The following is a 226,233-nucleotide window of genomic DNA, read 5'->3' on the forward strand; positions in this document are numbered from 1 at the left end:
GCGAGGTAAAGGAGGAGGCAAGCGCCCTGCGCGAGCCGGGGGACAGGAGCGCCAGGCCAGACCCGCCCTCCGTGGCCCGCGCCAATGCAAACGGACAAAGGTCCAACGTCCGCTCCGGGTCGATAGCTGACCTGTTCACGCTGGCCCTCCCCGCTTGGTCAGCGCGCCAAAGCCCCGCTGCGGGTCGTACCCCCAGCTGGCCACGGCGAAGCACAGGGCCAGCGTGCCCAGCACGATCCACGGCGACAGACCGGGGTCCTTGCCGTACATCGCGAAGCGGATCCACTCCACCGCGTGCGTGAACGGGTTGAACTGTGCGATGCGGTAGACCCACTCGGCGCCCGACTCCTCCAGCTTCCACAGCGGGTAGAGCGCGCTGGACATGAAGTACATCGGGAAGATGACGAAGTTCATCGTGCCGGCGAAGTTCTCCAACTGCTTCACGTGCACCGACAGCAGCAGGCCCAATGCACCGAGCATCAGCGCCGCACTCACCGCGGCGAGCAGCACCATCGGCGTCTGCGGCCCAAACACGGGCAAGGCGGTGCCCAGCAATGCAGCAACGATCACGAACACCGCTGCCTGCGCCAGCGACAGCACCGCGGTGGCGCACAGCTTGGCGAACAGGATCCACGGCCGCGGCAGCGGGGCCGTCAGCAGCAGCCGCATCAGGCCCATCTCACGGTCGTAGACCATGGCCAGGCTGCTCTGCATGCCGTTGAACAGCAGCACCATGCCGATCAGCCCGGGCGCGATGTAGACGTCGTAGGGGATGTAGGTGTCGTAGGGCTCGACGATGGCCACGCCGAACACGTTGCGGAAGCCCGCGGCGAACACCGCCAGCCACAGCAGCGGCCGCACGATGGCCGACAGCAGCCGGCCGTACTGGCGACCGAACTTCAACAGCTCGCGCAGCACGATGGCCCACAATGCCTGAAGGGCGTGTTTCATGGTTGCGCCTGCAGGGCGTGCGTCATCCCCGCGCCTTGCACTGCTTCTCCGGTGCGTCGGCGCCCAGCGTGTCGAGCCGGTTCTTCGGGTGCATCACGCCGTCGCCGGGCAGCATGTCCAGCACCGCACGGCCGTCGCTGAGCAGCAGCGGCTGGCGCAGTTGGCCGTCCCAGGCGCGGAAGGCCATGGCCACGCCCTTGGAGCCGTCCAGTTCCGCCGCGGCCAGCGCCTGCTGCCAGGCCGCAGCCGGCCCCTTGGGCGCGGCGATGGTTGCGGCGGCCAGCGCCTTGCCCGCCATCCAGGCGCCCCAGTCGTGCGCGCTCATGCGCCGGCCGGCGGCCTTGTCGAGGCGGCGCGACACCTGCGGTGCACCGAAGCGCTCGAAGTGCGGGCTCCAGGCCACGGCGGCCACGCCGCCGTCACCCACCACCGGCCGAGGCTGCACGGTGCGGAAGTTCAGCAGGGCCGCGAACTCGCCGTCGGCGTCGACCACCCAGACCACGTCGTAGTCGCCCTGTGTCAGCAGTCGCGGGTTGGCGAGTTCGCGTTCGCGCGGGTCGGCGGAGAGTTTGAAGGGCCGCTCGGCCACCAGCTTGAGCCCGTAGCGGCGCAGCGCGGCCTGCACGCCCGCCGCGCGCGTGCGATCGGCCGCGGTGGGCCCGGTGAGCAGCAGCACGCGGGTCCAGCGGCGCGCCACCAGGGCCTGGGCCAGGGCGTCGGCGCGCATGCGTTCACTCGGCAGCAGGTGCCAGAGGTTGCGGCGGCAGTCGGCCGCACGCAGCGCGTCGTCGGCGGCGCCGACGTTGAGCACCGGCAGCGCCGCGGCATCGGCCGCCGCCAGTAGCCACGGCGCCGGCAGGTCGGCCACCAGCGCCACGGCGCCGGCCTTGGCCGCGGCGGCAGCGGCGGCCTTGGCGGCGGCTGCATCGGTCACCTCGACCACGGTCAGCGTCAGCACCGCGCCGGCGGCCTCCAGCGGCAGCGCCGTGTCCTTGATGGCCAGGCGCAGCGCGTCCTCCGCCGGGCCCTGCGGATGGCCAGGCGCGGCACGTTCGATGCGCGAGCGCTCGAGCCGCGGGTCGTCGGCCGGCACCAGCAGCGTCACCGGCAAGGCCGCGGCCAGCGCCGGGCCGGCCAGCACCACCGTGGCCACGAACACCGCCAGGCTGCGCATCGGCACCGCACTCACTCCACAATCACCACGGTGTGCGGCACGCGGCCCACCTTGATCGTCTTCAGCGCCTTGGCACTGCCGACATCGACCAGCGTGAGGTCGTCGGACAAGCCGTTGACCACGGCCAATGTCTTCTGCGCCTTGTCCAGCGCCACGCCCCAGGCGCGCTGGCCCACCAGCACCAGGTCGGTCACCTTGCGCGTGGCCACGTCGACGAAGGCCACGTGGTTGGCCCGGCCGAGGCCGACGAAGGCCCGCCGGCCGTCGGCGCTGAAGGTCAGCCCCACCGGCGTGATGTCGGCCGCGCGCGCGCCCTTGAGCTCGAAGCGCAGCGTGTCCACCACGGCCAGCGTCTGCGTGTCGATGATCGACACGCTGGCGCCCAGTTCGTTGCTCACCCACAGCTGCCGGCCATCGGGCGTGAGCGCGAAGCGCCGCGGCCGCTTGCCCACCGGGATGTTCTTCACCACCTTGCGCGCGGCCACGTCCACCACGTGCACCAGGCTGGCAACCTCGCTGGTGACGTAGGCCGTCCTGCCGTCGGGCGTCAGCAGCACGCCCTCGGGCTCCTCGCCCACCTTGACCGCGCCCACGCGCTTGCCGCTGGCGATGTCGACGATGCCGAGCTCGGCGTCCTCCTCGTTCGTCACGAGCAGCGTCTTGCCGTCGGGCGTGACGTCGAAGATCTCCGGGTCGTCGCCCAGGCCGATGCGGCGCACGCTCTTGCGCGTGGCCAGGTCGATCAGGTCGGCCTGCTGGCTGTCGCCGCAGGCCACCATCAGCAGCTGGCCGTCGGGGCTGCGCTGCATGTGGCGCGGGCGCTTGCAGGTGGCGATGGTGCCGGTGACGGCCTGCGTCTTCAGGTCGACGATGGTGATGGCGTGGTCCTTCTCGCTGGAGACGTAGGCGGTCTGGGCCTGGACCGCCCCGCCGCATAGCGCAGCCAGGGCAAGGATCGAGAGCACACGGTTCATGCGGCGGTCTTCTCCGGTGAGGTGGTGGCGTGGATGAAGGCCTGCTCCAGCTTGGCGCCACCTAGTGCAGCGGTCACGTCGGCCGGCGTGCCGTCGGCCAGCAGGCGGCCTCGGTGCAGCACCAGCACGCGGTCGGCGGCCTCGGCCTCCTCGACGAGGTGGGTGGCCCAGAGCACGGTGCTGCCGCGTGCGGCCACGTCGGCACGGATGGCCGCCAGCAGGTCACGGCGCGACTTCGGGTCCAGGCCCACGGTGGGCTCGTCCATCAGCAGCAGCTTGGGCCGGTGCAGCAGCGCCCGCACCAGTTCCACCTTGCGCCGGTTGCCGCCTGAGAGCTCGCGCACCGGGCGCGACAGGTCGCCGGCGATGCCCAGCGCGGCGCAGCCTTCGGCGATGCGCTCGGCGGCCACGGCGCGCGGCAGGCCGTGCAGGTCGGCGTGGAACTGCAGGTTGCGGCGCACGCTGAGGTCCAGGTCCAGCGACATCTGCTGGAACACCACGCCGATGTGGCGCAGCGCCTGCGTGGCCTGGGTGCGCAGCGACAGCCGGTCGACAGTGACGTCGCCGGCATCGGCCGCGAACAGGCCGGTCAGTACCTGGAAAAGCGTGGACTTGCCGGCGCCGTTGGGCCCGAGCAGGGCCACCCACTGGCCCGTCGGCAGTTCGAGGTCGAGCGCGTCGAGCGCGGTGCGCGCGCCGTAGCGTTTGACGAGGCCATGGATCCGCAACATGGCCTGCAGTGTTCGGGCCCGGCCGCGCCAGGGCAACTCGGGGTGGACCCTGTGACGGCCGCGTCCCCGTGGCGGCGGCGTCAGGCCGCGAACAGTTCGCCGTCGCGGGGTTGTTCGATGCCGAGACGCTCCAGCCGGCCGCGCGCGGCCGGGTTGCCGCCTACCAACCACTTGCGCGGGGCCGCCTGGCCCGCCAGCCAGTCGACCAGGGCATCGTCCGGCTCGTCGCTCTCGGCCCCCACGGCAATCAGGTCGGCGCCTTCCAGCAGGGCCCCGGTGCCATAGCCGAAGCGGTGCCGGCCACGCAGCCACACCATGCGGCGGCCGCTGGCCGCGTCCTCGATGCCCAGCGTCAGCGCCGGGCCGGCCAGCACGGCGCCGGCCGCCGGGCCACGGCCGCTAGGCGCGCTGCGGCTGGCCACCGCGGTGAACCCGAGGCCGGCCTGCTGACCGATGCGGAACTCGGCGCGCGCCTGGTCACCGGCCACCGGGATCAGGCGCCAGTGCACGTCGCAATGCCGCTGCACCTCGGGCAGCACGGGCACGGTGGTGGTCAGGTCCTCGAAGATCGACGGCGTGGTGTAGAGGTCGATGGGCTGGCCGTGCCGCAGGCCGATCAGACCGGCCACCTGGTCGATGCGCGCCGCCGTCAGCACCACGGCCCGCGGCCCCTGGTCCAGCCCGGCGCGGCGGCGCAGCAGCGTGTCGGTCTCCAGCCGCGCGGCCAGGGCGCCGGTGGGGTCGAGCAGCACGCCCGGCGTGCCATCGCCGGCCTGGACGACCAGGGCCCCGCGCCAGGGGCCCTGCTGGCGCGCGTGCCCGTTCAGTGCCAGCAGTCGCATCCCCGAACCTCGACGGCTGGCCACGACCGGGTTCTTGCCCCAGCATCGCGGCCATGGTGATCAGGCTTCTTCATGCCTTGGGCCGCAGCAAGACACATGCCCGCGGTGGTCGAGACGCGCTCCGCACGTCGCTTGGTACAGGTGTGTCATCCTGGAACACTGGGGTGACACGCCGCGGCTGTCTGGCCGGGCTGCTGGCGGCCGCCTGGCCGATCGCAGGCGCGGCGTTCGACCTGGCGTTCCAGCCGCTGGCGCCCGGCCTCTGGCGGGTGCCGGCCGCCGATGGCGACGGCAACGTGGACGACCGTGGCCAGGTTAGCAACCTGCTGCTGGCCGTGGACGACGCGGGAGGCTGGCTGATCGGCAGCGGGCCGTCACCCGCCTTCGGTCGCGCGCTGCGCGTGGCGCTGGACGCCCGCTGGCCGGGCCGGCGCTGGACGGTGATCAGCCCCTGGGCCCACCCGGAGGCGGTGCTGGGCGTGGCCGGGCTGGGCGACGTGCACACCGTGGGCCACGCGGAGGTCGCCGAGCAGATGGCCGAGCGCTGCGCTGGTTGCATCGCGCGCCTGAAGCAGCGCCTGGGCGCCGCGGCGGCCGACCTGGGCGACGGCGATCCGGTGCGCCTGCCAGCCGAGCGGCTGACCGGCACGCAGGGCCGACTCGGCCCCTTCGACTGGTGGCGCGCCGCGCGCGACGCGCGCACGACGACGACGGTGTGGCTGCACCGGGCCAGCGGCGTGGCCTTTGCGCCGGGCCTGCTGTGGGGCGGCGCGCCGGATGGCCGGGACGCCGACATCGCCGAACTCGCCGGCCACACGGCCGGCCTGAAGGCCCTGCCCGGCTTGCCGCCGGCCGTGCGCTGGCTGGGAGAACAGGGCCCGCTGCAGGACGGCGACGCGGTCGCTCAGGCGGCGGCCTACTGGCAGGCGCTGCTCGCGGCAGCGCAGCGCGGCCTGGACGACGGCGACGGCGGGCTGCAACCGCCGCCGGCCTTGCCTGGCGTGCCACCGGCACTCCTGCGCGACCCGCGCCACGCGCTGAACTGGCAGCGCGCCTGGCGTCAGCTGGAGTCCCGCTGGCTCCAGCGCAGTTTGCGGTAGATGGTGTTGCGGCTGATGCCCAGCCGCTTGCTGGCCTCGGAGATGTTGCCGCCGGCCTGCTCCACCGCACGGCGGATGGCCTCGACCTCCATCGCCTCCAGCGACATCGTCGCCGGCGGCCCGTCGGCGGCCGGCGACGCGGCGACCACGGGCGCCGGGGCCGGCACCGCCGCGGCCTCGGCCGTCGCCGGTGGCCGCTGCCGCAGGTCGTCCAGGAAGTCGTCGGGCAGGTGCTCGCGCGTGATCGGCGACTCGCCGCCGGCCATCACCGCGGCCGTGCGCAGCACGTTGAACAGCTGCCGCACGTTGCCCGGCCAGGCGTAGCCGTCGAACAGGGCCTGCACCTCCGCCGACAGGCGCAGGTGGCGGGCCTGCACGTCGCCGTCGAGGATGCGGCGCACCAGCGCGGACAGGTCGCTGCGCTCGCGCAGCGCCGGCAGGCGCACGGCCAGGCCGTTGAGGCGGTAGTACAGATCCTCGCGGAAGGCGCGGGCGTCGATCATCGCGCGCAGGTCGCGGTGGGTGGCACAGATGATGGCCACGTCCACCGGCACCGCCTTCGTGCTGCCCAGCGGTGTCACGCGGCGCTCCTGGAGCACGCGCAGCAGGTGCGCCTGCAGCGGCAGCGGCATGTCGCCGATCTCGTCGAGGAACAACGTGCCACCGTCAGCCTGCAGGATCTTGCCCACCGCACCCTTGCGCCGCGCGCCGGTGAAGGCACCCTCCTCGTAGCCGAAGAGTTCGGCCTCGATCAGCGTCTCCGGGATCGAGGCGCAGTTCACCGCCACGAAGGGCTGCTTCGCACGCGCGGAATCGCGGTGGATGGCCCGTGCCAGCAGTTCCTTGCCGGTACCCGTCTCGCCGAGGATCAGCACGGGGATGTCGCGGTCGAGCACACGCCGCACCTTGCCCAGCACCGAGGCCATCTGCGCATCACCGGTGTCGAGGTGCGCCAGCCCCACGGCGGCAGGGGCCGGGGCCGTGGACTCGACCGAGGGCAAGGGTGAAGCCGCAGCCGGCGCGAGCTCGACGACGGCCTCGCCGCGGCGCCCCGCCCCCATGGCGGCGTCGGTGACGTGGCTCCACACCGGCCAGTCGAAGCGCGCGTGCAGGTGGAACCCGGCACCGCCCGGCCCCTTCACGGCCATCGGCGTGGCCAGCGGGGAGCGGAAGCGGTCCACCAGCGCGCCCACCGTGGTGCCGAACAGCGACACCAGGCTCTGCATGCGCAGCGCCGCACCCGACAGGCCCAGCTGATCCAGCGCGCTGCGGTTGGCCCCGACGATGCGGCCGTCGGGCGTGACGGCCAGGATGCCCTCCATCAGCGTGCCGATGAACTCCACGCGGCCGTGGAAGTGCAGGCGCAACGCGTTGCGGAAGTCGTCGGAGAGCCAGTGGTTCTCGATCATGCGCGCCGACATCTTCACCAGCGCCATCGTGTGCTGGTGGTAGCTGCGGTGGTCGCCGGTGACGTCCAGCACGCCCAGGATGTTGCCGCGCGGGTCGAGGATGGGCGCAGCGGAACAGGTCAGGAAGTGGTTCGCGTGCATGTAGTGCTCGTCGGCGTGCACGAGCGTGGGCACCTCGTCGACCAGCGCCGTGCCGATGGCATTCGTGCCCTTGGCCTGTTCCGACCAGTTCACCCCCGGCGTCAGCGCCACCTTCGAGGCCTTGGCCAGGAAGTCGTCGTCGCCCACCGAGTGGATGATCGTGCCGGTGGCGTCGCACAGCACCACCATGCTCTCGGTGCCGACGATCTGGTCGAACAGCATCTCCATCACCGGCGCGGCGTGGCAGTGCAGCCGGCGGTTGCGGTCGCGCGCCACGGTCAGGTCGGTGCGGCCGAGTGGTGCGTAGTCCGGGCGTTCGATGCGCGACAGGCCGATGGCCTGGCAGCGTTCGTGCGACTGGTCGATCAGCCCCACGTGCTGCTCCGGCAGCGCCAGGCTGGACGCGATGGGGCGCGCGAGTTCGTCGGCGCGGCGTGACCGGCTGGTGGCGGGCTGGGGCATGGTGTCTCCTTCTGCAATCCTCGCGCCAGGCGGCCGTGGCCCCGGCGCACTGCCCGCGCTCTGTGGCGCGGTACAGGGTTTTCCTGAATGCTAGTCGCGCAATGCGACAGCGTGCAATTCCGCAACGCTCCCCTCAGGGGCAACCCCTATGGCCGAGCCTTCTTGGGCGGGACGATGCTGTCGTCGCGGCGACGAGACGGGGTTGGCACAGGCATTGCAGTCCAGCCACGCAAGCCCGAATCGAAACCGCTGGAGACCGATGATGAACCCGCAACCCTTCACGAAGCTGGCCGCCGCCCTCACGATCCTGGCCGCGGCCGGTAGCGTCTGGGCCCATGGCGACGTGACGCCGCAGGCCGTGGACACCAAGGCGCTGCCGCAGCTCGGCGACGCCTGGAAACCCGAGAACCCGTACCGCGGCCACGCCGAGGCGATCAAGATCGGCGCGTCGGCCTACAACCAGAACTGCGCACGCTGCCATGGCCTGGAGGCCATCTCCGGCGGCATCGCGCCGGACCTGCGCAAGCTCGACAACGACTGTGCCACGATGCGCGTGGAGAAGAAGAAGGCCGCCTGCGTGGCCGAGATGGACCAGTACTACGTGGCCAGCGTGCGCAAGGGCAAGGTGCGCAACGGTGCGGTCTACATGCCGCCGTTCGACGGCATCCTGTCGCAGGAGGCCATGTGGGCGGTCAAGAGCTACCTGGAGACGCGGCGCGAGAAGCCGCTGTGAGCATCGCGCCGGAGGAGACACCCGCATGAACACCCGCCGCACCTGCCTGCGCGCCGCCGCGGCCGTGGCCGCCACCATGGCCGCACCCCACCTGCGCGCGCAGGAACCCACCGCCCTGGAACGCGTGCGCAAGCGCGGCACGCTCAGCGTGGGCCTCTACAACGCCATGCCACCGTTCCATTTGGACGGCGCCGGCATCGACGTCGACCTCGGCCAGGCGCTGGCACAGGCGATGGGGCTGAAGTTCTCGCCCTTGCCCTTCACCGCCGACGAGAACATGGACGACGACCTGCGCCACATGGTCTGGCGCGGCCACTACCTGGGCTTCGGCCCGGCCGACGTTCTGCTGCACGTGCCGGTGGACCGGCCGCTGATGGCGGGCAACCCGCAGGTGGAGATCTTCGGCCCCTACTACCGCGAGCGCGTGATGATCGCGCGCGATGTGCAGAAGGTGCCGCAGATGGCATCGCTGGAGAACTTCGGCAAGCTCCCCATCGCCGTGCCTGGCCAGAGCCTGGCCGGCTGGCTGCTGATCGGCGCCGACAGCGGCGCCTACCGCGACCAGCTGAGCACGAAGTGGAAGGACGGCACCGAGGCCGCCCGGGCCCTGCAGCGCGGCGACGTGGCCGCGGCCGCCGGGCTGTCGTCGGAACTCGAGACCGTGCTCGCCGGCGACGCGCGGTTCGTGATCGAGCCGCTGCCGCTGCCGCGCATGCGCAACGGCTGGGCCGTGGGCATGGCGGTGAAGAAGTCGTCGATGGACCTGGCGCAGGCGCTGCAGGGCGCGCTCAACGACCTGGCGAACAACGGCGCGTTGAAGACGATGTTCGCCAAGGCCAACGTGGCCTGGCGGCCGGCCTGACGGGTACCGTGCTGCGGCGCTTCAGCGCCGCAGCGCCGCGCGTTCGTAGCGCGGGAACAGGTGCGCCACGTTGCGCACGTACTCGGTGTCGAAGGCGGCCCAGGCCGTGAAGCGGCCGGGCACCGGCGCGCGCAGCAGTTCGTTCATGTCCCAGCCGCCCTCGGCCGCCTGGCGGAAGTGGTCGTCCAGCCACTGCAGGAAGGCGCGCGTGCCGGCCAGCCCGCTGCCGTCGGCATGTACTGGGCCGTGGCTGGGCACCACGGTGGCGGTCAACACGGGCTGCAGGCGGTCCAGGCTCTGCAGCCAGGCCGGCACGTCGGCGTGCGGCGTGGTGGGCACGCGCTGCGCGAACACCAGGCCGCCGGCGAAGCTGACACCGCTCTGGCGGTCGATCAGCACGAGATCCGACGCCGTGTGGCCCCGCAGTTCCAGCAGCTCGAAGCGCCGCTGCCCGAGCGTCCACACACCGGACTTCACCGGTGCGTCGAGCTCGCGGTCGGGTGCCAGCGTTTCGGTGCCCTTCATCCAGTCGCCGCAGAGCCGGTAGAGGTTGGTCTCGTAGGCCGCCGACTCGCGCCGGATGCCGGCGATGGTGGCCGCCGTGGCCCAGCGTGGCACGTCGGCGAAGGCCTGGTTGCCGAGGAAGTAGTCCGGGTGCAGGTTGAGCTGCACCACGGCCGCCACCGGTTGCGGCGTGGTGCGTGCGATCAGCGCGCGCAGCTGCTCGCCGTACAGCCGGCTGGGGCCGGTGTTGACCACCAGCACGCCGGCGTCGGTGACGATGAAGCCGGTGTTGATGATGTTGCAGCCGTTGGCCGGCGAGAAGTCGGCATTGGCGCCTTCGACCACGTAGACATCGGGCGCCAGGGGGCGCGCCTGCAGCCGGTAGTCCAGCGCCTGCGCCGACACGGGCGCCGTCACGCACGCCGACAGCGCGAGCACGAGCGTCGCGACACGCCGCTTCACGGCAGCCTCTGCGCGAAGCGGTTGCCGTTGTTGTCGGTGCCGGTGATCTGCACGCCGCCGGGTGGCGGCGCGGCGAAGTCGACGCTGAAGACCGGGTTCTCGCTCACCGGCTCGTAGGCCTGCAGCCGCGCCAGTTCGCGGCCCTGCATGTCGCGCACGGCCAGCCGGTTGACATAGAAGGCCGGCACGCCGGCCACGAGGCCGGTGTCCATCGGGTGCATGACCTGCAGGCGAAGGCGGGCGGCGCCGCTGTCCTGCCCGGCGCGCGAGAACAGCCGCGCGCTGACCTGCCCGAGCGACTGCGCCCAGCTGCCGTCCTGCCGCGTGGCGCCCGAGACCGTGCAGCCGCCACCGGCGGAGTCGACCCAGGCGCCACCCACCACCCAGCCGCCCTGACGCAGCTTGACCGCCGCTCGCACCGGCGAGGCCTGCTCGAGCTTGAATCGAAAGCCGATCGCCGGCAGCGCCTGAAGCGGCTCGTAGTCGAGCACGCGCTTGATGGGGTTGCGGTCCACCAGCACCACGATGCGCTCGACCGCGCCCAGCACCGGGTCCACGCGCACGCTGATGGGCACGTTCATCGGGTCCTCCGCGAACGCCGGCCCCAGCACCACCACGCGCGGCTCGTAGCGCATCGGCGCGCTGCCGATGAGCTCGCGCTTCATGTCCAGCCAGGGCCAGGACTGGTAGGGGTCGTCGGGGTCGGGGCGGTCGGCCGCTGCCACCGGGCCCAGGCACGCCAGCGCCAGCAGCCCCGCCATCAGCACCGGCCGCCGCCTAATCACAGCGCCCCCGACAGCCGCAGCGCCAGCAGCACGCTGCGCGGCGCGCCGGGCTCGAAGTAGCGGCCGTTGGCGTCGTTGACGATCACGCTGCCGGCGTAGTGGCGGTCGCCCAAGTTGTCCACGCGCAGCAGCCACTCGGCGCGCAGCCCGGCGCCCAGCGCATAGGCCTTGGACCAACGCAGCGCCAGCGTGCCGTAGCCGGGCGCGAAGTCGGTGTTGCGATCGTTGACGGCCACGGTGCCGGTGGCCCGCCACTCGACGGCCGGCTCGCCCCAGGCCCCGCCCTGCCAGGCCAGTTCGGCGAACAGGCTTTCGCGCGGCGTGCCGGCGATGCGGTTGCCGGCCGGCACCGTCACCGACGGCGCCGCGCAGGGGATGCCGGCGCAGGTGAGGAAGTCGTCGCGGTAGGTGGCGTCCAGCCAGCTGGCGGCCACGCGGGCGTTCCAGGCCGGGGTGGGCTGCAGGCCCAGCCCCAGTTCCACGCCACGGCGCAGCGTGCGGCCGACGTTCTGGAACGACGAGCGCCCGCCGGCGTTGGTGGCCACGCCCAGTTCGTCGTCGGTGCGCGCCTCGAACAGCGCGGCGTCGAGCGCGACGCCCGGCGCCCGCCACTTGGCGCCCAGCTCCACCTGGCGGCTGGTCTGCGCCTTCAGCGCATCGTTGAAGCCGCCGGTGCCGTCGGCGCGGTAGGCCAGTTCGTTCAGCGTGGGCGACTCGAAGCCGCGGCCCACGCTCAGGTGCACGTTGAGCCCGGGCATCGCCTGCCAGCGCAGGCCGAGCACGGGGCTGGTGTAGCGGAAGTCCAGGTCGCCGCTGTCGTCGCCGTTGGCCAGGTAGGCATCCCGCGATTCGAGCGCGACACGGCCATGCCGCAGGCCGCCGCTGAGCGTCCAGTGCGCGGCCAGCGGCCATTCGGCCTGGGCGTAGACGTCGCGCGTGCTGGCGGTGTTGGTCTCGTCGCGGCGCAGCGCGCCGGTGACGCCGAAGACCTGGTCGGGCGCGGTGCCGGTGAAGTTCTCGTAGCCGCGGCGGTCGTCGCGCTGGCGGTCGGCCGCGATGCCGAGCACCACGTCGGCGCTGCCGACGGCCCAGCGGCTGCGCAGGTCCACACCGCCGTAGCGGCGGTCGAAGTCGATCAAGCCGCCGCCGTGCCGCGGGTTGCCCTGGGCACCGGCCGGGATGGCCAGCCACTGCGTCACGCCCCGCTCGCCGGTGTAGGCGGCCAGCTTCAGCTCGCGCAGCGCGCTGTCGTCGAAGCGGTGGGTCCAGGCCACGCCGAGCTGGGTCTGCGACAGCTGCTTGCGGGTGTCGAAGTCGATGGCCTGCGGCGCCGTCTGCTCGGGGCCGAGCGCGAACTGGTCGCGGGTGAGGCCCAGCGGGTCGTCGGCCGGCTGGTCCAGGTGATTCAGCAGCACCACGACCTGGTCGCGGGTGCCCTGCCAGCCCAGCCGCGCGCCGGCCTGGGTCTTGCGCGCGCCGCTTTGCGGACGGAAGCCGTCGATCGTCATCTGCGAGGCCGAGGCCCGCAGGTCCAGCCCCTGGCCCAGCACGGCCGCGCCGGACACCCGGGCCTGGCGCAGGCCGAAGCTGCCGGCGTCCAGCCCCACCTCCCAGCCCGGCTGGCGCACCGGCGCGCCAACCAGCGCGATGACCCCGCCAGAACTGTTGCCGTAGAGCACCGAGAACGGCCCGCGCAGCACCTCGATGCGCTCGGCGCCGGCGAGGTCGAAGTGCGACACCTGGCCCTGGCCGTCGGGGCCGGCAGCCGGGATGCCGTCGGCGTACAGCCGCAGCCCGCGCACGCCGAAGCTGGCACGGGCACCGAAGCCGCGGGCGCTGATCTGCAGGTCCTGCGCGTAGTTGCCACGGTTGTTGGCCACCAGGCCGGGCACGCGCTGCAGGGCCTCGCTGGCGTTGACCATCGGCCCGGCCGTGCGCAAGGTGTCGCGGTCGACCACGGTGATCGCATAGGGCGCCTCCTCGACGGCACGTTCGACGGTCGAGCCGGTGATCACCACCTGCTGTTGGGCCAGGGCGTTGCCGACAGCCGCGGGAAGCGCCAGGGCGAGAGCGGCCAGCCGGGCCGGGGAGGGCTGTCTGCAAATCATGCAACGCATCACACCCGAGCCTTCATCACGTGCCAAGTCCGCACAAACCCCGGCGACTGTGCCACCGCGTGACGCCTCGGGGGCTCAAGGTGGCGCGGCCACGGCCGACATCGCGGGGGAAGTGACCCGATGACGCCGCCGCCCGCGCCCCCAGCCACCACCCCGCCGAAGCGCCGCACGCCTGCTGCACGGCAGCGCGTGGCCGGGTTGTGGGCGGCCGCCCTGCTCGCCCTGCTACCGCCGGCGGTGCTCGGCGGCCTGGGCTGGCGCCTGCTGGACCAGGAGCTCGACGCCTCGGCGGCGGCACTGGCGGCCGACCTGGCGCGGCTGCGCAGCGAGGTGCCGGCCGCGGACTGGCCGGCGCTGGCCCGCCAGCGGCTCGCCGGTGACGACGTGGCCGGCCGGCTGGCCAGCGTGGCCGACACGGACGGTGCGCTGGTGGCCACCTCGACGGCCTCGCCGGACTGGCCGACGCGGTCCGCTGCTGCGGCGCTGCACGGCGGCGGTGCCCTGGTCCTGACGCGATCGATGCGCGGGCCTCTGGCCCTGGGCGCGCTGCTGTGGCTGTCGGCCGCCGGCGCGCTGCTGCTCTGGCGGCGTGCGCCGCCCGCGGATCGAACCGCATCCGGCGCGGCCACCCGGGCCGACGCCGCGGTGCCGGCCCTGCGGACGCTGATCGAGTCCTTTCACGACGGCATCCTGCTCTACGGCGACGACGGCCTGGTGCGCGACTGCAATTCCGCTGCCAGCCGGCTGCTGGGCCTGCCGGCCGAGCAGATCCTGGGGCAGCCGCTGGCGCGCTGGGTCGATCTGGCGCACGGCGCGACCACCGTCGGCAAGGTCGAGTCGCAGGCCCACCGCGGGTCGCCAACGCGGCCGTTTCCGTGCGAACTGGCGATCGCGCGGGTGCCGCATCCGGGGCATGACCTGTGGTCGGCCACCCTGCGCGACCTCACCGAACGCAACCTGGCCGAACGCCAGCTGCAGCAGTTGGCCAACTTCGACCCGCTGACCGGTCTGCCCAACCGAGCGCTGTTCCGCGACCGCCTGCGTCTAGCCATCGCCCGCGCGGGCCGCAGCGGGCAGCCGATGGCGCTGATGTTCCTCGACCTCGACCGGTTCAAGAACGTCAACGACAGCCTGGGGCACGACGCCGGCGACCGGCTGCTGCAGCAGGTGGCGGCACGGCTCGGGGCCGCCCTGCGGGGCAGTGACACCGTAGGCCGTTCCGATCTGGAACAGAGCTTCACCGTGGCGCGGCTGGGGGGCGACGAGTTCACCATCGTGGCCGAGTCGCTGCGCAGCGCCGACGACGCCCTGCGCATTGCCGAGCGCATCCAGCAGGCACTGCAGCAGCCGGTGCTGGTGGGCAAGCACGAGATCGTGGTCAGCACCAGCATCGGGATCACGGTCTACCCTGACGACCCGAGCCCGCCCGACGATCTGCTGCGGCACGCCGACCAGGCCATGTACCGCGCCAAGGAACTCGGCCGCGACCAGGTGCAGTTCTACAGCGTCGAACTCAACGAACAGGCGCAGCGCCGTCTGCAGCTCGAGGGCGAACTGCGCCATGCCCTGGAACGGGGCGAGTTCGAACTCGCCTGGCAACCCAAGGCCGACATCCAGTCCGGACACATCAGCGGCGCGGAAGTCCTGCTGCGCTGGCAACGTGCCGGCCAGTCCGTGGCCACGCCCGACGTCTTCATCCGCGTGCTCGAGGAGACAGGCCTGATCATGCCGGTGGGCCGATGGGTGCTGGAGCAGGCGGCGCGGCAAATCGTGGCCTGGCGGCGGGCCGGCCTGCCCTGGCTGCGCGTCGCGGTCAACCTGTCGGCTCGGCAGCTGCGCCAGGGCGATCTGGTGCGCACCGTGAGCGAGGTGCTCGAAACCAGCGGCCTGCCATCGGCGCAGCTCGAGCTGGAACTGACCGAGAGCATGCTGATGGGCGGGGAGCAGCATCAGCGGCTGCTGCACCGGTTGTCGGCACTGGGCGTCCAGCTGGCGATCGACGACTTCGGCACCGGCTGGTCGTCGCTGAGCTACCTCAAGCGCTTCAACGTCGACACCTTGAAGATCGACCGCAGCTTCGTGCGCGACACCCCGCACGACCCCGAGGACAACGCGATCGCCACCGCCGTCATTGCGCTGGCGCGCAGCCTGAAGCTGCGTGTCGTGGCCGAAGGTGTGGAGACGCCAGAGCAGCGGCGCTTCCTGCTCGACAACGGCTGCGACGAGTTCCAGGGCTGGCTGCTGTCGCGCCCGCTGTCGGCGCGGGCCTTCGAGGCCTGGTGGCGGCAGCAGCTGCTGCTCGCCTCGGGCGCCGAAGTCGAGCACGCGACCTTGCCCTGACGGGTCCGCGCCTTCACAGGTCCATCGGCTGCGTCTCGGCGGCGCCGCGGGCCGGCAGCAGGATGTGGAAGGCGGCGCCACCGTCGGGCAGGTTCTCGGCCCAGATGCGCCCGCCGTGCGCGGCCACGATGGTGCGGCAGATCGCCAGCCCGAGCCCCGTGCCGCCGGAGCCGTCCTTCGTGCGCGACGACTGCGCAAACGCCTCGAAGATGGTCTCCACCTCGGCCTCCGGGATCCCGGGGCCGCGGTCGCGCACCACGAGGTGCGGCTCGCTCGCCGCGTTGTAGTCGGCCTGCAGCGCGATGCGGGCGCCGGCCGACGAGAACTTCATCGCGTTGGCCAGCACGTTGCGCATCACCTGCTGCAGGCGCAGCGGGTCCACCTTGGCTACCAGCGGGTACTCGGGCAGGCTCAGGTCCACGGCCTGGCTGCGTGCCTGCAGCAGCGGCTCGAGCTCGCGCAGCAGTTCGTGCACCAGGCCTCGCAGGTCGGTGCGCTCCAGGTGGATGCTGCCCACGGCGCTCTCGATGCGCGCCACGTCCAGCAGGTTGTTCACCAGCTGCAGCATGCGATGGCCGGCGGCATGGATGTCGCCGAACATCGACGCCAGCTTCTCGTGCGCGCGGCCGCGGTGCACGCCCAGTTCGGAGAAGCCGATGATGGCCTGCAGCGGCGTGCGCAGCTCGTGGCTGACGTTGGCGATGAACTCCGACTTGGCGCGCGACGCCTCCTCGGCCGCGTCGCGCGCCTCGCGCGTGGCACGTTCGGCGCGGCGCAGGTCGGTCACGTCCACCAGCACCGACAGCACACCCTGGCCGCTGCCGGTGAGCGAGGGCACGAGCACCTTGTTGACCAGCACGTCGCGCAGGCTGCCGTCGGCATGCTGCACGCTGCTCTCGTACCGCTGCGGCTCGCCGGTCTCGTGCAGCCGGCGATCATGGGCCTCGTGTTCGCGACGTTCCTCGGCCGTCAGGTGGCCGCCGACCGGACGGCCCACCACCTGGGCCCGGGTGCAACCGGTGAAGGCCTCCCAGGCCCGGTTGACCCGTGCGTAGCGGCCCTGGCCGTCGACCACCGACATCGGCACCGGGCTGTGCTCCATCAGCAGTTCGGTGAAGTCCAGCTGCGCCTTCAGCGAGGTCTCGGCGTCCACCAGGTCGGTGATCTCCGCGGCGCTGCCGACGAACCCGGCCAGACGGTCGTCCTGCCACAGCGGCTGCACCACGAGGTCGAAGTGCCGCAGGTGGCCCGCCGGGTCATTGGCCTGCGCCTGCAGGCGGCGCGCACCGCGCGGGCCGTCGGCCGCGAACAGGGCACGCGCCTTCGCGCGTTGTGCGGGCACCACCAGCGGCCACAGCGGCCGGCCGATGGCCTCGGCGCCCGGCCGGCCGGTGTACTTCTCCCAGTGCGGGTTGACGAAACGAAGGCGGCCCTCAAGGTCGGTGCGGAAGATCAGGGCCTGTACGCTGCGCAGCGTGAGGTCGAAGGCCCGCTCGCGGCGGGACACCTCGCGTTGCACCTGGTCGCGCTCGGCCTGCGCGCGCGCACGCGCCACCTGGCTGCGGCGGGCCACCAGGGTCAGGCCACCGATCAGGCCCGAACCCACGGCACCGGCACCCAGCAGCACCCCCAGCCATTGCCGCCAAGTGGCCAGGGCCGCACCGCGGCCGATCTCGACGACGACCAGCAGCGGCTGCGTGGCCGACGCCCGGAAGGCCACGATCTGCGGGCCGGCGCGCAGCCCGTCTCCGGCCCAGTGGCCGGATTCCTGCGCCGGCAGAAAGCGGGTGTAGGCCGGGAAGGTGGTGAGCATGGCACCGAGCGCGTGGGGGACCTGCGCGGTGGCGGCAACCAGGCGCCCCTCAAACGACAGCACCGCGGCCGCCGCCGCGGGGTCCGCCAACCGCGCCTGCTGCACGTTCGCCAGGGCCTGCGGGTTGATCTGCGCCACCACCAGCAGCGGTCGCGGCCCGGGCCCGGGTGCGGCGTGCAGCAGCGGCAGCAGCATGAGGCCGGGCGGCGCCGTGTCGCTGCCGGCGTCGAGCAGGCCGCGACCCCGCACCGCCCGGCCCAGGCGCGCCGGGCCGGCATCGGGCCAGGCGCCAAAGGCGTCCGGCTGGACACGTCGGCCGACCTCGGCAGGGTCGGTGCTTGCCAGCACCAGGCCGGCGTCGTCGATCACGGCCACACCACGCAGCCAGGGCAGGGTCTGTTGCATCTGCGCCAGGCTGCCCCGCATCTCCGGGCCGCCGGGGGGCACGCCACGGTCCAGCGCGCCGACCAGCTGGGCCGTGGCCTGGGCCGTGGCTTCGACGTCTCGCGTCAGGTCCTCGGCAAAGACCCGGGCAAACAGCACCGCATTCGACTCAGCGTCGGACAGCGACTCCCGGTACGCCACCAGCGCCAGGCCCGCGATCGCCACCCACAGGACCGCGAACAGGGCCAGCCCACCCAGGATGACGGCACCGACACGGCGCCCCTGTGCCGACAGGCCGGTCGACTCGGCGCGCGAGACTGTCATGCGTTACTGCAGGCGCACGATGGGCTTCAGGCCGTGACGCGCCGCGGTGGCGGCCAGGCGGCCGTCGTCCTGGATGCGGGCGACGAAGCCATCCACGGCCGCCCACCACGCGTCGTCGCCCGGCTTCACGGCATGGGCATAGGGCAGCACGTGGAAGGGCCTGGGCGGCGCCAGCAGGCGGGCCCAGTCGGCGTTGTCCAGCAGGCGGCGGCTGTAGGGGTAGTCGGTCATGAAGACGTCGACCCGGCCGGCCTCGAGCTCGCGCTCCCGCATGGCCGGCGGTGCCACACGCACCAGCGTGGCCTGGGTCAGCGCCTGTGCCATCACCGGTTCCATGAAGGTGCCGGCCTGCACCGCCACACGCACCCCCGGCCGATCGATGTCCTCCCAGCGCTGCACCACACGGTTGGCCAGGGTGGTCACCGCGTAGATGTCGCTGGCGAGGTAGGGTCTCGCGAAGCGCAGTTTCTCGGCGCGCGACGGCAACATGGCCACACCGAACATGGCCACGTCGCAGCGGTCCTCGAGCAGGTCGGCCACCAGCGAGGGGAACGACGAGTCCACGTAGGTCAGGCGCACGCCGAGGTCTGCCGCCAGTGCCGCCGACAGGTCGATGTCCAGCCCGCGCAGGGCCCCGGTGCGCGGGTCGCGCTGCGAAATGCCGTAGTACTGTGGCCAGATGCAGACCCGCACTTCGCCGCGGGCCTTCACCCGCTCGGCCACCTCGCCGGCACGGGCCGCGGGGGCCAACAGGAAGCACGACAGGCCCAGAAGGGCGGTTGTGACGAGCATGGCGAGACGGTTCATGGCGCAAACAGCCGGACCAGACATCAGAAGAGATCGATGGGGGTGCCGGCATCGCACAGATCGTTCAGATCCATGTGTTGCCGGTTCACCAGATCACGCAGCGAGATCATTTCCGCGGCGTGGGCGATGAAGGTGTCGACGACCCGCGGGTCGAAGGCGCGACCGCGCTCGTTGCGCAGCATGGCCAGGGCACGCTCGTTGTCGAAGGCCGGGCGGTAGCAGCGGTCCATCGTCAGCGCGTCGAAGAAGTCGACCACGGCCACGATGCGCGCGGACAGCGGGATCGCCTCGCCGGCCAGGCCGCTCGGGTAGCCGCGGCCGTCCCAGCGCTCGTGGTGCGTCAGCGCCACCTCGGCGGCCAGCTGGAACAGCGGGATGCGCGAGCGGCCGAGGATCTCGGCGCCCATCTCCGGGTGCCGGTTCATCTCCGCCCGCTCGTCGGGCGTGAAGGCGCCGGGCTTCTTGAGCACGGCGTCGCGGATGCCGATCTTGCCCACGTCGTGCATCGGCGCGGCCTGCCGAAGCAGATGAGCCCATGCCGGCGCCTGGTCCAGGCGCAGCGCCAGGGCCCCTGCCAGGAAGCCCATGCGCACGATGTGCACACCCGTGTCGTCGTCGCGGTACTCCGCCGCGCGGGACAGCCGCAGCAGCGCGTCGCGGTGCGCGCTGGCCACTTCCGCCAGCGCTTCGTTGCGCTCGCGGTACATGCGGCCGAAGTCGGCCACCAGGCGTTCCATCTGTGCCGTGGCCGCCGGCTCGAACGCATGATCGAGCAGCGCAGGCGCGCACGCGGGTTCAAGTGCGCTCGCGGGCGTGGTCGGCGGGACGGACGGGTTGACGGCGATGGCCATGCCGCGCATTCTGGTGCAAAATGATAAGTATCAGTTTGATCGTTTATAGGGCATCCTCCGGGAACCGGCAGAATCGCACGCATGAGTGCCTCCGACCGCGACGATTGTTCGACCCTGGACGTGGCGCGCCGCCTGGGCATGGCGGTGCGCTCGGTCCAGCTGATGGTGGACCGGGGTGAACTCGAGGCCTGGAAGACGCCCGGTGGTCACCGGCGCATCTCGCGGGCTTCGGTGGACCGCTGGCTAGCGGCGCGGCAGGGCGGCGGCGCCGCGCCGGCGGCCGCGCCCGCGCCGACGCGGGCGACGCGCCGGCCCCAGGTGCTGCTGATCGAGGACTCGCGCCACTACCAGAACCTGGTGGGCCTGCTGATCCGCCAGCACCGGCCGGACGTGGAACTGCACATCGCCGACGACGGCATCGCCGGCCTGGCCATGGCCGGGCGCCTGCAGCCCGACGTGCTGCTGGTGGACATCCTGTTGCCGGGCATCGACGGCGCCACGCTGATCACCAGCCTGCGCTCGCACCCGGCCTTCGAGCGCAGCCGGCTGATCGTGGTCACCTCGCTGGACGAGGACCAGCGCGGCCCCTACGCCTTTGCGCTGGCGGGCGTGCCCGTGGTGCACAAGCCGCAGCTGGTGGCGGAACTGCCGGCCCGCCTGGCCGAGGCGCTGCCGGCGCCGGTGGCGAGCGCATGACCTCGGCAGCGGCGACGCGGCCTCGCGTGCTGCTGGTCGACGACGACGCGGCCATCCGGCGGCTGGTGGATCTGGCGCTGGAGGACCTGGACGTGGACCTCGTGTGCTGTGCCGACGGCCGCGAAGCCCTGGACGCGATGCGCCAGGGCCCGGCGCGGCTGGTGATCACCGACCTGATGATGCCGGGCATCAGCGGCTACGCGCTGCTTCAGCAGCTGGCCGACGACCCGGCGCTGCGCGGTGGTGCCCGGCTGGCGGTGTTCAGCGCTGGCCTGAACGCCCAGGCCAAAGAGCGGCTGGCGGGCCTGCCGGTGTGGCGGCTGATCGACAAGCCGACGCCTGTGATCGCACTGGCCGACATCGTCGAGGCGGCCTTGCAGGGCGATGCCGTCGAGCCGGCCGATGCCGATGCACCACCGCACGACGCCGGCGCGACTGCCGTCAGCGCCGCGGCGGCGATCGACGCCCATTTCGGCGGTGATGCCGCGCTCTACCGCGCGTTCCTCGCCAGTTGCCTGCTGCAGTTCCCCGACGACCTGCGCCAGGGCGATGCCGCGGTGGCCGCCGCCGATGCACCGTCCCTGCGACGGGTGGCACACAGCCTGAAGTCGGTGCTGCTGCTGGTCGGCGAGGCCGAGGCCTCCGACACGGCGCGTCGGCTTGAACACGCCGCCGAGGCCGCGGACTGGGACGCCTGCCATGGCCCCTGGCAGGCGCTGGCTGCGACCCTGCGCCGCATGACCGGCGACACGCCGGCGACCTGACCCCGCGCCTCGCGGCGCCCGGTCAGCACTGCAGCGCCCGCCAGACGGTCTCGCCCGTCAGCGGCATCTGCATGCGCTCGGCCGCCTCGCCGCGGCCGGCGCGGCGCAGCGCGTCCACCACCGCATTGACCACCGCCGGCGTCGCACCGATGGTGCCCAGCTCGCCCACGCCCTTGGCGCCCAGCACGTTGGTGGTGCACGGGATCGAGGTGTCGAAGGCGGTCTTGAAGCCCAGGAAGCCGTCGGCCCGCGGCAGCGCGTAGTCCATGAAGCTGGCGCTGAGCTGCTGGCCGCTGTGTTCGTCGTAGACCACCGCCTCGCACAGCGCCTGGCCGATGCCCTGCACCGCGCCACCCTCGATCTGGCCCTGCACGATCTGCGGGCTGACCACGCGGCCGATGTCGTTGACCGAGGCGTAGGCCACCAGCTGCACCTCGCCGGTGGCCGGGTCGACCTCGACCTCGCAGACGTGGCAACCGTTGGGCCAGCTGGGCGCACCGGCGGTGGCGCCCTCCTCCACCGCAAAGCCGTCCGGCCCCTGGCGCGCGGCGAGCTCGAACAGGCCGATGCCCAGGTCGGTGCCGGCCACCGTGTAGCGGCCGGCGGCGTACTCGATGTCGGCCGCAGGGGCCTCCAGCGCCTCGGCGGCGAGGTCCTTGCCCCGCTCCACACTCTTCTTCGCCGCCACGTGGACCGCACCGCCGCCGGTGAACAGGCTGCGGCTGCCGGCGCTGCCGAAGCCGTTGGCGCGGTCGGTGTCGCCCATCAGGACGCGGATGCGCTCGATCGGCACACCGAAGGTGTCCACCGCCAGCTGCGCGTAGCTGGTGGCGATGCCCTGGCCCATCGGCATCGTCGCGGCGATCAGCTCGATGAAGCCGTCAGCGGTCACGCGCACCGTGGCCTGTTCCACCAGCGCATTGCCGCCGGTCCATTCCAGGAAGGTGGCGATGCCGCGGCCGCGCAGCCTGCCGGCGGCCTTGGACGCCGCGGCGCGGGCCTCGAAGCCGGCCCAGTCCGCCAGTTCGAGACCCTGGTCGAGGATCTGCTCGAACTGCCCGACGTCGTAGACCTGTGCCATCGGGTTGGTGTAGGGCATCTGCTCCGGGCGGATCATGTTGCGCCGGCGGATCTCCGCCGGATCCAGGCCAAGCTTCGCGGCGGCGGCGTCCATCAGCCGCTCCGTCGTGTAGATGGCCTCGGGGCGGCCGGCGCCGCGGTAGGCGCCGGTGGCGCCCGTGTTCGTCAGCACCGTGGTGATGTGCAGGTCGATCAGCGGGATGTCGTAGATGCTGGTCGTCACCCAGGGCCCGATCAGCAGCGCGATCAGCGCGCCGGTGGTGGTGGCGCTGGCGCCGATGTTGGCGATGGTGCGCGTGCGCAGCGCCAGCACCTTGCCCTGGGCGTCCAGCGCCAGCTCGGCGTCGGTGACGAGGTCGCGGCCGTGCACCGCGTACAGGAAGTCCTCCAGCCGCGTGGCCTGCCACTTGACGGGCCGGCCGAGCGCACGCGCGGCGAAGCCCAGCGCGATGTCCTCCGGGTAGATGCCGGTCTTCATGCCGAAGCCGCCGCCGACGTCGCCGACGACGACGTGGATGTCCTCCGGCTTCATGCCCAGCGCGTCGGCCAGGCCGCCGCGCACGGCGCTGGGCATCTGGCTGGACAGGCGCACCTGCAGCCGGCCGTCGGCCATCCAGGCCAGCACGCTGCGCGGCTCCATCGGGCTGGGCGCCAGGCGCTGGTTGACGATGTGCAGCTGCACCGTGTGCGCCGCCGCGGCGAAGGCCGCGGCCACTTCCTCGGGCTTGCCGTGGCGGGCCTCGCCGCTGATGTTGTCGGGCAGGCCGTCCCAGACGCGGGGCGCGTCGGGCTGCAGCGCCAGCACCGGGTCGGTGACGGCGGGCAGCGGGTCGTACTCGATGGCCAGGGCGTCGGCCGCGGCCTGCGCGGCGTCGCGCGTGGCGCCGATCACCAGCGCCACCGGCTCGCCCACGCAGCGCACTACCTCGTGCGCCAGCGCACGCCGCGGCGCCGCGGCCATGGGCTGGCCGTCCGGGCGCTTGAAGGCCGGCGCCAGCGCGATGGGCTTGACGCCGGCGGCTTGCAGTTCCGCACCGGTGTGCACCGCGAGCACGCCCGGCATGGCGCGCGCACCGTCGACGTCGATGGACACGATGCGCGCATGCGCGTGCGGCGAACGCACGAAGACGGCGTAGCTGCTGCCCGCGGGCGTGACGTCGTCGGTGAACTGGCCGCGGCCGCGCACCAGGGTCGGGTCCTCGATGCGGCGGACCGTGTGGCCGCTGCCGAAGCGCAGCGCGTCGGGGGCGTTCACTGTGCACCTCCTGCCATGGTGGCGGCCGCCTGCTTCACCGCGCTGACGATGTTGACGTAGCCGGTGCAGCGGCACAGGTTGCCTTCCAGCGCGTGCTGGATCTGGGCATCGGTGGGCCGCGGGTTCTCGGCCAGCAGCGCGCAGGCGCTCATCACCATGCCAGGCGTGCAGAAGCCGCACTGCAGGCCGTGGCAGGCGCTGAAGGCGTCCTGCAGCGGGTGCAGCGGGGCGTCGAGCGCCGACAGCCCCTCGATGGTGGTCACCGCGCGGCCGGCGGCCTGCACCGCCAGCACGCTGCAGCTCTTGACCGCCTGGCCGTCGAGCAGCACGGTGCAGGCGCCGCACTGGCTGGTGTCACAGCCCACGTGCGTGCCAGTCAGGCCCAGCGGCCCGCGCAGCAGTTCGACGAGCAACTGCCGCGGCTCGGCGTCCAGGGTATGCGCACGGCCGTTGACCGTGAGCGTGATCGAGGTGGTGGGGCTTGTCTCCATGGTTCCATCCTACCGCGCACAGCTGCGAAAGCCGGTGGGCAGGACATCGTCGTCCACCGCCGCGAAACGGCGCGCGCGCGGGTGCACGGCGCGCGGCGGCGTCAACGCGCAGGCGCCGCGCAGCACGCCCCAGGCCACGGGCGGGCCGGGGTCGACAGGCAGCGGGTCGATCTCGCCCGGCGGGTCGGCGTGGCCGGGGTAGGCGCGGGCCGGCCCAGCCACCCACTCGAGCACCTCACCCCAGACGAAGCCGCGCCGCGCGGCGCCGACTGCAGCGGCTTCCCATTCCGCCTCCACCGGTAGCCGGCGTCCGGCCCAGGCGCACCAAGCCTGCGCCTCGTGGCGGGTCACGTGCGCCACCGCTGCTGCCGCCGGCACCCGCTGCAGGCGGCCCCGACGCTGCACCACGATGGCCGTGCCCATCTGCTCCAGCCGCCGGGGGGCCCGGCGCTGCGCCTCCTGCGCCCAGTCCCAGCCGGTGGGCGTCCACCAGCGCGGCTCGTCGTAGCCGCCGTCGGCCACGAACTCGGCAAAGCGGGCCCAGCTGACCGGGCGGCTGTCGATCTCCGTCTCCGGCAGCGGCACCGGGTGCGCCCAGCGCTCCGGGCCGGGAACCAGGCCGCCCTCGCCCGAGCCCAACCGCCAGGTCTGCGCCGGCAGCCACAGCGGCGGGGCGTCGGCCACACGGCGGTCGTCGGGCCAAGGGGCGTCGACCACGTCCAGGTGGTCGGCCAGCACGGCCAGGGTCTCGCCGATGCGGTCCTCGTGCCGCAGGGCCTGGCGGTGCAGGTACAGCGCCGTGTCGTTGTCGGGCCCGGCCGCCAGCAGGTCGAGCTGGTGCTCCAGCGTGTCGGCCATCCATGCCCGCACCTCGTCCGGATCCGGCAGCGGGGCCGACGACCCGCGCTGCTCGGCATGGAAGCAGCGGTCGCTCTCGGCCTCGGCCGGTGCCAGCCGCGGCCGCCCGGGATCACCGGCCTCGCCCCGGCCGGCGTGCACGTGGCGCAGGATCCACCAGTCGGCGTACCAGGCCGCATGGCCGGCCAGCCACAGCGCCGGCGGCAGCCCGGCGGCGCCGTGCAGCGCCCCGGCCGGCGAGGACGCGATGGCGGCCAGCCAGCGCAGCGTGTGGTTGCGGGCGTCGATCAGCGCCAGCGACAGCCAGTCCCGGCCGGCCGAGCGGGCGGCGATCGGGTCGTCGACGGAAGGGACCATCGCGCCTGTGGTCAACGGATGCGGGTGGCGGCCAGCCGGTGCCAGGCGTTCAGGCGGCAGCCCGCTCAGTCGCCGACCAGGCCGTTGCGGATGGCGTAGACCGTCAACTCCGCATTGTTGGCAAGCGCCAACTTCTCGAGCACACGGGCGCGGTAGACCGACACCGTCTTCGGGCTCAGGCTCAGTTCGTCGGCGATGTCCGACAGCCGCTTGCCGCTGGCGATCAGCACCAGGGTCTGCAGCTCGCGGTCCGACAGCGTCTGGTGGGCGTTCTCCGGCGACGGCGCGGTGAGGCTTTCCACCAGCATCTGCGCGATCTCGGGCGTGACGTACTTGCGGCCCTGGGCCACGGTGCGCACGGCCTGCACGATGAGCTGCGGATCGCCGCCCTTGTTGACGTAGCCGAAGGCGCCGGCCCGCAGCGCGCGGATGGCGTACTGGTCTTCCGGGTACATGCTGACCACCAGCACCTTGACCGGCGAGCCTTCCTCCTTCAATGCATGCAGCACGTCCAGGCCGCTGCGGCCGGGCAGGTTGATGTCGAGCACCAGCACGTCGCAGCGGGTGCCGCGCATCAGCGTGCGAAGTTCGCCGTAGTCGCCCGCCTCGCCGACAACGCGGATGTCGGCCGCGTCGGACAGCGTGTCGCGGATGCCGCGCCGGATCAGCGCGTGGTCGTCGCAGAGGATCACATCGGTCATGGGCATCGTCCTGCGCTGCGCATGGGTGGGGCGCGTCGGGGCCGGGTCACAGTGGCGTCCACGCCGACGGGTCGTGGCGGCGCTCGTCGTCGTCCAGTTCGTCCACCTCGTCCTCGTCGTCCACGGCGCCGGCCTCGGCCAGCGCGGGCTCCAGCGGCACCGACAGGATCAGGCTGGTGCCGGAGTCCCCACTGATCACGTCGACCCAGCCGCCGACGGTGGAAGCGCGCTCGGTCAGGCCGCGCAGCCCGAAGCTGCGCGCCTTGGCGCGGTCGGCCTCGGTCAGGCCCCGCCCGTTGTCGCTGACCTCCAGCGAAAGCGCGCCGGCGCCCACCGCCAGTTCGATGCGCACCCGCGTGGCCTGGGCGTGCTTGCTCACGTTGGTCAGCGCTTCCTGCGCCATGCGGTAGGCCACCAGCGGCACGCCGGGCGGCAGGTGGACCATCTCATGGCTGCTGCGGAACCCGCACTCGATGCCGGTGCGGCGCTCGAAGTTGCCGGCCATCCACTGCAGGGCGGCCACCAGACCCTGCTCCAGGATCGCCGGGCGCAGGTTGTGCATGATGCGCTTGCTGGCGTCGATGGCGTGCGTGAGCAGTTCGATGGCCGCCGTGGCACGCTGCTGCATCGCCGGCGTGCCGGCATGGCGGCGCATCCAGTCGAGGTCGAACTTCAGCGCCGTCAGGCTGCCGCCCACGTCGTCGTGGATCTCGCGCGCGATGTGCGTGCGTTCGGCCTCGATGCTGGTCTGCAGGTGGCGGGCCAGCGCGGCGAGCTGCTCGCGGCTGGACTGCAGCGCGCGGTCGGCGGCCACGTGGGCCCGTTTGACCTCGGCCGCCTCTATGGCGTGCTCCGCCGCCACCGCCAGCCGCGCCAAGTTGGCCTTGAGCAGGTAGTCGCTGGCGCCGTTGCGCATGGCTTCCACCGCCGTGTCCTCGCCGATCTCGCCGGACACGAGGATGAACGGCAGGTCCATGCGCCGCTCGCGCAGCAGGCGCAGCGCCTCGATGCCGGAGAACCCGGGCACGTTGTAGTCGGAAAGCACCAGGTCCCAGCGGTTGGCGGCACCGCCGCGGCGGTCCAGTGCGGCCTCGAACTCGGCACGCGACTCCACCCGCCGGCACTCCACCGCCAGCCCGCCGCGGCGCAGGTGGGCCAGCGCCAGCTCGTGGTCGAGCGGCGAGTCTTCCAGGTGCAGCACACGCAATGGGCGCTTGGGGGCGCTAGATGCCATGCCCGCAGTATCGCCCACCCGTGTCGGCCGGGATAAGCAGGCGCTTTGCCGCCATCTTCCGCTAAAGCCCGCAGAGGGTGCTGCCGACAATCCCAGGACGAACGACAGGCCCCGTCCGCCAGGGCGGGACTGCCACGCCATCCGCGGAGAACCCATGCTCAGCACCGAACCCGTCGACGCACCACCCGAGCGCATGCCCCTGATGGCCGCGGCGGAGGTGCAGGACGACCTGCTCGTGGCCAGCAACGACCTGGACCGCCTGCAGCGCCTGCTGGGCGATGCCAGCGAGTCGCTGATCGGGCACTTCTATGCCGCGGCCGACCAGCTGCGCGAGGCCCTCAAGCGCACCGCCGAGCATCCGGAGCTGGACCTGCCGCAACTGCACCGCACCATGGAGCACGTGGCCGGGGCGATCACCGCCATGCAGTTCCAGGACCTGGCCTCGCAGCTGATCACGCACACCGGTCACCGCCTTCGCGGCTGTGCCGACCGGCTGGCTCGCGAGGCCATGGGTGACGACGAGGACGGCCCCGCCGTCGTCGAAGACATCCCGCTGCGCCCCAACCCGGTCACCCAGGACGAGATGGACGCAGGCTCCATCGAGCTCTTCTGACTTCTGTCTGTCCCCCGTACGAGATCCCCCGGAGAACCCACCATGCATTCCATTCTTGCAGTCGACGACAGCGCCTCGATGCGCCAGATGGTGTCCTTCACGCTCAAGAACGCCGGCTTCAACGTCGTGGAGGCGGTCGACGGCCAGGACGCCTGGGAAAAGGCCTCGTCACGGGACTTCAGCCTCGTGCTGACCGACCAGAACATGCCCCGCATGGACGGCATCAGCCTGACCAAGCGGCTGCGCGAGAACCCCAAGTTCAAGGCCACGCCGATCCTGATCCTGACCACCGAGAGCAGCGACCAGATGAAGCAGGCCGGCCGCGCCGCGGGCGCCACCGGCTGGCTGGTCAAGCCGTTCGACCCGGCCAAGCTGGTCGAGGTGATCGGCAAGGTCATCCGCTGAGGGGACGACGATGGGCGACATGAGCAAGGAAGGCGGCCACCTCGCCGCCGGGATCGACCTCAGCCAGTTCTTCCAGGTCTTCTTCGAGGAGGCCGGCGAGAACCTGGAGAACATGGAGCAGATGCTGCTGGCGCTGGACGTGGGCAATGCCGACGACGAGGCGCTGAACGCCATCTTCCGCTGCGCGCATTCGGTCAAGGGTGGCGCCGCCACCTTCGGCTTCAGCGACGTGGCCGAACTGACGCACGAGATGGAGACGCTGCTGGACAAGCTGCGCCGACACGAGCTGCAGCCCACCGTCGAGATGGTCGACGCGCTGCTGGCCTCGGGCGATGCGCTGCGTGCCCAGCTGGCCCGCCACCAGGCCGGCGGCGCCGGCGAGTCGCCGGACACGTCGGCCCTGCTGGCCACGATCCGCACGCTGGTCGACGGCGGCAGCGCGCCGTCGGCAGCCACGCCGGCCCCGACGGCGCAGGCCGCCCAGCCCGCTGCGCCCAAGGCGGCCCCGGGCACGCGCGAGCTCGAGCTCACCGTCGGCCCGCTGGACGACCCGGCGGTGGCCGAGAACCTGGTGGATCTGTTCAAGGAGATCACCGACCTCGGCCGGATCGAACCGCTGGACGCCGGGCAGTCGGTGGACGGCGTGCGCCGCTTCAAGGTCACCACCGCCAGCAGCGACAACGACCTGCTGGACCTGTTCACCTTCCACGTCGCCCGCGAGCATGTGCGCCTGGCGCCCCTCGGCCCGGGCTACGGCTTCCATGAAGGGGCCCCGGGCGCACCCAAGGCCGAACCCGCCCCGGCCGGGGATCCCGGCTACGGCTTCTTCGACGACGCCCCCGGCGCCCCCGAGGCCGCCGCCGCGGCCCGGGCCCCTGCGCCCGCACCGTCGACCACGCCGGCCTCCGCACCCGCACGCCCGGCCACGCCCGCCAAGGCCGAGGCCGGCAAGCCGTCCGCCGGGCCCGACCAGAGCACGCTGCGCGTGTCGGTGGAGAAGGTCGACCAGCTGATCAACCTGGTGGGCGAGCTCGTCATCACCCAGGCCATGCTGGCCCAGAACAGCAAGGACATCGACAGCGCGCTGCACCAGCAGCTCACCGCCGGCCTGGCCGACCTGGAGCGCAACACCCGCGACCTGCAGGAAGCGGTGATGTCGATCCGCATGATCCCGATGTCGCTGGTGTTCAACCGCTTCCCCCGCATGCTGCGCGACCTGGCCGGCAAGCTGGGCAAGAAGGTCGAGCTGGTCACCCAGGGCGAGGCCACCGAGCTCGACAAGGGCCTGGTGGAGAAGATCACCGACCCGCTGACCCACCTGGTGCGCAACAGCTGCGACCACGGCATCGAGCTGCCCAACGAACGCGTGGCCAAGGGCAAGCCGGCGCACGGCACCATCACCCTGGTGGCCAGCCACCAGGGCGGCAGCATCGTCATCGAGGTGCGCGACGACGGCAAGGGCCTGTCGCGCGAGAAGCTGCTGAAGAAGGCCCGCGAACGTGGCCTCGACGCGCCCGACAGCCTCACCGACCAGGAGGTCTACGGCCTGATCTTCGCGCCGGGCTTCAGCACCGCCGAACAGGTGACCGACGTCTCCGGCCGCGGCGTGGGCATGGACGTGGTGAAGAAGAACATCACCGCGCTCGGCGGCACGGTGGAGATCGACTCCGCCGAGGGCTACGGCATGACCGTGCGCGTGCGGCTGCCGCTGACGCTGGCCATCATGGACGGCATGAGCGTCGGCGTGGGCGACGAGGTCTATATCCTGCCGCTGGGCTCGGTGGTCGAGAGCTTCCAGGTCCAGCCGGAGACCATCCGCACCATCGGCAACCGCGGCCGGGTGGTGCAGGTGCGCGACGAATACATGCCGGTGATCGACCTGGAACGCGTGTTCGACGTGCCGCGTTTCGACTTCGAGCACGTGAGCAACATCATGGTCGTCGTCGAGGCCGAGGGCGGCCGCGTGGCCCTGCTGGTGGACGAACTGCTCGGCCAGCAGCAGGTGGTGGTGAAGAACCTCGAGGCCAACTACCGCAAGGTGGACGACGTCTCCGGCGCCACGATCATGGGTGACGGCCGCGTGGCGCTGATCCTGGACATCGGCTCGCTGGTGCGCCGCTCGCGCAGCTGACCAACTGGAGACACGGCCATGCTCAACGACTGGATGCGCGGGTTCACCATCCGCTTTCGGATGATCGGTGCCATCGGCGTCGTGGTCGCCCTGCTGTGTGCCATCGGCGGCTTCGGCCTGTGGCAGTTGGTGCGCACGCAACACCTCAGCGGCGATTTTCTCGAACACTCCTTCGCCGAAGCCGGCGGCGTGGCCGACCTGCAGCGCCTGCTGGGCGAACTGCGGCGCCACGAGAAGGACCTCATCATCTACTACGAGCAGCCCGAGGCGGTGGCCCTGTCGCGCCTGGCCTGGGATGGCGCGTTGCAGTCCACCGAACAGGCCTTCACGGCCCTGCTCGAAGGCGAGGAGGACGAGGACAACCCGCTGGCGCGCGGCGCCATCGACGACCTCAAGGCCTACCGCGCCGCCTTCGAGCCGGTGATCGCGCAGATCCAGGCCCAGGCCTACGACACGGCCACCGTGGTCGACCGCGTCAGCGCCGAGGCCAAGGCCGCCATCGGCGAGGCCGAGGCCAAGCTGGCGCAGATCGACACCATCGTCAAGGCCGAGGCCGAGGCCACGCAGGTCGAACTGGCAGCGCAGTTCCAGACCGCCATGCTCGGCTTCGGTGCCGTGCTGCTGTTCGCCGTGCTCGTGGTGGTGCCGCTGACGCTGGTGAACATGCAATCCATCGTGCGGCCGATCGCCCACGCCCGCAAGATCGCCCAGGCCATCGCCGGTGGCGACCTGACGGTGCCGGTACGGCCCGAGGGCCGCGACGAGGCCAGCGAGCTGCTGGCCAGCCTGGACACCATGCAGACGGCGCTGCGCCAGATCGTCGGCGAGGTGCGCCAGTCGGCCGACGCCATCGGTAGCGCATCACGCGAGGTGGCCACCGGCAACGCCGACCTGTCCACCCGCACCGAACACGCCGCCGGCCAGCTGCAGCAGACCGCCAGCGCGATGTCGCAGATCACGGGCACGGTGCGCCAGTCCGGCGACGCCGCTGCGCAGGCCAACCAGCTGGCCCACGGCGCGGCCGAGGTGGCCCGCCGAGGTGGCGAGGTGGTGGCTGGCGTCGTGAGCACGATGGGCGAGATCAGCACCAGCTCACAGCGCATCGGGGACATCATCGGCACCATCGACGGCATCGCCTTCCAGACCAACATCCTGGCGCTGAATGCCGCCGTGGAGGCGGCTCGGGCCGGCGAACAGGGCCGTGGCTTTGCCGTCGTGGCCAGCGAGGTGCGCAGCCTGGCCCAGCGCAGCGCAGAGGCGGCGCGCGAGATCAAGGCGCTGATCGGCGCCAGCGTCGACAAGGTCGAGGCCGGCAGCCGCCTGGTCGGCGAGGCCGGCAGCACGATGGCCGAGATCGTGGCCAGCGTGCAGCGCGTGACCGACATCATCGGCGAGATCTCCTCGGCCGCCGGCGAACAGACCGCCGGCATCGGGCAGGTCAACGGCGCGGTGGTGGAACTCGACCGCATGACACAGCAGAACGCCGCGCTGGTAGAGCAGTCCGCCGCCGCCGCGGAAAGCCTGCAGGCCCAGGCGCAGTCGCTCGAAGACATCGTCCGGCGGTTCCGCCTCGAGGCTGCCGGCGAGACGACGCAAGCCCTTTGAACCCCACGACCTGCCAGGTCCGGCAGCAACGAATGGTCCGCCATCCATGTCACTCTCGACTCAAACCCGCACCCTGCTGACGCTGGGCGCCATCGCCACCAGCCAGGCCTTGCCCGTGGCCGGCCTGCTTTCAGGCTGGAGCACGACCACCGTAATCCTGGCCGGGCTGGTGCCCGCCGGCGCCGCCTGTGCGCTCTACCTCGGGGGCCTTGCCGTGCTGGCACGGACCTTGAAGACCTTCCGCCAGCATCTGGACCGCGTGGGTGCGCTGGACCTCACGGTCGACGTGCCCTGCGACGAGCGCTCCGATGCCGGACAGCTGCTGCTCGGCCTGCAGCAGTTGCAGCTCAAGCTCCGCGACTCGGTCGGTGCCATTCGCCAAGGTGCCGACGGCGTGTCGGTGGCCGCGGCTGAGATCGCCACCGGCAACACCGACCTGTCCAGCCGCACTGAGCAGACGGCGGGCAACCTGCAGAGCGCCGCCAGTTCCGTGAGCCAGCTCACCGACACCGTACGCCAGACCGCCGACGCCGCGTCGCAGGCCAACCAGCTGGCCAGCAGTGCGGTGCAGGTCGCCACCCGCGGCGGCGAGGTGGTCGGGCAGGTCGTCTCCACGATGAACGAGATCAACGCCAGCTCAAAGCGGATCGCCGACATCATCGGCACCATCGACGGCATCGCCTTCCAGACCAACATCCTTGCGCTGAATGCCGCGGTCGAAGCCGCCCGTGCGGGTGAACAGGGCCGCGGCTTCGCCGTCGTGGCCGGCGAGGTTCGCAGCCTGGCCCAGCGCAGCGCCGAAGCCGCGCGCGAGATCAAGAGCCTGATCGGCAACAGTGTCGACCGGGTCGAGGCCGGCAGCCGCCTGGTGGGCCATGCCGGCGAGACGATGCAGGAGATCGTCGACAGCGTCCGCCGCGTCAACGACATCATCGGCGACATCTCGGCGGCCTCCAGCGAGCAGAGCGCCGGGATCGGCCAGGTCAACCAGACCGTGGTGCAGCTCGACAGCATGACCCAGCAGAACGCCGCGCTGGTCGAGCAATCGGCAGCCGCGGCCGGCAGCCTGCGCGAGCAGGCCGAGCGACTGGCCTCGGTCGTGGCCCGCTTCCAGCTGCAAGCCGGCAGCACCGCCAGGGAAGTGCCGTCGCCGCGCGCCACGCCGGCGTCGGTCTCGCCCCCCGTGGCGCAGAAGCGCGATGCGCCCGCGGCCACACCGGCCAGGCCTCACACCCGCCCGGTGTCCGCGCCGGCCCCGGCCGCAACACCCTCGGCAGCGGTGGCCACCACGGCCGACGACGACTGGGAGACGTTCTGATCCGCGTGCCCCGAACCGCGCGAGTCCCGAAAGGCAACCCCTGATGAACACCTTGATCCTCATGATGCGCCGGTTCTCCGTGCGCACACGCCTGATCGGCGCCACCGCGGGCATGCTGACGCTGCTGACCCTCGTCTCACTGGGTGGCTGGTTCGGCCTGAGCTTCACGCTCGATGCGCAGAAGCGCATGTCCTCTTACGAATTCAGGCTGATGGACCTGGCCGGCACGATGCGCCACGGCCTGGTGGCCCTGCGCCGCCACGAGAAGGACCTGATGCTGGCCTACGGCTACGACGACCGCACGGCGGCCGCCCGCACCGCCTGGCAGGCCGATCGCCAGCGCGTGGAATCGGCGCTCGACGAGATCGGCGGCATGGTCAAGACCGCCGAAGGCCAGCAGCTGATCGCCGACATCCGCACGCCGATGACCGCCTACCTCGACAACGCCTGGCGCGTGCTCGAGGAACTGCACAGCGGCAACATCATCGCTTCGCTGCAGGAGATCAACGACCGCCTGGCCAGCGAGGCCGGCAGCCACTTCGATGCCGCCGAGCAGGCCATGGAAACCGGCGTGGCCAAGGTGCGCGAGACGCTGGCCGCCAGCCAGGCCAAGGTGGACGGCTTCGTCGCCACCGTGCAGGCGGCGCTGCTTGGTGCCATCGTGCTGGCCGTGACCATCGGCGTGGCGGCGGCGGTGGTGATCGTGCGCTCGATCGCGCAGCCGCTGGCCGCAGGCCGGCGTTTCGCCGAAGTGCTGGCCGACGGCGACCTCACGGTCCGCCCCGACCTGCAGGGCCGCGACGAGGTCACCGGCCTGATGCAGGCCCTGGGGGCTATGTCCAACCGGCTGCAGGGCGTGGTGGGCGACGTGCGCAGCGGCGCAGACGCCATCCTCACCGCCAGCACCGAGGTCGCCGCCGGCAACCAGGACCTGTCTAGCCGCACCGAGCAGACCGCCAGCCATCTGCAGCAGACCGCCAGCGCGATGGAACAGCTGGCCTCGACCAGCCAGCAGGCGAGTGCCTCGGCCGCGCAGGCCGACCAGCTGGCACGGGGTGCGGCCGACGTGGCCCGCCGCGGCGGCGAGGTCGTGACCCAGGTGGTCACCACGATGGACGAGATCACGGCCAGCAGCCGCCGCATCGGCGACATCATCGGCACCATCGACGGCATCGCCTTCCAGACCAACATCCTGGCCCTGAACGCGGCCGTGGAGGCCGCCCGCGCGGGTGAACAGGGCCGCGGCTTCGCGGTCGTGGCCGGCGAGGTGCGCAACCTCGCCCAGCGCAGCGCCGAGGCCGCGCGCGAGATCAAGACCCTCATCGGCAGCAGCGTGGACCGCGTGGAAGTGGGCAGCCGGCTGGTCGGCGAGGCGGGCAGCACGATGGCCGAGATCGTGGCCAGCGTGCAGCGCGTGAGCGACATCATCGGCGAGATCTCCTCGGCGTCGGGCGAGCAGACCCAGGGCATGGGCCAGGTCGGCAGTGCCGTGACCGAGCTCGACCGCGCCACGCAGCAGAACGCCGCCCTGGTGGAACAGGGGGCGGCCGCGGCCACGAGCCTGCGCGACCAGGCCCGCCGCCTCACCGAGGTGGTGGCGGTGTTCCGCACCGGCGACCACCGTCACAACCACGCCTGACATCTGTCGGGCACCCCCTCAAGTCACCGCCCAAGGCGCCGATAACCCTTCCATCCCGACCAGGAGATCACATGGACATGATCGCCGACGCCACCCAGGTGGCCCAACACGAAGCCGCCCGCCAGGCCGTCAACGCAGCCGTCGCCGGTGGCAAGGCCGCTGCCCGCAGCGGCGAGTACCTCACCTTCCGCCTCGGCGGCGAGGAGTACGGCATCGACATCCTGCGCGTGCAGGAGATCCGATCCTACGAGCCGCCCACCCGCATCGCCAATGCCCCGCACTTCATCAAAGGCGTGGTCAACCTGCGCGGCGTCATCGTCCCCATCGTCGACCTGCGACTGAAGCTGGGTTGCGACAGCGCCGAGTACAACGACTTCACCGTCGTCATCGTGCTCAACGTGCGCGGCCGTGTCGTCGGTGCCGTGGTCGACTCCGTCTCCGACGTGCTCGAACTCTCCGCCGGACACATCAAGCCCGCCCCGGAGCTCTCCAGCGGCATCGACGCGGGCTTCATCACCGGCATCGGCAGCATCCCCCAGCCCGCCGCCAAGGAAGACGACGGCAAGGCCAAGGAACGCATGCTCATCCTCATGGACATCGAGGGCCTCATGTCCGCCGCCGACATGGGCCTCATTGACGTGCACTGAGCACCACGCGCCCGCACCGACCGACAAGGCCGCCTCCGGGCGGCCTTTTCTCGTCCGGTCGAAGGCGGTGACCGCCGATCAACGGCTTCAAGTTGACGTCGCGGCGTGCCGATAACCTCCCGGAGAACACCACCGAGGTCGATTCGATGTTCAACCTTTCCTCCTGGCCCATGCGAAGGCTGCTGAGCTTCGGCTTCGGCATCGTCATCACGGCCTTGCTGATCGTGGCCGCCACGGGCATCCTGGGGCAGCAGCGTACGCTGGGCGCGCTTGGCACGGTGTACCTTGACCGCACGGTCCCATTGGTCGACCTTGGCCAGATCCACTTCCTGGCCACGCGGAATCGCACCCTGCTCGCGGAGGCCATGCTCGACGGCGATCAGGCGAAGGCACTGCAAGCCCTGAAGGTCATCGAGGCGAACGAAGCACAGAGCGCCGCACGCTGGAAGGCGTACATGGCCGCCTACCTGACGCCCGAGGAGGAGCAGATCGCAGCGGCCCTGCACAAGGCGATGGCCGCACTTGATGCCGAGGCCATGCAACCGATCAAGGCAGCCGTGAGAGAGGGGCGCTTCGACACCGCACAAGCGGTGATGATCGAGAAGATGGACGCGTTGGACGCCCCCCGGCACAAGGCCATGGACGATCTGATTGCGTTGCAGACACGCGTAGCCGCCGAGACCTACGACGCCGAAGTCAGGCTCGGGAAGATGCTGTTGGGCTCGTCACTGGGCATTGTTGCGGCGGGCCTTCTGTTCGGCGGCCTGGCCGCAGCTGCCAGCCTGCGCGGTCTTCACCGTCGTCTGGGCGCGGATCCGGCAGCCCTTGCCCAGGCGGTCGAGCGCGTGTCGGCCGGCGACCTCGGCTCCATCGCGGGCGTTCGGCAGGCCCCGGAGGGCAGCGTCCTGGCGTTGTTGGGAACGATGCAGGTCAACCTCTCACGGCTCGTGGCCGACGTGCGCCGCGGCAGCGACAGCATTGCCACGGCCAGCAGCCAGATCGCCCAAGGCAACCAGGACTTGTCCGGCCGCACCGAGCAGCAGGCGTCGTCACTGCAGCAGACCGCCGCGTCGATGGAGCAGTTGGGCTCGACCGTCCGGCAGAACGCCGACAACGCCCGCCAGGCCAACCAGCTGGCCCAGGGCGCCAGCGCGGTCGCGGTCAAGGGCGGCGAGGTGGTCGGACAGGTCGTCGAGACGATCAAGGGCATCCAGGCCGGTTCGCGGCGGATCGCCGACATCATCGGCACCATCGATGGCATCGCCTTCCAGACCAACATCCTGGCGCTCAATGCCGCGGTGGAAGCGGCCCGCGCCGGCGAGCAGGGCCGCGGCTTCGCGGTCGTGGCCGGCGAGGTGCGCACGCTGGCCCAGCGCAGCGCGCAAGCGGCCAGGGAGATCAAGAGCCTGATCACGGACAGCGTCGAGCGCGTGGAATCCGGCTCCGTGCTGGCCGACCAGGCAGGCGCGACGATGAGCGAGGTGGTCTCGGCGATCCGCCGCGTCACCGACATCGTCGGCGAAATCAGCTCGGCCAGCGCCGAGCAAAGCCAGGGCGTGAGCCAGGTGGGCGATGCCGTCAGCCAGATGGACCAGGCCACGCAACAGAACGCCGCGCTGGTCGAAGAGAGCGCCGCCGCGGCCGAGAGCCTTCGACAGCAGGCCCAGGCCCTGGTGAACGCGGTAGCCGTGTTCAAGCTGGCGGGCGAGCCGGCACCTCAGCACACCATCGCTGCGGCAGGCGCCGTGTCCACCGTGTCGATGCCTGCCGCCCCGGCGGGGCCGGCGGCGCTGGCGGCCCGTGCGGCCACGCGCAGCGGCGCGCAGCATCGGCCGGCGGCCAAGGCCACGCCTGCGACGACATCGGCCGCGCCACGCTCCGAGACGGCCACCACGGCCGACGACGACTGGACCTCCTTCTGACCGGGCGCGGCGTGGCCGCCATGACGGGCCACGCGCTCGCAGCCGATTCCGCGGTGCCCGAAAGGGCTGCACCCGGCCCCGGCGAAGTGCACGGCCGCGAGGGCATCGCCGCGCCGCGGCGCAACCGCGAAGGTGCAGACCACCCATCCGCAGTGATGGCGGTCGTCCGCCCGTGAGCAGCGTCAACGTATCGGCACCGCACGGCAGATGTGACTCAAGTCGACCACGGCCGCGCCGAAATGGCGGGCAATGACCTGGACGCCTGCCCGTGGAGGACTGCCCGTGACCCGATTCGACCCCAACGACAAACTGCTGCTCATCGCCATCGGCGTGCTCGCCGCCGCGGCCGCTGCCTATGGCGTCGCCAATGACGGCCTGGGCCTGGCCGTGGGCGTGGGCGCCCTGCTGATGGCCGCAGCCACCGGTGTAGCCCTGGCCTCGCGTGGCGGCACCGGCAGCCGCATCGGCCTGCCGGTGCTGGGCATGGCGATGGTGGGTCTGGTGATCCACGTCGCCCGTGGCCACGCCGAGGCGCACTTCGCCGTCTTCGCCTTCCTGGCCGCGACCATCGTCTACCGGCACTGGATGCCAGTGGTGGCCGGTGCGGCCACCATCGCGGTGCACCACCTGAGCTTCAACTACTTCTAGGAATGGGGCTGGGGGCCGATCTGCTTCACCGAGCCCGGGTTGATGATCGTCATCGAGCACGCGGCCTACGTGATCGGCGAGGCGGCGATCCTGATCATGCTGGCCGCCCGTTCGCGTGCCGACTTCGCGGCCAACGAACAGCTCTCGCAGATCGCCGAGCGCCTGGTTGCCGCCGACGGCTCGATCGACTTCCGTGCCGCGCAGCTCGACCGCCCGGCGCCGGCCGCCGCGCAAATGCTCGAGGCGCTGGCCCGCATCGAATGCGCCATCGCCACCGTGCGCGCCAGCACCGAGTCGATCGCCACCGCGTCGGGCGAGATCGCCCAGGGCAGCACCGACCTGAGCCAGCGCACCGAGCAGACGGCCAGCAACCTGCAGCAGACCGCCAGCGCGATGGAGCAGCTCACCGGCACGGTGCGCCAGTCCAGCGATGCTGCGGCTCAGGCCGACCAGATGGCGCGCTCGGCGTCCGAGGTGGCACGCCGTGGTGGCGAGGTGGTGCAGCAGGTGGTGACGACGATGGAGGACATCCACGCCGCCAGCCGCAAGATCGCCGACATCATCGGCACCATCGACGGCATCGCCTTCCAGACCAACATCCTGGCGCTCAACGCGGCGGTGGAAGCCGCCCGTGCCGGCGAGCAGGGCCGCGGCTTCGCGGTCGTGGCCGGTGAGGTGCGGCAGCTTGCGCAGCGCAGCGCCGAGGCGGCCCGCGAGATCAAGGCGCTGATCGGCAACAGCGTGGAACGCGTGGAGGCCGGCAGTGCACTGGTCGGCCAGGCCGGCACCACGATGCAGGACATCGTGGGCAGCGTGCAGCGCGTGAACGACATCATCGGCGAGATCTCCGCCGCGTCGGCCGAACAGAGCTCGGGCATCGGCCAGGTCAACGGCGCGGTCGTGCAGCTCGACACGATGACGCAGCAGAACGCCGCACTGGTGGAGGAGTCTGCTGCTGCGGCAGGCAGCCTGCGCGAGCAGTCGGCGCGTCTGGCCGACGCGGTGCGCCTGTTCCACCTGCGTGACGGCGCCGCCGCACCGCGGCTTGCACCTGCAGTGCGTCATCCGGCCCCGACCGCCGCTCCAGCCTCCGCGCAGGCCAGGCCCGCCGTGCGTCCTGCTGCCGTCAAGACGGCTGCGGTGCCGACGCGCCCTGCTCAGCCGGCGACGGTGGCCACCAGCACGGCCGGCCACAACGACGACTGGGAAACCTTCTGAGCCGTCGATCCGATCCGTGCTGCCCGGCGCAACGTCGCCGGCCGACCTGACCCATCGCAGCGCGCCCCCGAGGGCGCGCTTCAGTTTTTGCAGATCTCGGCCGAAATGCCCTCAGGCCCTCCTCGTTTCACACGCCTTCCGCCCATGTTCAAGTCCCCCTCGATCACGCTGCGCCTGTGGGCGCCGACCATCGGCCTGGCCCTGATGCTGGGTATCGCCGGCTCGATCACCACCGTGCGCACCCAGGCGCTGATCCGGGACGCGGCGCAGCAGCAGTCGGGGCAGCTCGACCGCCTGCAGCAGGCGCAGCAGTGGCGCAATGCCGTCTCGCACCGCGAGGACGATGCCGCCCTGCGCGGTGCGCTGCTGGCCGGCGCCGCCGATGACGCCGAACGCCAGGCCTTGTCCAACGCCGCGTCGGCCACCGACCCGGCCGCCCGCCTGGCCGCGGCCGACGCCTTCGTGACCCTGCAGCGTGACCGCATGCGCCAGATGCAGGATGCGGCCGCCGCCAACCGGATGCGGACCGTCTGGGGCGTGCTGGCGCTGATGGCCGTGATCGTGGGCGTGTCGGCGCTGGGATCGGCCTTCCTGGTGCGCACCGTGTGCCGGCCGCTGCTGGCCCTGCGCACGCTGGCCGAACGCATCGGCCATGGCGACCTGGCAGCACCCGTGGACACCAACCGTGCCGACGAGATCGGCGACCTGCAGCGCTCCATCGCCGAGATGCGCGACGCGCTGCGGCGCGTGGTCGGCGACGTGCAGGCCGCGGCCGAGCAGATCCGCCTGGCCAGCACCGAGGTGGCCGCCGGGAACACCGACCTGTCGGCGCGCACCGAATTGACGGCGTCGCGCCTGCAGCAGACGGCCAGCGCGATGGCGCAGATCACGCAGACGGTCCACCAGTCCAGCGACGCCGCGGCGCAGGCCAGCACGCTGGCCACGGCGGCATCGGGCAGCGCACAGCGCGGCGGCAGCGTCGTCGCGCAGGTGGTCTCGACGATGGACACCATCCATGCGAGCAGCCGGCGTATCGCCGACATCATCGGCACCGTCGACGGCATCGCGTTCCAGACCAACATCCTGGCCCTGAACGCCGCGGTGGAAGCAGCGCGTGCCGGTGAGCAGGGCCGCGGCTTCGCGGTGGTGGCCGGCGAGGTGCGCACGCTGGCACAGCGCAGTGCCGCGGCGGCACGAGAGATCAAGGCGCTGATCGGCAGCAACGTCGAGAGCGTCGAGGCCGGCGCCACGCTGGTCAAGGACGCCGGGCAGTCGATGCAGGACATCGTCGACGGCGTGCAGCGCGTGACGGTCATCGTCGGCGAGATCAGCGCCACCAGTGGCGCCCAGCGCGGCGACATCGGCGCGGTGCACGACGCCGTGGGCGAGCTCGACGGCATGACGCAGCAGAACGCCGCGCTGGTCGAGCAGAGCGCCGCCGCCGCCGAGAGCCTGCGTACGCAGGCGGCGCGGCTGACGGATATCGTCTCGGCTTTCCGCCTCACCGCCCCCTGACCGGCACCGGGAGCCGTCCATGCTGCGGCGCCTGCCCCTGTTTCCCCGCCTGCTGACCGCGGTGGCCGTGCCGCTGCTGCTGATGGTCGCAGCCGCCGCGATGGCGGGCTGGCAACTGCAGCGCATCGGCGCCGCCAACCACAGCCTGGAATCGACCCGGGGGCAGCGCGACCTGGTCGGCAACTGGATCGGTCATGTGCGCGACAACCTGGACAAGGCCATCCTGGCGACCCGGTTCGACGCCGTGGTCGGTGACGATGCCGAGCTTCAGCAGCGCACGTCCGCTGCGCTCGGGGCATTGAACCAGGCCATGGCCGACACCGCGGCCGCCGCGGCCACGCAGCAGGACGCCATGCTGGCCAGCCTGCAGGACGACGCGGACATCGACCGGGCGGCGGGGATCCGCCAGCGCGTCGACCAGGTTGCAGCCGACCGTCAGCGCTTCGTGCAGGCCCGCGCGTCCGTGCGGGACGACCTGTTGCTGGGAGAGGGGGCAGAGCGCATCGACACCGACCTGGCGCCGCTGGCGCAGGCGATGAAGGCTTCGCTCGACGACTTGCAGGCGCACATCGACGCGCAGGCCATGGCAGCGTCGGCCCGTGTCGATGCCGCGGTGAAACAGGCCTCGAACGTGCTGGTGGCGGCCTGCCTGGCCGCGCTGGCGGCGGGCGGCGCGCTGGCCTGGCACCAGGCCCGCTCGATCACGCGACCGGTGCACCTGGCGGGGTCATTTGCCAGCGAGATCGCCGGCGGCAGCCTGACCGCCAGCATGGCGGTGCACGGGCAGGACGAGATGGCGACCCTGCAGCGCACGCTGCTGGGCATGCGCGATGCGCTGTCCGCCGTGGTGCACCAGGTGCGCGAAGGCGCCGGCCAGATCAAGCTGGCCAGCGGCGAGATCGCCAACGGCAACGGCGACCTCTCCGGCCGGACCGAACAGACGGCCGCGGAACTCCAGCAGACCGCCAGCGCCGTGCAGCAGCTGGCCACCGGCGCCCAGCAGACCGCCGACTCGGCCCGCAGCGCGGCAACGCTGGCCGACAGCGCTGGCGACGTGGCGCGGCGCGGCGGCGCGGTCGTCACCCAGGTCGTGCAGACGATGGAGCAGATCTCGGCACGCAGCGGCCGCATCGCCGACATCGTGGGCACCATCGACGGCATCGCCTTCCAGACCAACATCCTGGCGCTCAACGCCGCGGTGGAAGCCGCGCGTGCCGGTGAGCAGGGCGGCGGCTTTGCCGTGGTGGCCACCGAGGTTCGGGCCCTGGCCCAGCGCTCGGCCGGGGCGGCCCGCGAGATCAAGGCGCTGATCGGCGACAGCGTGGCGCAGGTCGAGTCGGGCGCCAAGGTGGTCGGCCAGGCCGGCGAGACGATGCGCCAGATCGTGACCAACGCGGGCAACGTCAAGCAGCTGATCGCCGAGATCAGTCACGGCGCGCAGGAGCAGACCGCGGGTCTGACGGACATCACCCAGTCGGTGGAGCAGCTCGACGGCATGACGCAGCAGAACGCCGCGCTGGTCGAGCAGACGGCCGCCGCCGCGGCGTCGCTGAAAGACAGCGCGCTGCGCATGAACGACGCGATGGCGTTCTTCCGGACCCACTGAGGCGCGGCCTGCCTGCGCCGCGCGGGGGGAGCTCAGTCCACCGCGCGGCGCAGCGTCTCCACCACCGGCCGGCGCAGCACCTCGCGCAGGCCACACCAGCCGGCGCCCAGCGCCAGCAGCGCGCCGGCCACGCCGCCGATGGCGGGCACCCAGGGCTGCGGGTTCCAGCTGAACTGGAAGGCGTAGCGCGCCAGCAGCCAGCCCACCACCAGCGCCGCCACGGAGGCCAGCACGCCAGCCAGCGCGCCCACCCCCAGCAGTTCGGCGCGCTGCACCTGCGCCAGCAGGCGCCCGCTGGCGCCCAGCGCGCGCATCACCGCGTACTCCTTGGCCCGCGCCTCGCGCGTGGCCGTCACCGCGGCGAACAGCACCACCAGCCCCGCCAGCAGCGTGAAGCCGAACAGGAACTCCACCGCGCGGATCACCTTGTCCAGCACCTGCTGCACCTGGGCGATGGAGGCCGAGACGTCGATGTTGGTGATGTTGGGGAAGTCGTGCACCAGCCGGTTGTCGAAACCCTTGGCCGCCGGCGCGCGGAAGGCGCTGATGTAGGACAGCGGCACGTCGTCCATCTGCGCCACCGGGAACAGCACGAAGAAGTTGACGCGCATCGAGCCCCAGTCCACCTCGCGCAGGCTGGTGATCTTCGCCGTCACCGGGATGCCGGCGACGTCGAAGGTCATGCTGTCACCCAGGCCCAGGCCGAGTTCCTTGGCCAGCCCGTCCTCGACGCTGATGGCGCCGGCCTCGTCGGCCGTCCAGCGGCCGGCCACCACGCTGTTGTGCACCGGCAGCCGCGCGTCGTGGCTGAGGTTGAACTCGCGCTCGGCCAGGCGTTGCGCACGTTCGCCCTCGAAGTCCTCGGCCTTGACGGACTTCCCGTTGATGGCCGTCAGGCGGCCGCGGATCATCGGGTACCAGTCGTAGCGTGCCACGCCCTCGGCCTTCAGCGCGGCCTGGAAGGGCTCGGCCTGCTCCGGCTGCACGTTGATGACGAAGCGGTCGGGCGCGTCGGGCGGCGTGGCCTGGCGCCAGCTGGCGATGAGGTCGGTGCGCAGCAGCACCAGCAGCACCAGCGCCAGCAGGCCCACCGACAGCGCCGAGACCTGCAGCACCGCGTAGGCCGGCCGTGCCGCGATCTGCCGCGTGGCCAGAACCAGCCAGCGCGGCGCGTCGCTCTCCGGCACCGTGCGCTTGAGCAGCAGCACGGCGGCATACGACAGGCCGGCGAACAGCGCCACCGCGGCGGCGAAGCCGCCCACGGCCACGGCGCCGAGCACCGGGTCGCGCGCCACCGCCAGCAGCATGGCCACGAAGCCGGCCGCGCCAGCGCCCAGCACCACCAGCGAGCCGGCCTTGGGGCCACCGAGGTCACGCCGGATCACGCGCAGCGGCGGCACGCGCGAGAGCTGCAGCACCGGCGGCAGGCCGAAGGCCACCAGCAGCGTCAGACCCACGCCCAGGCCGAACAGCGCCGGCATGAAGCCCGCGGGCGGCAGCGCTGCGTCCAGCAGGCCGGCGAGCAGCCAGACGAAGGCGTAGTGCACCACGAAGCCCAGCAGCACGCCGCCGGCGCTGCCGATGAGTCCGACGAAGCCGAACTCCAGTGCATAGGCCCCTGCGATGCGCCGCTGGCTCAGGCCCAGCACGCGCAGCATGGCGCAGTCGTCGAGGTGGCGGTTGGCGAAGTCGCGCGCCGCGATGCCGACCGCCACCGCGGCCAGCAGGGCCGCCAGCAGCGCCACCAGGTTCAGGAACTTCTGGCCACGCTCGAGCGTCTGGCTCATCTCCGGCCGGCCGGCCTCCAGCGCCTCCACGCGCAGGCCACGCAGGTCGTCGGATTCGATGTGCTGCTCGGCCCAGCGCACCCAGTCACGCACCGGCGCGTCGCTGGCGCCGGGCGCGGCGACGGCGAAGCGGTAGCGCACGCGGCTGGCCGGCTGCACCAGGCCGGTGGCGGCCAGGTCGGCCTCGGCGAGCATCACGCGTGGCGCGAAGTTCACGAAGCCGGCGCCGCGGTCAGGCTCGATGACGAGGATCCGGGCCACCGTCAGCGTGGCGTCGCCCAGCAGCAGCGGGTCGCCCACCTGCAGCTGCAGCGCGTCCAGCACACCCGCGTCGACCCACACCGTGCCCGGCGCCGGCGCGGCGGCGACGGTTTCCACCGCGGCGTCGGGCCCGTCCTTGAGCTGCAGCCGGCCGCGCAGCGGGTAGGCCGGCCCCACGGACTTCACCGACACCAGGCGCGCGTTGCCGCCCTTGTCGTCGGGCGCCCGCGCCATGCTGGGGAACTGCACGTTGGTGTTGGTGGCCAGGCCGCGGGCCTGCGCCTCGGCGGCGAAGGCCGGCGGCAGCGGCTGGTCGCTGCTGATCACGGCGTCGCCGCCGATGAGCTGGCGCGCGTCGCGGGTGAGGCCGTTGTTGAGCCGGTCGGCGAAGAAGCCCACCGCCGTCAGCGCCGCCACCGCAAGCAGCACGGCCACGGCCAGCAGGCGCAACTCGCCGGCCCGGAAGTCGCGCAGGGTCTGGCGCCAGGCCAGGGTCGTGATCGAGGGCGGGTTCATGCCCGCACGGTAGCAAAAGCGCCGCAACGCCGTGGTGAAGGTGCTTGAACGCCCGGGCAAGGCAGCGGGTGAACAATGTCGCCATGACGACCCTGCCCGCCCTCTTCATCTCCCACGGCTCGCCGATGACGGCGCTGGAACCCGGCGCGGCCGGCGCCTTCATGCAGCGCCTGGGACCGGCCATCGACCGCGCCTTCGGTCGGCCGATCGCGGTGTTGGCCATCTCCGCGCACACGCTGGCGCGCCGGCACGTGCTGCTGGCCGGCGCCCGGCACGAGGCCGTCTACGACTTCGGCGGCTTCCCCGACGCGCTCTACCGCCTGCGCTACGACGCCCCCGGCGCCCTGGCGCTGGCGCCGCGCGTGGCCGCGCTGATGGGCGCCGCAGGCCTGCCGGTGCAGACGCTGGACGCCAGCGGCCTGGACCATGGCATCTGGACCCCGCTGCGCTACCTGTACCCGGGCGCCGACGTGCCGGTGCTGCCGCTGTCCTTCAGCCCGCACGACAGCCCGGCGGCGCTGATGGCCCTGGGCCGCGCGCTGGCGCCGCTGGCCGACGAAGGCGTGCTGATCGTCGGCAGCGGCAGCCTCACGCACAACCTGCGGCTGATCTACGGTCCCGGCGGGCAGCCCGACGTCGCAGCGCCGGAGACCGCCGAGACCGCCGCCTTCCGCCACTGGGTGGCCGAACGCACGGCCGCACGCGACTGGGCCGCGCTGCGCGACTACCGCCGCCAGGCGCCGCACGCCGCCTTCATGCACCCCACCGACGAGCACTGGCTGCCCTTCTACGTGGCCGCTGGCGCCGGCGGCGAGGCCGCCACGCCGCGGCGCCTGCATGCCAGCGTGACCTACGGGGTGCTGGCGATGGACCTCTACGCCTTCGGCGCCGGGTCCGACACCCTGGCCGAAGAAACCCGCGACGCCGTGGCGGCTTGAGCCTGTTGCGCCGGCTGCGGCGGCAGAATGGCCGCCATGCTGATCGCGATCTGGGTGTTCGTGGCCCTGGGGGTGGCCCTGTGGTCCCTGGTGGGCTGGGGCCTGTACGAACTGCTGCGGCTGGACCACCAGCAATGGCTGGGCGACCTCAAGCCCTTGCTCGACCAGGTGCCCTTCGGCGCCTGGCTGGACGCCTGGGTGCCGGGCTGGCAGGCGCTGGCGGAACTGGCCATCGACACCGTGCAGTGGACGCTGGGCTGGATGGGTGGCGCCGCGCCGGTGGTCGTGTGGGCCGTCTGGGGCGTGGGCACGATCTTCATGGCCGGCGCGGGCGCGCTGCTGTCGCTGCTGGTCGTGCTGCTGCGCGACAAGCGACCGGCCGCCGCCCCTGCGGCCTGAGTCAGGCCCCGGCCGCGCGGAACACTGCGTCCAGCTGCAGCCGCCACGCGGCCTTGGTGGCGTCGGCGACGAAGCTGGCCTCGAAGCTGTTGGCCGCCAGTTGCCAGGCTTCGCGCGCGCCCAGACCGGGTTGCGCCGCGAACAGCTCCAGGTAGTTCTGGTTGACGTAGCCGCCGAAGTAGGCCGGGTCGTCGGAGTTCACGGTGACGCACAGGCCGGCGTCCAGCAGCGCAGGCAGGTTGTGGTGCGCCAGGTTCGGGAACACGCAGAGCTTCACGTTGGACAGCGGGCACACGGTGAGCGGCACGCGCTCGCGGGCCAGCCGTTCCACCAGCGTGGGGTCTTCGGTGCAGCGCACGCCGTGGTCGATGCGGCGCACCTGCAGGTCGTCCAGCGCCGTGCGGATGTAGGCCGGCGGGCCCTCCTCTCCGGCGTGGGCCACCACCTCCAGCCCCAGTTCGCGGCAGCGCGCGAACACGCGCGAGAACTTCTCCGGCGGGTGGCCGCGCTCGCTGCTGTCCAGCCCCACGCCGATGAAGTGCCGGCGGTAAGGCAGCGCCCCCTCCAGGGTGGCGAAGGCCTCGTCCTCGCTGAGGTGGCGCAGGAAGCACAGGATCAGTCGCGACGAGATCCGCAGTTCCTGGTGCGCCCGTTCGGCCGCATGGTGGAGGCCGAGGATGACCTTCTCCATCGGCACGCCGCGCGCGGTGTGCGTCTGCGGGTCGAAGAAGATTTCGGCGTGCACCACGTTGTCGGCCGCGGCGCGCTGGAAGTAGGCCCAGGTCATCTCGAAGAAGTCGGTCTCCTCGATCAGCACGCTGGCGCCGGCGTAGTAGATGTCGAGGAAGCTCTGCAGGTCGGTGAAGGCGTACGCCGCACGCAGGGCCTCGACGCTGGCGTAGGGCAGTGCCACGCCGTTGCGCGCAGCCAGGCGGAAGATCAGCTCGGGCTCCAGCGAGCCTTCGATGTGCAGGTGCAGTTCCGCCTTGGGCATGGTGCGCAGCAGGGCCGGCAGCTGCTGGCGGGGGATGGCGTCGAAGTTCATGGGGCGGTCTCCGGGGTTGCGGGCACTGTAGCAAGCGGCAAGCCGTGCCGGCACGGTTAACCGGGATGTAACGGGGTGGCCGCTACAACAGGCACCGTCTCCACTGTCGATGCTCCGCAGGAACTCCCCATGACCCTTCGCCCCACCTTGCTGATGCTCGCCGCGCTGTCCCTGGGATCGGCGCTCCCCGCCACCGCACAGACCGTCCAGGCGACCTACGCCGGGCTGGTCGACGACGACAGCGGCCTCGGACTGGTCGGCCAGACGATGAGCGTGTCCATGGTCTACGACGCGTCGGTGGCGCCGGACTACGCCTTCGCCAACACGCGCGCCGCCGGCTTCACCGACCTTCTGCAGTCGATGACCGTGTCCGTGGGGGCCCTGCAGTGGACCTGGCAGTCGTCCTCGGGCGGGTCCTTCCTGTCGCTGGAGGACGATGCACCACGCTTCTTCACGCCGGTGGAGGACGCGGTCGTGCTCGACGCCTACGACTTCGCCGGCACCGACCTGTTCCCCGACACCGTCAACCACAGCCTGGCGGTCTATCTGTACGACCACACGAACGCCGACGGGTTGGCCGACTACGCCACGATCCCGTCGCAGCCCATCGACCCGGCGCGCTTCGAGGACGGCCAGATCATGGAATTCAGCTTCACTGTCGGCGACCCGGAGCTCGGCGACATCTACCGCATCAGCACCCACGCCTTCGGCCTGGCCGCGCCGGTGCCGGAGCCGGGCACGCTGGCGATGTGGCTGGCCGGCGTGGGCGTGCTGGGGTCGCTGTCGGCGCGGCGGCTGCGCGCGGGGCAGTGACCCGACTCACCGGGCGGCTGACGGCCCGTCAAGGCTGCGCAGGAACGCCACCAGCAACGCGTTGACATCGGCAGCGCGCTCACGCTGCACCCAGTGGCCGGCGCCGGGCAGCACGTGCTGCCCCCGCAGGCCCGGCAGTGCACGCTTCAGATCCTTCAGCCGTTCGCGCACGCCCGGGAAGGCCAGCAGGTCGTCCCGCTCGCCGACGATGAACAGCGACGGCTGCCGAATCACGGCGCCGTACCAGGGCGCCATCAGCTCGGCGTTGCGACGGATGGCCCGGTACCAGTTCAGGCCGCCGGCGAAGCCGCGGCGGCGGAAGTCCTCGGCCGTGGCGCGCAGGTCGTCGGTGTCCCACCAGGCGGGCAGGCGCGCCGGGTCGGGTTCCTCGGTCACGTCCAGGAAGCCGGCACCGGGCGGCAGCACGCCGGCCACCACGCGATCGGGGCCGTCGCCGGACATGCTCCACCACACGCGGCGCAGCGTGGCTTCCGGGTCGGCGTCGAGCTCCGCCTCGGCCACGCCCGGCGCCTGGAAGTACTGCATGTAGAAGGTGTGCACGCCCTGGCGCTCATAGGCCATCAGCAGGTCCACCGGCGACGGTGGCACGAAGGGCACGGCCAGCCCGGCGACGGCGCGGAAGACGTCCGGCCGCATCAGTGCCGCGTACCAGACCGCAGGCGCGCCCCAGTCGTGGCCCACGAGCACCGCCTGTGTCTCGCCCAGGGCCTTGACCAGGGCCACCAGGTCGCCGGCTTGGTGCAGCATGGTGGATTGCTCGGGGCCGAGGGCACCCTCCGGATGCTTCGTCGACACGGTGCCGCCGTAGCCGCGCATGTCCGGCGCCACCGCGCGGTAGCCGGCAGCAGCCAGCGCTGCGAGCTGATGACGCCAGCTGCGCCAGCCTTCCGGAAAGCCGTGGCAGAAGATGACCAGCGGGCCCTCGCCCTGCACCGCGGCGTGCAGACGCAGACCGGGCAGGTCGAAGATTCCAGTCTGGAGAGTGGTGTCTGGCATGGCTGACGCCGTCCGGCGACCTGAAGTTCAGGGCCATGCCATCATCGACTGCTCTGGACCGCATGGCCGTCACTTCGGTGACGCAGGGCCATGCCGCAACGCCATCGCCCGGGGACTTCGGCCCCTGAACCAGATCAGCTGGACAGTGCCGCCAAGTGGCGACACCGCGGACCGTCAAACCGTCGCCGGAGCAGAGATCGCCTTCTTCAGTCCAAGGATGGCCGACCCCACTGCCGAGGAAGCACCCGCATACGGTGTCCCCGCTTCCAGCATCGCGCTGGCACCGGCGTAGTCGCCGCGGTTGATGGCGGCGGCCACCTGGCCGGCGGCGCGGTGGAACTCGGCGTGCTTGCCCAGGCACTCGCGATAGGCAGGCAGTCGGTTGTACAGACCCTTGGCCTCACCATGCAGCCACTGTCCCAAGGGGCAGCAGTTGTCCATCGCAATGCTGGACGCATCCATCTTGCTCTTCTGCTGAATGGCCATGCCGAACTTGACTTTCCATTCCGCGTGGGCCTGCGAGGCGTTGCTTAGATCCATGTGCGCGCTCCGTTTGGGACCCCGACCAGGGCCATCGGACACATGATCGTCACCCGGAGAGCAAACTTGTGGCCATAACGCTACCGCGGTCCTTCAACAGACGCCAAAGGTCACACCTGAATGCTGCAGCCAGCGCCTGTAGGCGGCGCTGAGCCGGTCGGCCGCACTGTGCACCTCACCGCCTGAGACTGGGAGGCGCCGGGGCCGCTGGCTTTCCAGCACGGCCCGGTCCTGGCCGAAGATGGTGTCCTGGAACTGCTGCAGTGCCTCATCGGGCGTGGCGGTGTCGGTGGTGAACTGCATGAACCAGGCTCGGCAGCGCTCCTCGTCCACCGGGCAGGCAAAGGCGGCATACGCATCGGCCACACCGCCACCCTCGGGTTGCTTGACCAGCAGCGCCGCGTACGGCCCCAGCACCTCGTAGCGGTAGTCCACCCACGCGCCCTCCGCCGACGAGGCCGACGCACGCGGCTGCCAGGCGCGGTAGTGCGGGATCAGCGGGCGGCCGTCGGCCGTGTGCTGCACGTCGTAGGCCGGCACCTCGGGGTGCGCCGCGTCACCCAGCCAGCCTTCGTGCACGAAGGCGAAGTGCGAGGTGTCGAGGAAATTCTCGATCAGGCGCGGTGCGCTGGTCTCCACGGTGTAGGGCCCGCAGACCACACGTCGGGCCGGCACGCCGACACAGGCCGGCGGCGTCGGCTCGACGGGGTCGCGCGCCACCCACCACAGCCCATGGGCCTGCGCGACCCGCCAGGTGCCCGCCGCATGGCCATCGGGTGGCACGAAATCCGGCGCCGCCGGGATGCGCACACAGCGGCCCATCGGGTCGAAGCGCCAGCCGTGGTAGGCGCACTGCAGCTGCCCGCCGACGACGCGGCCCAGCGACAGTGCGGCGCCGCGGTGCGGGCAACGGTCGTCGAAGGCGGCCACACCGCCGGCACCGCGCCAGAGCACCAGGTCGTGCCCCAGCAGGCGCACCGGAAGCGGCGGCCCGCCCACGGTGGCCAGGTCATCGACCATGGCCACCGGCTGCCAGAAGCGCGCCTCGGCCGGCACGCCGCTGGGGGCGTCGGTGGCCATGGCCATCACCGCGGGTGGGTCAGCTGGCCATCAGTTGCCGGTCGGCACCTTGCCTTCGACGCCCTTGACGTAGAAGTCGATCTTGTCGAGCCACTCCTGCGTGGCCACCTCGCCCTTGGGCAGGCGCTCCTTGCCGGTGTTGTCCACCACCGGGCCGGTGTAGGCGGCGAACGTCCCGTCCTTCATGCCGGCCGAGAGCTTCTCGACCTGTTCCTTCACGTCGGCCGGCACGGTGTCGGAGATCTTGACCAGCGCGTTCTGGCCTTCCTTGACGCCCCAGACGGTGCGGCCGGTGGTCCAGGTGCCGTCCATCACGTCCTTGATGGCCTTCTTGTAGTACGGACCCCAGTCGACGATGCACGACGCCAGGTGTGCGTTGGGTGCGAAGGCGCTCATGTCGCTGTCCCAGCCGAAGGCGTACTTGCCGTTCTTCTCGGCCGTCTGCAGCACCGCGGTGGAGTCGGTGTTCTGCAGCAGCACGTCGGCGCCGCCGTTGATCAGGCTCTGCGCGGCGTCGCTTTCCTTCGGCGGGTCGAACCAGGTGTTGACCCAGACCACCTTGGTCTTGACCTTGGGGTTCACGCTCTGCGCACCCAGCGTGAAGGCGTTGATGTTGCGCAGCACCTCGGGGATCGGGAAGCTGGCGACGAAGCCCAGGGTGTTGGTCTTGGTCATCTTGCCGGCGATCACGCCGGCCAGGTAGGCGTCCTCGAAGAACTTGGCGTCGTACAGCCGCATGTTGTCGGCCGTCTTGTAGCCGGTGGCGTGCTCGAACTTGACGTCCGGGAACTCGGCGGCCACCTTGAGCATGGGCTCCATGAAGCCGAAGCTGGTGGCGAAGATGATCTTGTTGCCCTGCGCGGCCAGGTCGCGGATCACGCGCTCGGCGTCGGCGCCCTCGGGCACCTTCTCGACGAAGGTGGTGGCCACCTTGTCGCCGAACTCGGCCTCGACGGCCTTGCGGCCCTGGTCGTGGGCGAAGGTCCAGCCGGCGTCGCCGACGGGGCCCACGTAGACCCAGGCGGCCTTCAGCGGCTCGGGCTTGGGTGCCGGGGCGGGTGCGGCGGCCGGGGCGGGCGCCGGCGCGGGTTCTTCCTTCTTGCCGCAGGCGGCAAGACCGGCGACGGCCGCAGCGGCGGCCAGGACGAACAGGGAACGCTTGGACAGGTCGGTCATGGACAGAGGCTCCTCGGAGGAAGTCGGAATTCTAGGTGCCGGGATGGAAGGGTTTGCCCAGCGACGCGGGCATGTTGATGCGGATCCAGGTCGGGTTGCGGCTGATCAGCGCCAGCACGACGATGGTGGCGATGTAGGGCAGCATCGCCAGCAGCTGGCTGGCCACCTGCACGCCGGCCGTCTGCAGCGCGAACTGCAGCATCGTCACGCCGCCGAACAGGTAGGCACCGAGCAACACGCGTGCCGGCCGCCAGGTGGCGAAGGTGGTCAGCGCCAGCGCGATCCAGCCGCGCCCGGCCACCAGGCCTTCGACCCACAACGGTGCGTAGACCACCGACAGGTACGCACCAGCCAGGCCGCACAGCGCACCACCGGCGGTCACGGCGGCCAGGCGCAGCAGCCGCACCCGGTAGCCCAGCGCGTGCGCCGACTCCGGCGACTCGCCCACGGCGCGCAGCACCAGGCCGGCACGGCTGCGGTAGAGGAACCAGGCGATAGCGAAGGTGAGCCCGATGGCGGCGTAGGCCATCGGGTGCTGGCGGAACAGCGCCGTGCCCAGCCAGGGGATGTCGGCGAGAAGCGGCACCGCGTACTGCACCGGCTCGCCCAGCGTCTTGCCGACGAAGGCCACGCCGACGAAGGCGGAGAAGCCGCCACCGAAGATCGACAGCGCCAGCCCGGTGGCGTACTGGTTGGTGTTGAGCCAGATCACCAGCACGCCGAAGGCCACGGCCATCAACGCACCCGCGCCGGCGCCGGCGGCGAAGGCCAGCCCCTGGCTGCCGGTGAGCGACGCGGTGGCGAAGCCGGCGATCGCGGCCACCAGCATCATGCCCTCGGCACCCAGGTTCAGCACCCCGGCCTTCTCGTTGAGCAGCAGGCCCAGGCCGGCCAGCGCCAGCGGCGTGCCGGACGCGATGGTGGCGGCGATCAGCAATGCAGCTTCATTCATGCCTTGCCCCACTTCACCCGATACGCCACCAGCGTGTCGCAGGCCAGCAGCAGGAACAGCAGCAGCCCCTGGAACACGCCGCTGAGCGCATTCGGCAGGCCCAGCCGGCTCTGCCCCAGTTCGCCGCCGATCAGCATCATCGACAGCAGGATGCCGCTGAACACGATGCCCACCGGGTGCAGCCGGCCGACGAAGCACACGATGATGGCGGTGAAGCCGATGCCGGTGCTGATGTGCGGCGTGAGCTGACGCAGCGGCCCGGCCACCTCCATGGCCCCGGCCAGACCGGCCAGGCCGCCGGAGCCCAGGAGCGCCAGCCACAGCGCGCTGCGCGACGAAAAGCCGGCATAACGCGCCGCCGCCGGCGCCAGGCCACCCACCTGCAGCTGGAAGCCGCGCCACGAGCGGAACAGGAACATCCAGGCCAACAGCACCAGCACGGGCACCGCCAGCGCGCCCCAGTGCAGCCGTGTGCCGCGCCACAGCGGCGGCAACCAGGTGCTGGGGTCGAAGGTGGGCGTCTGCGGGAAGTTGAAGCCCTGCGGGTCCTTCCAGGGCCCGAAGACCAGGTAGTTCACCAGCTGCTGCGCCACGTAGACCAGCATCAGGCTGACCAGGATCTCGCTGGCGTTGAAGCGGTCGCGCAGCAGCGCGGTGATGCCGGCCCACAGCATGCCGCCGGCCAGGCCGGCCAGCAGCACCAGCGGCGACAGCGCACCGCGGCCGGCGTCCAGCCCCAGCGTGCCCAGCCACAGCGCCATGCCGCCGCCGGCCACCGCGCCGAGCAGCAGCTGGCCCTCGGCGCCGATGTTCCAGACGTTGGAGCGGTAGCACACGGCCAGGCCCAGCGCGCACAGGATCAGCGGCGTGGCCTTCAGCGCCACCTCGCTGACGGCGCGCAGGCCGTTGAGCGGCTCGACGAAGAAGATGGCCAGGCCGCGCACCGGGTCCTTGCCCAGCAGCGCGAACAGGATGGCGGCGATGACCGCGGTGAGCACCAGCGCGATCAGCGGCGACGCCAGCGAAAGCGCCTTCGACGGCTCCGGGCGCGCTTCAAGCCGCAGCATCGGCCGCCTCCGGTGTGTCTTCCCACAGCCCGGACATCCACTGCCCGATGCGCTCGACGGTGGCGTCGCGCGTGGGCAGACTCGGGCTCAGCCGCCCCTGGGCGATGACGTGCAGGCGGTCGCTGATCTCGAACAGCTCCTCCAGCTCCTCGCTGACCACCAGCAGCGCGCAGCCGGCGTCACGCAGCGCCAGCAGTTCGCCGCGGATCAGCGCCGCCGCACCCACGTCCACGCCCCAGGTGGGCTGGGCCACGATCAGCAGCTTGGGCTGCGCGTCGATCTCGCGGCCGACGATGAACTTCTGCAGATTGCCACCCGACAGGCTCTTCGCCGCCGCCCCGGGCCCGCCGGCCTTGACGCCGAAGCGCTGGATGACGTGCGCCGCGAGCGCCCGCACCTGGCCCAGCTTCAGCCAGCCGCCAGGGCCGATGCCGGCGGTGCGCGTGAGCAGCGTGTTGTGGGCCAGGCTCATCGTGGGCACGGCGCCTCGGCCCAGGCGCTCCTCGGGCACGAAGTGCAGGCCTTCGTGGCGGCGGCGGCGGGGCGAGTGCTTCGCGATGTCCTGCCCGAACAGGCGGATGCTCGCCGGCGCGGCGCGGTCGTCTTCGCCCGACAGCACCGCCATCAGTTCCTGCTGGCCGTTGCCGCTGACGCCGGCGATGCCGACGATCTCGCCGGCGCGCACCTGCAACTGCAGCCGCTTCAGTTCGACGGCGAACGGGTCGGCCTTGGGCAGGTCCAGCGCCTGCACCTGCAGCACCACCTCGCCGGCCTTCAGGTCGCGGTGCGTCAGCGCCGGCGGTTCGGCACCGATCATCAGCCGCGAGAGGCTGGCGTTGTCGTGCTCGGCCGGGTCCACCTCGCCGGTGACGCGCCCCCCGCGCAGCACGGTGCAGCGGTGGCACAACGCGCGGATCTCGTCGAGCTTGTGGCTGATGTAGAGGATGCTGCAGCCGTCGGCCGCCAGCTGGCGGAGGGTGACGAAGAGGCGTTCCACCGCCTGCGGCGTCAGCACCGAGGTGGGTTCGTCCAGGATCAGCAGCGTGGGGTCGGTGAGCAGCGCGCGGACGATCTCCACGCGCTGCCGCTCACCCACGCTGAGCGTGTGCACGGGGCGCTGCGGGTCAATGTCCAGGCCGTAGGTGCCGGCCACGTCGCGGATGCGGCGAGTGACCTCGGCCAGCGGCTGCGCCTTGTCCAGCCCCAGCCACACGTTCTCGGCGGCGGTCAGCGTGTCGAACAGGCTGAAGTGCTGGTAGACCATGCTGATGCCGAGTTGGCGCGCCTGCGCCGGGCTGGCCACCTGCACCGGCTGGCCGTTGAAGCGCACCTCGCCGGCGTCGGGCCGCACGGCGCCGTAGATGACCTTCATCAGCGTGGACTTGCCGGCGCCGTTCTCGCCGAGCACGGCGTGGATCTCGCCCGGCGCCACGCGCAGGCTCACGTCGTCGTTGGCCACGACGGCCGGGTATGCCTTGCGGATGCCGCGCAGTTCGAGTCGCGGGGTGGTCAACGGTGCTCCTCCCGGGGCGGCATTGTGGCGTCTCGGCGATGGCGTTCCCGGCCGGCGACCCAGGTCTGCACCAGATGCCGCTCGTCGGACAGCGTGATCCAGGCGAAGATCCGTTCATGCAGCGTCTGCGCCAGCGCGTCGCGGCGCCGGCCCACGGGGCCGGTGGCCCAGTCCCAGACGCAGACGTCGGCCAGGCAGCCCGGCTCGAGACTGCCGATCTCGTGGTCCAGCCGCAACGCCCGAGCCGCCCCAAGCGTGGCGGCGTGCAACAGCGCCCAGGCACCCAACTTCACGCCCTGCAGCGCCTGCACCTGGTAGGCGGCGGCCATGGTGCGGACCATGCTCAGGCTGGTACCGCCGCCGACGTCGCTGGCCAGCGAGACCGCCGCACCGGCACCCTGCAGCGCCTGCCAGTCCATCAGCCCGCTGCCCAGGAACAGGTTGCTGGTGGGGCAGTGGGCAATCTGCGAACCGGTCTCGGCCAGCAGCGCACGGTCGGCATCGTCGAGCCAGATGGCGTGCGCCAGCACCGCGCGCGGGCCCAGCAGGCCGGCACGGTGGTAGACGTCGAGGTAGCTGCGCGCGTCGGGGAACAGCTCGGCCACCCAGCGCACCTCGTCGCGGTTCTCGGCCACGTGCGTCTGCATGTACAGGTCCGGCACCTCGGCCATCAGCCGCCCGGCCAGGGCCAGCTGCTGCGGCGTGCTGCAGGGGGCAAAGCGCACGGTGACGGCCTGCGCCTGGCGGCCGGTGCCGTGCCAGCGCGCGATGCCGGCGCGCAGCTCGCGGTCGGCGCTGGCAGCATCGGCGTCGCGCAGGCCGTCTGGGGCGTTGCGGTCCATCAGCACCTTGCCGGTGATGCAGCGCATGCCGCGGGCATGGGTGGCGGCGGCCATCGCATCGGCCGAGACGGCATGCACGGTGGGGAAGACGGCTGCCGCGGTGGTGCCGTGCGCCAGCAGCGCGTCGGCAAAGGCTTCGGCGCCGACGCGCGAGACCTCGGCGTCGGCGTAGCGGCGTTCGGCCGGGAAGGTGTAGGTGTCGAGCCAGTCCAGCAGGTCGGCGCCGTGGCTGGCGATCACGTCCAGCTGCGGCATGTGCACATGGGTGTCGATGAAGCCCGGCAGCACCAGCCGGCCGCGATGATCCTCGCGCTGCCAGGCGTCACCCGGGTCGTGTGCCTGGCGGCCGACGATGCGGCCGCGCTCGACCAGCAGCCAGTGGTCCGGCGTGAAGCGCACCGCGGCACCACCGTCGGGCGTGGCGTCGGTCAGCGCGGGCGCTGCGACCAGATCGAGCAGGTCGCCGCGGATCGCCAGGCGGTCGGGAACAGGCATGCAGGTCGGCGGTTTGCAAGAGCCGGGCCAGCCACCCGGACCCACCGGATTCTGCACGGGTCCGCCGGCCGCCCGGCCTGACGCCGGAGTGCTACCTTTCGGGCATTGCGCTTGCATGGGTACGTGCATGACCGAAGGCTTGACCGAACGCCCGATCCGCTTCGTCCACCGAGGGGCCATCGTCGAGGTGGCAGGGCTGCCCGCCACCACCACGGTGCTGGCCTGGCTGCGTGAACACGCCGGCCGCACCGGCACCAAGGAAGGCTGCAACGAGGGCGACTGCGGCGCCTGCACGGTGATGGTGGGCGACCTGGACGATGGCGGCACGGTGCGCTGGCGCACCGTCAACGCCTGCCTGCAGTTCCTGCCCACGCTCGACGGCCGCGCGCTGCGCACGGTGGAGGATCTGCCCGCCGACCACCCGGCGCCGCGCGCCATGGTCGAGCACCACGGCTCGCAGTGCGGCTTCTGCACGCCGGGTTTCGTGGTCTCGCTGGCCGCGTTGCACGCGAACCGGCCCGACCCGCCCAGCCGCCGCGAGCTCGCCGACGCGCTGGCGGGCAACCTGTGCCGCTGCACGGGCTACCGGCCCATCCTGGATGCGGGTGAGGCCATGTACGCCCTGCCCGCCCCGGCCGTCAACGACGACGACGCCACCGTGGCGGCGCTGCAGACCCTGCGGGCCGACCCGCCACTGGCCTACCGTGCGCCCGACCCGGCCACCGGCGCCGACAGCCGCTTCCTGGCGCCGCGCAGCCTTGACGCCCTGGCCGACGCCGCCGCGACCCACCCGCAGGCCACGGTGCTGGCCGGCAGCACCGACATCGGCCTGTGGGCCAACAAGCAGTTCCGGCCGCTGCCGCTGCTGATCAGCGTGGGCGCCGTGCCCGGCTTCAAGGCCATCACGGAAACCGAAGGCGTGCTGCACATCGGTGCCGGTGCGGCGCTGGAGGACGCCTGGGCCGCGCTGGTGGCCCATCTGCCACCGATGCGCGACTACGCGCTGCGCTTCGCCTCGCCCCCGGTTCGCCATGCCGGCACGATGGGCGGCAACCTGGCCAACGGGTCGCCCATCGGCGACAGTGCACCGGTGCTGATGGCGCTGGACGCCCGTATCGTGCTGCGCCACGGGGGCGCCGAGCGCACGCTGCCGCTCGATGGCTTCTACACGGGCTACATGAAGAACCTGCGGCAACCGGGTGAACTGCTGTGGCGCATCGAGGTCCCGCTGCCGGGCCCGGCGACGCGGCTGCGCGCCTACAAGCTGAGCAAACGCTTCGACTGCGACATCTCGGCCCTGGCGTGCGGCCTGGCGGTGACGCTGGACGGCGAGCGCGTCACCGCCGCCCGCGTGGCATTCGGCGGCATGGCCGCCACCGTGGCGCGGGCGCGCGCGGCCGAGGCCGCGCTGACCGGCCAGCCGTGGACCGAGGCCACGCTGGAGGCCGCCTGCAGCGCGCTGGGCAGCGACTACACGCCGATGACCGACCTGCGCGGCAGCGCCGGCTATCGCGTGCGGTCGGCGCGTGCCCTGCTGCGACGCTTCTGGCTGGAAACGCGGCCCGATGCACCGCTGGCGCCGTCGGCCACGCAGGTGTGGGAGGTCCCCGCATGAACGTGCCGCGCGAATCGGCGCTGGCAGCCACGCCGCAGGTGGGCATCGCCCTGCCCCACGAATCGGCGCACCTGCACGTGCGCGGCCAGGCCACCTACATCGACGACATCCCGGAAGTCGCCGGCACGCTGCATGCCGCCGTGGGGTGTTCGCCGCTGGCCCATGGCCGACTGCTGGCCGTGGACCTCGACCTGCTGCAGGCGCAGCCCGGGGTGGTGGCGGTGCTGACAGCGGCCGACATCCCCGGCAGCAATGACTGCGGCCCGATCGTGCGCGACGACCCGATCCTGGCCGAGGACACGGTGCACTTCCTGGGCCAGCCGGTGTTCCTCGTCGTGGCCACGTCGCGCGACCTCGCCCGCCGCGCCGCCGCACGGGCGAAGGACGTGATCCGTGCGGAGCCCCTGCCACCGGTGCTCACGGCGCGCGAGGCGCATGCGCGGCAGCAGTACGTGGTGCCGCCGATGCACCTGGCCCGCGGCGATGCAGCCGCGGCCATCGCTGCCGCCCCGCACAAGCTGACCGGCAGCTTCAGCCTCGGCGGTCAGGAGCAGTTTTACCTGGAAGGGCAGATCAGCTATGCGCTGCCGCAGGAGGACGCCACGGTGCACCTGCACTGTTCCACCCAGCACCCCACCGAGATGCAGCACGTGGTGGCGCATGCGCTGGGCTGGGCGCAGCACCGGGTGCAGGTGACCTGCCGGCGCATGGGCGGTGGCTTCGGCGGCAAGGAAAGCCAGTCGGCCGTGTTCGCGGCGCTCGCCAGCGTGGCGGCGGTGAAGCTTGGTCGCCCGGTGAAGCTGCGCGTGGACCGTGACGACGACTTCCTGATCACCGGCCGGCGACACGGCTTCGAGTTCGACTGGACGGTGGGCTTCGACGACGACGGCCGCATCCTCGGTGTCGAGGCCGACCTGATCGCCAACGCCGGCTGCACGGCCGACCTCTCGGCGCCGGTGATGACGCGCGCGCTGTGCCACTTCGACAACGCCTACTGGCTGCCGCACGTGGCGCTGCATGGCTACTGCGCGAAGACGAACACGCAGAGCAACACCGCCTTCCGCGGCTTCGGCGGGCCGCAGGGGGCGTTTGCGGTGGAACGCCTGCTAGACGACATCGCGCGCGCGCTGGGCCGCGACCCGCTGGCCGTGCGCCAGGCCAACTTCTACGGCCGCGCCAAACGCAACGTCACGCCCTATGGCCAGGTGGTGGAGGACAACGTCATCGACGACCTGGTGGCGCGCCTGGTGCGGGACGCACGCTGGGCCGAGCGCCGTGCGGCGGTGAACACGTTCAACGCCGGCAGCCCGGTGCTGAAGAAGGGCCTGGGCCTGATGCCGCTGAAGTTCGGCATCAGCTTCAACGTGGCCCACTTCAACCAGGCCGGCGCGCTGGTGCACGTCTACACCGACGGCAGCGTGCTCGTGAACCACGGCGGCACCGAGATGGGCCAGGGCCTGAACACCAAGGTGGCGCAGGTGGTGGCCCACGAACTCGGCCTGCCGCTGCACGCCGTGCGCGTGACGGCCACCGACACACACAAGGTGGCCAACACCTCGGCCACCGCGGCCAGCACCGGCAGCGACCTCAACGGCAAGGCGGCCCAGGCCGCCGCGCGCACCCTTCGCCAGCGGCTGGACGCCTTCCTGAGCGAGCATCCGCAGCACGCCGCTGCGCCCTGGCCAGCACTGGTGCAGGCCGCCTACGCGGCGCGGGTGCAGCTGTGGAGCGACGGCTTCTACGCCACGCCCGGCCTGCACTGGGATCGCGACAAGCTGCAGGGTAGGCCGTTCTTCTACTTCGCCTACGGCGCAGCCGTCGCCGAAGTGGTTGTGGACACGCTGACGGGCGAACACCGCGTGCTGCGCGCCGACGTGTTGCACGACGTGGGCCGCTCGCTGAACCCGGCCATCGACCTCGGCCAGATCGAAGGCGCCTTCATCCAGGGCCAGGGCTGGCTGACCAGCGAGGAACTGGTGTGGCACCCGCAGACCGGGATGCTGGCCACGCACGCGCCGAGCACCTACAAGATCCCCACCGCGAACGACTGCCCCCCGGTGTTCAACGTCGCGCTCTACGAGGCCGACAACCCGGCCGACAGCATCCACCGCAGCAAGGCAGTGGGCGAACCGCCGATCCTGCTGCCCTTCAGCGTGTTCCTGGCCATCCGCGATGCGGTGGCCAGCACCGGTGAGTCCGGCTGCCTGCCGCCATTGCAGGCGCCGGCGACGCCGGAGGCAGTGATGGAGGCGCTGGCGGCACTTCGCGCATCTGGCTCATCGGCGTCACCAACGTGAGGGCAACCGCTTCAACAGCACGATGCGGTCGCGGGTGACCTGGGCGTAGCCTCCGCGTTCGAGGTCCTGCAGCAGCCTGTTGACCATCGCTTTGGACGCACCGACGCGTTCGGCAATGCGCTGCTGACTCAGCGGCCCGGGCACCACCCGCTGACCGTCGATATCCACCGCCAGGGTGTCGAACAAGCCCACCAGGCGCCCGTAGACGCTGGCGGAGGCCAGGTTGCGCACCGTGCGGGTGAGTGTGCGCACCCTGCGGCCCAGGGCCTGCAGCAGGCGCAGCCCCAGATCGGGTCGGCTGGCCAGAAGTATCTGAACCTCGGTCGCGCTCACTCGCGTCAGCCATGAGCGCTGGACCGTCTGCACGGTGGCCGATCGCCGATCCCCGCTGAGCATCAGCTCACCGAAGAACTCGCCAGCGTGCAGCGTGGTCAACTCGACGGTCCGCCCGCCGTCACCGGCCACGACGACACGCAGTTCGCCCTCGTGGATCAGGTACATGCTGTCGGCCGGATCACCTTCGCGGACGACGTCGACGCCGGCCTCCCAACTGCGGGTCTCGCCCAGGCGCGCCAGTTCCAGGAGGAAAGCCGCATCGTCCACGGTCATGCCCTGCACAAGCCACCTCACCGTCAATTCGCTGGCGGAACCACTGTAGCGTGCGCGGACGACATGTTCACTATTGAACGGTGCTGCACCAGCGGCCCAGGTTCGCCGCAGGATCCCAACCACGGCCCGCCAGACGGCGGACTGCAGACCGACCCCGAATCCTCCCCGACTGGAGCACACCATGAGCACCTTCCACGCCACGCTCGGCGCACTCGTGATCCTGATAACCGGCCCGCTGCACGCCGCCACGTCCGAGGCGGAATCGAGCAACGCCTTGGACGCCTACGAGCGGGGGCACTACGCCTTGGCGTACGCCCTGTGGGCCCGGCAGGCCGATGCTGGAGAAGCAGAGGCGGCACGCCTGGCGCTTCAGATGTACCGCTACGGCCCTCAACTCTATGGCCAGGCCTTTGTCATTTCTTCATCGCAGCGGCAGCGGTGGCTGCACGTTGCATCCGGCGCCTTGGCGGGCGCCGAGCGTTTTGCAACGGCCAGCCACTAGACCTTAGGCCGGCGCGGCCGGCCCTCCTGGCACGGCGACCCGGGTACCGTGCGCACCGCAGGGTGATCGGCTGCGGCGGACCCGGTGTCTCGTGCCCGGCGGATCGATGGCGCCGGGTTGTCTCGCTGGTCGGCCAGAATCGGCCGCGTGCAGCCTGCCATCACGCCGCCCGAGCTCATCGCCATTGCCCTCGACTGGGCCGGTGCAGGCCGGCCTGCCACCGTGGTCGAGATCGTCGACCATGCCGGCAGTGTGCCGCGCGAGACGGGCACGCGCATGCTGGTGGCCGCCGAAGCGGTGGTGGGAACCATCGGTGGCGGCCACCTGGAGTGGCAGGCGATCGCCCAGGCACGTGTCGGCCGTCAAGGTGACTGGCGGGTGGCCCTGGGGCCTGCGCTTGGCCAGTGCTGCGGTGGGACGCTGACCCTGCGTTTCACACCGCTGGCCGACGCTGCACCGGCGCTGTGGACCTCGCCACCGCCACGCTTCGTTCTGCAGTTGTACGGCGCCGGTCACGTGGGCCGTGCCATCGTGCGGGTGCTCGCAGACATCCACTGCACGGTCAACTGGGTCGACGCCCGAGACGCCGAATTTCCGCCAGCGGTGGCACCGCACGTCGATGTCCGCTGCGTCGACGCGCCAGAGGCCGAAGTCGAGACGGCGCCGCCGGGCTGTGCCTTCCTCGTGCTGACGCACAGCCATGACCTCGACCTGCGCATCACCGAGGCCATCCTGCGGCGCGGCGACTTCGGCTTCCTGGGCCTGATCGGCTCGGCCACCAAGCGAGCCCGCTTCATGCATCGGTTCGAGGCGCGCGGGATCGCGCCCGACGTGCTGGCGCGCTTGACCTGCCCCATCGGACTGCCGGGTGTGCACGGCAAGGAACCGGCGGTGCTGGCGGTCGGCGCGGTGGCGCAGCTGCTGGCGCTGGATCCGGCCGGGGCGCCGTCACGCAAGGCTAGCGGGGCAGCAGGCTGAGGCTGCCCTGCCCTTGCAGGAACGCGTCGCCCAGCATGCCGTCGGCTGCTGCGTCCAGACCCATCACCGCACGGAAGCGAAAGCTGCCCGACGCACCGGCGTAACGGCCGCTGCCCGACACGATGCGGCCCTCGCCGCGCCATTCGCCGGGTGCGTGCGTCATCGCCGGCGTCAGCGCAATGGTCTCGCGGCTGTCCATGCGCAGCGTGGAGCCATCAGCGAAGCGGTACTCGGCCTCGACCAGGATGTCCAGGCGGCCGTCCGCCGGCGGTGCCGCAGGCCGCACCTGGCGCACGGTGGTTGCTGTCTCGCCGTTGGCGAAGATGGCCACGCCCAGCCGCGTGTTGAGCCCGGGCTGACGCGGCCCCTGAACCGATGTGGCGCGCCACGCGATTTCGTCGGCGAGGGCGGCATGGGCCGGCCACAGGCACGCGACCCACAGGCCGCACAGCCACCAGAGCTTCTTCATCGCGGATCCTTCACGCGCCACGGTCAGACGATTGTGCGGACCTGCCTGCGCGGCAACTTGCCGGCCATCAAACCCGGTGGGACTTCGCCGACGGTACCGCACGGACAGGTCCGTCGGGCGGTGCCGGTGGCCGTGCCCAGGCGCCGCCGTCGACACTTGTGCACGGTGCCGAGCGCGGTTAGCGTGGGGCCTCCACCATGGAGGGGAGTGCCCCATGAGCCTCGGTCAGTTCTCGATCAGCCTCGCCGTCAAGGACCTGGACGCATCGCGCGCCTTCTACGAGAAGCTTGGCTTCACGGTCTTCGGCGGCAACGCCGAACACCACTACCTGATCATGAAACAGGGGCCGACGCTGATCGGCCTGTTCCAGGGCATGTTCGAGAAGAACATCCTCACCTTCAACCCGGGCTGGGACGCCGACGCGCAGAACGTCGACCCGTTCACCGACGTGCGCAAGTGGCAGCGCCGGTTGAAGGACGCAGGGCTGGAAGTGCTGGAGGAAGCGGACGAGGCCGGCAGCGGGCCGGCGTTCTTCACGCTGCAGGACCCGGACGGGAACCCGATCCTGGTGGACCAGCACCGTTGAGGCGCTGAGGCTGAAGCTGAGGCCGGCGGGCGCCGGCGGCCGGTCAATCCGGCGGGCCGAGCGCCGCGAAGCGCCGCACGTCGTGCTCGAAGGCGCCGAGCGTCAGCTCGGAGATCGGCTCGTGCAGCATCACCGTGCGTGCCACCTCGGCATGCACGGCAAAACGCGCCAGGACGGCGCGTTTCTGGTCGTCCGGCAGCGCGAGCAGCACGGACGTCAGCAGGGCGTCGAGCGCGATCTGCGAACCCTTGAGTTCGCAGATGCGCTCGGTGGCTTCCTGCAGGTCCTTCACGCCGGCACGCCGGCGAGGGACCGGTCGGAGATCGGGATCAAAGAACCCGGATCTTCGAGGCCTGCGGGCCCTTCTGGCCCTGCACCACCTCGAATTCGACGCGCTGGTTCTCCAGCAGCGTCTTGAAGCCGGTGCCCTGGATTTCCTTGAAGTGGGCGAACAGGTCCTTGCCGCCGTTGTCCGGGGCGATGAAGCCGAAGCCCTTGCCTTCGTTGAACCACTTGACGGTGCCAGTTTCGGTGCTCATGTCTTGATTTCCTTGATCGGAGGGGTCAAAAAATGCGTCGGCCAAATGTCGGATGGCCGGCGCGGTCCAGCAGTCTTCCGAATCGGGAAACTGAGGTCGGGGGCACGCCGCGCGCATGGGGGCAGGCCTGGCCTGCCGATGCGGCGGTGTGGGTCATGGTGTGGCCAGGCTCGGCATCGGTGCGGCACCGGCCGCATCGATCCAGGCCAGACCGTGTTCAGTGGCGTGGCGGGCCGCGTCGTCGCGGTTGCCGAACACCGGTTGCAGGCGCATCACGCGGTCGTGCGTCATGCTGCCGCGGCCGGAGCGGATGGACACGGCGGCGGACCAGCGGTCGGGGCCGAGCGTGCGGATGATCGGGGAGATCAGGTACTTCCCGACTTGGAGAGAACTTGCGATGACTGTCTTTCAGGGGCCGGTGCCTGCTCTCGGGCAGGCTGCGGCAGGGTCGAACCGGAATCGGAACGGAAATGCGCAGGGACTGCGCGGGCAGCGGATGGTCTCGATCCGGCGGGGGGTCGGCAGGGGTACTCGCTGCGGACCTCAGGCAACCAGCGGGAGCACGTTGGGGGACGAACCGGCGCTGGCCTTGGAAGGGAGATCAAACCTCGATCTCGGTGCATCCCGGTGTCGCCACGAGATGCACGTTGTGGCCCGAATGTAGCACAGTCAGCCGCCGATGCGCGGCACCGGTACACCACGCAGCCGATAGGCATCGGGCATGCCGGTGCCGAGCAGCGGGCGCAGGTAGAGGCGGAAGGCGTCGGTGATGTCGGTGCCGCTGTCGGCGATGAAGTGGTCCTCCATCGTGCGCGTCTTGCCAGCCACGGCGTCCAGCGGCAGCAGCGCGTAGTCGGCCGAGTAGAAGCCGGTGCGCTGGATGGCCACCGAGCCGCTGCCCAGGCCCTGGGGCTCGCCCCACATCGCGAACTGCACCGCCTTCTCGCCGACCTCGCGGGCCTCGCGCGCGTCGACGTCGCTGACGCAGCCGACGAAGCTGCGCTGCAGGTAGCCGAAGGTGTCGCCGCGCACGCGCTTGATCTTGAGCTTGCTCTTGATCTCCTCGCACAGCAGGTCGGCCAGCGCGCCGGTGCCGGAGAGCTGCACGTTGCCGTGCGCATCGTGCTCCACCTGCTGCGCCAGCTTCACCACCATCGGCGTGCCCGAGGCGTCGTGGATGCCTTCGCTGACGGCCACCACGCAGCGGCCCAGTCGCTCGTGGGTGGCCTTCACGTCGCGCAGGAAGGCGTCGATGTCGAAGGTGCGTTCCGGCAGGTAGATCAGGTGCGGCCCGTCGTCCGCGAACTTCTTGCCCAGGGCGCTGGCCGCGGTGAGGAAACCGGCGTGGCGGCCCATCACGACGCCGACGTAGATGCCGGGCAGTGCCGCGTTGTCCAGATTGGCGCCGGCGAAGGCCTGGGCCACGAAACGCGCCGCGCTGGGGTAGCCTGGCGTGTGGTCATTGCCGACCAGGTCATTGTCGATCGTCTTCGGGATGTGGATGGCGCGCAGCGGGTAGCCGGCAGCCTGCGCCTGCTCGGCGACGATGCGCACCGTGTCCGACGAGTCGTTGCCGCCGATGTAGAAGAAGTGCTCGATCTCGTGCGCACGCAGCACACGGAAGATCTCCTGGCAGTAGGCCAGGTCGGGCTTGTCGCGCGTGCTGCCGAGCGCCGACGAGGGTGTGCCGGCCACCAGTTCGAGGTTGTGGCTGGTCTCCTGCGTCAGATCCAGGAAGTCCTCGTCGACGATGCCGCGCACGCCATGGCGCGCGCCATAGACCCGGGTGACGGCCTGGAAGCGTCGCGCCTCGAGGACGACGCCGACCAGGCTCTGGTTGATGACCGCCGTGGGGCCGCCGCCCTGCGCGACGAGGATCCGGCCGGATGACATGGCATGCACCTCCTGTGGAGGGTCATGCTACGCCGGTCAGACGTCGGCTTCGTTGCGCGCCTGCCAGAGGTCGATCAGCATCATCACGACGCCGATCACCGCCACCGCCGTCATCGCCGGTTCCTTGACCTTGAGGATGAAGGCGGCCAGGAAGGCCACCACCATCACCGCGCCCAGCAGGCCGAAGACCAGTTTCATCGTCGGGTTCTCCTCATGCGTCGGCCGCTGCAGCGGCGTTGACGGTGTCGGTGAGCCACTGCGCAGTTCGCAGCAGCGCGGCGTCCTGGCCATGGCGGCCCACCAGCTGCACGCCCAGCGGCAGGCCGTTCTCGCCGTGCAGCAGCGGCAGCGTCACCGCCGGCAGGCCGAGAAAAGTCCAGAGCGTGCACATGATGGGGTCGCCGGTGCTGGCCAGGCCCTCGGGCGCCGTGCCCAGGGTGGCCGGGGTGACGAAGGCATCGAAGTGGTCGAACACGTCGTCCAGCGCCGCGCGCAGCAGCGGCACGCGCGCCAGCGCCTGACGGTGCGCGACGGCGGTGACGGCGCGGCCACGCTCGATCTGCGCCTGCAGCGACGCCGAGAGCTGGTCGCGCCCACGCTCGTACTCCGCCTCGAACGACCCCGCGATCTCGGCTTCCATCACCAGCTTGTGCCAGCCGACGGCGTCGGCCGCGGTGGCCGGCAGCTCGAACGGCGCGATGCGGCCGGCCACCAGGTCCACCAGCTCGCCGAAGGCCGCCTGTGCATCGGGCGCCACGCGGTCCCAGAAGGGCGTGGCCACCCAGGCCAGCGTGGGCGGCAGCGGCACCTCGGCGCGTGCCGTGGCCAGCAGCGGCGGCATGGCGCGTGGGCGGGTGGCGGGGTCCTGCGGATCGTGGCCCGCGAGGCATTGCGCCAGCAGCGCCACGTCGGCCACGCTGCGGCCGAACACCCCCACGGCGTCGAAGGCCGGCGACTGCGTCAGCACGCCAGTGCGGGGCACCAGGCCGGCACTGGGCTTGTAGCCGACCACGCCGCAAAAGGCCGCAGGCCGGATCACCGAACCGTTGGTCTGCGTGCCGATGGCCAGCGGCACCATGCCCGCCGCCACCGCGGCGGCCGAGCCGCTGCTGGACCCGCCCGGCGTGTGCGCGGGGTTGTGCGGGTTGCGCGTCTTGCCCGGCGCGTAAGTGGCCAGTTCGGTGGTCACCGTCTTGCCCATCACCAGGCCACCGGCGGCGCGCATCGCGCGCACGATGAAGGCGTCGTCGTGCGGCTGGCGGCCGGCGTGCAGCACGGTGCCGTCCTCGGTGGGCATGTCGGCGGTGTCGATGATGTCCTTGACGCCCACGGGCAGGCCGAACAGCGGCCCGCAGGCTTCGCCGGCGGCACGCGCCTCGTCGGCCGCCTCGGCCTGGCGGATCAGATGCGCCGGGTCGAGGTGGGCCCAGGCCTGCACCTGGCCGTTGACCGCGTGCACGCGGGCCAGCAGCGCACGTGCATAGTCGGCGGCAGAGAACTCGCCGGCCTGCATGCGCGCCGTGGCGTCGGTGGCGGGCAGTGCCGCCAGGGTGTCGGGGTCCATCGTCATGCGGGCATTGTCAGCGGCTGTACAGCAGCTCCGGCAGCCAGGTCACGGTGCCCGGCACGATGTACACGGCGGCCATCGCGATGAAGACCATGGATACGAATGGCAGGCAGCCCTTGAAGATGGCCGCCAGCTGCACCTGCGGTGGCGCCACGCCCTTGAGGTAGTAGGCCGACATGGCCATCGGCGGGGTCAGGAACGAGGTCTGCAGGTTCAGCGCGATCAGGATGCCGAACAGGATGGGGTCGACGCCGAAGTGCTCCAGCAGCGGCAGGAAGATGGGCACGAAGATGATGATGATCTCGCTCCATTCCAGCGGCCAGCCGAGGATGAAGATGATCAGCTGCGTCAGGAGCAGGAAGGTCACGGTGTTCAGGTCCAGCCCGAGCACGAACTCCTTGACGACGTGCTCGCCGCCCAGGTAGCTGAAGATGGAAGAGAACAGCCACGAGCCGACGAAGAGATAGCAGACCATCGCACTGGTGCGTGCGGTCAGGTACACGGCCTCGCGCAGCTTCTGCCAACTCATGGCCCGGTAGGCGACGGCCAGCAGCACCGAGCCCAGCGCGCCGATGGCCGCGGCCTCGCTGGGCGTGGCCAGGCCGAAGAGGATGGCACCGAGTACCGACATGATCAGCGCGGCCAGCGGCAGGAAGGCCTTGGCCAGCAGAACCAGCACCTCGATGAAGCCCAGGCCGCCAGCCTCGTCCTTCGGCAGCTTGGGCATCAGGTTCGGGTTCATCAGCGCGCGGGTGACGACGTAGAACATGTACAGGCCGGCGAGCAGGAAACCGGGGATCAGCGCCGCGGCGTACAGCTTCACCACCGACACACCGGCCGTGGCGCCATAGACGATGAGCATGATCGACGGTGGGATCAGGATGCCCAGCGTGCCGCCGGCGCAGATGACGCCGGCCGAGATCTGCGTGTCGTAGCGCGCCTTGAGCATGGCCGGAAAGGCCAGCAGGCCCATCAGCGTGACCACCGCGCCGACGATGCCGGTGGCAGTGGCGAACAGCGCGCAGGTGACGAGTGCGGCCAGCGCCATCGCGCCGGGCACGCGGCGGAAGGCCACCTGCAGGCTCATGAAGAGCTGGTCCAGGATGTTGGACCGTTCGATCATGTAGCCCATGAACAGGAACAGCGGTATGGCGACGAGGATGTCGCTGTTCATCACGCTGAACGTGTTCTGGCTCAGCAGGTAGAAGACGCGGTTGTCGAAGAAGCTCTGGTCGGCCTGGAAGTAGGCGTAGAAGCCGAAGCCCACGCCCATGGCCATCAGCGTGAAGGCGATCGGGAAGCCGAGCAGGATGATGAAGATGAACAGGCCCAGCATCAGCAGGGCGATCTGCGGATCGGTCATGCCCGGGCTCCTTCGTCATGGCCAGCGGGCGCCCCGGCCGGGTGGCCGTGCTTCATCGCGTCCTCCATCTCCTCCACGTCGTGCAGCCGGGCCGGCCAGCTGCCTTCCTTCAGGCAGAGCACGCAGCGCAGCACCTCGGCGATGCCCTGCAGCGTCAGCAGCACGCCGGCGGCCGGGATCAGCAGCTTCAGCGGCCACACCGGCACACCCACCGGGCTGTTGACGCTGACCTCCTTGATCGCATAGGCCTCGTGGCCGTAACCCCAGCCGGCGATCACCAGCGCCAGCACGCCGGGGAAGAAGAACAGGATGTAGAGCACCAGTTCCAGCCCGGCCTGGAAACGCACCGGCCAGCGGCGGTAGAAGATGTCGGCCCGCACGTGCCCGCCGCGCGACAGCGTATAGGCCCCGGCCATCAGGAACAGCGCGCCGTAGAGGATGTAGCTGAAGTCGAAGGCCCAGCTCGTCGGATCGTTGAGCACATAGCGCACGAAGACCTCGTAGCTCACGCCGAGCACGAGGATCACGATGCACCACGCAAAGGCGTGGCCAACGGACTTGTTGAGCAGGTCGATGGTCTTGATGACGCCGCGGATCATGGCGATGGCCTCCGGCAAAAAAAGAGGCCCGATGCGGGCCTCCCGTCCATCCCCCGGTGCGCGCCGCTGTCGGCACGCCGGGGGACCGGTTCACGATCAGCTCATGCCCGGGATCTTGCCGTGCACGTGCTCGTAGCCCACCAGGTAATCGGCCTCGTTGAGGAACATGTACTTGGCCACGCGCTTGGACCAGGCGCGCTGGCTGTCGACCACCTTCTTGAAGAACGGGTCCTCGGCCGACAGGCGGGCGGTCACCGTGTCCCAGGCCTTGATCTGGGCCTCGAAGATGGACTTCGGCGTGCGCGTGACGCTGACCTTGTCCTTGTTGATCAGCTCGTCCAGGTCGCGCGAGTAGTTGTCCATCGCCGTCCACCAGTTCGACGACGACGCAGCCTCGGCGGCGTAGCGCAGGATGGCCTGCAGGTCCTTGGGCAGCGCGTCGTGCTTCTTCTTGTTGAAGGCGATCTCGAAGAACTCCATGGCCTGGTGGAACGAGCCCATCATGTAGTTCTTGGCCACGTCCTGGGCGCCGAAGCGGCGGTCCGACGTGGGGTTGTTGAACTCGAAGGCCTCGATCACGCCACGGTCCATGGCGGGCACGATCTCGCCGCCGGGCAGCTGCGTCACGCGCACGCCGAGTTCCTGCATCAGGTCGGCCGCCAGGCCCACGGTGCGGTACTTCAGGCCCTTGAGGCCGTCGGCATTGGTGATCGGCTTCTTGAACCAGCCCAGCGGCTGCGTGGGCATGGGCATCGCGAAGTAGCCCACGACGTCGAGGTTGAGCTTCTTCAGCAGCTCGTTGTAGAGCTCCAGGCCGCCGCCGCGGTAGATCCACGCCAGGGTCTGCGGCGCGTCGCAGCCGTTGATCGGGCCGGAGCCGAACAGCGAGGCCACCTTGCTCTTGCCGTACCAGTACACCGGCACGCCGTGGCAGGCGTCGAGCACGCCCTTGCTGGTGGCGTCCATGACCTCGAAGGGCTTGACCACCGCACCTCCGATCAGGTAATCGATGCGCAGGCGGCCGCCGGCCATCTCGTTGACGCGCGTGACGTACTCCTGCGCCATCTCGTTGAAGATGTCCTTGGCGCCCCAGGCGCCCTGCATCTTCAGCACGATGGGGCTCTGCGCCACCGAGATCATCGGCGCCGTCATCGCCGCGGCACCGGCGGCACCGCTGACGGCGGCACCCAAGAAGCGCCGACGGGAAGCCGGGGTGCGGGTGGAATCGTTTTGGCTCATGGCTTGTCTCCGTGTCGTGGTCCGAACCACCCGGACGCTCCAAAAAGGGCCGGGATAGGGGTTGACTATCAACCCGCGTTCAGTACACGACAAGCCGGGGCAACCCGAACGGATTGACCGCAGGCAAGCGGCGGCAGTTTCGACCGACGCGTGCGGAATCGGGGGGCGCCGTAGGCGCCCGTGCGGTCAGGCGCCGGCGAGCCCGCGCAGCCCCTGTGGATCGAGCACGCGCAGCGTGTAGCCGCTGACGGCGATCAGCCCGCGGTCGGACAGGCTGCGCATCAGGCGCGACAGCGTCTCCGGCGTCATGCCCAGCTGCGAGGCGATGTCGCGCTTGCGCTCGGCCAGGCGCAGCACCGACGGCTGGGCGCGGCCGGCGAACTGGGCGCAGATCCAGGCCGCCAGACGCGCGCCGGCATCCTTGTGCATCAGTTCGTGCAGGCGCGACTCGAGCCGGCCGACCTCGCGCGCCAGCGCGTCGCTGAAGCGCAGCGCCAGCATCGGGTGACGGGCCAGCACCGCACGCAGCGGATCCAGCGGCAACTCCACCAGCAGCACCTGCGACTGCGCCACCGCGTCGCAACCGTGCTGGCCATGCACCCACGGCCCGGCCAGCGCCAGCCAGCCCGGCGCGTGCAGCACCCGCTCGGCGGTCAGGCCACGTTCGGCGTGCCACCAGCCGGATGCCGCCTGACCGTCCAGCAAGGCGACGACCGCGTGCGCCGTGTCGCCACGGGAGAAGATGCGGCGCCCCTCGGCGACGTGGCGGGCCTGCGCCAAGCGCTCCAGCGCGTCGGCATCCTGGGCGGAGAGGGAGCCGAGCAGGGCCGGCCACGGCACCTGCACGGTGCCGCGGGCGGGTGCCAGGGCTTCGAGGGAGGGGGCGATGGCGTTCATGACCGGACCAGCGTTGTATGGGTCCGAATGTCGCCAACGCCGCCGGGTTGCGTCTTGCGCCATGTCAACACGGCGCGACAGTGCGGGCGGGCGAATCGTTACAGGATCAGCAGCGCGCGGAAGTCGTTGACGTTGGTGAACGTCGGGCCCGGCGTCACCAGGTCGCCCAGGGCCTGGAAGAAGCCGAAGCTGTCGTGGTGGTCGAGCAGGCGCTGGGCGTCGAGCCCCAGCGCGGCGGCACGGGCCAGCGTGTCGGGGCCGGCCAGCGCCCCGGCGTTGCCCTCCGAACCGTCGATGCCATCGGTGTCCGCTGCCAGCACGTGCACACCCGGCTCGCCCTGGAGTGCGATGGTGCAGCCGAGCAGGAACTCGCCCGCCCGCCCGCCCCGGCCGCCAGGATGGCGCACGGTGACGGTGGTCTCGCCCCCGGAGAGGACCACGCAGGGCCGCGGAAAGGGTGCGCCCCGGCGGGCCACCGCACGGGCCAGCGCTGCATGCACCTTGCCCACCTCGCGGCTCTCGCCTTCCATCTCGTCGGACAGGATGAAGGCCGGCAGGTCAGCATGCGCGGCCAGCGCCGCGGCCGCCTCCAGGCTCTGCTGCGGCGTGGCGATCAGCTGCACCGTCTGCCCGGCGAACACCGGGTCACCGGGCTTGGGCGTTTCCAGCGCACCGGATTCCAGCGCCTGCCGCACCGCCGGCGAGACGGCAATGCGGTAGCGATCCAGGATCGCCAGCGCATCGGCGCAGGTGGTGTCGTCCGGCACCGTGGGGCCGCTGGCGATGACGGCGGGGTCGTCGCCCGGCACGTCGGAGATCAGCAGCGTCAGCAACCGCGCCGGCGCGCAGCGGGCCGCCAGCCGCCCGCCCTTGATGGCCGAGAGGTGCTTGCGCACGCAGTTCATCTCGCCGATGGCCGCGCCGCTGGCCAGCAGTTCGCGGTTGATGCGCTGCTTCTCGGCCAGGTCCAGGCGCGCGTCGGGCAGCGTCAGCAGGGCGGAGCCGCCGCCGGAGATGAGCGCGATCACGAGGTCGTCGGCGGTCAGCCCATCGGTCAGCGCCAGCATGCGTTGCGCCGCCTGCAGGCCGGCCGCGTCGGGCACTGGATGCGCCGCCTCGACCACCTCGATCCGCCCGGGCCGGGCGGCGTAGGCCGGCGGCACGTGGTGGTAGCGCGTGATGACCAGGCCCGACAATGGTGCATCGGCCGGCCACAGCGCATCCAACGCCGCGGCCATGGCGCCACCGGCCTTGCCGGCGCCGATGACCAGCGTGCGGCCCTGGGCCGGCGGCGGCGGCAGAAAGCCGCCGATCACCTCGCCCGGCAGCGCGCGGCGCACGGCGGCGTCGTAGAGCGCGCGCAGAAAGGCCCGCGGCTCGGCGGTGGGGTCGGGGACCGGGCTCACGGCGCCACCTTCAGCACGACGCACTGCGGCCGCGGCACCCACCCAGCGGCGCTCGCGTCACGCGGGCCTCCGCATCGCGCCCAGCAGTTCCTGTGAGCCGGCGGCCAGGATGCGCGCGTCGGAGCTCACGGTGACGAAGCGGAAGCCCTTGGCGATGCGGGCCAGGGCCACGTCGGGCCGCCCGTTGTGGATGCCGGCCTTGACGCCATGGGCAGTGGCGCGCGCGACGATGTGGTCGATGGCCTGCTGCACCTTGGGCTCGACATCGTCGAACACCGGCTTGCAGCCGAGCGCCAGCGAGAGGTCGGACGGACCGATGTAGATCGCGTCCAGCCCTTCCACCGACAGGATGGCGTCCAGGTTGTCCAGCGCCTGCGCCGTCTCGATCATCGCAAAGGCCACCACGGTCTGGTTCGCGTGCGCGGGGTAGTCGGCGCCGCCGTAGAGCAGCGCACGCACCGGGCCGAAGCTGCGCGTGCCCTGCGGCGCGTAGTGCGTCCAGGCCACCAGCTTCGCCGCGTCGTCGGCGGTGTTGACCATGGGCGCGATCACGCCATACGCACCCGCGTCCAGCGCCTTCATCACGATGCCCGGCTCCAGCCAGGGCACGCGCACGATGGGCACCGTGGGCGTGGTGCTGATGGCCTGAAGCATGCCCACCATGGCCTGATAGTCCACCACGCCGTGCTGCAGGTCGATGGTCAGCGTGTCCCAGCCCTGGTGCGCCATGACCTCGGCGCTGAAGCCGTTGGGCACCGCCAGCCAGCCGTTGACGGCGGCCTGATCCTGGGCCCACAGCGTGCGCAGGCGGTTCTCTCTCATCGGGACGGTCTCCTCGTGGCAGATTGGGGTTCGGCGGGCTCGAACGGACACCGGCGCCAAGTCATCGTACAACTATCCCATTTCACCGGCGGCAGAGCGCCGCCGACGTTCGCGGCTGTTGACCAGGTGGGTGCGCATCGCGGCCCGGGCGCCATCGGCGTCCTGGCGGGCGATGGCGTCGAAGATGCTCTCGTGTTCCGCGTTCACGCGCCGCAGGTAGGCCCGCCGCGATGGGTCCACGGGCCCAGGTGGCACCGACGCCCCATCGGCGTCGCCCTGCGATTCCAGCCGTGCGCGCGGGATGATGCGCGCGCCGAAGGTGGCCATCAGCGCCGAGAAATGCGTGTTCTGCGTGGCACGTGCGATCTCGCCGTGAAAGCGGGCGTCGGGCGCCACCGCGTCGCGGCCGGCCTCGACCGCGTCGGCGAATTCGTCCAGCGCCGCGCGCATCACCGCCAGGTTGTCGGCGGTGCGGCGCTGTGCGGCAAGGCCTGCGGCCTCGGTCTCGACACCGAGGCGCAGCTCCAGCACTGCGATCACGTCGCGCAGCGTCTCCAGCTGCCGCGGGCCCAGGCTGAAGGCCGGCTCCGCCCCGGGGCCGACGACGAAGGTGCCGATGCCATGGCGCGTGGCCACCAGGCCGGCGGCCTGCAGGCGCGAGAGTGCCTCGCGCACCACGGTGCGGCTGACGCCGTAGGCCTGCATCACCTGGCCCTCGGTGGGCAGCTTGGTGTGCGGTGCCAGCCGGCCGTCGCGGATCTGTGCCGAGAGCTGCTCGACCAGGCCTTGCGCCAGGGTGCGCGGTCGTCGGAGAGGAGAGGTCTGCATGGCCAGAATGAACCCGCCGGCACCGCGCTTGACAGGCGACAGGGCGGCACCAAGAATGGGCCGAGTTGTACGACAACCTATCACCTCGCGCAACACCAACTGCAACGTCAGCCCTCGGCTTCGTTCCGCCATGACCACCACCCTGCGCTTCCACCGCCTGCTGCTCACCGGCGCCGCCGGCCACTTGGGCCGTGTGCTGCGGCCGCGGCTGAAGTCGCTCTGCGCTGAGCTGCGCCTGAGCGACGTGGCGCCGATGGACCCCGCCGGCCCGGGCGAGGAACTCCGCCCGGCGGACCTGGCCGACAAGGCGGCCACGATGGCCCTGCTGGACGGGGTGGACGCCGTGGTGCACCTGGGTGGCATCTCCACGGAACACAGCTTCGAGGACATCGCCGGCCCCAACCTGTTCGGCGCCTACCATGTCTACGAAGGCGCCCGTGTGCACGGCTGCAGGCGCGTGGTGTTCGCCAGTTCCAACCACGTCACCGGCTTCTACACGCAGGGCGAGACGATCTCGCCGCAGGCCGCACCCCGGCCCGACGGCTACTACGGCCTGTCCAAGGCCTTCGGCGAGAACCTGGCGCAGTTCTACTTCGACCGCTGGGGCATCGAAACCGTGAGCCTGCGCATCGGCTCGAGCTTCGCCAAACCCGCCGACCGCCGCATGCTGGCCACCTGGCTGAGCTTCGACGACCTGGAACGCCTGGTGACCGCGGCACTCACGGCCCCGGTGGTGGGGCACAGCGTGGTCTACGGCATGTCCGACAACCGGCTGGTCTGGTGGGACAACCGCAGCGCATCGCACCTGGGCTACCAGCCACAGGACAGCTCGGAGCAGTTCCGCGCCGCCATCGAGGCCCGCCAGGGCATCGTCGACCCGACCCTGCCCGCCGCGCGCTTCCAGGGCGGTGCCTTCGTGACCCAGGGGCCGTTCTGACACCCGCCAGGTCGACCCGCCGCCGCGCCGAGCCGCCGCACCGGGCCGCCGGCATCCCCTGACCTCATGGAGCGCCCCCCGATGGACACCGGACCCACCCTGCCCTTCACCCCCAGCACCCGCCTGCCCGACCCGCGCATCGAGATCCTGGACGAGCGCGGTCTGGCCCTGCGCCTGATGTCCGGCACCGTGGAGCAGTTGGCGCGCGGCTTCTACTGGGCCGAGGGCCCGGTGTGGTTCGGCGACGGGCGCTACCTGCTGTTCAGCGACATCCCCAACAACCGCATCCTGCGCTGGGACGACTGCAATGGTGCGCTGAGCACCTTCCGCGCCCCGTCGAACCACGCCAACGGCCTGGCCCGTGACCACCTGGGGCGCCTGCTGGCCTGTGAGCATGGCACGCGCCGCGTCACGCGCACCGAGCACGACGGCCGGATCACCGTGCTGGCCGAGCAGTACCAGGGCAAGCGCCTGAACTCGCCCAACGACATCGTCTGCCAGATGCAGGGCGAGCACCGCGGCGCCATCTGGTTTACCGACCCGCCGTTCGGCATCCTGGGCTGGTGGGAAGGCGAACCGGCCACGCCGGAACTGCCGCACGGCGTCTACCGCATCGACCCCGCCAGCGGCGAATTGACGATGGTGCTGGACGACCTGCAGGGCAGCAACGGCCTGGCTTTCAGCCCCGACGAGACGGTGATGTACGTGGTGGAGAGCCGCGCGAAACCGCACCGCGTGATCTGGGCCTACGACGTGGTGGGCGCCACGCTGAAGAACAAGCGCCTGTACGTCAGTGCCCAGGGCCCCGGCGCCTATGACGGCATCGCCGTGGACCAGGCCGGCAACGTCTGGTGCGGCTTCGGCAGCGACGGCTCCGTCGGCACCGACCCGGACGGCCTGGACGGCGTGCGCGTCTACGATCCCGAAGGCCGGCCACTGCTGCACGTGCACCTGCCCGAGCGTTGCGCCAACCTGTGCTTCGGCGGGCCCAAGCGCAACCGGTTGTTCATGGCGGCCAGCCATTCGCTGTACGCGCTGCACGTGAACGCGCGCGGGGCGGTGGCGTGACGACACCACCGTCCATGCCGGTGCTGGTGCCGGTCCTGGTGAGAATGCACCCGGACGACAACGTCGCCATCGTCGGCAACCCCGGTGGCCTGCCCGCCGGCACCGTGCTGCCCGGTGGCCTGGTGCTGCAGGAGAAGCTGCCGCAGGCGCACAAGGTGGCGCTGCGCGACGTGCGCGTGGGCGAGCCTGTGCGGCGCTACGGCATCCCCATCGGCTTCGCCAACCGCGACATCGGCGCCGGCGGTTGGGTGCACGAACGCCTGCTCACGATGCCCGAGGCCCGTGCACTCGGCGGCCTGCCGATGGCCACCGCGCCCTTGCCGGACGCCGCGCCGCTGGACGGCTACACCTTCCAGGGCTACCGCAACGCCGACGGCAGCGTGGGCACGCGCAACCTGCTGGCGGTATCGACCACCGTGCAGTGCGTGGCCGGCGTGCTGGACGCGGCGGTGGAACGCATCCGCCGCGAGCTGCTGCCGCGCTACCCGAACGTCGACGGCGTGGTGGCGCTCACCCACGCCTATGGCTGCGGCGTGGCCATCGACGCGCCGGGCGCGGAGATCCCCATCCGCACGCTGCGCCACCTGGCGAAGAACCCGAACTTCGGCGGCGAGGTGATGCTGGTCTCGCTGGGCTGCGAGAAGCTGCAGCCCGAGCGCCTGTTCCCACCCGGCAGCATCGCCATCGCCGATGGGCTGGCCGCCCACCACGTGCGGCTGCAGGACGAGGACGGCTTCGCTGCGATGACCGCGCGCATCCTGCAGCAGGCAGAAGCGCACCTGCAGCGGCTGAACGCGCGCCGGCGCGAGACCGTGCCCGCCAGCGCACTGGTCGTGGGCATGCAGTGCGGCGGCAGCGACGCCTTCAGCGGCGTCACCGCCAACCCGGCCGTGGGTGCCTGCACCGACCTGCTGGTGCGTGCCGGCGCCACCGTGATGTTCAGCGAGACCACCGAGGTACGCGACGCGGTGGAGCAGCTCACGGCCCGCGCCCGCACGCCCGAGGTGGCCCGGCGCATCGTCGACGAGATGGCCTGGTACGACGCCTACCTCGCCCGCGGCGGCGTGGACCGCAGCGCCAACACCACGCCGGGCAACAAGGCCGGGGGGCTGTCGAACATCGTCGAGAAGGCGATGGGCTCCATCGTCAAGAGTGGCAGCCGGCCGATCGACGGCGTGCTGTCGCCGGGCGAGCACCTGGCCGGTCGGCGCGGCCTGTTCTACGCCGCCACGCCGGCGTCGGACTTCATCTGCGGCACGCTGCAGCTGGCCGCCGGCATGAACCTGCACGTGTTCACCACCGGCCGCGGCACGCCCTACGGCCTGGCAGCCTGCCCGGTGCTGAAGGTGGCCACGCGCAGTGAACTGGCCCGCCAGTGGCACGACCTGATGGACTTCGACGCCGGCCGCATCGCCAACGGCCAGTGGACCATCGCACAGGCCGGCCAGGCCATGTTCGAGCAGCTGCTGGCCGTGGCCAGCGGTGAACGTACCTGGGCCGAGCGCCACGGCCTGGCCAACGACCTGGTGCTGTTCAACCCGGCGCCGGTGACCTGATCAGCCGACGCGCCCCGCCTGCCCGATCATTTCCGGCGTGATCAGCGTCACCCCGCCCGGCGTCACGAAGAACCCGCGCGCGCGGTCACTGTCGGGGTCCAGGCCGGCCGTGAAGCCGTCGGGCAGCCGGCAATGCTTGTCGACGATGCACCGGCGCAGCCGCACGCCGCGGCCGCAACGCACGTTGGGCAGCAGCAGGCTGTCCTCGACGGCGCTGCCTTCGTCGACATGCACCTTGGAGAACAGGATCGAGCGCCGCACGAGCGCCCCGCTGACGATGCAGCCGCTGGCCACCAGCGACTGCAGGGCCTGGCCACAGCGGCCGCCCAGCTCGTCGAAGACGAACTTGGCCGGCGGCAGCTGACGCTGCTGGCTGAGGATGGGCCAGTCGTCGTCGTAGAGGTTGAGCTGCGGCTGCACCTGCACCAGGTCCATGTTCGCGGCGTAGTAGGCGTCCACCGTGCCCACGTCGCGCCAGTAGGGACCTTGCGGCGTGGTGTTGACGCAGCTGCGCGCGAAGTCGTGCACGTGCACCAGGCCGCGCGCCACCAGCGCCGGCAGCAGGTCGTGCCCGAAGTCGTGGCTGGAGGTGCGGTCGGCGGCGTCGCGGGCCAGTTCGGCCAGCAGCAGGTCGGCGTCGAAGACGTAGACGCCCATGCTGGCCAGGGCGCGGTCGGGCCGGCCCGGCAGCGGCGCCGGGTCCGACGGCTTCTCGGCGAAGGCCGCGACCCGGCCGCTGCCATCCTCGGCCAGTTGCAGCACACCGAAGGCCGAGGCCTCGTGGCGCGGCACGTCGATGCAGGCCATGGTGACCGCCGCGCCACTGGCCACGTGATCGGCCAGCATCACCGCGTAGTCCATCTTGTAGACATGGTCGCCGGCAAGCACCAGCACCCAGCGCGCGTCGGCCTCGCGGATCAGCTCGACGTTCTGCGCCACGGCATCGGCCGTGCCGGCGTACCAGGCCTCGCCCACCTGCTGCTGGGCCGGCACCACGTCCACGTACTCGCCCAGCGTCGCGGCCAGGAAGCCCCAGCCACGCTCCAGGTGGCGGATCAGGCTCTGCGCCTTGTACTGCGTGAGCACGCCGATGTGGCGGATGCCGGCGTTGACGCAGTTGGACAGCGCGAAGTCGATGATCTCGAGCTTGCCGGCAAAGGGCACGGCCGGCTTGGCGCGGCGGTCGGTCAGCGGCCCCAGGCGCTTGCCGCGCCCGCCAGCGAGCACCATGGCGTAGGTCCGGCGGCAGGGTTCATCGGGCCGCGACGACGGGGCTGGCTGCATGGCGCGTGTCTCCTGGACACCCTGGCCCAGGCCGGGGCGTGGTGTGATGGCGCAGGGTGGCCGGCGGGCATGACGGCCCCGTGATCGTCGCACGGTGCCGGCGCGCTGGCCACTGCCGACACGCCGCGCGCGGTGACCCGACTGTGCGCAAGGTCAATACGCGGCGGGCCGGATGACCGCTCGGTTCAACCGAAGAATGCCCGGTTTCAACGAACCATGAGTAGTCCCCGATGCGCCGTTTCCTGACCGCGCTGGCCGCCGCCGCTGCACTGACCACCGCACCGGCCTTCGCCCAGGGCACGGGCAAGGTCGAGGTGCTCTGGCTGGGCCAGGCCACCTTCAAGATCACCTCGCCCACCGGCAAGGTCATCGTCATCGACCCCTGGCTCAAGACCAACCCGAAGACGCCGGCCGCCTTCAAGGACCTGAAGGCGCTGGGCAAGGTGGACGTGGTGCTGGTCACGCACGCCCACTTCGACCACGTGGCCGACGCGGCCGAACTGGCCAAGCTCAACGACACCAAGCTCTACATGCCGCCGGGCCTGGGCGGCACGATGGCCTCGCTGGGCCTGATCGAGGCCGACCGTGCCCCGGGCATGAACAAGAGCGGCGTGGTTTCGCCGATCGGCCCGGACATCAAGCTGCACATGGTGCGTGCCGAGCACAGCTCGGAGTTCCGCTGGCAGGACCTGGCCACCGGCAAGACGCAGATCCTGCCGGGCGGCGAGCCGGTGGGCTGGATCGTGGAGCTGGAGAACGGCCTCAAGATCTACCACACGGGTGACACCGGCCTGTTCGGCGACATGCGCATGATCGGCGAGGTCTACAAGCCCGACCTCGTGCTGCTGCCCATCGGCGGCAACTTCACCATCAACGCCAACCTGGGTGCGCTGGCGGTGCGCGAGTACATCAAGCCGAAGTACGCGCTGCCCATGCACTACGGCACCTTCCCCATCCTGGCCGGCAAGCCCGAGGACTTCGCCAAGGGCATGGAAGGCAGCGGCGTGCGCGTGGTCGTGCCGCAGCCGGGCGAGCAGATCACGTTCTGAGCGCCGCAGGCGGCGCCCCATGACAACGGGGGCAGCGGTATTGGCCGCTGCCCCCGTTTCTGATTCAACGCGCCGCGGTCAGGCCGTCGGCAGCGCGTGGTCCTTGAACTGCTCGCGCAGCTTGTTCTTCTGCATCTTGCCGGTCGCACCGAGCGGGATCGCATCGACGAAGACCACGTCGTCCGGCGTCCACCACTTGGCGATCTTGCCCTCGTAGAAAGCCAGCAGCTCGGCCTTCGTCACCTCGGCGCCGGGCTTCTTCATCACCACCAGCAGCGGGCGCTCGTCCCACTTGGGGTGCTTCGCGGCGATACAGGCAGCCATGGCCACGGCCGGGTGTGCCATCGCGATGTTCTCGAGATCGATGGAGCCGATCCACTCGCCGCCGGACTTGATGACGTCCTTGCTGCGGTCGGTGATCTGCATGTAGCCGTCGGGGTCGATGGTGGCCACGTCGCCGGTGGGGAACCAGCCGTCGACCAGCGGGTCGCCGCCCTCGCCCTTGAAGTACTGCTCGATGATCCACGGGCCACGCACCAACAGTTCGCCGCTGGCCTGGCCGTCCCAGGGCAGTTCCTTGCCATCGCCGTCCACGATCTTCATGTCGACGCCGAAGATGGCCTGGCCCTGCTTGGTCTGCAGCGCCAGGCGCTCCTCGTCGCTCAGCGCCAGGTGCTTGTTGCGGAAACTGCACACCGTGCCCAGCGGGCTCATCTCGGTCATGCCCCAGGCATGCAGCACGTGCACGCCGTATTTTTCCTGGAAGGTGCGGATCATCGCCGGCGGGCAGGCCGAGCCGCCGATCACGGTGCGGTTCATGGTGCTGAACTTCAGGCCGTTGGCTTCCACGTAGGCCAGCAGGCCCTGCCAGACGGTGGGCACGCCGGCCGAGCAGGTGACCTTCTCCGACTCGAAAAGCTCGTAGAGGCTCTTGCCGTCCAGCCCGGCGCCGGGGAACACCAGCTTGCTGCCGACCATGCAGCCCACGTACGGCAGGCTCCACGCGTTGACGTGGAACATCGGCACCACGGGCAGGATGACGTCGCGGCTGGAGCAGTTCAGCGCGTCGGGCAGCGCGGCGCCGAAGGCATGCAGCACCGTGCTGCGGTGGCTGTAGAGCACCCCCTTGGGGTTGCCCGTGGTGCCGCTGGTGTAGCACAGCGAACTGGCGTGGTTTTCGTCGAGCTGCGGCCAGATGTAGGCATCGTCCTGGGCGTCGATCAAGTCCTCGTAGCACAGCAGGCCGGGGATCTTGGCTTCGGCCGGCATGTGGCTGCGGTCGGCCATCAGCACGAAGTGCTTCACCGTCTTCAGGCGGCCGGCCACCGCCTGCACCAACGGCAGGAAGGTGAGGTCGAAGCACAAAACCAGATCCTCGGCGTGGTCGGCAATCCACACGACCTGGTCAGGGTGCAGGCGCGGGTTGAGCGTGTGCAGCACCGCACCCATGCCGCTGACGGCGTAGTACAGCTCCATGTGGCGGTAGCCGTTCCAGGCCAGCGTGGCCACGCGGTCGCTGTCGCGCACACCCAGCGCCGCCATGGCCTTCGCCATGCGGCGCGAACGCGCGGCCAGCGCCGCATAGGTGGTGCGGTGGATGTCGCCCTCCACACGGCGGGAAACGATCTCCTGCGCCCCATGGTGGCGTTCGGCGTGGATCAGCAGCGAGGAGATGAGCAGCGGGTGCTGCTGCATGAGACCGTTCATGGGTGGTGATGGCTGTGAGGTGAAGACGGTTGCATTCTCGGTGACATCGCGCAAGCGTGACAGCGGTGACAGCATCGACTCGCCCACGACAGAAGCAAGGGTTTTTACGGATCAATGATCGCGGTCCTTGCCGAAAGACTCGTCATCTTTCGCTTTCTGCGCCCTTCCGATCCACGCTGCTCGCGTGGCCGGTTGCACGCCATGTCCGACACGACCGCACCCGCCCTCGACGCCATCTATGCGAAGACACCGCTGGGCCAACAGGAGATCCAGCAGCGCAGCCTGAAGCTGCCACTGCTCACACGGCGTGTTCTGCTGCTGGTGGATGGCCGGCGGCCGGTTCGTGAGCTGGCCACGCTCGCGGGCAACGCGGACGCCTCGACGCTGCTGATGGAGCTCGAGGCGCTGGGCTGCATCGAGCTGACGGCCGTCGCTTCCCCGGCGCCAGCCCCAGCGCCAGCCGCCTTGGATGCCGCAGCAGAGGTGGTGGCCGGCACGGCGACCGCGCTGGCAGGCCTGCCGCCGCCCGCATCGCGCAGCGCCGAGCAGGTGGACATGGCGCGCAACTTCATGATCAACACCATCAACCGCATGCTCGAGCAGAACTCGCGGCTGACCCTGGTGGAGAAGATCTTCCACAGCGTGGACGCCGCCGAACTGCGTGAGCACTACGCCGCCTGGGAAGAGGCCATCGGCAGTTCGTGGATGGGCCGCAAGCGCCTGGACGAGCTCAAGCGCAAGCTGTTCGAAGTGCTCTGACCGCGCTGAACACGCTCAGCGCGTGGCGCGGCGCCCCGGTCAGCCGGCCGGCGGCGGCGCCGCGGCCTTGTCGCTCCACAGCACACCGCCGGTGGCCCAGTCCTCGCGCTGCACGTCGGTGAAGATCACGTCCACCGACTCCGGCTTCGCACCCAGCGTGGCCACCGTGGCGTCGGTCAGCGCCTTGGCGAGCGCACGTTTCTGTTCGACCGTTCGGCCGGCGAAGAGCTGGACATGGATGGTGGGCATGAGGGTGCGTCGACAGTGGTGAGGAGCGCCGGAATGCGGCGTGTCACAGTGTGACGCATGCGTCTGTGCCGTGGCGAGCACGGGCGGCGCTGCGAGCGTGGTCGAGGGCGGCTCGCCCGGCTGCACGGCGTGCTCAGGCCACCCTTGTTGATGCCCGACCGACCGCCGTTGGCTCAGAGCGCTTCGGGCACCTCCGACCACAGTTCGGCGTAGACCACGTTGCGCTGCGGGTCGGCAAAGGTGTTGACGTGCGCGGCGCCGGCCGCCTGCGCCAGGTCGCGCATCTGCGCTTCGGTGCGCAGCACCAGCGCCCAGTCCATGAACAATTCCATGTAGCCGCGACCGCTGCCACCCGGCACGAAGTTGGCGATCAGCGCGCGACCGCCCGGCCGCAGCATCGTCAGCAGTCGGCGCGTCAGGCGCCTGGCCAGGGCGTCGGGCAGGTAGTCGTAGAGGCCGGCGGAGTAGATCAGGTCGAAGCGGCCCAGTGCGTCGGCCAGCACGCTGCCCTGCTGGCTGCCCGCCAGTTCGCGAACGCCCTGGTTGACCACGCGCACCGGATGTCCGGCCTGCCCGTGCGCGATCTCCCGGCACGCGTGCGGATCCTGGTCCAGCGCGACGAACTCGCCGGCGAAGTCAGGGAACTCGACGAGGCTGCCCTGGAGTTCGCGGCAATGACCAGCGGCTACTGAGAGCATCCGCGGCCGCTCGTGGCGCACCACCGTGTCGTCGATCAGGCTGCGCAGCAGTTGGCGGCGGTACCTCACCGACAGCCCCATGCCCGCGCGCGTGGTCGCGGCAAAGATGTCTGCCCCGACGGCGCTGGTGCCTTCGGGCGGCGCACCGTCGTAGATGAAGTCCATCATGACCGCATCGCCGGCGTAGCCCCGCGGCTTGGCCGCCGCGCGGTGCGTGAACGGGTCCTGCATGACCAGCGCATGCAGGGGGTGTGCCCGACACCATTGGCGCATGGCCTCTGCCTGGCCGGTGGCGCGGGCCTCGCTCCACAGCGCCGACAGCCGCGGCGTCAGGAGCCGGAAGGCCGCGGCGGCCTCGCCGCCGAGCACCTGAGTGCAGGCACGGTCGAGCAGCGCCAGCGTGTTCTGCTCGAGCGTCAACGGGGCCGTGCCAGGGTTGAACGCCGCAGCGGCAGGGGTCGCCACGGAAGCAGCCTGCCCCGAGTCGGTGGCGGTCGGCGCGGGAACGGTGGTGGGGTTCATGTCGGCTCCGGTGGGTGTGGATCTGGAGGGGCGTCGTTCCGGGTGCCCTGGGCGCATGTGTCGCCCCCGGCACCGCTGCCACGCAGTGTTGCCAGCCGCATCCCGGCCGGCGCCCCCCGCGCAGGGGGCGCGGGACGACTTCGGGCGCCCCGGCTTCGTCAGGTCTGAGGATTTCGGCGGTCTGGTCGCCCGGAACACTCTTTTGAATGACCGGCACACCATCCCGCCCCTTGCGCTCGCTGCAGTCGTTTCAGTCGTTGCAGTCTCTGAAGGCCCTGTGCGGCCTCGGCCTGCACCCCGAGGTGCTGGTACCGGCGTTCCTGGAGGCCCTCCACGCCCTGGTGCCGAGTTCGCGCAACCTGTTCGACTGGACGGACGAGCAGGGGCGCCTTGTGCGCTACTTCATCGAAGGGCCGATCGATACCCGGATCGCGCAGCTGTACTTCGACGAATTCCACAACCGCCGAGAGACCGAGGTGATGCCGGCCTTCGACAGCCTCAGCCGCTGCCCGGCAGGCATCCGGCGCGCCGACGAACTCGACCACGCCCGCTTCTACGCCAGCGCGCTGTACAACGAGATCTGGCGCCCCCAGGGCCTGCGAACGCGGCTCGAGGCCGTGGTGCGCACGGCCGACGGTCGGCTTCTGGGCTCGTTGGTCCTGTACCGCGGGCCTGGCGAGCGCCGCTTCTCGTTACTCGATGAACGGCACGTGGCCGCCGTGCTGCCGGCCTTCGCAGCCGGGTTGGTGGCGGCTGGCGTGGCGGTCGCCCACGAGCGACACCTGCCGGGCCGTGAGCCGCCCCAGACGCTGCTGCTGACGCTGGATGGAAAGGTCTGCCACGCCAGCGCAGGCGCCGAGCGGCTGCTGCTGATGGCTGCCGGTGGCGCCTCGCGCGACCGGCTATCACGGCCCTTGCTGCAGTTGGGCGAGCCGATGGTGCCGATGCTGCTGCTGCGCCTTCGCGAGCGGGCTGCCACGATGGCCACGTCCGAGGGCCGCGCGGCCGCCACGCTGGCACCACCGCCGTCCATCGTGCACGAGACGCCGGCCGGGCAGTTCGTGGCACGCGGCGAGTTGCTGCGGCCCGCGCAGGCGGGCGCCGAACCTCTGGCGCAGCTGACACTGCAGCGCCTCGAGCCGCATCGCGTGGCGCTGGACCGGGCGCTGCGCGCGTTGCCGATCTCGGCCGGGCAGATGGCGGTCTGCCGCGGGCTGTACGCCGGCCTCACGCAGGCGGAGATCGGCCGCCGCCTCGGCGTGGCACCGGCCACGGTGGTGGACCACGCCCGCAAGGCCTACCGCGCACTGGGCATCGGCTCTCAGGCCGCGCTGCGCGAGTTGGTGAATGCCTGCGTCGGCACGGCCTGAACGCAGGCCCGACCTGGCGGCCTGCGCCTGTTGACCACTCCGCCGGCCACGGCCACCATCGGCGCATCGTCATCCAGGATGCAACGCCATGAAGCTCGTCAAGATCGCCCTCGGCCTGGTCGTGCTCCTCGTCGCCGCCGTCTTGGGCGGCGCATTGCTGATCGATCCGGCCTATGCGGTGAGCCGATCGGTGCAGGTGCAGGCGTCGCCGGAGAGGGTCTATGCGCTGATCGACTCGTCCGCCGGCTGGGCACGCTGGGGCGTGTGGTACCGGAGGGACCCGCAGATGAAGGTCACCGAGACCGGAGCGACCCGCGGTGCCGGCGCCGCTTGGTCCTGGACCAGCGAAAGCCAGGGCAACGGCGCGATGACCTTGACCGCCGCCGAGCCCCCGCAGCGCGTGGCCTACGAACTGCGCATCGAGGGCTTCGCTCCCAGCCAGGGCGATCTGACCGTGGAGCCCGACGGCGCCGCCACCCGCGTCACCTGGCGCATGCACGGCACCATGGACAACCTGGTCGGCCGCTGGTTCGGCCTGTTCATGGACCGCCTGGTGGGCCCCGACTTCGATGCCGGGTTGGTCAACCTGAAGGCGCTGGCCGAGGGACGGGCGTGAGACCGCCTGCTGCGGCGTTCCGCCATCTCCGGCCTGTGTTGCGCCCTGCTTTGGCAGTCTGGGGCGCCTTGTCGACGCTGTGCGTGCTGTGCGCATCACCGGCCTTCGGTGCCGGGCAGGCACCAGCTCGGCCCGACCTGCTGAGCTTTGCCGCCGGAACCGTGCCGCTTCGCGTCGAGGCGCCGGCGACCGCCCGCGTCGGCATCGAACATGCCATCGCCGCCATCGACGGTTCACCGGGGGTGCGGGCCATCTCGACCGCGGTGCCTGCCGACACCCGCGTGGCCTTCGTCTACGCGCTGCCCGCGCCCACGGTCTTCGAACGCCTGGCGGTGCCGATGGTGCTGGAAACCCCCAGTCCGTCGCAGACCTTCGTGCGCGACGTGATCGTCTGGGGCTCGTCCGTGTCGGACACGCAAGGCTTCGAGAAGCTGGCATCGGCCACGCTCGCCGCTCATGCCCGCACGGGCGAGCAGACCGAACTGACGATCCACCGGCGCGATGCCGTGCGCTGGGTGAAGCTCGAGCTTGCGGGCGCACTGGACGCGGCACGTCCAAAGCTCTTCCTCGAATTCAGTGAGATCATCGGCGAAGGCACGCAGTCGGCGGCATCGCCGGCCGACGGTTTCGGCGGCCCCTGGTCCGGGCGCGGTGTGGCGATGGTCCTGCAGCAGGACAGCGCCGTCGTCTCCGGCTGCTTCGATCAGGCCAGCCGGCTCGAGGGCACGGTCAGCGGCCCGGTGCTGTTCGCCACTGGCCGTGATCCCCGGACGGGTGTGGCCAGTTCGTTCATCGCGTCGCAGTTGGGCACCCAGCGGCTCCAGTTGCTGCGCTCGACCAATGGCGCGCCCTTCAAGCTGTTCGTCGCCGAGCGCGGCGCGCCCCGCAAGCCGCCGGTCTGCGATGCGCCGGCCAAGCCGGCGCTGGGCTGCGGCTCGGTGATCCACGGCATCCGCTTCGACTTCGACGCGGCAACGCTTCGGGCGGAGTCGGCACCGGTGCTGTCCGCGCTGCAACGCGGGCTGGCCGCCGACGCCGGGCGCACCGTGCGCATCGAAGGTCACAGCTCGAGCGAAGGGGCGGCCGACTACAACCAGGCCTTGTCGAAACGGCGGGCACAGGCGGTGGTCGATGCTCTGGTAAAGCAGGGTATCGCCGCGTCACGGTTGACCGCGGCGGGTCTGGGCGAGAGCCGGCCGATCGCAGGCAACGACGACGAAGCCGGCCGCGCGTTGAACCGCCGCGTCGAAGTCCATTGCTCCGGCTGAGCCCGGCTGCATCTCATCCATCCTGCACCGGCAGCCGCGTCTCCGCCTTCACCTCGCGCAGCACGATGCTGGAGCGCACGTGCGTGATGCCTGGCAGCTTGAACAGCACGTCGTGCAGGAAGCGTTCGTAGGCCGCGATGTCTGCGGCCAGCACGGTGAGGATGTAGTCGGCCTGCCCGGTGGTGCTGACGCACTGCACGATCTGCGGGCTGGTGGCCACCGCCGCCTCGAAGCGGCGCACCGCGGCCTCGCTGTGCTGCTGAAGGTTGGCCTCCACCACCACGCGCAGGCCCAGGCCCACCTTGGCGCGGTCCACCAGCGCCGTGTAGCCGCGGATCACGCCGGCGGCCTCCATGGCCTTGACGCGCTTCCAGCAGGGCGTGGCCGACAGCCCCACCCGCTCGGCCAACTGCTGCACGGTCTGGCGGGCGTCGCGCTGCAGTTCGGCCAGGATCTGGCGGCTGGCGCGGTCGAGATCGATTTCCTCACTCATGTCGATTTTCGAGAACGCTGTTCCTCGATTCTGACCCGGACACGGGAAACGAAGGACGACATTCGCGCGCGATGGGTCTAACCTCGCTGCTTTGATCCGGCTCAAGGAGCAGCGCATGTCCACCGCCCTGCAGCGCCCCGGCTACCAGCTCTCCGACAACCTCTGGGCGCCATCGGGCGCCGTCTTCCTCACCGGCACCCAGGCCCTGGTGCGCCTGCTGCTGATGCAGCGTGCGCGCGACGCTGCCGCCGGGCTGAACACCGCCGGCTTCGTCAGCGGCTACCGCGGCAGCCCGCTGGGCATGCTGGACCAGGCCATCTGGAAGGCCGGCGGGAAGTTCACCGAGGCCGGCATCCGCTTCGTTCCTGCGGTCAACGAGGAACTCGGCGCCACCCAGGTGCTGGGCACGCAGCGCGTGGAGAGCGACCCCGAGCGCACGCACGACGGCGTGTTCGCGCTCTGGTACGGCAAGGGCCCGGGCGTGGACCGCGCCGGCGACGCCATCAAGCACGGCAACGCCTACGGCTCCAGCCCGCACGGCGGCGTGCTGGTGGTGGCCGGCGACGACCACGGCTGCGTCAGCAGCTCGATGCCGCACCAGAGCGACGACGTGTTCCAGGCCTGGCACATGCCGGTGGTGGCGCCGGGCAACGTGGCGGAGTACCTGGAGTTCGGCCTCTACGGCTGGGCGCTGTCGCGCTTCAGCGGCAACTGGGTGGGCTTCACGGCGCTGTCGGAGGTGGTGGAGAGCGGCGCCACCGTGGACCTGGACCGCATCAACGCCCGCGTGGCCAGCTGGGCGGATGTCGACACCGTGCGCGCCGCCACCGGCCACCAGGCGCCGGCCGACGGCCTGCACTACCGCTGGCCCGACCTGCCGTCGCTGCGCATCGAGACGCGGCTGAAGGACAAGCTCGCGGCGGTGGCGGCCTTCGCCAGGGTCAACAGCATCGACCGCGACGTCATCGTCGCGCCGCAGGCGCGCTTCGGCATCGTCACCGTGGGCAAGGCGCACTACGACTTCATGGAGGTGCTGCGTCGGCTGGAGATCACGCCGGAGATGCTGGCCGCCGCCGGCGTGCGCGTCTACAAGGTGGGTCTGAGCTTCCCGATCGAGATCACGCGCATGCAGGCCTTCGCCGACGGCCTGCAGGAGCTGCTGGTCATCGAGGAGAAGGCGCCCATCGTCGAGCGCCAGCTGCGCACGCTGTTCTACAACGCACCCGTGCGCCCGCGCATCCTGGGCAAGACCGACGCCGAGGGCCGGCCGCTGGTCAGCGACGTCGGCGAGCTGCGGCCGTCGCGGCTGATCGAGATCGTGGCCCAGTGGTTCGCGCGCCATCTGGCGGGCTTCGACCGTCACCTCGCGCACGTGCGCGACTTCACGCCGCCGGAACTGCTCAGCAACGCCGGGGACGCCGTCAAGCGCCTGCCCTACTTCTGCGCCGGCTGCCCGCACAACACCAGCACCCGGGTGCCCGAGGGCTCGGAAGCCCGCGCCGGCATCGGCTGCCACTTCATGGCCAGCTGGATGGACCGCCACACCGGCGGCCTGATCCAGATGGGCGGCGAAGGCGTGGACTGGGTGAGCCACAGCATGTTCACGCGCCGCCCGCACGTGTTCCAGAACCTGGGCGACGGCACCTACTACCACTCCGGCTACCTCGCCATCCGCCAGGCGGTGGCGGCCAGGGCCACCATCACCTACAAGATCCTGTTCAACGACGCGGTGGCCATGACCGGCGGCCAGCCGGTGGACGGCGTGATCAGCGTGGACGCCATCGCGCGCCAGGTGGAGAGCGAGGGCGTCAAGGCCGTGGCCGTGGTTAGCGACCACATCGAGCAGTTCGGGCCGATCCGCGACCGCTTCCCCGCCGACACCAGCTTCCACCCGCGCGAGGAGCTCGACGAGGTGCAGCGCCGGCTGCGCGAGATCGAGGGCGTGACGGTGCTGATCTACGAGCAGACCTGCGCCGCCGAGAAGCGCCGCCGGCGCAAGAAGGGCGAGATGGCCGACCCGGCGGAGCGGCTCTACATCCACGACGACGTCTGCGAGGGCTGCGGCGACTGCGGCGTGCAGAGCAACTGCGTGGCCGTGCTGCCGCTGGAAACCCCGCTGGGTCGCAAGCGGCGCATCGACCAGAGCGCCTGTAACAAGGACTACAGCTGCGCCAACGGCTTCTGCCCCAGCTTCGTCAGCGTCAGCGGCGGCAAGCTGCGCAAGAAGAGCGGCGCGCTGGTCAACGGCACGGCCGCCTTCCTGGCCCGCGTGGCGGCGCTGCCCGAACCGGCCCCGCACACCTGGACCGGGCCGTACGACCTGCTGGTCACCGGCGTCGGCGGCACCGGCGTGGTGACCGTGGGCGCGGTGATCGCGATGGCCGCCCACCTGGAAGGCAAGAGCGCCAGCGTGCTCGACTTCATGGGTTTTGCGCAGAAGGGCGGCAGCGTGCTGAGCTTCGTGCGCTGGGCCGACGTGCCGGAGCGGCTGAACCAGGTGCGCATCGACACCCAGCAGGCCGACGCCATCCTCGCCTGCGACCTCGTCGTCGGCGCCAGCCCCGACGCGCTGCAGACGGTGCGCCACGGCCGCACCCGCGTGCTGGCCAACGTGCACGAGGTCCCGGTGGCCGAGTCGCTGAAGAACCCGGACGCCACGCTGCGCGTGCCCGAGCTGCTGGCCAAGCTGCGCTTCGCCGCCGGGGATGATGCGGTCGAGACCTTCGACGCCCAGACCCTGGCCGAGGACTTCCTGGGCGACACCATCGTCAGCAACATCGTCGCCCTGGGCATCGCGTGGCAGCGTGGCCTGGTGCCGGTGGGGCTGCCGGCGCTGCAGCGCGCCATCGAACTCAACGGCGTGGCGGTGCAGAGCAACCTGCTGGCCTTCGCGCTCGGCCGCCTGGCCGCCGCCGACCCGGCCGCACTGCAGACCCTGCGCGAGGCGCCGGAGCCGGCACCGGCCGACGAGCCGCTGGACGTCTTCCTCGGCCACGCCATGGCCCACCTCACCGGCTGGCAGGACCGCGCCTGGGCCGCCCGCTTCGACGCCGTGATCCAGCGCGTGCGCCGCACCGAGATGGCGCTGCCGGCACCGGCCGAGGGCGCTGCCCTGCCCTTCACCACCACGGTGGCGAAGAGCCTGCTCAAGCTGATGAGCTACAAGGACGAGTATGAGGTGGCGCGGCTGTACAGCGACGGCCGCTTCCTGGAGAAACTGCAGGCGCAGTTCGAAGGCGACCTGCAGATCGAGTTCCACATGGCGCCGCCGCTGCTGACCCGCGGCCGCGACGGCAAGCCGCCGCAGAAGATCCGCCTGGGCGCCTGGCTGCTGCCGGCCATGCGCTGGCTGGCCAGGGGCAAGCGGCTGCGCGGCACGGCCCTGGACCTCTTCGGCCGCACCGCGGAGCGTCGCATGGAGCGCACGCTGATCGACGATTTCCTGCAGCGCGTGGACGAACTGCTGCCGCTGCTGAACGCCGACAACCGCACACTGGCCACGCAGATCGCGACGCTGCCGCAGACGATGCGCGGCTTCGGCCACGTGAAGATCGCCAACGTGGCGCTGGCGCGGGCGCGCGAGGCCGAGCTGCTGCATCGGCTGGACCCCAAGCGCTGGCCGCGGCCGGCAACGCCCGCTGCCGCGCCGGCGGCGGGGCAGTTCCGTGGCATCGCCGTCACGGCGGCCACGAAGACCTGAACCCGCGGGTCAGGCGTCGAAGCGGCAGGCGCCGGGCCCGCCGGGGTGGCCACACGCACCGCAGGCCGACGGCGCCATCGGCGCAGCGTAGGTGGCCGAGGTGGTCAGCGCCGCCGGCGCCGACAGCCGCTTGTCCAGCACCTGCGAACGGCAGTGCGGGCAGGCCGGCACGGTGCCGGTGCGCACCAGGGTCTCGAAGGGGTGGCCGCAGTCGCGGCAGGTGTATTCGTAGATGGGCATGGTCAGGCTCCGCCGCGATTCTCCCGCAGTGCGGGCCGGCCGGACAGCGCACCTGCACGGGGCATGCAACCCCGCATCACCCTGGCGCCCGCGCTTCCACGCACCAGACCGGCGCACAACGCGGATTCACCCGATGGGCCGGGTGCATCGACTGCGCACAGAATTTGCTGTGGCTGTCGTCATTGTTCACCGAGACCCTTCCGGAGCCCGTTCCATGCCCCTGCTGTCCACCTCCCGACGCACCTTCGCGGCCGCCCTGGCCGCCGCGGCCCTGCCGCTGCTGAGTGCCCCCGCGCTGGCCCAGACCCCCATCAAGTTCCAGCTCGACTGGCGTTTCGAGGGGCCGTCGGCCCTGTTCCTGGCCTCGGCCGCCAAGGGCTACTACAAGGCCGCCGGCCTGGACGTGAGCATCGACGCCGGCAACGGCAGCGGCGGCACCGTCACCCGCGTGGCCTCGGGCACCTACGACATGGGCTTCGCCGACATGGCGGCGCTGATGGAGTTCCACGCCAACAACCCCGACGCGCCGAACAAGCCGGTGGCGGTGATGATGGTCTACAACAACACGCCCGCCGCGGCGCTGGCGCTCAAGAAGAGCGGCATCACCAAGCCGGGCGACCTGAACGGCAGGAACCTGGGCGCCCCGGGCTTCGACGCCGGGCGCAAGGCCTTCCCGATCTTCGCCAAGGCCAACGGCATCGGCAGCGTCAAGTGGACGAGCATGGACCCGCCGCTGCGCGAGACCATGCTGGTGCGCGGCGACGTGGACGCCATCACCGGCTTCTCGTTCACCTCCATCCTCAACCTCGAGGCGCGCGGCGTGAAGCCGGCCGACATCGTCGTGCTGCCCTACGGCGAGCACGGCGTGAAGCTCTATGGCAACGCCATCATCGCCAGCCCCAAGCTCATCGCCGAGAAGCCGGAAGCCGTGAAGGCCTTCCTGGCCGCCTTCGCCAAGGGGGCCAAGGAAGTGATGGCCAACCCCGACCCGGCCATCGACTACGTCAAGGCGCGCGACGGCATCATCAACGTCGACCTGGAGAAGCGCCGGCTGCGCATGGCCATCGACGCCGTCGTCGCCAGCCCGGATGCACGTGCCGAGGGCTTCGGCGTCGTGGTGCCCGGGCGCCTGGCCCTGATGGCGTCGCAGGTGTCGGACGCGTTCAACACGAAGACGCGCATCGACCCCACGGCCGTGTGGACCGACGCCTTCCTGCCGGCAAAGGCGCAGCTCAACATCCTCCCGCCGAAGAAGTAGGCGCGTGGCCTTCGTCGACTTCCAGAATGTCTGGCTCGCCTACAACGACGAGCTGGAGCGCGCCGGGCACTACGCCGTCGAGGACATCTCCCTGCAGGTGGAGCAAGGCGAGTTCATCGCCATCGTCGGGCCCTCGGGCTGCGGCAAGTCCACCTTCATGAAGCTGACCACGGGGCTGAAGATGCCCAGCCGCGGGCGCATCACCATCGGCGGCGAGCCGGTGACCGGGCCATTGAAGATCAGCGGCATGGCCTTCCAGGCGCCCAGCCTGCTGCCCTGGCGCACCACGGTGGACAACGTGCTGCTGCCGCTGGAGATCGTCGAGCCCTACCGCAGCCAGTTCCGCAGCAAGCGCAAGGAGTTCGAGGCGCGCGCCCGCGATCTGCTGGCCAGCGTGGGCCTGGCCGGCTACGAGGACAAGTACCCCTGGCAGCTCAGCGGCGGCATGCAGCAGCGCGCCAGCATCTGCCGCGCGCTGGTGCACGAGCCCAAGATGCTGCTGCTGGACGAACCCTTCGGCGCGCTGGACGCCTTCACCCGCGAGGAACTCTGGTGCGCGCTGCGCGACCTGCACGCGGCGCAGAAGTTCAACGTGATCCTGGTGACGCACGACCTGCGCGAGAGCGTCTTCCTGGCCGACACCGTGTACTGCATGAGCCGCAGCCCGGGCCGCTTCGTCGTCAAGCGCGAGATCGACCTGCCGCGCCCGCGCGACCTGGAAGTGACCTACACGCCGAAGTTCACCGACATCGTGCACGAGCTGCGCGGTCACATCGGGGCGATGCGGAAAGAAGGCGTGGCGGTGCCGCAATGAAGATCACCCGGAACATGGAGCGCTGGTCGCCGCTGGTGGTGCTGGCCGCGGTGCTGCTGCTGTGGCAGATCATCGTCGCCGGCTTCGACATCCCCGACTTCATCTTCCCCAGCCCCTGGCAGATCGCGAAGGACTTCGCCGAGTACAAGGGCCCGCTGCTGGAAGCCGCATGGAAGACCTTCTGGGTCACGATGCTGGGCTTCGGACTGAGCATCGTGGTCGGCGTGCTGCTGGGTTTCCTGATCGGCAGCTCGCGCCTGGCCTACACCGCGCTCTACCCGCTGATGGTGGCCTTCAACGCCGTGCCCAAGGCGGCGGTGGTGCCCATCCTGGTGGTCTGGTTCGGCATCGGCCTGGGGCCGGGCATCCTGACCGCCTTCCTGATCAGCTTCTTCCCCATCACGGTGAACATCGCCACCGGCCTGGCCACGCTGGAGCCGGAGCTGGAGGACGTGCTGCGCGTGCTCGGCGCCCGCCGCTGGGACGTGCTGGTCAAGGTGGGCCTGCCGCGCTCGATGCCCTACTTCTACGGCAGCCTGAAGATCGCCATCACGCTGGCCTTCGTGGGCACCGTGCTGGCGGAGATGACCGCGGGCGACAGCGGCATCGGCTACCTGATGCAGACCGCCGGCAGCCAGCAGCGCATGCCGCTGGCCTTTGCCGGGCTGGTGACCATCGGCGCGATGGCGATGGCGATGTACGAGTTCTTCAGCTGGATCGAGAAGCGCACCACCGGCTGGGCGCACCGCGGCTCGCAGGCGGCCTGAGCCAGAGCACGCCATGACCGAAGAGCAGGCCCTGCGCCACCTGCGGGCGGCCAACGCCATCGCGCAGGCGGCGCTGGACGCCGGCCACCACCCCTTCGGCGCGCTGCTGGTGGCGGCGGACGGCGAGACGGTGCTGATGACACAGGGCAACGTCGACGCCGTCAACCATGCCGAGGCGGTGCTGGCGCGACGGGCTGCCGAGCGCTTCACGCCGGACGAACTCTGGCCCTGCACGCTGGTGACCACGGTGGAACCCTGCGCCATGTGCGCCGGCACGCAGTACTGGGCGCACATCGGGCGGCTGGTCTACGGCATGGCGGAATCCGACCTGCTGGCGCTCACCGGCGCGCACCCGGAGAACCCAACGCTGGACCTGCCCTGCCGCGAGGTGTTCGCGCGCGGGCAGAAGGCGGTGCAGGTGATCGGACCGGTGGCAGCGGTGCATGACGAGGTCGCCTCATTGCATCGGGCGTTCTGGAAGTCACCGCAGCGCGGCACATAGGTCGGCACCATCGGGTAGCTGGATCGGCTGTTGTCGTCCTACAGGCTCGACCCGCATGCGCACGGGGATGGACCTCCCAATGGATGCTGCGAGTCGATGACGGCGCTCGGCCATCAGCGGCCGGTCGCCCGGCGCTCCCAACTTCGGCAGCGACGAGGCCTCGGATGACGGCTTTGCGGCGATGAGTCCGGACCGCTCGCCGGCCCGACTCGGCCACTACCGGTCGGTCGCCCCGCTCACCCGTTCGTGGCCTCGGCGAGTAGTTGAGCGACAGGTTTCGGGCGTCGAGTCTGGGGCCGCCTGTGGCTCGACCCGGCCAGTTGCTGTCGCTGGTGACGGGCAGCCTCCGGGTAGGCATTCAGTGGCCATTTCCCCATTCCGCCAAGCCATCGACCGTGAGAATTTTTCCGACACACCTCAACAGTCGGGGTGAGATCGGACCCTCTACGGCCACCGCGTGAGAGGTGCGTCGGTGACAGCCACGGCATCCAAGCCGCACGGGGTGAGGACAGGCCGGAAGCTGAGATCCGCCCCCCAATTTCCTCGTGCAGATGAGCACAGTTTGGTGGTGGGTCGTGCTGGCCACAGGGCCGCAGGTTAGGACCGCGCCGTCCAAATCTTCCCGCCCTGACGCCTCGAATGTCTCAAAACATCCCCGGCGATAGGCCCGCTCACGAGTCGAGAATCGGGAAGACGTCGAGCGGTGATCTTGGCACCACAGCGACATTTCGAAAGCAAACTCTCAGCCAACGTGAACACCCGTCCACTCAGCCGCCACGTTGCCGTTCGCTTGCAACAGCGCTCGATTCCACTCCTCGTCGCTGACCCGCTTGACCCCTACGAGCGCACCGTGGATGCCAAGCGGCGACTTTGCAGCGCTGTGACAATCGGACTTGCATTGTCCGTGCTCGGTTCATTGGCGCCAAGCATGGCCAAGTGAGGGGCGCTTGAGTCAAGACACATTGCCAGCGAGCACGCGTCCACTGCCATTCCGCCTTTGGCCGTCGGCAAGGACACTTACGGGGTTCGCGCTGCTGGCATGGCTGATTTCACTAGGGCTCAACGGCTTCGTGGATGTCAACCAGCGTGCGTACAGCGGTGCTCACGTGCTCGCCATCGGTTGGCTCGGCCCTCTCATGGTCAACTTCGCCTGGTATGCCAACCTGTTCTTCCTGATCAGTGTCGCTCTGCTTCTAGGCAAGCGTTCGGCGGTCTGGTCGTCGCTTCTTGCAGCAGCGCTTCCCCTGCAAACGATCACGTTCGTGAAGGTTCCTCTCAATGAGGCCGGCGGTGCCGTTGGTGTCTTTGGCCTCGGATGGGGCTTCGTGGTTTGGTACTCAGCAACGTTGCTGCTAGTCGCTGCCGCCGGGACCCGTCAGATCGAATTGCATGCCGATCGCCGGGCGCCGAGCGCGGAAATGCGCCAGTGGGGCTTGGCCCTGTGCCTCGGGTTCATCTTGTTTGCCGGCGCACTCGCACTTCACGATCGACTGAGAGCCAACACCGCTGACGGTGAGCGACTTCGCCAAGTTGCCTTCAAGCGAGGTGCCGTTTGCAACATCGAGCAGCCGCGCGCGGGGGAGTCGACTGCGCTCGGGGACGGGCCGCTGGAAGTCCGGACCCTCGATGGCAGCAGCAGGTTGGCCTATCCGTTCAACGATGTGCGCGATCTGCTGAATTGGGGTATTCCGACCGTAAGGGCGGCCGGTCGCGACTACTCGTTCGCGTTCGCCGGTGATGAACTTGTCTTGACGTCGGTCCCCGCGGTGGGGCCACCGGCTGCAACTCTCGTCGTCGATCCAGGGACGCCGCAGAACAAGTACGCGATCACCGTTTCACTGGAAACGGGTCAACCCGGCGACGAGCCGTTTCGGTTCACGTGGACGAAGGATCGTGGCTATGGAAACGGATACTGTCCGGACTACGCCACCCTCCCTCGCCCAGGCGAGCAGCCGAGGGAGATGCTCGAACAGGCACTAGCCCTGGGCCCGCAGGCATCTCGTGCGGCGGTGTTCAACACCAGGCACGAGCAGGAAATGAAGAGGCGGAATGACGAGTCGAAGGGCCCGGTCATGGCAACTTTTCTGGGCGAGTCCGGCGTACCCAGGAGCGAGCCATCGTTGGATGTGCCTGGCCAGTCGGGACGACTTCAAGCACTCGCGCTGGCATTGGCCCGCGCTGAAGCCATGCGCTTAGAGAGGACACGCCGCATGAATGTCGGATGTCCCGAAGGGACGGGGTGGCTTTCCAGTTGGCAAAAGGTGCCGTATGCCGGCTCGCTGGACATCGATGCTGGCGTGCCGTTCATGGTGGATGAGCGAGCCTTCTATCTGAAGCGAAGTTTGCCGGTGAAGGCAGTGTGTGTCGGTGAATCCGTCTTCACGTACCATGAGGTCGCAGGCGACAGGGAAGGCAATCGGAGGTTGGCTATCGACAAGCGGGCCCTGGCGGACTTCCGGTACCTTGGTGCAGTCACGATCGTCCTTCCGAAACCAGTACTCACGCCGGGAGCCGACTTTCGACTGACGGCAATCGAAGAGCACGACGAAGGCATGTCAGCGCTGCTGGAACTCGAGAAGACAGGCCAAGTCATCGCATTCAGGGCCCCACTCAATTTCAAACGCTAGAGCAAGCGTGGCCTTACGGCCGAATTGCGTCACTGGCCGGCGATGTGCAGGATCTGAGGGTCCGTGCCCCGCTTGTAGGTTTGCACTTGACCGGCAGGTGCAACTCATGGACGGGCAGCGAGTCACCAAGCCCAAGGACACCCGGCGTCGGCCCTCTGATGCTTTCAAGCAAACGCTCATTGATCGCAGCCTGGCACCCCGAACCTTGGTGGCCGCGATGGCCCACGATACCGGGATCAATGCGGAGCAGGACGCCACCGGGCGGCCGCTGGGGCTACCGGCTAAAGACTTGCGCTCAAGGACCCCTAGATTGTCACCTCGGTCGGGCGCGGGCTGCGCGCTGCGCCTCAATCGCCCTGCGTGCTGCCCGCAGCGTGTGCCCTCCGCTGCGGGGCTTCCTTCGGGTGACTGCTGGGCATCTTACCGGCAGCTTCAGGGTGGCGAGATCAGGTCAGTGAATGTCGGCTGAGGGTCGGAAGCGGTCATCCCGCGAGCCCCGATGCAGCCTCCGCAGCCGCGCTTGCGCCACGCTGTCGCCGCTGCACTGAGCGATCATGCCGGTCTGATCCATTGCCATCGAAGCCCGCCATGAAAGCCGCCGTCTACCGCCAACCCGGCCCCGCCCGCGAGGTGCTGCACCTCGAAGACCTGCCTCTGCCCGCACCCGGCCCGGGTGAGGTGCGCGTGCGCGTGGCCTGCTCAGGCGTCAACCCGTCGGACGTGAAGACCCGCGCCCGCCCGGGCCTGCCCTGGCCGATGGTGGTGCCGCACAGCGACGGCGCCGGCACCATCGATGCGGTCGGCGCTGGCGTGGACCCGGCGCGCGTGGGCCAGCGGGTGTGGCTGTGGAACGGGCAGTGGGAGCGTGCGATGGGCACGGCCGCGGAAGCCATCGCGCTGCCGGCACGCCAGGCCGTGCCGTTGCCCGAGGGCGTCTCCTTCGAGGCCGGCGCCTCCATCGGCATCCCGCTGATGACGGCCTTCCACGCCGTGGCGCAGCTGGGGTCGCTGCTGGGCCGCACGGTGCTGGTGCCCGGCGCCGCCGGGGCGGTGGGCCTGTACGTAACGCAGCTGGCACGCGCCGCCGGGGCGCGCGTGATCGCCATCGTCAGCAGCGAGGCCAAGGCCGCGCTGGCGCGCGCGGCCGGTGCCGACTCCACCATCGACTACCGGCGCGAGGACGTGGCCGCATGCGTGAAGTCGCTCACCGGCGGCCGCGGCGCCGACGCCATCGTGGAGGTGGATGCCGCCGCCAACGCCCGCCACTGGGGCGACTGGCTGGCCTTCGGCGGCCAGGTGGTGGTCTACGGTTCCGGTCAGGCCGACATGGCCCTGCCGTTCCGGCCGCTGATCCTGGGCTTCGTCGACGTGCGCTTCTTCATCGTCTACCGGCTACCGGACGACGCGCTGCGCGTGACGATCGATGGCGTGACGGACCTGCTTCAGCGCGGCACGCTGCGCCACCCGGCGCCGATCGTGCATGCCCTGGACGACATCGCGGCCGCCCACGAGGCGGTCGAAGCCGGGGCGCCCGGCAAGGTGCTGGTCCGGCCCTGAACCGGCCGCGCCGGGGTCAGAACGCCAGCTTCACGCTGAAGGTGGCCAGGCGCGCGCGCGCAGGGTCGATCTGGCGCGCGTAGGACACGGCCAGCCAGAGCCGGTCGGCGACCACCGTCGCGCGCAACCCCAGGTTCCACCAGGGTGCGGCGCGGTCGTCGCCGGCCAGGTCGCCCATCGGCGCCAGCACCCAGCCGCCGACGGCGAGGCCGGCGTGCTCCGCGGCCAGCGACCAGCCGGTGCTGCGCGCATCGGCCTCGCGGTCGCGGCTGTGGATGAGGTTCAGGTGCAACGTCCAGTCGGCGGCCAGCGGGCCGCTGTAGACGAGGTTGAAGTCCTGGCCGACATGGCGCCAGCCGCTGCCGTCGTCGGCCCAGCCCAGGGTGGGCGCCAGTACGACCGCAGCGTCCTCGGACGGCGCCCACAGCAGGACCTTGCCGCCCACCGACAACCCCTTGGCCAACGGCCCGTCGGCCCGCGCCCGGGCGACGCCGAGGCCCCACTGCCAGTCGCGCCCCGTGCCGCAGGCCACGCCCAGCGCGTGCTCGTGCGCGCCGGCGCCGCCTTCGCGGGCCGAGGCGGCCACGGCCTCGAGTTCGCATTCGCCACCGCCCAGCACGCCGGCGTCCTCCGACAACAGCGGCAACCCGGCCTTGGCGGACAGCGCACAGATGGCAGCCAGCACGCCCATCGTCGAGGTCATCCAGCGATTCATGGACCGTTCTCCCTTGCATCCGGCGATTGGCCGATCTCATGCATATCGGCGGCGGCACGGCGTGCTTGAGCCCTGCGTCGATACACTGCCCGCATGGTCTGGTCCGCCCATCTGGCGCTGCACTACCGGCGCGACGGCGGGCGCACGGTGGCGCACGACCGTCATGAAGGTCCGCTGCGCGTGCTGCAGGCGCTCTACCCCGAGGGACCGGATGTCTGCCACCACGTGGTGGTGCATCCGCCCGGTGGCATCGTGGGCGGCGACAGCCTGGTGACCGACCTGCAGGCCGAGGCCGGCACGCATGCCCTGGTCACGACACCGGGGGCCGCCAAGTTCTACCGCAGTGCCGGCCCGCAGGCCGTGCAGCAGGCGCGGCTGCGCGTGGACGACGGCGCCCGCCTGGAATGGCTGCCGCTGGAGACCATCGCCTACCGCGGCTGCCAGGCGCGCAACGAGGTTCACCTGGACCTGGCCCCGGGCGCCCAGATGATCGGCTGGGACGTGCTGGCGCTGGGCCTGCCGGCCGGTGGCGAGGCCTTCGACCACGGCCGCTTCACGCAGCAGCTGCACTGGCCGGGCGTGTGGCTGGAACAGGGCACGGTGGACGGCACCGACACCCGGCTGCTCGACTCGCCACTCGGCTGGGCCGGGCAGCGCGTGCTGGCCACGGCCTGGATCGCCTCGGGCACCGACTGGCCGGCGGAACAGCGCGACGCCCTGCTGTCGGTGGCACGCGAGCAGCCTGCCGCGCCCGGCGTGACCGCCGGCGCTACGTCCACGGACCCGCGCCTGGTCCTGCTGCGGGCGCTGGCGCCGCGGGTGGAGCCGGCGATGCAGCTGCTGCAGGCCGTCCGTGCCGCCTGGCGGCGCACCGCCTGGGCGCTGGACGCCCACCCGCCCCGCATCTGGCGCACCTGACGGCCATTGGCGCCCGACGCGCCCTCGGGTCATCCCCGATCGGGCTTCACAGCCTGCCGGCCACGGCGCATGCTCTGCCCTGAACCTTCGACCGGCCTTCTTCAGGAGTTCCCATGTCAGCCTTTTCCGACCCCCGTGTACGCGACCAGGTCAGCCCCGAGGAATGGGCCCTGCGCGTCGACCTCGCCGCCTGCTACCGCCTGGTGGCGCTGCACGGCTGGAGCGACCTGGTCTTCACCCACATCAGCGCCCGTGTGCCTGGGCCGGAACACCACTTCCTGATCAACCCCTACGGGCTGATGTTCGACGAGATCACGGCCTCGTCGCTGGTGAAGGTGGACGAGCACTGCACCAAGGTCATCGACTCGCCGCACCCGGTCAACCCGGCTGGCTTCGTCATTCACAGCGCCGTGCACGCCGCGCGGCCGGACGTGACCTGCGTGCTGCACACGCACACGCGCGCCGGCGTGGCCGTCAGCGCGCAGCGCGACGGGCTGCTGCCCATCTCGCAGCAGGCCAGCCTGGTGGTGGGCTCGCTGGCGTACCACGACTACGAGGGCCTGGCCGTGCGCGACGACGAGAAGGCCCGACTGCAGGCCGACCTGGGCGACCGCACGAACCTCATCCTGCGCAACCATGGCCTGCTGACCGTGGGAGCCAGCGTGCCTGACGCCTTCCTGGCGATGTACCTGCTGGAGGTGTCGTGCCAGATCCAGGTGATGGCCATGGCCGGCGGCACGCCGCTGACCATGGTGGATCCGGCGGTGATCCAGGGCGCATCGGCCGCCGCCAAGGTGGCCACGCGCGGCCAGGGCTCGGCCCTGGTGTGGCCGGCGCTGCGGCGGCGGCTGGACCGGGAACTGCCCGGCTACGCCGACTGAGCCTGCCGCTCCCGCTGGCGCGCCGCCAGGTGCGCCAGCGCCTCCTCCACCTGGTCCACCAGCACCAGGCACAGGTCGCCGGGCTGCAGCTGGCCCAGCGCATGGTCGATGGCCGCGAACTCGCCGTGGATCTCGTCGACGGTGGTCGTGCGCGGCACACCCTGCAGGCCTTGGCGCAGCAGTGCCAGCACCTCGCCGTCGGCGCGGCCGCGCTGGGCCGCGTCCTGGTACAGGATCACGTCGTCGAAGGCGGCGCCGAGGATCTGCGTCTGCGCGCGGATGTCCTCGTCGCGGCGGTCGCCGGCGGCGCTGATGACGACGCTGCGGCGCTGCGCCGGCATCGCCTCCACCGCCTGCACCAGCGCGCGCATGGCGTCGGGGTTGTGGCCGTAGTCGGCGATCACCGTGGCGCCGCCGAAGTCCATCACGTTGAAGCGGCCCGGCGCACCGTCGGCGTCGTTGACGAAGCTGGCCAGGCCGGCGCGCACGGCGTCGAACGGCAGGCCGCAGCCCCAGGCCGCGCCCACGGCGGCCAGTGCGTTCTCGACCTGGAAGCCGATGCGCCCGCCGCGCGTCAGCGGCACCTCGGCCAGCGGCATGCGCGCACGGGCCGGGCCGTCGATGGCGACGATGTCGCCGCCTTCCACCGTCACCACCCGCCGGCCCTGGGCGCGGTGCGCCGCCAGCGCCGGCAGGCGCGGGTCGGTGGCGAACAGGATCACCTGGCCCGGGCACACGCCGGCCATGGCCAGGGTGTGCGGGTCGGCGGCGTTCAGCACCGCAAAGCCGCTGTCGGCCACGTTGGCGACGATGGTGCGCTTGAGCACCGCCAGGTCCTCCACCGTGGTGATGAAGTTCAGGCCCAGGTGGTCGCCCTCGCCGATGTTGGTGACCACCGCCACCTGGCAGCGGTCGAAGGCCAGGCCCTCGCGCAGGATGCCGCCGCGTGCCGTCTCCAGCACCGCGGCATCGCAGTCCGGGTGCATCAGCACCTTGCGCGCGCTCTTCGGGCCGCTGCAGTCACCGGTGTCGATGCACAGGCCGTCCACCCACACGCCGTCGGTCAGCGTCATGCCCACGCGGTGGCCGGCGGCGGCCAGCAGGTGGGCGGTGAGCCGCGTCACGGTGGTCTTGCCGTTGGTACCGGTGACGGCCACCACCGGGATGCGGCCGTCGTCGCCTGGCGCGTACAGGCGCTCGACGATGGCCTCGCCCACCGGCCGCGGCTTGCCGTAGCTGGGCGCCAGGTGCATGCGCAGCCCAGGCGCGGCGTTGACCTCGACGACGCCGCCGCGCTGCGCCTCCAGCGGCTGGCCCACGGTCTCGCAGACCACGTCCACGCCGCAGATCTCCAGGCCCACCATGCGCGCGGCCGATACCGCGCGTGCGGCCACCTCGGGATGCACGTCGTCGGTCACGTCGGTGGCGGTGCCGCCGGTGCTCAGGTTGGCGTTGTTGCGCAGCACCACGCGCTGGCCGGCCGCGGGCACGGCATCGGGCGACAAGCCCTGCAGGTCCAACCGCGCGAACGCGATGTCGTCCAGCCGCACCTTCGTCAGCGCCGTGGCGTGGCCGTCGCCGCGCCGCGGGTCGGCGTTCACAGCGTCGACCAGCTCGCCCACCGTGTGCTGGCCGTCGCCGATGACGAAGGGCGGGTCGCGCCGTGCCGCGGCCACCAGCCGGTCGCCCACCACCAGCAGGCGGAAGTCGTGCCCGGGCAGGAACTGCTCGACCATCGGCTGGCCCGTCTCCGAGGCCACGCGGTAGGCGATGTCGAAGTGCTCGCGCGACTGGATGTTGACGGTGACGCCCTTGCCCTGGTTGCCGTCGCGTGGCTTGACCACCACCGGCAGGCCGATCTGCTGCGCCACCGACCAGCCTTCGTCGGCGCTGTCCACCGGCCGGCCACGCGGCACCGGCACTCCGGCCGCCGCCAGCAGGGCCTTGCTGAGGTCCTTGTCCTGCGCGATCTGCTCGGCCACGGCGCCGGTGCGGTCGATCTCGGCGGCCCAGATGCGACGCTGCTTCGCACCCCAGCCGAACTGCACCAGGCTGCCTTCGGTGAGACGGCGGTACGGGATGCCGCGCGCCACCGCCGCGTTGACGATGGCGCCGGTGCTGGGGCCCAGGCGGATGTCCTCGTCCAGCGCGCGCAGTTCGGCCACGACCGCGTCGGCGTCGAAGGGCTCGTCGGCCGCGGCGGCCGCCAGCAGGCGCTGCGCCTGTTCGAAGGCGCGCAGGCCCACCTTCTCCTCGGTGTACTCGACGACGACCTGGAACACGCCAGGCTCGGGCGCCGCGGCCGTGCGGCTGAAGCTCACCGGGCAGCCGGCCTGGGTCTGCAGGGCCAGCGTCAGGCGCTCCAGCCAGCGCGCCAGCGGAATGGGGTCGAAGTTGCCGACGGTGCGTACCACGCCGACCGTCGGCAGCCGCTCGCGCAAGCGGCGCTCCAGCGGCGAGCCGGCCTCGATGGCGCATTCCTCGGGCGTGCAGGTCACGATGGCCTGGATGGCCGTGTGCCGGCTCCACAGGTTGGGGCCGCGCAGGGCGCGAATGCGGCTGATGTCCATGGCGATGATCGCTTCAGGCGGCCGCGTGGGCGGCGAAGGTGTCGATGCCGGCCGCCAGCAGCGCCGGCGACAGGCCGTGGGCCCAGGCGGCGGCCACGGCGGGCAGCAGCACGGCGGCGGGCAGCGCAGGAGGGGCGTGCAGGCGCAGCGGGCGTTCGGCCGTGCCTTCGCACAGCCAGAGTGTGCTGCCGTCGTGGCGCAGCGCGCGGCCGCCGGCGGCGCGGTGCGCGGCTAGGGGGGGCGGATCGGTGGCGTAGAGCACCACACTGCCGTCGCAGAACTCGGCCAGCGCCGCGACCGCAGGGTCGTCGGCGTTGAGCACGCCGGCGCCGTCGGCCAGCACCACGTCCAGCTGCGTGCGCAGCACGCGCGGCATCTGGTCGGGCTCGTGGATGTCGTGGCGCGCCAGCGTCTCGGCGCCGCCCAGGTCCGTCACCACGCCGATGCGGCAGCGGTCGTAGGCCAGGCCCTGGTCCAGGATGGTGGCCGCGCCGTTCTCGAACACGGCGCAGTCCACCTCGCGGCTGACCAGCAGGCGCTGGGCCACCGCGCTGTCGGTGGCGTCCAGGGCGTCGATGCAGCGCCCGCCCAGGAACAAGCCGTCGCGGCAGGCCAGACCCACGGCGTGGCCGGCCAGCTGCAGCAGCCAGGCCGTCAGCCGCGCCACGGCCGTGCTTTCCACGCTGCCGGCGATGCCCACCAGCGGGATGCGGCCGTCGGCAGTTTCCGCGTCCTTGGGAAACAGGTGCTCGACGATGGCGTGGCCCACGGCGCGCGGGTGGCCGACCGCCGGCTTCAGGTGCGCCAGCAGCCCCGGCCCGGCGTTGACCTCGACGATGGCACCGCCCTGCGCCGCCAGCGGGCGGCCGATGTCCTCGGCCACCAGGTCCACGCCGGCGATGTCCAGGCCCACGGTGCGCACGGCGAGCTCCACCACCCGCGCCACCTCGGGGTGGACCTCGTCGGTGCAGTCGATCGAGACATTGCCGTTGCGCTGGATCAGCACGCGCCGGCCGGCGGCCGGCACGTCATCGGGCGTCAGGCCCTGGCGCGCCAGGTCGGCCAGGATCACGCCGTCGTCGGCCGGCTTCAGGCGCGCCAGCGGATGGTCCTCGGTCTCGCCGCGGCGCGGGTCGGTGTTGATCTGCGCGTCCACCAGCGCCGTCACGCTGTGCGTGCCGTCGCCGGTGACCCAGGCGGTCTCGCCGCGCGCAGCGGCCACCACGCGGCCGGCCACCACCAGCAGGCGGTGCTCGTCGCCGGGCACGTGGCGCTCCACCAGCACCTCGCTGCCATGGCGGTCGGCCACCACCCAGGCGGCTTCCACCTGCTCGCGCGTGCGCAGGTCCAGCGTCACGCCACGGCCGTGGTTGCCGTCGGCCGGCTTCACCACCACCGGCAGGCCGATGTCCTCGGCCGCTTCCCAGGCCTCGGCCGGCGTGGCCGCCACCTGGCCTTCGGGCACCGGCACGCCCACCTCGGCCAGCAGGCGCTTGGTGAGGTCCTTGTCGCCGGCAATGCCTTCGGCAATGGCGCTGGTGCGGTCGGTCTCGGCCGTCCAGATGCGGTGCTGGCGCCGGCCGTGGCCCAGCTGCACCAGGTTGCCGTCGTTCAGGCGGATGTGCGGGATGCCACGCTCGGTGGCGCAAGCCACGATGTGGGCGGTGCTGGGGCCCAGGTAGGCGTCGTCGATGGCGTCGCGCACGGTCTTCACCGCCGCAGCCACGTCCACCGGGCGCTGGTCGTTCACCAGCTTCATCAGCAGCTTGTGTCCCTGCGTGAGCGCGGCGCGCGCCACCACGGCGTCGCGGGCGCGGAAGACCATGCGGTAGACGCCGCGCTGCGAGGTGCTGCGCGTCTGGCCGAAACCGGTGGGCATGCCGGCCAGGTTGAGCAGCTCGATCACCACGTGCTCCAGCACATGGCCCAGCCAGGTGCCCTCGCGCAGCCGCTGGCCGAAGCCACCGGCCTCGCCGACGCCGCAGTGGTGCTCGGCCAGCGCCGGCAGCGCCGTGGTCAGGCGGTCGACAAATCCGGGCAGCTTGTCGGAGGGCCAGTCCTCCAGCACCCCCAGGTCCAGCCAGACCTCGAGCGCGGACCGGTAGGTCCACAGGTTGGGGCCGCGCAGGAAGGTCACCCGCAGCAGGCGGATGTCGTCGAAGACAGTCATCTTGTCGGTGCGGTCTGGCGCCGCGGTTCGGGGACGGAAGCGGACGGGATTCTGCGCCTTTGCCGGGCGTGCCGTACGAGACGGTCGCTGCCGTCAACGGCTTCGCCGCAGCCGCCGTTGACCGCGCGCGCAAGACCGTGGCTTGCGCCACAATCCGCCGCCCACCGCCCCGCCCCATGACCGCCACCGCGCCCGCCGAACCCGTCCTCGAAGCCGGCGAGACCCTCCGCGCGCGGGTGGCGCTGGACCTGTCGCCGGACGGGCGCTTCGCCACCGGCGAACTCTGCTTGACCGACCGCCGCCTGCTGGCGCGCGACGGCGGCCGCGACGGCTGGCAGGTCTGGCCGCTGCGCCCCGACCTGACCCTGCAGCACGCCGACAGCGGCGGCCTGGCGCAGCTGTCGCTGCACGACGCCCACGGCCGGCTGGCGCTGTGGCGCTTCACGCTGGCGGCCAACCCACCAGCGCTGGCGCTGCTGCAGGCCTTCGAGCGCGCGCAGCGCCGCCTGGCGTCACCGCCCGCCGGCGACGAGGAAGAACCGGCCGCCGCCGACGACGACTTCGCCGCCGAACCGCCGGAGCGCCCGTCCACCTGGGTGCTGCTGCGCCTGTGGCGCTTTGCCCGCCCCTACCAGGGCCAGCTGGCCGCCGGCTTTGCGCTCACGCTGGGTGCCACCGGCGCGGCGCTGGTGCCGCCCTACCTGACCATCCCGCTGATGGACGACGTGCTGATCCCGTTCCAGAACGGGCAGGCCATCGACCCGATGCTGGTGGCGCTGCTCCTGGGCGGGCTGCTGCTGTCGGCGCTGGCCGCCTGGGGCCTGGGCTGGGCCAAGACCTGGCTGCTGGCGCTGGTGAGCGAGCGCATCAGCGCCGACCTGCGCACCGCCACCTTCGAGCACCTGCTGCACCTGAGCCTGGACTACTTCGGCGCCAAGCGCACCGGCGACCTGATCTCGCGCATCGGCAGCGAGACCGATCGCATCAGCGTCTACCTGTCGCTGCACGCGCTGGACTTCGCCACCGACGTGCTGATGATCGGCATGACCGCGGCCATCCTCTTCAGCATCGACCCGGCGCTGGCCCTGGTCACGCTGCTGCCGCTGCCCTTCATCGCCTGGCTGATCCACCTGGTGCGCGACCGCCTGCGCACCGGCTTCGAGAAGATCGACCGCGTCTGGGGCGAGGTCACCAGCGTGCTGGCCGACACCATCCCCGGCATCCGCGTGGTCAAGGCCTTCGCGCAGGAGAAGCGCGAGGCGCAGCGCTTCCGCGAGGCCAACGCGCACAACCTGGCCATCAACGACCGGCTCAACAAGACCTGGAGCCTGTTCTCGCCCACGGTGGCGCTGATGACGGAGATCGGCCTGCTGGTGGTCTGGGGCTTCGGCATCTGGCTGGTCAGCCGCGGCCAGGTGACGGTGGGCGTACTCACCGCCTTCATCGCCTACATCGGCCGTTTCTACGGGCGGCTGGATTCGATGAGCCGCATCGTCTCGGTGACGCAGAAGGCCGCGGCCGGTGCCAAGCGCATCTTCGACATCCTGGACCACCACAGCAACGTGCCGGAGCCGGCGCAGCCGATGCCCGTGGGTCATCTGAAGGGCGAGATCGCGCTGCAGGGCGTGGGCTTCCGCTACGGCCCGCGCGCGGTGATCCGCAACCTGGACCTGACCATCCGCCCCGGCGAAATGATCGGCCTGGTGGGCCACAGCGGCTCGGGCAAGAGCACGCTGGTGAACCTGATCTGCCGCTTCTACGACGTGACCGAGGGCCGCATCACCGCCGACGGCACCGACCTGCGCCGCTTCGCGCTGGCCGACTGGCGGCGCCACATCGGCGTGGTGCTGCAGGAGCCGTTCCTGTTCTTCGGCACCATCGCCGAGAACATCGCCTACGGCAAGCCCGGCGCCACGCGCGCCGAGATCGTGGCCGCCGCCCGCGCCGCGCACGCGCACGAGTTCATCCTGCGCCTGCCGCACGGCTACGACAGCGTGGTCGGCGAGCGCGGCCAGGGCCTGAGCGGCGGCGAACGGCAGCGCATCAGCATCGCGCGCGCGCTGCTGATCGACCCGCGCATCCTTATCCTGGACGAAGCCACGTCGTCGGTGGACACCGAGACCGAGGGCGAGATCCAGAAGGCGCTGGACAACCTGGTGCAGGGCCGCACGACGATCGCCGTGGCACACCGGCTGTCCACGCTCAAGCGCGCCGACCGGCTGGTGGTGATGGACCGCGGCCGCATCGTCGAGACCGGCACCCACGACGAACTGCTGGCACGCCAAGGCGCCTACTGGCGGCTGCACGAAGCGCAGCAGCAGCGCCACACGGGCCTGGGGGAATGATGGGCACGCCGACGCTCGAACGCGACGCGCACGGCCGCCTGCTGCTGACGCTGGCCGACGGCACGCGCCACGAGGACGTGCACCCGGTGCGGGCTTTCCCGCTGTCGGACGCCGCTGGCGCGCTGTCGCTGGTGGGGCCCGACGGCCACGAGCGGCTGTGGATCGACGACCCGGCCGCGCTGCCGCCGCCGATGCGCGCGCTGCTCGACGCGGAACTGGCCGCGCGCAGCTTCATGCCGTCCATCGAGGCCATCGTGGCCGTGTCCACCTTCACGACACCCAGCGACTGGACGGTGGACACCGACCGCGGCCGGCACACCCTGGTGCTGGGCGGCGAGGAGGACATCCGCCGCCTGCCCGACGGCCGGCTGCTGGTGACCGACCGCCACGGCATCGCCTACGTGATCGCAACGCCGGCCGCGCTGGACCGGCGCTCCCGGCGGCTGCTGGAGCGGTTTCTCTAGGCGGACCTACAGGTCCTGCCCCACGTCGATGCGGTTGCCGTCCGGATCGGCGAAGACGAAGCAGCGCAGGCCGAAGTCGGCGTCGCGCAGCGCCTTGACGATGCGCACGCCGTGCGCGCTCAGGTGCTCGAACAGCGCCGCGGCATCGTCCACCATCAGGTGCGCCACGTTTTGCACCGTGGCCTTGTGCGTCTTCAGCAGCGACAGGTGCAGCTCGGCGCCGTCACGCTCGAGGATGACGAAGCCCACCGGCAAGCCGTTCTCGAAGACCTTCTGGAAGCCGAGCACCTCGGTGTAGAAGCGCAGCGCGCGCGGCATGTCGCCGACCGACACGGTGGGTGCCATGCGGCCGAAGCGCACAACGGGCGGGCGGGCTGGGGGTGAAGATGAGGACATGGGTCGCTCCCACTTCGATGAAGCGCGGCGAAGAAGGGCGGGGCGGGGCCCGAAAACCCGGCGCGGCTTCAGAAAGCGCAGCGGTGTGCGCATGGCCTGAGAGGGTGAGAGCCCATCCCGCACGCCCGCTCATCCGCGCCAAACGGCCCGACTCGTCGTTGCAAATGCTCGCCATAGCCCGAGCTATGGCTGCGCTTTGCGCCTAGATTCGGACCGTTTGGCGCGTCTGCTCGGGCATGCTGGATGACCTCTCACCCTCTGAAACGAGTATAGAAGTCCGGCGGCGAAAGAACCGCGCCTGCCACACGACAATGGGGCGTGCCCGACACCCCGCGCCTGTCCATCGTCGTGCCGATGCTCGATGAAGCCGGGCAGATCGGCGCGCTGCTGGCGTCCCTGTCGCCGCTGCGCGCGCAGGGCGTCGAGGTGATCGTCGTCGATGGCGGCAGCCGCGACGACAGCGTGGCGGCGGCCCAGGGCCACGCCGATGCCGTGCTGAAGGGGCAGCGCGGCCGCGCGCGCCAGATGAACCATGGCGCGGCCCAGGCGCGTGGGGCCGTGCTGCTGTTCCTGCACGCGGACACGCGGCTGCCGCCCGATGCCCTGGCGGCGGTGCAGCAGGCGTTGGTGCGCCGGGTCTGGGGCCGCTTCGACGTGCGCATCGTGGGCCACAGCGCGATGCTGCCGGTCGTCGCGGCGTTGATGAACCTGCGCTCGCGGCTCACGGGCATCGCGACCGGCGACCAGGCCCTCTTCGTGCGGCGGGAAGCCTTTGACGCCGTCGGCGGCTTCCCGGACCAGCCCTTGATGGAGGACATCGAACTCTCGCGCCGCCTGCGTGCCCTCGGCCGCCCGGCCTGCCTGCGCGCGCGCGTGGCGACCTCCGGCCGCCGCTGGGACACCCGTGGCGCCTGGCGCACGATCTGGCTGATGTGGCGGCTGCGCTGGCGTTACTGGCGCGGCGCCGCGCCCGACGTGCTGGCGCGCGACTACCGCTGATGCGCTGCGCCGTGGTGGTGATGGCCAAGGCGCCGGTGCCGGGACAGGCCAAGACGCGGCTGATCCCGGCGCTCGGTGCGGACGGTGCGGCCCGGGTCGCGGCCGCGGGACTGGATGCGACGCTGGCCGCGGCCCGCGACGCGGCGCTGGGGCCGGTGCTGCTGGCTGCGGCGCCGCACGCGCGACACCCGGCGCTGCAGCGCTGGGCCGGCCAGGTCGACACCGTCGACCAGCCCGAGGCCGACCTGGGCGCGCGCATGCAGGCTGCCGTGCAGGCCGGCCTGTCCCTAGCCGAGGCCGCGCTGGTGGTCGGCACCGATGCCCCGGCACTGGACGCGGCGCGGCTGCGCGAGGCCGCCGCTGCGCTGCAGCGGGCCCCGGTGGTGCTCGTGCCGACCTTCGACGGCGGCTACGTGGGCGTGGGCGTGCATGGCGACGCCTGGCGACGGCAAGGCGCGTTGCGCGGCGCGCTCTTCGACCCGCTGCCCTGGAGCACGCCGGCCGTGCTGTCGGCCACGCAGGCGCGGCTGGCGGCCTGCGGCGTGACGCCGGCGCTGCTGCCGCCGGTGCACGACATCGACACCCCCGACGACCTGGCCTGGCTGCCAGCGCACTGGCAGCGGGACACCCCGCGATGAACGACCCACTGATCGATGCGCTGCGAGCCGCGTTGCCCGTCGCCGGCATCGATGTCGACGGACTCGCGCTGCAGCGCCTGCCCGACACCGGACTGGCCCACGACCACGTGCGCCTGGTCGGCCATGGCCTGCTGGCGCGCGTGCCCAAGCAGAGCCAGATGGGTCTGGCCGCGGCCGACAACCTGGCCTATCAGGCCGCCTGCTTCACACGCGCGGCCGCCGGCGGGCACGCACCGCGGTTGCACGGCGTGCTGGCGCCGCGCCCGGGCACGCCGCTGGCGCGCGGGGCGCTGCTGGTGCAGGAGATCACCGGCCAGCCGCTGCCGCTGCCCCACGGGCTGCCGGCCCTCGTGGAGGCACTGGCCGCGCTACACAGGCTGCCGCTGCCACCCACCGCCGCACGCGCACCGCTGCTGGACCCGGCCGACCCACTGGCCGCGCTGGCCGCCGAGATCGACGCGCAGGCCGGGCACCTGGACGCTGCCGGCCTGGCGCCGGCCGCGCGCCGCGGCATCGACGGCGCGCTGACCGACTGGCAGCGCACGCTGGCCGCGCCGGTACGGCCACCGAAGCGCCTGATCAGCTTCGACGCCCACCCGGGCAACTTCATGCTCGAGCCCGACGGCCGCGCCGTGCTGGTGGACCTGGAGAAGGCCCGCTACGGCCCTCCGCCGCTGGACCTGGCCCACGCGACGCTCTACACCTCCACCACCTGGGACGTCGCCACCCATGCCGATCTGCCCCTGGCCGCCGTGCGCGACGCGCAGTCCCGCTGGCTCGCCGCAGTGGGTGAGCCCGATGTCTGGCGCCCGTGGCTGCTGCCGCTGCGCAACGCGATGTGGCTGTGGGCCGTGACCTGGTGCGCCAAGTGGCGCGTGCAGTCCGGCGCGGCACGGTCGGCGCGCGCCGACGGCGAGGACTGGTCCGCCGAGCGCAGCGACCCCGCGCTGGTGGCCCATGTGCGCGGCCGGGTGGACCACTACCTGTCACCGGCTGGCGTGGCGCGCGTGCTCGATGAGTTGTCGGCGCTGCGCCAGGATGGCTGACGCTCAGCGCGGCAAGGCGTCCAGCCGCGAGAACAGGTCGCCGAAGATCGCGTCGCGGTCCACCGCCCAGGCCTCGCGCATCCACGGCCGGTCGGCATCACCCGGCTGCCAGCGCAGGTCGTCGCCCAGCCCCGGGGTGCGGACGAGATCGGTCGGCACCCAGGCCGGGTCCAGCAGCCAGGCCACGCAGATCAGGTCCCAGATCACCCAGCTGTAGGCCGGGCGGTCGTGCACGCCGGTGGTGCCGGTCAGCGGCCACAGCGGGTTGTGCATGAACAGTTCGAACAGCGCATCGCCCAGCCCGCCGGCGCCGCCCCGCCCGGGCAGGGCACGTTCCGCGTCGGCGGCCGACAGCCGCAGTTGCGCACCGATGTGGAAGCCCGGCAGGTAGACCAGCGGCACGCCGCTGCCCAGCAGCACGCGCGTGGCCGCGAGGTCCTGCTCCAGGTTGAAGGCGCGGTTGGGCTGCGGCGCGTGCGACGGGAAGCCCGCCGTCCACACCACCACCAGGCGGCGCACCAGTTCCGGCGCCAGCAGCAGCGCCGCCGCGATGTTGGTGGGGCAACCCAGCACCAGCACGTACAACGGGGTCGCGTCGTCGGCCGCCTCGGCCAGCGCGATCAGGCGGTCGACGGCCGCCGTGCGTTCCGGTTGGCGAGGATCCAGGTAGCGCGTGGCGCCGGCGCAGGCCAGCTGGTCGAGTTCGGCCTCGGCCAGCCCGGTCAGCGCGCCGATGCGCCGGATCTCGTCCAGGCTGCGCCACATGCCGTCGCCCGGCGGCGCGAACGCGGGCATCGCCGCGGCCGTGGCGTCGTCCCAGCCGCGCAGCGCCTGCAGCGCAGCGCGCCGATGGGCGAACGAGAACGGGGCGGCCAGCAGCGCCTGAACGTCCAGGCGCTCGCGCGCCAGCAGCGCCCAGGCCAGCGCGAACTGATCGTCGATCTCGTTGGCGGCGTCGGTGTCGATGACCACAGACGGCCGCCGTGAACGGTCGCCCCACGGCGCCAGGCGGGCCAGGCGCAGGTCTTCCGGCAGGGTCGGAAACAGCATCGGCGGCACGTGGGCTCAGTAGATGTCCGGCTCGCCGGGGTTGGGCCCGAACTCCGCACGCAGGAAGTCGAAGTCGCAGCCCTTGTCGGCCTGCTCGATGTGGCGCGCGAACATCCAGCCGTAGCCGCGGTGGAAGCGCGGCGGTGGTGGTGTCCATGCGGCACGGCGGCGTGCGAGCTCCTCGTCGGAGACCACCATGTTCAGCGTGCGCGCCGGGATGTCGAGCTCGACGATGTCGCCGTTGCGCAGCAGCGCCAGCGGTCCGCCCACGTAGGCTTCCGGCGCCACGTGCAGCACGCAGGCGCCGTAGGAGGTGCCGCTCATGCGCGCGTCCGACAACCGCACCATGTCGCGCTGTCCGCGCTTGAGCAGAGCCTTGGGCATCGGGATCATGCCCCACTCCGGCATGCCGGGGCCGCCCTGCGGGCCGGCGTTGCGCAGCACGAGCACGGTGTCGGGGTGGATATCCAGGTCCTCGTCGTCGATGATCTTCTTGAGTTCCGGGTAGCTGTCGGCCACCAGGGCCGGCCCGCGGTGCTGGTAGTACTTGGGGTCGCAAGCCGCGGGCTTGATCACCGCGCCGTCGGGCGCGAGGTTGCCGCGCAGCACGGCCAGCGAGCCCTCGTGGTAGACAGGGTTGTCCAGCGGGCGGATCACGTCGGCGTTGAAGACCTTGGCCTCGGCGATGTCCTCGCCCAGCGTGCGGCCGCTGACGGTGCGCGCGCCCAGGTCCAGCTTGTCGCTCAGGGTCTTCATCAGCGCCGGCAGGCCGCCGGCGTAGTAGAAGTCCTCCATCAGGTAGCCCTGGCCGGCAGGCCGCACGTTGGCGATCAGCGGCGTGCTGCGGCCGATGGCGTCCAGCTCGTCCAGCCCCAGCGGCACGCCGGCGCGACGCGCCATAGCGATCAGGTGGATGATGGCGTTGGTGCTGCAGCCGGTGGCCATGGCCACGGTGACGGCGTTCTTCACCGCCGCGGGCGTCAGGATCTGGTCGGGCGTCAGGTCCTCCCACACCATTTCGACCGCGCGGCGGCCCGCCGCGGCACACATGCGCGGGTGATTCGCGTCTGGCGCCGGGATCGAGCTGGCGCCGGGCAACGTCAGGCCCATGGCCTCGGCGATGGCGGTCATCGTGGATGCCGTGCCCATCGTCATGCAGTGGCCGTGCGAGCGCGCGATGCCACCCTCCACGCCCAGCCACTGCGCCTTGGTCAGGTGGCCGGCGCGGCGCTCGTCCCAGTACTTCCAGGCGTCGGTGCCGGAACCCAGGGCCTGGCCCTGGAAGTTGCCGCGCAGCATGGGGCCCGCGGGGATGTAGACGAAGGGCAGGCCCATGCTCAGCGCGCCCATCACCAGCGCCGGCGTGGTCTTGTCGCAGCCGCCCATCAGCACCGCGCCGTCCACCGGGTGGCAGCGCAGCAGCTCCTCGGTGTCCATGGCCAGCATGTTGCGGTAGAGCATGGTCGTGGGCTTGACCCAGCTCTCCGACAGGCTGAGCGCCGGCAGCTCGATGGGGAAGCCTCCCGCCTGCAGGATGCCGCGCTTGACGTCGTGCACGCGCTCCTTGAAGTGCAGGTGGCAGGGCTGTGCGTCGGACCAGGTGTTGACGATGGCGATCACCGGCTTGTCGGCCCAGTCCTCCGGGCCGTAGCCCATCTGCATGGTGCGCGATCGGTGGCCGAAGGAGCGCAGGTCGTCGGGCGCGAACCAGCGCGCGCTGCGCAGGTCGGCGGGGGTCTTGCGGCGTGGGGTGGTCATGGGTGGAAGGTTAACGGCGCGCTGGGCGGGCCGGCGGGCGCAGCATGCGCTTCCCTGCGCAGCGGCTCTGGTGGTTTTCCCGAGGCCGGCGCCTGCGACCACGCTGATCGCCGCCAGGCCGGCGCATCACGGTGAACAATGCACCGATGACCCTGACCGACCACACCCCCGCGCAGATCGATGCCACCGTCGCCGCGGCCGCCGCAGCGGCCGACAGCTTCGCCGCCAGCGATGCCAGCACCCGTGCCGCGCTGCTGCGTGGCCTGGCCGATGCGCTGGAAGCCGCGCGAGACACCCTGGTGCCGCTGGCCGACCGCGAATCGCACCTGGGCCCGGTGCGCCTGAACGGCGAGCTGGACCGCACCGCCTTCCAGCTGCGCGGCTTCGCCACACGCGTGGAGGCCGGCGATCCTTTCGCGCACGTCGACGACCCGGCCGTGGCCGGCGGTCCGCCGGTCGGCCACCCGGCGCTGCTGCGCGTGCGCCAGCCGCTGGGCCCGGTGGCGATGTTTTCGGCCAGCAACTTCCCGTTTGCCTTCTCGGTGCTGGGTGGCGACACGGCCTCGGCACTGGCCGCCGGCTGCCCGGTGGTCGTCAAGGGCCACCCGACCCACCCCGAGCTGACGCGCGCGACGGCCGAACTCGCTTCGGGCGTCGTGCAGGGGCTCGGCCTGCCCGCCGGCGTGTTCGGCCTCGTCGAAGGTGCCGCGGTGTCGGTGGGTGTGCACCTGGTGCAGCACCCGGCCATCGCCGCCGTGGCCTTCACCGGCAGCTTCCGCGGCGGTGCGGCGCTGCAGGCCGTCGCCAACGCCCGGCCGCGGCCGATCCCGTTCTTCGGCGAGCTGGGGTCGATCAACCCGGTGGTCGCGCGCCCTGCCGTGCTGGCGGCGCAGGGCCCGGCCCTGGCCACCACGCTGGCCGGGTCCATCACGCTGGGCTGCGGGCAGTTCTGCACCAGCCCGGGCGTGATCGTGCTGTTCGACGATCCGGCGTCGGACGCCTTCGTCGAAGCATTGGCCGCCGCGCTGGCCGAGACCCGCCCGCACACGATGCTCACGCCGGGCATGCGCGCCAATTTCGACGCCGGCGTGGCGCGCTGGGCGGCCACGCCCGGCGTGCAGTGGCGCGTGGCGCCGACCGAAGGCGACGACGCGCCGACGCCGGCGCTGGCCGTCACCGACGCCACCGCCTTCACCACCACGCCGGCACTGCACGACGAGGTCTTCGGCCCCGCCGCGCTGGTGGTGCGCGTGGCGTCCACCGACGAAGCCGTGGCCGTGCTGCACGCCGTCGGCGGCAGCCTCACGGTCACGCTCTGGGGCGCGGACACCGACGATGCAGACACACGCACCCTGGTGCGCGCCGCCATGCAGACCGCCGGCCGCGTGCTGTTCAACGGCGTGCCCACCGGCGTGGCCGTCACCGCCGGCCAGCAGCACGGCGGGCCCTGGCCCTCGTCCACGCGCGCCGAAACCACGTCCGTGGGCTGGGCGGCGATGGACCGCTTCCTGCGCCCGGTGGCACTGCAGGACGCACCGGCCTGGCTGCGCGACCTGGGCGGCCGCCCCTGCTGAACCCAACGCACCCGAAAGTCGCCATGAACCCCGAGACCCGACAGAAACTGATGGGCGTGAGCACCGCCACGCTGTGCACCGCCCTCTACAAGCGCGGCCTGCGCCAGCAGTTCATCCAGGACGTGCGTCCGCTCAACCCCGGCCTGCCCAACATGGTGGGCCCGGCCTTCACGCTGCGCTACATGCCGGCGCGCGAGGACCTGAACCCGATCACCGTGTTCGAGGATCGCGGCCACCCGCAGCGCAAGGCGGTGGAAACCTGCCCGCCCGGTGCCGTGTTCGTGATCGACAGCCGCAAGGACGCACGCGCCGCCTCGGCCGGCGGCATCCTGGTCAGCCGCCTGATGAAGCGCGGCGTGGCCGGCGTGGTGACGGATGGTGGCTTCCGCGACAGCCCGGAGATCGCGAAGCTGTCCATCCCGGCCTATCACCAGCGGCCGAGTGCGCCCACCAACCTGACGCTGCACCAGGCCATCGCCATCGACGAGCCCATCGGCTGCGGCGACACGCCGGTGTTCCCGGGCGACATCGTGGTCGGTGATGCCGAGGGCGTGGTCGTCATCCCGGCCGGCATCGCCGACGCGATCGCCGACGAGGCGGTGGCGATGACGGTGTTCGAGGACTTCGTGCAGGAGAAGGTGCTGGAGGGCCGCAGCATCCTCGGCCTGTACCCGCCCACCGACCCGGCGACCAAGGACGAGTTCGCGGCCTGGAAAGCCACCAAGGGGCGTTGACGTCGCCCGCCCGACGGCTCGCTCGTCCCTTCACCGTCCGTGTCCGCCATCGCGGCCCGCGACTTGCATTGAGCAGCCGACCCTTCGATTGCCGCCGATGAACGCCCCCCACCCTGTACCCGCCACCCACCACCCACGCATCGACCCCGACCGCCTGTGGGCCAGCCTGATGGCGCTGGCCGAGATCGGCGCGACGCCCAGGGGCGGTGTCTGCCGCCTGGCGCTGAGCGACCTGGACCGCCAGGCGCGCGATCTTTTCGTGCGCTGGGCCGGCGAGGCTGGCTGCACGCTGCGCGTGGACGCCATTGGCAACATCTTTGCGCAGCGTGAGGGCACCGACCCGAGCCTGCCCGCGGTGGCCACCGGCAGCCACATCGACACGCAGCCCACCGGCGGCAAGTTCGACGGCAACTACGGCGTGCTGGCCGGGCTGGAGGTGCTGCGCACGCTGAACGACCACGGCGTGCGCACCGTCGCGCCGCTGGAACTGTGCGTGTGGACCAACGAGGAAGGCTCGCGCTTCGTGCCGGTGATGATGGGCTCGGGGGTCTACGCCGGTGCCTTCTCGCTGGAACACGCGCTGGCCGCCACCGACCGCGAAGGCGTCAGCGTGCGCGACGCGCTTGGCGCCATCGGCTACGCCGGCGCCGCACCGGCCGCGCTGGCCGACGGCGCACCGCGCTTCGGTGCCTTCTTCGAGGCCCACATCGAGCAGGGTCCGGTGCTGGAGGACAGCGGCGACGTGATCGGCGTGGTCACCGGCGCACTGGGCCAGCGCTGGTACGACGTGGTGCTGACCGGCATGGAAGCGCACGCCGGCCCGACGCCGATGGACCTGCGCCGCGACGCGCTGCAGGCCGCGCTGCCGCTGATGCAGGCGGTGGACGACATCGCGCGCGCCGAAGCGCCGCATGCCCGCGGCACGGTCGGCTGGGTGCAGGTGTTCCCCAATTCACGCAACACCATCCCCGGCCGCGTCAGCTTCACGGTGGACTTTCGCCACACCGACGACGCCGGCCTGGCGCGCATGGATGCGGCGCTGCGCGATGCCGTGGCCAAGGTGCAGGCCAACGGCCGCGTGGCGGTGGACCTGCAGCCGGTGGTGTATTTCCCGCCCGCGCCCTTCGACCCCGCGCTGGTGGACCGCGTGCGCGCCGCCGCCGCCCGCCACGGCCTGCCGCACCGCGACATCGTCAGCGGCGCGGGCCACGACGCGGTCTACGTGGCGCGCACCGCACCCACGGCGATGGTCTTCGTGCCGTGCAAGGACGGCATCTCGCACAACGAGATCGAGGACGCGCGGCCGGAGCACCTGGCCGCTGGCTGCCAGGTGCTGCTGGAGGCGATGCTGGAAACCGCCGGGCGCGGGGCATAGACACTGCCCTCGACGAACCTCACGACGGTTGGCTTCCGGCCCTCGAACCCACCCGCACGCCCAGCAGTGTGCGGGGTCGGCGCCCAGCCGGTGTTCAGTCGGTGGACTTGGCGTCGCCCTGGTTGGCACCCGCCATCAGGGCCAATACGGCTTCGGCGAAGTCCACAGGCGCCTCCTGCGGCAGGTTGTGGCCGACACCGTCGATCACGCGGCGCGCGTAGGGGCCGGTGAAATGCGGCCGGTGGCGCAGCGAGCCATCGGCGCGCATCACGCCGTCGCTGCCGCCTTCGAGCGTGATCGTCGGCACGGTGATCGGCGGCCGGTCGCACAGCCGTTGCTCGACCATGTCGCAGGCCGGGTCGCCGGCCACGAGGCCGTAGCGCACACGGTAGGAATGCACCACGACGTCGACGAAGTCCGGGTTGTCGAACGCCGCGGCGGTTCGGTCATAGGTGGCGTCGTCGAAGCGCCACTCGGGCGACCAGAGTCGCCACAACAGTCGGCACAGCGCTTGCCGGTGCAGGGCCAGGCCAGCGCGACCCCGCTCGCTGTGGAAGTAGTACTGGTACCACAGGCGCTGCTCGTCCTCGGGCGCCGCCGGTGTCATCGCGCTGGGCACGTGGTGCACGTTGTAGCCGCCACCGGTGACCAGACCGGCCACGCGCCCCGGCCACAGGGCCGCGACGATGCAGGCCGCACGGCCGCCCCAGTCGTAGCCGGCAAGCACGGCCTGCGGGATCTCCAGCACGTCCAGCAGCGCCAGCAAGTCCATCGCCAGCGCCGCCTGCTGGCCCGAGCGTGGCGTCGCCGGCGACAGGAAGCGCGTGGCGCCGTAGCCGCGCAGCCAGGGCACGACCACGCGGCAGCCGGCGGCCACCAGCGGCGGCACCACCGCGTCGAACGCACGCACGTCGTAGGGGAAGCCGTGCAGCAGCACGACCGCCGGGCCGTCCAGCGGGCCATGCTGCTCGAAGGCCACGCGCAGCACGCCGGCATCGACGTGGTGGATCGTCATGAGCGTTCCGCGCCGTCGTCGGCCAGGGCGATCTCGATGCGGCCGAACTGGCCGTAGTCCGCCACGACCCTGTCGCCCGGCACCACCTGCAGCGGCACCATGCAGGTGCCGCAGGACGCCCAGTCGCCGGCCTGCAGGCCCACGCCCAGGCGTGAGAGCTCGTTGGCCAGCCAGGTCAGCGCGGTGACCGGCCCGCCGAGCAGCGCACGGCCTTCGCCGGCACGCGTATAGCGGGTCGAGCCGTCGGTGCCGGTGACGACGGCGGTCACCGCATGCGCGGCCAGGTCCGCATCGCGCCACACGGCCGGCGCCTCGGGCCCGAAGGCAAAGCGCCCGCAGCAGGCGTCGTCGGCGATCAGCTGGGCCTGCCCGGCGTGCACGAAGTCGGCGAAGCGGGAATCCGGCAGCTCGAAGGCCGGGTGCAGGCTGGCCACAGCCGCGAGCACCTCCGCCTCGACGTAGGGCGTCGAGCGTGGGGGCAGCGGCGACCCCATGCGGAAGGCGAATTCCGGCTCCACCACGCGCATGCGGTTGCCGGCCAGGCTCAGCACGGCGCCCATGGGTTCGACGAAGCTGCCCAGGATGCGCCCGGCCAACGGCCCATCCACGCCGATGTGCGCCTGCCCCGCGGCGCTGGTGGCGGCGATCTTCCAGCCCACCACTGGCGTACCGGCCACCGCCGGCAGCAGCGCCTGGATGGCGTGGCCCGCGGCGGCATCGGCCGGCCGCAGCGTCGGCGGCAGGCCGTCGATCACCGTGCCGGACTGGCGGCAATGCCAGAGCAGACGGGCAGCGTCTTCCCATTCGCGTGTCATCGGGTCTCCATCGGTTCGATCCGCATGGTGCCAGAGCCCCGCGCGATGCAGCTTGGCACGCCCCGTATCGGCGACAACCGGCCTCGTCAGCCGCTGGCCAACGCGTCGATGCGGGCCACCACCGCGTCGCTCAGCACCGCGTGCGGCCACCGACGCGGCGACGGCATCCAGCCGTGCCAGCAGGTCCGGCGCCGCGGTCATGCCGGCATCCACCACAGCCCCAGCGCAGCCAGCAGCGGCGTGGCCAGCGTGAGCGCCACGTTGCGGGCCATCGTGGGCAGCAGGGCCGGGATGTCGTCGGCGTGCCGGTGCGCGCCGCGCGCCACGACCAGCGCCAGCGGCACCGTCAGCCCGCACAGCAGCACGCCGGCCGGCAGCACACCCGCCAGCACCCCGGCCACCGGCGCGGCATAGGCGACCACGAACAGGCCGGCGAGCAGCCGCGCGGCCCAGGCTCGGCCGCGCAGCATCGGCAGGTGGCGGCGACCCACGGTGCGGTCGGCATCGACGTCCGGGAACTGGTTGAGCAGCAGCAGGCCGCTGGCCAGCGCCATCGGCATCAGCGACACCAGCAGCGCCCCGGCACTGGCCGCGCCGTTCAGCGCCACCGCGGTGCCGGCCGTCATCAGCGGCCCGAAACCCAGGCCGGGCGCCAGCAGGCACAGCCAGGGGCGGTGCGTGATCCAGGGCGTGTAGCCGACCACCAGCGCCAGCCCCACCACGCCATAGGGCAGCAGACCCGGGCTGCGCTGCAGCAGCCACAGGCCGATGCCACCGCACAGCGCCATCAGCAGCACGCCCAGCGCGAGCACGCCGGCGGCCGCCTGCGGCTGCGCCGGCAGGGCGCCGCTGCCGCCGGAGAACGGCGTGCGCGTGGTGCGCAGGTCCAGGCCGCTGCGGAAGTCGTGCCATTCGTTGAGCAGGTTCACAGCGGCATGGGCGGCCAGGGCACCGACGGTCACCAGCAACAGCACCAGGCCATCGCGTGGCGGCGCTGCCACCGCGGCGCCGAGTGCCACGCAGACCACGGCCAGCAGCAGAAAGGGCAGGCGCATCGCGCCGAGCATGGGCGGCATCGGCGCGATGGTAGAGCCGCCGGCCCGCACGGGGCGGCACCCTCGTCAGATCGACATGCGGTCCTTGACGCCGTCGGCCGCCATGTCCACACCGCGCCCGCGCATCACGATCTCGCCACGCTCCATCACCAGGTACTGGTCGGCCAGTTCGGCGGCGAAGTCGTAGTACTGCTCCACCAGCACCACCGCCAGCGGCTGACCCCCGATGCCCTGATCGGCCAGCATGCGCAGCGTGCGGCCGATGTCCTTGATGATGCTGGGCTGGATGCCTTCGGTGGGTTCGTCCAGGATCAGCAGCTTTGGGCCGGGCGCCAGTGCGCGCGCGATGGCCAGCTGCTGCTGCTGGCCGCCGGAGAGGTCGCCACCGCGCCGGTGCAGCATCTGCTTGAGCACCGGAAACAGTTCGTACAGCACCTCGGGCACCCGCGCCGAACCCGGCCGGGTGGCCAGGCCCATGCGCAGGTTCTCCTCCACCGTCAGCCGGTTGAAGATCTCGCGCCCCTGAGGCACGTACCCAATGCCGCGCTTCACGCGCTCGTACGACGGTGCGGCGGTGATGGCCTGACCGTCGAAGGTGATGCTGCCGCTCCTGACCGGCACCACGCCCATCAGGCTCTTGAGCAGCGAGGTCTTGCCCACGCCATTGCGCCCGAGCACCACCGTGATCTCGCCGGCACGGGCTTCGAACGACAGGCCGCGCAGGATGTGGCTGCCTCCGTAGTACTGGTTCAGGCCCTCGACCTGCAGAAGTGCGGAGGTGTCAGCGGCCAAGGTACACCTCGATCACCTTCTCGTCGGCCTGCACGTCGGCCAGCTTGCCTTCGGCCAGCACGCTGCCCTCGTGCAGCACGGTCACGGTCTTGCGTCCTTCGGTGAGCTGCTCGACGAAGTGCATGTCGTGCTCGACGACGACCAGCGAGTGCTGGCCTTCCAGCGACAGGAACAGCTCCGCCGTGCGCTCGGTCTCCTCGTCGGTCATGCCGGCCACGGGCTCGTCCAGCAGCAGCAGCACCGGGTCCTGCATCAGCAGCATGCCGATCTCCAGCCACTGCTTCTGGCCGTGGCTCAGCAGGCCCGCGGTGCGCGTGCCCTGGTCCTTCAGGTGGATCAGCGCCAGCACCTCGTCGAGCCGGTCGCGCTGCGCACCGGTCAGCTTCGCGAACAGGGCCGCCCGCACGCGGCGGTCGGCCTTGAGCGCGAGCTCCAGGTTCTCGACCACGCTGAGCTGCTCGTAGACGGTGGGCTTCTGGAACTTGCGGCCGACGCCGACCTGCGCGATCTGCGGCTCCTTGAGCTGCAGCAGGTCGATCGTCGAGCCGAAGGTGACCTTGCCGGCATCGGGCCTCGTCTTGCCGGTGATGACGTCCATCATGGTCGTCTTGCCGGCGCCGTTGGGGCCGATGATGCAGCGCAGCTCGCCGACGTCGATGGTCAGGCTCAGGTCGTTCAAGGCCTTGAAGCCGTCGAAGCTGACGCTGATGTCCTCGACGTACAGCGCCACGCCGTGGCGGAAGTCGGGGCCTTCCTGCAGCACGGCGCCAGTGCGGCCGCGCGCGGTAGCCATACGCTCGGCACCGGCACGCATCAGGTCGGGCGTCATGTGCGCTCCTCCGGCTTGCGACCGCGCAGCTTCGCGACCAGGCCCACCAGGCCCTGCGGCAGGAACAGGGTCACCGCGATGAACAGCGCGCCCAGGAAGTACAGCCAGTACTCCGGGAAGGTCTGCGTGAACCAGCTCTTGGCGCCGTTGACGAAGAAGGCGCCGACGATGGGGCCGATCAGCGTGCCACGCCCGCCCACCGCCGCCCAGATCGCGATCTCGATGCTCGCCGCCGGCGTCATCTCGCTGGGGTTGATGATGCCCACCTGCGGCACGTACAGCGCGCCGGCGATGGCGCACATCACGGCACTGAGCGTCCAGATGCTGAGCTTGTAGGCCACGGGGTCGTAGCCGGTGAACATGACGCGGCTCTCGGCGTCGCGGATGGCCTGCAGCACGCGGCCGTAGCGGCTGGTGACGATGGCGCGCGCCATGACGAAGAAGCCGATCAGCACCACCGCCGTGAGCACGGCCAGGAACACGCGCATCTCGCCGGTGGCGATGGGCACGCCGAGGATGCGCTTGAAGTCGGTGAAGCCGTTGTTGCCGCCGAAGCCGGTCTCGTTGCGGAAGAACAGCAGCATCGCCGCGTAGGTCAGCGCCTGCGTGATGATGGAGAAGTACACGCCCTTGATGCGCGAGCGGAACGCGAACCAGCCGAACACGAAGGCCAGCAGGCCCGGCACCGCCACCACCAGGATCATCTGCAGGATGAAGCTGTCGCTCCAGGCCCAGTGCCAGGGCAGTTCCTTCCAGTTCAGGAACACCATGAAGTCGGGCAGCTCGCTCTTGTACTGGCCGTCGGTGCCGATCTGGCGCATCAGGTACATGCCCATGCCATAGCCGCCGAGCGCGAAGAACAGCCCGTGGCCCAGGCTCAGGATGCCGGTGTAGCCCCAGATCAGGTCCATGGCCAGCGCGGCGATGGCGTAGCACAGGATCTTGCCGATGAGGCTGACCATGGCGTCGGACAGGTGCAGCGCGCTGTCCGGCGGCACCATCAGGTTCAGCACCGGCATGCCGACCACGACCGCCAGCAGTGCGGCGAGCACGGCGGTCCAGCCTTGGGGGGAAAGCAGGCGGGTGTTCATCGGGGTCGGGGGGCTGCTTTCGACCCAAAGCGGCCGGTGAAGTGCGGTCGGCCGGAAGGCCGACTCGTCAATCTGGCTGGAGTCCCCCTCCCGGAGGGGGGCTGGCGGGGAGCCGTCGAACGCGCTGGAGCCCCTTCTCGGAGGGGGCTCGGGGGAGCCCACGGAAGTCGGGTCGCCAGACCCAAAGCAGCCGAAGGCTGCTTTGGGTCGAATGCCACCGTTGCCTTCATGCCTCGGCACTCCGCCCCTTGACCGCAAAGATCCCCTGCGGCCGCTTCTGGATGAAGCCGATGATGAACACCAGCACCATGATCTTGGCCAGCACGGCCCCCTGCCAGCCTTCGAGCAGCTTGTTCAGCAGGCCCAGGCCCAGGCCGGCGTAGACGGTGCCGGCCAGCTGGCCCACGCCACCCAGCACCACCACCATGAAGCTGTCGACGATGTAGCCCTGGCCCAGGTCCGGCCCCACGTTGCCCACCTGGCTGAGCGCACAGCCGGCCAGCCCGGCGATGCCGGCGCCCAGCGCGAAGGCGTAGGTGTCCACGCGCGCCGTGTGCACGCCCACGCAGGCGGCCATGCGGCGGTTCTGCGTCACGCCGCGCACGAACAGGCCCAGCCGGGTGCGCGCGATCAGCAGCGCCATGCCGGCGAGCACCAGCGCCGCGAAGATGCCGATGGCGATGCGGTTGTAGGGCAGGATCAGGTTGGGCAGCACCTGCCAGCCGCCGGACAGCCAGGCCGGGTTCTCCACCGCCACGTTCTGCGCGCCGAAGATCGAGCGCACCGCTTGCATCAGGATCAGGCTGATGCCCCAGGTGGCCAGCAGCGTCTCCAGCGGACGGCCGTAGAGCCAGCGGATCACGCCGCGTTCCAGCACCGCACCGACGGCCGCACTGGCCAGGAAGGCCACGGGGATGGCGGCCAGTACGTAGTAGTCGAACAGCTCGGGCAGAAAGTTGCGGAACAGGTTCTGCACCACGTAGGTGGCGTAGGCGCCGATCATGATCAGCTCGCCGTGCGCCATGTTGATGACGCCCATCAGGCCGTAGGTCACCGCCAGACCCAGGGCCGCCAGCATCAGGATCGAGCCCAGGCTCAAGCCGGTGAACATCACGCCCAGGCGCTCGCCCCAGTCCAGCCGGCCGCGCACGGCCTTCAGCGCCGCGTCGAGCGCGGCGCGCACCTCGGGGTCGGCCTCGCCGCCATCGGCCAGCCGTTCCTGCAGCAGGCTGGCCACAGCCGGCTGGCCGCTGGCCGCCAGCGTGGCCGCGGCCTTCAGGCGCAGGGCCTTGTCCTCCGACGAGATCTGGATCGTGGCCTGCAGCCGTGTCAGCTTTTCCTGCAGGTCGGCATCGGTCTCGCGGGCCAGGGCCTTCTCCACCAGGGGCAGCTGGTCCTCGTCGAGCGAGGCGCGCAGCAGGTCGTCCACCGCGGCTCGGCGCTGCCCCAGGTCGGGCGACGCCAGGTTCAGGCCCGACAACGCCGCCTGCAGCGCACCACGCAGGCGGTTGTTGAGCATCGGCTCCTCGGCCGCTTCCGGCAGCGTGGCCGCAGCGCCGGTGACGGCATCGGTCACGCTGTCACCGTTCGGGCCCTGCACGCGGTACACGCGCTGCTCGTCGAAACGGATCTCCTCGTCGAGCAGTGCCTGCACGAAGGCCGCGAGCGCCGGGTCCCCGGCCGCCGCGGCGGTGTTGAGCGCGGCGATGCGCTCGTCGCTGTCGCCCTGCACGATCGCCAGCGCTTCCGGCTGGGTCAGGGCCGCCACGCGGCCGGCCACCAGGGCCAGCAGCGCAGCGATCAGCAGGGTCGACAGCCTCCTCAGCACGATGGGCCGCCAGGATTACTTCTTGGCCGGCTCGTTGACCTTGCCCTTGTTCTCGGGGATGTAGTCGCTCCACGGGTCGGCCACCACCGGGCCCTTGGTCTTCCACACCACGTTGAACTGGCCGTCGGCCTTGACCTCGCCGATGAACACCGGCTTGTGCAGGTGGTGGTTCTTCGCGTCCATCGTGGACATGAAGCCGCCCGGTGCCGGGAAGGTCTGGCCGGCCATCGCGGCGATGACCTTGTCGGTGTCCGTGCTCTTGGCCTTCTCCACCGCCTGCGCCCACATGTGCATGCCGATGTAGGTAGCCTCCATCGGGTCGTTGGTCAGCGGCTTGTCCTTGTGGCCCGGGATGGCCTTGGCCTTGGCGTAGTCGCTCCACTTCTTCACGAACGCGGTGTTGGCCGGGCTCTTGATGCTCATGAAGTAGTTCCACGCGGCCAGGTGGCCCACCAGCGGCTTGGTGTCGACGCCGCGCAGCTCCTCCTCACCCACCGAGAAGGCCACCACCGGCACGTCCGTGGCCTTCAGGCCCTGGTTGCCCAGCTCCTTGTAGAACGGCACGTTGGAGTCGCCGTTGATGGTGGAGACGACGGCCGTCTTCTTGCCTTCGGACGCGAACTTCTTGATGTTGGCGATGATGGACTGGTAGTCGGAGTGGCCGAAGGGGGTGTACTCCTCCATGATGTCCGACTCGGGGATGCCCTTGGCCTTCAGGAAGGCGCGCAGGATCTTGTTCGTGGTGCGCGGGTAGACGTAGTCGGTGCCCAGCAGCACGAAGCGCTTGGCGCCACCGCCGTCCTTGCTCATCAGGTATTCGACGGCGGGGATGGCCTGCTGGTTGGGCGCGGCCCCGGTGTAGAACACGTTCTTGCTGAGCTCCTCGCCCTCGTACTGCACAGGGTAGAACAGCAGCGAGTTCAGTTCCTCGAACACCGGCAGCACGCTCTTGCGCGAGACGCTGGTCCAGCAGCCGAAGACCGCCGCCACCTTGTCCTGGCTGATCAGCTGGCGGGCCTTCTCGGCGAACAGCGGCCAGTTCGACGCCGGGTCCACGACCACGGGCTCGAGCTTCTTGCCCAGCACGCCGCCCTTGGCGTTGATCTCGTCGATCGTCATCAGCGCCACGTCCTTGAGCACGGTCTCGGAGATGGCCATCGTGCCCGACAGCGAATGCAGGATGCCGACCTTGATGGTGCCCTGGGCCTGGGCGAGGCTGGTGAAACCGAGGGCGCAGGCGGCAGCGGCCAGCGCGGTGATGGAACGGCGGGACAGGTTCATGGCAGGAGGCTCCGTCTGGGTGGGGTCGTGGATGAATGACTCGCAGTCTGGCGACGAAGCCCCTGCGCACCTATACGCAAGGTGGCGTAGTCCGGGCGTGATCGCCCGGCCAGACCACCGGGGCCGACGCGACCCACCGCACACCCGCGGTGCAGCTCGCGCACCGTCGCGCATCAGACTGCGCCCGCCCCGATGCCTTGCCTCGGTGCACTATGCAAGAAGCGAAAAATACGGACCGATAAATCGATTGGACCTCCGCGCCCCGCCGCCGCACCATCTGGCGCAACACAACACCGGAGACCGTCGTGGACCTCGCCCGCTTCCCCCGCATCCGGCTCGGGCACCTCCCCACGCCGCTGGAGCCGATGGACAACCTGTCCAGGGCGCTCGGTGGCCCGCGCCTGTGGATCAAGCGCGACGACTGCACCGGCCTGTCCACCGGCGGCAACAAGACGCGCAAGCTCGAGTTCCTGATGGCCGAGGCCGTGGCGCAGAAGGCCGACGTCGTCATCACGCAGGGCGCCACGCAGTCCAACCACGCGCGGCAGACCGCCGCGGCGGCCGTGCGCCTGGGCATGCAGTGCCACATCCTGCTGGAAGACCGCACCGGGAGCACCGACCCCAGCTACACCGGCAACGGCAACGTGCTGCTGGACCACCTGCACGGCGCCAGCGTCGAGACCCGCAAGGGTGGCAGCGACATGCAGGCCGAGATGGAGACCTTGGCCGCCCAGCTCCGCGACCAGGGCAGGCGCCCCTACGTGATCCCGGGCGGCGGGTCGAACCCGGTGGGCGCGCTGGGCTACGTGAACTGCGCGCTGGAACTGGTGGCGCAGGCGGCCGATCGCGGCCTGCGCATCGACCATCTGGTGCACGCCACCGGCAGCGCCGGCACGCAGGCCGGCCTGGTGGTCGGGCTGCAGGCGCTGAACCACTCGGCCCGGCTGTTGGGCATCGGCGTGCGCGCGCCGCGCGAGAAGCAGGAAACCATGGTGCACGACCTGGGCCGCCGCACCTGGGACCTGCTGGGCCTGCCGGGCGACCTGCCGCGCGAGGCCGTGGCCGCCAACTGCGACTACGTCGGCGCCGGCTACGGCGTACCGACGCCGGGCATGGTCGAGGCGGTGACGCTGCTGGCCCGCACCGAGGGCCTGCTGCTGGACCCGGTCTACTCCGGCAAGGGCATGGCCGGGCTGATCGACCTCATCCGGCGCGGCCACTTCAAGCCCGACGAGAACGTCGTCTTCCTGCACACCGGCGGTTCGGTCGCGCTGTTCGGTTACCCCGCCACCTTCCCGGCCACGGCGGCCTGATTCACGTTCCCCTCAACCTTCCGCTCACCCACCCTGGAGATCCGACGATGAAGCGTTCCTGCCTCACCCTGGCCCTGCTCGGCGCCCTGGCCGTCGCCGCCCCGTTGACGGCGGCGGCGCAGACCACGCTGCGCCTGTCCACCTACGTCAACGAGGTCGACATCCGCTACCAGGGCTTCAAGAAGTTCGGCGAGCTCGTGGCCGCCAAGACGCAGGGCCGCGTGAAGGTGGAGGTCTTCCCCTCGTCCACGCTGCACGGCTGGAGCGAGGGCGTGGACGCGGTGCTCGGCGGCGTCTCCGACATCAGCTGGATGCCGGCCGACAAGCGCCTGCCCTGCTACCGCGTGACCTCGCTCTACCCGATGGTCGTCGACATGAGCAAGCAGATCGAGCTGGATGCCGCCTATGCGGCGCTGGTGAAGGACGAGGCGGCCAAGGTCGGCCTGATGCCGCTGATCAACTCCAACTACTCCTACGACCAGGAGTGGTGGTTCAAGACCAAGGACGCCGACCTCTCCAAGCTCGGCGGCAAGCTGGTGCGCTCCATCGGCCCGCTGGTGTCGATGATGATCGAGACCTGGGGCGGCAAGCCGGTGTTCGTGGCGCCCAAGGAGGTCTTCCAGTCGGCCGAGCGCGGCGTGGTCGACGGCATCAACATGGGCGTGGCCACCTACAGCGCTTGGAAGCTCTGGGGCGTGATGCCGCACATGGTCAAGGCCAACCTCTTCTACGGCAACATCATCTACATGATCAACAAGAAGAAGTTCGACGGCCTAAGCGCCGCCGACCAGGCCGCCGTGCTGGCGGCAGCGCGCGAGTCCGAGGTGTGGCTGAAGCCGGAGTACGAGAAGTTCGTCGACACCAGCATCGCCGACGCCGTGAAGCAGGGCGGCACGGTGACCGCCGTGGCGCCGGCCAAGCGCAAGGCCATGGTCGACGCCATCGCCGCCAAGTGGACACCCGAGGTCGACGGTGCCTGCGGCGCCGAGATGGCGGGCAAGGTGCGCGCGCTGTTCGCCAAGAACGGGCTCTGAGCGGGACATGCTGGGCAGCGCGCTGCACGGTGTCGAGCGGCTGGCCGTGTGGCTGGCCGGGCTCGGCGCGGCCATCATCGTCGTGCAGATGGCCTGGATCTCGTACGGCGTGTTCATGCGCTACGTGCTGTCCAGCCCCGACGGCACGGTGACCGAGGCCACCGCGCTGCTGCTCTTCCCCGCCGCCTTCCTGGGCCTGGCCTACGCGCTGAAGGAGGACGCCTACCCCAAGGTGTCCTTCCTGCCCGATGCGCTGGGCCCGGGCGGGCGCAAGGCGCTGGAAGTGCTGAACCTGCTGCTGATGCTGGCGGTGGGCGGCTTCTTCGCGATCGCGGCCTACGACGCGACGCTGAAGTCCTGGGACTCCGGCGCCGCGTCGGAGATCCTGCTCTGGCCGCGCTACCTGTTCTGGGCGCCAGGCGCACTGGCGCTCATCGTCTTCACGCTGCACGTCGCCCTGAAGCTGGCGGTGGTGCTGACCTCGCCGGCCGACGCGTTCCGGCGTCCCGGCTGAACCAGGAGCGCGCGCATGGAGTGGTACCACGTCGGCATCGGGCTGCTGGGCCTGCTGATGCTGTTCATCGGCATCGGGCTGCCGATCCCGTTCGCGCTGGCGGCGGCGTCGATGCCCTTTCTCTTCTACATCCAGGGCTGGTCCACGGCGCTGGTCAGCAGCGAGCTCAAGCTCTGGGGGGTGTGGATCGACTACATCCTGCTGGCGGTGCCGTTGTTCGTCTTCCTGGGCGAACTGATCGGCCGCTCGTCCATCGGGCCCAACCTCTACCAGTTCATGCACCGCGGCGTGCGCGTGCGCGGCTCGGCGGCCTACGGCAGCATCGCCGCCTGCGCCGGCTTCGGCGCCGTGTGCGGTTCGTCGATGGTGGGCTCGCTGACCATCGGCGGCGTGGCGCTGCCGGAGATGAAGAAGCTGGGCTACGACAGCCGCCTGGCCAGCGGCGTGCTGGCCGCCGGCGGCACGCTGAGCGTGCTGATCCCGCCGAGCCTGATCCTGCTCTTCTACGGCATCGTCACCGACACCTCGATCGGCGAGCTGTTCATTGCCGGCATGGTGCCGGGCCTGGTGCTGGTGCTGCTGTTCTGCGTGGTGGTCTACGTCTGGGGCCGCCTGTACCCGTCGCACATCCCGGAGGTGGACCGCACGGCGCGCAGCAGCCTGCGCCAGATGGCCATCTCGGTGGGCCCGATCTTCCTCATCGGGCTGGTGATCACGCTGTCCATCTACACCGGCATCGCCACGCCCACCGAGGCCGCCGGCGTGGCGGCGCTGCTGACCATCGTGCTGGCCTTCGGTGTCGGCGGGCTGACCATCCAGGGCTTCCAGGACGCGCTGATGGCCACCATGCGCACCATGGGCTACCTGGGCCTGCTGCTGTCGGCCGGCGTGCTGTTCGGCTTCGTGCTCACCTACTACCGCGTGCCGCAGCAGTTCACCGAGCTGTTCCTGGCCTGGGAGCTGGGGCCCTACATGGTGCTGGCCATCGTCATCGCGTTCTACATCGTGCTGGGCATGTTCCTGGAGCCGGTGTCGATGACCTTCATCACCCTGCCCACGATCTTCCCGCTGATGCAGGCCGCGGGCTTCGACATGATCTGGTTCGGCATCGTCTACACGATCACGATGGAGATCGCGGTGCTCACGCCGCCGGTGGGCCTGAACCTCTACGTGATCCAGGGCATCAGCCGCGGCACTATCGCCATCGGCGAGGTGATCCACGGCTGCCTGCCCTTCATCGCCAGCATGGTGGTGCTGATCGCGCTGCTGATCGCGCTGCCGGAGACCGCCACCTGGCTGCCCGCGACGCTGAAGTGAGCACCGCGCCGGTCCTGCCGTACCGCCGCGCCGGCCGCGGCCCGGCGCTGGTGCTGGTGCACGGCTACCTGGGCGGCTCGGCGCAGTGGTCGGCCGAGGTCGCGCAACTGCAGGACGGCTTCGACGTGATCGCGGTGGACCTGGCCGGCTACGGCCAGGCGAACGCGCTGACCGCGCCTACCGCGATGGCCAACCATGCCCGTGCCGTACTGGCCACGCTGGACCACCTGGGCGTCGGCCGTTTCCACCTGCTGGGTCACTCGATGGGCGGCATGGTGGTGCAGGACCTGGTGCACCAGGCGCCGCAGCGCGTGGATCGCCTGGTGCTGTACGGCACCGGGCCGCTGGGGTCGATCCCGGGGCGCTTCGAGACCATGGCCCGCTCGCGCGAGCGCCTGGCCGCCGACGGCGTGGCCGCCACGGCGCGCCGCATCTGCGCCACCTGGCTGCTGGACCAGGCTGAATCGCCGGCCTACCCGGCGCTGGCCGACCTGGCCACGCAGGCCAGCGCACAGGCGACCGAGGCCGGGCTGTGGGCGATGGAAGGCTGGGATGGCCGCGCATGGCTGCCGGACATCGCCGTGCCGACCCTGGTGCTGTGGGGCGAGCACGACCGCAGCTACGGCTGGAGCCAGTTGGAGCAACTGTGGCGCGGCATCCCCGGTGCGTCGCTGGCCGTGGTGCCGGCCTGTGCCCACGCGCTGCACCTGGAGCGGCCGGCGTTGTTCCAGTTGCTGGTGCGCGAGTTCCTGGAGAGCGCCCGCCGCTGAGGCCACAGCTCCGCCACCGACAATGCAGGCCGACCACCGGAGCGGCAGCATGGAACTGAAGTGGCTGGACGACTACATCGCGCTGATCGACACCGGCAGCTTCTCGGCCGCTGCGCAGCGTCGGCACGTGTCGCAGCCGGCCTTCTCGCGCCGTATCCAGATGCTCGAGGCCTGGCTCGGCGTGACGCTGATCGACCGCAGCCGCAAGCCGCTGCGCATGACGCCGCTGGCTGCGGAGCACCAGCGTGCCTTCCGCAGCCTGGTGGCGCGCATCTACGAGTTCCGCGCCACGCTCAACGCCGCGGCGGTGGACGGCACCGGCATCACCATCGCCGCACAGCACACGCTGGCGGCGGCCTACGTGCCCGGTGTGCTGGCCCGGCTGCAGAGCCTGAACCCCGGCCAGCGCTACCGCATCCGATCCGAGAACCGCACCGACAGCGTGGCCATGCTGATGCGCGGCCAAGCCGAGATCCTGATCACCTACGAGACCGCGCAGACGCCCTGCGGCATCCCGGCGGCCCTAGCCCGGCGCGAAGTGCTTGGCAGGGACGAACTCGTGCTGGTCGCCAACCCGGGTCTGCACGACAGCCTGAGCCGCGCCGTCGCCGCCAGCGCGGTGCCGATGCTGTGCTTCCCGCCGGAGAGCTTCTTCGGCCAGGTCGTGCGCGCCGACGCGATGCCCGAGCTGATGCGGCAGCGCCCGGTGGTGGTGCGCTGCGTCAGCGAGTTCGCGATGGGCCTGCGGGAGCTGGCGCTGATCGGCCAGGGCGCGGCCTGGCTGCCGGCGTCGCTGATCCACGACGACCTGCGGCACAGGCGGCTGCTGCCGCTGCCCGCGCTGGGGCAGTCGGTGGCCATGGACATCGTCGCCTACCTGGCCACGCCGGAAGGCCTGGACCGGGCCGACCTGGAAGCGCGGCTGCAGGCGCTGCGTGCGGCGGGTGCCGCACGCAGCCCACGCCGTCCGCGGCGCGGCGGGCTCTGAGGCCAGTACCGGCGGCCCGCCCCGGGCTCAACCGTCGCTGCCGCCGCCGTCGCGGGCGCGGATGCGCGCGTGCTGCAGCGCTGCCTGCGGCACGTGCAGCAGGTCGGCGATGCGCCACATCACGTGCCGCTCGTGCGCATCCAGCGTGCCGTCGGCATAGGCCACCTCCCACATCAGCTCGACCATGCGCAGCTTGCGCGCCATGTCGAAGTGGCGGTTGATGCGGTCGGTGAAGGCGAACAGGTCGGTGGCCTGGCGCGCCGTGGCCTCGGCCAGTTCGGCCAGGCGCGCCGCCTCGTCAGCGGCCAGCCCGAACTTCTCGCGCAGCGCGGCCAGCACCTTGGCGCGTTCGGCATCGTGGAAGGCCGGGTCGGCCCGCATCACCTCCACCAGCATCACGGCCGTGGCCAGCTGCAGCGCGTGGTCTTCGGACGCCGGGTCGGCGCCGGGCGCCGGTGGCAGCAGGCTGTCGAACAGGTCCTTCAACGACTTGAGCATGCGGCCATGATGGCACGGCGGGCACGGGTAGACTTCCGCCCTCGATGGACACCCCCGTCAGCATCCTGTGCATGAAATGGGGCTCGATGTACGGGCCCGAGTACGTGAACCACCTGCGCGAAGGGGTGTCGCGTCATCTGAAGCGTCCGCACCGCTTCGTCTGCTTCACCGACGACGCCACCGGCCTGCGTGCCGACGTGGAGGTGCGCCCGCTGCCCGAACTGGGCCTGCCGCCCGGGCATGGCGACAAGCGCTGGCAGAAGCTGGCGCTGTTCCGCCGCGACCTGGCCGACGTGACCGGCACCGCGCTGTTCCTGGACCTGGACCTGGTGATCGTCGACGACCTCGAGCCCTTCTTCGCGCTGCCGGGCGACTTCTTCATCATCCGCGACGACGACCTGTTCCGCCCCAAGCCGCTGCGCAGGCTCAAGGACGCCGAGCGCGACCGTTTCCTGGCCACCGTGGGCAACAGCTCGGTGTTCCGCTACACCGTCGGCGCGCACGCCTACATCCTCGACGCCTTCGTCGCCGACCCGGCCGCGGCCACCGCGCGCTACCGCCTGTCGCAGCAGTTCCAGAGCGCGCAGCTGGCGGCTCATGACCACCTGCACTACTGGCCGCGAGAGTGGTGCGTGAGCTTCAAGAACCAGTGCGTGCCGCGCGGGCTGAGGAGCTTCACCGCCGACCCGGCGTTGCCACCGGGCGCGCGCATCGTGGTCTTCGCCGGCAACCCGAAGATGAGCGAGGTGCTGGCCGGTGGCGGGCAGAAGTGGTACCGCCGCATCGGCAACGTCGACTGGCTGCGCGCGGCCTGGAAAGGAAACGCCTGATGGGCCGCCCACGCGCTCCCGTGCCGGAATTCGACGACCAGCGCCCCTGGGGCGCGTACCCGCCATCGGCTGGCATCGCAGCCGCGCTGGCGCTGTCGCACCGCATGCCGGCGGCGCTGTCGGCCTTGACCAAGCTGCTGCGCCGGCCGGTGAAATACGGCTGGGCCACGCCGCTGGACCTGGAGGTCTGGGGCCTGAAGCTGCGCCTGCTGCCGCGCGGCAACATGTCGGAGCAGAAGCTCTACACCAGCCCCAAGCTGTTCGACCGCGACGAGTTCGCGCTGCTGGCGCAGCGGCTGAAACCCGGCGGCGTATTCGTCGACGTGGGTGCCAACGCCGGCATCTACAGCTTCTGGGCCCACCGCTGCATGCAGGGCCAGGGCCGCATCGTCGCTGTGGAGCCCGACCCCGAGATGCGCCGGCGGCTGAGCTTCAACCTGCACAGCAACGGCATCACCGCCGTCGACCTCTGCCCGGTGGCGCTGAGCGACCACGAGGGCACCGCCGAGCTGCAGGTCAACCCGCGCCAGCGCGGCCAGAACACGCTGGACCTGGGCGAGGCGCAGCGCGCCGGCGGCGCACGCGAAAGTCTCACCGTGCCGCTGACCACGCTGCTGGCGCTGCTGCAGTGCAAGGGCGTCGCCAAGGTCGACGTGCTGAAGATCGACATCGAAGGCCACGAGCCGCCGGTGCTGCGCCACTTCCTGACCCATGCGCCGGAGTCGATGTGGCCCGGCGCGGTGATCAGCGAGTTCAAGGACCAGACCGCGGCCGACATCCTGGGCCTGTTCGCCGAGCGCGGCTACCGCCGGCGCGAGACGACCAAGCTCAACTTCATCCTCGAACGCGGCTGAGGCCGGCGATCCTCCGATGAAGACCTCGGTCATCATCAGCACCTACAACTCCCCCACCTGGCTGGAGAAGACGCTGTGGGGCTTCTTCTGCCAGAGCCGGCAGGACTTCGAGCTGCTGATCGCCGACGACGGCTCGCGGCCGGAGACGCTGGAGCGGCTGCGTGTACTGGCGGCCCGTTCGCCCGTGCCGCTGGCGCATGTCTGGCAGCCCGACGACGGCTTCCAGAAGTGCCGCATCCTGAACAAGGCGCTGGCGGTGGCGCGCGGCGAGCGCATCCTGCTGACCGACGGCGACTGCATCCCGCGCCGCGACTTCGTCGACGTGCACACGCGGCTCGCCGACCCCGGCTGCTTCCTCACCGGCACCTACTTCAAGCTGCCGAAGCACGTGGCCGACGCGATCACCGAGGCCGACGTGCAGCGCCAGGACGCCTTCCGCGCCGGCTGGCTGCTGCGCCAGGGCCTGCCGTTCACGAGCAAGCTGCTCAAGCTGGTGACCGGGCCGCCGGTGGACGAGTGGCTCAACCGCGTCACGCCAGCGCGGCCCACCTGGAACGGCCACAGCGCCTCCTGCCTGCGCACGCAGGCGATCCAGGTCAACGGCTTCAACGAGGACATGGCCTACGGCGGGCTGGACGTGGAATTCGGCCTGCGGCTCAACCACATCGGCGTGCGCACGCGGCACATCCGCTACAACACCGTCACCATGCACCTGCACCACGGCCACGGCTACGTGACCCCGGGTATGCGCGAGGCCAGCGCCAAGGTCAAGGAGCGCACGCGCCACCAGAAGCTCACGCGCGCCGAGCGCGGGCTGGACCAGTGGCTGCAGCCCGACGGCCGCGTGACGCTCAAGCCCGACGACCGCGTCGAGTGGCTGCGCCGCTGAACGCCGGCACACCGCGCGGATGGCGCGCGGGCCTGACGGCGCTGGCCGCGCTGGTGCTGCTCAACACCCTGCTGAGCCTGCGCAACTGGTGGCCCACGCCCGGCGTGCTGCCCGACCTGCGCCTGAGCCCCGGGGCGGTGGCCGTCTGGTGCGCCGCGCTGCTCGTCGTGGCCTGGCGCGGCCGGCCGTCGCCGCGCGTGGTCACGCTGTTCGCGCTGGCCATCGCGCTGCTGGCCCTGGGCCGCTACGCCAACGTGACCGTGCCGACGCTGTTCGGACGGCCGGTGAACCTGTACTGGGACGGGCTGCAGATCCCGCGCTTCCTGTGGGTGACGGCGCGCGACGCGCCGGCGTGGGCGGTGGCCAGCGTGATGCTGGCGGTGCTGGCCGGCCTGGCGCTGCTGTGGCGCGGCCTGCGCTGGCTGGCCGCCACGCTGCTGCAGCGGGCCGTGCCGATGGCGCTGCAACGGCGCTGGACGGCCCTGCCCACCGGCGTGGCCGTGCTGCTGGTGGCCCTGCACCTGGCCGGCGCCGTGCCGTCGTTCATCTGGCATGTGGTGACCGACCCCATCACGCCCACCTATGCGCGGCAGGCCCGCCTGCTGGCCACCGCGGTCCTGCCTGGCGCCGTGGCCGCCACGGTGCCGGCCTCGACGGCCCTGGCGCGGGCGATGACCGATCCGCCACGTGCCGTGGCCGGGCTGCGCGGGCGCGACGTGCAGCTGCTGTTCCTGGAGTCCTACGGCGCCATCGCCCACGAGCACCCGGCCATCGCGCCGGGCCTGGTGGCCCCGTTCGAGCGTCCGGCCGCGGACGTGCAGGCCGCGGGCTACCGGGTGGTGTCGGCGTACATCACCGCCGCCACCTTCGCCGGCGCGTCGGAGCTGTCGCACCTGAGCCTGCTGTCGGGCAGCGACCTGAGCAACCCGCTGCACCACGATCTGCTGCTGACCACCGGGTGGCCGACGCTGATGCACCTGTTCGCGCGGGCCGGCTACGAGACGTTCGGCCTCTACCCCGCCCTGACCTGGGACTGGGCCGAACGCAGCTTCTACGGTTTCGGCCAGTTCCTGGACGCGCGCGACCTCGGCTGGCGGGGCCCGCCACTGGGCTACTGGAAGGTGCCGGACCAGTTCTCGCTCGCGCGCTTCGAGCAGCTGCACCCGCCCGGCGAACGGCCACGGCTGCTGTTCTTCCCCACCATCACCTCGCACCTGCCCTTCGGCCCGGTGCCGCCCTGCGTGGTCAGCCGCGAACGGCTGCTGTCGCCCGACCCCTTCGGCGCCGCCGAGAATCAACGCCTGCTCAACGCCCATGTCGACTGGCTGGACATGCGGCCCAACTACGTCGGCATGTTCGACTACACCACCTGTTGGCTGGGCCGGCACCTGCGTGACACCGCCGCGCGCGACGCAGTGCACGTGTGGGTGGGCGACCACCAGCCCGCGGCCAGTGTCAGCGGCGAAGGCGCCGACTGGGTGGTGCCGGTGCACGTGCTGGCGCGCGACGACGCCCTGCTCGACCGCCTGCAGGCCCTGGGCTTCCGGCCCGGGCTGGTGCCGCAGCGGCCGGCGCTGGGCGGCATGCACGACCTGACGACGCTGCTGCTGTCGGCCTTTGGAGACGGAGACACCCCCCATGAGCCTGGACCAGGCGACCCTGATCTTCGAGGGCCGCACCCACGCGCCCGAAGCCTTCTCGGCACTCTGGCGACGCAACGCCGCCGCGCTGCAGGCGCAGAGCGTGGGCGACGGCGACGTCGTCGCGCTGCTGATGCGCAACAGCGTGGAGGCCATCGCCGCGATGGTGGCGGTGCGCCACCTCGGCGCCATCTGGTGCCCGATCAACTGGCACCTGAAGACCGACGAGGTGGCCTACGTGCTTGCCGCGTCGGGCGCACGCGTGCTGCTGGTGGACGCGCCGCTGCTGGCCGCCCTGCCCGGCCTGGACACCGCCGGCGCGCGGCCGTTCACGGTGCGTGGCGAAGTGCCCGGCGTGTCGGCCTGGGCGCCGCTGCGCGATGACGCCGCGCCGCTGACCGCGCCGCCGGCGCCACCGCGCGGCGCGATGTTCTTCACTTCCGGCACCACCGGCCGGCCCAAGGGCATCGTGCGCCAGCCGATGACGGCCGACCAGGCGGTGCGCCAGGCCGAGATGCGCCGCCTGGCCTACGGCACGGCGCCCGACATGCGTGCGCTGCTCTGCGCGCCCTGGTACCACAGCGCCCCATGCAACTACGCGCTGGGCATCGTGCAGGAAGGCGGCACGCTGGTGGTGGAGGACCGCTTCGACGCCGAGCGCACGCTGGCGCTGATCGAACAGCAGCGCCTCACCCACGCCTACCTGGTGCCGACGATGTACGTGCGCCTGCTGGCCCTGCCGGCCGAGGTGCGCACGCGGTACGACCTGTCGTCGATGCGCTTCGTGTCGTCCACCGGCAGCCCCTGCCCGCCGGAGGTCAAGCGCCGCATGATCGAGTGGTGGGGCCCCGTGATCCACGAGTGCTACGGCGCCAGCGAACTGGGCTACATGACGCTGCTCACCTCCGAGCAGGCGCTGCGCAAACCGGGTTCCGCCGGCATGCCGTTGCCCGACGTGACGCTGAAGATCCTGGACGACGAGGGCCGCGAACTGCCGCGCGGCACGCCGGGCCTGATCTGGATCGACCAGCCGGCCACGCCCGACTTCAGCTACGCCGGCAACGCCCAGGCACGGGCCGCGATGGCGCGCGGCGACCTCAAGACCATGGGCGACGTCGGCTACCTGGACGACGACGGCTTCCTGTTCATCGTCGACCGGGCGGCCGACATGGTGATCAGCGGCGGCGTCAACATCTACCCGGTGGAGGTGGAACTGCTGCTGCAGACCCTGCCCGGCGTGGCCGACTGCGCTGTGTTCGGCATCCCCGACGACGAGTTCGGCGAGGCACTGGCGGCGGCGGTGCAGCCCGCGCCGGACGCGGACCTCTCACCCGACGCCATCCGGGCCTGGCTGCACGACCGCATCGCCGGCTACAAGGTGCCGCGCGTGGTGACGCTGCACGACGCGCTGCCGCGCGAGGACACCGGCAAGATCTTCAAGCGCAGGCTGCGCGAGCCCTACTGGACCGGGCGCAGCCGGCGCGTCTAGGTCAACCGCCCGTTCAGTCGAACAGGTCCGGCTCCGACCGGACCAGGTCGTTCCAGATCGTCTGGAAGTGCAGCCAGCCGATGTACTCGCTACCCACGTGCTCGCGGCTGTAGCGCGACTTCTCGGCCGGCACCAGCTTGGGCGAGACGCCGGTAGCGCGCACCATCAGTTCCTGCTGGCAGCAGCGCTCCAGGGCGATGAACCAGAACGCCGCCGCCTCGATGCTGTGGCGGCTGGCGGTGAACAGGCCGTGGTTCTGGTGGATGGCGGCCTTCACGCCGGTGAACCAGTCGGCCACCTTGGGGCCGGCGTCCTCCTCCACCGCCACCTGGCCGGCCTCGTCGTTGATGACCACGTGGTCCTCGAAGAAGGCGGCGGCGTCCTGCGAGATCGGCGCCAGCGGCTGGCCCAGCGCGGCGAAGGCGGTGCCGTAGGTGGTGTGCGCGTGGCACATGGCCAGGATGTCCGGGTGCGCCTCGTGCACCGCGGCGTGCAGCACGAAACCGGCGCGGTTGACGGCATGGTCGCCCTCGATCACCTTGCCCTTGTGGTCCACCAGGATCAGGTTGCTCACCTTGACCTGGCGGAAGTGCACGCACATCGGGTTGGTCCAGTACAGCTCGGGCCGCTCGGGGTCGCGGATCGTCAGGTGGCCGGCAAAGCCGTAGTCGAAGCCCTGGCGTGCAAAGGCGCGGCAGGCGCCCGCCAGGCGCTCCTTCAGGTACTGGCGCTCCTGCGTCACGTCGTCGAAGCGCGGGCGGCCGGGGAACATCAGGTCCGGCTGGGCGGGCTGGTAGATCGACTCGCGCGGCTCGGTGCGCGGGTCGAAGCGATGTTCCTTGCGGGCGGCGGCGGTGATCTGGTCGAGGATGGCGGACATGGCGTGTGTCGGCTCGGGAGGGCACGGTGGAAGGCGGCATCGTCGCGCGCCGGCGTGGGTTTGACAACCGATCGATGCTCATGAAAACATGAGACAGATTCATCTTTCTGTCTCAATGATGAGGCGTCTTCCACCCCTGAACCGGCTGCGCACCTTCGAGGCCGCGGCCCGCCTGCAGAGCTTCGCGCGCGCGGCCGACGAGCTGGCGCTCACGGCCTCGGCGGTCAGCCACCAGATGCGCGACCTGGAGGCGCACTTCGCCTGCGCGCTGTTCACGCGCAGCCACCGCCGCGTGACGCTGACGCCGCAGGGCCAGCGCCTGCACGACAGCCTGGCACACGCCTTCGATGCCCTGGAGGCCGCCTGCGCCGACGTGCAGCTGCCGGCGCAGGACGAGGTGCTGCAGGTGCACTGCGCGCCCAGCCTGGCGCTCAAGTGGCTGGGCCCCCGGCTGCGCGACTTCGTCGCCGCCCATCCCGGCGTGCACGTGCGCCTTAGCACCGGGGCCGAGGTGCCCGACCTGGGCCTCTCGCGTGCGCTGGACCTGGCCATTGCCTACGGCGACGGCCGCGCCCGGGCCGGCACCGAGGTGCAGGCGCTCGGCAGCGAGTCGATCGCGCCGTTGGTGGCCCCTGCCCTGGTGCCGCCGCGCGCCCGACCGGAACCCCTGGTGCAGCAGCTGCCGCTGATCGATTCCACGCTCAGCCCCATGAGCTGGACGCAGTGGTTCGAACGTCAGGGTTTGCCGGAACCGCGCGGGCCGCGCACCGCGTTCGACCGCGCCGCGCTGGCCATCGCCGCGGCGGTGGACGGCCTGGGCGTGGCGCTGGAGAGCACGCGGCTGGCGTCGCGCGAGCTCGCGCGGGGCGACCTGGTGGTGCTGGGGGCACGGCGCTTCGCCCCGGTGCAGGGGCCGGTGCACTACGTGCACCTGCGGCGAGGTGCGCTGCGCGCACCGCTGGGCGCCTTCGTCGCCTGGCTGCGCGCCGAGGCCGACTGACGCCGCCCCGGCCTTAGGCGATACGCTGCAACGCCAACGCGGCAGCGGCGGTGCGCGTCTCCACGCCCAGCTTCTCGAACACGTGCTCCAGGTGCTTGTGCACCGTGCGCGGGCTCAGCGACAGGATCTCGCCGATGTCCCGGTTGGTCTTGCCCTGCATCACCCAGTACAGCACCTCGGCCTCGCGCGCCGTGAGCGGGAAGGCACGCAGCAGCGATTCCATCAGCGCCGCCTCGCTGTCCTCGCGCAGCACCAGCAGCCATTCGGCGTTGGCGCCACCAGCACCCTCGTCGTCCATCGCATGCAGCGCGAAAGTCAGCCGCTGCGAGCCCCTGCCCACCGTCAAGCCCTGAGGCTCCGCACCGGCCCGCCGGCGCAGCGCCTCGCGCGCCACCCAGGCCATCGCTGCCGGCGGCATCAGCGTGTCGGGCACGCCAGGGAAGTGCTGCGCGATCAGGCTGCGCGCCAGCGCCGTCTGCCACAGGCGCCGGCCGTCGCGCTCGCGCACCACCATCGTGGCATGGCCGAAGGCGTCCAGCGCATGCCGCGCCTGCTGCTGCGCGCGCGCGTTGCGCAGGTGGCTTTCGATGCGCGCGATCAGCTCTCGGGTGCGGATCGGCTTGGTCACGTAGTCCACCACGCCTGCGCCGAAGGCGCTGATCACGTGCTCGGTCTCGGTCAGGCCGGTCATGAAGACGATGGGGATGGCGGCCGTGGCCTCGTCGGCCTTCAGCCGGCGCGCCACCTCGAACCCGTCGATGCCGGGCATCACGGCATCCAGCAGCACGATGTCGGGCTGGGCGTCGCGGGCGCGCAGCAGGGCCTGCTCGCCGCTGGTGGCCACCAGCACGGTGTAGCCCGACTCGTCCAGCGCGTCGTGCAGCACGGCGAGGTTGTCCGGCGTGTCGTCCACGAGCAGGACGAGGGCCAGGCCGTCGCCGACGACGTCGTCCCTAGCGGCTTCGGTGTTCATCGAGGGCACGGCCCACGGCCGCCTGAAGTGCGTTCATCTCGAAGCGCTGTGCCAGGCCGCGCAGGCGGCCAACGAAACGGTTCGCCGCCGCGTCCGCGGCTTCGATCTGGTCGAGCTTGCGCTGGATGCCGCGCATCCAGCCCTGGTCGATCAGGCGCTGCAGGTCCTGCAGTGCGGCAGCGTCGGGCAGGGCCTCCTCGGTCGACGGGTCGCCCGGCGGCGCCGCGGCGGCGGCCGTGGTCCACGCGAGGCCCAGCCGCGCGCCCAGCCAGTCCAGCAGGCGTGTCAGCCGCACCGGCTTGACCAGGAAATCGTCGGCCGCCAGCGGCACGTCGTGGTCCAGCCCGCGGTCGAAGGCGTTGGCCGACACCACCGCCAGCGGGATGCCGCCATGCCCGGCTGCGCGCAGCCGGCGGATCGTCTCCCAGCCGTCGATGCCGGGCATGGCCAGGTCCATGAAGATGGCGTCGGGCGGCGGCTGCGCGGTGTCGGCCAGCCGCGCCAGTGCCGCGTCGCCCGAGGCGGCGCCTTCGATCAGGAAACCCAGCGGCTGCAGCAGGTCGGCCATCAGCGTGCGGTCCGCCTCTTCGTTGTCGACCACCAGGATGCGCCGGCGAGGCCCGGCATAGCCCTGGCGCGGGCCGCTGCCGAGGCTGGCCGGCGCCGGCGCTTCGGGCAGGAACAGCTTGACGGCGAAGACGCTGCCCACACCGGGCGTGCTGCGCGCGGTCAGTTCCCCGCCCATCAGCTCGGCCAGCATGCGGCTGATGGTCAGGCCCAGGCCGGTGCCGCCGGCCATGCTGGTGCTGCCCTGCGCGGCACCCCGCTGGAACGGCTCGAACACACGGGCGAGCTCGTCGGCGTCCATGCCGGGGCCGGTGTCGGCGATCTCGAAGCGCGCCATGTCGGCCGCGAAGCGCACGCGGAAGGTGACCTCGCCCTGGGCGGTGAACTTCACCGCGTTGCCCAGCAGGTTGATCAGGATCTGGCGAAGGCGGCGCTCGTCGGCGCGCACCCACTCCGGCACCGTGCCCTCGAAGGCACGCACGAAGCGCACGCCCTTGGCCGCGGCCTGCAGCTCCATCAGGCGGGCGATCTCCTCCAGGCCCTCGCGCAGGCGCATCGGTTCCACCTGCAGCGCCAGCTTGCCGGCCTCGATACGCGCCAGGTCCAGCGTGCCCTCGATCAGGCCCAGCAAGTGGTCGCCGCCGCGGCGGATGACCTGCACCGCCTGGCGGCGCTGCGCCGGCATGGCCGGGTCCTCCTCCAGCAACTGCGCGTAGCCCAGGATGCTGTTGAGCGGGGTGCGCAGCTCGTGACTGATGGCGGTGACGTAGCGGCTCTTGGCCTGGTTGGCGGCCTCGGCGGCGGCCTTGGCGCGCTGCAGCGCAGCGTCGGTGCGGCGGTGGCGTTCGACTTCGGCCTGCAGGGCCTCGGTCTGGCGCTGGCTTTCTTCCTGCGCCACCAGCCGGCTGCGGTGCGCCAGCACCAGCCACCAGGCCACGATGCCGCCCAGCAGCGCCAGCACCAGGCCCACGTTGAGCACGCCCTGCCACAGCGCCGGCCCCAGCGCCTGGGCCTGGTCGCCCAGCACGCGCTGCCCCTGCTGGTAGGCGCCGCCCAGCAGCAGGGCCAGCACCGGCAGGCCCAGGCCCGCCAGCAGCAGCCAGTGCGCCAGCCCGGCTTCCAGCTGCGGCGCCCAGCGGCGCGGCAGCAGGCGCTGCAGCAGCGCCAGCCACTGCGCCGACAGCCGGGCCTGCGGTTTGCACAGGTCGTTGCAGCGCGCGTCCAGCGTGCAGCACAGCGAGCAGATCGGCGCCTGGTAGGCCGGGCACTGCGCCATGTCGTCGGCCTCGTACTCGCGCTCGCAGATGCAGCAGCGGGTGACGGCCGGCGTCAGTCGCCGGTAGGCACCGGCCTCGGCGGCCGCTGGGTCGCGCACCGGCACGAGCGGAATCACCGGCCGCGCCAGGTAGTAGCGGCCCTTCGTGGCCCAGGCGATCAGCGGTGCCATCACGAAGGCCGTGACCATGGCGATGGCTGCGGAGAAGGCCTGCGCCAGCGGCCCGAAGGCGCCCAGGTGCGCCGCCACCGACAGCACGGACGCCACACCCATGGCACCCACGCCCACCGGGTTGATGTCCCACAGGTAGGCGCGGCGGAACTCCACGCCCCGGGGCGACCAGCCCAGCGGCTTGTTGACCACCAGGTCGGCCACCACCGCCATCATCCAGGCGATGGCCACGTTGGCGTACAGCCCCAGCACGTGGCCCAGGGCCTGGAACACGTTCATCTCCATCAGCACCAGGGCGATGGCGGTGTTGAACACCATCCACACCACGCGGCCCGGGTGGCTGTGCGTCAGGCGCGAAAAGAAGTTGCTCCAGGCCAGGCTGCCGGCGTAGGCGTTGGTGACGTTGATCTTGAGCTGCGAGACGACGACGAACAGCGCCGTGGCCGCCACCGCGCCGGCCGGCGACAGCAGCAGTTCCCAGGCCACCAGGTACATCTGGTTGGGGTCCACCGCACGGTCCACCGGCACCATGTGCGAGATGGCCAGCCACGCCAGGGCCATGCCGCCGAACATCTTCAGCACGCCGGGCAGCAGCCAGCCCGGCCCCCCCAGCGCCACGCCGGCCCACCAGCGCCAGGGCCTGGCCGGGTCCTTCTCGGGCATGAAGCGCAGGTAGTCGGCCTGCTCGCCCATCTGCGTGATCAGTGCGATGCCCACCGTTGTCGCCGCGCCGAAGGCCAGCAGGTCGAAGCCACCCGCCTCGCGGCCGTCGCCCGGGTAGGCCGACAGGTCGGCCAGCAGCGTGGGGTGGTGCCAGAACACGGCCGCCAGCGGCACCACCAGCATCACCAGCCAGATCGGAAACGTCCAGGCCTGCAGCCGGCTGATGGCGGTGACGCCGTGCGTGACCAGCGGAATCACCACCAGCGCGCAGATCAGGTAGCCCCAGGCCGGCGGGATGTCGAACGCCAGTTCCAGCGCGTAGGCCATCACCGCCGCCTCGAGGGCGAAGAAGATGAAGGTGAAGCTGGCGTAGATGAGGCTGGTGATGGTGCTGCCGATGTAGCCGAAGCCGGCACCGCGGGTGAGCAGGTCCATGTCCACCCCGTGGCGGGCGGCGTAGACGCTGATGGGCCAGCCGGCCAGCGCGATGACGGCCGCGGTGGCCAGCACCGCCAGCGCGGCGTTGACGAAGCCGTACTGCACCAGCAGCGTGGCGCCCACCGCCTCCAGGATCAGGAAGGCCGCCGCGCCGCCGAAGGCCGTATGCGCCACGCGCACCGGGCCCCACTGGCGGAAGGCGCGTGGCGTGAAGCGCAGCGCGTAGTCCTCCATCGACTCGCGCGCGACCCAGCCGTTGTAGTCGCGGCGGACGGCGGCGATGCGCTGGCGGGGTGAGGAGGCGGCGTCCATCGCGTCCGTAGATTCAAGAAGCGCGCCAGCGGTGGCGCGCGACCGACGCGGCCCGTAGATCTGGCATCCATCGTGCTCTATGCTGGGCCATGGATCTGACACCGCGTGAGAAGGACAAGCTCCTGATCTTCACCGCCGCGCTGCTGGCCGAGCGCCGCAAGGCGCGCGGGCTGAAGCTGAACCACCCCGAGGCGGTGGCGCTGATCACCGCAGCGATCCTCGAAGGCGCCCGCGACGGCAAGACCGTGGCCGCGCTGATGAGCGACGGCAAGACGGTGCTGACACGCGACGACGTGATGGCCGGCGTGCCGGAGATGATCCCCGAGATCCAGGTCGAAGCCACCTTTCCGGACGGCACCAAGCTGGTGACCGTGCACCAACCCATTGCGTGAGACTGTCATGACCCTTGCACGACGCACCGTTTCAGCGCTTGCCGCGCTTGCCGCCAGCACGGCCTGGGCGCACCCTGGGCATGGGGAAACCAACGCGGTGCATTGGCACGCGTTCGACGCCTGGGGCTGGGCCCTGGCCCTGGCCGTGGCGGGTGCCGCGGCCTGGTGGATCCGCCGCAAGTGAGGGCGCGGTCATGATCCCCGGCGAACTGCTCACCGACGGGCCTGACCATGCCCTCAACCCCGGCCGGCGCACGCTGACGCTGGTGGTGGACAACACCGGCGACCGGCCGATCCAGGTCGGCTCCCACTACCATTTCGCCGAGACCAACGGCGCCCTGTCCTTCGACCGCGACGCGGCACGCGGTATGCGGCTGAACATCCCCAGCGGAACCGCGGTGCGCTTCGAACCGGGGCAACAGCGCACGGTGGAACTGGTGGACTACGCCGGGGCGCGCACCATCTTCGGGTTCCGCGGGTTGGTGCAAGGGGCGCTTTGAGGTGCATTGGTCGGCTCTCGACCCCAACTCGCCTTCGGCTCCTTGGGGTCTGGCGACCCGTTTTCCGTGGGCTCCCCCGAGCCCCGTCCTAGAAGGGGCTCCAGCACGTTCGACGGCTCCCCGCCAGCCCCCCTCCGGGAGGGGGACTCCAGCCAGATTGACGAGTCGGCCTGCCGGCCGACCGCACTTCACCGGCCGCTGTGGGTCGCAAGCGGCCCCAGAACACATCCCCTCCAGGAGATCCTGACACCATGGCCACCATCAACCGCCGCGCCTATGCGGAGATGTACGGCCCGACCACCGGCGACCGCGTGCGCCTGGCCGACACCGGCCTCGTGATCGAGGTCGAGCGCGACTACACGCTGCTGGCCGGCGGCCATGGCGAGGAGGTCAAGTTCGGCGGCGGCAAGACCATCCGCGACGGCATGGGCCAGGGTCAGCGCATCAACGGCATCGGCCCCGGCGACGCGGTGGATTGCGTCATCACCAACGCGCTCATCGTCGACCACTGGGGCATCGTCAAGGCCGACATCGGCATCCGCGGCCAGCGCATCTTCGCCATCGGCAAGGCCGGCAACCCCGACGTGCAGCCGGGCGTGGACATCGTCATCGGCCCGGGCACCGAGGTCATCGCCGGCGAAGGCATGATCGTCACCGCCGGCGGCATCGACAGCCACATCCACTTCATCTGCCCGCAGCAGATCGAGGAGGCGCTGATGTCGGGCGTGACGACCATGCTCGGCGGCGGCACCGGCCCGGCCACCGGCACCTTCGCCACCACCTGCACGCCAGGGCCGGCCAACCTCGCACGCATGCTGCAGGCGGCCGACGCGTTCCCGATGAACCTGGGCTTCCTGGGCAAGGGCAACGCCAGCCGGCCCGAGGCACTGATGCAGCAGATCGAGGCCGGCGCCATCGGCCTGAAACTGCACGAGGACTGGGGCACGACGCCGAGCGCGATCGACTGCTGCCTCTCGGTGGCCGAGGCCACCGACACGCAGGTGTCGATCCACAGCGACACGCTCAACGAATCGGGCTTCGTCGAGAACACGATTGCCGCGACGAAGGGCCGCACGCTGTGCGCCTTCCACACCGAGGGCGCCGGCGGCGGCCACGCGCCCGACATCATGAAGGTGGTGGGCGAGGCCAACTTCCTGCCCAGCAGCACCAACCCCACGATGCCCTACACGGCCAACACCGTGGACGAGCACCTGGACATGCTGATGGTCTGCCACCACCTCGATGCGTCCATCGCCGAGGACCTGGCCTTCGCCGAAAGCCGCATCCGGCGCGAGACCATTGCCGCCGAGGACGTGCTGCACGACCTGGGCGCCATCAGCATGATGAGCAGCGACAGCCAGGCCATGGGCCGCGTGGGCGAGGTCATCATCCGCACCTGGCAGACGGCGCACAAGATGAAGGCGCAGCGCGGCGCACTGCCCGGCGACTCGGATCGCAACGACAACACGCGCGTGAAGCGCTACGTCGCCAAGTACACCATCAACCCGGCGCTGGCCAACGGCATCGCGCACGAGGTGGGCAGCATCGAGCCCGGCAAATGGGCCGACCTGGTGCTGTGGCGGCCGGCCTTCTTCGGCGTCAAGCCCAGCCTGGTGGTCAAGGGCGGCTTCATCGCCGCGGCGCTGATGGGTGACCCCAACGCCAGCATCCCCACGCCGCAGCCCATGCACTACCGGCCGATGTTCGGCAGCTACGCCGGCGCGCGCACCGCCGGTGCGCTGACCTTCATGAGTCAGGCCGCGGTGGACGCCGGCATGGCTGGGCGCTACGGCCTGCGCAAGCCGGTGTCGGCCGTGCGCGGCAACCGCGCGGTGAAGAAGGGCGACATGATCCACAACGGCCTGACGCCGGTGATGGAGATCGACGCCCAGACCTACGCCGTGCGCGCCGACGGCGAACTGCTCACCTGCGAGGCGGCCACCGTGCTGCCGATGGCACAGCGGTACTTCCTGTTCTGAACCACGCCTGTCATCTGCTGGTCACCGCGCGTGGCCAGCATGCCGGGCTGTCCTGAACGAGACCGCCGACCATGCCGTTGAACCGACACCCCATTGCCACCCTGCTCTCCGCGCTGGCCCTGGCCGCGCTGGCCGCCTGTGGTGGCGATGACGACGGCGCCGCCGTCGACCCCGCGCCGAGCTTCGCCGCCATCGAACTCAACATCGCGCACGTCAACGACCACCATTCGCAGCTCGAGGGCTTTCCGGGCACCACGCTGACGCTGGACGGCACGGCCACCCGCGTCACGCTGGGTGGCTTCGCGCGCCTGACGAGCATCTTCCAGGCACTGGAAGACGCCGGCACACCCAACCTGCTGAAGATCCACGCCGGCGACGCGGTCACCGGCACGCTGTACTACACCTTCTTCAAGGGTGAGGCCGACGCGCGGATGATGAACACCATCTGCTTCGACGCCTTTGCGCTGGGCAACCACGAGTTCGACGACGGCGACGCGCAGACCGCGGCCTTCCTCGACGCGCTGTGGACGCCGGCCTGCCAGACGCCCATCCTCGCGGCCAACGTGCAGCCGGCCATCGGCACGCCGTTGGCCCCGCTGAGCGCCGGCGACTACATCCAGCCCTACGTGATCCGCGAGTTCGGCGGCGTGAAGGTGGCGCTGATCGGCATCGACATCGCCGGCAAGACCACCAACTCCTCGCGTCCGCTGGCCAGCACCGTGTTCGCCGACGAGGTGGCCACGGCGCAGGCGGTGATCGACCAGCTCAAGGCCGAGGGCCTGCGCCATTTCGTGCTGGTGACGCACCAGGGCTATCAGAACGACCTGGCGATGGCCGCCGCGCTGACCGACGTGGACGCCATCGTCGGCGGCGACTCGCACAGCCTGCTGGGCGACTTCACAGCCTATGGCCTGAGCAGTTCCGGCGCCTACCCCACCGTGGCCGCCAACGCCGACGGCAAGCCGGTGTGCATCGGCCAGGCCTGGGAGTACGCCAAGGCCGTGGGCCTGATGAACGTGCGCTTCGACGCCACCGGCGCGGTGGCCAGCTGCGGCGGCCAGGCCTCGCTGGTGATCGGCGACGACTTCGCCCGTGACGACGGCAGCGGCAGCTTCGTGGCCCTGGACGACACGGCGCGTGCCGCGCTGAAGACCACGCTGGCCGCCGACCCCGCGCTGAAGGTGACCTCGCCCGACGCCGGCGCCGCCGCCGTGCTGGCCAGCTACACCGGCCAGGTGGACGCCGAGAAGGCCAAGCCCATCGGCACCGCCACCGAGGCGCTGTGCCTGGTGCGCGTGCCCGGCGAGAGCACCAACCGCAGCGCCGGCACCGCCGGTTGCGAAGACGCCAACACGCTGGCCCGCGGCAGCGACGCGGCGCAGGCCGTGGCCCAGGCCTTCCTGGCCGGCAGCCGCCGTGCCGACCTGGCGCTGCAGAACGCCGGCGGCGTGCGCATCCCGGTGGCGGCCGGCACTTTGACGATGAACACGGCCTTCACGCTGCTTCCCTTCACCAACGTGATCGTGGAACTGGAAATGACCGGCGCCGAGGTGATCGCGGCGCTGGAGGACGCGGTGGCCAACCACCTGGATGCCGGCCAGAGCACGGGCTCGCACCCCTATGCCGCGGGCCTGCGCTGGGACCTGGACATGTCCCAGGCCAAGGGTGCGCGCTTCAGCAACGTGCAGGTGAAGAACCGCAGCACCGGGGTCTGGAGCGCCATCGACCCGGCAGCCACCTACGTCGTCGCCACCAACGACTTCATCGCCGAAGGCCGCGACGGCTACACCACGCTGGGCACCGTGTTCGCCAGCGGCCGCGTGGTCAACACCTACCTGCTCTACACGCAGACCTTTGCCGACTGGGTGGTGGCCGAAGGCAGCATCGCCCGCCCGGCGCGTGGCGAGTATTCGCACCAGGTGGTGATCACAGCCAGCGGCACGACGCTGCCCTGACGGCCGCGGCCGTCGCGCGGCTCAGCGCGCCGGCGCCAGCAGGGCCTGCAGCGGCGCCAGTTCGTCGTCGCTGCGGCCCTCGCCGCGCAGCAGCGCGATGGCGCGCTGCAGTTCGCCACGGCCTTCTTCGGCCCGGCCCAGCCCCAGCAGCGCACGGCCGCGCAGCGCGGCCAGCTTGCCGTCGCCGCGGGCGTCGGCCGACACGCCGGCCAGTTGCGCGGCCCCGATGCGCCCGGCCAGCGCCAGCGCGTCTGCATGCCGGCCCAGCGACAGCAGCACGTCGGCGTGCGAGTAGCGCGCCGCGTCGACGAGGCTGGAACCTTCGCCCGAGGTGACGATCAGCCCCGCCACCGCCGCGGCCAGGTGGCGCTCGGCCTCGGCCAGTCGGCCGACCTCGTGTTCCGCATCGCCGAGGTTGATGCGCTCCACCAGCGTGTACTGGTTGGCCTCGCCCCAGCGGCGCACGCTGCGCGCGTAGACCTCGCGCTGGATCGTGGCGCGCTTGTGCACGTCGCCCACCAGGCTGTGCAGGTAGCCCAGCGACGACAGCGCGGCGATGGTGGACTGGTCGTCCGGCCCACGCGCGCGTTCCTGCTCGGCCACCGCGCGCTCCAGGTGCGGGATGCCCTCGGCCGGCCGGCCCTGGTTGCGCAGCGCGTTGCCCAGCAGCCGGCGCGCGCTGGCCAGCGTCGACAGGCCCACGTTGTCCTCGGTGAACGGGTCGCCGGCCAGCACCTCGCGCGCGATGGCCTCGGCCCGGGCCGGGTTGCCCAGGCGCAGCGACGCGTCGCCCACCGTCAGCTGGATGTGCGCCGCCAGCGGGATGTCGTCGGGCTGCACCACGGGCTGCATGGCCTCTGCCGCCAGGTAGGCGTCCAGCGCCGGCTGCACCTGCAGGCGCTGGAAGTGGTAGCTGCCGCGTGCCACCTGTGCACGCAGGCCCAGCTCGCCGACGGCCGTGCGGCGCGGGCCGGCCGCGGCATCGGCCGCGTCCAGCAGCGCCTGCGCCTCGTCGAAGCGTGACAGCCGCACCAGCACCGTCACCAGGTCGTATTCGCCCAGCAGCCGCCGTTCGTCGTCGGCCGGCAGCGTGGCGCGGTGGATCTCCACCACGCGCCGCAGCTGGGCCTCGGCCACCGCGTGGTCGCCCAGCGTGCGGTAGGCGCGGCCCAGCGTGGTGCGGATGCCGGCCTCGGTCAGCGGCGCGTCGGCGAAGCGGCCGTCCAGCCGGCCTCGCGCGGCGTCCAGCAGTTCGCGCAGGCTGGGGTTGCGGTCGTAGGCGATGGTGGCGGTGCGGCTGCGACCACCGCCCAGCAGGTCCTGGTTCAGGAAGCGGTTCATTTCCTGGGCCAGTGCGGCCTGGGCCACCGCCTGCTCGCGCGCCGCCACCGCCGCCCGGTACTGCCACAGCGTGGCGGCCAGGCCCAGGCCCAGCGCCGCCGTCGCCGCGGCCACCCAGGGGCGGCGCGCGCGGCTGCGCGCCAGGTCGGCTTCCGCCGCCTGCAGCCGCTGTTCGCGCTCGCGCGCCGCTTCGGCGGCGGCGCGGCGCGCGGCCAGGGTCGTGAGCTGCTCGATCAGTGCGGCGGCGGTGGGCAGCCGGCGCGCCGGGTCGACATCGGTGGCCGCGGCGATGGTCTGCGCCAGCAGTGCGTCGTCCACCGCCGCTTCCCAGCCCGGGGCCAGCGGGCGCTTCAGGTCGCCGGCCAGCAGCTGGTAGAGCAGCAGGCCCAGCGCGTAGACGTCGCTGCGCACCGTCGGTGGCTGGCCGGCGATGACCTCCGGCGCCAGGTACAGCGGCGTGCCGCTGCTGTCCGCGTCCAGCGCCTGCGTCATCGTCAGCCCGAGCCGGGTGATGCCCAGTTCCGCCAGCCGCTCCGGGTGCAGCAGCCTCGCGCTGCCGAAATCGGTCAGCCGCACGCGCCAGCCGCCTTCGGCACGCGCGGCCACCAACACGTTGGCCGGCTTGATGTCCTTGTGCAGCACGCCCACGCCGTGCGCCGCCGACACCGCCTGCGCCACGCCCAGGAACAGCGCCAGCCGCGCGTCGCGGTCCAGCGCCGCCAGGTGGCCGGCCTGCACCCAGGCCTGCAGGCTGTCGCCGCCGTACTCGCACTCCAGGAAGAACGGCGGCGTCTCGAAATTCCAGTCCAGCACGCGGGCGATGTCCTCGCGCTCGCCCAGGCTCTCGCTGAGCACGCGGTGCAGCGTGGCCTCGCGCTTGAGCATCGACAGCCGTTCACCGTCGCCGGCGAACTTGAACACGCGCGGCTCGCGGCTGCGGGCGTGGCGCGCCAGCCAGACCTCGCTGGCGCGCGACGGGTTGAGCTGGCGCTCGAGCACCCAGTCGGGCCGGTGCGGCACGGCCTGCGCGCCATCCAGCTGCAGCCGGCTGGCCAGGCGGCGGCCGCTGGCGATGCGCTCCACCGGGCCGTTGAAGCGGTAGCCCAGCCGCGGCAGCGTGACGATGCGCTCGGCCAGCGCCGGGCCCAGGGCCTTTCGCAGCTTGGTCACCGCATTGGGCAGCACGTTGTCCACCGTCGGCCGGCCGGCCCAGACGCTGTCCAGCAGTTCCTCGCGCGTGACCACCTCGCCGACATGGCGCAGCAGCTCGGCCAGCACCTGCAGCGGCTTGTGCTCCAGGTCCACCGGCTGGCCGTCGAGCATCAGCTCGAAGCGGGCTTCGTCGAACGCCGCCGCACCGAAGCGGTAGCGGTAGACGGGGGGTTCGGTGGACGGATCGGTCGACACGGGCTCGATGGGGGTCGGCGCAGACTCGGCCGACTGTAACGACGGTGCCGCCAGGCTGCACGCCCGGCGCCACCCGCAGCCCGGTGGCCGCCCGAAAACGTCCTGTGCATCAACCACTTGCCGCGCAGCACCGCAGCCGTTAGCGATTCGTGATCCCGCGTGATGGTGCGCGCGCGCCGCTTGCCGGACGCTCCAGGCCATGACCCAGACCGTGCCAGAACCCGCTCCCGCGCCGGACACTCGATGGCGAGGCCCGTTCGCCCTGCTCGCTGTCGCCTGCCTGGCCGTGGCCTGCGGCGATGCCACCCCGCCGGCCCCGCCCGCTGCGCCATCGGCGCAGGCGGCGGACCTGGCAAGGAAACCACCACCCGGCAGCACGCAGGCCCGCGCCGAGGACAGCCTGCCACCCCCGCGCTGCCCGCCGCCGGCGAGCGCGCGCACACCACCTGGCCCCGACATCGTCGGCCTGCGCCTGGGCATGCCGCTGGACGAGGCGCTGAACCATGCGCGCTGCGCCGTCGACGGTGGCGTGCTGGCCTTCCAGCCGCGCTGGTTCCAGCAGCTGCGCACCGGCAACGTCAAGCTCGAGCGCCAGGGCTTCAGCATCCAGCGCGGCGAGACCTCGGACTGCGTGTTCAGGAACCTGGGCGACGCGATGAAGTGCGGCGTCGGCCGCCGTGTGTGGCACCACGTCGACGAGATGATCACGCTGGCCACGCCCGGGCTGGACGGCCGGCAGGTGGTGGCCGGCATCTGGCGCCAGCAGCACTGGAAGCCCGGCCAGATGCCGTTGCGCGACGCCGTGCTGCAGGCACTGCGCGACAAGTACGGCCGCGAGGGCGAGCTGCGCCGCGACCCGCACGGCACCGTGAGCTGGCGCCACGCACCCGACGGCAACCCGCTGACGCCGCGTGACCCGTTGTTCGGCGCCTGCGGCGGCATCCGCGCCCGCCCGGGCAGCCAGGGCTGGCGCGAGGGCTGCGGCCTGTCGATCAGCGCCGACCTCGTGCCGCCGGCCGACAACCCTGACCTGGTGCAGGCGCTGTACGTCGGCATGGCGCACCAGGACGAGCTGATGCGCCTGGGCGACGCGATGCAGGCGGAGATCGACCGCCTGGAGGCCGAACGCCGCGCCGGCGAGTTGCAGCGCAGCGCCGGCGCCAAGCCCCGGCTTTGACCGCGCCGCACCACCTGCACCGATGACAACGAGAGGAATCAGATGACCCTGCTTCACCCTGTACGTCCGGTATCCGCGACGCACACGCGGACCGCCCTCACCGCCGTCACGGCGGTCCTCGCCCGCTGGCGCCGGGCCACCACCGCGCTGCTGCTCGGCGCCGGCACGGCGCTGTCGGCGGCACCCGCCGCGGCCCAGGGCATGTGCCCGGGCGAGCCGCTGTGCCGCGAGGTGCCGAAGTTCACCGCCACGATCACCGAGTTCCGCGTCAGCCCGAACACGCGGGGCAACCGGCCCGTCCACCTGGCCGTGCGCTTCACCAACCGCAGCAGCGAGCCACTGGTGCTGGGCTACGTGGACCGCAGCGCCGCCGCCCACGACGACCGTGGCAACGCCTACACGCTGCAGAACGTCCGCAAGATCACCGGCATCGGCCGCATCGAGCGCAACCGTTTCGACCCCAAGTTCACGCTTGGGCCGGGCGAGAGCGCCGATGCGCGCATGGAACTGAACTTCCACGTCGGGCGCAACGTCATCGTCGGCACCGCGTTCGATGTCGAGCTCGGCGTGCGCGAGATCGACCCGCTGCCCGGCCAGCAGTACCGGCTCGGCCGCGAGCACGCGCTGAGCTGGCAAAGCCTGCGCCACGGCGATGGCGGACAGGCCCCGGCCGGGCCAGGCGTGGCGGCCGCGACAGCCACCGGCACCACGCCGCCGGCCACCGGCGGGGCACCGGCCGCCGCCTCCGCGGGCAGCGACGCCTGTGCCAGCGCACCACACTGCACCGTCAGCGGCCCGGTGCTCGCGCGCGTGGTGGGGGTGGCGCCGGCAGCGCCCCAGGGCAACAACCAGCAGGTGACGGTGCGCATCAGCTTCCAGAACCTGGGCGACGCGCCGATGATCCTGAACTACAAGCAGGGCACCGGCATCATGCTGGACGACAAGGGGGAGCGCTACATCGTCGACGCGCGCTACCGCGAGTCGGTGCAGGGCATGCCGGTGTCCACGCGCGAGCGGGCCAGCTCGCAGTTCATGCTGGCGGCCGGCGAGTCGCGCACCGCCGCCTTCATCTTCCGCCGCTACGTGGGCAGGGTGCCGCCGGGCACGGTGTTCGCGCCGCAGCTGGCGGTGGAGCAGTACCAGTTGCTGCCGTCCAACCAACTGCAGCTGGTGCGCGAATATGCCCTGGGCTTCGGCGAGATGCGCGGCGGCAGCGCCAGCGGCGCCTCAGCGGACCTGCAGCAGCTGGGCAACGCGATCAACGCGCTGGGCGAGCTGCTCAAGAAGCGCGACTGACCCCGCGCAGTTGCCTGGTCGTCAGGCCTCGCCACCTTCGGCCGGCAGGCGTTCGGCGCGCCAGCGCAGCATGCCGCCGGCCAGGTTGACCACCGCCGGGAAGCCGGCCTGCGACAGCATCAGTGCCGCGCGTGCAGACCGCGTGCCGGAGCGGCACACGGTGACCCACGGGTGGTCGCGTGCCAGCGACGGCAGCCGCGCCGCCAGTTCCCCCAGCGGCACCAGCTGTGCCCCCGGCAGATGGCCCAGCGGGCCGGTGAACTCCGCCGGCTCGCGCACGTCCAGCACCTGCACCGGGCTGCGCCCACCCAGTTCGTGCAGCGCCGACGGCTCGATCTCCCACAGGCCGGCAAAGCTCCAGGTCAACGGCGCCCAGTCGGGTTCCGCGGGCGGCAGCACGTCGCCCTCCGGCCGGCCGCAGCGCAGGTTGGCCGGCACCGCGCGGTCCATCTGCTTGGGGTGCGGCAGGCCCAGGTGCGTCATGGTCTGCACGAAGTCGTTCAGGTCGCTGGTGCCACCGAAGCGCGGGTTCCAGCGCCGCTCCTCGGCCACGCTGGTGGCGGTGATGCCCCGGTAGTCGTGGCCGGGGTACAGCGTGCAGGCGTCGGGCAGGCTCAGCAGTTGGGCGTGCACCGAGTGGTACAGCCGCACCGGATCGCCCTGCTGGAAGTCGGTGCGGCCACAGCCGCGGATCAGCAGGGCATCGCCGGTGAACGCGGCGCTGGCGTCATCGAGCACATAGCTGAGGCAGCCATCGGTGTGGCCGGGCGTCGCCCGCACGTCGAGGTGGCGGCCACCGAAGGCCACGCGATCACCGTGCGCGAGCGGGAGGTCCGCGCCCTGCGCGCCAGACGCCGCCGCCACGGCGATGCGGCAACCGGTGCGCTGCTGCAGCAGCCAGGCACCGGTGACGTGGTCGGCGTGCACATGGGTGTCCAGCGTGGCCACCAGGCGCAGACCGAGTTCGCGCAGCAGCGCCAGGTCGCGCCGGGCCTGCTCGAAGACGGGGTCGATCAGCACCGCTTCGCCAGCATCAGCGAGCAGGTAGGTGTAGGTGGAGGAGACAGGGTCGAAGAGCTGGCGGAACAGCATGGCGCAGGCATCGGCGTGTGGGAACACGCCGATGCTGCCACCGATGCGGGCTCAGCGGGCCGGCCCGTGTGCCCCGCGCCGCCGCCGCCACGCCGCCAGCGCACCGGCCCCGCCCAGGAACAGCGCCATCGTGCCCGGTTCCGGCACCGGCGCGGCCACGACCAGGTTGTCCAGCGCGGTCTCCTCGCAGCAGGCGATGCCGCCGATCTCCGGCCCCTCGGCCCAGCGGATGCCGACCACGGCCACATCGCTGACGATGCCGAAGAACAGCGGGTCCTGTTCGGTGGCGTTGACCGGCAGGATCGGGATCTCGGTGTACGTGGTGTCACCGTCGGCGAAGAGGAAGCTCAGGAAGGCCGGCCCCGGCGTGGCCGGGTCGAAGGCGTCGACGTCGAAGCCGAAGGCGTGGATGCCGCCCGTCAGCGTGATGTCGTACCAGGCTTCGGCGCCATCGCGCGACGTCGCGAAGGCCTCCTTGTCGCCGCTGCCCTGAAAGATCTCGAGCCGGTCGAGGTTGGTGGACAGTGTGACGCCGGGCAACACCTCCACGCCGAGCAGCGACGTGCCGTCGGCAAAGCCCTCGAAGTCCTGCACCTGATGGCCGGTGGTGGCCGCCATGAAGGCGGCGCGGTTGCCGTACAGCGTGGGGCTGGCGGCATGGGCCGTGGTGGCGGCAGCGGTCAGCAGGGCGGCGGCCAGGGTCAGCGAAAGAGTGTGCTTGCTCATGGTGGTCTCCCGTTCAGTCCTGCTGGGCAGAAGGTACGGCACGCGCGGCAGCCGGCGGCGCGCGGTCGGGCGACGGCGCATTGCTGACGCTGCAGCCGCGCGCCATCTCGATCACCAGCGCCGAATCGTCCACCCAGAACAGTGGCGGGTTGCCGCCGAAGTTGGTGACTTTCCAGTTCACCGCCACCGGCACGGCCAGCGGCACGTCGCTCTCGTTACGCACGCAGGCGTGGCGGGAGAACGCATGGGCGCGCCAGTTGCCTTCGGTGGCGTTGCCGGTGTCGGTGGCGTCGACGGCGAAGGTGTCGCCGCCGTAGGTGCTGGCCATCGGGCTGGCCTCGTTGCCGGCCACGGTGATGGACATCTCGCACCAGTTCTGCGCCACGTCGGCGCCGGTGCAGCGGGTTTCGGCGGAGAAGCCCACGTTGACCAGGGCCACGGTGCGGGGCGGCACGAAGACCGTGGTGGTGGCACCCGGCAGCGGTTCGAACTTCTCGTTGGCGCCGAGCAGCACGTTGGTGTGCGTGACCACACGCTTGTAGAAGTGCGCGCCACTGGTGAAGGTCTGGATGCCGTCGTGGGCGGCTGCGGGGCCGGCCGCAGGCAGGAGCAGGGCCGCGAGCGCGGCGGACAGAAGCGTCTTGTGCATGGTGGGGTTCCTCGTCTGGGCCCGCGGCGGGCTGCCGCGGTGTCGCCACTGTCGGCGTCGCGGGCCCGCGGCGCATCCCTCCACCGGGCCCCCCTGGGGCCTGCAGACTGGGGGCCGAGAACTGGGGGGACGAAGCGGCGCAGTTCCATCGATGCGCCACCGGGCCCCTGCGGAAAATCCGACCATGCACACGCTCCGGCCGGCCGATCTTGCCGCCCGCGTGGTCGCCTGGCACCACCGGCACCCGCTGGCTCGCCGCATCGTGCCCGCCCAGGTGGTGGGCATCGGTGTGGTGAGCCTGCCTTTTGCGCTGCGCGAGGCCGCGCCCGACGGCGCAGCCGCCGCAGCGCCACCGTTGACCCCCATCTTCGACGCCCACTGGATGTACGGCGTCGACACCGCGGCGCTGCACCATTTCGTGCTGGCCCACGGCACCTACCCGCTGGACGCCGCGGCACACTGGCCATGGCGCCACGTGGACGCCGACCTGCCGCGCGCCCATGCGGCAGACGCCCAGGGCCTGGAGGGGCGCACGGCACGCCACCTGCTCTCGGCCGTGATCGAGGTCGACGGCCGTCGCAGCCGCGTGCTGGTGGCGCCTGCAGCGCCGCTGACGTCGGCGCCCGTGTTCGGCCGCCGGCTCTTCGACGCGCGCCGGGTGGCTGGCGGCATCGGCAGCGGCGCGCTGGCAGCGGGCCTGCTGGCCGGCAGCGTCGCGTTCGTGCTCGCACCGTCGCACGACACGACCACGATCGCCGAGGTGCCGGCCGCGGCATCGGCCGCCAGCGCATCGGGTAACCTTGTCGCCCACGGCGCCCTTGTCGCCCATGAGACGACGACCGAATCGGCAGCCGTGGCCGGCGATGTGACCCACCCATCCGACACCCCAGCGGCTGCGTCCGCGCCCCAGGCGCACACCGTGGCCGACGCGGAGGCGACAACGGCCGAGCCGGCGTTCCGGCCGGCCGACGTGTCACCGATGCTGCAGGACGCCGCGGCGGCCGGCCCGCTGGTGCGCATCCGCCCCACGCTGACCGAGGACGAGCGCCGCCAGGCGCGCGTGCAGGCCGAGGCGCTGCGCCCGTCGCCGGCGGCATCTTCACCCGCGGAGTCCCTGCTCAAGGGACCGGTCTACGCATTGGCCACCGCACCGCTGCGCACGCGCGACGATGCCCAGGCGCAGCAGGTGCTGCTGCATTCGCTGAAGGCGCAGGTGGCCACACCGGTGCCCACGCAGCTGGATGTGATGCCGGCAGGACGGCGCTGGCGCGTGGTGTGGTGGCCGCATCCGCAGGCCGAAGAAGCCGAGCGCCTGCGCCTGGAGGCCAGCGCCCGCGGGCTGAAGCTCGAGGTCATCGCCTTCTGAGCACCCCCAGGGCCGGGCTGCGCCCAGCCCGCCCCCCGCGGGGGTCAAGGAAACCTGGGGCGGCCCGGCGTTGCCTTGAGAGGTCCGGCGTGGGGTGCGCAGCGCTTACAGTGCGCGCATGCTCACCATCAACAAGCGCATCCCCGGCGGCCGCGGCCTGGCCGGTGTGTTGCTGAAACGGGCCGCCACCGTCGAACTCGACTGGGATGCTCGCGCGCGCAGCCGCATCGACGCCACCGACAGCCAGGGGCGCCGCCTGGGCATCTTCCTGCCGCGCGGCCAGGTGCTGCGCGGCGGCGACGCCCTGGTGGCCGAGGACGGCTCCCTGGTGCGCGTGCTGGCCGCACCGCAGCCGGTGCTGGTGGTGCGCCATTGCGCCGAACATGGCAGCCCCTTCGACCTGCTGCGCGCCGCCTACCACCTGGGCAACCGCCACGTGAGCCTGGAACTGCAGGCCGACCACCTGAAGCTCGAGCCCGACCCCGTGCTGGCCGACATGCTGCGCGGCATGCACCTGATCGTGGAGGAAGCGGAGGCCGCTTTCGAACCCGAGGCCGGCGCGTACGCCGCGGAGGGGCACGGGCACGGGCACGAGCACGCCCATGTGCACGGTCCGGGCTGCGGCCACGATCACGCGCATGCGCACGACCACGGTCACACCCATGACCACGGTCACGACCACTGACGCCACGCTGCTGCAGCTGATGTGGCTGGCCTCGCCGGCCCTGCCGGTGGGCGCGTTCAGCTACTCCGAAGGCCTGGAGACCGCCGTCGAGGAAGGTCGGGTGACCGACGAGACCCAGGCCGCCACCTGGCTGACCGACCAGCTGCTGCTGGCCCAGGCGCGCAGCGACCTGGCCGCCACCGCACAGGCCCACGCCGCCTGGACGGCGCACGACATCGACCGGCTGGCGGCGCTCAACACCTGGGTGCTGGGCACGCGCGAGAGCGCCGAGTTCCGCCTGCAGACCGAGCAGGCCGGCCGTTCGCTGTGCGACTGGCTGCGCCAGCGCGCGGCCGACGACGGCGCGCACGAGGATGCGCGGATCGCCACGCTGCGCGCGCTGGCCCCCGCGCCCAGCTGGCCGCTGGCCTACGCCCTGGCCGCCTGGCGCACCGGTGCCGACGCCCGCGCCGCGCTGCTGGCCATGGCCTTCGGTTGGGCCGAGAACATGGTGCAGGCGGCGGTCAAGGCCGTGCCGCTGGGCCAGAGCGCCGGCCAGCGCCTGCTGGGTGCGCTGGCCGCGCGCATCCCCGACGCGGTGGACGACGCGCTGGCGCGCGACGACAGCACGCGCCAGGCCTTCACGCCGATGCTGGCCATCGTCTCGGCGCGCCACGAGGCACAGTACTCGCGCCTGTTCCGGTCCTGAGGGGGCGAGCCGCCGGGCGGCTCACGACAGGGTGTCGATGAACGCCGCCACCAGCCGGGTCACGCCCTCGGGTGCATCCACGGCCGAGATGTGTGCCGTGGGCAGCGCCACGAAACGCCCATGGGGCAGGCTGGCCGCGGCTTGCCGCAGCGCTCCGAGCGGGTACATGCCATCGTGCTCGCCGGCGACGAACAGCGTGGGCACCTCGATCCCCGCCAGTCGCGGTGCCAGCGGCGCCCGGTCGAGCAGCACCGAACGGGTCGCCAGCGCCAGCGCTGCGCCGTCCGCGTCGCGCAGGTGGCGGTGAAAGGCGTCGAGCTGGGCACCGCCGCGCGCCCTGGTGGAGGGCAGGAAGAACGCGCGCGCAACGCCGTCGCTGTACAGCGTGGTGCCGTGGAGCCAGCGCGCCCCCCAGACCACGAAGCGGTCCGACAGGGACGGCCCCTGCGGCGCCACGAACACCGGGGTGTTGAGCATCACCAGCGCGCGCGTGCGCCGCGGGTAGGCCAGCGCAAACTCCCCGCCCACGAGCCCGCCCCATGAGGTGCCCACCGGGATGACGGGGCCGTCGACGCCGAGCGCATCCAGGATGCCCACCATCGCGTCGGCGCAGTCCGCCATCGAGAACCCCGCCGGTGCCGGGCCGCTGGCCCCATGGCCTGGCCCGTCGATCACGATCACGCGGTGTCGCTGGCGCCACACCGGGATCTGCGCCCGGTAGATGCCGTGATCGGCCAGGATCGACGGCCACAGCACGAGCGTCTGACGGCCAGTGGCAGCGGCGCCCGGCAGCGGCGGCAGGTCCTGCACGGCGAGGCGGCCGACCGACGTGGCGATGTGCCGGAACGGAGCCTGACCGCCCGGGGCAGGAGAAGCCTCCACCCGCAGCACCGGGTCTGCGGGGCCTGGCGCCACGGCGGCACAGGCCCCCAGCACGGCGGTCGCACCGAACGTGGCCAGTGCGTGACGGCGTGAAGGCGACGGTGTCGCCGGTGCAGCATGGTTCAGAGGCATGGCCGTCTCCTGATGTGAACAGTGTTCACTCTAGGGACGATCGAATCTTGTGTCAACACCGTTAACATCAACCGATGTCTCTGGCATCCCCACCCGCACAGGCGCGGTCCCGGCCCACCGCCTACCACCATGGCGACCTGCGCCGCGCGCTGCTCGACGCCGCACTGGCCCAGCCCGACCTGGAATCACTGTCCCTGCGCCAGCTGGCGGCCGCCACCGGGGTGTCGCCCGCCGCGGTCTACCGGCACTTCGACGGCCGCGAGGCGCTGTTGCTCGCGCTGGCCTCCATCGGCTTCGAGCGCCTGCACAGGCGCTTCGTCGAGGCCTTCGACATCGAACGCCCGCCCGTCGACGGCGCCGAGGCGCGCACGCGGCTGCAGCGGCTGGGCCAGGCCTATCTGGCGTTTGCCGAAGAGGAACCGGCGCTCTGGCGGCTGGTGTTCGGCACCCAGGCCGAGGGCTACCGCGCCGCCGCGGTGGCGGCAGGCCGCCCCTCGACCTTCGACTACCTGCCCGCCACGCTGCTGGGGCTGCACCGCACCGGCGTCGTGGCGCAGCCGCCCACGTCGGACGACATCCTGTTCGCGTGGAGCGCGATCCACGGCGCCGCAGCGCTGCGCCAGGGGCGTATCGGCCTGGCCCAGCAGACCACTTCCGGCCTGGTGGAGGCCTTCGCCGTTCGCATCGTGGCGGCGCTGGGCGCCAAGGGCTGAGAGAGTGAGAGGCAATCCCGCATACCCGCTCATCCGACCCAAGCGGTCCGACTCGTCGTTGCAAAATGCTCGCCATAGCGCGGGCTATGGCTGTGCTTTGCGCCTAGATTCGAACCACTTGGATCGTCTGCTCGTGCACGCCGGACTCCCTCTCACCCTCTGACGCCGCCAAGCGTGCACCACGGCCAGTTCGGGCATCATGCGCGCATGACCAGCCTGCACGCCATTCCCGGCCGCACGAAGAAGCTCCCGCCGCTGCGCGTGGGCGTCGGCGGCCCCGTCGGTTCCGGCAAGACCACCCTGCTCGAGATGCTGTGCAAGACAATGCGCGAGCGCTGGGACCTGGTGGTCGTGACCAACGACATCTACACGAAGGAAGACCAGCGCCTGCTCACCGTGGCCGGTGCGCTGGACCCGGCGCGCATCGTCGGCGTGGAGACCGGTGGCTGCCCGCACACCGCGATCCGCGAGGATGCGTCGATCAACCTCGAGGCGGTGGACCGCATGCTCGAGAAGTTCCCCGACGCCGACATCGTCTTCATCGAGAGCGGCGGCGACAACCTGGCCGCCACCTTCAGCCCGGAGCTGAGCGACCTGACGATCTACGTGATCGACGTGGCCGCCGGCGAGAAGATCCCGCGCAAGGGCGGCCCCGGCATCACCAAGAGCGACCTCTTCGTGATCAACAAGACCGACCTGGCGCCGCACGTGGGCGCCGACCTGGCCGTGATGGAAGCCGACACGAAGCGCATGCGGCCCGATGCCGCACGGCGGCCCTTCGTGATGACCAACCTGAAGACCCGCGACGGGCTGGACGCCGTGGTGCGCTTCATCGAGACGCGCGGGTTGCTGCAGGCGGCCTGAACACCGGGAGCACACGATGGCCCTGGAACTGCCCCGCGACGTCCGCCCCCAGGCCGTGGCCTCCATCGAACGCTGGTGCCGCGAGCACCTGGACGAGCCGGTGGGCAACGTCACGGCCGGCGGGATGCTGGCCTTCTTCGTCGAGGAGATCGGCCCGCTGATCTACAACCAGGCCGTGACCGACGTGCAGGAACGCCTGCAGGCGCGGCTGGCGGAACTGGACATCGAGGTCCACGAGGACCCGTTCCAGTACTGGCGCCGGCGCGACAAGCCGGCGCGACGCTGAGCCTGAGCCGGCCTCAGGCCGGCTGCCAGCGCGGCTGGCGGTCCTTGTCCACCAGCACCGCGCGCACGCCCTCGATGAAATCAGGGTGCTGGATCACCGCCTCGGTGAGCACCAGTTCGTCGTCCAGCGCCTGCGGCAGCGTGTGGCCGCGGCCACGTTCCAGCAGCGCCAGGCTGGTGCGCATGGCGTAGGGCGACATGCTGCGCAGCGTGGCCAGCAGCGTGGCAGCGTCGGCGTCGGTCTCCGCCGCAGCGGCCAGGTTGGCGTCGATGGCGGCGATGTCCGCACCGTCGAACCACTGTCCGCGGCGCGCGAAGCGTGCTCGGATCCCGGCGTCGTCCACCGGCCGCGCGAAGCGGTCGATCACGGCGGGCACCGGCGCATCGTCGTCGGCCAGCGCCGCGAACAACGCGGCCTGATCGGCACTGTCCAGCCGCTGCGAGCCCAGGCCCAGCACGGTGGCCTCGTCGCCGTTCAGGCGCGTGCCGGTCAGCCCCACCCAGCGGCCGGCATTCATCGGCAGCCGCGGCAGGAAGTAGCTGCCGCCCACGTCGGGGAAGAAGCCGATGGCGGTTTCCGGCATCGCCAGCACGCTGCGCTCGGTGACCAGCCGGTGGCGGCCGTGCACCGACAGGCCCAGGCCGCCACCCATCACGATGCCGTCCATCCACGCCACGTAGGGCTTGGGGCAGGTGGCGATGGCCAGGTTCAGCGCGTACTCCTCGCGGAAGAACGTCATGGCCTCGTCGATGCGGCCCTCGAGGCTGAGTTCGCGGATGCGGCGCATGTCGCCGCCGGCGCAGAAGGCGCGCGGCGCGCTGGCATGCACCACGATCACCTGCACCGCCGGGTCGGCCACATGGGCGTCCAGCGCCGCCTGCAGGCCGCGGATCATCGGCAGCGTCAGCGCGTTGAGCGCCTGCGGCCGGTTCAGCACGATGAAGCCGGCGCGGCCCTGGCGGTGGTGGGTGATGTCGGGGGTGGCGTCCGTCATGGGGGTCGTGGATTCGGCAAAGCCGGGCATGTTAGCGGCCACTGCCGGGCCGCTTTGCAATCCGGCAACAGGCGCAGGGCAGCATGCGCGGCGATGCCCGCCATGCGCCCTGCCCCCACCGCTGCGCCGCCCCGCCTGCCGGGCTGGCGGCCGCACCGGCAGCGCAAGGCGGCCGTCGCCGGCGCGCTGGCCGTGACGCTGGCGGCCCTGTGGGCCCTGTGGGCGCCGCCGCCACGACACGCCATAACGCCGCTGGAACCGCTGGCACCCACCTGGCTGCGTCTGCTGCCGCTGCCCGTGGTGCCGGCACCGCCGGCGGCGGACCTGCCGGCCCTGCGCCGACCGGACACGCCGGCCAGGCCCACGCCGCCGCGTGCGCCAGCGCTCCCGGCGCCGGCGCTGCCGTCGATCCGGCCCGCGGAACCACAGCCGATCACGCCGGCCGCACCGGCGGTGGCCACGCCGCCGGCCACCGCGGCCAGCAGCCCGCCACCCCTGCGGCTGGGCGATGAGGTGATGCGCCGTGCCGCGCGCGACAGCCTCGCCGAGACACGTCGCCTCGCCGCCGAAGCCGGCCTGCCCGCCGAACGCGGCGTCTCGGGCCAGGAACGCCTGGCCAGTGGGGTGGAGCAGGCCGCCAAGCCGGACTGCCTGGCGTCGAACCCGGGCGGCAGCCTGCTGTCGATCCCCATCATTGCGCTGCAGGCGCTGCAGCAGAAGTGCAAGTGACGGGCTCGGTCAGGCTATGCTCGTGAGGGCATGGACCTGTACCTGATCGTCGGCAACCCGAACACGCGCAAGTCCTCGGTGATGCGCAGCCTCACCGGCTGCTTCAACCGCAGCCTGCGCGACATCCAGCCCAGCGACGGGCGCACGCCGATCCGGCTCTACGTGCGCGTGGGCGCGCTTCAGGAAACCCGCTGCAGCGCGGATGAACTGGCCGCCGAAGCGCGACGCCAGCATGCGCAGGCGGTGCTGTGCGGCCTGTGGCCGCAGTCGCATCCGCACGAACCCGAACGCTGGCCCGACGCGGCGACCTACCTCGCCGCCTTCGACTCGCTGGGGTTCCGCCGCCGCGCCGTCGCCGTGCTGGGCCAGAACAGCGCCGGCCTGCGCGGGCCGAAGGTGATGGCCTTCCCGCTCGCGCCCCGCCAGCCGCTCAACGTCACGGCGCACGCGGTGCGCCAGTTCTTCGGATGGGTGTGAACAGGGTCAGGTCGGTGATCGTCGCGGCCACCGTGGCGGCGGCGGCAGGCACGGCGGCCGCGCCGCTGGACCTGCGCGCGATGTGGGACTTCGCCCGCCCCGACGTCAGCGAGCAGCGCTTCCGTGACCGTCTGGCCACCGCCACGCCCGACGAGGCGCTGATCCTGCAGACGCAGATCGCACGCACCTACGGCCTGCGCAAGCGCCTGGACGACTCTCGCGCGCTGCTGCAGTCGCTGCGCCCGCAACTCGACGGCGCCTCGGCCGAGGCCCGCGTGCGCTGGCAGCTCGAATGGGGCCGCACCTGGGCATCCGCCGTGCACGACCGCGAGACCCTGCCCGAAGCCGACCGTGAGACGGCACGCACCGCCTTCCGCGCCGCCACCGACCAGGCCCGCGCTGCCGGCCTGGACGCGCTGGCGGTGGACGCGCTCCACATGCTGCCCTTCACCACCGCCGACCGCGCGCAGGACCTCGTCTGGAACCAGGAGGCGCTGGCGCTGGCCCTGGCGTCGTCGCAGCCGGATGCCCGCCGCTGGGAAGCCAGCCTGCGCAACAACATCGGCATCACGCTCAACGACCTGGGCCGCCACGCCGAGGCACTGACCATGCTGCAGCAGGCCTTGGCCGCTTTGCAGCAGCAGGCCGCGCCGGCCGGGCGCCAGCGCATCGGCCACTGGATGGTGGCCAACACCCTGCGCCGGCTGGGCCGCATCGACGAGGCGCTGGCCATCCAGCAGCGGCTGGAGGCGGAGAACGCGGCCGACGGAACGCCGGACGCCTACGTGTTCGAGGAACTGGCGCTGCTGCACCGCGCGCGCGGCGACACGGCGCAGGCCGACGCCTACGACGCACGTGCGAAGATGCGCTGAACCCATCGAGGAGAACACCATGTCCGGCCTCGCCACCTTCCTGCTCTGGTGCCTGCTGTTCGTGCTCTGCTGGCCGCTGGCCTTGCTGGCCCTGGTGCTGTGGCCGGTGGTGTGGCTGCTGACGCTGCCGCTGCGCCTGCTGGGCATCGCCGTCGGTGCGGTGTTCGCACTGCTGCGGGCCGTGCTGTTCCTGCCGGCGCGCCTGCTCGGGGCGCGATGACGGCACCCACGCTGGCCTGGCCCGCGGCCGCCGACGAGGCAAGACTCGGCCTGGTGACGCTGGTGCACCGGGTGCAGATCGACGTGCCGCCGGCGGCTGTGTGGCGCTACGTGGCCGATGCGGCCCACTGGCCGGCGTGGCAGCCGGACACGCGCAAGGTCGATCCGTTGCCTGCCGGGCCGCAGGGCGTGGGCAGCACCATCGTGCAGCTCGCGGCGGTGGGCGACGGCAGCGAACCCGTGACCTGGCAGGTGCTGGCCGCCGAGCCGGGCCGGCTGTGGGTGGCCGCTGCCGACACGCCCAGACACTGGCGGCGCCAGGTGCTGGAACTGCAGCCACTGGGCACCGCGGCCACCCGGCTCACGCGCACGGTCAGTGGCTGCAGCCGGTCGCCGCTGGCGCGCTGGGCCGACCGCTGGACACTGCCCCGCGCCTGGGCAGGCCCGGCGCAGGACGCGCTGGCGGCGCTGAAGCTCAAGCTCGAAGCGGTGCACGCACCGCCGGAGGTGGTGCCACCGCCGGTGCCGCGCTGGCGCGCCGAACGCTGACGCGGCCCGTTCAACGCGGCCCGGTCAGCGCGGCCGCGTCGCCAGCCAGATGCTCGGCAGGATCAGCGCCGCGCCCACCGCGTGGTGCCAGCCCGGCCGCTCGCCCAGCACCAGCCAGCCGGCGATGCCGCCGTACACCGGCGCCAGGTAGAGCAGCAGCGCGCTCTTCGCCGCGCCCAGGTCGCGCTGCAGCACCGAGTACGCGGTGTAGCTCAGCACGCCGGGCACCAGCGCCGCCAGCGCCATCAGGCCCAGGGCCTTGGCGCCCAGCGGCGGCACCGGTGTCCACAGGGCCTCGGCCACGGTGAAGGGCAGCAGCACCAGCAGCCCGCCGGCGACGATGGCGGCCAGCCGCGCCACCGGGCTCAGCACGCTGGGCCAGCGGCGCAGCAGCACCGAGTACACGACCCAGGACACCGCGGCACCGACGATCCAGCCGTCACCGGGGTTGAAGCGCAGCGACCACAGGTTGGCCAGGTCCCCCTTGGCGATGATGTAGACAACGCCCGCCAGCGCGAACACCACCGCCACGCCCTGCGAGCGGCTCATGCGCTCGTGCAGCAGCTTCGTGCCCGCCACCGCGATGGCCACCGGCGTCGCCGCGTAGATCAGCGCCATGTTGGCGGCCGTGGTGCCCTGCCCGCCCAGGTAGACCCAGGCGCCGCAGATCCACATGCCGGTGGCGCCCAGCACCAGCAGTTGCCACCATTCGCGGTGCCAGGGCAGGCCGCGGGTGAACAGTTCGCGCCAGACGAAGGGCAGCATCAGCACCAGGGCGAGCGCCCAGCGGCCGAAGGCCAGCGCATGCGGCGCCACGATGCCGTCGGCCAGCCGCGCGATGATGTAGTTGGACGACCACAGCGCCGGCACGATCCACAGCAGCACCATGGCCCGGCGCTGGCGGCCCGCCAGCACGGCAGCGTCGTTCACCCGCTCAGGCCGAGAAGGCCATCGCTTCGCCCATGCGCACCGGGCCGCCGGGCTGCCAGCCGGGGTCGAAACCCAGCGGCGCCGGCAGCAGCAGCACCACGGTGGAGCCCAGCAGGAAACGACCCATCTCGTCGCCCTGGCGCAGCACGTGCTGGCCGGGTGCGTAGTCCCAGGCCCGCACGGCGCCAGGCCGCGGCGGGTTGACCACGCCATGCCACACGGTGGCCATGCTGCCGACGATGGTGGCGCCCACCAGCACCAGCACCCAGGGGCCGCGCGACGAGTCGAACACGCAGACCACGCGCTCGTTGCGCGCGAACAGCCCCGGCACGCCGCGCGCCGTGGTGGGGTTCACCGAGAACAGCGCGCCGGGCACGTGCACCATGCGGCGCAGCACGCCGTCGGCCGGCATGTGGATGCGGTGGTAGTCCTTCGGGCTCAGGTACAGGGTGGCGAAGTGCGCGTACTGGAACTGCGCGGCCAGTTCGGCATCGCCGCCCACCAGCGCGGTGGCGCTGTAGTGGTGGCCCTTGGCCTGGAAGATCTGGCCGTCCTCGACGCGGCCGAACTGGCTGATGGCGCCGTCCACCGGACAGATCCAGTCGGCCTTGGCCAGCGGCCGCGCGCCGGGCCTGAGCGCCCGCGTGAAGAAGGCGTTGAACGTGGGGTAGGCGGCGGGGTCGGGGTCGGCCGCCTCGGCCATGTTGACGCCGTAGCGGTCGATGAAGCGGCGGATCAGCGCGGTGGTGGTGCCACCGGCCTCGGCGTCGGCCAGGCGGCCGGCCAGCGACGTGAGCGCCTGCTTGGGCAGCAGGTACTGCGGCAGGACCTTGAGGGCATCGGACATCAGCGGGACATCGGGGACGGGTCAGCGGATCGGTGCCACGCTGCGCAGCGCGCGCACCGCACCTTCGCCGATGGCGGCGCCAAAGCGCTTGGCGAAGCGCTCGGCCAGGTTGTCGTGCGGCGTGTAGTCGATGATCTCCGGCGCGCCGATCACCTCGCGGGCCACGAAGTCGAGGTTGCCGAGCTTGTCGACCAGGCCGAGCTTGACGGCCTCCTCGCCGTTCCAGAACAGGCCGCTGAAGGTCTGCGGCGTTTCCTTCAGCCGCTCGCCGCGGCCCTGGCGCACGACGTCGATGAACTGCTGGTGGATCTGGTCGAGCATGGCCTTGGCGTAGCCGGTCTGCACCGGGTCCGCCGGCGAGAACGGGTCGAGCATGCCCTTGTTGTCGCCCGCGGTCAGCAGCCGGCGTTCGACGCCGAGCTTCTCCATCGTGCCGACGAAGCCGAAGCCGTCCATCAGCACGCCGATGCTGCCCACCAGGCTGGCCTTGTCGGCGTAGATCTCGTCGGCGGCCACGGCGATGTAGTAGGCGCCGCTGGCCGCGGCCTCCTCCACCACCGCGTAGACCTTCTTGCCGTGCAGCGCCTTCAGGCGGCGGATCTCGTCGTAGACGATGCCGGCCTGCACCGGGCTGCCGCCGGGCGAGTTGATGCGCAGCACGATGGCCTGCGCGCCGTTGTCCTCGAAGGCGTCGGTCAGTGCCGAGACCAGGCGCTCGGCGCTGGCTTCGGTGTCGGCCGCGATCTCGCCCTGCACCTCCACCAGGGCCGTGTGCGGCATGCTGGGCACCACCGCCGGGCCGGCGCGCTGGAAGAGCACCCAGACGACGATGATCACCAGCGCCAGCCAGGCCAGGCGGAAGAAGATGCGCCAGTTGCGCTCGCTGCGGCGTTCGCTGATCAGCTCGCGCACCGCGCGTTCGAGCGCCGACTCGGCGGCACCCGGGCGGCCGAAGCCGGGTTCAGGGCTGTCCATGGGGATCTCCGGATGGGCCCTCGTCGAACTCGACGGGGCGGATGTCGTCGGTGGGCTGCCACCAGACCTGGCCGTCCTGCTCGTGGCAGGCCACCGGCGTGAGCTTGCCGCGGCCGCAGGGGCCGCCGACGCACTGGCCGTTGGCCGGGTCGTAGTGGGCGCCGTGGATGGAGCACAGGATCCAGCGACGGTCCATGTCCAGGAACTCGCCTTCCTGCCAGTCCATCTCGGTGGGCACGTGCACGCAGCGGTTGAGGTAGCCGACCACGCGGCCGTCGATGCGCAGCGCGAAGGCGCGCGCCGGGCGGCCCCACTGCATCACGTCCCAGACCACGGCCTGGCCGCGCTCTGCGAGCGAGTCGGAGGCGCACAGAGGCAAGGAGTCAGCCAAGTACCGTCACCACCAGTTGCGCCCATGCATGAACGCCACCGCACAAGCCAAGCTTCCCGCCGCGGATCCGGCTCTGCCGGTCCGCTGGCGGACGGCCCCAAGACCACGTAGTGGCCCTTCGCAGGGCCATGGGGGTAGCGAGCGCCAGCGAGCTTGGGGGCTCCATCCGTTCAGGCGTGTTCAAGCAGCCAGTCCTGCAGTTCGGCAGTGGAGTGCAGCACCGCCAGCGGGCCCAGCGCGTGGAAGGCGTCGGGCTCGTGCGCGCCGTAGCTCACGCCCAGGCTGGCGGTGCCGGCGTTGGCGGCGAGCTGCAGGTCGTGCGTGGTGTCGCCGATCATCAGCGTGCGCTCGGGCGCGGCGCCGAACTCGGCCATCAGCTCCATCAGCATGCGCGGGTGCGGCTTGCTGGCCGTCTCGTCGGCCGTGCGCGTGGCGTCGAACATGGCGTGCAGGCTGCTGTGGGCCAGCGCTTCGTCCAGGCCGGCGCGGCTCTTGCCCGTGGCCACGGCCAGCCAGTGGTTGCGTGCCTTCAGCGCCTGCAGCATGTCCAGCGTGCCGGGGAACAGCACCAGTTCGTGCTGCTTCGCGAAGTAGTGGTGACGGTAGCGGCGGCCCAGCTCCGGGTAGCGCTCCGCCGGCAGGCCGGGCACCACGTGCTGCAGCGCGTCGTGCAGCCCCAGGCCGATCACGTAGGCGGCGCGCTGGTCGTCCGGCACGGGCAGGTCCAGGTCGCGGCAGGCGCCCTGGATGCACTGCACGATCAGGCCGGTGCTGTCGAACAGCGTGCCGTCCCAGTCGAAGACGATGAGGTCGAAGCGGCGCGGCACGGGTGAGATCACGAGGGTTCCAGCAAAGCCTGCCATTCTGCCGGCACCGGGCTGTCCAGTTCGACGCGATGGCCATCGGCGGGGTGATCGAAGGCCAGGTGGCGGGCATGCAGCGCCATGCGCGCGAAGCCGCGTTCGCGGGCGAAGGCCTTGTTGCGCGCGAAGTCGCCGTACTTCGGGTCGCCAACGATGGGGTGGCCATGGTGCGCCAGGTGCACGCGGATCTGGTGCGTGCGGCCGGTCTTGATGGTCACGTCCAGCAAGCTCAGCCCGTGGGCCGCCTGCACCACCTTCACCAGCGAGATCGAGCGCCGAGCCTGGTCGTGCGCCACCACCTTGACATGGCGCTCACCGGCGGCGTCCAGCGTCTTGAGCAGCGGCAGGTCGATGACCTTGAGGTTCCGCGGCCAGGCGCCGAACACCATCGCCGCGTAGACCTTGTGCGTGTCGCGCTCGCGGAACTGGTCCTGCAGCCGGGTCAGCGCGCTGCGCTTCTTGGCCAGCAGCAGGAGGCCGGAGGTCTCCTTGTCCAGCCGGTGCACCAGCTCCAGGAAGCGCGCCTCCGGCCGCGCCCGGCGCAATTGCTCGATGACGCCGAAGCTCACGCCGCTGCCGCCGTGCACGGCCACGCCGGCGGGCTTGTCCACCGCCAGCAGGTGCTCGTCCTCGAACAGCACCGGGAACTCCCGCGCCGGCACGGCCGCAGCGGCGTCTGAAGACACGGCCGCCACCCGCACCGGCGGCACGCGCACCACGTCGCCGGCGACCACGCGGGTGTCGGCCTGCGCCCGCCCCTTGTTCACCCGCACCTCGCCGGAGCGGATGACGCGGTAGACGTGCGTCTTGGGCACGCCCTTGAGCAGCCTGAGCAGGAAGTTGTCCAGCCGCTGACCGTCGGCGCCCTCGTCGACGGTCACTTCGCGCACGGCGGGTGGCGCGGCCGAACGGTGTGTCGCGGCGATGGATTTGGACCCTATAATCCGCGACTCCACGTTCGTGCGGTAAGTGCTTGATTTGCCGGAGTTTACCCGGGCACCCCAGCACCCGACGCAAGGCCGTGGCGCACCGGGCAGCGCGCGCGAGCGCAATGCCCGGCCCCGGAAGATGCAACACCCCGGGCCTGCGGCACCGGCCGTCCTGCTTCACACAGCCATGGCAGGCGGCGGCGCGCGGCACGCGGTGGCAGAGAACTGAAGTTGAAGCCCGCTCGCCGGCCGGACTTGCTGTCCGACGGCGGCACCGAAAACACCAGGGCTCCAGACGGTGTGAAGGCCATGTCCCGACCTGCCGCGCTGGAGTCCGCGTCGCTCAGACGCCCGATGCCCACCCCGCCATCCACCACCCGCCGCCACGGCCAGCCCCGGACACGATCCGCCGGGCCCGCCTGCCGCATCGCGGGTGGAGGCCGGGTGCGCCACGGCGCCGGCACGCACGCGCCAACGCCGCAGCCCTGATCCCGCGCCGACACCGGCGCAGCAGGCAGCGGTCCAGGGCATTTCGCCAGGGTGTTCGCTTCCTTTCTCGTGCATCGGTGAGTCGTCAAAGGCGCCTGAAACGCGCCGATCAGGAGACCCGATGAAGAGGATGCTCATCAACGCCACGCAGCCGGAAGAGCGGCGCCTGGCGATCGTCGACGGCCAGAAGCTGCTCGACTTCGAAACCGAGCTCGAAGGCCGCGAACAGCGCAAGGGCAACATCTACAAGGCCGTCATCACGCGCGTGGAGCCGTCGCTCGAGGCCTGCTTCGTCGACTACGGCGAGGACCGCCACGGCTTCCTGCCGTTCAAGGAGATCAGCAAGGTCTACTTCCGCGACGGGGTGGACGCGAAGAACGCGAAGATCTCCGACGCCGTCAAGGAAGGCGACAGCCTGCTGGTGCAGGTGGAGAAGGAGGAGCGCGGCAACAAGGGCGCGGCGCTGACCACCTTCGTCAGCCTGGCCGGACGCTACCTGGTGCTGATGCCCAACAACCCGCGCGGCGGCGGCGTGAGCCGGCGCATCGAGGGCGAGCAGCGCGAGGAACTCAAGGAAGCGCTGGACCAGCTGGAGTACCCCAAGGGCATGAGCCTGATCGCGCGCACCGCCGGCATCGGCCGCAGCGCGGCGGAACTGCAGTGGGACCTCAACTACATGCTCAAGCTCTGGGACGCCATCGACGGCGCCGCCAAGGCGGGCAAGGGCGCCTTCCTGATCTACCAGGAGAGCTCGCTGGTCATCCGCGCGATCCGCGACTACTTCACCGCCGACATCGGCGAGATCCTGATCGACACCGACGACATCTTCGATCAGGCGCAGCAGTTCATGAACCACGTGATGCCGGAGACGGCCGCGCGTGTGAAGCGCTACCGCGACGACGCGCCGCTGTTCAGCCGCTTCCAGATCGAGCACCAGATCGAGACCGCGTTCAGCCGCACGGTGAACCTGCCCAGCGGCGGCGCCATCGTGATCGACCACACCGAGGCCCTGGTGTCGGTGGACGTGAACTCGGCGCGCGCCACGCGCGGCACCGACATCGAGGAGACCGCCACCCGCACCAACCTGGAGGCCGCGGATGAAGTGGCGCGCCAGATGCGCCTGCGCGACCTGGGCGGCCTGATCGTCGTCGACTTCATCGACATGGAGGAGAGCAAGAACCGCCGCGAGGTGGAGCAGCGCCTGCGCGACGCGCTGCGCTCCGACCGTGCCCGCGTGCAGTTCAGCTCGATCAGCAAGTTCGGCCTGCTGGAGATGAGCCGCCAGCGCCTGCGCCCGGCGCTCAGCGAAGGCAGCCACATCACCTGCCCGCGCTGCAACGGCACCGGCCACATCCGCGACACCGAAAGCTCCGCGCTGCAGATCCTGCGCATGGTGCAGGAGGAGGCGATGAAGGAGAACACCGCCGCCGTGCACGTGCAGGTGCCGGTGGAGGTGACCAGCTTCCTGCTCAACGAGAAGCGTGCCGAGATCACCAAGATCGAGCTCAAGCAGCGCGTGACCGTGCTGCTGATCCCGAACAAGCACCTCGAGACGCCGAACTACAGGCTCGAGCGCCTGCGCCATGACGATCCGCGGCTGGACAGCTTCCGCGCCAGCTACACGATGATCGAGGAACCGGACGAGGAAGTCGGCATCACGCGCCGCGGCGACGCCGCCGGCAAGAACAAGCAGAGCCCGGTGATCAAGGGCATCGTGCCCGACCAGCCGGCGCCCCCGGCACCTGCGCCGGCACCCGTGCCTGCACCGGTGGCCGCCGCCCCGGTGGCACCGGCCCCCGTGCCGGTGGCCGCCCCGGCAGCCGAAGCCGGCAGCGGCTTCTTCGGCTGGGTGAAGAAGCTCTTCGGTGGCGCGCCGGAAGCCACGCCCGCACCGGCGCCGGTGGAAACCGCCCCGGTGGTGGCGCCGCCGGCCGAGGCCCGCAAGGAAGGCCGGGGCGACGACCGCCGCCGTGGCGGCCGAGGCGGCCGGGATGGCCGCAAGGGTGAAGGTCGTGAAGGTCGTGAAGGTCGTGAAGGTCGTGAAGGGCGTGAAGGGCGCGAGGGCCGCGAAGGCCGGGAGGCCCGTGGTGAGCGTGGCGAACGCGGTGAACGCGCCGAGCGCAATGGCGAACGCACGGGCGAGCGCCCGCCGCGCGGCGAAGGCCGCCGCGGTGGCCGCGGCGAGCGTGCCCCGGCCGCCGAGGCCAGGGCGGAGGCGACGACCGAGACCCTGCAGACCGCCCTGCCCCTGAGTGGCGAGGCCAGCGGTGCCCCCACCGACACGGCCGAAGGCGCCAACGGTGAAGGCAACCGCCGGCGCCGCCGGCGTGGTGGCCGGGGCCGCGGCGAGCGCGCCGAAGGCCAGGCGGAAACGACCGGTGGCGAGGCGTCGCCGAGCACGGCGGCCGAGCTTGGCGCCGAAGCCACCCCGTCGGCCGACGCCGGCAGCGGCGATGCAACCGCCCAGATCTCGTCCGGCACGACGGCGGAAGCCGCGGAAGGCAGCGAGGAGCGCCGCGAAGGCGGCCGACGCCGTGGGCGCGGGCGCGACCGCTACCGCCGCGAGGCCCGCGAAGGTGGCGAGGGTGCGGAGTCGGCTGCCGCGGACGGCAGCGTGACCCCCGAAGGCGATCTCGCGGCCGATGCCGGCGAGGCCGCGCCGCCGGCCTTCGTCGACACGGTGCCGGTCGGTGACGTGGAGACGGCGGCCGACGCCGCACCGCCGGTGGCCGAGGCTCCCCCACGGGTCGCCGAACCGGCCGCCGTGCCCGCGGCAGCCGCTGAAGCGCCCGCCGCCCCGGCACCGGACCAGCGCGCCCCGGCGCCCGAGCCCTACGTGCTGCCCGCTGCGCAGCTGAGCGCCATGGCCGGCGCCGCGGGCCTGGAGTGGGTGGCCTCCGACGCCGAGAAGGTGGCCGCGGCCCAGGCGGCCATGGCCGCCGAGCCCAAGCCCATCCACGTGCCGCGCGAGCCGAAGCCGGTGGTGGTGGCCGACGATGGCCCGCTGGTGCTGGTGGAGACCAAGAAGGACCTGTCGCAGATGAAGCTGCCGTTCGAGCAGCAGCAGCAACCGCCGGCCGCCTGAGGCGGCGCCATCAGATGACCTGCCACCCCCGTGGCAGGTTCTGAAGCAAGCCCCCGTCGGCCGTCCGGCGGGGGCTTTCTCGTATCGGACTCGACGCGAACCCTGGCCACCGCGATGACCTTGCCTCACAGCCATCACACTCGCGAAGCGGAGGCGGACACCCAGCAGTTCCGCCCATCGTTCCATTTCACGCCCGCCGCGCACTGGATGAACGATCCCAACGGGATGGTGCACCACCGCGGCGTCTGGCACCTGTTCTTCCAGTACCACCCGCACAGCGCGGTCTGGGGTCCCATGCACTGGGGCCACGCCACCAGCAGCGACCTGATGCACTGGCAGGAGCAGCCCATCGCCTTGCAGCCCGATGCCCTGGGCATGATCTTCTCCGGCAGCGCCGTGGTCGACGTCGGCGACACCGCCGGCTTCGCGCGCGCTGCTGGCGTGCAGACCGTGCCGCTGGTGGCCGTGTTCACCCACCACGGCGAACGCCAGAACCCCGACGACGTCACCCACGAGAAGCAGAGCCTGGCCTGCAGCCTGGACGACGGCCTGACCTGGACGCCCTACGCCGGCAATCCGGTGCTGCGCAACCCGGGTGCGCTCGACTTCCGCGACCCCAAGGTGCGCTGGCTGCCGGACCGCGAGCGCTGGCTGATGGTGCTGGCCGTGGGCGACCACGTGGCCTTCTACACCTCGCCCGACCTCAAGGACTGGACGCACGAGAGCGACTTCGGCGCGGGCCAGGGCGCCCACGACGGCGTGTGGGAGTGTCCCGACCTGTTTCCGCTGCAGTGTGAGGGCCGGACACACTGGGTGCTGCTGGTCAGCCTGGTCGAAGGTGGTCCCAACGGCGGATCGGCCACGCAGTACTTCGTCGGCGACTTCGACGGCCATCGTTTCACGGCGCCGCCCGGACCGACACGCTGGCTGGACCATGGCCCGGACAACTATGCCGGCGTGACCTGGTCCAACGCCCCCGGCGGTCGCACGGTGTTCATGGGCTGGATGAGCAACTGGACCTACGCCCGGCAGGTGCCCACCTCGCCGTGGCGCAGCGCGATGACACTGCCGCGCGAACTGCAGCTTCGCCTTGTCGAGGGCCAGTGGCGGGTGGCGAGTCTGCCAGCGGCGGAGGTGCGGGCGGCCGAAGGCCCTGCGATGGCGATCGATCCGAGCCAGCCGCTCGACGCGGCGCTCACCGACGCGCTGCGCCTGACGGGTGGTCGCCTGGCGCTGCACCTGCATGCGCGGCAGGCAGACGGCTTCGTGCTGACGCTGGGCAATGAGGCAGGCGACCAGCTTCGGCTGGGCTTCGCCGCCGACGAGCAACGGTTCTTCATCGACCGGCGCCAGGCGGGACAGGTCGATTTTCAACCGGCCTTTGCCGACCGGCATGGCGTGCCCCGCGTCGCAACCCCCTCGGGCCTGGACCTGACGATCTACCTCGATGCCTGCTCGGTCGAACTGTTCGCCGATGGCGGGCTGTCTGTGTTGACCAGCCTGATCTTCCCACGCGCCCCTTGGGCGACGATGCGGTTCGAGGCGGGCGACGGCCTCGCGCTCGACCGGCTGACGGTGCACGCCATGCCGGCACCCGAGCGGCGCGCCTAAGCCACCGACTGACTTCCTGCGGCCGGTTCGGTTCGGCCGGGGTGGTCAGTCGGGAACCCCCAGCGCCCGGGCCAGCGCCCGCCGGCGATTGGCCCAGGCGCGGTTGCCCACCTGCGAACACACGGCCTTGACCACCGCGTCCAGGCCGGCACGGCGCATGGTGTCCAGCGAATCGAAACCGGCAGCCTCCAGGCGGTCGACCACCTTGGGCCCGATCTGCGGCAGGCGCAGCAGGCAGGCGCGATCGATGGCGTCGAAGCGAGGTTGGAACGCTCCAGGTTCAGCGGGCATGCTCGGCCTCCACGGTCTCTTCCACCACGGTGTGCACCCGCTGGCGCAGGTCCACGTCCAGACGCAGAGCGGTGACGTCGAGGCACCAGCGCATCGACAGCCGGCCGGCTGCCGTCGGCAACAGTTCGAAACGGCCGCCGAAGGCCGGGTGCGTGTTGCGCAGCCGGATCAGGTCGCACAACGCCCGCACCACCGGCCGCTGCAGTGCCTGCGTGATCTCGCCCGGCGTGTAGTGGTGGCGATTGATGTCGCGGCCGACGCCGCTGCGCGTCAGCAGGTCCATGTCGTTCTCGCCGGCCAGCAGGCCCACGTAGTAGACCTGCGGCACGCCGGGCAGGAAGAACTGGATCGCGCGCGCCGCCAGGTAGGCGCCGTCGTCGCGGCCCAGCGCGTCATAGAAGGTGCAGTTGACCTGGTAGAGGTCGAGGTTGGACGCCGCCGCTCCGGTGGCCAACCGGCTCTGGCCGCCGCTGGCGTCGTGTATGCGCTCCACCAGCGCGTCCAGTTGCTCCGGGGCCACCAGGCCGGGTGAACCTTCGCGGTCGGCCGCATCGGCACCGATGTCGATGATGCCGATGCCGTCATGGGTGTCGAGTACCGTCAGCGCATTGCTCGGCCGCAGGCCGATCCAGCGGGCCAGCGGGGCGCCGTCGCCGGCGTGCAACGCGTGCAGCACCAGCGGAGGCAACGCGAAGTCGTAGACCCAGTCCACCTGGCGTGCGATCTCGATCTGGCGCTGGTAGTAGGCGTGGATCTCCACCAGCACCTCGATGCCCAGCGCGCGTGCGCGGGCGGCGAAGTCGCCGATGAACGCGAAGGTCTCCGGCATCATGAAGCTGCTGGCGCCGGCCTTCTTGATGGCGTAACCCACGGCGTCCAGCCGCACCATGCGGATGCCGCTATCGGCCAGTGTCTGCAGGATGCCGTCGAGGTACGCGCGGCCCTGCGGGTGGTGCACCGCGATGTCGATCTGCTGCGGCGTGAAGGTCGTCCACAGCAGGCGCTTGCTGCCGTCGCCCAGCGTCACCGGCGCAAACGGCAGGCCGGGGCGGGGGCGGTAGATGGCCATCAGGTCCGCCTCTCGCGCGCCCTGCGGGAACACCGCGTCGTAGGTCAGGAACAGGCCGGCATAGGGCGACGCATCGCCCCGGGCCCGCCAGTCCTGGAACTGCGGCGAATCCGACGACATGTGGTTGACGATGACGTCGGCCATCACGTCCACGTCGGCACTCAGCCGGCGGATGGCCGACCAGTCGCCCAGGCGCGGGTCCACCAGGGTGTGGTCGATGGGGTCGAAACCGGCGTCGGCGCCGTCGATGGGGTGGAAGAACGGCAGCAGGTGCACCCCGCCGAACAGGCCCTTGAGCTCGCCGCCCAGCAGCGTGCGCAGGGCATCGAGGTCGCCGCCACCCAGGCGGTCGACATAGGTGATCAACTGGACCTGGTTCTTCATGATGGGGTTCGCACGCGCAGCACGGCCACGGCGGCCAGGGCCAGCAGCACGCCGGCGAGCCGGATCACGTTGTCGGGTTGGCCGCCGAGCAGGCTGTCGTAGATCAGCGGCAGCGTGAGCGCCTGGATGATCATCGGGATGACGATGAACATGTTGAAGATGCCCATGTAGACGCCGGCGCGCTCGGCCGGGATGCTGCCGGCCAGCAGCACGTAGGGGTTGCCCATGATGCTGGCCCACGCCAGGCCGACGCCGATCATGGGGATGAACAGCAGCCACTTGTCGCGGATACCCGGCAGCATCCACAGGCCCACCGCAGCCAGCGCCAGGCAGCTGGCGTGCATGGCCTTGGCACCGAAGCGGCGCGTGAACGGCACCATGGCAAACGCCGCGATGAAGGCCACGAAGTTGTAGAAGCCGCCGATCTGGCCGTTGAGCAGGCCGGCATCGCGGAAGCCGGTGGAGGTGGGGTCGCTGGTGTCGAACATCGTGCGCGCCAGCGCCGGCACGATGTAGATCCAGTAGCAGGTCATGCCGTACCACTGGAACAGCGCCATCCACCACAGGCGGCGCATGGTGATGGGCATGGTCTTCACCGCGTCCCAGATCTCCGCCAGGATGGCGCCGGCGCTGCGGCTCTGCGCATTCAGCGCGGCCCGCTCTTCGTCGGACATCGGCAGCTCGGGCACCTTCTTCACCGACCAGTAGACGGTGGTGAACGACAGCAGCGCGCCGATCATGAAGGCCGCGATGGTGACCTGGGGGATGTGGTTGTCGCCCACCGCGTCCTTGTTCATGCCCAGCCACACCAGCACGCTGGGCGCCAGGTAGGCCATGGTCTGCGCCAGGCCGGTGAAGGCGCTCTGCGTGAGGAAGCCCTGGGCGTGCTGATCGGGGTTGAGGCGGTCGCTCACGTAGGCGCGGTAAGGCTCCATCGTGATGTTGTTGGCCGCGTCCAGGATCCACAGCAGCGACGCGGCGAACCACAGCGCCGGGCTGAAGGGCATGGCGATCAGCCCCAGGCTGCAGAGGATGGCGCCGATCAGGAAGTACGGCGTGCGGCGGCCATGTTTGCTGCCGGTGCGGTCGGACAGCGCGCCGACGATGGGCTGCACGATGAGCCCGGTGACCGGCCCGGCCAGCCACAACAGCGGCAGGCTCTTGCCGTCCGCGCCCAGGTAGGCGTAGATGGGGCTCATGTTGGCCTGCTGCAGGCCAAAGCTGAACTGGATGCCGAAGAAGCCGACATTCATGTTCAGGATCTGCCAGAACGACAGGCGCGGTTTCATTTCGACATGCTCGTGGCCTCGGGGAGAGGGCCGAAGGTTAAGCGGCAATGCAATCGTTTGCATACTCGCTTTCACCTATTCAAGAGGCGTCGGTTTCCCCTCTCGGCAAACGATTGCCAAGATTCCGCATCAGGCCCGGCAGGTGCGCCAGACCGGGCGCGCCGGCTCAGATCACCCAGCCGGCACGCTCAGCCCCCCTGGCGCCCAGGCCGACGCACCGGCTGCCGCCTGGCAGACCCAGACGCTGCCGGTTTCGCCTTCCGGTGACCGGTACTGCCGCTGCACCGCGTCGCGCACCGCCGCCACGGCCGCGGCCGGCAACAGGGCCACGACGCAGCCGCCGAAGCCGCCGCCGGTCATGCGCGCCCCGCCCTGCCCCTGCGCATGGACGGCGATGGCCTGCCGCAGCACCGCCACCAGCTGGTCGATGGCCGGCACGGTGATCTCGAAGTCGTCGCGCATCGACTGGTGCGATTCGGCCATCCAGCGGCCCATGGCCCGCAGGTCGCCGACGGCCAGCGCCGCGGCGGCAGCCTGGGTGCGCGCGTTTTCCGTGACCACGTGGCGCGCGCGGCGCGCCACCAGCGGCGCCAGGCCCGCGGCACGACGTGGGTCCTCCAGCGTGGACAGGTCCAGATCGCGCAGCGCCGGCACGCCGAAGTGCGCCGCCGCCGCCTCGCACTGCTGGCGGCGCTCGTTGTAGGCGCTGTCCACCAGGCCGCGACGCACGCGGCTGTGCACGATCATCACCGCCACGTCGGGTGGCAGCGGCACCGGCTGCACCGCCAGACTGCGGCAGTCGATCAGCACCGCGTGGCCGGCGGCGCCGCGGGCCGAGACCAGCTGGTCCATGATGCCGCAGCGGCAGCCGACGAAACGGTTTTCCGCCAGCTGCGCCAGCTGCGCCACGCGCGTGGCATCCGGTGCAACCTGCGGCCCCAGGCCCTGCAGCGTCTTCATCGCCTGGCCGACGGCCACCTCCAGCGCGGCGGAAGACGACAGCCCCGCACCCTGCGGCACGTTGCCGGCGATCGCCATGTCGGCGCCGGCCAGTGGCACGCCGTCGGCACGCAGGGCCTGCAGCATGCCGCGCACGTAGTCGGTCCAGCCGCGGCCCGCGTGATGCGTGATCTCGGCGTCGAGGTCGATGATGTCCAGCGCCGGGGGAGCCGTAGCGCCGCCCGGCGATATGTCAGCCTGGTCGCCGGCCAAGTCGGCAGCCAGCACGCGCAGGGTGCGGTCGGCGCGAGGACGCAGCGCGATCAGCGTATGCCGGTCGATGGCACAGGGCAGCACGAAGCCGTCGTTGTAGTCGGTGTGCTCGCCGATCAGGTTGACGCGGCCCGGCGCCTGCACCCACAGGCTGGGCACACCGCCGAAGACGTGCACGAAGGCGTCCAGCGCGCGCCGCTGCAGCGCGGGGTCGACGAGGTCGGATGCAGTGGCGTTGGTCATGCAGTGGCGGAATGGCGGTAGTGCTGCGCCGGCACGGCGCGCAGCCGCGCGGCGGCCTGCTCGGGTGTCAGGTCGCGCTGGGCCTGGGCCAGCATCTCGAAGCCGACCATGAACTTGCGCACCGTGGCCGACCGCAGCAGCGGGGGGTAGAAGTGGGCGTGGAGCTGCCAGTGCGCCGTCGAGTCCGGCGGCTCCACCGGTCCCGAAGAGAACGGCGCGCCGTGCCAGCCCATCGAGTACGGGAAGGCGCACTGGAACAGGTTGTCGTAGCGCGCGGTGAGTTCGCGCAGCGCCGCGGCCAGGCTGTCGCGCTGGGTTGCCGTCAGCTGCGGCAGGCGCTGGACGGCAAAACGCGGCAGCAGCAGGGTCTCGAAGGGCCAGGTGGCCCACCAGGGCACGATGGCCAGCCAGTCGGCATTGGCCACCACCACGCGCTCACCGCTGGCCAGCTCGCGGTCGGCCAGATCCAGCAGCATGGACCGACCGTGTTGCGCCACGTAGGTGGCCTGCGACGCGTCCTCCGCGGCCGGCTCATCGGGCACATGGCCGCTGGCCCAGACCTGCCCATGCGGATGCGGGTTGCTGCAACCCATCATCTCGCCCTTGTTCTCGAACACCTGCACCCAGCGCCAGTGGCGGCCCAGGTCCTCGCACTGCGTGGCCCAGGTGTCGACGACGGCCCGCACTTCGGCCAGGCTCAGTTCCGGCAGCGTGCGCGCATGGTCGGGTGAGAAGCAGATGACGCGGCTGATGCCGCGCGCCGGCTGCAGGTCGTACAGCGGGTCGGGCGCCGCGTCGGCCGCTGGCGCAGGGGTGTCGGCGGTCAGCGCGGCGAAGTCGTTGTCGAAGACGTAGGGGCCGCGGTAATCCGGGTTCCGCTCGCCATTGACCCGCAGATTGCCGGCGCAGAGGTAGCAGGCCGGGTCATGGGTGAGGCGCGGGCTGTCGGGCGCCGCTTCCTGCGCGCCCTGCCAGGGCCGCTTGGCACGGTGGGGCGACACCAGCACCCAGCGGCCGGTGAGCGGGTTGCGCCGGCGGTGCGGGTGTTCGGTGGGGTCGAAGGTGGTCATGCGGCGCGCTCCTGCCCCATCAAGCCGCGGCGGCGCCAGGCTGGCGGTGCACACGCCGCAGATGCAGCATCCAGGCGCTTTCGGCCTGCATGCGCGGTGCCGGCAGGCCAGCGGCGACCAGCCAGCCGCCGGCCATGCGCACGCCGTCGCCGGTGCGCAGCGCCTCGTGCAGCGGGTCGGTGGCCCAGAGCTCGTGCGTGCGCTCTTCGCCGGGTGGCGAGACCTGCACCACCTGGTAGTCGGCATTGCGCGCCAGCATGGGCAGCGGCAGGGTCGGCGCCGCGCGCCGCGTGCTGGGCTGCAGGCGGTAGACCAGCAGCAGCAGTTCGTCGGCGGCCGCGTCGCCATGCGCCTGCCAGACCACACCGTCGCCCGCATCGCCGCGCCACACGCGGCCCTGGTGCAGGCGATGTCGCCATTGTTTGTAGAGCGAAATCCAGCCGGCCAGCGTTTGCCGCGCGGCATCGTCGAGCTGGCGCACGTCCAGTTCCACGCCCAGGTGGCCGGGCAGCGCCACGGCCGCGCGGAAGGCCATCGACTGGCTGCGGCCGGTGGTGTGTGCCGGTGCCGTGCCCACGTGGGCGCCCATGATCTCGGGCGGGAAGAACTGCAGGAAACCGCGCTGGATGTCGACCCGCGACAGCGCGTCGATGCAGTCGCTGGTCCAGACCCGGTGCGTGTGGCGCAGTACACCGAAGTCGATGCGGCCGCCGCCGCCGGAGCAGCTCTCGATCTCCACCTCGGGGTGGGCCTGGCGCACACGGTCCATGAGCGCCCACGCGGCCAGGGCCTGCGCGCGGTAGACCGGCTGGCCGTCGCGCCCGGCGGCGATGAGGTCGCGGTTGTGGTCCCACTTGATGTAGTCCACGCGCACGCTGCGCAGCACGGCATCGATCTTCTCGAACAGGTAGTCCGACACCTCGGGCCGGGCGATGTCCAGCACCAGCTGGTTGCGCGCCGTCACGCGCGGCAGGCCATCCACGTGCAGCGCCCAGTCGGGGTGGGCGCGGTAGAGATCGCTGTCGGGGTTGACCATCTCCGGCTCGAACCAGAGGCCGAAGCCCATGCCCAGGCCGTGCACATGGTCCACCAGCGACGCCAGGCCCTGCGGGTACTTGCCGGCGTCGGGCCACCAGTCGCCTAAGGCGGCGCGATCGTGGTGGCGGCCGTGGAACCAGCCGTCGTCCAGCACGTAACGCTCCACACCCACGGCCGCAGCGGCATCGGCCAGGGCCTTGAGGTCGTCCAGCTTGTGGTCGAAGTACAGTGCTTCCCAGGTGTTGAGGTGCACCGGGCGTGGCCGCATGGCGCCACCGGGCCAGGTCATGCGCCCACGCAGCGTGGTGTGGAAGCGCGCCGACAGGCCGTCCAGCCCGTCGTCGGCACAGGCCGCCAGCAGCTCCGGCGTCTGCAGCACCGCGCCCGGGGCCAGCCGGCCTTCGCCCGGCGCCAGCCATTCGCCCAGCTGCCATTGGTAGAGGCCGTCGTGCAGCCACTCGATGCTCTGCTGGTGGTTGCCCGACCAGGCCAGGTGCGCACCGTAGGCCACGCCGTGCTGGTGGTCGGTGCCGGGCAGGGTGACGACGGCCGACGGGTGGCAGTCGTGGCTGGTGCGCCCGCGCCGGCTCTCGCGCCGCCACAGGCTGCGGCCGAGCAGGTCGCGCTGGGCCAGGAACTCCTGCAGGTGCTGGCCGGCGTAGCTGTGCACCGCCTCGGCCTGCGGTGGCAGCAGCAGCGTGCCCGCGGCCAGCCACTGCACATCGAGCACGTCGGTGCCCAGGTTGTGCAGCGCGCTGCGCACGCTCAGCACATCGGTGGCCGCGTCCAGGTCCAGCGTGATGGCCAGCCGCAGCTGGGCGACGGGGTCGTGCAGGTCTAGGCGCAGCGCCTGGGTCGGGCGCAGCCAATGTGCCTCGCAGGTCGCCCAGCGCTGGGCGAAGTGCCGGCCGTCACGGTGGGCCAGCAGCGCACTCTGGCCGAACCAGCCGCTGCCGAAACTGGGCGCGACGGTGAAGGGGAAGTCCTGGTCGGGCGCGAACGAGGACACCGGCCGCGTCTGGCGCAGCGGTGTGGCCGGCAGGGCAGCGTCGGCCAGGCGCGGGCCCCAGTAGCGCCACAGCGGGGCCTCGTCGCCATGGTGCTCCAGGACCAGGCTGCTGCGGCGGCTGTGCAGCACCAGCCAGGGGCTCGACGGGGTGGAGGGTGAGGATGGGTCTTGCATGGCGTTGGATGTCTTGGAGCGGGCAGCAGGGTCTGCGCGTCAGGCGAGGTCAGGCCGCTTCAGGCAGTTGCAGGTCGTCGTCGGACACGCTGCGGGGCAGCGCCAGGCCCTGCTCGTCGAAGAGGTGCAGCGCGTTCGGCGGCAGGCCAAAGGCCAGGCGCTGGCCCGGGCGGCCCCAGCTGTTGCCCGGGGCGCGCACGGTCCAGGGCGCGGCGCCATCGCCGCTGTCGAGATACAGGCAGGTGCTGTCGCCCAACCGCTCCTGCCACAGCAGCGGGCGCACGAGGTGCTGTACCGCGGTGCCCAGCAGCGCGTGTTCCGGGCGCAGGCCCAACGTCACGGGGGCGCCGGGCGCCAGCCGCCGGGCGTCCACCGCGGCCTGCAGCTGGGTGCCCTCCGGCAGCGCCAGCGTGGCCAACGCCGGCTGTGCATCCACCAGCGTGGCGGCCAGGAAGTTCATCTTCGGGCTGCCGATGAAGCCGGCCACGAAGCGCGTGCGCGGCCGCTGGTAGAGCTCCAGCGGGGTGCCGACCTGGGCCACGCTGCCCTCGGTGGCCACCGCCGGGCCGGCGTTGAGCAGCAGGATGCGGTCGGCCATGGTCATGGCCTCGACCTGGTCGTGGGTGACATAGACCATTGCTGCGCGCCCGTGGGCGCGGTGCAGGCGGGCGATCTCCATGCGCGTCTGCACGCGCAGCGCGGCGTCGAGGTTGGACAGCGGCTCGTCGAACAGGAACACGCCGGGGTCGCGCACGATGGCGCGGCCGATGGCCACACGCTGGCGCTGGCCGCCGGAGAGCTGGCGCGGCTTGCGGTCGAGCAGTGCGTCCAGCTGCAGCAGGCGCGCCGCCTCGCCCACGCGGCGCTCGATCTCGTCGCGCGGCCGGCGCGCCAGTTCCAGCCCGAAAGCCATGTTCTGGCGCACCGTGAGGTGCGGGAACAGCGCATAGCTCTGGAACACCATGGCCACGCCGCGCTGCGCAGGCGGCACCTCGTTGACGCGCCGGCCGCCGATGCGCAGTTCGCCGTCGGTGATGTCCTCCAGCCCGGCGATCATGCGCAGCAGCGTGCTCTTGCCGCAGCCCGACGGGCCGATGAAGACGCAGAACTCGCCGTCGGCCACGTGCAGGTCGACATCGCGGATCACCGAGACGGCGCCGTAGGACTTCTGAATGCCCTGCAGTTGGAGGTCGGCCATGGTCTGGAGGATTCCGATGGAGGTTCAGCGGCGGGGCAGCAGCACCGCGTCCACGCGCTGCTGGGCCGCTTTCAACGCTGGGGCGGCCGGCTGCTGGCCGAGCAGCACCGACTCGATCTGGCGCTTGACGATGACGTCGACGCGGGCGTTGTGCTCCGCCACCGGCATCAGGAAGGTGTCGGCCGCGGCCATGTCCAGGAAGGCCTGCGCATCGACGCCGCGCTGGCGGTGCTGCGCCACCACCTGGGCGGCCAGGCCGTCGCGGGCGGGGAACACCACGCCATCCTTCGCCACCCGCTGCTGGCAGGCCGCCGACGCCAGATGCCGCATCCAGCGCCAGGCCTGCGGCTTGACGCGGGAGCCCACCCACATCGAATCGCCCAGGCCGTTGAGCATGCTGGCGCGCCGGCCGTCCGGGCCCTTGGGCAGCGGCACCCAGGCGGTCTCGAAGCGGGCCGCACCGGCGTAGTAGCCGATCATCCAGGAGCCGTCGGGCACGATGGCGGCCTTGCCGGCCACGAACAGCGCGCCGGCACCCAGGCTGCGCACCAGGGCGTCGGGCGCCGACAGGCCGCGCGGCGCCAGCGTGGCCAGCCAGTCCAGCGTGGCCGCCAGGCGGGGGTCGTCGTAGTGCAACGGCAGTTGCCACGGCGCGCCCTGCACGCGGTGGCCCAGGCTGGCGGCGAAATGGCTCCACTCGGTCTGGCCCGTCATGCCGCCGGCGCCCGGGTTCTGGTAGCCCCACATGGCCACTCGTCTCGGGTCGAAGCCGGCTTCCGCCGCGCTGCGGCCCGCCGTGTCGCGGGTGAGGCGGCGCACGATGCGCCCGAAGCTGCCACCATCGCGCGGGTTCCAGTCCATCTGCCGCAGTTCGTCGAGGCTGACGCCGGCGGCGCGGGCATGGTCCAGGTTGACGATCATGGCCACCGTGTCCCAGTCCTTGGGCAGTCCGTACTGCTGCGCACCGCGGCGCCAGGCCTGCACCAACGGCGGTGGGAAGGCGCCCAGGTCCAGCGCGTCGCGGGCGATCAGCGGCGACAGGTCTTCCAGCAGGCCGTTGGCGGCGAACTCCGGGTACTTGCTGAGGTGGTTGACGAACACGTCGGGCGCCGAGCCGGCGATGAAGCCCAGCGTCATCGCGGTCCAGTAGTCGCCCCAGCCGGCCTGGCCGATGCGGATGCGCACGTCCGGGTTCTGGCGTTCGAAGTCGGCTGCGCAGGCGCGGTAGGCCGGCAACTGCGACGCATCCCACATCATGTACCGCACGGTCACCGGTTCGACGGCCATCGCCGGCGACGCCGCCACGATGGCAAACGCAGAGACCAGTAGCGTGACGATGCGGCGGACGACGCTCATGGCTCGACTCACTTGCCGCCGCTGTGCTGCACCGACTCCACCACCCGGCGCCCCAGCGTCAGCAGCAGGATCAGCGTGGGCAGCAGGGCCACGGTGGTGGCAGCCATGAGACCCGTCCAGTCGGGCTGGCCCTGCGGCGTCTGCGACTTGAAGGTCTGCAGCGCCACCGGCAGCACCTGCAGCGCCTCGTCGCGGCCGGCCAGCCAGGGCCAGAAGAATTCGTTCCAGGCGTTGATGCCCACCAGCAGCGCCAGCGTGGCCAGTGGCGTTACCGACAACGGCAGCGCCACACGCCAGAAGATGCTCAGGTGGCTGGCGCCTTCGAGCATCGCGGCCTCCTCCAGGTCGCGCGGCAGGCCGAGGAAGAACTGGCGCAGGAAGAACACCGAAAAGCCCTGCATCAGGCAAAAGGGCGCCACCATGCCAGCCCAGGTGTTGAGCCAGCCCAGTTCACGCATGAGCACGAAGTTGGGGATCAGCGTGACGACGCCGGGCACCATCATCGAGCCGACGAAGGCCGCGAAGATGGGCGTCCGCCCCGGGAAGCGCAAGCGCGCAAAGGCATAGGCCGCCATCGCGGAACTGCTGACCTGCATCACCACGACCACGGTGGTGAAGATCAGCGAATTCAGCAGCGCGCGACCGAAGTTGATGTCGGCCCCGGCACCGCCCAGGGCCAGGCTCTGCTCCGGCGTCAGCAGGCCCAGCACCCGGCGGAAGTTGTCCAGCGTGGGCGCCTGCGGCCACCAGCGTGCCGATTCCTCGAATAGTGTCGCATTGGACGACAGCGCCGTCTTCAGCACCACGCCCAACGGCAGCACGGTGATGGCCAGCACCGCCAGCAGCGCGGACCAGGCCAGCCAGCGACCCCAGGGCCAAGGGCGTGCGGAACGGGTGCGCACTGGACGACCTTCGCCCTTGAAGGGCTCCGGTGTGCGCGCTTGGGAGCGGCCCGACGCGCTCATGCCATGTCGCTTTCATCGGCACGCATCAGCCGCATCTGCACCACGGTGTAGAGCACCATCACGGCCATCAGCGCCATGGCCATCGCCGAGGCATACCCCATGCGATAGAAACCGAAGGCGTTCTGCACTATGTAGTGCACGATGACGCCGGTCGCGTCGGCCGGGCCGCCATTGGTGGTGACGGCGATGGTGTCGAAAATCTGGAACGAGCCGGTCACGCTGGTGACCAGCACGAACACCATCACCGGCCGCAGCAGGGGCAGGGTGACACGGCGGAACATCTGCCATTCGCTGGCGCCTTCCAGCGCCGCGGCCTCATAGAGCGAACGCGGGATGCCTTGCAGCCCGGCCAGGAACAGCAGGGCCACCAGGCCCATGTGACGCCAGACGTTGACGCCGGCGACGGTGGCCAGGGCCTGGCCGGCGTCGCCGAAGAAGCCCTGCCGGCCCAGCCCGGCAGCGTCCAGCGCGTGGTTCACCATGCCCAGCACCGGGTCCAGCATCCACAGCCACACCATGGCGACCAGCACGTTGGACAGCAGGTAGGGCAGCAGCACCGTGGCCTTGACGAACAGCGACTGCGTGAGCCGGTGCATGGCCACGGCCAGCCCCAGGCCGAGCACGGTCTGCATCGGGATGTTGATCAGCGCATACAGGCCCGACAGGCCCATGCCGTGCCAGAAGCGGTCGTCGGCCAGCATCTCGGCATAGTTGTCCAGGCCCACGAACTGCGACGGGCGCAGCAGGTTCCAGTCGGTGAGGCTGATGGCCGCGGCACGCAGCGTGGGCAAAGCGTGGAACAGCACGAAGCCCAGCATGGCCGGCGCCACCAGCAACCAGGCCGTCAGCGTCTCGGCACGGCGCAACGGGCCGAGCGCCCCGCCTTGCGGGCGGGGGCCGGTTCCGGGAGCCTGCACGGCAGGCGGGCGCGCTTGGGGCGACACGGTGGAGGGCAGGCAGCGGTTCGGAAGGTGGGGCTCGGGGCGGGCCTGTCTTGCAGGGTGGCCAAACAGCGCTAGGGCTTCAGGGCTTCAGGGCTTCAGGGCTTCAGGGCTCTAGACTTGCACGCCAGCATCGCTACGATACGCGCACTAACGCGCGTTAGTTGCCGTAGAAACCCGCACTCATGCCCAGCCGAAAGCGCACCACGTCGGTCGTCGTGACACCCGTCTCTGCATTGGCGTCGCCCGAGGTGCCCCGCGTGCCGCCCACCAGCGCCGCCGTGGCCCGGGCGGCCGGCGTATCACGCACGACGGTGTCCTTCGTGCTCAACGGCGTCACCGACCGCGGCATCAGCGACGCCACGCGCGAACGGGTGCTGCAGGCGGCGCAGGCGCTGGGCTACGAGCCCAACGCCGCGGCCAGCACCCTGGTCAGCGGGCGCACCGGCACCGTCGCCCTGGTGCTGCCCAGCGTGCAGCACCTGCATGTCGATGCCTTTCTGGCGCAGCTGCTGGCGTCGGTGGCCGAACAGTGCCGCCGCCACGGGCTGACCCTGCTGATCGAGGCCACCGATGGCGAGGGGCAGCAGGCCGACCGCTTCGTGCGCCTGGTGCGCGGGCGCCGCATCGACGGCCTGATCGTCGCCCACCCGCGCGACGCGGAACGCGAGCACCTGCTGCGCCTGCAGGATTCCGGCGTGCCGCTGGTGGTGCTTGGCGGCGGCTGGGCCGAGACCCACCCCGGGCAGGTGCTGGGCGACGACACCCGCGACGGCGCGCGACGGTTGACGGCGCATCTGATGGCCCTGGGCCACCGGCGCATCGGCTTCGTGAACTACGCGTCCAGCGAATTCCGCAATGCCGCGGCACGCGAGCAGGGCTGGCGGGATGCCTTGCTGGCCCACGACGTCGCGCCCGAGCCCGCCTGGTCCGTTCACGCCAACCTCAGCGCCGACAGCGGCTGGCAGGCCACCCGCGCGCTGCTGGCCCGCCAGTCTGGATCGACGGGGCCAACGGCGATCTTCGCCGGCAACGACACCATCGCCTTCGGTGCGCTGCGCGCCTTGCGCGAGGCCGGCCTGCGCGTGCCGCAGGACGTGGCCCTGGTGGGCTACGACGACATCCCGCTGGCCGCCTTCGCCGACCCGCCACTGACCACCGTGCGCTCCGACCCTGCCGGCCAGGGCGCCGAGGCGGTGGCCCGTCTGCGCCGGCAGCTGGATGGCGGCCCAGCGCCCGGTGCGCCGAAAGGCCCGGCGGCTGCGACGGCCCTGCCCGCCACCCTCGTCGTGCGGGCGTCCTGCGGCGGCCAGCCCGGATGAGCGTGAAAGAGGCCATCCCGCGTGGCCACCCAGGCCCGCTCTTTACACCGGCCCTGGCGCCGCCGCAGCACCGATGCGCTGCAGGAACGCGCGGTGGCCCGGCTGGGCCTGCGCCGTGCCATGCATGGCCTCGTGCTGCCGGCGCAGCATGGCCATCCCGTCGACGCCGCGCAGCGGCAGCAGGCCGTCCACCCGCTCGGGCCGGTTGAACTGGCCCACCTGCACGGCCAGCCAGCTGGCCGGGCCGAAGAGCTCCGGCCCGGGGCTCACCAGCCGCCCACGCGCGCGGAACTGGTCGATGCGGTACTGCAGGCTGTCGGGCACCGGCATCGCGGCGCAATGGCGCCACAGCGGCGTGTCGTCGCGCTCGGTGAGCTTGTAGTGCAGGATCAGGAAGTCGCGGATGCGCTCGAACTCCTCGATGCCCAGGCGGTTGTACTCGGCCACCGTCCACGGGTCCATGTCGCGGTCCGGGAACAAGGCCAGCAGCCGCGACAGCGCCGACTGCACGAGGTGCAGGCTGGTCGATTCCAGCGGCTCCATGAAGCCGCTGGCCAGGCCGATGGCCACCACGTTGCGCTGCCAGAACTGCCTGCGCCGGCCGGTGACGAAGCGCAGCGGCCGCGGGTCGGCCAGCGCGGCGCCGTCCAGCCGAGACAGCAGGAGTTCGGCCGCCCGGGTGTCGTCGAGGTGTTCGCTGCAATAGACGTAGCCGTTGCCGGTGCGGTGCTGCAGCGGGATGCGCCACTGCCAGCCGGCCTCCTGCGCCGTCGAACGCGTGTAGGGCGTGAAGTCGGCCGACGACGCGCAGGGCACGGCCATCGCACGGTCGCAGGGCAGCCAGTGGCGCCAGTCCTCGTAGCCGGTGTGCAGCGCTTCCTCGATCAGCAGGCCACGGAAGCCGGAACAGTCGAGGAACAGGTCGCCGGCGACCTCGCGCCCGTCGTCCAGCCGCACATGCTCGACGAAGCCGTCGCCGGCCCGCAGCGCCACGTGCACGATGCGCCCCTCCAGCCGCTGCACGCCGCGGGCCTCGCAGACCTCGCGCAGGTAGCGGGCATAGAGGCCGGCGTCGAAGTGGTAGGCGTAGTCGAAGCTCGACAGCACGTTGCGCGGATCGGCCACCGGGCGCGTGACGCGCTGGCGCTGTGCCAGCGCCCAGGCCATCGACCATTCATGCAGTGGCGGCAGGCCGGGCACGCCGGCCGCCTGCGCCGCCAGCCACCACTGGTGCAGCGGCACCATGTCGAAGCCCAGGCCGTGCGGGCCGAACGGGTGAAAGTAGCGGTGCCCCTGGCGGCCCCAGCCGACGAATTCGATGCCCAGCTTGATGCTGCCTTGGGTGCGGCGCAGGAACTCGGCTTCGTCCAGCCCGATGAGCTGGTTGAACAGGCGGATCGGCGGGATGGTGGCTTCGCCCACGCCCACGGTGCCGATCTGCTCGGACTCGATGAGCATGATCTCGCAGGCGGCACCGACGGCGCGGGTGAGGGCGGCCGCGCTCATCCAGCCGGCGGAACCGCCACCGACCACGACGATGCGGCGCAGGCGTCGATCTGAATCCATCGAAGGATGATGCCCCAATGAAGACGGGCCGGCAGGCACGGCAGCGCCTGTCGGCCCGGTGAAGGGAGCGCCGTTCACGCGGCCACGGCCATGCTCAGAAGTTGTAGCGCAGCGTCATGCTGGCCGAACGGCCGGTCTCCGGACGCAGCTCGACGATGCGCTGACCGTTGAGCGTGTTCGGCCCGCCCACGCCGCCAGACGAGGCGATCTTGTTGAACAGGTTGCTCACGTTCAGCCCCAGCGTCAGTTCGTCGCTGATCTGCCAGTTGGCGAAGGCGTTGACGATGGACCGGCCCGCCACCTGCGCGGTGTTGAAGTCGTTGTTCCACACCGAGGTCTGGCCCCAGATCGTGGCGCCGACCGTCACGGGCCCGATGATGTAGCGGGGCGACAGGGCGAAGATCCACTTCGGCTGCCCGCCCGGCGTCTTGCCGACCGTGCTGTTGCCGGTGGCATCGCCCACCAGGTCCAGCGACACCTTCTGGTCGGTGTAGACGGCGTTGGCGTTGATGTAGAAGTCGCCGAAGCCGACCGCGGTCTCCAGTTCCAGCCCGTCGGCCTTGAAGCCCTTGACATTGAGCTTGGGGCCGACCACACGGGTCTGGTCGTAGTCGTATTCCTCGGTCGTGGTGTGGAACAGGGTCGCGAAGACGCTGTAGTTGGCGCCGCCGGCCTTGCCGCGCAGTTTGATGCCGGCCTCCTTCTGCTCGACCGAGGCCACGGCGTACTGCTCCAGGCCCGCCGTCAGGTTGCCCGTGACGGGGTCGACGAAGGGCGAGTACAGCAACCGGTCGGCAATCGCCCGCCCGCCCTTGCTGATGCGCGCGAACACGCTCAGGTCGCGGTTGAAGCGGTAGTTCACGCCCAGCGAATGCGAGGTGTAGCTGGTCTCGTAGTTGATCGGGCTGCGGTTGATGCTGTCGACCAGTACCACGTTGCGCTCGGCACCGGTGATGCTGCCGTCACCGTTGACATCCAGGCCGCCGGCCACCGCGCTGCCGCCGGCATAGCTGCCGCGGGCGCGGAAGTTGTCGCGGCGCAGCGCGCCGTCGAAGTCCCAGTTGCCGGCCTCGAGGTTCAGCGCCAGGTACGGGGCGGTGTTCGAGTAGTGGGCGTCGACATCGCGTGCGCAGCAACCGCCCCACTGGTTGTTGTAGCCCGTCAGGCCAGCGGTGGTGAGCGCGGCGCCACCGGCATCGAGCACGTCGATCACGGCACCGTTGACGCCGACTTCCATGATGCGTTCGCTGATCTGCCACTGCTGCACGATGTCCTGCTTGGACATGTAGAGGCCAGCCTTGGCGTTGAGCTTGTTGCCCGCCAGGTCGAAGTTGCGGCTGATGTTCAGGTCGTTGGCGAAGTGGCCCATGTCGGGCGACTGCTGGTTGATCGCCGCGCCCTGCGAGACCAGGCCGGTCTGCAGGTTGGCCGTGGTGACCGCCTGGCCGGCCATCGGGCCGTTGAAGTACACCGCCGAGGCACCGCCCAGGTTGCCCAGCATGCCGTCCAGCGAGTTGGCGCTCCAGAACTGGGTCTGGAACGAACTGGAATGCTTGCTGATGCGAAACTTGTCCTCGATCGTGAAGCCTCCCACCTCGTTCTTGAACTCCAGGCCGAAGGCCTGCGTCTTCACGGTGATGCCGTTGGAGATGTTGGCCACTCCCTGCCCACCGGTGAACAGGTCGGCGGTGGGCATGGTCTGGTTGTAGACCGACAGCTGCGATTCGGTGCGGATGTCGAAGTTCGGCAGCGCGCTCATGCTCGAGACCGAGCCGCCGCTGCCGCCGGCGATGGCCGGCATGCTGGTGTAGGTGGGCGCGTTCTCGTCCAGCAGCTTGAAGTAGCCACGCACGTAACCCTTGCCGCCGTTGAAGGTCTTGGTGATGTTGCCCTTGAGCTGGTAGCCGTGCAGGGCGCCGGTGTCGGCCTTGCGCGGGCCTTCGCCGTCGCGGAAGTAGCCACCGATGTGGAAGCGCAGGTCCGGCGCGAGCTTGCCGCCGTAGCTGGCGTCCACACGCGTCTCGTTGTAGTTCAGGCCGCGCGTCAGGGCGAAGCTGCCGCCCTCCTCCTCGCCGGTCTTGCTGATGTAGTTGATGACGGCACCGGGCGCCTGCGACGCGAAGGTGGCGGCCGAGCCGCCGCGCAGTGTCTGGATGCTCTCGACCGAGCTGTCGAAGCGGATGAAGTAGTCGTTGTTGCCGAAGTTCATGTCGCCGAACTCGACGACCGGCAGACCGTCTTCCTGGAACTGCAGGAACTTGGCGCCGCCAGAGGCGATCGGCAGGCCGCGCACGGCGATGTTGGAGTTGCCACCCGGGCCGGCAGAGCTCTCCGCGCGGATGCCCGGGATCAGCTTGAGCACCTCGGCCTCGCTGCGGGCACCCAGGTCCTGCACCTGGTCGCCGCCGATGTCGGTGACCGACACCGACGAGCGCATCTTGGACTTCGCGACGCTGGTGGCCGTGATGACGATGCGCTCGAGGTTCAGGCCATCGGCCTTCGCCGCTTCTTCCGCGGCCTTGGCGTCCTCGGCCTTCTTGTCCTGGCCGAAGGCCGGCGCGCTCAGCAGCGCCACCGCGGACGAAGCCGCCATGAGTGCAGCCAGCCGGGTCAGGCGAGGCGCACGGGCGGGGTGAACAAACGTTTTCTTCATGGTGTCTCCTCGCAGAGGCTCAGTGGAAATCGGGACGACGACCTGGCATCGAATGCCAGACCCGCGAAAGGCAAGAGTGCTCGTTCGACACGCCAGGTTCAGGCACTGCGGAGTGATCCCTGCCACCTTGCCGGGCGTCGGGATGGCAATGTACGGATCCTTTGCAAACGATTGCACTAGCGTTTCACCCTAGTGCACCCCGAGTTGGTGCGCCGGCGCCACAAGCACCGCCGGACGCGGGCTGACGATCGCCAGGCAACGATGGAACAATGGTCCGCGTGAATCGACGCGCGCCCCCCGGCCCCGCCGCCCGGCCCGACGCCGGGGCGGACGCCCCGGACCCCGGACCAACGACACCCCGCGAGACCGCCGCGGCGCGCGCGCCGGCGGCAAACGCCCTGCCGCGTCCGCAGATGGCCGACGTGGCGCGTCTGGCCGGTGTCTCGGTGTCGACGGTCTCGCGCGCGCTGTCCGGCAGCGAACTGGTCAGCCTGGAAACGCGGGACCGCATCCAGACCCTGGCGCGTTCGCTGAACTACACGATCAACGTGGGCGCGCAGAACCTGCGCCTGCGTCAGAACCGCACGCTGGCCCTGGTGGTGCCGCTGGACACGGCGACCCGCCAGCACCTGACCGATCCATTCTTTCTGGCACTCATCGGTGCCATCGCGGACACCCTGACCGAGCGCGGCTACGACGTGCTGCTGTCCCGTGTGGACGCCGACCGACTGGACCACGCGGCATCGCTGGTGGACACCGGGCGGGCCGCCGGCGTGCTGCTGATCGGCCAGTGGCAGCACCACGACCAGCTGAACGCACTGGCGCTGCGTGGGGTGCCCCTGGTGGTGTGGGGCACGCAGATCGCGGGCCAGCACTACTGCACGGTGGGCAGCGACAACGTGGCCGGTGGTCGCCTGGCCACGCGGCACCTGCTGGACCAGGGCTGCCGGCGCGTGCTGTTCCTGGGCGACCCGGCGATGCCCGAGGTGGCCGCTCGGCGGGAGGGTTATCTGCAGGCCCTGGCGGCGCAGGAATTGCCGGCGTCACCCTCGCTGCAGCTGGCGGTGCCGTTCGCCGCCGACCTGGCACGCCCCTTGATCGAAGCCCGCCTGGCCAAGGGCATCGACTTCGACGGCGTGTTCGCCTGCTCCGACCTGATGGCGATGACCACCCTGCATGCCCTGGCCGCGGTCGGACGCCAGGTGCCGGATGACGTCCCGCTGGTGGGCTACGACGACGTGGAACTGGCGCGCCTGATCCACCCGCCGTTGACCACGGTGCGCCAGTCGCTGGACCAGGCTGGTGGCGCGATGGTGGACGCGCTGTTGCGCCTCATCGACGGCGAACGCGTGGCCCCGGTGCAGCTGCCCACGGCGCTGGTGGTGCGGGGAACGTCGCGAACCTGAGTGCGGCCGCCAGGCGCCGGCGTCAGGGAAGACGTTCCAGCGCGTGCTGGTAGCCGGGGTCGTGCATCAGCGCGTCCCACGGCAGCGGCGCGCTGGCCGGCAGCAGGGCCAGGCGGCGCTGTTCGCTGTCGGGGTCGGGCTGCCAGTGGCCCTTGCCGGCCTCGGCCTCGAGGCCGTCGAGCAGCGCGTCCACGGCCTCGCCGCCGTCCACGCTCTGGTTGCACAGCAGCACCAGATCGCAGCCGGCATCCAGCGCCAGCGCTGCGGCCTCGGCATAGGTGAGTTCGCCGCGCCCGGCCACGTGGCGCGCGCCTTCCATGCTGAGGTCGTCGCTGAACACGGCACCGGTGAAGCCCAGCTGGCCGCGCAGGATGTCCTTGAGCCAGCGCGGCGAGAAGCCTGCGGGGTGGGCATCCACCTTCGGGTAGACCACGTGCGCCGGCATGACACTGGCCAGCGTGGTCGACAGCCATTCGTAGGGCCGTGCGTCGTCGGCCAGGATGGCCTTGAGCGAGCGCTTGTCCACCGGCACGGCGGTGTGGCTGTCGGCGGCCACGTAGCCATGACCGGGGAAGTGCTTGCCGCAGTTGGCCATGCCGGCGCGCAGCAGGCCGTGCATCAGGCTCTTGGCCAGCATCGTGACCACGCGCGGGTCGCGGTGGAAGGCACGGTCGCCGATCACGCCCGAGGGGCCGTGGTCCAGGTCCAGCACCGGTGTGAAGCTCAGGTCCACGCCACAGGCGCGCAGCTCGGCGCCCAGCACGTAGCCGGCGGCGCTGGCGGAATCGGTGGCCGTCAACGCGTCCTTCATCCACAGCGTGCCGAGTTCGCGCATCGGCGGCAGGTGGGTGAAGCCGTCGGTGCGGAAGCGCTGCACGCGGCCGCCCTCGTGGTCGACGCAGATCAGCAGATCCTCGCGCACCGCCTTGACCTCGGCGCACAGGGTGGTGAGCTGCGCCCGGTCCTGCCAGTTGCGGGCAAAGAGGATCAGGCCACCGGTCAGCGGGTGGCGCAGGCGGCGGCGGTCGGCGGCGGTGAGCGCCGTGCCGGCGATGTCCAGGATGACGGGCGCGTGTTCACTCATGGGGGGTGCTTTCGACGACGACGAAGGTCGCCGCGTAGTCGGTTTCGTCGGTGACGGTGACGTGGGCGCGCAGGCCGCGCGCCGTGAACCAGTCGGCGAGCTCGCCATGCAGCCGGATGTAGGGCTGGCCGCTGGGGTGGTTGAGGATCTCGCAGCGGCGCCAGCTCATGGGCATGCGCATGCCCATCCCGATGGCCTTGGAGAAGGCTTCCTTGGCCGAAAAGCGCGTGCCCAGGTAGGCGATGCCGCGCACCTCGGCACGCGCGCGGCGGGCATGGAAGACCTGCAGTTCCGAAGGACCCAGCACCTTCTCGGCGAAGCGGTCGCCGCGTCGTTCCAGCGTGGCATGCAGGCGCCGCAGGTCGCAGATGTCGGTGCCGATGCCGAAGATCACGCCGCGTCCCCGCCAGCGGCATCGCGGATGCACTGCAGGTAGCGGCGCACGGTCTCGGCCATGCCCAACTCCAGCGCATCGGCGATCAGGGCGTGGCCGATCGACACCTCCACCACCTCCGGCGCCGCGCGCAGGAACGCGGTCAGGTTGTCGCGGTTGAGGTCGTGGCCGGCGTTGACCTGCAGGCCGGCCTGCACGGCGGCACGCGCGGCAGCGGCGAACCGCTGCAGCTGCGCGTCGCGCTGCGGCGTGGCCCAGGCCGCCGCATAAGGCTCGGTGTAGAGCTCGATGCGGTCGGCCCCGACGGCACGTGCCGCGGCCATCGCGCCCGGCTCGGCGTCCATGAACAGGCTCACGCGCACGCCCAAGGCATGACATTCGTCGATCAGCGGGCGCAGGCGGTCGCCGTCGGCGGCCAGGCCCCAGCCGTGGTCGGACGTGAACTGGCCTTCGCTGTCGGGCACGAAGGTGGCCTGGTGAGGCTTCACCGCGCGGATGAAGCCCATCAAGTTGTGGAAGGGGTTGCCCTCGATGTTGTATTCCGCCTGCGGCCACTGCGCCATCAGTGCGGCGATGTCGTGCACGTCGTGGGCGCGGATGTGGCGCTCGTCGGGCCGCGGATGCACGGTGACGCCCTGGGCGCCGGCTTCCAGCGCCACCGTGGCCAGGCGCACCACCGACGGGATGCCCAGGTGGCGCGTGTTGCGCAGCTGCGCAATCTTGTTGACGTTGACCGACAGCGCGGTGGCCGGGTGGGCAGGGGCGATCAGCGGGTTCATCGCAGGGGTTCCGTGGGCATGTCGCCGGGCAGTTCGGACAGGCGCTGCAGTTCGCGCATCACGCGCCGCGTGCGCAGTTCGCCCGTGCCCAGATGGTACTGAAGCAGGCCGCGCAGCTGGGCCCGCCAGGCCGCCGCCGGGGCCCGGCAGGCGATCTGCACCGCCGGCAGATCGTCGTGCTGCAGCGCCTGCTGCGCCGCGAGCAGGGCCGCACCGGTCAGGGCGTCGGCACCACCTTCGACCACGCCGGTCTCGGCATGCAGTGTGTAGCGGCGCTCGGGCAGCAGCGCGGCACGCGTCAGGGTCACGCAGTCCAGCTCCGGTAGCCAGCCGGCGGCCTGCAGCAGGCGCAGCTCGAAGGCGCGCAGCGCCGCGGCGGCCTCGGCGTCGGTGCCCAGGCCCAGCACCGGCAGCGTGGCGGCATAGGCGTCGAACAGCGCCTCGTGCGGGTCCTGCCGCGCCAGGCCCTTGAGCAGCAGCTCGTTGGCGTAGAAGCCGCTGAACAGCGCGCCTCCGCCCACCACAGGCGCGCCACCGGCCCATTCTGCCGTGCGCAGCAGGTGGATCTCCGCCGCCTCGTCGGCCGGCGCCTTGCCCAGCTGGACCCACAGCCGCTGGAACGGCAGCAGCACCGGGCGCAGCTGCGAGTAGGGCCGCTTGGCGCCTTTGGCCACCACGGCGACGCGGCCACGTTCGCGCGTGAACAGCTCGACGATGAGGCTGGTCTCGCTCCAGTCGTACTGGTGCAGCACGAAGGCCTGCAGCGGCGCCGCGGCCGCGCGCCGGCTCATTCGTAGCCGTAGGCCTTGAGCCTGGCCTCGTCGTCGGCCCAGCCACTGCGCACCTTGACCCAGAGCTCCAGGAAGACCTTGGCCTGGAGCAGGTTCTCCAGCTCCTGGCGCGCCTCGCTGCCGATGCGCTTGAGCCGCTCGCCGCCTTCGCCGATGACCATGCCCTTGTGCGCGTCGCGCTCGACGATGATGTCGGCGCTGATGCGATGCAGCACGCGCGGCGGCTCGCCCTCTTCCTCGTACTTGCCGATGACCACCGTGCACGCATAGGGCAGTTCGTCGCCGGTGAGGCGGAACAGCTTCTCGCGGATGATCTCGCTGGCCAGGAAGCGGTCGCTGCGGTCGGTGAGCGCGTCCTCCTCGTAGAACCAGGGCTGCTCCGGCAGGTGGCGCTCGACGATGCCCAGCAGGCGGTCCACGTCGGCCGCCTTGTTGGCCGACATGGGCACGTATTCGGTGAAGGGGTGCCGGTCCTGCATGCCCTTGAGCCAGGGCAGCAGGTCGGCCCGGCGGCGCACGGCGTCGAGCTTGTTGGCCACCAGGATCACCGGCTTGTCGCGCAGGCCTTCGCCCTGAAGCAGGCCCAGCACCTTGGCGTCGTCGAGCCCGAAGCGGCCGGCCTCCACCAGGAACAGCACCAGGTCCACGTCGGCCACCGACGACAGCACGGTGCGGTTGAGCGTGCGGTTCAGCGCTGTGCGCCCGCGGCCGACGTCACGGGTCTGGAAACCCGGCGTGTCGACGAAGACGAACTGCGCCGCGCCCCGCGTGCGGATGCCGGTGATGCGGTGGCGCGTGGTCTGCGCCTTGCGCGAGGTGATGCTGATCTTCTGGCCGACCAGCGCGTTGAGCAGCGTGGACTTGCCCACGTTGGGCCGGCCGACGATGGCCACGAGGCCGCAGCGCTGCGGCGGCTCGGTGTCTTCGGGCGCTTCGGCGTCGGTCATGCGCGCAGGGGGCCGTCGGGCCGGTCGCTGGCCTTCAGCGCCGCCAGCATGCGACGTGCGGCCTGCTGCTCGGCGGCGCGCCGCGAACGGCCCTCGCCACGTTCGGCCAGGCGCAGCGTGGGCACGGCGCACTCGACCTCGAAGGTCTGCGCGTGGGCCTGGCCCCGGGTGGCCACGATGCGGTACGCGGGCACCGGCACCCGCCGGGCCTGCAGCCATTCCTGCAGCTCGGTCTTGGGGTCCTTGCCGAAGCTGTCGGCCTCGATGGCCTCGATCTGCTCGCCCAACAGCCGCGTGACGACCGCCTGCGCGGCCTCGAAGCCGGCGTCGAGGTAGATGGCCCCCAGGATGGCCTCGGCGGCGTCGGCCAGGATGGACGGGCGCAGCGCGCCGCCGCCACGCGCTTCGCCGTCGGACAGGCGCAGCACTTCGGGCAGCTGCAGGGCCAGCGCCAGCTTGTGCAGGCTGTCCTCGCGCACCAGGTGGGCGCGCACACGGGTCAGGTCGCCTTCGGCCGAGTCCGCGAACTGCCGGTACAGCAGCGACGACACCGCCAGGCTGAGCACCGCGTCGCCCAGGAACTCCAGGCGTTCGTTGTGCTCGGCACCGAAGCTGCGGTGCGTCAACGCGCGCTGCAGCAGCGCCGGGTCGTCGAAGACGTGACCCAGGCGCCGCTGCAGGGCCGCCAGCGTGTCGCTCACTGGCCGCTGCGCCCCTCGTACTTCAGCAGGAGGTAGACCGGGCCGACGATGGGGATCTCCTTCTCGTAGGCGAAGCCGATCACGAGGCGGTCGTTCTCCTTCGTGATCTCCAGGTCGTTGGAGCCGATCGACGAGATGGAGTACTCGATGGCGCGCTGGCGTTCGAACGCGGCCCTCACCTCCGGCACGGTGGCCGGCGCCTCGGCGGCGATCTTGTCGACCGCGCGCTTGATCGTGAAGTACTCGTTGACGGTGGGGAAGACGACCACGGCCAGGTAGCCGAAGAAGCCGACGACGATGGCCCAGAACAGCAGGCCGAACAGGGAGACGCCGCGCTGGTGCCTGCGGTGCGACGTGGACGGTGTCCGTCGAGTCATGCGAGTGTCCCGCTCAGTGGAACGGCCCGATGCGGCCGAGGTTGCCGAAGTTCATCCAGACGAAGAATGCCTTGCCGACGATGTTGGCGTCGGGCACGAAACCCCAGAAGCGCGAATCCTGCGAGTTGTCGCGGTTGTCGCCCATCATGAAGTAGTGGCCCGGCGGCACGGTGCACTGCATCCCTTCGGCACTGTATCGGCAGTTGTCGGCAAAAGGAAAGTTCTTCGGCATGCCGCCGAAGTAAGAGGGTGCGTCCGGGTTCACGAGGATGCGGTGCTCGACGGCGCCGAGCTTCTCCTGCCACATGGGTTCGTAGCGCAGGCGGTCCTCCTCGTAGTACTCGCCCTGGGCCGCCAGCGACACCGGCTGGCCGTTGAGCGTGAGCCGCTGGTTGCGGTACTCCACCACGTCGCCCGGGATGCCGACCACGCGCTTGATGTAGTCCTGCCGCGGGTCCACCGGGTAGCGGAACACCATCACGTCGCCCCGCTGCACCGGGTTGTTGTCGATGATCTTGGTGTTGATCACCGGCAGGCGCACGCCGTAGTGGAACTTGTTCACCAGGATCAGGTCGCCGACCAGCAGCGTCGGGATCATCGAGCCCGAAGGGATCTTGAACGGCTCGAACAGGAACGAGCGCAGCAGGAAGACGATGCAGATGACCGGGAACAGCCCCGCGGTCCAGTCCAGCCACCAGGGCTGCATCAGCAGCTTCTCGCGCGCCGGGGCGATGTCGCCGTCGACCTTCTCGATGCCCTGCGCCGCCAGCTGCGCACGGCGGGCGCGGTCGCCCTCTTCCAGCGCGCGTGCAGCCGCCTCGCGCGCCGGCTTGAACTTCAGCCGCTCGGCGAACCAGTAGACCATGGTCACCATGGTCAGGATGAACAGCAGCAGCGAGAAGTTGCCGATCCAGTGGCCCAGGAACCAGCCGCCCAGGTAGACGATCAGGGCGCCGTACAGCGCCGCGGTGAGTGCACTCATCGGTGTGTTGTTCTCAGTCATCGACCTGGAGGATGGCGAGGAAGGCTTGCTGCGGCACCTCGACGGTGCCGATCTGCTTCATGCGCTTCTTGCCGGCCTTCTGCTTCTCGAGCAGCTTGCGCTTGCGCGTGATGTCGCCCCCGTAGCATTTTGCCAGCACGTTCTTGCGCAGCGCCTTGATGTTCTCGCGCGCGATGATGTTGGCGCCGATGGCGGCCTGGATGGCCACGTCGTACATCTGGCGCGGGATCTGCTCGCGCATCTTGGCCGCCACGGCGCGGCCGCGGTACTGGCTCTGCGCGCGGTGCACGATCATCGACAGCGGGTCGACCTTGTCGCCGTTGATCAGGATGTCGACCTTGACGACGTCAGCCGCACGGTACTCCTTGAACTCGTAGTCCATGCTGGCGTAGCCGCGGCTGACGCTCTTGAGCTTGTCGAAGAAGTCCAGCACGATCTCGGCCAGCGGCAGCTCGTAGGTCAGGTGCACCTGCTTGCCGTGGTAGGCCATGTTCATCTGGATGCCGCGCTTCTGGTTGGCCAGCGTCATCACCGGCCCCACCGCGTCCTGCGGCATGTAGAGCTGCACGGTGACGATGGGCTCGCGGATCTCGCGGATGCGGCCGAGGTCCGGCATCTTGCTCGGGTTCTCGATCATCTCCACGGTGCCGTCGTTCAACTCGACCTCGTAGACCACGCTGGGGGCGGTGGTCACCAGATCCTGGTCGAACTCGCGCTCCAGGCGCTCCTGCACGATCTCCATGTGCAGCAGGCCCAGGAAGCCGCAGCGGAAGCCGAAGCCCAGCGCCTGACTCACCTCCGGCTCGTAGCGCAGGCTGGAGTCGTTGAGCTTGAGCTTTTCCAGCGCGTCGCGCAGCGCGTCGTACTCGCTGGGCTCGGTGGGGTAGAGGCCGGCGAAGACCTGCGGCTGGATCTCCTTGAAGCCCGGCAGCGGCGCGCTGGCCGGGCCGGCGTTGTTGGGCAGCTTCTTTTCCAGCGTGACCGTGTCGCCCACCTTGGCCGCGGCAAGTTCCTTGATGCCGGCGATCAGGAAACCCACCTCGCCGGCCTTGAGCAGTTCGCGCGGTTCCGACTTGGGGGCGAACACGCCCAACTGCTCCAGCGGGTAGACGGCACCGGTGGCCATCAGGCGGATGCGGTCGCCCTTCTTCAGCTCGCCGTCGACCATGCGCACCAGCATCACGACGCCGACGTAGTTGTCGAACCAGCTGTCGATGATCATCGCGCGTGGCGGGCCGTCAGGCACACCGCGCGGCGCCGGCATGCGGGCGATCACGGCCTCGAGGATGTCGTCGATGCCCATGCCCGTCTTCGCGCTGCAGGGGATGGCGTCCGCAGCGTCGATGCCGATGACGTCCTCGATCTCCTCCTTGGCCGCATCGGGGTCGGCCTGCGGCAGGTCCATCTTGTTGAGTACCGGCACCACTTCGACGCCGAGGTCCAGCGCGGTGTAGCAGTTGGCCACCGTCTGCGCCTCCACGCCCTGGCTGGCGTCGACGACCAGCAGCGCGCCTTCGCAGGCCGACAGCGAGCGCGAGACCTCGTAGGAGAAGTCCACGTGCCCGGGCGTGTCGATCAGGTTGAGCTGGTAGACCTGGCCGTCACGCGCGGTGTACTTCAGCGCGGCGGTCTGTGCCTTGATGGTGATGCCGCGCTCGCGCTCGATGTCCATCGAGTCGAGCACCTGCGCCTCCATCTCGCGGTCGGACAGGCCACCGCAGCGCTGGATGATGCGGTCGGCCAGCGTGCTCTTGCCGTGGTCGATGTGGGCGATGATGGAGAAGTTGCGGATGTGGTTCATCGCGGGAGCATGGGATCACACGGGACGACGCGCGACACGCCTTGTGCGGCAGGCTGCTGGCCTGACGGACGAAGCGTGCTCAACGGGCGTCGAACCAAAAAAAAGGCGCGTCGAAAAGGGCGACGCGCCTTCCAACAAAAACGTATGGCAACTGCTTGTTGGGACTTCATTGTAGCCAAAACACCCCGCGGAAAGCCGCGCCAGCGCTGCATTTCCGGCCGTTGCGGGTGACCAACAAGCCCACATTGTCCACAGCTTATCCACAGTGTCGCGCACATGCTGCACTTCGCGGGGCGGCGCACTCCAGTGCAGATCACCGTACACCCAAAGCACCGAGGAAAGCCCTGGATTCTACCGCTGCAGTTCGGTAATGGTGAAAGCTCGAACTGAAGTGAGAAACCACTCACGGAACCGGCCCAGACGGCGACCTGGTCGTCGCCGCCTGACCTGGGCGGTCACTTCCCGGATCGCGAAAAGACCCGTCAGCGGGGTCGGATCAGCAGGTAGTTGACCCAGTTGCCGCGCCGGATCAGCACGCTGACCGGCCGGTCCTTGTCCATCCGGGCCGCCGCAGCCGCGAACTGCTTCGCGTTGGCCACTTCGGTGTTGCCCACCTGCAGCACCACGTCGCCGGCCTGCACACCAGCCCGCGCCGCCGCACCTTCGGCGGCTTCGACGCGCACACCACCGGTGACGCCGAGCTCCTTCTTCTGCGCGTCGGTCAGGTCGGCCACCGTCATGCCGAAGGCGCTGAGCGAGGCCGCCTTCTCTTCCTTGGGCGGTGTGGCCTGGGCGCGTTGCGGCTGGCGGTCGGGCGGGAACTCGCCGACGGTGACCGCGATGTCCTGCGTGCCACCGCGGCGGAAGACCTGCAGCGTGCTCTTCGCCCCGGGCTTGATGGCGCCGATGATGCGCGGCAGGTCACCGGACTTCTCCACCGCCTTGCCGTCGACCTTGACGATGATGTCGCCAGCCTGGATGCCCGCCTTGTCGGCCGGGCCGTCGGACTCGACGTTGCGCACGAGCGCGCCCTGCGGCTTGCCCAGGCCGATGGCCTCGGCCACGTCCTTCATCACCGGCGCGATCTCCACCCCGATGCGGCCGCGGATCACCCGCCCGTTGGCACGCAGCTGGTCGGCGACGCGCGTGGCCTCGTCGATCGGGATCGCGAAGCTGATGCCCATGAAGCCGCCACTGCGGCTGTAGATCTGCGAGTTGATGCCCACGACCTCGCCACGCAGGTTCAGCAGCGGGCCGCCGGAGTTGCCGGGGTTGATGGCCACGTCGGTCTGGATGAAGGGCAGGTAGTCGCCAGTGTCGCGCTGCTTGGCGCTGACGATGCCGGCCGTCACCGTGTTGTCCAGCCCGAACGGCGAGCCGATGGCCAGCACCCATTCGCCCACCTTGAGCCGGTTGGCGTCGCCGATCTTCACGAACGGCAGACCGGTGGCCTCGACCTTGACCACCGCCACGTCGGTGCGCCGGTCAGCGCCGACGATCTTCGCCTTCAGCTCGCGCTTGTCGGTGAGGGTGACGATGACCTCGTCCGCACCGTCGACGACGTGGGCGTTGGTCATGATGTAGCCATCGGCACTGAGCACGAAGCCCGAACCGACGCCGCGCTGCTGGGGTTCGTTGTCCTCATCGTCCTGCGGGCCGTTGCGGGGACCGCCGCGATCGGGCCGGTTCGGCAGCGGGATGCCGAAGCGCCTCAGGAACTCCTCGAACTCCGGTGGCACCTGGCCGCGCAGGTTGCCGCCGCCGTTGCCGGGACGCTCCAGCGTGCGGATGTTGACCACCGCCGGGCCCACGCGCTCGACCAGTTCGGTGAAGTCCGGCAGCTGCACCGTTGGTGTCGCAGCCTGGGCCTGCACGGACGCTGGCGCCAGCGCGGCCCAGCTCATCAGCGCGGCAGTGGCCAGCACGGCGCCGCGCCGGCGCAGGGTCTGCGGTTGGGTCATGTTCGTGTTCTCCTGACGAGGAAATGGGTTCTGGCGCAGGGATGGCGGCTGGGGCGAAGGTCGGCGTGCCGCTCAACGCCGGGACAGCGCATCGACGAAACGTTCCAGCGTGCGCCTGGGCACGTCGCCCATGGCGGTGATCCAGTGGTCGCCCACGCGCTGCATCACGGTGTGCGTGGCGCCCATCTGCGCCGCCAGCGCGCCGCGGTGCGCGTGTTCGCTGTAGGGCTCGATGAACAGCGAGACAAAGCTCAGGCCGTCCGAGAACATGGCCTGCAGTGCCTGGCCGCCGGGGCCGGCGACCGCCGGCCGCTGCAGGCAGCCGACCAGGTCGAAACCGGGCACGTCCTGGCGCATGCGCCACCCCTGGGCCGCCCAGTCGACGACCTCGCGCCGGGACGGCAGCACGGTGTAGCCGGCAGGCTCCATGCCGTCGAGCACGGCGCGCATGTCGGCCGCACCGCCGATCTGCACCTCGCTGAACGCCGAGGACTCCAGCGTCTGCCCGGCGCTGTCCAGCACGTCGGCACGCAGCAGCAGCCCGGTGGCCTCGTCGGCCAGCAGGCGCTGCGCGAAACGCAGGTCGTCCCGCGGCTGCAGCAGCATCACCTGTGCCCGCCGCCCGGCCACCACGCTGTGGCCCGCCGGCACCAGGCTGTAGTGGGCCAGAGCGCGGGGCTCCACGCTGCGCCGCGTGGACACCAGCGCATTGGAGGCGGCGCGCTGCTCCACCACCACCAGCTGCTTGTGCGGCCACACGGTGCGCACCGTGTCGTTGCGGCGGTAGACGCGGTGCTGATGGCCGTCCAGCGCCTCCACCCGCTCGAGCACCTCGCCACCTGCCGCCACGTGCGCCACGCGCGAACTGGAGACGATGCCCGCGGCGGTGTAGACCATGGTGCCGCGGTAGTTCTGCCCCGATGCCGCGGCGTTCAGGCGCGCCAGCCAGGCGGTCGGGTCCGGCACCGGTGCCGGCCCGGCCGCCACGGCAGGCAGCAGGCCGCTGCACAGCAGCCCGGCCAGGCACCAGCGCCGGGAACGCGTCGCGCGCGAAGGAGATGCCACCGACATCAGCGCGCCGGCGCGGCGTCGAAGTCGACCGTGCGCACCGCGCCGCCCGGCAGCGCTGCGGGCGACCCCATCAGCACCTCGCGATGGGCGCGCAGGTACTCGTCGACGCGTGCGTCGCGCAGCATCTGGCCGTGCTGCACGGTCGCCGGCGCGGTGCCCGGCACTGCCGTGGACGCCAGCGTGGCGCGAACGGCCAGCGGCGGCGTGGCGGCCATCTGCGGCGCGTCGAAGCCGTTGCCACCTGGGGCGGCCTGCTGCAGCACCACCATCACGCCGGCCACGGCTACGAAGCCGGCGGCCGCCGCCATCGGCACCAGCCACAGCTGACGCCGGCCGCGCTGGCGCGCAGGCCGTGCCGCCAAAGGTGCCGGCGCCAGCACCACCGGCTCGTCGGCCAGCCGCTGGCGCAGGGCCTGAAGAAAGGCGGCATCGGCCGCGGCCGGCCGCGCCAGGTCGTCCGAGCGCAACACATCACCGATGAGGTGATAGGCATGCCAGGTGCGCCGGGCGTCGTCGTCCTCGGCCCAGCGGCGGCATGCACCGGCCAGGTCGTGGTCGTCCAGGCGGCCATCGGCCAGGTCGGACAACCATTGCCGGTGCTCGTCGGGGGCTGGGGTGGCGTGGGGTCGGTTCATGGGCAGCACTCGGTTCTGTGGCGCTCACCAGCGCGCGCCGTCACGGGTGTCCAGCAGCGGTCGCAGGCGCTGTGCGATCGCCTCGCGGGCGCGGAAGATCCGCGACCGCACGGTCCCGATCGGGCAGTTCATCACATCGGCAATCTCTTCGTAGCTCAGCCCTTCGATCTCGCGCAGCGTGATCGCCTGGCGAAGGTCTTCGGACAACGCCGCGATGGCCGCATTGACGGCCTCCGCGATCTCCTTGCTCGCGAGCAACGCATCCGGTGTCTCGCCGTCGCTTAGTTCGTTCTCGACACGGGAAGTTTCATCGCCTTCATCATCGCGAGACGCGAGTGCGGTTTCCGTGACCAGCGGGTCACGCTTGAGATCCATCAGGCTCTTCTTGGCCGTGTTGACCGCAATCCGGTAGAGCCAGGTGTAGAACGCGCTCTCGCCGCGGAAGTTCGGCAGCGCGCGGTAGGCGCGGATGAAGGTCTCCTGGGCGATGTCGGGCACGAGGTCGGTGTCGCGCACCATGCGGCCGATCAGGCGCTCGATGCGGCGCTGGTACTTGACCACCAGCAGTTCGAAGGCACGCTGGTCGCCCTGCTTGACCCGTTCGACCAGGGCCGCGTCGGCGTCGGGCTGCGTCATCATGGCGTAGGCACCCCTTCGCCGCCGGCCGGATGGCTGGCAGGATGACCGGCCGTGGCCACCAGGGCCGCACGCAGCGCCGGCCAGCTGAACCCGGCCGCACGGGCACTACGGGCCGACAGCGGCAGCCAGGCCGTCGCCAGCATCCGGCCCGGGGGCCGCAACCGCAGCAACAGCCAGGCACCCAGGTCCAGCGCCACCCGGGGCTGGACCACCTGCGCGCCGAGCCACCAGGCCTGCCCATCCCAGCGCAGGCTGGGCACCGCCCGGCGGGCGTCGGCACGCCAGGCCAGCAGACCGCTCAACGCCAACAGGGCAGCGAGCATCAGCATGACCGGGCCCGATTGCCACGCCAGCAACGCCCAGGCCGCCAGCAGGTGAAGGCCGAGCATGGCCAGACGCCAGCGCCCGCCGTCACCGGCGGCCTCCAGGGACACCGGCGCAGGGCCTTGCATGGACAGGCGACAGGGCGCTCAGGCGCGCCGGAACACCAGCGTCCCGTTGGTGCCGCCGAAGCCGAAGTTGTTCTTCACCGCCACGTCGATGCGCATCTCGCGCGCCTGGTTGGCGCAGTAGTCGAGATCGCACTCCGGGTCCTGTTCGAAGATGTTGATCGTCGGCGGCGAGACCTGGTGGTGCACCGCGAGCACGGTGAACACCGACTCGATGCCGCCGGCGCCGCCCAGCAGGTGGCCGGTCATCGACTTGGTGGAGTTCACCACCATCTGCTTCGCATGGTCGCCGAAGGCGAGCTTGATCGCGTTGGTCTCGTTGACGTCGCCCAGCGGCGTGCTGGTGCCGTGCGCATTGAGGTACTGCACGGCATCGGCATTGACGCCGGCGTTGCGCAGCGCCGCCTTCATGCTGCGCTTGGGTCCGTCGACGTTGGGCGCGGTCATGTGGAAGGCATCCGCGCCCATGCCGAAGCCGGCCAGTTCGGCGTAGATCTTCGCGCCGCGCTTCTTCGCGTGCTCGTATTCCTCGAGCACCAGCACGCCGGCACCCTCGCCGAGCACGAAGCCGTCACGGTCCTTGTCCCAGGGTCGGGACGCGGTCTTCGGATCGTCGTTGCGCGTGGACAAGGCCCGCGCCGCGGCGAAACCGCCGATGCCCAGCGGACTCACGGTGCTTTCCGCGCCGCCGGCCACCATGACGTCGGCATCACCGTACTCGATCAGCCGCCCGGCCTCGCCGATGCAGTGCAGCCCAGTGGTGCAGGCGGTGACGATGGCCAGGTTCGGCCCGGTGAAGCCGTACTTGATCGACAGGTGCCCGGAGATCATGTTGATGATCGACGCCGGCACGAAGAACGGCGAGATGCGCCGCGGCCCGCGGGTGCGGTACTCCTCGTGCGTGGCCTCGATCATCGGCAGGCCGCCGATGCCGGAGCCCACCATGCAGCCGATGCGCTCGGCCGTCTCTTCCGTCAACGCGTCGCCCGTGGGCAGACCGGCGTCCTGCACGGCCTGGATCGCCGCCGCCATCCCGTAATGGATGAAGGTGTCCATGTGCCGGGCTTCCTTGCCGGGGATGTAGTCCTCGACATTGAAGCCCTTGACCTCGCCGGCAAAACGGCAGCTCAGCGCGGAGGCATCGAACTTGGTGACGGTATCGATGCCGCTGCGGCCGGCGACCAGGTTGGCCCAGCCCTCGGCAACGCTGTTGCCGACCGGGCTGATCAGCCCCAGGCCGGTGACGACGACACGGCGACGCGACATGCGGAGATCAGGCCTTCTGGTTCTTGACCGCGTAGTCGATGGCCAACTGCACCGTCGTGATCTTCTCGGCCTCTTCGTCCGGGATCTCGATGCCGAACTCGTCCTCGAGGGCCATCACCAGTTCCACCGTGTCCAGCGAGTCGGCGCCGAGGTCGGCCACGAAGGCCTTCTCGTTGGTGACGTCCGCCTCGGGCACGCCGAGTTGTTCGGCGATGATTTTCTTGACACGGGTTTCGATATCGCTCATGACTCCTCCAGGAGTGGGTCCAACTGACAGCCGGCGATTCTACCGGCGGGCAGGGGCGGGGCATCCGCCACGTTGTCGGCCCGGGATCGGGCCTGGGATCCGGCCAGAGACCGGCGAATTCAGCTCATGTACATGCCGCCGTTGACGTGCAGCTCGGCGCCCGTCACGTAGCCGGCCAGCGGGCTGGCCAGGAAGGCCACCGCATGCGCCACCTCCTCCGGCGCGCCCAGGCGTGCCAGCGGGATCTGCGCCAGCAGCGCGGTCTTCTGCGCCTCGGGCAGCGCGTCGGTCATGTCGGTGGCGATGAAGCCCGGCGCCACGCAGTTGACGGTGACGTTGCGGCTGCCCAGCTCGCGCGCCAGCGCGCGCGTCATGCCGGCCACGCCGGCCTTGGCGGCAGCGTAGTTGGCCTGCCCCGCGTTGCCGGAGGCGCCGACCACCGAGGTCACGCTGACGATGCGGCCCCAGCGCTGCTTCATCATCGGGCGGATGGCGGCGCGGCTGAGGCGGAAGACGGCCTTCAGGTTGGTGTCGATCACCGCGTCCCAGTCGGCGTCCTTCATGCGCATGGCCAGCTGGTCGCGCGTGATGCCGGCGTTGTTGACCAGCACGTGCAGGCCGCCGTCGGTCTTGACGATGTCGTCCACGGCCGCTTCGGCGGCTGGCCCGTCGGTGACGTCCAGCGCGATGCCGCGCCCGCCCAGCGGCGCCAGGGCCTCGGTGATGGCGGCGGCGCCGGCAGCGGTGGTGGCGGTGCCGATCACGCGGCAGCCCTGCTGCGCCAGCGCCAGCGCGATGGCGCGGCCAATGCCGCGCGAGGCGCCGGTGACGAGGGCGATGCGGACGGTCTCTTCACTCATGCCAGCATTTCCTTGGCCTCGGCCAGCGACACGGGGTCGAGCACGGTGACGCTCTCGGCCTCGGCGTGCTCGATGCGCTTGATCATCTTGGACAGCACGCGGCCCGGGCCGCACTCGAAGATGTGGCGCAGGCCGCGAGCGTGCATGGCCTCCACCAGTTCCACCCAGCGCACCGGGCCGAAGGCCTGGCGGTAGAGCGCGTCGCGGATGCGGTCGGGGTCGGTCTCGACGGCGACGTCGATGTTGTTGATCACCGGGATGGCCGGTGCGGCAAACGGCGTGGCCGCCAGCCGCTCGGCCAGGCGGTCGGCCGCCGGCTTCATCAGCCCGCAGTGGAACGGCGCCGACACCGCCAGCGGCATCGCGCGCTTGGCGCCGATGGCCTTGAGCAGCGTCACCGCCATCTCCACGCCGGCCGTGCTGCCGGCGATGACGGTCTGCTTGGGATCGTTGAAGTTGGCGGCGGCCACGATCTCGCCGCTGTCGCGCGCCGCCTGCTCGCAGGCCTTGGCCACGTCGGCGCCGTCCAGGCCCAGGATGGCCATCATCGCGCCGGTGCCCACCGGCACCGCGTCCTGCATGGCCTGCGCGCGGAAACGCACCAGCGGCACGGCGTCGGCCAGGGTCAGCGCACCGGCGGCCACCAGGGCGCTGTACTCGCCCAGCGAATGGCCGGCCACGGCGGCCGGCACCGGGCCGCCTTCGTGGATCCACGCACGGTAGTTGGCCACGCCGGCCACCAGCATCACGAGCTGGGTGTTGACGGTGAGCGCCAGCGTCTCCGCCGGACCTTCGTGGATCAGACGGCCCACGTCCAGGCCGGCGGCGGCCGACGCCTCGGCCAGCGTGGCGGCCACGGCCGGGTGGTCAGCCCAGGCGTCGAGCATGCCCACGGACTGCGAGCCCTGCCCCGGAAAGACGAAAGCAAAAGGTTTCATGGCGGTGTCTCCAAACGCGCGGCGCGTCCGCCCGACGGCGGCGCCCCGTCATGGGTGGATCAGTAGTCGAGCAGCACGGCGCCCCAGGTGAAGCCGCCGCCCACCCCCTCGAGCATCACCGTGTCGCCGCGCTGCACGCGGCCGCTGCGCACCGCGTGGTCCAGCGCCAGCGGGATCGACGCGGCCGAGGTGTTGCCGTGCTCGTCGACGGTGACGATCAGCTTGTCCAGCGGCAGCCGCAGCTTCTTCGCGGTGCCGGTCATGATGCGGATGTTGGCCTGGTGCGGGATCAGCCAGTCGAGGTCGCTGTCCTGGCGGCCGGCCTTCTCCAGCACGGTGCGCGCCGCCTGCTCCAGCACGCCGACCGCGAGCTTGAACACGGCCTGGCCGTCCATCTTCAGCAGCGGGTCGCCGAGCACCTGGCCGTTCTGCACCGTGCCCGGTACGCACAGGATGCCAGCGTGGCGGCCGTCGGCATGCAGGTCGGTGGCCAGGATGCCGGGCGTGTCCGACGCTTCCAGCACCACGGCGCCGGCGCCGTCGCCGAACAGCACGCAGGTGGTGCGGTCGTTGAAGTCCAGCAGGCGCGAGAACACCTCGGCGCCGACCACCAGCGCACAGCGCGCGTTGCCGGCGCGGATCATCGCGTCGGCCACCGTGAGGCCATAGACGAAGCCGGAGCACACGGCCTGCACGTCGAAGGCCGGACAGCCGGCCACGCCCAGCTTGTGCTGCAGGATCGCGGCGGTGGACGGGAACACCATGTCCGGCGTGGACGTGGCGACGATGATCAGGTCGACCTCGTCGGCGCGCCGGCCCGCGGCCTCCAGCGCATGGCGGCAGGCCGCCAGCGCCAGATCGCTGCTGTTGATGCCGTCGTCCACGAAGTGCCGCGCGCGGATGCCGGTGCGCTCGACGATCCAGTCGTCGGAACTCTCCAGGCCGCGGGCCGCCAGCTGGTCCACCAGGTCCTGGTTGGACACGCGCCTGGGCGGCAGGAAGCTGCCGGTGCCGGTAATGCGGGAGTAGGTGGCGGACAAGGGCTGACGGTGTTCAGGCCGGACGCGTCAGGCAGCGAGTGCCGACGGGCCGGCGGTTCCGGTGCTCGGGGCGGCGATTCGGTCCTGCACGCGCTCCAGCAGCCGGTTGCGGGCGGCATCATACGCGCGGCCCAGCGCCTGTTCGAAGGCATAGGCATCGGCCGAGCCATGGCTCTTGAACACCAGCCCGCGCAGGCCCAGCAACGCGGCGCCGTTGTAGCCCCGCGGGTCCACGCGCCGCTTGAAACGGTTGAGCACCGGCATCGCCGCCAATGCCGCCAGCTTGGTCAGCGGGTTGCGGGTGAATTCCTGCTTGATGAAGTCCGACAGCATCGAGGCCAGGCCCTCGGAGGTCTTCAGCAGCACGTTGCCGACGAAGCCGTCGCAGACCACGATGTCGGTGGTGCCGAGGAAGATGTCGTTGCCCTCGACGTTGCCGTGGAAGTTCAGCTGGCCGGCCTGGTGCGCGGCGCGCAGGAGTTCGCCGGCGCGCTTGATGGTCTCGCTGCCCTTGATGGCTTCCTCGCCGATGTTGAGCAGGCCGACGCTGGGTTCGTCGATGCCCGACACCGCCGACACCAGCGCCGCGCCCATCTCGGCGAACTGCAGCAGGTGCTCGGGCGTGCAGTCGACGTTGGCGCCGAGGTCGAGCACAGTGGTGAAGCCGCCCTTGCGGTTGGGCATCACGGTGGCAATGGCGGGGCGGTCGATGTCCTCCAGCGTCTTGAGCACGTAGCGCGCCACCGCCATCAGGGCGCCGGTGTTGCCGGCCGACACGCAGGCGTGCGCGGCAGGGACGCCGCCGTCATCGGCCTTCAGCGCGGCGATGGCCACGCGCATGGAGGAATCGCGCTTGCGGCGCAGCGCCACCTCCACCGGGTCGTACATCGTCACCACCTCGGTGGCGGTGCGCAGCGTGGTGCGCGGCCAGGCCGCTGCGGGCGCCAACGCGTCGGCGCTGCCCACCAGCACCAGGGAGGCCTCCGGGTGGCGGTCGAGAAAAGCCTTGCAGGCCGGCAGGGTCACGGCCGGGCCATGGTCTCCGCCCATGCAGTCCACCGAGAGGGTGACCTGCGTGCGCGGGGACAGAGGCGTCGCCTGGAGAGGCTGGGCAGAGGACATCAGGGAGCCATCATGCACGATGCCCGGCGGTGCCGTCGTGGGCGCGCCGGGCATCGAGCTTCAGGGACATCACCGGGGCGGCCTGCAGACTTGACGGCCCAAGGGCCGCAGTCGCACACAGGCGGCCCAGCGGCCGACTCAGTTGTCGGCCTTGGTCTTCAGGACCTTGCGGCCGCGGTAGAAGCCGGTTGGGCTGATGTGGTGACGCAGGTGCGTCTCGCCCGTGGTGGACTCCACCGCAGTGCCCGGCACGGACAGGGCGTTGTGCGAGCGGTGCATGCCACGCTTCGAGGGCGACTTCTTGTTCTGCTGAACGGCCATGAAATTCTCCTGGGGTGCCCGGCTGCCAGCGCCACCTATCTCTTGGACCCCGGGTACGTGGGGAACACTGAAGAAGACAGCACCGCTGAGAGGCGGCTAAGCGGGGAGGTCGGCGTTCCCGGCAAAGCCGGCCGCCAGACGGAAAGCCCGCGAGTGTAGCACAGGCCGTCAGGGTTTCTGCTGTTTCAAGGCGGCCAGCGCGGCGAAGGGGTGCGCCGCCGGCGCCTCGTCTAGCTCGTCGGCCGGGTGTGGCAGGGGCTCGGGGCAGGCCTCGTGCATCGGTACAAGGGGCAGGGCCAGGATCAGCTCGTCCTCCAGCAGCGGCAGCAGGTCGAGCCGGCCGCGGGGCGGCAGCGCCAGCACGTCCTCGTCGTCGGCGGCCCCGTCCAGCCGCTCGGCCTCGGCCTCGTCGGCCACGAAGCGGAAGCTGCGCTGCACGCCGATCACCTCGTCCACCGGCTGCAGGCAGCGCTGGCAGGTCAGGCGGACGGTGGCCTGCGCGTCAAGGTGCAACCAGGGATCAGCGCGACCGCCGGCCACGCTGCGGCGCTCGAAGGCCAGCGACCAGCGCACGGCGCCATCGCCCGCCGGCGCCGCGTCGGCCGTCAGGCGATCCAGGTCGGTCAGCGGCGTGCGCCCTTCCAGTTCGGCCGCATCGTCGGCCAGGCGTTGCAGGTCGAGACGGCGCAGATCAGGTTGGCCGTCATGGGGCTTGTTCATCCCGGTCAGTGTAGTCCGCGACAATCCGGGCCATGCCCTCGATGCCCCCGCTGATTCTCGGGTCGACCTCGCGCTACCGGCGCGAATTGCTGGCCCGATTGCGGCTGCCGTTCGACGTCGCCGCGCCGGCGGTGGACGAGACGCCGCAGCCCGGCGAGTTGCCTGCCGACCTGGCAATGCGGCTGGCACTGGCCAAGGGGCGCGAGGTGGCCGCGCGACACCCCGACGCCGTGGTCATCGGCGCAGACCAGGTCTGTGACCTCGACGGCGAGCCGATCGGCAAGCCCGGCACGCACGCACGTGCTGTCGACCAGCTGACCCGGCTGTCGGGCCGTACGGCCGTGTTCCAGACCGCGTTGGCCGTGCTGCGCCCGGCCACTGGTTTCGAGCGTGCGCTGCTGGCGCCGGTGCGGGTCCAGTTCCGTGTGCTGTCGGCAGCCGAGATCGAGCACTACCTGCGCCTGGAGCAGCCCTACGACTGCGCCGGCAGCGCCAAGTGCGAGACCCTGGGCATCGCGCTGCTGAAGGCCATCCACAGCGACGACCCGACGGCGCTGGTGGGTCTGCCGCTGATCCGCACCGCCGCGCTGCTGCGCGAAGCCGGCATCGACCCCTTGCAGCCCGCACCGTGAGCCGCGGCACGCTGTTCCTGGTGCCCAACACGCTGGACCTGGGGCTGCCGCCAGCACCGGTGGACGACGTGCTGCCTGCGGTCGTGTTGCGCACCGCCGCGCGTCTGCACCATTGGGCGGCCGAGGACGCGAAGACGGCACGCGCGTTCCTCAAGCGCGTGGACGCGCTGGTGCCGCTGGCGGCCCCGCTGCAGCAGTTGTCGATCGTCGAGCTGCCACGCCCGCGCAAGGGCAGCCGCGAACCTGTGCCGGGCGCCGCCTGGCAGGCCCTGCTGGCGCCGGCGCTGGCCGGCGAGGACATCGGTCTGATCTCCGAGGCCGGCCTGCCGGCCATCGCCGACCCGGGGGCCGCACTGGTGGCGGCAGCGCACGCGGCCGGCGTGCCGGTGCACCCCCTGGTGGGGCCGAGTGCGCTGATGCTGGCGCTGGCCGCCAGCGGCCTGGAGGGCCAGAGTTTTGCCTTCGTCGGCTATCCGCCGCAGGATCCGACGGCGCGAGCGGCCAGGCTGCGCGAACTGGAGGCGCTGTCGCGTCGCCATCGGCAGACGCAGCTGATGATCGAGACGCCCTACCGCAACGAGGCCCTGCTGCAGGCGCTGCTGGAGGTGCTGGCCCCGGAGACCTGGCTGTCGGTGAGCGCCGGGCTGACCACGGCGGCGGCGTTCACCCGCAGTGCGGCAGTGTCGGCCTGGCGCCAGGCGCCGTCGACGCTGCCGCTGCGGGTGCCGGCGGTCTTCGCGCTGCTGGCGCGCTGATCTGCGGGCTCAGAAGGCTAGGTGGGGCAGTTCGGCCCGGCGCGGCAGGTCCGCCCCCCGCCGGCTGCAGGTGATGGCCGCGGCGTCGGCAGCAAAGCCCAGCCAGGTGCGCAGTGCCTCGGGCGACAGGGTCTGCAGCGCCCCGGGCCGCAGGCGGCCGGTCTCGGCCAGGCCGGTCAGCAGCGCCGCCTGGAAGGTGTCGCCGGCCCCTACGGTGTCGGCCACGGCGACGGCTCGGCCGGGCACGTCGGCGCGCCCGGCGGGCGTCCAGGCGGTGGCACCCCGGGCACCGCGGGTGAGCACCACGGCCTCGACGCCGGCGGCCAGCCACTCGCGCACCAGCGCGCCCTCGTCCGCCTCGGGAAACAGTCGGTCCAGGTCCTCGTCGCTGATCTTCAGCAGCTGCGTGCGCGGCAGCATCCAGGCCAGCGTGGCGCGCCAGCGATCGACATCCGGTTCCACGTTGAGGCGGATGTTGGGGTCGTAGGCCACCAGCGCCCGGCCCTGCACGCGTTCGACCAGTGCACGCTGCGTGGCCGCCACCGGCTCCACCACCATCGCGTAGGAGCCGACATGCACCGCCTGCACCTCCGCCGGCACGGTATCGAGGGCCGACATCGGCAGCAGGCGGTCGGCACAGCCCTGGCCGTAGAAGGCGTACGACGGCACGCCCTGCGCGTCCAGGCCCACGAGGCCGAGGGTGGTGGGTGCATCGATGCGCGGCGCGCAGGCCAGGCTGACGCCCTCCTCGGCCAGTGCGCGGGCGAGACGGTCGCCCAGGAAGCCGGTGGACAGCGCACCGAAGAAGGCCACCGGCTGCCCCAGCCGCGCCAGGCCACTGGCCACGTTCAGCGGCGAGCCGCCGATGCGGGCGTCCAGCAGCATGCCGGTGGGCGTGTCGGTGGTGGCGAAGACATCCATCAGCGCTTCGCCGCAGACGATGAACACGTGCTGTCCTCTCTCGGAACGGTCAAGGAAGCGCGATGATGGCCCGCGCCCGCCAGGAGCGCCTGAGGGTTTCACATCAGGCGCCGGGTGGCGCCAGCCACTCAGCCGTTGCCGCCGAGCAGCGAGGCGACCTTGCGCTTCGGGCGGATGTTGGGCGACTTGCCCGCGCTTGCGGCCGGTGCCGCCGTGGCGCGCGCGGCCTCCCACGCCGGCGGCTCGTCGCGCTGGGGCGCTTCGTAGGGCTTGTCGAACAGCGGGTCGCCGCGGGAGGCTTCGCTGACCATGCGGCCCGGTCGCACCGGCGTGTTGCCCTTGGCCAGGCGCACGAACTCGTCGTCGCGCGAGCGGCGCGCGCCGTGGCGCTCACCGCGCTCCACGCGGTCGCTGGGCTCGTCACGACGGCGGCGCGGGGATTCGTCCAGGTCGAACGGCTCGAGCTCGATCTTCTTCTTGATCAGCTTCTCGATCTCGCCGGTCAGCCGGGTGTCGTCGCGCGCCACCAGCGTCACGGCCAGGCCCGATGCCCCGGCACGGCCGGTGCGGCCGATGCGGTGCACGTAGTCCTCGGCGTTGAACGGCACGTCGAAGTTGAAGACCGCCGGCAGGTCGGCGATGTCCAGGCCGCGCGCGGCCACGTCGGTGGCGACCAGCAGGTCCACCTCGCCGGCCTTGAACGCGGCCAGGGCCTTCAGGCGCTCGTCCTGGCTCTTGTCGCCGTGCAGCGCCTGGGTCTTCAGCCCGTCGCGCTCGAAGGCACGCGCCAGGCGCGCGGCGCCGAGCTTGGAGTTCACGAAGACGATGGCCTGGGCCAGTTCGCGGTCGCGCAGGATCTGGCGGATGATGGCGCGCTTGTCGTCGGCATCGGCGCTGTAGAAGCGCTGCTCGACGGTGGAGGCGGTGGCGTTGGGCCGTGCCACTTCCACCAGCACCGGGTCCTGCAGGTAGCTGGCGGCCAGCTTCTTGATCTCGGGGCTGAAGGTGGCCGAGAACAGCAGTGTCTGACGCGCCCTGGGCAGGAACGACAGGATGCGCTGCAGGTCGGGCAGGAAGCCGATGTCGAGCATGCGGTCGGCTTCGTCGAGCACCACGTACTCCACCTGGTTCAGGATGGCGTTCTTGGCCTCGATGTGGTCCAGCAAACGGCCCGGAGTGGCGATCAGCACCTCGACCCCGCCCTTGAGCTGCAGCGTCTGCGGCTTCATGTCGACACCGCCGAACACCACCGCCGAGCGCAGCTTGGTGTGCTGCGCGTAGTTCTTGACGTTGACCGCCACCTGGTCCGCCAGTTCACGCGTGGGCGCCAGCACCAGGGCACGCACCGGATGGCGCGCTGGCGACATGCTGGCGTTCTCGTGCTTGAGCATGCGCTGCAGCAACGGGATCGTGAAAGCCGCCGTCTTGCCGGTGCCGGTCTGGGCGGCGCCCATCACGTCACGGCCGGCCAGCACGATGGGGATCGCCTTGGCCTGGATGGGCGTCATGGCCGTGTAGCCGGAATCGGCCACGGCCTTCAGGAGCTTGGGGTCGAGCGGGAGGGTGTCGAAGCGCGGCGCGGGAGCGGCCGGGGGTGACCCGGCTTCGGCGCCGACCGCAGGGGTGTCGGTCATGTCTCCGGATTATCCCTCGCATCGGCCGGTCGCGTGTCCAGCGGCACGGGGCGCGAGCTGAAGAGACGCAGCACACGGGGTGACCTGAAACGCACGATGCGCCAGTAAAGCGCCACGTAAGTCACCGCAAACATGGCCAGAAAGCTTGCCACCGCCGCGGTGTTGTCCCAAAACAACGCCGCAGGCACGATGGAGACCATGCACAGCGCCCACAGCACGGGTGAGGTACGCGCATTGCGTCGTGTGAGGGCCTTCGCGCTGCGGTCACCCACCGCCCAGCCCATCACCCGGCGATAAACCAAGGAATGCAGGTGGATGCCATCGGGCATGTGCGCGGGGCGTTGGCGCAGCACGCCACGCCGGTAGATGGAGAACAGCGTCTCGAACGCCGGATAAATACAGACCAGCAACGGGAAGAGCGGCGAGACTTCCGGATTGCGGCCAATGAGCAGGATGCCGAGTTCAGCCACCACGAAGCCCAGGAAGTAGGCCCCGCCGTCACCCAAGAAGATCAGCCCCGAGGGATAGTTCCAGAGGAAGAAGCCCAGCACCGCGCCGATCCCCGCCAGCGCCATGGCGCCGACCAGCGTGTCGCCAACCTGGAACGCCACATAGGCGATGGCCGCCAGCATCAGCATCACGCACATCGACGCCAGGCCATTGAAACCGTCGATGATGTTGATGGCGTTGGCGATGCCTGCCACGGTGAACACCGTGAGCGCGAGCGAACCCATGGTGAAGGTGACCAGCCAATCCAAGCCAGGAATGGTGGTGTAGCGCAGGCCGGCGTCGACCCAGTGAAACGCGAGCACGGCCGACAGCGTCGTCGCCACGAGCCGCCCTCGCGGCGTCACCGCCTCGGTGCAATCCTGGATGAACCCGGCCAGAAAGGCGGGCAGTGCACTGGCCAGCAACAGCGATGGCAGGCTGGGTGAACCGCCGTGCCAGACATGCCAACCCAACCACGCCAGCAGTCCTAAAAAAACCCCCAGCCCACCGATGCGCGGCACGGGCACCGTGTGAACCTTCTGCGGCTTGGAAAAATCCCGATCCCCTGTGTGCGCGGTGTGCAGGCTTGCCGAGCGCACCAGCAGCAGGGTCACCAACGCGGCGAAGGCAAAGGCGATGAGGAGGCCTGACACGCCGGGGATTCTAGGAGGCCACACCGCCGCCAGGTCGGGCTCGACCGGCGGTGTCACGTGGGCTGGCTAGAATCGGCCGCGGCTGTTGGGTCGGCCCGCCGCTGCGGTCCGGTGCCGAGTGCCCCGACCGCCTGACCGGCCCCGCGCCGGACTTGCCATGACCACCCCCCTTCCGCAATTGCCTCCGGCCGGCCGGCCCGCCGCGCGCTCCCCATGGGACGTTCAGCGCGGGGTGCTGTTCGCCCTGCTGCTGCGCGAGATGAAGGCCAGGGTGGGCGGGCAATGGGTCGGCGCCGTATGGACGCTGATGGAACCGCTGATGCACACGCTGGTGACGCTCACCATCTATGCAGGCATCCGCGGACGCGTCATGCCCGGGGCCGAGTTCCCCGTGTTCCTCGCAACTGGGCTGCTCCCGTTCTTTCTCTTCCAGCACATCGCCACCCGGTTGATGGACGGCATCGATGCCAACCGCGGGCTCTTTGCCTACCGCCAGGTGACCCCGTTCGACACCCTGGTGTCACGGACCGCGGTCGAGGCGATCATGAACATGCTCGTCTACATCGTGACGCTGGGCCTGCTGGGCTGGCTGGGATACCACGTGTGGCCCGTGGCCCCGCTGGAGATGATCGGCGTGCAATTGCTGATGATCCTGCTGGGATTCGGCTATGGCATGTTCGCCGCTGTCGTCAGTCACGAGCGGCCGCGTCTGCGATCTTTCATCCGCATCTCGATGATGCCGCTGTACTTCGCCAGCGGCATCCTGTTCCCCATTCACTACGCCCCGCCAGACCTGCTGCACTGGCTGCTCTACAACCCGCTGTTGCACCTGATCGAACTGTCGAGACACGCCTTCATGCCGGACTACTGGACACCCGCCGGCATCAACCTGCGCTACCCGGTGATGTTCTCGCTGACGCTCTGCGCCCTGGCTTTGCTGAGCTACCGGGCAGATCGCTGGCGCCTCGTCACCACCTGACGCGATGATCGAACTGCAGTCGCTCACGAAGTCGTACCCGAGCCGGCACGGGCGCCGTTATGTGTTCCGCGACCTGAGCTTCACCTTTCCAGCCGGTGCCAACATTGGCCTGATCGGGCGCAACGGCGCGGGCAAGTCGACACTGCTGAGGCTGCTCGGCGGCATCGACCACCCCGATTCGGGCGCCGTCGTCACCGACGCCAGCATCTCCTGGCCGGTGGGCCTCGCGGGCGGCTTCGCGCTCAACCTGACGGCGCGGGAGAACGTCGAGTTCGTCTGCCGCATCCATGGTGCCTGGGGCCCGCAGCTGCGCGAGAAGGTGCGCTTCGTGCGAGAGTTCGCCGACATTGGCGACTACTTCGAGCTGCCGATGCGGTCGTTCTCGTCAGGCATGCGGTCACGTGTGGCCTTCGGGTTGAGCATGGCTTTCGAGTTCGACTACTACCTGATCGACGAGGTCATGGCCGTTGGCGACGCGCAGTTCAAGAGCCGCAGCAAGGCCATCCTGCAGCAGCGCCTGGCCAGTGCCAACCTCATCATGACGACGCACAGCATGAATGACGTGCGCCAGTACTGCGATGTCGTCGTCCACGTGGACGGCGGCCATGTCAACGTCTACGAGGATGTCGAACAAGGCATCCGCGCCTACCAGGGCGAACCCGCCACGAAATGAATCGTCTCATCCATCTTTCGGGCCGCACGCTGGCGCTGCTGCTGATCGTCCTGCCGGTCTCGCTGTTTGCGCTCTATCTGGGCCTCGTCGCACGCGACCGATTCGTCAGCGAGTCGGTGATCTCGGTGCGCCAGGCCAGCAGCAGCGCCGCCAGCGCGATCCCTGGTGCAGCGCTGCTGCTGGCTGGCATCAACCCGCCAGCCCATGAAGACACGCTCTACCTGCGGTCCTTCATCCATTCCCAGGCGCTGGCCCTGGAACTCGACCGCACGCTGGGGCTGCGCAAGCACTTCGCCGACCTCGGGGCCGACCTGCCGAACCAACTGCCGGCAGATGCCAGCACCGAACAGTTCGTGGCCTACTTCCGCGATCGCGTGGAACTCGGCTTCGATGACCGCGCAGCATTGCTCACCGTGCGCACCCAGGGCCTCGACCCGGCGTTCGCTCAGCGCTTCAACGCAGCGGTACTCGACGCCAGCGAGCGCTTCGTCAACGAGACCTCGCACCGCATCGCCCGCGAGCGCCTGAGCTTCGCCGAAGGCGAACTGCAGATCGCGGCCCAGCGGGTCGAAGCCGCTGCGGGTGCCGTGCTGTCCTTCCAGAGCAAGAACCGCCTGCTCGACCCGGGCCTGCAGACCCAGGCGGCCGGCATGTTGACGGCAGAACTGCAGGCCAACCGCGCCCGGCTGGAAGCCGAACTGGGCGGGCTGCGCGGCTTCCTCAATGAGGAGGCTTACCAGGTCCAGGCACTGAAAGCGCGCATCGCCGCCGTTGACCGGCAGATCGACGCCGAACGCCGGCGTGCCACGGCCGAAGACACCAAGGGCAACCGGCTCAACAAGCAAGCCCTTGATTTCGAAGCCCTCAAGCTCAAGGCGGAGTTTGCGCGCGATGCCTACAAGCTGGCGCTCGCTGCGGTGGAGAACGCCCGCATCGAGGCCCACCAGAAAATCAAGAGCCTGGCCATCGTCGAACCACCGTCGCTGCCGGAGACGGCTGAATACCCGCTCGTGGCGTACGACATGGGCACGCTGATCGCCATCTGTGTGTTGCTGTTCGCCATCGTCCGGCTGGTGCTGGCCACCATCCGCGAGCACCAGGACTGACCCATGCCCCATCCCCGTATCGCAGCTTTCGCGCTCGCCTGGCTGGCCTTGGCGGCCGGACCCTCGACAGCCCAGGTCGTCCAGCCCTCTGCCGCGGCCACCGCGCCGCTGGCCCTGCCCACCATCGTCACCACCCCTGCGCCGACTCAGGCCGCACCGCCGCATGTCGCGCTGCCCATGCCCCCTGACCCTGGCCGGACGCCGGGGTCGGTCATGTTCGGCAGCCAGATCTTCTCTGGCCGCTTTGCCAGCGAAGCGTTCAGCGGCTTCAACCCCGACTACCAGATCGCCGTCGGCGACCGCCTGAGCGTACGCCTGTGGGGCGGCTTCAACCTCGATGCCACCCTGGCCGTCGACGCACAGGGCAACATCTTCATCCCCAACGTCGGTCCGGTGCACGTGGCCGGCGTGCGCAATGGCGAGCTCAATGGCACCGTCGAAGCCCGCGTCAAGCGCACCTTCCGCGCCAGCGTGGGCGTCTACGCCACGCTGGAGGCCGCTCAGCCGGTGAAGGTGTATGTCACGGGCTTCGTGCGCGCGCCGGGGCTGTATGCCGGCCTGTCGTCTGATTCGGTCCTGTATTACCTCGACCGCGCGGGCGGCATCGACCCGGCCCGCGGCAGCCATCTGCAGGTGGACGTGTTGCGCAGTGGCAAGCCGCGCGCGCGCATCGACCTCTACCGCTTCCTGCTCGAGGGCCACATCGACACGCTGCAGCTGCGCGATGGCGACAGCATCGTCGTCGCCCCACGCAAGCACACGGTGCAGGTGTCGGGCGAGGTCATGAACCCGTACGCTTTCGAGTTCGAGCAGCGTGAGATTGCGGCCAGCGACCTGATGGCGCTGGCCCGTCCGAAGCCCGGCGCCACCCACCTGAGCATCGTGCGCAAGATCGGCGCCGACCGGCGCAGCGAATACCACGCGCTGGCCCGTGCGGCTGGCGTGATGATCCAGGACGGCGACGACGTCACCTTCACGTCCGACAAGTACCCCGGCACCATCCTGGTCCGCCTGGAGGGCGCCCACCTGGGCGAGCGTTCACTGGTTCTGCCCT

Annotated in this window: 206 protein-coding genes (1 of these 206 only partly in view); 91 read left to right on the plus strand and 115 right to left on the minus strand. The window is 71.2% G+C overall.

Translation table 11 applies throughout. The features are described 5' to 3' along the window. Positions 1-135: 135 nt before the first annotated feature. The 5 genes from pedC to ENE75_RS19525 form a co-directional block, all read right to left on the minus strand. Positions 136-951, minus strand: a complete 816-nt coding sequence (gene pedC / locus ENE75_RS19505; protein WP_128200020.1) for a lanthanide ABC transporter permease protein PedC — start codon at positions 949-951, stop codon at positions 136-138. A gap of 22 nt (positions 952-973) precedes the next feature. Beyond that, entirely contained in the window at positions 974-2,125 is a 1,152-nt protein-coding gene (locus ENE75_RS19510) for a type 1 periplasmic-binding domain-containing protein (RefSeq protein ID WP_128200241.1), read from the minus strand. Positions 2,126-2,136: 11 nt separating this feature from the next. Continuing rightward, positions 2,137-3,099 carry a PQQ-dependent catabolism-associated beta-propeller protein gene (locus ENE75_RS19515; RefSeq protein ID WP_128200021.1) on the minus strand — a complete coding sequence of 321 codons (963 nt, stop codon included), beginning with the start codon at positions 3,097-3,099 and terminating at the stop codon, positions 2,137-2,139. Next, complete coding sequence (gene pedB / locus ENE75_RS19520; RefSeq protein ID WP_128200022.1) at positions 3,096-3,830, minus strand: lanthanide ABC transporter ATP-binding protein PedB/LutE; 735 nt, start codon at positions 3,828-3,830, stop codon at positions 3,096-3,098. The genes ENE75_RS19515 and pedB overlap by 4 nt, the downstream gene beginning before the upstream one ends. 80 nt (positions 3,831-3,910) lie before the next feature. After that, a complete protein-coding gene (locus ENE75_RS19525; protein ID WP_128200023.1) occupies positions 3,911-4,672 on the minus strand; it encodes an MBL fold metallo-hydrolase in 762 nt (253 codons plus the stop codon). A gap of 164 nt (positions 4,673-4,836) precedes the next feature. Here ENE75_RS19525 and ENE75_RS19530 point away from each other — a divergent pair, with 164 nt between their 5' ends. After that, the gene (locus tag ENE75_RS19530) at positions 4,837-5,772 is read left to right on the plus strand and encodes a hypothetical protein (RefSeq protein ID WP_128200024.1); all 936 of its coding nucleotides are present in this window, start codon (positions 4,837-4,839) and stop codon (positions 5,770-5,772) included. Here ENE75_RS19530 and ENE75_RS19535 read toward each other — a convergent pair. Next, complete coding sequence (locus tag ENE75_RS19535) at positions 5,733-7,784, minus strand: sigma-54-dependent Fis family transcriptional regulator (protein ID WP_128200025.1); 2,052 nt, start codon at positions 7,782-7,784, stop codon at positions 5,733-5,735. The genes ENE75_RS19530 and ENE75_RS19535 overlap by 40 nt on opposite strands. Positions 7,785-8,043: 259 nt before the next feature. Between ENE75_RS19535 and pedF the strand changes: the two genes are divergently transcribed. Together pedF and ENE75_RS19545 are read left to right on the plus strand one after the other, a co-directional pair. Next, on the plus strand, positions 8,044-8,517 hold the full coding sequence (gene pedF / locus ENE75_RS19540; protein WP_128200026.1) for a cytochrome c-550 PedF: 474 nt from the start codon (positions 8,044-8,046) through the stop codon (positions 8,515-8,517). 25 nt (positions 8,518-8,542) lie between these two features. After that, positions 8,543-9,379: a substrate-binding periplasmic protein gene (locus tag ENE75_RS19545; protein ID WP_128200027.1), complete on the plus strand. Its 837-nt coding sequence runs from the start codon at positions 8,543-8,545 to the stop codon at positions 9,377-9,379. 21 nt (positions 9,380-9,400) lie between these two features. On the opposite strand, the gene ENE75_RS19550 is transcribed toward ENE75_RS19545, so the two are convergent. Genes ENE75_RS19550 through ENE75_RS19560 form a run of 3 tightly spaced genes read right to left on the minus strand, consistent with a single transcriptional unit; the run spans position 9,401 to position 13,238 of the window. Further along, entirely contained in the window at positions 9,401-10,345 is a 945-nt protein-coding gene (locus ENE75_RS19550; RefSeq protein ID WP_128200028.1) for a quinoprotein relay system zinc metallohydrolase 1, read from the minus strand. After that, on the minus strand, positions 10,342-11,106 hold the full coding sequence (locus tag ENE75_RS19555) for a quinoprotein dehydrogenase-associated SoxYZ-like carrier (protein WP_128200029.1): 765 nt from the start codon (positions 11,104-11,106) through the stop codon (positions 10,342-10,344). Before ENE75_RS19555 ends, ENE75_RS19550 begins: the two co-directional genes overlap by 4 nt. A gap of 20 nt (positions 11,107-11,126) precedes the next feature. Further along, the gene (locus tag ENE75_RS19560; protein ID WP_233259180.1) at positions 11,127-13,238 is read right to left on the minus strand and encodes a TonB-dependent receptor family protein; all 2,112 of its coding nucleotides are present in this window, start codon (positions 13,236-13,238) and stop codon (positions 11,127-11,129) included. A 129-nt stretch (positions 13,239-13,367) separates the two neighbouring features. On the opposite strand from ENE75_RS19560, the gene ENE75_RS19565 reads away from it, so the two are divergent. Next, positions 13,368-15,587 carry a putative bifunctional diguanylate cyclase/phosphodiesterase gene (locus ENE75_RS19565; protein WP_128200031.1) on the plus strand — a complete coding sequence of 740 codons (2,220 nt, stop codon included), beginning with the start codon at positions 13,368-13,370 and terminating at the stop codon, positions 15,585-15,587. 13 nt (positions 15,588-15,600) lie between these two features. Here ENE75_RS19565 and ENE75_RS19570 read toward each other — a convergent pair whose 3' ends face one another. From ENE75_RS19570 to ENE75_RS19580, 3 genes are read right to left on the minus strand one after another with little or no spacing between them, the layout of a single operon-like run. Then, positions 15,601-18,108 carry a cache domain-containing sensor histidine kinase gene (locus ENE75_RS19570; protein ID WP_128200032.1) on the minus strand — a complete coding sequence of 836 codons (2,508 nt, stop codon included), beginning with the start codon at positions 18,106-18,108 and terminating at the stop codon, positions 15,601-15,603. A gap of 3 nt (positions 18,109-18,111) precedes the next feature. Further along, positions 18,112-18,900: an ABC transporter substrate-binding protein gene (locus tag ENE75_RS19575; RefSeq protein WP_233259181.1), complete on the minus strand. Its 789-nt coding sequence runs from the start codon at positions 18,898-18,900 to the stop codon at positions 18,112-18,114. Between the two features lie 38 nt (positions 18,901-18,938). Further along, complete coding sequence (locus ENE75_RS19580) at positions 18,939-19,652, minus strand: HD-GYP domain-containing protein (protein ID WP_128200242.1); 714 nt, start codon at positions 19,650-19,652, stop codon at positions 18,939-18,941. Positions 19,653-19,847: 195 nt separating this feature from the next. Between ENE75_RS19580 and ENE75_RS19585 the strand changes: the two genes are divergently transcribed. Then, entirely contained in the window at positions 19,848-20,462 is a 615-nt protein-coding gene (locus ENE75_RS19585) for a response regulator (RefSeq protein WP_128200034.1), read from the plus strand. Further along, positions 20,459-21,226 (plus strand): response regulator, encoded by a 768-nt coding sequence (locus tag ENE75_RS19590; RefSeq protein WP_128200035.1) that lies wholly within the window; start codon positions 20,459-20,461, stop codon positions 21,224-21,226. Before ENE75_RS19585 ends, ENE75_RS19590 begins: the two co-directional genes overlap by 4 nt. A 22-nt stretch (positions 21,227-21,248) precedes the next feature. Here ENE75_RS19590 and ENE75_RS19595 read toward each other — a convergent pair whose 3' ends face one another. The 5 genes from ENE75_RS19595 to ENE75_RS19615 all read right to left on the minus strand — a co-directional run bounded on the left by ENE75_RS19595 (position 21,249) and on the right by ENE75_RS19615 (position 27,202). Continuing rightward, positions 21,249-23,561: a xanthine dehydrogenase family protein molybdopterin-binding subunit gene (locus tag ENE75_RS19595; protein WP_128200036.1), complete on the minus strand. Its 2,313-nt coding sequence runs from the start codon at positions 23,559-23,561 to the stop codon at positions 21,249-21,251. Next, positions 23,558-24,052: a (2Fe-2S)-binding protein gene (locus ENE75_RS19600; protein ID WP_128200037.1), complete on the minus strand. Its 495-nt coding sequence runs from the start codon at positions 24,050-24,052 to the stop codon at positions 23,558-23,560. The genes ENE75_RS19595 and ENE75_RS19600 overlap by 4 nt, the downstream gene beginning before the upstream one ends. A gap of 9 nt (positions 24,053-24,061) precedes the next feature. Continuing rightward, positions 24,062-25,267 carry an SUMF1/EgtB/PvdO family nonheme iron enzyme gene (locus ENE75_RS19605; protein ID WP_128200038.1) on the minus strand — a complete coding sequence of 402 codons (1,206 nt, stop codon included), beginning with the start codon at positions 25,265-25,267 and terminating at the stop codon, positions 24,062-24,064. Positions 25,268-25,332: 65 nt separating this feature from the next. Continuing rightward, the gene (locus ENE75_RS19610) at positions 25,333-25,968 is read right to left on the minus strand and encodes a response regulator (protein ID WP_128200039.1); all 636 of its coding nucleotides are present in this window, start codon (positions 25,966-25,968) and stop codon (positions 25,333-25,335) included. Between the two features lie 46 nt (positions 25,969-26,014). Further along, positions 26,015-27,202 carry a hybrid sensor histidine kinase/response regulator gene (locus ENE75_RS19615; RefSeq protein ID WP_128200040.1) on the minus strand — a complete coding sequence of 396 codons (1,188 nt, stop codon included), beginning with the start codon at positions 27,200-27,202 and terminating at the stop codon, positions 26,015-26,017. 154 nt (positions 27,203-27,356) lie between these two features. Here ENE75_RS19615 and ENE75_RS19620 point away from each other — a divergent pair, with 154 nt between their 5' ends. From ENE75_RS19620 to ENE75_RS19675, 12 genes are all read left to right on the plus strand, one after another. Beyond that, positions 27,357-27,815: a hypothetical protein gene (locus ENE75_RS19620; RefSeq protein WP_128200041.1), complete on the plus strand. Its 459-nt coding sequence runs from the start codon at positions 27,357-27,359 to the stop codon at positions 27,813-27,815. A 42-nt stretch (positions 27,816-27,857) separates the two neighbouring features. Further along, positions 27,858-28,220 carry a response regulator gene (locus tag ENE75_RS19625; RefSeq protein ID WP_128200042.1) on the plus strand — a complete coding sequence of 121 codons (363 nt, stop codon included), beginning with the start codon at positions 27,858-27,860 and terminating at the stop codon, positions 28,218-28,220. A gap of 10 nt (positions 28,221-28,230) precedes the next feature. Next, positions 28,231-30,351, plus strand: a complete 2,121-nt coding sequence (locus ENE75_RS19630; RefSeq protein WP_128200043.1) for a chemotaxis protein CheA — start codon at positions 28,231-28,233, stop codon at positions 30,349-30,351. Positions 30,352-30,369: 18 nt separating this feature from the next. Next, the gene (locus ENE75_RS19635; RefSeq protein ID WP_128200044.1) at positions 30,370-31,956 is read left to right on the plus strand and encodes a methyl-accepting chemotaxis protein; all 1,587 of its coding nucleotides are present in this window, start codon (positions 30,370-30,372) and stop codon (positions 31,954-31,956) included. Between the two features lie 46 nt (positions 31,957-32,002). Further along, positions 32,003-33,274 (plus strand): methyl-accepting chemotaxis protein, encoded by a 1,272-nt coding sequence (locus tag ENE75_RS19640; protein ID WP_128200045.1) that lies wholly within the window; start codon positions 32,003-32,005, stop codon positions 33,272-33,274. 43 nt (positions 33,275-33,317) lie between these two features. Further along, positions 33,318-34,913 carry a methyl-accepting chemotaxis protein gene (locus ENE75_RS25745; RefSeq protein ID WP_128200046.1) on the plus strand — a complete coding sequence of 532 codons (1,596 nt, stop codon included), beginning with the start codon at positions 33,318-33,320 and terminating at the stop codon, positions 34,911-34,913. Between the two features lie 71 nt (positions 34,914-34,984). Beyond that, the gene (locus ENE75_RS19650; RefSeq protein WP_128200047.1) at positions 34,985-35,560 is read left to right on the plus strand and encodes a chemotaxis protein CheW; all 576 of its coding nucleotides are present in this window, start codon (positions 34,985-34,987) and stop codon (positions 35,558-35,560) included. 170 nt (positions 35,561-35,730) lie between these two features. Then, positions 35,731-37,482, plus strand: a complete 1,752-nt coding sequence (locus ENE75_RS25750; protein ID WP_128200048.1) for a methyl-accepting chemotaxis protein — start codon at positions 35,731-35,733, stop codon at positions 37,480-37,482. A 282-nt stretch (positions 37,483-37,764) separates the two neighbouring features. Beyond that, entirely contained in the window at positions 37,765-38,130 is a 366-nt protein-coding gene (locus ENE75_RS19660) for a hypothetical protein (protein ID WP_128200049.1), read from the plus strand. Between the two features lie 42 nt (positions 38,131-38,172). Then, positions 38,173-39,348 (plus strand): methyl-accepting chemotaxis protein, encoded by a 1,176-nt coding sequence (locus ENE75_RS19665; RefSeq protein ID WP_128200050.1) that lies wholly within the window; start codon positions 38,173-38,175, stop codon positions 39,346-39,348. Between the two features lie 144 nt (positions 39,349-39,492). Beyond that, a complete protein-coding gene (locus ENE75_RS19670) occupies positions 39,493-40,863 on the plus strand; it encodes a methyl-accepting chemotaxis protein (RefSeq protein ID WP_128200051.1) in 1,371 nt (456 codons plus the stop codon). Between the two features lie 19 nt (positions 40,864-40,882). Continuing rightward, complete coding sequence (locus ENE75_RS19675) at positions 40,883-42,469, plus strand: methyl-accepting chemotaxis protein (RefSeq protein ID WP_128200052.1); 1,587 nt, start codon at positions 40,883-40,885, stop codon at positions 42,467-42,469. Between the two features lie 32 nt (positions 42,470-42,501). Here the strand turns inward: ENE75_RS19675 and ENE75_RS19680 are convergent, their stop codons facing one another. Next, on the minus strand, positions 42,502-45,033 hold the full coding sequence (locus ENE75_RS19680) for an ABC transporter permease (protein ID WP_128200053.1): 2,532 nt from the start codon (positions 45,031-45,033) through the stop codon (positions 42,502-42,504). A gap of 83 nt (positions 45,034-45,116) precedes the next feature. Here ENE75_RS19680 and ENE75_RS19685 point away from each other — a divergent pair, with 83 nt between their 5' ends. Together ENE75_RS19685 and ENE75_RS19690 are read left to right on the plus strand one after the other, a co-directional pair. Next, complete coding sequence (locus tag ENE75_RS19685) at positions 45,117-45,971, plus strand: dioxygenase family protein (protein WP_128200054.1); 855 nt, start codon at positions 45,117-45,119, stop codon at positions 45,969-45,971. Between the two features lie 36 nt (positions 45,972-46,007). Further along, on the plus strand, positions 46,008-46,370 hold the full coding sequence (locus ENE75_RS19690) for a hypothetical protein (RefSeq protein WP_128200055.1): 363 nt from the start codon (positions 46,008-46,010) through the stop codon (positions 46,368-46,370). Position 46,371: 1 nt separating this feature from the next. Here the strand turns inward: ENE75_RS19690 and ENE75_RS19695 are convergent, their stop codons facing one another. Continuing rightward, complete coding sequence (locus tag ENE75_RS19695; protein WP_128200056.1) at positions 46,372-47,415, minus strand: adenosine deaminase; 1,044 nt, start codon at positions 47,413-47,415, stop codon at positions 46,372-46,374. Positions 47,416-47,544: 129 nt separating this feature from the next. Between ENE75_RS19695 and ENE75_RS19700 the strand changes: the two genes are divergently transcribed. Next, positions 47,545-48,228, plus strand: coding sequence for a PEP-CTERM sorting domain-containing protein (locus tag ENE75_RS19700; protein WP_128200057.1), 684 nt, complete (start codon positions 47,545-47,547; stop codon positions 48,226-48,228). Positions 48,229-48,234: 6 nt separating this feature from the next. Here the strand turns inward: ENE75_RS19700 and ENE75_RS19705 are convergent, their stop codons facing one another. From ENE75_RS19705 to guaD, 8 genes are all read right to left on the minus strand, one after another. Next, positions 48,235-49,245 (minus strand): alpha/beta fold hydrolase, encoded by a 1,011-nt coding sequence (locus tag ENE75_RS19705; RefSeq protein WP_128200058.1) that lies wholly within the window; start codon positions 49,243-49,245, stop codon positions 48,235-48,237. Positions 49,246-49,419: 174 nt separating this feature from the next. Beyond that, a complete protein-coding gene (locus ENE75_RS19710; protein ID WP_128200059.1) occupies positions 49,420-49,785 on the minus strand; it encodes a CZB domain-containing protein in 366 nt (121 codons plus the stop codon). 93 nt (positions 49,786-49,878) lie between these two features. Next, the gene (locus ENE75_RS19715; RefSeq protein WP_128200060.1) at positions 49,879-50,865 is read right to left on the minus strand and encodes a Rieske 2Fe-2S domain-containing protein; all 987 of its coding nucleotides are present in this window, start codon (positions 50,863-50,865) and stop codon (positions 49,879-49,881) included. Positions 50,866-50,895: 30 nt separating this feature from the next. Further along, positions 50,896-52,041: a BMP family ABC transporter substrate-binding protein gene (locus ENE75_RS19720; RefSeq protein ID WP_128200061.1), complete on the minus strand. Its 1,146-nt coding sequence runs from the start codon at positions 52,039-52,041 to the stop codon at positions 50,896-50,898. Positions 52,042-52,072: 31 nt separating this feature from the next. Next, positions 52,073-52,993: an ABC transporter permease gene (locus tag ENE75_RS19725; RefSeq protein ID WP_128200062.1), complete on the minus strand. Its 921-nt coding sequence runs from the start codon at positions 52,991-52,993 to the stop codon at positions 52,073-52,075. Further along, a complete protein-coding gene (locus tag ENE75_RS19730; RefSeq protein ID WP_128200063.1) occupies positions 52,990-54,060 on the minus strand; it encodes an ABC transporter permease in 1,071 nt (356 codons plus the stop codon). The genes ENE75_RS19725 and ENE75_RS19730 overlap by 4 nt, the downstream gene beginning before the upstream one ends. After that, a complete protein-coding gene (locus tag ENE75_RS19735; protein ID WP_199232368.1) occupies positions 54,047-55,573 on the minus strand; it encodes an ABC transporter ATP-binding protein in 1,527 nt (508 codons plus the stop codon). The genes ENE75_RS19730 and ENE75_RS19735 overlap by 14 nt, the downstream gene beginning before the upstream one ends. Next, positions 55,570-56,910 (minus strand): guanine deaminase, encoded by a 1,341-nt coding sequence (gene guaD, locus ENE75_RS19740; RefSeq protein ID WP_128200065.1) that lies wholly within the window; start codon positions 56,908-56,910, stop codon positions 55,570-55,572. Before guaD ends, ENE75_RS19735 begins: the two co-directional genes overlap by 4 nt. 127 nt (positions 56,911-57,037) lie before the next feature. On the opposite strand from guaD, the gene xdhA reads away from it, so the two are divergent. Further along, complete coding sequence (xdhA, locus tag ENE75_RS19745; RefSeq protein WP_128200066.1) at positions 57,038-58,525, plus strand: xanthine dehydrogenase small subunit; 1,488 nt, start codon at positions 57,038-57,040, stop codon at positions 58,523-58,525. Next, positions 58,522-60,822, plus strand: coding sequence for a xanthine dehydrogenase molybdopterin binding subunit (gene xdhB, locus ENE75_RS19750; RefSeq protein WP_128200067.1), 2,301 nt, complete (start codon positions 58,522-58,524; stop codon positions 60,820-60,822). The genes xdhA and xdhB overlap by 4 nt, the downstream gene beginning before the upstream one ends. On the opposite strand, the gene ENE75_RS19755 is transcribed toward xdhB, so the two are convergent. Beyond that, positions 60,811-61,632 carry a Crp/Fnr family transcriptional regulator gene (locus tag ENE75_RS19755; protein ID WP_128200068.1) on the minus strand — a complete coding sequence of 274 codons (822 nt, stop codon included), beginning with the start codon at positions 61,630-61,632 and terminating at the stop codon, positions 60,811-60,813. The genes xdhB and ENE75_RS19755 overlap by 12 nt on opposite strands. Between ENE75_RS19755 and ENE75_RS19760 the strand changes: the two genes are divergently transcribed. Together ENE75_RS19760 and xdhC are read left to right on the plus strand one after the other, a co-directional pair. Further along, complete coding sequence (locus ENE75_RS19760) at positions 61,613-61,933, plus strand: hypothetical protein (protein WP_128200069.1); 321 nt, start codon at positions 61,613-61,615, stop codon at positions 61,931-61,933. The genes ENE75_RS19755 and ENE75_RS19760 overlap by 20 nt on opposite strands. 147 nt (positions 61,934-62,080) lie before the next feature. Further along, entirely contained in the window at positions 62,081-62,911 is an 831-nt protein-coding gene (xdhC, locus tag ENE75_RS19765; protein WP_233259182.1) for a xanthine dehydrogenase accessory protein XdhC, read from the plus strand. On the opposite strand, the gene ENE75_RS19770 is transcribed toward xdhC, so the two are convergent. Further along, positions 62,892-63,380, minus strand: a complete 489-nt coding sequence (locus ENE75_RS19770; RefSeq protein WP_128200070.1) for a hypothetical protein — start codon at positions 63,378-63,380, stop codon at positions 62,892-62,894. The two genes, xdhC and ENE75_RS19770, sit on opposite strands and share 20 nt — an antisense overlap. 214 nt (positions 63,381-63,594) lie before the next feature. Between ENE75_RS19770 and ENE75_RS19775 the strand changes: the two genes are divergently transcribed. Both ENE75_RS19775 and ENE75_RS26000 read left to right on the plus strand, forming a co-directional pair. Then, a complete protein-coding gene (locus ENE75_RS19775; protein ID WP_128200071.1) occupies positions 63,595-63,966 on the plus strand; it encodes a VOC family protein in 372 nt (123 codons plus the stop codon). A gap of 121 nt (positions 63,967-64,087) precedes the next feature. After that, positions 64,088-64,384 carry a hypothetical protein gene (locus tag ENE75_RS26000; protein ID WP_510645186.1) on the plus strand — a complete coding sequence of 99 codons (297 nt, stop codon included), beginning with the start codon at positions 64,088-64,090 and terminating at the stop codon, positions 64,382-64,384. On the opposite strand, the gene cspE is transcribed toward ENE75_RS26000, so the two are convergent. From cspE to ENE75_RS19835, 12 genes are all read right to left on the minus strand, one after another. Further along, complete coding sequence (gene cspE, locus ENE75_RS19785; RefSeq protein ID WP_128200073.1) at positions 64,296-64,505, minus strand: transcription antiterminator/RNA stability regulator CspE; 210 nt, start codon at positions 64,503-64,505, stop codon at positions 64,296-64,298. The two genes, ENE75_RS26000 and cspE, sit on opposite strands and share 89 nt — an antisense overlap. A 153-nt stretch (positions 64,506-64,658) precedes the next feature. Then, positions 64,659-64,904: a DUF6566 family protein gene (locus tag ENE75_RS19790; protein ID WP_128200074.1), complete on the minus strand. Its 246-nt coding sequence runs from the start codon at positions 64,902-64,904 to the stop codon at positions 64,659-64,661. 270 nt (positions 64,905-65,174) lie between these two features. Further along, a complete protein-coding gene (locus tag ENE75_RS19795; protein ID WP_128200075.1) occupies positions 65,175-66,398 on the minus strand; it encodes a 6-phosphofructokinase in 1,224 nt (407 codons plus the stop codon). 36 nt (positions 66,399-66,434) lie between these two features. Continuing rightward, entirely contained in the window at positions 66,435-66,596 is a 162-nt protein-coding gene (locus ENE75_RS24915; RefSeq protein ID WP_158289018.1) for a hypothetical protein, read from the minus strand. 13 nt (positions 66,597-66,609) lie between these two features. After that, positions 66,610-67,968, minus strand: a complete 1,359-nt coding sequence (locus ENE75_RS19800) for an amidase (RefSeq protein WP_128200076.1) — start codon at positions 67,966-67,968, stop codon at positions 66,610-66,612. A 10-nt stretch (positions 67,969-67,978) separates the two neighbouring features. Next, entirely contained in the window at positions 67,979-69,328 is a 1,350-nt protein-coding gene (locus ENE75_RS19805) for a TRAP transporter large permease (RefSeq protein WP_128200077.1), read from the minus strand. Next, positions 69,325-69,927 carry a TRAP transporter small permease subunit gene (locus ENE75_RS19810; protein ID WP_199232369.1) on the minus strand — a complete coding sequence of 201 codons (603 nt, stop codon included), beginning with the start codon at positions 69,925-69,927 and terminating at the stop codon, positions 69,325-69,327. Before ENE75_RS19810 ends, ENE75_RS19805 begins: the two co-directional genes overlap by 4 nt. 96 nt (positions 69,928-70,023) lie before the next feature. Next, complete coding sequence (locus ENE75_RS19815) at positions 70,024-71,166, minus strand: TRAP transporter substrate-binding protein (RefSeq protein WP_128200078.1); 1,143 nt, start codon at positions 71,164-71,166, stop codon at positions 70,024-70,026. Between the two features lie 186 nt (positions 71,167-71,352). Beyond that, positions 71,353-72,063, minus strand: coding sequence for a Crp/Fnr family transcriptional regulator (locus tag ENE75_RS19820; RefSeq protein WP_128200079.1), 711 nt, complete (start codon positions 72,061-72,063; stop codon positions 71,353-71,355). 98 nt (positions 72,064-72,161) lie between these two features. After that, positions 72,162-73,469 carry a glycerate kinase type-2 family protein gene (locus ENE75_RS19825; RefSeq protein WP_128200080.1) on the minus strand — a complete coding sequence of 436 codons (1,308 nt, stop codon included), beginning with the start codon at positions 73,467-73,469 and terminating at the stop codon, positions 72,162-72,164. Between the two features lie 57 nt (positions 73,470-73,526). After that, the gene (locus ENE75_RS19830; protein ID WP_128200081.1) at positions 73,527-74,291 is read right to left on the minus strand and encodes an HpcH/HpaI aldolase family protein; all 765 of its coding nucleotides are present in this window, start codon (positions 74,289-74,291) and stop codon (positions 73,527-73,529) included. Between the two features lie 72 nt (positions 74,292-74,363). Beyond that, positions 74,364-75,119, minus strand: coding sequence for a FadR/GntR family transcriptional regulator (locus ENE75_RS19835; RefSeq protein ID WP_128200082.1), 756 nt, complete (start codon positions 75,117-75,119; stop codon positions 74,364-74,366). A gap of 130 nt (positions 75,120-75,249) precedes the next feature. Between ENE75_RS19835 and ENE75_RS19840 the strand changes: the two genes are divergently transcribed. The 3 genes from ENE75_RS19840 to garD all read left to right on the plus strand — a co-directional run bounded on the left by ENE75_RS19840 (position 75,250) and on the right by garD (position 78,680). Continuing rightward, positions 75,250-76,056: an NAD-dependent epimerase/dehydratase family protein gene (locus tag ENE75_RS19840; RefSeq protein WP_128200083.1), complete on the plus strand. Its 807-nt coding sequence runs from the start codon at positions 75,250-75,252 to the stop codon at positions 76,054-76,056. An 81-nt stretch (positions 76,057-76,137) separates the two neighbouring features. Beyond that, positions 76,138-77,124: an SMP-30/gluconolactonase/LRE family protein gene (locus ENE75_RS19845; protein WP_233259184.1), complete on the plus strand. Its 987-nt coding sequence runs from the start codon at positions 76,138-76,140 to the stop codon at positions 77,122-77,124. A gap of 14 nt (positions 77,125-77,138) precedes the next feature. Continuing rightward, positions 77,139-78,680, plus strand: a complete 1,542-nt coding sequence (garD, locus tag ENE75_RS19850; protein WP_128200085.1) for a galactarate dehydratase — start codon at positions 77,139-77,141, stop codon at positions 78,678-78,680. On the opposite strand, the gene glgC is transcribed toward garD, so the two are convergent. Further along, positions 78,681-79,964, minus strand: coding sequence for a glucose-1-phosphate adenylyltransferase (gene glgC / locus ENE75_RS19855; RefSeq protein WP_128200086.1), 1,284 nt, complete (start codon positions 79,962-79,964; stop codon positions 78,681-78,683). Positions 79,965-80,194: 230 nt separating this feature from the next. Here glgC and ENE75_RS19860 point away from each other — a divergent pair, with 230 nt between their 5' ends. Then, entirely contained in the window at positions 80,195-81,013 is an 819-nt protein-coding gene (locus tag ENE75_RS19860; RefSeq protein ID WP_128200087.1) for a metal-dependent hydrolase, read from the plus strand. Positions 81,014-81,091: 78 nt separating this feature from the next. Here ENE75_RS19860 and ENE75_RS19865 read toward each other — a convergent pair whose 3' ends face one another. Then, positions 81,092-82,720, minus strand: coding sequence for a 3-(methylthio)propionyl-CoA ligase (locus tag ENE75_RS19865; protein WP_128200088.1), 1,629 nt, complete (start codon positions 82,718-82,720; stop codon positions 81,092-81,094). 201 nt (positions 82,721-82,921) lie between these two features. Between ENE75_RS19865 and ENE75_RS19870 the strand changes: the two genes are divergently transcribed. After that, complete coding sequence (locus ENE75_RS19870; RefSeq protein WP_128200089.1) at positions 82,922-83,479, plus strand: hypothetical protein; 558 nt, start codon at positions 82,922-82,924, stop codon at positions 83,477-83,479. Positions 83,480-83,518: 39 nt separating this feature from the next. On the opposite strand, the gene ENE75_RS19875 is transcribed toward ENE75_RS19870, so the two are convergent. Beyond that, the gene (locus ENE75_RS19875; protein WP_128200090.1) at positions 83,519-83,728 is read right to left on the minus strand and encodes a 4-oxalocrotonate tautomerase; all 210 of its coding nucleotides are present in this window, start codon (positions 83,726-83,728) and stop codon (positions 83,519-83,521) included. Positions 83,729-83,901: 173 nt separating this feature from the next. Further along, positions 83,902-84,948: a class I SAM-dependent methyltransferase gene (locus ENE75_RS19880; protein ID WP_128200091.1), complete on the minus strand. Its 1,047-nt coding sequence runs from the start codon at positions 84,946-84,948 to the stop codon at positions 83,902-83,904. A 230-nt stretch (positions 84,949-85,178) separates the two neighbouring features. On the opposite strand from ENE75_RS19880, the gene ENE75_RS19885 reads away from it, so the two are divergent. From ENE75_RS19885 to ENE75_RS19895, 3 genes are all read left to right on the plus strand, one after another. After that, entirely contained in the window at positions 85,179-86,318 is a 1,140-nt protein-coding gene (locus ENE75_RS19885) for a helix-turn-helix transcriptional regulator (RefSeq protein WP_158289019.1), read from the plus strand. Between the two features lie 88 nt (positions 86,319-86,406). Then, on the plus strand, positions 86,407-86,934 hold the full coding sequence (locus tag ENE75_RS19890; RefSeq protein ID WP_128200093.1) for an SRPBCC family protein: 528 nt from the start codon (positions 86,407-86,409) through the stop codon (positions 86,932-86,934). Between the two features lie 338 nt (positions 86,935-87,272). Further along, the gene (locus ENE75_RS19895) at positions 87,273-88,202 is read left to right on the plus strand and encodes an OmpA family protein (RefSeq protein WP_233259191.1); all 930 of its coding nucleotides are present in this window, start codon (positions 87,273-87,275) and stop codon (positions 88,200-88,202) included. A gap of 13 nt (positions 88,203-88,215) precedes the next feature. On the opposite strand, the gene ENE75_RS19900 is transcribed toward ENE75_RS19895, so the two are convergent. Continuing rightward, positions 88,216-88,695, minus strand: a complete 480-nt coding sequence (locus ENE75_RS19900) for an Lrp/AsnC family transcriptional regulator (protein WP_128200095.1) — start codon at positions 88,693-88,695, stop codon at positions 88,216-88,218. Between the two features lie 115 nt (positions 88,696-88,810). On the opposite strand from ENE75_RS19900, the gene ENE75_RS19905 reads away from it, so the two are divergent. Beyond that, a complete protein-coding gene (locus ENE75_RS19905) occupies positions 88,811-92,395 on the plus strand; it encodes an indolepyruvate ferredoxin oxidoreductase family protein (protein WP_128200096.1) in 3,585 nt (1,194 codons plus the stop codon). A 9-nt stretch (positions 92,396-92,404) separates the two neighbouring features. On the opposite strand, the gene ENE75_RS19910 is transcribed toward ENE75_RS19905, so the two are convergent. Beyond that, entirely contained in the window at positions 92,405-92,635 is a 231-nt protein-coding gene (locus tag ENE75_RS19910; protein ID WP_128200097.1) for an FmdB family zinc ribbon protein, read from the minus strand. Between the two features lie 214 nt (positions 92,636-92,849). Between ENE75_RS19910 and ENE75_RS19915 the strand changes: the two genes are divergently transcribed. The 6 genes from ENE75_RS19915 (at position 92,850) to ENE75_RS19940 (ending at position 100,160) form a co-directional block, all read left to right on the plus strand. After that, entirely contained in the window at positions 92,850-93,893 is a 1,044-nt protein-coding gene (locus ENE75_RS19915) for an ABC transporter substrate-binding protein (protein ID WP_128200098.1), read from the plus strand. 4 nt (positions 93,894-93,897) lie between these two features. Beyond that, complete coding sequence (locus tag ENE75_RS19920) at positions 93,898-94,707, plus strand: ABC transporter ATP-binding protein (RefSeq protein WP_128200099.1); 810 nt, start codon at positions 93,898-93,900, stop codon at positions 94,705-94,707. After that, positions 94,704-95,474 (plus strand): ABC transporter permease, encoded by a 771-nt coding sequence (locus ENE75_RS19925; protein WP_128200100.1) that lies wholly within the window; start codon positions 94,704-94,706, stop codon positions 95,472-95,474. The genes ENE75_RS19920 and ENE75_RS19925 overlap by 4 nt, the downstream gene beginning before the upstream one ends. A 13-nt stretch (positions 95,475-95,487) precedes the next feature. Continuing rightward, the gene (locus tag ENE75_RS19930; protein ID WP_128200101.1) at positions 95,488-95,976 is read left to right on the plus strand and encodes a nucleoside deaminase; all 489 of its coding nucleotides are present in this window, start codon (positions 95,488-95,490) and stop codon (positions 95,974-95,976) included. 947 nt (positions 95,977-96,923) lie between these two features. Further along, positions 96,924-98,603, plus strand: coding sequence for a hypothetical protein (locus ENE75_RS19935; RefSeq protein ID WP_158289020.1), 1,680 nt, complete (start codon positions 96,924-96,926; stop codon positions 98,601-98,603). A 588-nt stretch (positions 98,604-99,191) separates the two neighbouring features. Beyond that, the gene (locus ENE75_RS19940; RefSeq protein WP_128200103.1) at positions 99,192-100,160 is read left to right on the plus strand and encodes an NADPH:quinone reductase; all 969 of its coding nucleotides are present in this window, start codon (positions 99,192-99,194) and stop codon (positions 100,158-100,160) included. 16 nt (positions 100,161-100,176) lie between these two features. Here ENE75_RS19940 and ENE75_RS19945 read toward each other — a convergent pair whose 3' ends face one another. Continuing rightward, positions 100,177-100,875, minus strand: a complete 699-nt coding sequence (locus ENE75_RS19945; RefSeq protein WP_128200104.1) for a hypothetical protein — start codon at positions 100,873-100,875, stop codon at positions 100,177-100,179. 93 nt (positions 100,876-100,968) lie between these two features. On the opposite strand from ENE75_RS19945, the gene ENE75_RS19950 reads away from it, so the two are divergent. Together ENE75_RS19950 and ENE75_RS19955 are read left to right on the plus strand one after the other, a co-directional pair. Continuing rightward, complete coding sequence (locus tag ENE75_RS19950) at positions 100,969-101,793, plus strand: urease accessory protein UreD (RefSeq protein WP_128200105.1); 825 nt, start codon at positions 100,969-100,971, stop codon at positions 101,791-101,793. A gap of 113 nt (positions 101,794-101,906) precedes the next feature. Continuing rightward, entirely contained in the window at positions 101,907-102,674 is a 768-nt protein-coding gene (locus tag ENE75_RS19955; protein WP_128200106.1) for a class II aldolase/adducin family protein, read from the plus strand. Here ENE75_RS19955 and cphA read toward each other — a convergent pair. Both cphA and ENE75_RS19965 read right to left on the minus strand, forming a co-directional pair. Then, positions 102,662-105,244, minus strand: a complete 2,583-nt coding sequence (gene cphA, locus ENE75_RS19960; RefSeq protein ID WP_128200107.1) for a cyanophycin synthetase — start codon at positions 105,242-105,244, stop codon at positions 102,662-102,664. The two genes, ENE75_RS19955 and cphA, sit on opposite strands and share 13 nt — an antisense overlap. Before the next feature lie 13 nt (positions 105,245-105,257). After that, on the minus strand, positions 105,258-107,414 hold the full coding sequence (locus tag ENE75_RS19965) for a cyanophycin synthetase (protein ID WP_128200108.1): 2,157 nt from the start codon (positions 107,412-107,414) through the stop codon (positions 105,258-105,260). A 176-nt stretch (positions 107,415-107,590) separates the two neighbouring features. Here ENE75_RS19965 and ENE75_RS19970 point away from each other — a divergent pair, with 176 nt between their 5' ends. Then, positions 107,591-109,759 (plus strand): cyanophycin metabolism-associated ABC transporter, encoded by a 2,169-nt coding sequence (locus ENE75_RS19970; protein WP_128200109.1) that lies wholly within the window; start codon positions 107,591-107,593, stop codon positions 109,757-109,759. Next, on the plus strand, positions 109,759-110,223 hold the full coding sequence (locus ENE75_RS19975) for a cyanophycin metabolism-associated DUF1854 family protein (RefSeq protein WP_128200110.1): 465 nt from the start codon (positions 109,759-109,761) through the stop codon (positions 110,221-110,223). Before ENE75_RS19970 ends, ENE75_RS19975 begins: the two co-directional genes overlap by 1 nt. 6 nt (positions 110,224-110,229) lie before the next feature. Here the strand turns inward: ENE75_RS19975 and ENE75_RS19980 are convergent, their stop codons facing one another. Further along, positions 110,230-110,619, minus strand: a complete 390-nt coding sequence (locus ENE75_RS19980; RefSeq protein ID WP_128200111.1) for a VOC family protein — start codon at positions 110,617-110,619, stop codon at positions 110,230-110,232. A 318-nt stretch (positions 110,620-110,937) separates the two neighbouring features. Here ENE75_RS19980 and ENE75_RS19985 point away from each other — a divergent pair, with 318 nt between their 5' ends. The 3 genes from ENE75_RS19985 to ENE75_RS19995 are packed head-to-tail and all read left to right on the plus strand — an operon-like array spanning position 110,938 to position 113,302. Further along, the gene (locus ENE75_RS19985) at positions 110,938-111,618 is read left to right on the plus strand and encodes a TIGR04283 family arsenosugar biosynthesis glycosyltransferase (RefSeq protein ID WP_233259185.1); all 681 of its coding nucleotides are present in this window, start codon (positions 110,938-110,940) and stop codon (positions 111,616-111,618) included. After that, positions 111,618-112,256 carry a TIGR04282 family arsenosugar biosynthesis glycosyltransferase gene (locus ENE75_RS19990; protein ID WP_128200112.1) on the plus strand — a complete coding sequence of 213 codons (639 nt, stop codon included), beginning with the start codon at positions 111,618-111,620 and terminating at the stop codon, positions 112,254-112,256. Before ENE75_RS19985 ends, ENE75_RS19990 begins: the two co-directional genes overlap by 1 nt. Beyond that, positions 112,253-113,302, plus strand: coding sequence for a phosphotransferase family protein (locus ENE75_RS19995; RefSeq protein ID WP_128200113.1), 1,050 nt, complete (start codon positions 112,253-112,255; stop codon positions 113,300-113,302). Before ENE75_RS19990 ends, ENE75_RS19995 begins: the two co-directional genes overlap by 4 nt. A gap of 3 nt (positions 113,303-113,305) precedes the next feature. Here ENE75_RS19995 and ENE75_RS20000 read toward each other — a convergent pair whose 3' ends face one another. Both ENE75_RS20000 and araD read right to left on the minus strand, forming a co-directional pair. Then, a complete protein-coding gene (locus ENE75_RS20000) occupies positions 113,306-114,352 on the minus strand; it encodes a nucleoside hydrolase (RefSeq protein ID WP_128200114.1) in 1,047 nt (348 codons plus the stop codon). A 15-nt stretch (positions 114,353-114,367) separates the two neighbouring features. Next, on the minus strand, positions 114,368-116,110 hold the full coding sequence (araD, locus tag ENE75_RS20005; protein ID WP_128200115.1) for an L-arabinonate dehydratase: 1,743 nt from the start codon (positions 116,108-116,110) through the stop codon (positions 114,368-114,370). 146 nt (positions 116,111-116,256) lie between these two features. Between araD and ENE75_RS20010 the strand changes: the two genes are divergently transcribed. The 3 genes from ENE75_RS20010 to ENE75_RS20020 all read left to right on the plus strand — a co-directional run bounded on the left by ENE75_RS20010 (position 116,257) and on the right by ENE75_RS20020 (position 119,793). After that, positions 116,257-117,684, plus strand: a complete 1,428-nt coding sequence (locus ENE75_RS20010) for an aldehyde dehydrogenase (NADP(+)) (RefSeq protein WP_128200116.1) — start codon at positions 116,257-116,259, stop codon at positions 117,682-117,684. A 23-nt stretch (positions 117,685-117,707) separates the two neighbouring features. After that, on the plus strand, positions 117,708-118,418 hold the full coding sequence (locus ENE75_RS20015) for a ribonuclease activity regulator RraA (protein WP_128200117.1): 711 nt from the start codon (positions 117,708-117,710) through the stop codon (positions 118,416-118,418). Between the two features lie 97 nt (positions 118,419-118,515). Beyond that, the gene (locus ENE75_RS20020) at positions 118,516-119,793 is read left to right on the plus strand and encodes a Zn-dependent hydrolase (protein WP_128200118.1); all 1,278 of its coding nucleotides are present in this window, start codon (positions 118,516-118,518) and stop codon (positions 119,791-119,793) included. A gap of 94 nt (positions 119,794-119,887) precedes the next feature. Here the strand turns inward: ENE75_RS20020 and ENE75_RS20025 are convergent, their stop codons facing one another. The 8 genes from ENE75_RS20025 to urtA form a co-directional block, all read right to left on the minus strand. Next, positions 119,888-120,808, minus strand: a complete 921-nt coding sequence (locus ENE75_RS20025) for an alpha/beta fold hydrolase (RefSeq protein WP_128200119.1) — start codon at positions 120,806-120,808, stop codon at positions 119,888-119,890. Next, on the minus strand, positions 120,805-121,623 hold the full coding sequence (locus ENE75_RS20030) for a 2-keto-4-pentenoate hydratase (protein WP_128200120.1): 819 nt from the start codon (positions 121,621-121,623) through the stop codon (positions 120,805-120,807). Before ENE75_RS20030 ends, ENE75_RS20025 begins: the two co-directional genes overlap by 4 nt. Before the next feature lie 197 nt (positions 121,624-121,820). Continuing rightward, positions 121,821-122,699, minus strand: coding sequence for a prenyltransferase (locus tag ENE75_RS20035; protein WP_128200121.1), 879 nt, complete (start codon positions 122,697-122,699; stop codon positions 121,821-121,823). A gap of 45 nt (positions 122,700-122,744) precedes the next feature. Continuing rightward, on the minus strand, positions 122,745-123,470 hold the full coding sequence (gene urtE, locus ENE75_RS20040; RefSeq protein WP_128200122.1) for an urea ABC transporter ATP-binding subunit UrtE: 726 nt from the start codon (positions 123,468-123,470) through the stop codon (positions 122,745-122,747). Then, positions 123,460-124,299, minus strand: coding sequence for an urea ABC transporter ATP-binding protein UrtD (gene urtD / locus ENE75_RS20045; RefSeq protein WP_128200123.1), 840 nt, complete (start codon positions 124,297-124,299; stop codon positions 123,460-123,462). Before urtD ends, urtE begins: the two co-directional genes overlap by 11 nt. Then, complete coding sequence (urtC, locus tag ENE75_RS20050) at positions 124,296-125,390, minus strand: urea ABC transporter permease subunit UrtC (RefSeq protein WP_128200124.1); 1,095 nt, start codon at positions 125,388-125,390, stop codon at positions 124,296-124,298. Before urtC ends, urtD begins: the two co-directional genes overlap by 4 nt. Before the next feature lie 226 nt (positions 125,391-125,616). Beyond that, a complete protein-coding gene (gene urtB / locus ENE75_RS20055) occupies positions 125,617-127,218 on the minus strand; it encodes an urea ABC transporter permease subunit UrtB (RefSeq protein WP_128200125.1) in 1,602 nt (533 codons plus the stop codon). Positions 127,219-127,233: 15 nt separating this feature from the next. Then, positions 127,234-128,499, minus strand: coding sequence for an urea ABC transporter substrate-binding protein (urtA, locus tag ENE75_RS20060; protein WP_199232370.1), 1,266 nt, complete (start codon positions 128,497-128,499; stop codon positions 127,234-127,236). A gap of 305 nt (positions 128,500-128,804) precedes the next feature. Between urtA and cuyA the strand changes: the two genes are divergently transcribed. Genes cuyA through ENE75_RS20090 form a run of 6 tightly spaced genes read left to right on the plus strand, consistent with a single transcriptional unit; the run spans position 128,805 to position 134,435 of the window. Continuing rightward, positions 128,805-129,812: a D-cysteate sulfo-lyase gene (gene cuyA, locus ENE75_RS20065; protein ID WP_128200126.1), complete on the plus strand. Its 1,008-nt coding sequence runs from the start codon at positions 128,805-128,807 to the stop codon at positions 129,810-129,812. A 47-nt stretch (positions 129,813-129,859) separates the two neighbouring features. Next, positions 129,860-130,846 carry a TRAP transporter substrate-binding protein DctP gene (gene dctP, locus ENE75_RS20070; RefSeq protein WP_128200127.1) on the plus strand — a complete coding sequence of 329 codons (987 nt, stop codon included), beginning with the start codon at positions 129,860-129,862 and terminating at the stop codon, positions 130,844-130,846. Positions 130,847-130,853: 7 nt separating this feature from the next. After that, positions 130,854-131,360 (plus strand): TRAP transporter small permease, encoded by a 507-nt coding sequence (locus tag ENE75_RS20075; protein WP_128200128.1) that lies wholly within the window; start codon positions 130,854-130,856, stop codon positions 131,358-131,360. Positions 131,361-131,375: 15 nt separating this feature from the next. Next, entirely contained in the window at positions 131,376-132,677 is a 1,302-nt protein-coding gene (locus ENE75_RS20080; RefSeq protein ID WP_128200129.1) for a TRAP transporter large permease, read from the plus strand. After that, complete coding sequence (locus ENE75_RS20085) at positions 132,674-133,447, plus strand: alpha/beta fold hydrolase (RefSeq protein ID WP_199232371.1); 774 nt, start codon at positions 132,674-132,676, stop codon at positions 133,445-133,447. The genes ENE75_RS20080 and ENE75_RS20085 overlap by 4 nt, the downstream gene beginning before the upstream one ends. A 49-nt stretch (positions 133,448-133,496) precedes the next feature. Continuing rightward, the gene (locus tag ENE75_RS20090) at positions 133,497-134,435 is read left to right on the plus strand and encodes a LysR family transcriptional regulator (RefSeq protein ID WP_158289021.1); all 939 of its coding nucleotides are present in this window, start codon (positions 133,497-133,499) and stop codon (positions 134,433-134,435) included. Between the two features lie 27 nt (positions 134,436-134,462). Here the strand turns inward: ENE75_RS20090 and ENE75_RS20095 are convergent, their stop codons facing one another. After that, the gene (locus ENE75_RS20095) at positions 134,463-134,933 is read right to left on the minus strand and encodes a tellurite resistance TerB family protein (RefSeq protein WP_128200131.1); all 471 of its coding nucleotides are present in this window, start codon (positions 134,931-134,933) and stop codon (positions 134,463-134,465) included. 44 nt (positions 134,934-134,977) lie between these two features. Between ENE75_RS20095 and ENE75_RS20100 the strand changes: the two genes are divergently transcribed. From ENE75_RS20100 to ENE75_RS20120, 4 genes are all read left to right on the plus strand, one after another. Beyond that, positions 134,978-135,763 (plus strand): hypothetical protein, encoded by a 786-nt coding sequence (locus tag ENE75_RS20100; RefSeq protein ID WP_128200132.1) that lies wholly within the window; start codon positions 134,978-134,980, stop codon positions 135,761-135,763. After that, positions 135,763-136,617, plus strand: a complete 855-nt coding sequence (locus ENE75_RS20105) for an FkbM family methyltransferase (RefSeq protein ID WP_128200133.1) — start codon at positions 135,763-135,765, stop codon at positions 136,615-136,617. Before ENE75_RS20100 ends, ENE75_RS20105 begins: the two co-directional genes overlap by 1 nt. A gap of 16 nt (positions 136,618-136,633) precedes the next feature. After that, entirely contained in the window at positions 136,634-137,506 is an 873-nt protein-coding gene (locus tag ENE75_RS20110) for a glycosyltransferase (protein ID WP_128200134.1), read from the plus strand. 1,638 nt (positions 137,507-139,144) lie between these two features. Further along, positions 139,145-140,635, plus strand: coding sequence for an AMP-binding protein (locus ENE75_RS20120; protein WP_128200135.1), 1,491 nt, complete (start codon positions 139,145-139,147; stop codon positions 140,633-140,635). A gap of 13 nt (positions 140,636-140,648) precedes the next feature. Here the strand turns inward: ENE75_RS20120 and ENE75_RS20125 are convergent, their stop codons facing one another. Then, positions 140,649-141,515, minus strand: coding sequence for a class II aldolase/adducin family protein (locus tag ENE75_RS20125; protein ID WP_128200136.1), 867 nt, complete (start codon positions 141,513-141,515; stop codon positions 140,649-140,651). 118 nt (positions 141,516-141,633) lie between these two features. Between ENE75_RS20125 and ENE75_RS20130 the strand changes: the two genes are divergently transcribed. Further along, positions 141,634-142,515 (plus strand): LysR substrate-binding domain-containing protein, encoded by an 882-nt coding sequence (locus tag ENE75_RS20130; protein ID WP_199232372.1) that lies wholly within the window; start codon positions 141,634-141,636, stop codon positions 142,513-142,515. Between the two features lie 13 nt (positions 142,516-142,528). Here ENE75_RS20130 and ENE75_RS20135 read toward each other — a convergent pair whose 3' ends face one another. After that, positions 142,529-143,488, minus strand: a complete 960-nt coding sequence (locus ENE75_RS20135) for a response regulator transcription factor (protein ID WP_128200137.1) — start codon at positions 143,486-143,488, stop codon at positions 142,529-142,531. After that, on the minus strand, positions 143,469-146,915 hold the full coding sequence (locus ENE75_RS20140) for a hybrid sensor histidine kinase/response regulator (protein WP_128200138.1): 3,447 nt from the start codon (positions 146,913-146,915) through the stop codon (positions 143,469-143,471). Before ENE75_RS20140 ends, ENE75_RS20135 begins: the two co-directional genes overlap by 20 nt. An 89-nt stretch (positions 146,916-147,004) precedes the next feature. Between ENE75_RS20140 and ENE75_RS20145 the strand changes: the two genes are divergently transcribed. From ENE75_RS20145 to ENE75_RS20160, 5 genes are all read left to right on the plus strand, one after another. Further along, entirely contained in the window at positions 147,005-147,307 is a 303-nt protein-coding gene (locus ENE75_RS20145) for an urease subunit gamma (protein ID WP_128200139.1), read from the plus strand. A gap of 7 nt (positions 147,308-147,314) precedes the next feature. After that, positions 147,315-147,491: a hypothetical protein gene (locus ENE75_RS24920; protein ID WP_158289022.1), complete on the plus strand. Its 177-nt coding sequence runs from the start codon at positions 147,315-147,317 to the stop codon at positions 147,489-147,491. A gap of 10 nt (positions 147,492-147,501) precedes the next feature. Continuing rightward, the gene (locus tag ENE75_RS20150) at positions 147,502-147,807 is read left to right on the plus strand and encodes an urease subunit beta (RefSeq protein WP_128200140.1); all 306 of its coding nucleotides are present in this window, start codon (positions 147,502-147,504) and stop codon (positions 147,805-147,807) included. A gap of 251 nt (positions 147,808-148,058) precedes the next feature. Then, positions 148,059-149,786: an urease subunit alpha gene (gene ureC / locus ENE75_RS20155; protein ID WP_128200141.1), complete on the plus strand. Its 1,728-nt coding sequence runs from the start codon at positions 148,059-148,061 to the stop codon at positions 149,784-149,786. A 71-nt stretch (positions 149,787-149,857) separates the two neighbouring features. After that, the gene (locus ENE75_RS20160) at positions 149,858-151,741 is read left to right on the plus strand and encodes a bifunctional metallophosphatase/5'-nucleotidase (RefSeq protein ID WP_128200142.1); all 1,884 of its coding nucleotides are present in this window, start codon (positions 149,858-149,860) and stop codon (positions 151,739-151,741) included. Between the two features lie 21 nt (positions 151,742-151,762). Here the strand turns inward: ENE75_RS20160 and ENE75_RS20165 are convergent, their stop codons facing one another. After that, complete coding sequence (locus ENE75_RS20165) at positions 151,763-154,489, minus strand: protein kinase domain-containing protein (protein WP_199232373.1); 2,727 nt, start codon at positions 154,487-154,489, stop codon at positions 151,763-151,765. 199 nt (positions 154,490-154,688) lie between these two features. Between ENE75_RS20165 and ENE75_RS20170 the strand changes: the two genes are divergently transcribed. Both ENE75_RS20170 and ENE75_RS20175 read left to right on the plus strand, forming a co-directional pair. Further along, positions 154,689-155,666: a hypothetical protein gene (locus ENE75_RS20170; RefSeq protein ID WP_128200143.1), complete on the plus strand. Its 978-nt coding sequence runs from the start codon at positions 154,689-154,691 to the stop codon at positions 155,664-155,666. 42 nt (positions 155,667-155,708) lie between these two features. Continuing rightward, entirely contained in the window at positions 155,709-156,962 is a 1,254-nt protein-coding gene (locus ENE75_RS20175; protein ID WP_128200144.1) for a hypothetical protein, read from the plus strand. A 21-nt stretch (positions 156,963-156,983) separates the two neighbouring features. Here ENE75_RS20175 and ENE75_RS20180 read toward each other — a convergent pair whose 3' ends face one another. From ENE75_RS20180 to ENE75_RS20190, 3 genes are read right to left on the minus strand one after another with little or no spacing between them, the layout of a single operon-like run. Then, complete coding sequence (locus ENE75_RS20180; protein WP_128200250.1) at positions 156,984-158,054, minus strand: MBL fold metallo-hydrolase; 1,071 nt, start codon at positions 158,052-158,054, stop codon at positions 156,984-156,986. Between the two features lie 51 nt (positions 158,055-158,105). Then, on the minus strand, positions 158,106-158,780 hold the full coding sequence (locus ENE75_RS20185) for a PEP-CTERM sorting domain-containing protein (protein WP_158289023.1): 675 nt from the start codon (positions 158,778-158,780) through the stop codon (positions 158,106-158,108). Between the two features lie 13 nt (positions 158,781-158,793). Further along, positions 158,794-159,429, minus strand: a complete 636-nt coding sequence (locus ENE75_RS20190; protein WP_128200146.1) for a hypothetical protein — start codon at positions 159,427-159,429, stop codon at positions 158,794-158,796. A 184-nt stretch (positions 159,430-159,613) separates the two neighbouring features. On the opposite strand from ENE75_RS20190, the gene ENE75_RS20195 reads away from it, so the two are divergent. The 3 genes from ENE75_RS20195 (at position 159,614) to ENE75_RS20205 (ending at position 162,168) form a co-directional block, all read left to right on the plus strand. Continuing rightward, positions 159,614-160,795, plus strand: a complete 1,182-nt coding sequence (locus ENE75_RS20195) for a hypothetical protein (RefSeq protein WP_128200147.1) — start codon at positions 159,614-159,616, stop codon at positions 160,793-160,795. Between the two features lie 118 nt (positions 160,796-160,913). Next, positions 160,914-161,480, plus strand: a complete 567-nt coding sequence (gene ureE, locus ENE75_RS20200) for an urease accessory protein UreE (RefSeq protein ID WP_128200148.1) — start codon at positions 160,914-160,916, stop codon at positions 161,478-161,480. Further along, entirely contained in the window at positions 161,458-162,168 is a 711-nt protein-coding gene (locus tag ENE75_RS20205; protein ID WP_128200149.1) for an urease accessory protein UreF, read from the plus strand. Before ureE ends, ENE75_RS20205 begins: the two co-directional genes overlap by 23 nt. A 21-nt stretch (positions 162,169-162,189) precedes the next feature. Here ENE75_RS20205 and ENE75_RS20210 read toward each other — a convergent pair whose 3' ends face one another. Beyond that, positions 162,190-163,182: an alpha/beta fold hydrolase gene (locus ENE75_RS20210; RefSeq protein ID WP_128200150.1), complete on the minus strand. Its 993-nt coding sequence runs from the start codon at positions 163,180-163,182 to the stop codon at positions 162,190-162,192. A 74-nt stretch (positions 163,183-163,256) separates the two neighbouring features. Between ENE75_RS20210 and ENE75_RS20215 the strand changes: the two genes are divergently transcribed. From ENE75_RS20215 to ENE75_RS20225, 3 genes are all read left to right on the plus strand, one after another. Then, positions 163,257-163,895 (plus strand): TetR/AcrR family transcriptional regulator, encoded by a 639-nt coding sequence (locus ENE75_RS20215; protein ID WP_128200151.1) that lies wholly within the window; start codon positions 163,257-163,259, stop codon positions 163,893-163,895. Between the two features lie 207 nt (positions 163,896-164,102). After that, positions 164,103-164,759 (plus strand): urease accessory protein UreG, encoded by a 657-nt coding sequence (ureG, locus tag ENE75_RS20220; protein WP_128200152.1) that lies wholly within the window; start codon positions 164,103-164,105, stop codon positions 164,757-164,759. Positions 164,760-164,775: 16 nt separating this feature from the next. Beyond that, positions 164,776-165,045: a DUF2164 domain-containing protein gene (locus tag ENE75_RS20225; protein ID WP_128200153.1), complete on the plus strand. Its 270-nt coding sequence runs from the start codon at positions 164,776-164,778 to the stop codon at positions 165,043-165,045. Between the two features lie 13 nt (positions 165,046-165,058). Here the strand turns inward: ENE75_RS20225 and ENE75_RS20230 are convergent, their stop codons facing one another. Beyond that, positions 165,059-166,039: an enoyl-CoA hydratase/isomerase family protein gene (locus ENE75_RS20230; protein WP_158289024.1), complete on the minus strand. Its 981-nt coding sequence runs from the start codon at positions 166,037-166,039 to the stop codon at positions 165,059-165,061. Between the two features lie 102 nt (positions 166,040-166,141). Between ENE75_RS20230 and ENE75_RS20235 the strand changes: the two genes are divergently transcribed. Genes ENE75_RS20235 through ENE75_RS20255 form a run of 5 tightly spaced genes read left to right on the plus strand, consistent with a single transcriptional unit; the run spans position 166,142 to position 168,885 of the window. Next, on the plus strand, positions 166,142-166,768 hold the full coding sequence (locus ENE75_RS20235) for a hypothetical protein (RefSeq protein ID WP_128200155.1): 627 nt from the start codon (positions 166,142-166,144) through the stop codon (positions 166,766-166,768). A gap of 30 nt (positions 166,769-166,798) precedes the next feature. Next, positions 166,799-167,245 (plus strand): putative GTPase, encoded by a 447-nt coding sequence (locus ENE75_RS20240; protein WP_128200156.1) that lies wholly within the window; start codon positions 166,799-166,801, stop codon positions 167,243-167,245. Between the two features lie 14 nt (positions 167,246-167,259). Then, positions 167,260-168,117 carry a tetratricopeptide repeat protein gene (locus ENE75_RS20245; RefSeq protein ID WP_158289025.1) on the plus strand — a complete coding sequence of 286 codons (858 nt, stop codon included), beginning with the start codon at positions 167,260-167,262 and terminating at the stop codon, positions 168,115-168,117. A gap of 19 nt (positions 168,118-168,136) precedes the next feature. Then, complete coding sequence (locus ENE75_RS20250) at positions 168,137-168,337, plus strand: hypothetical protein (protein ID WP_128200158.1); 201 nt, start codon at positions 168,137-168,139, stop codon at positions 168,335-168,337. Next, entirely contained in the window at positions 168,334-168,885 is a 552-nt protein-coding gene (locus tag ENE75_RS20255) for an SRPBCC family protein (protein ID WP_128200159.1), read from the plus strand. Before ENE75_RS20250 ends, ENE75_RS20255 begins: the two co-directional genes overlap by 4 nt. A 24-nt stretch (positions 168,886-168,909) precedes the next feature. Here the strand turns inward: ENE75_RS20255 and ENE75_RS20260 are convergent, their stop codons facing one another. The 6 genes from ENE75_RS20260 to ENE75_RS20285 all read right to left on the minus strand — a co-directional run bounded on the left by ENE75_RS20260 (position 168,910) and on the right by ENE75_RS20285 (position 173,781). Beyond that, entirely contained in the window at positions 168,910-169,815 is a 906-nt protein-coding gene (locus tag ENE75_RS20260; protein WP_233259186.1) for a DMT family transporter, read from the minus strand. 4 nt (positions 169,816-169,819) lie between these two features. Further along, positions 169,820-170,662, minus strand: coding sequence for an archaetidylserine decarboxylase (asd, locus tag ENE75_RS20265; protein ID WP_128200160.1), 843 nt, complete (start codon positions 170,660-170,662; stop codon positions 169,820-169,822). Between the two features lie 21 nt (positions 170,663-170,683). Beyond that, positions 170,684-171,637 carry a S49 family peptidase gene (locus ENE75_RS20270; protein WP_128200161.1) on the minus strand — a complete coding sequence of 318 codons (954 nt, stop codon included), beginning with the start codon at positions 171,635-171,637 and terminating at the stop codon, positions 170,684-170,686. After that, the gene (locus tag ENE75_RS20275; RefSeq protein ID WP_233259187.1) at positions 171,624-172,028 is read right to left on the minus strand and encodes a Rieske (2Fe-2S) protein; all 405 of its coding nucleotides are present in this window, start codon (positions 172,026-172,028) and stop codon (positions 171,624-171,626) included. Before ENE75_RS20275 ends, ENE75_RS20270 begins: the two co-directional genes overlap by 14 nt. A 170-nt stretch (positions 172,029-172,198) precedes the next feature. After that, complete coding sequence (locus tag ENE75_RS20280) at positions 172,199-172,864, minus strand: HAD-IA family hydrolase (protein ID WP_375138500.1); 666 nt, start codon at positions 172,862-172,864, stop codon at positions 172,199-172,201. Next, complete coding sequence (locus ENE75_RS20285) at positions 172,864-173,781, minus strand: RluA family pseudouridine synthase (protein WP_128200163.1); 918 nt, start codon at positions 173,779-173,781, stop codon at positions 172,864-172,866. Before ENE75_RS20285 ends, ENE75_RS20280 begins: the two co-directional genes overlap by 1 nt. A 649-nt stretch (positions 173,782-174,430) precedes the next feature. On the opposite strand from ENE75_RS20285, the gene ENE75_RS20290 reads away from it, so the two are divergent. Both ENE75_RS20290 and ENE75_RS20295 read left to right on the plus strand, forming a co-directional pair. After that, positions 174,431-177,394: an Rne/Rng family ribonuclease gene (locus ENE75_RS20290; protein WP_128200164.1), complete on the plus strand. Its 2,964-nt coding sequence runs from the start codon at positions 174,431-174,433 to the stop codon at positions 177,392-177,394. Between the two features lie 114 nt (positions 177,395-177,508). Next, on the plus strand, positions 177,509-179,005 hold the full coding sequence (locus ENE75_RS20295) for a glycoside hydrolase family 32 protein (protein ID WP_128200165.1): 1,497 nt from the start codon (positions 177,509-177,511) through the stop codon (positions 179,003-179,005). Positions 179,006-179,050: 45 nt separating this feature from the next. Here the strand turns inward: ENE75_RS20295 and ENE75_RS20300 are convergent, their stop codons facing one another. From ENE75_RS20300 to ENE75_RS24925, 11 genes are all read right to left on the minus strand, one after another. After that, complete coding sequence (locus ENE75_RS20300; protein ID WP_128200166.1) at positions 179,051-179,296, minus strand: hypothetical protein; 246 nt, start codon at positions 179,294-179,296, stop codon at positions 179,051-179,053. Continuing rightward, the gene (gtfA, locus tag ENE75_RS20305) at positions 179,286-180,749 is read right to left on the minus strand and encodes a sucrose phosphorylase (RefSeq protein ID WP_128200167.1); all 1,464 of its coding nucleotides are present in this window, start codon (positions 180,747-180,749) and stop codon (positions 179,286-179,288) included. Before gtfA ends, ENE75_RS20300 begins: the two co-directional genes overlap by 11 nt. Continuing rightward, a complete protein-coding gene (locus ENE75_RS20310) occupies positions 180,746-182,038 on the minus strand; it encodes an MFS transporter (protein ID WP_128200168.1) in 1,293 nt (430 codons plus the stop codon). The genes gtfA and ENE75_RS20310 overlap by 4 nt, the downstream gene beginning before the upstream one ends. A gap of 171 nt (positions 182,039-182,209) precedes the next feature. Continuing rightward, positions 182,210-183,493 carry a galactokinase gene (galK, locus tag ENE75_RS20315; RefSeq protein WP_128200169.1) on the minus strand — a complete coding sequence of 428 codons (1,284 nt, stop codon included), beginning with the start codon at positions 183,491-183,493 and terminating at the stop codon, positions 182,210-182,212. Next, entirely contained in the window at positions 183,490-184,563 is a 1,074-nt protein-coding gene (locus ENE75_RS20320; RefSeq protein WP_128200170.1) for a UDP-glucose--hexose-1-phosphate uridylyltransferase, read from the minus strand. The genes galK and ENE75_RS20320 overlap by 4 nt, the downstream gene beginning before the upstream one ends. 19 nt (positions 184,564-184,582) lie before the next feature. After that, on the minus strand, positions 184,583-186,784 hold the full coding sequence (locus ENE75_RS20325) for an alpha-galactosidase (protein WP_128200171.1): 2,202 nt from the start codon (positions 186,782-186,784) through the stop codon (positions 184,583-184,585). 49 nt (positions 186,785-186,833) lie between these two features. Further along, on the minus strand, positions 186,834-187,982 hold the full coding sequence (locus ENE75_RS20330; protein WP_128200172.1) for an ABC transporter ATP-binding protein: 1,149 nt from the start codon (positions 187,980-187,982) through the stop codon (positions 186,834-186,836). 24 nt (positions 187,983-188,006) lie between these two features. After that, entirely contained in the window at positions 188,007-189,338 is a 1,332-nt protein-coding gene (locus tag ENE75_RS20335) for an ABC transporter substrate-binding protein (protein WP_128200173.1), read from the minus strand. An 8-nt stretch (positions 189,339-189,346) separates the two neighbouring features. Beyond that, the gene (locus tag ENE75_RS20340; RefSeq protein ID WP_233259189.1) at positions 189,347-190,240 is read right to left on the minus strand and encodes a carbohydrate ABC transporter permease; all 894 of its coding nucleotides are present in this window, start codon (positions 190,238-190,240) and stop codon (positions 189,347-189,349) included. A 59-nt stretch (positions 190,241-190,299) separates the two neighbouring features. Beyond that, complete coding sequence (locus ENE75_RS20345; protein ID WP_233259190.1) at positions 190,300-191,220, minus strand: carbohydrate ABC transporter permease; 921 nt, start codon at positions 191,218-191,220, stop codon at positions 190,300-190,302. A gap of 184 nt (positions 191,221-191,404) precedes the next feature. Next, positions 191,405-191,554 (minus strand): hypothetical protein, encoded by a 150-nt coding sequence (locus tag ENE75_RS24925; protein ID WP_158289027.1) that lies wholly within the window; start codon positions 191,552-191,554, stop codon positions 191,405-191,407. 4 nt (positions 191,555-191,558) lie between these two features. On the opposite strand from ENE75_RS24925, the gene ENE75_RS20350 reads away from it, so the two are divergent. Beyond that, the gene (locus ENE75_RS20350; protein WP_158289034.1) at positions 191,559-192,566 is read left to right on the plus strand and encodes a LacI family DNA-binding transcriptional regulator; all 1,008 of its coding nucleotides are present in this window, start codon (positions 191,559-191,561) and stop codon (positions 192,564-192,566) included. 42 nt (positions 192,567-192,608) lie between these two features. Here the strand turns inward: ENE75_RS20350 and ENE75_RS20355 are convergent, their stop codons facing one another. Together ENE75_RS20355 and ENE75_RS20360 are read right to left on the minus strand one after the other, a co-directional pair. Beyond that, positions 192,609-194,132, minus strand: a complete 1,524-nt coding sequence (locus tag ENE75_RS20355) for a tryptophan halogenase family protein (RefSeq protein WP_128200176.1) — start codon at positions 194,130-194,132, stop codon at positions 192,609-192,611. A 94-nt stretch (positions 194,133-194,226) separates the two neighbouring features. Beyond that, positions 194,227-196,725 carry a TonB-dependent receptor gene (locus tag ENE75_RS20360; RefSeq protein ID WP_158289028.1) on the minus strand — a complete coding sequence of 833 codons (2,499 nt, stop codon included), beginning with the start codon at positions 196,723-196,725 and terminating at the stop codon, positions 194,227-194,229. A 338-nt stretch (positions 196,726-197,063) separates the two neighbouring features. On the opposite strand from ENE75_RS20360, the gene ENE75_RS20365 reads away from it, so the two are divergent. Next, positions 197,064-198,191 carry a LacI family DNA-binding transcriptional regulator gene (locus ENE75_RS20365; protein ID WP_310733644.1) on the plus strand — a complete coding sequence of 376 codons (1,128 nt, stop codon included), beginning with the start codon at positions 197,064-197,066 and terminating at the stop codon, positions 198,189-198,191. Between the two features lie 22 nt (positions 198,192-198,213). Here the strand turns inward: ENE75_RS20365 and nagZ are convergent, their stop codons facing one another. The 22 genes from nagZ to ENE75_RS20475 all read right to left on the minus strand — a co-directional run bounded on the left by nagZ (position 198,214) and on the right by ENE75_RS20475 (position 217,337). After that, entirely contained in the window at positions 198,214-199,275 is a 1,062-nt protein-coding gene (nagZ, locus tag ENE75_RS20370) for a beta-N-acetylhexosaminidase (RefSeq protein ID WP_128200178.1), read from the minus strand. Beyond that, positions 199,268-199,669, minus strand: coding sequence for a holo-ACP synthase (gene acpS / locus ENE75_RS20375; RefSeq protein ID WP_128200179.1), 402 nt, complete (start codon positions 199,667-199,669; stop codon positions 199,268-199,270). Before acpS ends, nagZ begins: the two co-directional genes overlap by 8 nt. Continuing rightward, positions 199,666-200,448: a pyridoxine 5'-phosphate synthase gene (locus tag ENE75_RS20380; RefSeq protein ID WP_128200180.1), complete on the minus strand. Its 783-nt coding sequence runs from the start codon at positions 200,446-200,448 to the stop codon at positions 199,666-199,668. Before ENE75_RS20380 ends, acpS begins: the two co-directional genes overlap by 4 nt. Beyond that, on the minus strand, positions 200,445-201,239 hold the full coding sequence (recO, locus tag ENE75_RS20385; RefSeq protein WP_128200181.1) for a DNA repair protein RecO: 795 nt from the start codon (positions 201,237-201,239) through the stop codon (positions 200,445-200,447). The genes ENE75_RS20380 and recO overlap by 4 nt, the downstream gene beginning before the upstream one ends. Further along, positions 201,236-202,186, minus strand: a complete 951-nt coding sequence (gene era, locus ENE75_RS20390) for a GTPase Era (RefSeq protein WP_128200182.1) — start codon at positions 202,184-202,186, stop codon at positions 201,236-201,238. The genes recO and era overlap by 4 nt, the downstream gene beginning before the upstream one ends. Then, on the minus strand, positions 202,183-202,887 hold the full coding sequence (gene rnc, locus ENE75_RS20395) for a ribonuclease III (protein WP_128200183.1): 705 nt from the start codon (positions 202,885-202,887) through the stop codon (positions 202,183-202,185). Before rnc ends, era begins: the two co-directional genes overlap by 4 nt. Then, positions 202,884-203,264 carry a DUF4845 domain-containing protein gene (locus ENE75_RS20400; protein WP_128200184.1) on the minus strand — a complete coding sequence of 127 codons (381 nt, stop codon included), beginning with the start codon at positions 203,262-203,264 and terminating at the stop codon, positions 202,884-202,886. The genes rnc and ENE75_RS20400 overlap by 4 nt, the downstream gene beginning before the upstream one ends. A 13-nt stretch (positions 203,265-203,277) precedes the next feature. After that, positions 203,278-204,246, minus strand: a complete 969-nt coding sequence (gene lepB / locus ENE75_RS20405; RefSeq protein ID WP_128200185.1) for a signal peptidase I — start codon at positions 204,244-204,246, stop codon at positions 203,278-203,280. A 13-nt stretch (positions 204,247-204,259) separates the two neighbouring features. Then, a complete protein-coding gene (lepA, locus tag ENE75_RS20410; RefSeq protein ID WP_128200186.1) occupies positions 204,260-206,068 on the minus strand; it encodes a translation elongation factor 4 in 1,809 nt (602 codons plus the stop codon). 482 nt (positions 206,069-206,550) lie between these two features. Continuing rightward, a complete protein-coding gene (locus ENE75_RS20415) occupies positions 206,551-208,029 on the minus strand; it encodes a Do family serine endopeptidase (protein ID WP_128200187.1) in 1,479 nt (492 codons plus the stop codon). 72 nt (positions 208,030-208,101) lie between these two features. Beyond that, positions 208,102-209,100, minus strand: a complete 999-nt coding sequence (locus tag ENE75_RS20420; protein ID WP_128200188.1) for a MucB/RseB family sigma factor regulatory protein — start codon at positions 209,098-209,100, stop codon at positions 208,102-208,104. Next, complete coding sequence (locus ENE75_RS20425; protein WP_128200189.1) at positions 209,100-209,735, minus strand: sigma-E factor negative regulatory protein; 636 nt, start codon at positions 209,733-209,735, stop codon at positions 209,100-209,102. Before ENE75_RS20425 ends, ENE75_RS20420 begins: the two co-directional genes overlap by 1 nt. Before the next feature lie 24 nt (positions 209,736-209,759). Further along, positions 209,760-210,371 carry an RNA polymerase sigma factor RpoE gene (gene rpoE / locus ENE75_RS20430; protein WP_128200257.1) on the minus strand — a complete coding sequence of 204 codons (612 nt, stop codon included), beginning with the start codon at positions 210,369-210,371 and terminating at the stop codon, positions 209,760-209,762. Next, positions 210,371-210,808: a hypothetical protein gene (locus ENE75_RS20435; RefSeq protein WP_158289029.1), complete on the minus strand. Its 438-nt coding sequence runs from the start codon at positions 210,806-210,808 to the stop codon at positions 210,371-210,373. The genes rpoE and ENE75_RS20435 overlap by 1 nt, the downstream gene beginning before the upstream one ends. 36 nt (positions 210,809-210,844) lie before the next feature. Next, the gene (fabF, locus tag ENE75_RS20440; RefSeq protein WP_128200191.1) at positions 210,845-212,089 is read right to left on the minus strand and encodes a beta-ketoacyl-ACP synthase II; all 1,245 of its coding nucleotides are present in this window, start codon (positions 212,087-212,089) and stop codon (positions 210,845-210,847) included. Positions 212,090-212,096: 7 nt separating this feature from the next. Continuing rightward, entirely contained in the window at positions 212,097-212,336 is a 240-nt protein-coding gene (gene acpP, locus ENE75_RS20445; RefSeq protein ID WP_128200192.1) for an acyl carrier protein, read from the minus strand. A gap of 119 nt (positions 212,337-212,455) precedes the next feature. Continuing rightward, positions 212,456-213,196, minus strand: coding sequence for a 3-oxoacyl-ACP reductase FabG (fabG, locus tag ENE75_RS20450; protein WP_128200193.1), 741 nt, complete (start codon positions 213,194-213,196; stop codon positions 212,456-212,458). Further along, complete coding sequence (gene fabD, locus ENE75_RS20455) at positions 213,193-214,134, minus strand: ACP S-malonyltransferase (protein ID WP_128200194.1); 942 nt, start codon at positions 214,132-214,134, stop codon at positions 213,193-213,195. Before fabD ends, fabG begins: the two co-directional genes overlap by 4 nt. A 59-nt stretch (positions 214,135-214,193) precedes the next feature. Further along, positions 214,194-215,174: a beta-ketoacyl-ACP synthase III gene (locus tag ENE75_RS20460; protein WP_128200195.1), complete on the minus strand. Its 981-nt coding sequence runs from the start codon at positions 215,172-215,174 to the stop codon at positions 214,194-214,196. Positions 215,175-215,201: 27 nt separating this feature from the next. Further along, positions 215,202-216,296: a phosphate acyltransferase PlsX gene (plsX, locus tag ENE75_RS20465; protein WP_128200196.1), complete on the minus strand. Its 1,095-nt coding sequence runs from the start codon at positions 216,294-216,296 to the stop codon at positions 215,202-215,204. Positions 216,297-216,434: 138 nt separating this feature from the next. Next, positions 216,435-216,617: a 50S ribosomal protein L32 gene (rpmF, locus tag ENE75_RS20470; protein ID WP_128200197.1), complete on the minus strand. Its 183-nt coding sequence runs from the start codon at positions 216,615-216,617 to the stop codon at positions 216,435-216,437. 168 nt (positions 216,618-216,785) lie between these two features. Beyond that, entirely contained in the window at positions 216,786-217,337 is a 552-nt protein-coding gene (locus ENE75_RS20475; protein WP_128200198.1) for a YceD family protein, read from the minus strand. A gap of 32 nt (positions 217,338-217,369) precedes the next feature. On the opposite strand from ENE75_RS20475, the gene ENE75_RS20480 reads away from it, so the two are divergent. Then, complete coding sequence (locus ENE75_RS20480; RefSeq protein ID WP_128200199.1) at positions 217,370-217,969, plus strand: Maf family protein; 600 nt, start codon at positions 217,370-217,372, stop codon at positions 217,967-217,969. Beyond that, a complete protein-coding gene (locus ENE75_RS20485; RefSeq protein ID WP_128200200.1) occupies positions 217,966-218,724 on the plus strand; it encodes an SAM-dependent methyltransferase in 759 nt (252 codons plus the stop codon). The genes ENE75_RS20480 and ENE75_RS20485 overlap by 4 nt, the downstream gene beginning before the upstream one ends. A gap of 9 nt (positions 218,725-218,733) precedes the next feature. On the opposite strand, the gene ENE75_RS20490 is transcribed toward ENE75_RS20485, so the two are convergent. The 3 genes from ENE75_RS20490 to ENE75_RS20500 all read right to left on the minus strand — a co-directional run bounded on the left by ENE75_RS20490 (position 218,734) and on the right by ENE75_RS20500 (position 222,421). Beyond that, the gene (locus ENE75_RS20490) at positions 218,734-219,672 is read right to left on the minus strand and encodes a carbohydrate kinase family protein (RefSeq protein WP_128200201.1); all 939 of its coding nucleotides are present in this window, start codon (positions 219,670-219,672) and stop codon (positions 218,734-218,736) included. A gap of 101 nt (positions 219,673-219,773) precedes the next feature. Then, the gene (locus ENE75_RS20495; protein ID WP_128200202.1) at positions 219,774-221,279 is read right to left on the minus strand and encodes a DEAD/DEAH box helicase; all 1,506 of its coding nucleotides are present in this window, start codon (positions 221,277-221,279) and stop codon (positions 219,774-219,776) included. Beyond that, the gene (locus tag ENE75_RS20500) at positions 221,276-222,421 is read right to left on the minus strand and encodes an MraY family glycosyltransferase (protein WP_128200203.1); all 1,146 of its coding nucleotides are present in this window, start codon (positions 222,419-222,421) and stop codon (positions 221,276-221,278) included. The genes ENE75_RS20495 and ENE75_RS20500 overlap by 4 nt, the downstream gene beginning before the upstream one ends. Before the next feature lie 157 nt (positions 222,422-222,578). Here ENE75_RS20500 and ENE75_RS20505 point away from each other — a divergent pair, with 157 nt between their 5' ends. The 4 genes in view from ENE75_RS20505 to ENE75_RS20520 are tightly spaced (at most 4 nt apart) and all read left to right on the plus strand, a layout consistent with a single transcriptional unit that may run on beyond the window. Then, the gene (locus ENE75_RS20505; RefSeq protein WP_128200204.1) at positions 222,579-223,400 is read left to right on the plus strand and encodes an ABC transporter permease; all 822 of its coding nucleotides are present in this window, start codon (positions 222,579-222,581) and stop codon (positions 223,398-223,400) included. Positions 223,401-223,404: 4 nt separating this feature from the next. Beyond that, complete coding sequence (locus ENE75_RS20510) at positions 223,405-224,073, plus strand: ABC transporter ATP-binding protein (RefSeq protein WP_128200205.1); 669 nt, start codon at positions 223,405-223,407, stop codon at positions 224,071-224,073. After that, positions 224,070-225,179 (plus strand): KpsE/RkpR family capsule polysaccharide export protein, encoded by a 1,110-nt coding sequence (locus tag ENE75_RS20515; protein ID WP_128200206.1) that lies wholly within the window; start codon positions 224,070-224,072, stop codon positions 225,177-225,179. The genes ENE75_RS20510 and ENE75_RS20515 overlap by 4 nt, the downstream gene beginning before the upstream one ends. Positions 225,180-225,182: 3 nt before the next feature. Then, positions 225,183-226,233: the 5' portion of a polysaccharide biosynthesis/export family protein gene (locus ENE75_RS20520; protein ID WP_128200207.1), read on the plus strand. Its footprint extends 641 nt past the window's final position; 1,051 of the gene's 1,692 nt are visible here — the first part of the coding sequence; the start codon lies at positions 225,183-225,185; its stop codon lies beyond the right edge, outside the window.

Origin of the sequence: Rubrivivax albus (assembly GCF_004016515.1) — a bacterium.
GTDB lineage: Bacteria > Pseudomonadota > Gammaproteobacteria > Burkholderiales > Burkholderiaceae_C > Rubrivivax > Rubrivivax albus.

Excerpts from the sequence above, each read along its gene's own strand:
- ENE75_RS20235 (WP_128200155.1), top strand. The coding sequence starts at position 166,142 with ATGCGCCCTGCCCCCACCGCTGCGCCGCCCCGCCTGCCGGGCTGGCGG.
- recO (WP_128200181.1), bottom strand. The coding sequence starts at position 201,239 with ATGAGCCGGCGCGCGGCCGCGGCGCCGCTGCAGGCCTTCGTGCTGCAC.
- ENE75_RS19535 (WP_128200025.1), bottom strand. The coding sequence starts at position 7,784 with ATGCCCCAGCCCGCCACCAGCCGGTCACGCCGCGCCGACGAACTCGCG.
- ENE75_RS20320 (WP_128200170.1), bottom strand. The coding sequence starts at position 184,563 with ATGACCACCTTCGACCCCACCGAACACCCGCACCGCCGGCGCAACCCG.
- ENE75_RS20495 (WP_128200202.1), bottom strand. The coding sequence starts at position 221,279 with ATGACCGACACCCCTGCGGTCGGCGCCGAAGCCGGGTCACCCCCGGCC.
- dctP (WP_128200127.1), top strand. The coding sequence starts at position 129,860 with ATGAAGCGTTCCTGCCTCACCCTGGCCCTGCTCGGCGCCCTGGCCGTC.
- ENE75_RS19565 (WP_128200031.1), top strand. The coding sequence starts at position 13,368 with ATGACGCCGCCGCCCGCGCCCCCAGCCACCACCCCGCCGAAGCGCCGC.
- ureG (WP_128200152.1), top strand. The coding sequence starts at position 164,103 with ATGACCAGCCTGCACGCCATTCCCGGCCGCACGAAGAAGCTCCCGCCG.
- ENE75_RS20170 (WP_128200143.1), top strand. The coding sequence starts at position 154,689 with ATGACCCAGACCGTGCCAGAACCCGCTCCCGCGCCGGACACTCGATGG.
- ENE75_RS19510 (WP_128200241.1), bottom strand. The coding sequence starts at position 2,125 with ATGCGCAGCCTGGCGGTGTTCGTGGCCACGGTGGTGCTGGCCGGCCCG.
- ENE75_RS20335 (WP_128200173.1), bottom strand. The coding sequence starts at position 189,338 with ATGAGCGTCGTCCGCCGCATCGTCACGCTACTGGTCTCTGCGTTTGCC.
- ENE75_RS20225 (WP_128200153.1), top strand. The coding sequence starts at position 164,776 with ATGGCCCTGGAACTGCCCCGCGACGTCCGCCCCCAGGCCGTGGCCTCC.
- ENE75_RS19800 (WP_128200076.1), bottom strand. The coding sequence starts at position 67,968 with ATGACGATGGACCCCGACACCCTGGCGGCACTGCCCGCCACCGACGCC.
- ENE75_RS20250 (WP_128200158.1), top strand. The coding sequence starts at position 168,137 with ATGTCCGGCCTCGCCACCTTCCTGCTCTGGTGCCTGCTGTTCGTGCTC.
- ENE75_RS20175 (WP_128200144.1), top strand. The coding sequence starts at position 155,709 with ATGACCCTGCTTCACCCTGTACGTCCGGTATCCGCGACGCACACGCGG.
- araD (WP_128200115.1), bottom strand. The coding sequence starts at position 116,110 with ATGACCACCCCACGCCGCAAGACCCCCGCCGACCTGCGCAGCGCGCGC.
- ENE75_RS19705 (WP_128200058.1), bottom strand. The coding sequence starts at position 49,245 with ATGCCAGACACCACTCTCCAGACTGGAATCTTCGACCTGCCCGGTCTG.
- ENE75_RS20295 (WP_128200165.1), top strand. The coding sequence starts at position 177,509 with ATGACCTTGCCTCACAGCCATCACACTCGCGAAGCGGAGGCGGACACC.
- ENE75_RS19845 (WP_233259184.1), top strand. The coding sequence starts at position 76,138 with ATGGACACCGGACCCACCCTGCCCTTCACCCCCAGCACCCGCCTGCCC.
- fabD (WP_128200194.1), bottom strand. The coding sequence starts at position 214,134 with ATGAAACCTTTTGCTTTCGTCTTTCCGGGGCAGGGCTCGCAGTCCGTG.
- ENE75_RS20510 (WP_128200205.1), top strand. The coding sequence starts at position 223,405 with ATGATCGAACTGCAGTCGCTCACGAAGTCGTACCCGAGCCGGCACGGG.
- ENE75_RS19815 (WP_128200078.1), bottom strand. The coding sequence starts at position 71,166 with ATGAGCCAAAACGATTCCACCCGCACCCCGGCTTCCCGTCGGCGCTTC.
- ENE75_RS20100 (WP_128200132.1), top strand. The coding sequence starts at position 134,978 with ATGGACACCCCCGTCAGCATCCTGTGCATGAAATGGGGCTCGATGTAC.
- ENE75_RS20145 (WP_128200139.1), top strand. The coding sequence starts at position 147,005 with ATGGATCTGACACCGCGTGAGAAGGACAAGCTCCTGATCTTCACCGCC.
- ENE75_RS19760 (WP_128200069.1), top strand. The coding sequence starts at position 61,613 with ATGAGCACCTTCCACGCCACGCTCGGCGCACTCGTGATCCTGATAACC.
- ENE75_RS19715 (WP_128200060.1), bottom strand. The coding sequence starts at position 50,865 with ATGGCCACCGACGCCCCCAGCGGCGTGCCGGCCGAGGCGCGCTTCTGG.
- ENE75_RS20360 (WP_158289028.1), bottom strand. The coding sequence starts at position 196,725 with ATGGCGGCTTCGTCCGCGGTGGCGCTGCTGAGCGCGCCGGCCTTCGGC.
- cspE (WP_128200073.1), bottom strand. The coding sequence starts at position 64,505 with ATGAGCACCGAAACTGGCACCGTCAAGTGGTTCAACGAAGGCAAGGGC.
- ureE (WP_128200148.1), top strand. The coding sequence starts at position 160,914 with ATGCTCACCATCAACAAGCGCATCCCCGGCGGCCGCGGCCTGGCCGGT.
- ENE75_RS20290 (WP_128200164.1), top strand. The coding sequence starts at position 174,431 with ATGAAGAGGATGCTCATCAACGCCACGCAGCCGGAAGAGCGGCGCCTG.
- xdhB (WP_128200067.1), top strand. The coding sequence starts at position 58,522 with ATGAACGTGCCGCGCGAATCGGCGCTGGCAGCCACGCCGCAGGTGGGC.
- xdhA (WP_128200066.1), top strand. The coding sequence starts at position 57,038 with ATGACCGAAGGCTTGACCGAACGCCCGATCCGCTTCGTCCACCGAGGG.
- ENE75_RS20415 (WP_128200187.1), bottom strand. The coding sequence starts at position 208,029 with ATGACCCAACCGCAGACCCTGCGCCGGCGCGGCGCCGTGCTGGCCACT.
- gtfA (WP_128200167.1), bottom strand. The coding sequence starts at position 180,749 with ATGAAGAACCAGGTCCAGTTGATCACCTATGTCGACCGCCTGGGTGGC.
- ENE75_RS20185 (WP_158289023.1), bottom strand. The coding sequence starts at position 158,780 with ATGAGCAAGCACACTCTTTCGCTGACCCTGGCCGCCGCCCTGCTGACC.
- ENE75_RS19555 (WP_128200029.1), bottom strand. The coding sequence starts at position 11,106 with ATGGCGGGGCTGCTGGCGCTGGCGTGCCTGGGCCCGGTGGCAGCGGCC.
- ENE75_RS19895 (WP_233259191.1), top strand. The coding sequence starts at position 87,273 with ATGGTGCTGGAAACCCCCAGTCCGTCGCAGACCTTCGTGCGCGACGTG.
- ENE75_RS20080 (WP_128200129.1), top strand. The coding sequence starts at position 131,376 with ATGGAGTGGTACCACGTCGGCATCGGGCTGCTGGGCCTGCTGATGCTG.
- ENE75_RS19610 (WP_128200039.1), bottom strand. The coding sequence starts at position 25,968 with ATGACCGATGTGATCCTCTGCGACGACCACGCGCTGATCCGGCGCGGC.
- ENE75_RS20125 (WP_128200136.1), bottom strand. The coding sequence starts at position 141,515 with ATGTCCGCCATCCTCGACCAGATCACCGCCGCCGCCCGCAAGGAACAT.
- ENE75_RS19575 (WP_233259181.1), bottom strand. The coding sequence starts at position 18,900 with ATGCTCGTCACAACCGCCCTTCTGGGCCTGTCGTGCTTCCTGTTGGCC.
- ENE75_RS20380 (WP_128200180.1), bottom strand. The coding sequence starts at position 200,448 with ATGAACCCGCTGATCGCCCCTGCCCACCCGGCCACCGCGCTGTCGGTC.
- ENE75_RS20135 (WP_128200137.1), bottom strand. The coding sequence starts at position 143,488 with ATGAACACCGAAGCCGCTAGGGACGACGTCGTCGGCGACGGCCTGGCC.
- ENE75_RS20300 (WP_128200166.1), bottom strand. The coding sequence starts at position 179,296 with ATGCCCGCTGAACCTGGAGCGTTCCAACCTCGCTTCGACGCCATCGAT.
- ENE75_RS19820 (WP_128200079.1), bottom strand. The coding sequence starts at position 72,063 with ATGAACGCCATCGCCCCCTCCCTCGAAGCCCTGGCACCCGCCCGCGGC.
- urtD (WP_128200123.1), bottom strand. The coding sequence starts at position 124,299 with ATGACGCCCGACCTGATGCGTGCCGGTGCCGAGCGTATGGCTACCGCG.
- ENE75_RS20095 (WP_128200131.1), bottom strand. The coding sequence starts at position 134,933 with ATGCTCAAGTCGTTGAAGGACCTGTTCGACAGCCTGCTGCCACCGGCG.
- ENE75_RS19965 (WP_128200108.1), bottom strand. The coding sequence starts at position 107,414 with ATGACTGTCTTCGACGACATCCGCCTGCTGCGGGTGACCTTCCTGCGC.
- ENE75_RS19880 (WP_128200091.1), bottom strand. The coding sequence starts at position 84,948 with ATGAACCCCACCACCGTTCCCGCGCCGACCGCCACCGACTCGGGGCAG.
- ENE75_RS20120 (WP_128200135.1), top strand. The coding sequence starts at position 139,145 with ATGAGCCTGGACCAGGCGACCCTGATCTTCGAGGGCCGCACCCACGCG.
- ENE75_RS19620 (WP_128200041.1), top strand. The coding sequence starts at position 27,357 with ATGCTCAGCACCGAACCCGTCGACGCACCACCCGAGCGCATGCCCCTG.
- ENE75_RS19995 (WP_128200113.1), top strand. The coding sequence starts at position 112,253 with ATGAACGACCCACTGATCGATGCGCTGCGAGCCGCGTTGCCCGTCGCC.
- ENE75_RS20110 (WP_128200134.1), top strand. The coding sequence starts at position 136,634 with ATGAAGACCTCGGTCATCATCAGCACCTACAACTCCCCCACCTGGCTG.
- galK (WP_128200169.1), bottom strand. The coding sequence starts at position 183,493 with ATGACCAACGCCACTGCATCCGACCTCGTCGACCCCGCGCTGCAGCGG.
- lepB (WP_128200185.1), bottom strand. The coding sequence starts at position 204,246 with ATGAGTGCACTCACCGCGGCGCTGTACGGCGCCCTGATCGTCTACCTG.
- ENE75_RS19605 (WP_128200038.1), bottom strand. The coding sequence starts at position 25,267 with ATGGTCCCTTCCGTCGACGACCCGATCGCCGCCCGCTCGGCCGGCCGG.
- ENE75_RS19870 (WP_128200089.1), top strand. The coding sequence starts at position 82,922 with ATGTCCGACACGACCGCACCCGCCCTCGACGCCATCTATGCGAAGACA.
- urtA (WP_199232370.1), bottom strand. The coding sequence starts at position 128,499 with ATGAACCTGTCCCGCCGTTCCATCACCGCGCTGGCCGCTGCCGCCTGC.
- ENE75_RS20180 (WP_128200250.1), bottom strand. The coding sequence starts at position 158,054 with ATGCTGTTCCGCCAGCTCTTCGACCCTGTCTCCTCCACCTACACCTAC.
- cphA (WP_128200107.1), bottom strand. The coding sequence starts at position 105,244 with ATGGACATCAGCCGCATTCGCGCCCTGCGCGGCCCCAACCTGTGGAGC.
- ENE75_RS19650 (WP_128200047.1), top strand. The coding sequence starts at position 34,985 with ATGGACATGATCGCCGACGCCACCCAGGTGGCCCAACACGAAGCCGCC.
- ENE75_RS20255 (WP_128200159.1), top strand. The coding sequence starts at position 168,334 with ATGACGGCACCCACGCTGGCCTGGCCCGCGGCCGCCGACGAGGCAAGA.
- ENE75_RS20020 (WP_128200118.1), top strand. The coding sequence starts at position 118,516 with ATGAACGCCCCCCACCCTGTACCCGCCACCCACCACCCACGCATCGAC.
- ENE75_RS20000 (WP_128200114.1), bottom strand. The coding sequence starts at position 114,352 with ATGCTGTTTCCGACCCTGCCGGAAGACCTGCGCCTGGCCCGCCTGGCG.
- ENE75_RS20480 (WP_128200199.1), top strand. The coding sequence starts at position 217,370 with ATGCCCTCGATGCCCCCGCTGATTCTCGGGTCGACCTCGCGCTACCGG.
- ENE75_RS19615 (WP_128200040.1), bottom strand. The coding sequence starts at position 27,202 with ATGGCATCTAGCGCCCCCAAGCGCCCATTGCGTGTGCTGCACCTGGAA.
- ENE75_RS19690 (WP_128200055.1), top strand. The coding sequence starts at position 46,008 with ATGCTGATCGCGATCTGGGTGTTCGTGGCCCTGGGGGTGGCCCTGTGG.
- ENE75_RS19940 (WP_128200103.1), top strand. The coding sequence starts at position 99,192 with ATGAAAGCCGCCGTCTACCGCCAACCCGGCCCCGCCCGCGAGGTGCTG.
- ENE75_RS20140 (WP_128200138.1), bottom strand. The coding sequence starts at position 146,915 with ATGGACGCCGCCTCCTCACCCCGCCAGCGCATCGCCGCCGTCCGCCGC.
- ENE75_RS20475 (WP_128200198.1), bottom strand. The coding sequence starts at position 217,337 with ATGAACAAGCCCCATGACGGCCAACCTGATCTGCGCCGTCTCGACCTG.
- ENE75_RS19525 (WP_128200023.1), bottom strand. The coding sequence starts at position 4,672 with ATGCGACTGCTGGCACTGAACGGGCACGCGCGCCAGCAGGGCCCCTGG.
- ENE75_RS20130 (WP_199232372.1), top strand. The coding sequence starts at position 141,634 with ATGAGGCGTCTTCCACCCCTGAACCGGCTGCGCACCTTCGAGGCCGCG.
- acpP (WP_128200192.1), bottom strand. The coding sequence starts at position 212,336 with ATGAGCGATATCGAAACCCGTGTCAAGAAAATCATCGCCGAACAACTC.
- ENE75_RS19635 (WP_128200044.1), top strand. The coding sequence starts at position 30,370 with ATGCTCAACGACTGGATGCGCGGGTTCACCATCCGCTTTCGGATGATC.
- ENE75_RS19930 (WP_128200101.1), top strand. The coding sequence starts at position 95,488 with ATGACCGAAGAGCAGGCCCTGCGCCACCTGCGGGCGGCCAACGCCATC.
- ENE75_RS20240 (WP_128200156.1), top strand. The coding sequence starts at position 166,799 with ATGGACCTGTACCTGATCGTCGGCAACCCGAACACGCGCAAGTCCTCG.
- pedF (WP_128200026.1), top strand. The coding sequence starts at position 8,044 with ATGATGAACCCGCAACCCTTCACGAAGCTGGCCGCCGCCCTCACGATC.
- ENE75_RS19945 (WP_128200104.1), bottom strand. The coding sequence starts at position 100,875 with ATGAATCGCTGGATGACCTCGACGATGGGCGTGCTGGCTGCCATCTGT.
- ENE75_RS19905 (WP_128200096.1), top strand. The coding sequence starts at position 88,811 with ATGTCCACCGCCCTGCAGCGCCCCGGCTACCAGCTCTCCGACAACCTC.
- ENE75_RS19625 (WP_128200042.1), top strand. The coding sequence starts at position 27,858 with ATGCATTCCATTCTTGCAGTCGACGACAGCGCCTCGATGCGCCAGATG.
- ENE75_RS19860 (WP_128200087.1), top strand. The coding sequence starts at position 80,195 with ATGCGCCGTTTCCTGACCGCGCTGGCCGCCGCCGCTGCACTGACCACC.
- ENE75_RS20425 (WP_128200189.1), bottom strand. The coding sequence starts at position 209,735 with ATGAACCGACCCCACGCCACCCCAGCCCCCGACGAGCACCGGCAATGG.
- rpoE (WP_128200257.1), bottom strand. The coding sequence starts at position 210,371 with ATGACGCAGCCCGACGCCGACGCGGCCCTGGTCGAACGGGTCAAGCAG.
- ENE75_RS19685 (WP_128200054.1), top strand. The coding sequence starts at position 45,117 with ATGACGACCCTGCCCGCCCTCTTCATCTCCCACGGCTCGCCGATGACG.
- pedB (WP_128200022.1), bottom strand. The coding sequence starts at position 3,830 with ATGTTGCGGATCCATGGCCTCGTCAAACGCTACGGCGCGCGCACCGCG.
- ENE75_RS20325 (WP_128200171.1), bottom strand. The coding sequence starts at position 186,784 with ATGCAAGACCCATCCTCACCCTCCACCCCGTCGAGCCCCTGGCTGGTG.
- ENE75_RS19830 (WP_128200081.1), bottom strand. The coding sequence starts at position 74,291 with ATGAGAGAGAACCGCCTGCGCACGCTGTGGGCCCAGGATCAGGCCGCC.
- ENE75_RS19955 (WP_128200106.1), top strand. The coding sequence starts at position 101,907 with ATGTCAGCCTTTTCCGACCCCCGTGTACGCGACCAGGTCAGCCCCGAG.
- ENE75_RS19975 (WP_128200110.1), top strand. The coding sequence starts at position 109,759 with ATGGGCACGCCGACGCTCGAACGCGACGCGCACGGCCGCCTGCTGCTG.
- ENE75_RS20150 (WP_128200140.1), top strand. The coding sequence starts at position 147,502 with ATGATCCCCGGCGAACTGCTCACCGACGGGCCTGACCATGCCCTCAAC.
- ENE75_RS19805 (WP_128200077.1), bottom strand. The coding sequence starts at position 69,328 with ATGACCGATCCGCAGATCGCCCTGCTGATGCTGGGCCTGTTCATCTTC.
- ENE75_RS19630 (WP_128200043.1), top strand. The coding sequence starts at position 28,231 with ATGGGCGACATGAGCAAGGAAGGCGGCCACCTCGCCGCCGGGATCGAC.
- ENE75_RS19840 (WP_128200083.1), top strand. The coding sequence starts at position 75,250 with ATGACCACCACCCTGCGCTTCCACCGCCTGCTGCTCACCGGCGCCGCC.
- ENE75_RS19675 (WP_128200052.1), top strand. The coding sequence starts at position 40,883 with ATGCTGCGGCGCCTGCCCCTGTTTCCCCGCCTGCTGACCGCGGTGGCC.
- urtC (WP_128200124.1), bottom strand. The coding sequence starts at position 125,390 with ATGAACACCCGCCTGCTTTCCCCCCAAGGCTGGACCGCCGTGCTCGCC.
- ENE75_RS20215 (WP_128200151.1), top strand. The coding sequence starts at position 163,257 with ATGTCTCTGGCATCCCCACCCGCACAGGCGCGGTCCCGGCCCACCGCC.
- ENE75_RS19570 (WP_128200032.1), bottom strand. The coding sequence starts at position 18,108 with ATGACAGTCTCGCGCGCCGAGTCGACCGGCCTGTCGGCACAGGGGCGC.
- ENE75_RS19720 (WP_128200061.1), bottom strand. The coding sequence starts at position 52,041 with ATGACCGACCTGTCCAAGCGTTCCCTGTTCGTCCTGGCCGCCGCTGCG.
- glgC (WP_128200086.1), bottom strand. The coding sequence starts at position 79,964 with ATGCAGCCAGCCCCGTCGTCGCGGCCCGATGAACCCTGCCGCCGGACC.
- ENE75_RS24920 (WP_158289022.1), top strand. The coding sequence starts at position 147,315 with ATGACCCTTGCACGACGCACCGTTTCAGCGCTTGCCGCGCTTGCCGCC.
- ENE75_RS19795 (WP_128200075.1), bottom strand. The coding sequence starts at position 66,398 with ATGTCATCCGGCCGGATCCTCGTCGCGCAGGGCGGCGGCCCCACGGCG.
- ENE75_RS20270 (WP_128200161.1), bottom strand. The coding sequence starts at position 171,637 with ATGGACAGCCCTGAACCCGGCTTCGGCCGCCCGGGTGCCGCCGAGTCG.
- ENE75_RS24915 (WP_158289018.1), bottom strand. The coding sequence starts at position 66,596 with ATGAAACTGGTCTTCGGCCTGCTGGGCGCGGTGATGGTGGTGGCCTTC.
- ENE75_RS19915 (WP_128200098.1), top strand. The coding sequence starts at position 92,850 with ATGCCCCTGCTGTCCACCTCCCGACGCACCTTCGCGGCCGCCCTGGCC.
- ENE75_RS19925 (WP_128200100.1), top strand. The coding sequence starts at position 94,704 with ATGAAGATCACCCGGAACATGGAGCGCTGGTCGCCGCTGGTGGTGCTG.
- fabF (WP_128200191.1), bottom strand. The coding sequence starts at position 212,089 with ATGTCGCGTCGCCGTGTCGTCGTCACCGGCCTGGGGCTGATCAGCCCG.
- ENE75_RS19910 (WP_128200097.1), bottom strand. The coding sequence starts at position 92,635 with ATGCCCATCTACGAATACACCTGCCGCGACTGCGGCCACCCCTTCGAG.
- ENE75_RS19710 (WP_128200059.1), bottom strand. The coding sequence starts at position 49,785 with ATGGATCTAAGCAACGCCTCGCAGGCCCACGCGGAATGGAAAGTCAAG.
- ENE75_RS19770 (WP_128200070.1), bottom strand. The coding sequence starts at position 63,380 with ATGAAGAAGCTCTGGTGGCTGTGCGGCCTGTGGGTCGCGTGCCTGTGG.
- ENE75_RS20090 (WP_158289021.1), top strand. The coding sequence starts at position 133,497 with ATGGAACTGAAGTGGCTGGACGACTACATCGCGCTGATCGACACCGGC.
- ENE75_RS19875 (WP_128200090.1), bottom strand. The coding sequence starts at position 83,728 with ATGCCCACCATCCATGTCCAGCTCTTCGCCGGCCGAACGGTCGAACAG.
- lepA (WP_128200186.1), bottom strand. The coding sequence starts at position 206,068 with ATGAACCACATCCGCAACTTCTCCATCATCGCCCACATCGACCACGGC.
- ENE75_RS20400 (WP_128200184.1), bottom strand. The coding sequence starts at position 203,264 with ATGACTCGACGGACACCGTCCACGTCGCACCGCAGGCACCAGCGCGGC.
- ENE75_RS19695 (WP_128200056.1), bottom strand. The coding sequence starts at position 47,415 with ATGAACTTCGACGCCATCCCCCGCCAGCAGCTGCCGGCCCTGCTGCGC.
- rpmF (WP_128200197.1), bottom strand. The coding sequence starts at position 216,617 with ATGGCCGTTCAGCAGAACAAGAAGTCGCCCTCGAAGCGTGGCATGCAC.
- ENE75_RS20195 (WP_128200147.1), top strand. The coding sequence starts at position 159,614 with ATGCACACGCTCCGGCCGGCCGATCTTGCCGCCCGCGTGGTCGCCTGG.
- ENE75_RS20075 (WP_128200128.1), top strand. The coding sequence starts at position 130,854 with ATGCTGGGCAGCGCGCTGCACGGTGTCGAGCGGCTGGCCGTGTGGCTG.
- garD (WP_128200085.1), top strand. The coding sequence starts at position 77,139 with ATGCCGGTGCTGGTGCCGGTCCTGGTGAGAATGCACCCGGACGACAAC.
- pedC (WP_128200020.1), bottom strand. The coding sequence starts at position 951 with ATGAAACACGCCCTTCAGGCATTGTGGGCCATCGTGCTGCGCGAGCTG.
- ENE75_RS19585 (WP_128200034.1), top strand. The coding sequence starts at position 19,848 with ATGAGTGCCTCCGACCGCGACGATTGTTCGACCCTGGACGTGGCGCGC.
- ENE75_RS19580 (WP_128200242.1), bottom strand. The coding sequence starts at position 19,652 with ATGGAACGCCTGGTGGCCGACTTCGGCCGCATGTACCGCGAGCGCAAC.
- ENE75_RS19950 (WP_128200105.1), top strand. The coding sequence starts at position 100,969 with ATGGTCTGGTCCGCCCATCTGGCGCTGCACTACCGGCGCGACGGCGGG.
- ureC (WP_128200141.1), top strand. The coding sequence starts at position 148,059 with ATGGCCACCATCAACCGCCGCGCCTATGCGGAGATGTACGGCCCGACC.
- asd (WP_128200160.1), bottom strand. The coding sequence starts at position 170,662 with ATGTCCGATGCCCTCAAGGTCCTGCCGCAGTACCTGCTGCCCAAGCAG.
- ENE75_RS20505 (WP_128200204.1), top strand. The coding sequence starts at position 222,579 with ATGACCACCCCCCTTCCGCAATTGCCTCCGGCCGGCCGGCCCGCCGCG.
- ENE75_RS19835 (WP_128200082.1), bottom strand. The coding sequence starts at position 75,119 with ATGCAGACCTCTCCTCTCCGACGACCGCGCACCCTGGCGCAAGGCCTG.
- ENE75_RS20025 (WP_128200119.1), bottom strand. The coding sequence starts at position 120,808 with ATGACGATCCACCACGTCGATGCCGGCGTGCTGCGCGTGGCCTTCGAG.
- ENE75_RS19590 (WP_128200035.1), top strand. The coding sequence starts at position 20,459 with ATGACCTCGGCAGCGGCGACGCGGCCTCGCGTGCTGCTGGTCGACGAC.
- ENE75_RS19700 (WP_128200057.1), top strand. The coding sequence starts at position 47,545 with ATGACCCTTCGCCCCACCTTGCTGATGCTCGCCGCGCTGTCCCTGGGA.
- era (WP_128200182.1), bottom strand. The coding sequence starts at position 202,186 with ATGACCGACGCCGAAGCGCCCGAAGACACCGAGCCGCCGCAGCGCTGC.
- ENE75_RS20330 (WP_128200172.1), bottom strand. The coding sequence starts at position 187,982 with ATGGCCGACCTCCAACTGCAGGGCATTCAGAAGTCCTACGGCGCCGTC.
- ENE75_RS20310 (WP_128200168.1), bottom strand. The coding sequence starts at position 182,038 with ATGAAACCGCGCCTGTCGTTCTGGCAGATCCTGAACATGAATGTCGGC.
- ENE75_RS19775 (WP_128200071.1), top strand. The coding sequence starts at position 63,595 with ATGAGCCTCGGTCAGTTCTCGATCAGCCTCGCCGTCAAGGACCTGGAC.
- ENE75_RS20355 (WP_128200176.1), bottom strand. The coding sequence starts at position 194,132 with ATGGATTCAGATCGACGCCTGCGCCGCATCGTCGTGGTCGGTGGCGGT.
- ENE75_RS20210 (WP_128200150.1), bottom strand. The coding sequence starts at position 163,182 with ATGCCTCTGAACCATGCTGCACCGGCGACACCGTCGCCTTCACGCCGT.
- ENE75_RS20160 (WP_128200142.1), top strand. The coding sequence starts at position 149,858 with ATGCCGTTGAACCGACACCCCATTGCCACCCTGCTCTCCGCGCTGGCC.
- ENE75_RS20105 (WP_128200133.1), top strand. The coding sequence starts at position 135,763 with ATGGGCCGCCCACGCGCTCCCGTGCCGGAATTCGACGACCAGCGCCCC.
- ENE75_RS19810 (WP_199232369.1), bottom strand. The coding sequence starts at position 69,927 with ATGATCCGCGGCGTCATCAAGACCATCGACCTGCTCAACAAGTCCGTT.
- ENE75_RS19640 (WP_128200045.1), top strand. The coding sequence starts at position 32,003 with ATGTCACTCTCGACTCAAACCCGCACCCTGCTGACGCTGGGCGCCATC.
- ENE75_RS20190 (WP_128200146.1), bottom strand. The coding sequence starts at position 159,429 with ATGCACAAGACGCTTCTGTCCGCCGCGCTCGCGGCCCTGCTCCTGCCT.
- ENE75_RS20205 (WP_128200149.1), top strand. The coding sequence starts at position 161,458 with ATGACCACGGTCACGACCACTGACGCCACGCTGCTGCAGCTGATGTGG.
- ENE75_RS20030 (WP_128200120.1), bottom strand. The coding sequence starts at position 121,623 with ATGACACGCGAATGGGAAGACGCTGCCCGTCTGCTCTGGCATTGCCGC.
- ENE75_RS19545 (WP_128200027.1), top strand. The coding sequence starts at position 8,543 with ATGAACACCCGCCGCACCTGCCTGCGCGCCGCCGCGGCCGTGGCCGCC.
- ENE75_RS19670 (WP_128200051.1), top strand. The coding sequence starts at position 39,493 with ATGTTCAAGTCCCCCTCGATCACGCTGCGCCTGTGGGCGCCGACCATC.
- ENE75_RS19865 (WP_128200088.1), bottom strand. The coding sequence starts at position 82,720 with ATGAACGGTCTCATGCAGCAGCACCCGCTGCTCATCTCCTCGCTGCTG.
- ENE75_RS19900 (WP_128200095.1), bottom strand. The coding sequence starts at position 88,695 with ATGAGTGAGGAAATCGATCTCGACCGCGCCAGCCGCCAGATCCTGGCC.
- ENE75_RS19980 (WP_128200111.1), bottom strand. The coding sequence starts at position 110,619 with ATGTCCTCATCTTCACCCCCAGCCCGCCCGCCCGTTGTGCGCTTCGGC.
- ENE75_RS19990 (WP_128200112.1), top strand. The coding sequence starts at position 111,618 with ATGCGCTGCGCCGTGGTGGTGATGGCCAAGGCGCCGGTGCCGGGACAG.
- ENE75_RS25750 (WP_128200048.1), top strand. The coding sequence starts at position 35,731 with ATGCGAAGGCTGCTGAGCTTCGGCTTCGGCATCGTCATCACGGCCTTG.
- ENE75_RS19730 (WP_128200063.1), bottom strand. The coding sequence starts at position 54,060 with ATGCTGCGGCTTGAAGCGCGCCCGGAGCCGTCGAAGGCGCTTTCGCTG.
- ENE75_RS20230 (WP_158289024.1), bottom strand. The coding sequence starts at position 166,039 with ATGACGGACGCCACCCCCGACATCACCCACCACCGCCAGGGCCGCGCC.
- guaD (WP_128200065.1), bottom strand. The coding sequence starts at position 56,910 with ATGCCTGTTCCCGACCGCCTGGCGATCCGCGGCGACCTGCTCGATCTG.
- fabG (WP_128200193.1), bottom strand. The coding sequence starts at position 213,196 with ATGAGTGAAGAGACCGTCCGCATCGCCCTCGTCACCGGCGCCTCGCGC.
- ENE75_RS19970 (WP_128200109.1), top strand. The coding sequence starts at position 107,591 with ATGACCGCCACCGCGCCCGCCGAACCCGTCCTCGAAGCCGGCGAGACC.
- ENE75_RS20015 (WP_128200117.1), top strand. The coding sequence starts at position 117,708 with ATGAACCCCGAGACCCGACAGAAACTGATGGGCGTGAGCACCGCCACG.
- ENE75_RS19890 (WP_128200093.1), top strand. The coding sequence starts at position 86,407 with ATGAAGCTCGTCAAGATCGCCCTCGGCCTGGTCGTGCTCCTCGTCGCC.
- nagZ (WP_128200178.1), bottom strand. The coding sequence starts at position 199,275 with ATGAGTGAACACGCGCCCGTCATCCTGGACATCGCCGGCACGGCGCTC.
- ENE75_RS19665 (WP_128200050.1), top strand. The coding sequence starts at position 38,173 with ATGATCGTCATCGAGCACGCGGCCTACGTGATCGGCGAGGCGGCGATC.
- ENE75_RS19515 (WP_128200021.1), bottom strand. The coding sequence starts at position 3,099 with ATGAACCGTGTGCTCTCGATCCTTGCCCTGGCTGCGCTATGCGGCGGG.
- ENE75_RS19680 (WP_128200053.1), bottom strand. The coding sequence starts at position 45,033 with ATGAACCCGCCCTCGATCACGACCCTGGCCTGGCGCCAGACCCTGCGC.
- ENE75_RS20010 (WP_128200116.1), top strand. The coding sequence starts at position 116,257 with ATGACCCTGACCGACCACACCCCCGCGCAGATCGATGCCACCGTCGCC.
- ENE75_RS25745 (WP_128200046.1), top strand. The coding sequence starts at position 33,318 with ATGAACACCTTGATCCTCATGATGCGCCGGTTCTCCGTGCGCACACGC.
- plsX (WP_128200196.1), bottom strand. The coding sequence starts at position 216,296 with ATGTCCTCTGCCCAGCCTCTCCAGGCGACGCCTCTGTCCCCGCGCACG.
- ENE75_RS19725 (WP_128200062.1), bottom strand. The coding sequence starts at position 52,993 with ATGAATGAAGCTGCATTGCTGATCGCCGCCACCATCGCGTCCGGCACG.
- ENE75_RS20035 (WP_128200121.1), bottom strand. The coding sequence starts at position 122,699 with ATGCCGCCCATGCTCGGCGCGATGCGCCTGCCCTTTCTGCTGCTGGCC.
- ENE75_RS20420 (WP_128200188.1), bottom strand. The coding sequence starts at position 209,100 with ATGTCGGTGGCATCTCCTTCGCGCGCGACGCGTTCCCGGCGCTGGTGC.
- ENE75_RS19600 (WP_128200037.1), bottom strand. The coding sequence starts at position 24,052 with ATGGAGACAAGCCCCACCACCTCGATCACGCTCACGGTCAACGGCCGT.
- ENE75_RS19560 (WP_233259180.1), bottom strand. The coding sequence starts at position 13,238 with ATGATTTGCAGACAGCCCTCCCCGGCCCGGCTGGCCGCTCTCGCCCTG.
- ENE75_RS20515 (WP_128200206.1), top strand. The coding sequence starts at position 224,070 with ATGAATCGTCTCATCCATCTTTCGGGCCGCACGCTGGCGCTGCTGCTG.